166 protein-coding genes, 2 pseudogenes and 2 riboswitches (1 of these 170 only partly in view) are annotated in these 196,253 nt (G+C 49.7%); of the genes and pseudogenes, 122 read left to right on the forward strand and 46 right to left on the reverse strand.

Features of this window, described 5'->3' with window-relative positions; translation table 11 throughout:
* From ABEQ74_RS09755 to ABEQ74_RS09775, 5 genes are all read left to right on the forward strand, one after another.
* A protein-coding gene (locus tag ABEQ74_RS09755; protein WP_430121884.1) for a heavy metal translocating P-type ATPase crosses the window boundary here: on the forward strand, window positions 1-2,174 show its 3' portion. It extends 259 nt beyond the left edge of the window; the window shows 2,174 of its 2,433 coding nt (coding positions 260-2,433); its start codon lies off the left edge, out of view; it ends in the stop codon at window positions 2,172-2,174.
* Window positions 2,175-2,201: 27 nt separating this feature from the next.
* Window positions 2,202-2,843: a nitrite reductase gene (locus ABEQ74_RS09760; protein WP_430121886.1), complete on the forward strand. Its 642-nt coding sequence runs from the start codon at window positions 2,202-2,204 to the stop codon at window positions 2,841-2,843.
* Between the two features lie 445 nt (window positions 2,844-3,288).
* Window positions 3,289-3,705, forward strand: coding sequence for a MarR family winged helix-turn-helix transcriptional regulator (locus tag ABEQ74_RS09765; RefSeq protein ID WP_430121888.1), 417 nt, complete (start codon window positions 3,289-3,291; stop codon window positions 3,703-3,705).
* 29 nt (window positions 3,706-3,734) lie between these two features.
* Complete coding sequence (locus ABEQ74_RS09770; RefSeq protein WP_053490996.1) at window positions 3,735-4,487, forward strand: SDR family NAD(P)-dependent oxidoreductase; 753 nt, start codon at window positions 3,735-3,737, stop codon at window positions 4,485-4,487.
* Between the two features lie 117 nt (window positions 4,488-4,604).
* A complete protein-coding gene (locus ABEQ74_RS09775; protein ID WP_430121891.1) occupies window positions 4,605-5,363 on the forward strand; it encodes an SDR family NAD(P)-dependent oxidoreductase in 759 nt (252 codons plus the stop codon).
* A 150-nt stretch (window positions 5,364-5,513) separates the two neighbouring features.
* On the opposite strand, the gene ABEQ74_RS09780 is transcribed toward ABEQ74_RS09775, so the two are convergent.
* Entirely contained in the window at window positions 5,514-6,551 is a 1,038-nt protein-coding gene (locus tag ABEQ74_RS09780; protein ID WP_430121893.1) for an LLM class flavin-dependent oxidoreductase, read from the reverse strand.
* A 341-nt stretch (window positions 6,552-6,892) separates the two neighbouring features.
* On the opposite strand from ABEQ74_RS09780, the gene ABEQ74_RS09785 reads away from it, so the two are divergent.
* A complete protein-coding gene (locus tag ABEQ74_RS09785; RefSeq protein WP_430121896.1) occupies window positions 6,893-7,642 on the forward strand; it encodes a glycerophosphodiester phosphodiesterase in 750 nt (249 codons plus the stop codon).
* A 54-nt stretch (window positions 7,643-7,696) separates the two neighbouring features.
* Here ABEQ74_RS09785 and ABEQ74_RS09790 read toward each other — a convergent pair whose 3' ends face one another.
* The gene (locus tag ABEQ74_RS09790) at window positions 7,697-8,863 is read right to left on the reverse strand and encodes an ROK family protein (RefSeq protein WP_430121898.1); all 1,167 of its coding nucleotides are present in this window, start codon (window positions 8,861-8,863) and stop codon (window positions 7,697-7,699) included.
* Between the two features lie 278 nt (window positions 8,864-9,141).
* Here ABEQ74_RS09790 and ABEQ74_RS09795 point away from each other — a divergent pair, with 278 nt between their 5' ends.
* Entirely contained in the window at window positions 9,142-9,885 is a 744-nt protein-coding gene (locus tag ABEQ74_RS09795; protein ID WP_430121900.1) for a Cof-type HAD-IIB family hydrolase, read from the forward strand.
* Window positions 9,886-10,113: 228 nt separating this feature from the next.
* Here the strand turns inward: ABEQ74_RS09795 and serS are convergent, their stop codons facing one another.
* The 4 genes from serS to ABEQ74_RS09815 all read right to left on the reverse strand — a co-directional run bounded on the left by serS (window position 10,114) and on the right by ABEQ74_RS09815 (window position 13,903).
* Window positions 10,114-11,421, reverse strand: a complete 1,308-nt coding sequence (serS, locus tag ABEQ74_RS09800) for a serine--tRNA ligase (protein WP_430121902.1) — start codon at window positions 11,419-11,421, stop codon at window positions 10,114-10,116.
* A gap of 333 nt (window positions 11,422-11,754) precedes the next feature.
* Window positions 11,755-12,525, reverse strand: coding sequence for an ABC transporter permease (locus tag ABEQ74_RS09805; RefSeq protein ID WP_430121904.1), 771 nt, complete (start codon window positions 12,523-12,525; stop codon window positions 11,755-11,757).
* Window positions 12,526-12,581: 56 nt separating this feature from the next.
* On the reverse strand, window positions 12,582-13,292 hold the full coding sequence (locus ABEQ74_RS09810) for an ABC transporter ATP-binding protein (protein ID WP_430121906.1): 711 nt from the start codon (window positions 13,290-13,292) through the stop codon (window positions 12,582-12,584).
* Between the two features lie 86 nt (window positions 13,293-13,378).
* Complete coding sequence (locus ABEQ74_RS09815) at window positions 13,379-13,903, reverse strand: PadR family transcriptional regulator (protein WP_430121908.1); 525 nt, start codon at window positions 13,901-13,903, stop codon at window positions 13,379-13,381.
* Between the two features lie 443 nt (window positions 13,904-14,346).
* On the opposite strand from ABEQ74_RS09815, the gene ABEQ74_RS09820 reads away from it, so the two are divergent.
* The 8 genes from ABEQ74_RS09820 to ABEQ74_RS09855 all read left to right on the forward strand — a co-directional run bounded on the left by ABEQ74_RS09820 (window position 14,347) and on the right by ABEQ74_RS09855 (window position 23,518).
* Window positions 14,347-15,102: a threonine/serine exporter family protein gene (locus tag ABEQ74_RS09820; protein ID WP_430121910.1), complete on the forward strand. Its 756-nt coding sequence runs from the start codon at window positions 14,347-14,349 to the stop codon at window positions 15,100-15,102.
* Between the two features lie 24 nt (window positions 15,103-15,126).
* The gene (locus tag ABEQ74_RS09825; RefSeq protein ID WP_430121912.1) at window positions 15,127-15,573 is read left to right on the forward strand and encodes a threonine/serine exporter family protein; all 447 of its coding nucleotides are present in this window, start codon (window positions 15,127-15,129) and stop codon (window positions 15,571-15,573) included.
* 358 nt (window positions 15,574-15,931) lie between these two features.
* A complete protein-coding gene (locus ABEQ74_RS09830; protein ID WP_430121914.1) occupies window positions 15,932-17,698 on the forward strand; it encodes a LytS/YhcK type 5TM receptor domain-containing protein in 1,767 nt (588 codons plus the stop codon).
* Window positions 17,685-18,479, forward strand: coding sequence for a LytR/AlgR family response regulator transcription factor (locus tag ABEQ74_RS09835; RefSeq protein WP_430121916.1), 795 nt, complete (start codon window positions 17,685-17,687; stop codon window positions 18,477-18,479). Before ABEQ74_RS09830 ends, ABEQ74_RS09835 begins: the two co-directional genes overlap by 14 nt.
* Before the next feature lie 187 nt (window positions 18,480-18,666).
* Complete coding sequence (locus tag ABEQ74_RS09840; protein ID WP_430121918.1) at window positions 18,667-18,966, forward strand: DUF485 domain-containing protein; 300 nt, start codon at window positions 18,667-18,669, stop codon at window positions 18,964-18,966.
* A 6-nt stretch (window positions 18,967-18,972) separates the two neighbouring features.
* The gene (locus tag ABEQ74_RS09845) at window positions 18,973-20,484 is read left to right on the forward strand and encodes a solute symporter family protein (protein WP_430121920.1); all 1,512 of its coding nucleotides are present in this window, start codon (window positions 18,973-18,975) and stop codon (window positions 20,482-20,484) included.
* Window positions 20,485-20,631: 147 nt separating this feature from the next.
* Window positions 20,632-22,170 carry a solute symporter family protein gene (locus tag ABEQ74_RS09850; protein WP_430121922.1) on the forward strand — a complete coding sequence of 513 codons (1,539 nt, stop codon included), beginning with the start codon at window positions 20,632-20,634 and terminating at the stop codon, window positions 22,168-22,170.
* A 199-nt stretch (window positions 22,171-22,369) separates the two neighbouring features.
* Window positions 22,370-23,518, forward strand: coding sequence for a glycerate kinase family protein (locus ABEQ74_RS09855; protein ID WP_430121924.1), 1,149 nt, complete (start codon window positions 22,370-22,372; stop codon window positions 23,516-23,518).
* Window positions 23,519-23,665: 147 nt separating this feature from the next.
* Here ABEQ74_RS09855 and ABEQ74_RS09860 read toward each other — a convergent pair whose 3' ends face one another.
* A complete protein-coding gene (locus ABEQ74_RS09860) occupies window positions 23,666-25,687 on the reverse strand; it encodes a hypothetical protein (protein ID WP_430121926.1) in 2,022 nt (673 codons plus the stop codon).
* 221 nt (window positions 25,688-25,908) lie between these two features.
* Window positions 25,909-26,793, reverse strand: coding sequence for a class I SAM-dependent methyltransferase (locus ABEQ74_RS09865; protein ID WP_430121929.1), 885 nt, complete (start codon window positions 26,791-26,793; stop codon window positions 25,909-25,911).
* A gap of 206 nt (window positions 26,794-26,999) precedes the next feature.
* Between ABEQ74_RS09865 and ABEQ74_RS09870 the strand changes: the two genes are divergently transcribed.
* A complete protein-coding gene (locus tag ABEQ74_RS09870; RefSeq protein WP_430121931.1) occupies window positions 27,000-27,740 on the forward strand; it encodes an HAD family hydrolase in 741 nt (246 codons plus the stop codon).
* A 34-nt stretch (window positions 27,741-27,774) separates the two neighbouring features.
* Window positions 27,775-28,176, forward strand: a complete 402-nt coding sequence (locus ABEQ74_RS09875; protein ID WP_430121933.1) for a VOC family protein — start codon at window positions 27,775-27,777, stop codon at window positions 28,174-28,176.
* Window positions 28,177-28,245: 69 nt separating this feature from the next.
* Here the strand turns inward: ABEQ74_RS09875 and ABEQ74_RS09880 are convergent, their stop codons facing one another.
* Window positions 28,246-28,722 (reverse strand): glutathione peroxidase, encoded by a 477-nt coding sequence (locus tag ABEQ74_RS09880; protein ID WP_430121935.1) that lies wholly within the window; start codon window positions 28,720-28,722, stop codon window positions 28,246-28,248.
* Between the two features lie 265 nt (window positions 28,723-28,987).
* On the opposite strand from ABEQ74_RS09880, the gene ABEQ74_RS09885 reads away from it, so the two are divergent.
* Together ABEQ74_RS09885 and ABEQ74_RS09890 are read left to right on the forward strand one after the other, a co-directional pair.
* Window positions 28,988-29,896: an ABC transporter permease subunit gene (locus ABEQ74_RS09885; RefSeq protein ID WP_430121937.1), complete on the forward strand. Its 909-nt coding sequence runs from the start codon at window positions 28,988-28,990 to the stop codon at window positions 29,894-29,896.
* Between the two features lie 18 nt (window positions 29,897-29,914).
* Window positions 29,915-30,814, forward strand: coding sequence for an ABC transporter permease subunit (locus tag ABEQ74_RS09890; protein ID WP_430121939.1), 900 nt, complete (start codon window positions 29,915-29,917; stop codon window positions 30,812-30,814).
* Between the two features lie 125 nt (window positions 30,815-30,939).
* On the opposite strand, the gene ABEQ74_RS09895 is transcribed toward ABEQ74_RS09890, so the two are convergent.
* Both ABEQ74_RS09895 and ABEQ74_RS09900 read right to left on the reverse strand, forming a co-directional pair.
* Window positions 30,940-32,409 (reverse strand): alpha-amylase, encoded by a 1,470-nt coding sequence (locus ABEQ74_RS09895; protein WP_430121941.1) that lies wholly within the window; start codon window positions 32,407-32,409, stop codon window positions 30,940-30,942.
* A 305-nt stretch (window positions 32,410-32,714) separates the two neighbouring features.
* Window positions 32,715-33,758, reverse strand: coding sequence for a YeiH family protein (locus ABEQ74_RS09900; protein WP_430121943.1), 1,044 nt, complete (start codon window positions 33,756-33,758; stop codon window positions 32,715-32,717).
* A 158-nt stretch (window positions 33,759-33,916) separates the two neighbouring features.
* Here ABEQ74_RS09900 and ABEQ74_RS09905 point away from each other — a divergent pair, with 158 nt between their 5' ends.
* Entirely contained in the window at window positions 33,917-34,813 is an 897-nt protein-coding gene (locus tag ABEQ74_RS09905) for a LysR family transcriptional regulator (RefSeq protein WP_430121945.1), read from the forward strand.
* A gap of 169 nt (window positions 34,814-34,982) precedes the next feature.
* On the forward strand, window positions 34,983-35,201 hold the full coding sequence (locus ABEQ74_RS09910) for a DUF378 domain-containing protein (RefSeq protein ID WP_053491019.1): 219 nt from the start codon (window positions 34,983-34,985) through the stop codon (window positions 35,199-35,201).
* 206 nt (window positions 35,202-35,407) lie between these two features.
* Here the strand turns inward: ABEQ74_RS09910 and ABEQ74_RS09915 are convergent, their stop codons facing one another.
* Window positions 35,408-36,442, reverse strand: coding sequence for a glycoside hydrolase family 18 protein (locus tag ABEQ74_RS09915; RefSeq protein ID WP_430121947.1), 1,035 nt, complete (start codon window positions 36,440-36,442; stop codon window positions 35,408-35,410).
* 422 nt (window positions 36,443-36,864) lie between these two features.
* Here ABEQ74_RS09915 and ABEQ74_RS09920 point away from each other — a divergent pair, with 422 nt between their 5' ends.
* The 8 genes from ABEQ74_RS09920 (at window position 36,865) to ABEQ74_RS09955 (ending at window position 48,491) form a co-directional block, all read left to right on the forward strand.
* Entirely contained in the window at window positions 36,865-37,836 is a 972-nt protein-coding gene (locus ABEQ74_RS09920; RefSeq protein ID WP_053491021.1) for an ABC transporter permease, read from the forward strand.
* A 19-nt stretch (window positions 37,837-37,855) separates the two neighbouring features.
* Entirely contained in the window at window positions 37,856-38,764 is a 909-nt protein-coding gene (locus ABEQ74_RS09925) for a carbohydrate ABC transporter permease (RefSeq protein WP_430121949.1), read from the forward strand.
* Window positions 38,765-38,808: 44 nt separating this feature from the next.
* On the forward strand, window positions 38,809-40,416 hold the full coding sequence (locus tag ABEQ74_RS09930; RefSeq protein ID WP_430121951.1) for an extracellular solute-binding protein: 1,608 nt from the start codon (window positions 38,809-38,811) through the stop codon (window positions 40,414-40,416).
* A 146-nt stretch (window positions 40,417-40,562) separates the two neighbouring features.
* A complete protein-coding gene (locus ABEQ74_RS09935; RefSeq protein ID WP_430121953.1) occupies window positions 40,563-41,948 on the forward strand; it encodes an alpha-L-fucosidase in 1,386 nt (461 codons plus the stop codon).
* Between the two features lie 469 nt (window positions 41,949-42,417).
* Window positions 42,418-43,704 (forward strand): alpha-L-fucosidase, encoded by a 1,287-nt coding sequence (locus ABEQ74_RS09940; protein ID WP_430121955.1) that lies wholly within the window; start codon window positions 42,418-42,420, stop codon window positions 43,702-43,704.
* A 72-nt stretch (window positions 43,705-43,776) separates the two neighbouring features.
* The gene (locus ABEQ74_RS09945; RefSeq protein WP_430121957.1) at window positions 43,777-44,799 is read left to right on the forward strand and encodes a sugar-binding protein; all 1,023 of its coding nucleotides are present in this window, start codon (window positions 43,777-43,779) and stop codon (window positions 44,797-44,799) included.
* An 8-nt stretch (window positions 44,800-44,807) separates the two neighbouring features.
* On the forward strand, window positions 44,808-47,423 hold the full coding sequence (locus tag ABEQ74_RS09950) for a transglutaminase domain-containing protein (protein ID WP_430121959.1): 2,616 nt from the start codon (window positions 44,808-44,810) through the stop codon (window positions 47,421-47,423).
* A 21-nt stretch (window positions 47,424-47,444) separates the two neighbouring features.
* Entirely contained in the window at window positions 47,445-48,491 is a 1,047-nt protein-coding gene (locus ABEQ74_RS09955) for a glycoside hydrolase family 18 protein (RefSeq protein ID WP_430121961.1), read from the forward strand.
* A 265-nt stretch (window positions 48,492-48,756) separates the two neighbouring features.
* Here ABEQ74_RS09955 and ABEQ74_RS09960 read toward each other — a convergent pair whose 3' ends face one another.
* From ABEQ74_RS09960 to ABEQ74_RS09985, 6 genes are all read right to left on the reverse strand, one after another.
* Window positions 48,757-51,048 carry a helix-turn-helix domain-containing protein gene (locus ABEQ74_RS09960; protein WP_430121963.1) on the reverse strand — a complete coding sequence of 764 codons (2,292 nt, stop codon included), beginning with the start codon at window positions 51,046-51,048 and terminating at the stop codon, window positions 48,757-48,759.
* Between the two features lie 450 nt (window positions 51,049-51,498).
* The gene (gene tatC, locus ABEQ74_RS09965) at window positions 51,499-52,272 is read right to left on the reverse strand and encodes a twin-arginine translocase subunit TatC (protein ID WP_430122151.1); all 774 of its coding nucleotides are present in this window, start codon (window positions 52,270-52,272) and stop codon (window positions 51,499-51,501) included.
* The gene (locus tag ABEQ74_RS09970; protein WP_430121965.1) at window positions 52,229-52,450 is read right to left on the reverse strand and encodes a twin-arginine translocase TatA/TatE family subunit; all 222 of its coding nucleotides are present in this window, start codon (window positions 52,448-52,450) and stop codon (window positions 52,229-52,231) included. The genes tatC and ABEQ74_RS09970 overlap by 44 nt, the downstream gene beginning before the upstream one ends.
* 24 nt (window positions 52,451-52,474) lie before the next feature.
* The gene (locus ABEQ74_RS09975; RefSeq protein WP_430122152.1) at window positions 52,475-54,100 is read right to left on the reverse strand and encodes a PhoX family protein; all 1,626 of its coding nucleotides are present in this window, start codon (window positions 54,098-54,100) and stop codon (window positions 52,475-52,477) included.
* 124 nt (window positions 54,101-54,224) lie between these two features.
* The gene (locus ABEQ74_RS09980) at window positions 54,225-54,527 is read right to left on the reverse strand and encodes an HNH endonuclease (RefSeq protein WP_430121967.1); all 303 of its coding nucleotides are present in this window, start codon (window positions 54,525-54,527) and stop codon (window positions 54,225-54,227) included.
* A gap of 109 nt (window positions 54,528-54,636) precedes the next feature.
* The gene (locus ABEQ74_RS09985; RefSeq protein WP_430121969.1) at window positions 54,637-55,491 is read right to left on the reverse strand and encodes a lipoate--protein ligase family protein; all 855 of its coding nucleotides are present in this window, start codon (window positions 55,489-55,491) and stop codon (window positions 54,637-54,639) included.
* Window positions 55,492-55,798: 307 nt separating this feature from the next.
* Here ABEQ74_RS09985 and cysK point away from each other — a divergent pair, with 307 nt between their 5' ends.
* Window positions 55,799-56,713, forward strand: a complete 915-nt coding sequence (cysK, locus tag ABEQ74_RS09990) for a cysteine synthase A (RefSeq protein ID WP_430121971.1) — start codon at window positions 55,799-55,801, stop codon at window positions 56,711-56,713.
* Window positions 56,714-56,730: 17 nt separating this feature from the next.
* On the opposite strand, the gene ABEQ74_RS09995 is transcribed toward cysK, so the two are convergent.
* Window positions 56,731-57,285: an AAA family ATPase gene (locus tag ABEQ74_RS09995; RefSeq protein WP_430121973.1), complete on the reverse strand. Its 555-nt coding sequence runs from the start codon at window positions 57,283-57,285 to the stop codon at window positions 56,731-56,733.
* Window positions 57,286-57,562: 277 nt separating this feature from the next.
* Between ABEQ74_RS09995 and ABEQ74_RS10000 the strand changes: the two genes are divergently transcribed.
* The 4 genes from ABEQ74_RS10000 to ABEQ74_RS10015 all read left to right on the forward strand — a co-directional run bounded on the left by ABEQ74_RS10000 (window position 57,563) and on the right by ABEQ74_RS10015 (window position 60,158).
* Window positions 57,563-57,994, forward strand: a complete 432-nt coding sequence (locus tag ABEQ74_RS10000) for a YciI family protein (RefSeq protein WP_054405307.1) — start codon at window positions 57,563-57,565, stop codon at window positions 57,992-57,994.
* A complete protein-coding gene (locus ABEQ74_RS10005; RefSeq protein ID WP_430121975.1) occupies window positions 57,994-59,256 on the forward strand; it encodes an RNA polymerase sigma factor in 1,263 nt (420 codons plus the stop codon). Before ABEQ74_RS10000 ends, ABEQ74_RS10005 begins: the two co-directional genes overlap by 1 nt.
* Window positions 59,257-59,375: 119 nt before the next feature.
* Window positions 59,376-59,774, forward strand: a complete 399-nt coding sequence (locus ABEQ74_RS10010) for a VOC family protein (RefSeq protein ID WP_430121977.1) — start codon at window positions 59,376-59,378, stop codon at window positions 59,772-59,774.
* Window positions 59,775-59,816: 42 nt separating this feature from the next.
* Window positions 59,817-60,158: a DUF1801 domain-containing protein gene (locus ABEQ74_RS10015; RefSeq protein WP_430121979.1), complete on the forward strand. Its 342-nt coding sequence runs from the start codon at window positions 59,817-59,819 to the stop codon at window positions 60,156-60,158.
* Between the two features lie 91 nt (window positions 60,159-60,249).
* On the opposite strand, the gene ABEQ74_RS10020 is transcribed toward ABEQ74_RS10015, so the two are convergent.
* Window positions 60,250-60,378: a DUF4023 family protein gene (locus ABEQ74_RS10020; protein ID WP_007128896.1), complete on the reverse strand. Its 129-nt coding sequence runs from the start codon at window positions 60,376-60,378 to the stop codon at window positions 60,250-60,252.
* Window positions 60,379-60,508: 130 nt separating this feature from the next.
* On the opposite strand from ABEQ74_RS10020, the gene ABEQ74_RS10025 reads away from it, so the two are divergent.
* Window positions 60,509-60,979: a hypothetical protein gene (locus tag ABEQ74_RS10025; protein ID WP_430121981.1), complete on the forward strand. Its 471-nt coding sequence runs from the start codon at window positions 60,509-60,511 to the stop codon at window positions 60,977-60,979.
* A 192-nt stretch (window positions 60,980-61,171) separates the two neighbouring features.
* On the opposite strand, the gene ABEQ74_RS10030 is transcribed toward ABEQ74_RS10025, so the two are convergent.
* On the reverse strand, window positions 61,172-61,477 hold the full coding sequence (locus tag ABEQ74_RS10030) for an antibiotic biosynthesis monooxygenase (protein ID WP_053491040.1): 306 nt from the start codon (window positions 61,475-61,477) through the stop codon (window positions 61,172-61,174).
* 144 nt (window positions 61,478-61,621) lie between these two features.
* On the reverse strand, window positions 61,622-62,851 hold the full coding sequence (locus ABEQ74_RS10035; RefSeq protein ID WP_430121983.1) for a DUF418 domain-containing protein: 1,230 nt from the start codon (window positions 62,849-62,851) through the stop codon (window positions 61,622-61,624).
* A 141-nt stretch (window positions 62,852-62,992) separates the two neighbouring features.
* Between ABEQ74_RS10035 and ABEQ74_RS10040 the strand changes: the two genes are divergently transcribed.
* The 9 genes from ABEQ74_RS10040 (at window position 62,993) to ABEQ74_RS10080 (ending at window position 76,954) form a co-directional block, all read left to right on the forward strand.
* Window positions 62,993-63,712: a response regulator transcription factor gene (locus ABEQ74_RS10040; RefSeq protein WP_430121985.1), complete on the forward strand. Its 720-nt coding sequence runs from the start codon at window positions 62,993-62,995 to the stop codon at window positions 63,710-63,712.
* The gene (locus ABEQ74_RS10045; RefSeq protein ID WP_430121987.1) at window positions 63,709-65,454 is read left to right on the forward strand and encodes a sensor histidine kinase; all 1,746 of its coding nucleotides are present in this window, start codon (window positions 63,709-63,711) and stop codon (window positions 65,452-65,454) included. The genes ABEQ74_RS10040 and ABEQ74_RS10045 overlap by 4 nt, the downstream gene beginning before the upstream one ends.
* Before the next feature lie 99 nt (window positions 65,455-65,553).
* Window positions 65,554-65,655, forward strand: a riboswitch (purine riboswitch).
* Between the two features lie 258 nt (window positions 65,656-65,913).
* Complete coding sequence (gene ade / locus ABEQ74_RS10050; RefSeq protein WP_430121989.1) at window positions 65,914-67,716, forward strand: adenine deaminase; 1,803 nt, start codon at window positions 65,914-65,916, stop codon at window positions 67,714-67,716.
* A 307-nt stretch (window positions 67,717-68,023) separates the two neighbouring features.
* Window positions 68,024-69,427, forward strand: a complete 1,404-nt coding sequence (locus ABEQ74_RS10055; RefSeq protein ID WP_430121990.1) for a cytochrome ubiquinol oxidase subunit I — start codon at window positions 68,024-68,026, stop codon at window positions 69,425-69,427.
* Entirely contained in the window at window positions 69,414-70,430 is a 1,017-nt protein-coding gene (gene cydB / locus ABEQ74_RS10060) for a cytochrome d ubiquinol oxidase subunit II (protein WP_430121992.1), read from the forward strand. Before ABEQ74_RS10055 ends, cydB begins: the two co-directional genes overlap by 14 nt.
* Window positions 70,430-72,193: a thiol reductant ABC exporter subunit CydD gene (gene cydD / locus ABEQ74_RS10065; RefSeq protein ID WP_430121994.1), complete on the forward strand. Its 1,764-nt coding sequence runs from the start codon at window positions 70,430-70,432 to the stop codon at window positions 72,191-72,193. The genes cydB and cydD overlap by 1 nt, the downstream gene beginning before the upstream one ends.
* The gene (gene cydC, locus ABEQ74_RS10070; protein ID WP_430121996.1) at window positions 72,190-73,980 is read left to right on the forward strand and encodes a thiol reductant ABC exporter subunit CydC; all 1,791 of its coding nucleotides are present in this window, start codon (window positions 72,190-72,192) and stop codon (window positions 73,978-73,980) included. The genes cydD and cydC overlap by 4 nt, the downstream gene beginning before the upstream one ends.
* A 427-nt stretch (window positions 73,981-74,407) precedes the next feature.
* Window positions 74,408-75,796, forward strand: coding sequence for a class II fumarate hydratase (fumC, locus tag ABEQ74_RS10075; RefSeq protein WP_430121998.1), 1,389 nt, complete (start codon window positions 74,408-74,410; stop codon window positions 75,794-75,796).
* A gap of 120 nt (window positions 75,797-75,916) precedes the next feature.
* A complete protein-coding gene (locus ABEQ74_RS10080; RefSeq protein ID WP_430122000.1) occupies window positions 75,917-76,954 on the forward strand; it encodes a hypothetical protein in 1,038 nt (345 codons plus the stop codon).
* 108 nt (window positions 76,955-77,062) lie between these two features.
* Here the strand turns inward: ABEQ74_RS10080 and ABEQ74_RS10085 are convergent, their stop codons facing one another.
* The 6 genes from ABEQ74_RS10085 to ABEQ74_RS10110 all read right to left on the reverse strand — a co-directional run bounded on the left by ABEQ74_RS10085 (window position 77,063) and on the right by ABEQ74_RS10110 (window position 83,046).
* Complete coding sequence (locus ABEQ74_RS10085; protein ID WP_430122153.1) at window positions 77,063-77,578, reverse strand: hypothetical protein; 516 nt, start codon at window positions 77,576-77,578, stop codon at window positions 77,063-77,065.
* Window positions 77,579-77,833: 255 nt separating this feature from the next.
* Window positions 77,834-79,186, reverse strand: a complete 1,353-nt coding sequence (locus tag ABEQ74_RS10090) for a hemolysin family protein (RefSeq protein WP_430122002.1) — start codon at window positions 79,184-79,186, stop codon at window positions 77,834-77,836.
* A 57-nt stretch (window positions 79,187-79,243) separates the two neighbouring features.
* Window positions 79,244-79,573, reverse strand: a complete 330-nt coding sequence (locus tag ABEQ74_RS10095; RefSeq protein WP_430122004.1) for a hypothetical protein — start codon at window positions 79,571-79,573, stop codon at window positions 79,244-79,246.
* Window positions 79,574-79,861: 288 nt separating this feature from the next.
* Window positions 79,862-81,721, reverse strand: a complete 1,860-nt coding sequence (locus tag ABEQ74_RS10100; protein WP_430122006.1) for an LTA synthase family protein — start codon at window positions 81,719-81,721, stop codon at window positions 79,862-79,864.
* A 267-nt stretch (window positions 81,722-81,988) separates the two neighbouring features.
* The gene (locus ABEQ74_RS10105; protein ID WP_430122008.1) at window positions 81,989-82,678 is read right to left on the reverse strand and encodes a CidB/LrgB family autolysis modulator; all 690 of its coding nucleotides are present in this window, start codon (window positions 82,676-82,678) and stop codon (window positions 81,989-81,991) included.
* Window positions 82,675-83,046: a CidA/LrgA family protein gene (locus tag ABEQ74_RS10110; protein WP_430122010.1), complete on the reverse strand. Its 372-nt coding sequence runs from the start codon at window positions 83,044-83,046 to the stop codon at window positions 82,675-82,677. Before ABEQ74_RS10110 ends, ABEQ74_RS10105 begins: the two co-directional genes overlap by 4 nt.
* 125 nt (window positions 83,047-83,171) lie before the next feature.
* Between ABEQ74_RS10110 and cidR the strand changes: the two genes are divergently transcribed.
* From cidR to ABEQ74_RS10160, 10 genes are all read left to right on the forward strand, one after another.
* Window positions 83,172-84,062 carry a cidABC operon transcriptional activator CidR gene (cidR, locus tag ABEQ74_RS10115; protein ID WP_430122012.1) on the forward strand — a complete coding sequence of 297 codons (891 nt, stop codon included), beginning with the start codon at window positions 83,172-83,174 and terminating at the stop codon, window positions 84,060-84,062.
* A 105-nt stretch (window positions 84,063-84,167) separates the two neighbouring features.
* Window positions 84,168-85,790 (forward strand): catalase, encoded by a 1,623-nt coding sequence (locus ABEQ74_RS10120; RefSeq protein WP_430122014.1) that lies wholly within the window; start codon window positions 84,168-84,170, stop codon window positions 85,788-85,790.
* A 154-nt stretch (window positions 85,791-85,944) separates the two neighbouring features.
* Window positions 85,945-86,985 (forward strand): oxidoreductase, encoded by a 1,041-nt coding sequence (locus ABEQ74_RS10125; RefSeq protein ID WP_430122017.1) that lies wholly within the window; start codon window positions 85,945-85,947, stop codon window positions 86,983-86,985.
* A 144-nt stretch (window positions 86,986-87,129) separates the two neighbouring features.
* Window positions 87,130-87,924: a delta-lactam-biosynthetic de-N-acetylase gene (gene pdaA, locus ABEQ74_RS10130; RefSeq protein WP_430122019.1), complete on the forward strand. Its 795-nt coding sequence runs from the start codon at window positions 87,130-87,132 to the stop codon at window positions 87,922-87,924.
* Window positions 87,925-88,482: 558 nt separating this feature from the next.
* Window positions 88,483-90,771 carry an ATP-dependent DNA helicase gene (locus tag ABEQ74_RS10135; protein WP_430122021.1) on the forward strand — a complete coding sequence of 763 codons (2,289 nt, stop codon included), beginning with the start codon at window positions 88,483-88,485 and terminating at the stop codon, window positions 90,769-90,771.
* Between the two features lie 414 nt (window positions 90,772-91,185).
* Window positions 91,186-92,295 carry a ribosome small subunit-dependent GTPase A gene (gene rsgA / locus ABEQ74_RS10140; protein ID WP_430122154.1) on the forward strand — a complete coding sequence of 370 codons (1,110 nt, stop codon included), beginning with the start codon at window positions 91,186-91,188 and terminating at the stop codon, window positions 92,293-92,295.
* A 122-nt stretch (window positions 92,296-92,417) separates the two neighbouring features.
* Window positions 92,418-92,978 carry a MarR family winged helix-turn-helix transcriptional regulator gene (locus ABEQ74_RS10145; protein WP_430122023.1) on the forward strand — a complete coding sequence of 187 codons (561 nt, stop codon included), beginning with the start codon at window positions 92,418-92,420 and terminating at the stop codon, window positions 92,976-92,978.
* An 11-nt stretch (window positions 92,979-92,989) separates the two neighbouring features.
* Entirely contained in the window at window positions 92,990-94,717 is a 1,728-nt protein-coding gene (locus ABEQ74_RS10150; protein WP_430122025.1) for an ABC transporter ATP-binding protein, read from the forward strand.
* On the forward strand, window positions 94,714-96,588 hold the full coding sequence (locus ABEQ74_RS10155) for an ABC transporter ATP-binding protein (protein WP_430122027.1): 1,875 nt from the start codon (window positions 94,714-94,716) through the stop codon (window positions 96,586-96,588). The genes ABEQ74_RS10150 and ABEQ74_RS10155 overlap by 4 nt, the downstream gene beginning before the upstream one ends.
* 225 nt (window positions 96,589-96,813) lie before the next feature.
* A complete protein-coding gene (locus tag ABEQ74_RS10160; protein WP_430122029.1) occupies window positions 96,814-97,266 on the forward strand; it encodes a hypothetical protein in 453 nt (150 codons plus the stop codon).
* Between the two features lie 92 nt (window positions 97,267-97,358).
* On the opposite strand, the gene ABEQ74_RS10165 is transcribed toward ABEQ74_RS10160, so the two are convergent.
* Together ABEQ74_RS10165 and ABEQ74_RS10170 are read right to left on the reverse strand one after the other, a co-directional pair.
* Window positions 97,359-97,547, reverse strand: coding sequence for a hypothetical protein (locus tag ABEQ74_RS10165; RefSeq protein WP_430122031.1), 189 nt, complete (start codon window positions 97,545-97,547; stop codon window positions 97,359-97,361).
* Between the two features lie 120 nt (window positions 97,548-97,667).
* Window positions 97,668-99,221 (reverse strand): FAD-dependent oxidoreductase, encoded by a 1,554-nt coding sequence (locus ABEQ74_RS10170; RefSeq protein ID WP_430122033.1) that lies wholly within the window; start codon window positions 99,219-99,221, stop codon window positions 97,668-97,670.
* Window positions 99,222-99,426: 205 nt separating this feature from the next.
* Between ABEQ74_RS10170 and ABEQ74_RS10175 the strand changes: the two genes are divergently transcribed.
* The 4 genes from ABEQ74_RS10175 to ABEQ74_RS10190 all read left to right on the forward strand — a co-directional run bounded on the left by ABEQ74_RS10175 (window position 99,427) and on the right by ABEQ74_RS10190 (window position 104,019).
* Window positions 99,427-100,788, forward strand: a complete 1,362-nt coding sequence (locus ABEQ74_RS10175) for a spore germination protein (protein WP_430122035.1) — start codon at window positions 99,427-99,429, stop codon at window positions 100,786-100,788.
* On the forward strand, window positions 100,781-101,890 hold the full coding sequence (locus ABEQ74_RS10180; protein WP_430122037.1) for a GerAB/ArcD/ProY family transporter: 1,110 nt from the start codon (window positions 100,781-100,783) through the stop codon (window positions 101,888-101,890). The genes ABEQ74_RS10175 and ABEQ74_RS10180 overlap by 8 nt, the downstream gene beginning before the upstream one ends.
* A complete protein-coding gene (locus tag ABEQ74_RS10185; RefSeq protein WP_430122039.1) occupies window positions 101,887-102,996 on the forward strand; it encodes a Ger(x)C family spore germination protein in 1,110 nt (369 codons plus the stop codon). Before ABEQ74_RS10180 ends, ABEQ74_RS10185 begins: the two co-directional genes overlap by 4 nt.
* Window positions 102,997-103,074: 78 nt before the next feature.
* Entirely contained in the window at window positions 103,075-104,019 is a 945-nt protein-coding gene (locus tag ABEQ74_RS10190) for an aldo/keto reductase family protein (protein WP_430122041.1), read from the forward strand.
* 2 nt (window positions 104,020-104,021) lie between these two features.
* Here ABEQ74_RS10190 and ABEQ74_RS10195 read toward each other — a convergent pair whose 3' ends face one another.
* The 4 genes from ABEQ74_RS10195 to ABEQ74_RS10210 form a co-directional block, all read right to left on the reverse strand.
* On the reverse strand, window positions 104,022-105,134 hold the full coding sequence (locus tag ABEQ74_RS10195; protein WP_430122043.1) for a GGDEF domain-containing protein: 1,113 nt from the start codon (window positions 105,132-105,134) through the stop codon (window positions 104,022-104,024).
* Window positions 105,135-105,248: 114 nt separating this feature from the next.
* Window positions 105,249-106,346 carry a sensor histidine kinase gene (locus tag ABEQ74_RS10200; RefSeq protein ID WP_430122045.1) on the reverse strand — a complete coding sequence of 366 codons (1,098 nt, stop codon included), beginning with the start codon at window positions 106,344-106,346 and terminating at the stop codon, window positions 105,249-105,251.
* Window positions 106,339-107,034 (reverse strand): response regulator transcription factor, encoded by a 696-nt coding sequence (locus ABEQ74_RS10205; RefSeq protein ID WP_430122047.1) that lies wholly within the window; start codon window positions 107,032-107,034, stop codon window positions 106,339-106,341. The genes ABEQ74_RS10200 and ABEQ74_RS10205 overlap by 8 nt, the downstream gene beginning before the upstream one ends.
* A 143-nt stretch (window positions 107,035-107,177) precedes the next feature.
* A complete protein-coding gene (locus tag ABEQ74_RS10210) occupies window positions 107,178-108,194 on the reverse strand; it encodes a D-alanyl-D-alanine carboxypeptidase family protein (protein ID WP_430122049.1) in 1,017 nt (338 codons plus the stop codon).
* Window positions 108,195-108,393: 199 nt separating this feature from the next.
* Between ABEQ74_RS10210 and ABEQ74_RS10215 the strand changes: the two genes are divergently transcribed.
* The 9 genes and pseudogenes from ABEQ74_RS10215 (at window position 108,394) to ABEQ74_RS10255 (ending at window position 117,832) form a co-directional block, all read left to right on the forward strand.
* On the forward strand, window positions 108,394-108,789 hold the full coding sequence (locus tag ABEQ74_RS10215; protein ID WP_430122051.1) for a Fur family transcriptional regulator: 396 nt from the start codon (window positions 108,394-108,396) through the stop codon (window positions 108,787-108,789).
* Window positions 108,765-109,583 (forward strand): winged helix-turn-helix domain-containing protein, encoded by an 819-nt coding sequence (locus ABEQ74_RS10220; RefSeq protein ID WP_430122053.1) that lies wholly within the window; start codon window positions 108,765-108,767, stop codon window positions 109,581-109,583. Before ABEQ74_RS10215 ends, ABEQ74_RS10220 begins: the two co-directional genes overlap by 25 nt.
* A gap of 177 nt (window positions 109,584-109,760) precedes the next feature.
* The gene (locus ABEQ74_RS10225; protein WP_430122055.1) at window positions 109,761-111,239 is read left to right on the forward strand and encodes a catalase; all 1,479 of its coding nucleotides are present in this window, start codon (window positions 109,761-109,763) and stop codon (window positions 111,237-111,239) included.
* 344 nt (window positions 111,240-111,583) lie between these two features.
* The gene (locus tag ABEQ74_RS10230) at window positions 111,584-113,566 is read left to right on the forward strand and encodes a methyl-accepting chemotaxis protein (RefSeq protein ID WP_430122057.1); all 1,983 of its coding nucleotides are present in this window, start codon (window positions 111,584-111,586) and stop codon (window positions 113,564-113,566) included.
* A gap of 232 nt (window positions 113,567-113,798) precedes the next feature.
* Window positions 113,799-114,614, forward strand: a complete 816-nt coding sequence (locus ABEQ74_RS10235; protein ID WP_430122059.1) for a uroporphyrinogen-III synthase — start codon at window positions 113,799-113,801, stop codon at window positions 114,612-114,614.
* Between the two features lie 103 nt (window positions 114,615-114,717).
* Window positions 114,718-115,356: a ThuA domain-containing protein gene (locus tag ABEQ74_RS10240; protein WP_430122061.1), complete on the forward strand. Its 639-nt coding sequence runs from the start codon at window positions 114,718-114,720 to the stop codon at window positions 115,354-115,356.
* Between the two features lie 35 nt (window positions 115,357-115,391).
* Window positions 115,392-115,625: pseudogene (locus ABEQ74_RS10245) on the forward strand (response regulator); the annotation flags it as partial.
* 218 nt (window positions 115,626-115,843) lie between these two features.
* Entirely contained in the window at window positions 115,844-116,161 is a 318-nt protein-coding gene (locus ABEQ74_RS10250; RefSeq protein ID WP_430122063.1) for a phasin family protein, read from the forward strand.
* Window positions 116,162-117,832, forward strand: coding sequence for an ABC1 kinase family protein (locus tag ABEQ74_RS10255; protein ID WP_430122065.1), 1,671 nt, complete (start codon window positions 116,162-116,164; stop codon window positions 117,830-117,832).
* Here the strand turns inward: ABEQ74_RS10255 and ABEQ74_RS10260 are convergent.
* Window positions 117,737-118,405: a hypothetical protein gene (locus ABEQ74_RS10260; RefSeq protein ID WP_430122067.1), complete on the reverse strand. Its 669-nt coding sequence runs from the start codon at window positions 118,403-118,405 to the stop codon at window positions 117,737-117,739. The genes ABEQ74_RS10255 and ABEQ74_RS10260 overlap by 96 nt on opposite strands.
* A 172-nt stretch (window positions 118,406-118,577) precedes the next feature.
* On the opposite strand from ABEQ74_RS10260, the gene ABEQ74_RS10265 reads away from it, so the two are divergent.
* From ABEQ74_RS10265 to ABEQ74_RS10275, 3 genes are all read left to right on the forward strand, one after another.
* Window positions 118,578-120,197 carry a DEAD/DEAH box helicase gene (locus ABEQ74_RS10265; RefSeq protein ID WP_430122069.1) on the forward strand — a complete coding sequence of 540 codons (1,620 nt, stop codon included), beginning with the start codon at window positions 118,578-118,580 and terminating at the stop codon, window positions 120,195-120,197.
* 77 nt (window positions 120,198-120,274) lie between these two features.
* Complete coding sequence (locus tag ABEQ74_RS10270) at window positions 120,275-120,625, forward strand: DUF3243 domain-containing protein (RefSeq protein WP_430122071.1); 351 nt, start codon at window positions 120,275-120,277, stop codon at window positions 120,623-120,625.
* Window positions 120,626-120,807: 182 nt separating this feature from the next.
* A complete protein-coding gene (locus ABEQ74_RS10275) occupies window positions 120,808-122,064 on the forward strand; it encodes a hypothetical protein (RefSeq protein ID WP_430122073.1) in 1,257 nt (418 codons plus the stop codon).
* A 27-nt stretch (window positions 122,065-122,091) separates the two neighbouring features.
* Here ABEQ74_RS10275 and ABEQ74_RS10280 read toward each other — a convergent pair whose 3' ends face one another.
* Window positions 122,092-122,628, reverse strand: a complete 537-nt coding sequence (locus ABEQ74_RS10280; RefSeq protein WP_430122074.1) for a hypothetical protein — start codon at window positions 122,626-122,628, stop codon at window positions 122,092-122,094.
* A gap of 294 nt (window positions 122,629-122,922) precedes the next feature.
* Between ABEQ74_RS10280 and ABEQ74_RS10285 the strand changes: the two genes are divergently transcribed.
* The 5 genes from ABEQ74_RS10285 to ABEQ74_RS10305 all read left to right on the forward strand — a co-directional run bounded on the left by ABEQ74_RS10285 (window position 122,923) and on the right by ABEQ74_RS10305 (window position 128,137).
* Window positions 122,923-123,402: a glutathione peroxidase gene (locus ABEQ74_RS10285; RefSeq protein WP_430122076.1), complete on the forward strand. Its 480-nt coding sequence runs from the start codon at window positions 122,923-122,925 to the stop codon at window positions 123,400-123,402.
* A 483-nt stretch (window positions 123,403-123,885) separates the two neighbouring features.
* The gene (locus tag ABEQ74_RS10290; RefSeq protein ID WP_430122078.1) at window positions 123,886-125,247 is read left to right on the forward strand and encodes an FAD-dependent oxidoreductase; all 1,362 of its coding nucleotides are present in this window, start codon (window positions 123,886-123,888) and stop codon (window positions 125,245-125,247) included.
* 124 nt (window positions 125,248-125,371) lie between these two features.
* Window positions 125,372-125,962: a DUF4352 domain-containing protein gene (locus tag ABEQ74_RS10295; RefSeq protein WP_430122080.1), complete on the forward strand. Its 591-nt coding sequence runs from the start codon at window positions 125,372-125,374 to the stop codon at window positions 125,960-125,962.
* 228 nt (window positions 125,963-126,190) lie between these two features.
* Window positions 126,191-126,784: a TetR/AcrR family transcriptional regulator gene (locus ABEQ74_RS10300; RefSeq protein ID WP_430122082.1), complete on the forward strand. Its 594-nt coding sequence runs from the start codon at window positions 126,191-126,193 to the stop codon at window positions 126,782-126,784.
* Between the two features lie 105 nt (window positions 126,785-126,889).
* Complete coding sequence (locus tag ABEQ74_RS10305; RefSeq protein ID WP_430122084.1) at window positions 126,890-128,137, forward strand: MFS transporter; 1,248 nt, start codon at window positions 126,890-126,892, stop codon at window positions 128,135-128,137.
* Between the two features lie 124 nt (window positions 128,138-128,261).
* On the opposite strand, the gene ABEQ74_RS10310 is transcribed toward ABEQ74_RS10305, so the two are convergent.
* Window positions 128,262-129,677 (reverse strand): amino acid permease, encoded by a 1,416-nt coding sequence (locus tag ABEQ74_RS10310; RefSeq protein WP_430122085.1) that lies wholly within the window; start codon window positions 129,675-129,677, stop codon window positions 128,262-128,264.
* A 271-nt stretch (window positions 129,678-129,948) separates the two neighbouring features.
* Here ABEQ74_RS10310 and ABEQ74_RS10315 point away from each other — a divergent pair, with 271 nt between their 5' ends.
* The 16 genes from ABEQ74_RS10315 (at window position 129,949) to ABEQ74_RS10390 (ending at window position 152,638) form a co-directional block, all read left to right on the forward strand.
* Entirely contained in the window at window positions 129,949-130,824 is an 876-nt protein-coding gene (locus tag ABEQ74_RS10315) for a formate/nitrite transporter family protein (protein WP_430122086.1), read from the forward strand.
* 288 nt (window positions 130,825-131,112) lie between these two features.
* Window positions 131,113-133,191, forward strand: coding sequence for a molybdopterin-containing oxidoreductase family protein (locus ABEQ74_RS10320; protein WP_430122087.1), 2,079 nt, complete (start codon window positions 131,113-131,115; stop codon window positions 133,189-133,191).
* Between the two features lie 240 nt (window positions 133,192-133,431).
* Window positions 133,432-134,409 carry an ABC transporter permease gene (locus ABEQ74_RS10325; RefSeq protein ID WP_430122088.1) on the forward strand — a complete coding sequence of 326 codons (978 nt, stop codon included), beginning with the start codon at window positions 133,432-133,434 and terminating at the stop codon, window positions 134,407-134,409.
* Between the two features lie 27 nt (window positions 134,410-134,436).
* Complete coding sequence (locus ABEQ74_RS10330; RefSeq protein ID WP_430122089.1) at window positions 134,437-135,336, forward strand: carbohydrate ABC transporter permease; 900 nt, start codon at window positions 134,437-134,439, stop codon at window positions 135,334-135,336.
* A 67-nt stretch (window positions 135,337-135,403) separates the two neighbouring features.
* Complete coding sequence (locus tag ABEQ74_RS10335) at window positions 135,404-137,086, forward strand: extracellular solute-binding protein (protein ID WP_430122090.1); 1,683 nt, start codon at window positions 135,404-135,406, stop codon at window positions 137,084-137,086.
* Between the two features lie 170 nt (window positions 137,087-137,256).
* Window positions 137,257-138,831, forward strand: coding sequence for a response regulator (locus ABEQ74_RS10340; RefSeq protein WP_430122091.1), 1,575 nt, complete (start codon window positions 137,257-137,259; stop codon window positions 138,829-138,831).
* Window positions 138,828-140,648, forward strand: a complete 1,821-nt coding sequence (locus tag ABEQ74_RS10345; RefSeq protein WP_430122092.1) for a sensor histidine kinase — start codon at window positions 138,828-138,830, stop codon at window positions 140,646-140,648. The genes ABEQ74_RS10340 and ABEQ74_RS10345 overlap by 4 nt, the downstream gene beginning before the upstream one ends.
* 315 nt (window positions 140,649-140,963) lie before the next feature.
* The gene (locus tag ABEQ74_RS10350; RefSeq protein WP_430122093.1) at window positions 140,964-142,199 is read left to right on the forward strand and encodes an MFS transporter; all 1,236 of its coding nucleotides are present in this window, start codon (window positions 140,964-140,966) and stop codon (window positions 142,197-142,199) included.
* 467 nt (window positions 142,200-142,666) lie between these two features.
* The gene (locus tag ABEQ74_RS10355; RefSeq protein ID WP_430122094.1) at window positions 142,667-143,908 is read left to right on the forward strand and encodes a sugar ABC transporter substrate-binding protein; all 1,242 of its coding nucleotides are present in this window, start codon (window positions 142,667-142,669) and stop codon (window positions 143,906-143,908) included.
* Between the two features lie 93 nt (window positions 143,909-144,001).
* Complete coding sequence (locus ABEQ74_RS10360; protein ID WP_430122095.1) at window positions 144,002-144,907, forward strand: carbohydrate ABC transporter permease; 906 nt, start codon at window positions 144,002-144,004, stop codon at window positions 144,905-144,907.
* A gap of 45 nt (window positions 144,908-144,952) precedes the next feature.
* Window positions 144,953-145,771 (forward strand): carbohydrate ABC transporter permease, encoded by an 819-nt coding sequence (locus ABEQ74_RS10365; RefSeq protein WP_430122096.1) that lies wholly within the window; start codon window positions 144,953-144,955, stop codon window positions 145,769-145,771.
* Between the two features lie 41 nt (window positions 145,772-145,812).
* On the forward strand, window positions 145,813-146,814 hold the full coding sequence (locus tag ABEQ74_RS10370) for a LacI family DNA-binding transcriptional regulator (RefSeq protein WP_430122097.1): 1,002 nt from the start codon (window positions 145,813-145,815) through the stop codon (window positions 146,812-146,814).
* A 24-nt stretch (window positions 146,815-146,838) separates the two neighbouring features.
* Window positions 146,839-147,600, forward strand: coding sequence for an alpha/beta hydrolase (locus ABEQ74_RS10375; RefSeq protein ID WP_430122098.1), 762 nt, complete (start codon window positions 146,839-146,841; stop codon window positions 147,598-147,600).
* A 234-nt stretch (window positions 147,601-147,834) separates the two neighbouring features.
* Entirely contained in the window at window positions 147,835-151,209 is a 3,375-nt protein-coding gene (locus ABEQ74_RS10380) for a GH36-type glycosyl hydrolase domain-containing protein (protein WP_430122099.1), read from the forward strand.
* 84 nt (window positions 151,210-151,293) lie between these two features.
* The gene (locus ABEQ74_RS10385) at window positions 151,294-151,791 is read left to right on the forward strand and encodes an N-acetyltransferase family protein (RefSeq protein WP_430122100.1); all 498 of its coding nucleotides are present in this window, start codon (window positions 151,294-151,296) and stop codon (window positions 151,789-151,791) included.
* Between the two features lie 187 nt (window positions 151,792-151,978).
* Window positions 151,979-152,638, forward strand: a complete 660-nt coding sequence (locus ABEQ74_RS10390; RefSeq protein WP_430122101.1) for an MOSC domain-containing protein — start codon at window positions 151,979-151,981, stop codon at window positions 152,636-152,638.
* A gap of 141 nt (window positions 152,639-152,779) precedes the next feature.
* Here ABEQ74_RS10390 and ABEQ74_RS10395 read toward each other — a convergent pair whose 3' ends face one another.
* Window positions 152,780-153,328, reverse strand: coding sequence for a GNAT family N-acetyltransferase (locus tag ABEQ74_RS10395; RefSeq protein ID WP_053491120.1), 549 nt, complete (start codon window positions 153,326-153,328; stop codon window positions 152,780-152,782).
* 42 nt (window positions 153,329-153,370) lie between these two features.
* Complete coding sequence (locus ABEQ74_RS10400) at window positions 153,371-153,625, reverse strand: DUF2164 domain-containing protein (RefSeq protein WP_430122102.1); 255 nt, start codon at window positions 153,623-153,625, stop codon at window positions 153,371-153,373.
* A 278-nt stretch (window positions 153,626-153,903) separates the two neighbouring features.
* On the opposite strand from ABEQ74_RS10400, the gene ABEQ74_RS10405 reads away from it, so the two are divergent.
* Complete coding sequence (locus tag ABEQ74_RS10405; protein ID WP_430122103.1) at window positions 153,904-155,622, forward strand: glutamine--tRNA ligase/YqeY domain fusion protein; 1,719 nt, start codon at window positions 153,904-153,906, stop codon at window positions 155,620-155,622.
* A gap of 177 nt (window positions 155,623-155,799) precedes the next feature.
* On the opposite strand, the gene ABEQ74_RS10410 is transcribed toward ABEQ74_RS10405, so the two are convergent.
* Entirely contained in the window at window positions 155,800-157,035 is a 1,236-nt protein-coding gene (locus tag ABEQ74_RS10410; RefSeq protein ID WP_430122104.1) for an MFS transporter, read from the reverse strand.
* A 649-nt stretch (window positions 157,036-157,684) separates the two neighbouring features.
* On the opposite strand from ABEQ74_RS10410, the gene ABEQ74_RS10415 reads away from it, so the two are divergent.
* On the forward strand, window positions 157,685-158,359 hold the full coding sequence (locus ABEQ74_RS10415; RefSeq protein ID WP_430122105.1) for a TorD/DmsD family molecular chaperone: 675 nt from the start codon (window positions 157,685-157,687) through the stop codon (window positions 158,357-158,359).
* Between the two features lie 87 nt (window positions 158,360-158,446).
* Here the strand turns inward: ABEQ74_RS10415 and ABEQ74_RS10420 are convergent, their stop codons facing one another.
* The 5 genes from ABEQ74_RS10420 to ABEQ74_RS10440 all read right to left on the reverse strand — a co-directional run bounded on the left by ABEQ74_RS10420 (window position 158,447) and on the right by ABEQ74_RS10440 (window position 164,145).
* A complete protein-coding gene (locus ABEQ74_RS10420) occupies window positions 158,447-161,650 on the reverse strand; it encodes an efflux RND transporter permease subunit (protein WP_430122107.1) in 3,204 nt (1,067 codons plus the stop codon).
* A gap of 27 nt (window positions 161,651-161,677) precedes the next feature.
* Entirely contained in the window at window positions 161,678-162,634 is a 957-nt protein-coding gene (locus ABEQ74_RS10425) for a TetR/AcrR family transcriptional regulator (RefSeq protein ID WP_430122108.1), read from the reverse strand.
* Window positions 162,635-162,787: 153 nt separating this feature from the next.
* Window positions 162,788-163,102 carry a DMT family transporter gene (locus ABEQ74_RS10430; RefSeq protein WP_430122109.1) on the reverse strand — a complete coding sequence of 105 codons (315 nt, stop codon included), beginning with the start codon at window positions 163,100-163,102 and terminating at the stop codon, window positions 162,788-162,790.
* On the reverse strand, window positions 163,102-163,443 hold the full coding sequence (locus ABEQ74_RS10435) for a DMT family transporter (protein WP_430122110.1): 342 nt from the start codon (window positions 163,441-163,443) through the stop codon (window positions 163,102-163,104). The genes ABEQ74_RS10430 and ABEQ74_RS10435 overlap by 1 nt, the downstream gene beginning before the upstream one ends.
* A 105-nt stretch (window positions 163,444-163,548) precedes the next feature.
* Complete coding sequence (locus ABEQ74_RS10440; protein ID WP_430122112.1) at window positions 163,549-164,145, reverse strand: TetR/AcrR family transcriptional regulator; 597 nt, start codon at window positions 164,143-164,145, stop codon at window positions 163,549-163,551.
* Window positions 164,146-164,358: 213 nt separating this feature from the next.
* Here ABEQ74_RS10440 and cls point away from each other — a divergent pair, with 213 nt between their 5' ends.
* Window positions 164,359-165,861: a cardiolipin synthase gene (gene cls / locus ABEQ74_RS10445; protein WP_430122113.1), complete on the forward strand. Its 1,503-nt coding sequence runs from the start codon at window positions 164,359-164,361 to the stop codon at window positions 165,859-165,861.
* A 57-nt stretch (window positions 165,862-165,918) separates the two neighbouring features.
* On the opposite strand, the gene ABEQ74_RS10450 is transcribed toward cls, so the two are convergent.
* On the reverse strand, window positions 165,919-167,397 hold the full coding sequence (locus tag ABEQ74_RS10450; protein ID WP_430122155.1) for a phospholipase D family protein: 1,479 nt from the start codon (window positions 167,395-167,397) through the stop codon (window positions 165,919-165,921).
* A gap of 302 nt (window positions 167,398-167,699) precedes the next feature.
* Between ABEQ74_RS10450 and fni the strand changes: the two genes are divergently transcribed.
* The 28 genes and pseudogenes from fni to ABEQ74_RS10590 all read left to right on the forward strand — a co-directional run.
* On the forward strand, window positions 167,700-168,815 hold the full coding sequence (gene fni, locus ABEQ74_RS10455) for a type 2 isopentenyl-diphosphate Delta-isomerase (protein WP_430122115.1): 1,116 nt from the start codon (window positions 167,700-167,702) through the stop codon (window positions 168,813-168,815).
* A gap of 516 nt (window positions 168,816-169,331) precedes the next feature.
* Window positions 169,332-170,432: a redox-regulated ATPase YchF gene (ychF, locus tag ABEQ74_RS10460; protein WP_053491132.1), complete on the forward strand. Its 1,101-nt coding sequence runs from the start codon at window positions 169,332-169,334 to the stop codon at window positions 170,430-170,432.
* Window positions 170,433-170,785: 353 nt separating this feature from the next.
* A complete protein-coding gene (gene prfA, locus ABEQ74_RS10465; protein ID WP_430122116.1) occupies window positions 170,786-171,853 on the forward strand; it encodes a peptide chain release factor 1 in 1,068 nt (355 codons plus the stop codon).
* A 4-nt stretch (window positions 171,854-171,857) separates the two neighbouring features.
* On the forward strand, window positions 171,858-172,748 hold the full coding sequence (prmC, locus tag ABEQ74_RS10470) for a peptide chain release factor N(5)-glutamine methyltransferase (RefSeq protein ID WP_430122117.1): 891 nt from the start codon (window positions 171,858-171,860) through the stop codon (window positions 172,746-172,748).
* Between the two features lie 350 nt (window positions 172,749-173,098).
* Complete coding sequence (locus ABEQ74_RS10475; RefSeq protein WP_430122118.1) at window positions 173,099-174,280, forward strand: FtsW/RodA/SpoVE family cell cycle protein; 1,182 nt, start codon at window positions 173,099-173,101, stop codon at window positions 174,278-174,280.
* 336 nt (window positions 174,281-174,616) lie between these two features.
* Entirely contained in the window at window positions 174,617-175,795 is a 1,179-nt protein-coding gene (locus tag ABEQ74_RS10480) for an FtsW/RodA/SpoVE family cell cycle protein (RefSeq protein ID WP_430122119.1), read from the forward strand.
* Window positions 175,796-176,265: 470 nt separating this feature from the next.
* Window positions 176,266-176,961 (forward strand): stage II sporulation protein R, encoded by a 696-nt coding sequence (spoIIR, locus tag ABEQ74_RS10485; protein ID WP_430122120.1) that lies wholly within the window; start codon window positions 176,266-176,268, stop codon window positions 176,959-176,961.
* A gap of 297 nt (window positions 176,962-177,258) precedes the next feature.
* A complete protein-coding gene (locus ABEQ74_RS10490) occupies window positions 177,259-178,494 on the forward strand; it encodes an L-threonylcarbamoyladenylate synthase (protein WP_430122121.1) in 1,236 nt (411 codons plus the stop codon).
* A 66-nt stretch (window positions 178,495-178,560) separates the two neighbouring features.
* Entirely contained in the window at window positions 178,561-179,124 is a 564-nt protein-coding gene (locus ABEQ74_RS10495; protein ID WP_430122122.1) for a manganese efflux pump MntP family protein, read from the forward strand.
* A gap of 53 nt (window positions 179,125-179,177) precedes the next feature.
* Window positions 179,178-179,765, forward strand: a complete 588-nt coding sequence (locus ABEQ74_RS10500) for a low molecular weight protein arginine phosphatase (RefSeq protein ID WP_430122123.1) — start codon at window positions 179,178-179,180, stop codon at window positions 179,763-179,765.
* A gap of 93 nt (window positions 179,766-179,858) precedes the next feature.
* A riboswitch (ZMP/ZTP riboswitch) is annotated at window positions 179,859-179,940 on the forward strand.
* Window positions 179,941-180,054: 114 nt separating this feature from the next.
* Window positions 180,055-180,510 (forward strand): ribose 5-phosphate isomerase B, encoded by a 456-nt coding sequence (gene rpiB / locus ABEQ74_RS10505; protein WP_430122124.1) that lies wholly within the window; start codon window positions 180,055-180,057, stop codon window positions 180,508-180,510.
* Between the two features lie 98 nt (window positions 180,511-180,608).
* Window positions 180,609-181,199 (forward strand): TIGR01440 family protein, encoded by a 591-nt coding sequence (locus ABEQ74_RS10510; protein WP_430122125.1) that lies wholly within the window; start codon window positions 180,609-180,611, stop codon window positions 181,197-181,199.
* A gap of 89 nt (window positions 181,200-181,288) precedes the next feature.
* Window positions 181,289-182,539 (forward strand): serine hydroxymethyltransferase, encoded by a 1,251-nt coding sequence (glyA, locus tag ABEQ74_RS10515; RefSeq protein WP_430122126.1) that lies wholly within the window; start codon window positions 181,289-181,291, stop codon window positions 182,537-182,539.
* Between the two features lie 336 nt (window positions 182,540-182,875).
* Complete coding sequence (upp, locus tag ABEQ74_RS10520) at window positions 182,876-183,505, forward strand: uracil phosphoribosyltransferase (RefSeq protein WP_430122127.1); 630 nt, start codon at window positions 182,876-182,878, stop codon at window positions 183,503-183,505.
* A 62-nt stretch (window positions 183,506-183,567) separates the two neighbouring features.
* Window positions 183,568-184,725 carry a non-hydrolyzing UDP-N-acetylglucosamine 2-epimerase gene (gene wecB / locus ABEQ74_RS10525; RefSeq protein WP_430122128.1) on the forward strand — a complete coding sequence of 386 codons (1,158 nt, stop codon included), beginning with the start codon at window positions 183,568-183,570 and terminating at the stop codon, window positions 184,723-184,725.
* Window positions 184,726-184,900: 175 nt separating this feature from the next.
* Complete coding sequence (locus ABEQ74_RS10530) at window positions 184,901-185,131, forward strand: AtpZ/AtpI family protein (RefSeq protein ID WP_430122129.1); 231 nt, start codon at window positions 184,901-184,903, stop codon at window positions 185,129-185,131.
* A complete protein-coding gene (locus ABEQ74_RS10535) occupies window positions 185,128-185,505 on the forward strand; it encodes an ATP synthase subunit I (RefSeq protein WP_430122130.1) in 378 nt (125 codons plus the stop codon). Before ABEQ74_RS10530 ends, ABEQ74_RS10535 begins: the two co-directional genes overlap by 4 nt.
* A gap of 35 nt (window positions 185,506-185,540) precedes the next feature.
* A complete protein-coding gene (gene atpB, locus ABEQ74_RS10540; RefSeq protein WP_430122131.1) occupies window positions 185,541-186,302 on the forward strand; it encodes a F0F1 ATP synthase subunit A in 762 nt (253 codons plus the stop codon).
* Between the two features lie 105 nt (window positions 186,303-186,407).
* Window positions 186,408-186,620: a F0F1 ATP synthase subunit C gene (atpE, locus tag ABEQ74_RS10545; protein WP_422658615.1), complete on the forward strand. Its 213-nt coding sequence runs from the start codon at window positions 186,408-186,410 to the stop codon at window positions 186,618-186,620.
* 95 nt (window positions 186,621-186,715) lie between these two features.
* Window positions 186,716-187,204 carry a F0F1 ATP synthase subunit B gene (atpF, locus tag ABEQ74_RS10550; protein ID WP_430122132.1) on the forward strand — a complete coding sequence of 163 codons (489 nt, stop codon included), beginning with the start codon at window positions 186,716-186,718 and terminating at the stop codon, window positions 187,202-187,204.
* Window positions 187,201-187,746: a F0F1 ATP synthase subunit delta gene (locus tag ABEQ74_RS10555; RefSeq protein WP_430122134.1), complete on the forward strand. Its 546-nt coding sequence runs from the start codon at window positions 187,201-187,203 to the stop codon at window positions 187,744-187,746. Before atpF ends, ABEQ74_RS10555 begins: the two co-directional genes overlap by 4 nt.
* Before the next feature lie 18 nt (window positions 187,747-187,764).
* Window positions 187,765-189,279, forward strand: coding sequence for a F0F1 ATP synthase subunit alpha (atpA, locus tag ABEQ74_RS10560; RefSeq protein ID WP_430122135.1), 1,515 nt, complete (start codon window positions 187,765-187,767; stop codon window positions 189,277-189,279).
* A gap of 269 nt (window positions 189,280-189,548) precedes the next feature.
* Window positions 189,549-190,409 carry an ATP synthase F1 subunit gamma gene (gene atpG, locus ABEQ74_RS10565; protein WP_430122136.1) on the forward strand — a complete coding sequence of 287 codons (861 nt, stop codon included), beginning with the start codon at window positions 189,549-189,551 and terminating at the stop codon, window positions 190,407-190,409.
* A 115-nt stretch (window positions 190,410-190,524) separates the two neighbouring features.
* Window positions 190,525-191,925, forward strand: coding sequence for a F0F1 ATP synthase subunit beta (gene atpD / locus ABEQ74_RS10570; protein WP_430122137.1), 1,401 nt, complete (start codon window positions 190,525-190,527; stop codon window positions 191,923-191,925).
* A 99-nt stretch (window positions 191,926-192,024) separates the two neighbouring features.
* Window positions 192,025-192,429 carry a F0F1 ATP synthase subunit epsilon gene (locus ABEQ74_RS10575; protein ID WP_053491152.1) on the forward strand — a complete coding sequence of 135 codons (405 nt, stop codon included), beginning with the start codon at window positions 192,025-192,027 and terminating at the stop codon, window positions 192,427-192,429.
* A 931-nt stretch (window positions 192,430-193,360) separates the two neighbouring features.
* Window positions 193,361-193,615: a DUF1146 family protein gene (locus tag ABEQ74_RS10580; RefSeq protein WP_430122138.1), complete on the forward strand. Its 255-nt coding sequence runs from the start codon at window positions 193,361-193,363 to the stop codon at window positions 193,613-193,615.
* A 504-nt stretch (window positions 193,616-194,119) separates the two neighbouring features.
* Window positions 194,120-195,466, forward strand: a complete 1,347-nt coding sequence (gene murA / locus ABEQ74_RS10585; RefSeq protein ID WP_430122156.1) for a UDP-N-acetylglucosamine 1-carboxyvinyltransferase — start codon at window positions 194,120-194,122, stop codon at window positions 195,464-195,466.
* Window positions 195,467-195,822: 356 nt separating this feature from the next.
* A pseudogene (locus tag ABEQ74_RS10590) lies at window positions 195,823-196,253 on the forward strand (hypothetical protein); the annotation flags it as partial.

Here is a 196,253-nt window from a genome sequence, read left to right on the forward strand (position 1 = left end):
TGTACTGTGCTGCCTGTGCTACGAAGATCGAGAAAGTGGTAAACAAGATGCCGGGAGTAAGCCAGGCCAACGTCAACTTTGCGCTGGAGACGGCTCGGGTAGAGTTCAATCCCGCTGAGGTCAGCCTTGGCGATATTCAGCAGCGTGTTGAGAAGCTCGGGTATCAGGCCGTTCCCAAACAGGAGACGCTCGATCAGGAAGGGCATCGTAAAGAGGCTATCACGAAGCAAAAGCGTAAGCTGATCATATCGGCCATTCTGTCGCTACCGCTGCTCTGGGCTATGGTGAGCCATTTCTCCTTCACTTCTTGGATCTGGATGCCGGATCTGTTCATGAATCCGTGGTTCCAGCTGATCTTGGCAACGCCTGTGCAGTTTTTCATCGGGAAACAGTTCTATGTAGGGGCCTATAAGGCGCTCCGCAACAAAAGTGCCAACATGGACGTTCTCGTCTCGCTCGGCACCTCGGCTGCATACTTCTACAGTCTATATTTAACGATTGATTGGGCTGTGGCTGGAGCCAACCTGCATCATGGACCCGAAATGTATTACGAAACAAGCGCGGTTCTGATCACGCTGGTTATTATGGGTAAACTGTTCGAATCTTTGGCCAAAGGCCGTACCTCGGAAGCGATCAAAACGCTGATGGGTCTCCAAGCCAAGACGGCGCTCGTCATTCGGGACGGTCAGGAGATGACCATTCCGGTTGAGCAGGTCATGGTGGGCGATCACGTATTGGTGAAGCCGGGTGAGAAAATTCCGGTGGACGGTAAAGTGGTGGAGGGCACATCCGCGGTCGATGAGTCGATGCTGACGGGTGAAAGCATTCCGGTAGAGAAAAGAGCAGGCGACGCCGTTATTGGTGCAACGATTAACAAAAACGGGCGTCTGATGCTCGAGGCAACAAAGGTGGGTAAGGAGACAGCCTTGGCTCAAATCATCAAGGTAGTCGAGGAAGCACAGGGCTCCAAGGCTCCCATTCAGCGGGTGGCGGATGTCATCTCGGGTATCTTTGTTCCGATCGTGGTCGGCATTGCCATTGTTGCTTTCCTTGTATGGTTCTTCTGGGTAACGCCGGGCAACTTTGCCCATTCATTAGAGATCGCCATTGCGATATTGGTTATCGCATGTCCATGTGCCCTGGGTCTGGCTACACCAACCTCCATTATGGCTGGTTCAGGCCGCGCTGCAGAGCTGGGCGTCTTGTTCAAGGGCGGAGAGCATTTGGAGTCGACCCACAAAATCGATACCATTATTCTGGATAAAACCGGAACAGTCACGAAGGGTAAACCTGAACTAACTGATGTGGAAGTAAACCAATTTGATGAAGAACTGTTCTTGCAGCTGGTCGGATCGGCTGAGAAGAGCTCTGAGCATCCGCTTGCTGAAGCCATCGTTACCGGAATTGAAGCAAGAGGAATACGGCTTCCGGCTGCAGAGGATTTTGAAGCCATTCCGGGCTATGGCATCCGTGCCCATGTCGAGGGACGTGAAGTGCTGGTTGGTACACGCAAGCTGATGGCACAGCATCATGTGCGGGTAGATTCGGTCCTTGCCAGAATGTCGGAGTTGGAAACCGAAGGCAAGACAGCGATGCTTGTGGCGGTGGGCGGCCAATATGCAGGCCTTGTAGCCGTAGCGGATACAATTAAAGAGACGTCCCGGTCTGCCGTAGCCAGACTGAAGGAAATGGGCATAGATGTCATCATGATTACCGGTGACAATGAACGCACTGCCCAGGCTATTGCGAAGCAGGTCGGTATTGACCATGTCCGTGCAGAGGTGCTGCCGGAAGGCAAAGCGGATGAAGTGAAGAAGCTCCAGCAGCAGGGCAAGAAGGTCGCAATGGTCGGCGACGGCATCAATGATGCACCGGCTCTTGCGATGGCCGATATCGGCATGGCCATTGGCACAGGTACCGATGTTGCGATGGAAGCCGCAGACGTTACCTTGATGAAGGGTGATCTGAACAGCATTCCGGATGCGATCTATATGAGTCGCAAGACGATGAGCAATATTCGCCAGAATCTGTTCTGGGCGCTTGGCTATAACTCGCTCGGCATTCCGATCGCCGCGATCGGGCTTCTGGCACCTTGGGTGGCAGGGGCTGCCATGGCGCTTAGCTCTGTATCGGTCGTGTTGAATGCTCTTCGTCTTCAGCGAATGAAAGTATAATGCGATCGGAAGGGGAGTGTATAGAACATGGCAAGACAGAAATTTGCAGTGACACCTGGTTTTGAGGTGGGCGGGACACTGCTCCGTCCCGAGCAGCTGGCCATGCTGGGTGCGGTCATTGGAGAGGACGCCCGCGTGGAGATGACCACCTTCAAGCAGCTGTATGTGGAGATGGATGAAGACCAGGTGGAGGAAGCCAAGGCCGAGCTGGAAAAAGTAGGGCTTCAAGTTCACCCCGCGGGATTTGTTTCCAAGAGCCTGATCACCTGTAATTTTTGCCGCGGGGCAGAGGATGCGGGCCTGGATGTTGCAGCGATGCTGGATGAGGTCATCGCTGATCATCCTGTACCCAATCCGCTCAAAATCGGGTACGCTGGCTGCGCGCTCGGTACGAGTGAACCGCTGCTTAAAGATATCGCGGTGATTAAGATGAAGGACTTTTATGATATCTATGTGGGCGGAGAGCCAAGAGGATTAAAGGCTGCACTGGCAAGGCCGCTGCACACGGGTTTGTCCCCAGAAATGCTCGCCCCAATCATCCTGAAGCTGATCGTCATATATCAGGAGACGGGTAAGAAAAAGGAAAGGTTCTCGCGGTTCGTAGATCGCATAACACTTGAGCAACTGCGGGAGTTGACGCAATACGAGCAGTCGGCTCATACCGGGTAACCGGGACATAAGGCATCACCTGCGGGTGGTGTCTTTTTTTTGTAGGGACAGACCAGCTGGAACCGCATCAGATAGAACAATGATGAGGAAGGAGACCGCTTGGCAGTTCGCCTGCACGCTATAGATTTGGATCGGGATGTACCGAAACGGAGATAGACTATAGCTCAGGATGCGCCGAAACAGAGATGGATATACTTACAACAGTGCCTAAAGGGTACTCTCCTCCCATTCCGTCGCCGGAACTTCAAGGTAGAAGGCTAATGGAAAAGGAAACCCGATGCGGCATTTTCTTGGAGTTGACGAGTCTATGAGAGAAGGTATACAATCTAATTGTTAAAAGATTTTAACTATTTAATTTCATGATATATTGGGTGATAGACTTCATACATCGAGGTGATGAGCACTGGATAAAAGAGAACAATTATCTCATATGGCGGCACGTCAGATGATGACACTTGTGGTGAACTACGCCAAGATTCTGGACAGCGATCTGTCAGGCCCACAGTACGTTGTGCTTCATACCTTGGCCTATGAGGGACAACAGACCAGTTCGTATTTTTCCAACATCTTGAACGTTACGCTCTCTGCCGTTACTAACCTTAGCAACAAGCTGGTCAAAAAGGGTTATATTGAGCGCATTACGTCAAGCCAGGATCGGCGCCAGGTTTATCTCAGAATTACGGAGCTCGGACGTGACGTTGAAGCTCGAATGATTGCGAAATATCGTGAGTTGAATGAAGGTTTATGGTCGGATTTCTCGGATCAGGAGATCGATGTGTTAATCGCTTCCTACGAGAAGATGATTGAGCATTTGCAGCTTAAGAACAGGCAATCCAAGAATGAGGGCACATCCAACGAATAATAATGAATAACATTTCAGGAGGTATTCCTATGGGGAGATTAGCTAATAAGGTAGCGGTGATTACGGGAGCAGCAGGTGGTATGGGTAAAGCTGACGCTCTTTTGTTTGTGAAAGAAGGGGCTAAGGTTGCGATTACGGACCTCCAGGAAGATAAACTGAAAGACGTCGTAGCGGAGATTGAAGCGCTGGGCGGCGAAGCCATCGGAATCAAGCACAACGTTGCTTCTGAAGAAGACTGGGTGCGTGTCGTAGACGAGACAGTCAAGAAATTCGGTAAGATTGATATTCTGGTGAACAATGCTGGTATCTCCAACGCTACGCCATTCATGGATATGACGGTAGAAGGCTGGGAGAAGACGATGACAATCAACGTCACGAGTATTTTCCTTGGCCAAAAATATGTCATCCCGCATATGATCGAAGCGGGAGGCGGTTCCATCATCAACATCTCGTCCATCGCCGGCTTGACAGGCGGCAGCGGCGCAGGTCCTTACACGGCAAGTAAAGGTGCAGTACGCATGCTCACCAAAGCAACGGCAGTTGACTTTGCGAAGCATAATATTCGCTGTAACTCCGTTCACCCGGGCTTTATTGAAACGCCAATGACTGTCGATATGTTTAAGGATGAAAAAATGGCGCAGTGGTTCCAATCCATGACTCCACTTCCACGCTTGGGTAAAGCCGAAGATATCGCAAACGGCGTCCTCTTCCTGGCTTCCGACGAGTCCTCTTATATTACCGGTGTGGAGCTTCCGATTGATGGCGGCTATTACGCCAAATAAGGATTGATATTGCCTGTAGGCCTATGTTTAATCTATAGTCGACGGGCAGCCTGAACATTATAAAGGTTTCAAGTTTCGTCAGACCTACATTATATTTCATCAAGGGAGTGTAACTTCATGTCTGATAACAAACAGATCGCGGTTATTACCGGTGCAGCCAGCGGGATTGGCAGAGCCAGCAGTTTGAAATTGGCGGAGAACGGTGCAGCAGTGGTGCTCGTCGACTTTAATAAGGAAGCTGGCGAAGAAACGCTGCGTATGATCAAGGAACTGGGCGGAGAGGGAATTTTCGTACAAGCTGATGTGACGAAAACCGAGGATGTTCAGAACTATGTGAACAAGGCGGTTGAAGCCTACGGCAGAATCGATTTCTTCTTCAACAATGCAGGCATCGTGCAGAAGTTCTCCATGCTGGACGATATTGACGAGAACGAGTTCGATCGTCAAATGTCTGTCAACGTCAAGGGTGCTTTTCTCGGTATGAAGTATGTATTGAAAGTCATGAAGAAGCAGGGCAGCGGACATATTGTCAATACCGCTTCCACAGCCGGGATTCGCAGCGAGCACAGCGCCGCTGCTTACTCGGCAAGCAAGCATGCGGTGGTAGGCTTGACGAAGGCGGCTGCACTGGAATACGTGAAGCAGGGCATTCGCGTGAATGCCATTTGCCCGGGCGGTGTTCAGACGCCGCTTACTGCAGCGGTGGCCAAGTCTTTCTCGGAAGGTGCTTATGTGCCTGAGGAAGTGGGCAACATGCGGATGGGTAGACCGGCGCAAGCAGATGAAATCGCGAACGTGGTTGCCTTCCTAGCTTCTTCGGGCTCCAGCTACATGACAGGCTCGCTTGTGACGATTGATGGCGGACTGACGCTCTAATAAAGAAATATATAAGAAAAGACCAGTCCAGCACGGAATTCCGCGTTGGACTGGTCTTTTTTGTTGGGTAAGTATAGCCTCTTCAGAAAAAGACCTATCCGCTCATCACATTGACGGATAGGTCTTAGTTTTACAATTACGGAGCTTCTCTTACTGGATGCCGACGACATCCGCCAGCAGCTCATAAGAGCGCAGGCGCGCCTGATGATCGTAGATCGCCGCGGCGACAATGATCTCGTCCGCGTCCGTCATTTGCTGGAATTGTTCCAGCTGCGCACGGACCGTAGCCGGACTGCCGATCGCGGAGAAGCTGAGCTGGCGCTTCACGATCGCTTGTTCTTGCAGGTTCCATAGCTCATCCATGCTGTCCACCGGCGGGCTGAGCTGGCCGGTGCGTCCCCGGATGATGTTCAGGAATTGCTGATACGCCGAGGTGGCAAGCCGCTGGGCTTCTTCATCCGTATCGGCACAGATCACGTTCACGCCGATCATGGCATAAGGCTTGCTTAGCTCGGCAGAAGGGTGGAAGCTGGTGCGGTACAGATCAAGCGCAGCCATCAGGTAATCCGGAGCAAAGTGGCTTGCAAAAGAGAACGGAAGCCCCAGCTGTCCTGCCAGCTGTGCGCTGAAGCCGCTGGAGCCGAGCAGCCAGATCGGGATATGCAGGCCTTCGCCGGGAATCGCCCGGATGCGCATGGACGAGCCGGAGGTGGGCTGGAAGTAATTCCGCAGCTCACCGAGACGATCGGGGAAATCCTGGCCGTCACTGCCGGGACCCCGGCGAAGCGCCCGGGATGTGAGCTGATCCGATCCTGGCGCACGTCCAAGGCCCAGGTCGATTCGACCCGGATACAATGATTCGAGCGTGCCGAACTGCTCGGCAATGACAAGCGGAGCATGGTTTGGCAGCATAATTCCGCCAGAGCCAACACGGATCCTGCTCGTGCCTCCGGCTACATGGCCAATGACGACCGACGTAGCGGAGCTGGCAATCCCCGGCATATTGTGATGCTCGGCAAGCCAGTAACGGTTATAGCCCCACTTCTCGGCGTGCTGAGCCAGATCGAGCGTATTCTTCAGCGACTGTGCAGCAGTGCTGCCCGCGGTAATCGGCGCTAGATCCAGGATGGAAATCGGAATATCTTGAAGCGTTTTGGACGCTGTATGATGAAGATTGGATTCTGTCATAGAGAATGACCTCCTTATTCTTGTGCAGTACGGCAGCAGGTATTTATATAGGAGAAGTCATCCAGCTAAGTGGATGTCAACAATGAATATCCGTATATTATAGATATCCTATATAACAAATATTATATACCTACTTAATCCATAAGAAAAATGCACTTCATTGATGGAAGTTAAAGTGAAGTCTGGCTGTATATAATATATGCTTTTCCTGCCTTGTCCCAGAAAAAAAGATTGCCATTGCCACAAGGATATTCATATAATAGCAATTAATCAATTCATTTGATTATTATATTAGATACCATTACAAGGTACTCTCAAACCATAAAGGGGCGTAGTGAAGAATGTTGAAACAGCAGCCATTAATTATCGCTCATCGGGGAGCAAAAGGAGAAGCGCCAGAGAACACGCTGGCAGCATTTAGGCTGGGAATGGACCAGGGATGCGATGCCATTGAGCTGGATATCCATCTGACCTTGGACCGCCATATCGTTGTCATCCATGATGCAACCGTAGATCGAACCACGACAGGGAGCGGTGAGGTGGATGCGATGACGCTGGCAGAATTGAAAAAGCTGGATGCAGGCAGCTGGTTTTCGGAAGCGTTTGCAGGAGAGGGAATTCCTACGCTCGCGGAAGTTTTGGAACTTGTGCCACCCGAGATCATGATTAATATTGAGATGAAGGGAACGCCAGGGGAAACCGGATTAGTTAAAGCGTTGGAGGACCTCCTTCGCGAGAAGCAGCGAATAGACAGCGTGGTGGTCTCATCCTTTGATCACGCTGCCCTGTATAAATTGAAGAAACTGGAGCCCAATTTGCGCATTGGACTGCTGTATATGAAGGAACGGTTGTCTCCAGCAATTGTGAAGCGTGAAGCTCTTGCCGAGATCTATTCCCTGCATCCCCATCATGAATGGATAACGCCGGAATATGTGGCCGAAGCACTGGAGCAGGGATGGGTCCTGTACCCTTGGACAGTGAATGAAGAGGACCAGTTCCGTGAGATGCTGTCTGCTGGAGTAGCCGGCATGATCACCGATTATCCTGGACGACTTCGCCGCATGCTGGACCATGCTAAATCTCCTCTGTAACCATAAGGGGGAGCAGCGACCAGCAAGCAGCTATGTACTCAGGATATCAGCGGCTTATAATGAGCCGGTAATGGAAGGGGCAGCAAAAACATGCCTGAGTACAAGCGAAGCGGCAAGCTCGGTTTCCTCCGGCATCTCACGCTGATGGATGATGTTCACTTTACGGCAGGTTTCGGGAATCATGCCGGGTATGCTGGATTGCAGCTCCGGAACAAGGGTATCCGCGAAGGCCGCCATCACTCTGCCAGTCAGCATGACATGGTCGGGATTGAGAAACGTGATGACATTGCCGATGGCCATCTTGAGTGCTCCTGCGATTTTGCCATACAGTTCAAGGCTCGCAGGCTCCTGGTTACGCACTTTGGCTTCGAATAGGTCCAGTCCCATTCCGAAGTTTCGCATGAGTCCACTTTCTGATGCCATGGTGGTTAGACATCCCAAGGAGTCGCAGTGGCAGAGCAGGGCGTCCTCGCCGCTAAAGGACTTGTAGTGCCCGAACTCCCCGGCTACAAAGTTAGCTCCCGTAACAAGCTGCTTGTCCACCACGATGGCACCGCCAATGCCCCAATCGAACATCAGCGTGATGTTATGATCCGAATTGGCTAAACAGCCGTTCATGTTCTCATTAAGAGCAAGCAGATTCACATCATTTTCTACATAGACGGGGATGCCGTATTGGCTCTCAAAGGGTTCACGGATGGCAAGCGGCGTCCAGCCTAGACCGGGTGGGCGCAGGATGACGCCGTGATGGGAATCCACCAGACCGTGTACGCAGATGCCAATCCCTTTCAGCCGGCTAGTGTCAGGGATCTGTCCGATAATTTCGTCAATTATGGAGCAGACGGTTTCTAGCATATGCTCTCCGTGCTCGAATTTATTAACACGACGTTCCATGCGAACAAGACGGTGGTATTGGAAATTGTACAAAGCCCCACGGATGATCTTGCCGCTGATCTCGATGCCGATGGTATACATCTTGGCACTGTTTACCGTTAACGGAACGCGTTTTCGTCCCACCAAGCTTTCAATAGGCTCTCCCTGCTTCACGATGTCCTCCTGAAGGAGCCGGTTTACGATGTTGGTGACGGTCTGCTGGGTTAATCCGGATTTTTGGGCAAGCTCAACACGGGAGATGGGCCCTTCCGTATAAATAAGATGAAGCACTTTTTGTTGGTTTTGTAATTTCATGATTGCATGACTTGCCGTTTTTCCTGGCGACATCGGACCATCAACCTCGTTTTACTATAGACTAGGGCAGGGGGGATTTAAGACAGCCGCTGCTCCACAATACGCATAGTGTATCATTGGCCCTTAAGATTTGAATAGAGGGACATACAATTAATCCAATTATTTGAGAAAATGAACTTTAGATGAATGGCGCTATTGGTCCCTGCTTGTTTGCACTAGGGAGCAATCGTTTCTTGTCACCTTAGCCTTAACGTACGTCTTATTGACATGTCGGAACCTTCATTACACTGTAACCAAAGGAGAACAGACATATGGGAAATTACAAATTGCTTGCGCTGGATCTGGATGGCACTACCCTGAATGAGGAAGGCATCGTTACGGATACGACCCGATATTGGATCCGCAAAGCTGTCGATTCAGGTGTCACAGTCATTTTCTCAACGGGGCGCGGGATGCAGACAGTGTCTGATTTATGGAGCGGTCTTGAGATGACCGGACCGATGGTGCTTCTTAACGGGGCCGAGCTGTGGACGGGAAGGGAGCAGCTGTGTGAGCGGCATTTCCTGAAAGAAGAAGAGATACGAAAGCTGCACAGGCTCGCTCAAGAGGCGGACGCCCATTTTTGGGGATACAGCGTGGAGAGCTTGACTGGCCGCAAAAGCTGGACGGAAGAGATGTTTGCCCGGAAATGGATGAAGTTTGGCATGCGTCATGCGGATCCTTCGGTTATAGCCGAGCTGCGACAGCTGGCTGCACAACTGGACACGATTGAGATTTCCCGCTCGTCGGCCCTTAATATGGAGATTTCACCCCTCGGGATATCCAAGGAATCAGGTGTCCGCAAAATATGCAGCCTGCTTGGATACGACATGAGTGAGGTAATGGCCATCGGGGACAACATGAACGATTATCGTCTCTTACGGGCAGCCGGGCTTGGGATAGCTATGGGGAACGCAGATGAGGAGCTGAAGGCAGTCGCCGATGTGCAGACGGATACAAATACGGAGGATGGCGTAGCCAAGGCGATACAGCGTTATATTTTCGAGGTCGCTTAGGGTAGTGATGCGAATAAGTGGTGCAGCTTCATTTCCGTCGGTTCTATGAACTGACGGAGAATGGTACTGTTATGAGATTGGAGATGTAGCAGGACAACCCTAGGCGGAGCAGTAGAACAGAATATAACAAGCATAAAGGCAGCCGTTATTAGCGGCTGCCTTTATGCTGTGACTATGAATAAACCTGGATCAGAAGACTGATTATGCCCCTGTTCGCTGCTGCTTTCCTTACTTTGTATCTAACTCGGCAGGCAGCTCGATCCGCTCCATACCGTTCATGTACGGTCTGAGCGCCTTCGGAATGAGGATCGAACCGTCGGCTTGCTGGTGGTTTTCCAGCAGCGGGATAAGAATCCGCGGCGAAGCGACAGCCGTATTGTTCAGCGTGTGGCAGTAGCGTAGCTTGCCTTGCTCGTCAAGGTAACGGATGTTCGAGCGGCGCGCCTGAAAGTCGAGCAGATTCGACGACGAATGAGTTTCCCCATAAGCTCCGCGGCTGGGCATCCAAGTCTCGATGTCGTACTGCTTGTACGTCTTCTGCGACATATCCCCTGTGCAGACGGCAACGACCCGGTAAGGCAACTCGAGCTGCTGCAGCAGCTCCTCAGCATTGGTCGTGATCTCTTGCAGAAGCCGTTCCGATACCTCCGGGTCGGCTTCGCAGAGAACGACCTGCTCCACCTTCGCAAACTGGTGCACCCGGTACAGGCCGTGGACGTCCCGGCCGCCCGAGCCGACTTCGCTGCGGAAGCATAGCGACGCAGCAGCCAAGCGAATCGGCTGTGTCACATCGACGGTCTCACCGCTGTAGAACGAGACGAGTGGCACTTCCGACGTGCCAACGAGCCACTTATCCTGCTCCGTAATCTGAAAAGCCTGGTCCTGACCCAGCGGGAAGAAGGCTGTATTCTGCATGGCTTCTGTCCGTACAGTCAGCGGTACATCCATGAGGGTGAAGCCTTTGGCAACCAGCATATCCACCGCAAGCTGCTGAACCGCCCGGTGCAGCATCGCCCCGATGCCGGTCAGGTAATAGCTGCGAGTGCCGGCAGTTTTAACCCCGCGGGGGATGTCTAGCATCCGGTGCAACTCGCCAAGCGTGACATGGTCCCTGAATTCATAATCAAAGACAGGAAGCTCGCCGACTCTTCTGATCTCTACATTATCTTCATCCGAGGCACCGATTGGAGTGTCGGGCGAAACGATATTTGGTACCAGGATGAGGAGCTGACTGCGAGCTTCATCTACTGTACGGTACAGCGCTTCCCGCTCATCCAGTTTCTTGTTGATGATCTTGACCTGCTGTTTATTCAGCTCCGCTTCTGCCTGGTTGCCCTGTCTTATAAGGACGCTGATCTCCTGCGAGAGGGTATTTCGTTGCTGTCGCAAATCCTCCACAGCCAGCAGCAATGTCCGCCGCTGTTCATCCAGCTGGACAAGCTCCGCAACCGATAAGGCGATACCTTTCTGGTCTGCTACCCGCTGCAGCTCCTCTTGATGACTTGTACTTTCTCGAATCCATTTCATGTCTAGCATGATCACCGCGCTCCTTTGTCTGAAAAAAATAAAAAAGCGTCCTAGTCCATATGGGACGAGGGACGCTTATGCGCTCGCGGTGCCACCCAAATTGACTGAATCAGAGCCCCACTAACGAAGCAAGTCGGTCTGCATTCAATCCACTTTGATTCCGCGATAACGGACGGATCCGGTTAACTTAGGGAGATTATAAATCCGATATCGGATCATATCCCCTTGACGAGAACGCCTCGGAGTTGGAAGCTCTTCATCGGCCTGATGTTGATATTGTTGGTTCAGTATACCGCATGGGATGTCTTTTATACAAGGGGGCAATAGTTTTTTTATTTGCCGTTACATCGAAGCGGCTTTCCTTGTGGCTCCCTGTTTCCATCTGACAGGCTGCTCGGCATCCCAGCGGAAGGTCCATGCAGCTGCTCCAAGGATCAGGATCGTAAAGCCCCCAAGGATAAGCAGCGGCATCCAGATACTAGAGACATTACCTTGCGGATATATGGCAATCGCCATGGCATCGACCAGATAATGAAACGGCTGCAGATGTCCCAGGGTGACGATCCAGTTCGGTGCATGTTCCAAGGAATAGAAAGCTTCACTGGTCAGCAGCAAAGGGAAGCTCATCAGGTTTGAAATCATATTGACGTTATTCTCATCCCTTGACAGATTAGCTGCCAGGAAACCGAGTGCGGTAAAACAAACGGTGCCGATCAGCAGCACCAGCAGCATCAGTCCCAGTCCCGGTAGGCTCAGCTTCACTCCAAGCAAAAACAGACTCATCAGAATCACGCAAGCACTAACGAGCAGGGCCAGCACGGTTCGGGCTCCCGTCATCGCGGTAATGAAGGAGACCGTTCGAAAAGGGGTTGCTCTCAGCAGCTTATAGATGCCCCGGTTGCGCTGTGCCATTACGTTGAACGCAGTGACCATGGTGGCTCCGAACAGAATGTTGGTGGTCAGCACACCACTGAGGAGCCGGTAAGAGTAAGCTGCATCCTTGAAGTACAACCCCAAACCGATCAGCATGGCCATAGGAAACAAGATGTTCCAGACGAGCGTATGGGTATCGCGTAACATACTCCGAAGCATCGTGGTCATAACAATCCACATAAAAATTCCTCCCCAGAATCTTTTTGAATAAAATACTTTTTTGCACAAAATACCTGCTATGCAAGCTCATCCGTCAATTGGATATACAACTGCTCGAGACTGGCGGTTCCATATTGGCTGAGCAAATCCTCCGGTGAGCCGGAGGCTATGATTCGTCCATCACGGATGAGAACGAGCCGGGAAGCGAGTTTATGCACTTCCTCCATGTCATGCGAGGTAAATACGATCGAGGTACCCTTGTCTGCCAGAGAGCGGATCAGCTCTCGAATATCCCGGCGAGCTCGCGGGTCCAGCGCGGCGGTGGGTTCATCAAGGAACAGCAGCTTGGGGCTGTGGATTAGCGTCATCGCAATGGCGAGGCGTTTCTGTTGACCTCCCGAGAGGCGGAGTGCATCCGTCTTGGCGACTTCTTCAAGCCCGCAGCTGTGAAGATGTTCAATCAGCTGGGCGTCCTTGAGCCGCTTGCCATAGAAGGCGGCGAACATGCGCAGATTCTCGATAGCGGTGAATCCCGGGAAGAAGGGCGTAGATTGCAGCTGAAGCCCCACATGCGGTGAAGGATCCGGTGTCCAGTAGGTGATCGTACCGGCATCGGCCTGGCGTAAGCCCAGAAGTAGATCCAGCGTCGTTGATTTACCCGCACCATTCGGCCCGATGATCGCAAGCACCTCGCCTTCCCGTATGTCTAGATTCAGCCCATCTACGACGGTCCGCTGACCATAGCTCTTGCGTAATCCTTCTGCTTGAATGAGGGTAGGTAAAGTCATCCCATATACACGCTCCCTATTAGCCAATATTATATATCCAATGTTGGATATGTGATGAAAATGAAAGCCGCAGCGGATACTGTGGCTTATTCTTGTATGAGTGCTATGATTTTGTTGAGAAAGATGATGTCCTGTTCCAGAATCGAAATCGCATTGTCAAAGGTGGCTAGGGCGATTTTCGATAAGCCGTACTCCCCCTTGATTTCCTTGCCAGCATGCCACTGGGCCAAAGACTCCTCCACTTGCTTGAGATTTTGCTGCAGCAATTCTACCGCTTCCTGCTTCGGGATGCTCTCGATCCAGACTAAACCGAGGGAAAAGTCGGACTTGACGGTATGGGGAGGAAGCGTTAGAGTATCGCGGATCATTTTCTGGAAAAATTGCTCGCCTGTGTCGGTAATGCTGTAGATTTTACGAAGCCTCGCACCGGTCCGCTCTTCGCCGGCCGCAGCAATCAGACCATCGCGCTCCATTTTGTTAAGCGCATAATAGATGGAACCGGACAGAACATTCGTCCATAAGTCCATTCGGCTTGCTTGAATGAGCTGTTGAATTTCATACCCATGCATGGGACGTTCACGCAGGAATGAGAGCAGGATGAGATCGGTCATGAGAGTCACTTCCTTAGGCTGGGTGTAGAGAAGAAGATACTTCAGTATGAATATCCAATGTTGGATATGTAGTTTTTTTCATTATATGGGGGATGGAATGAATTGTCAATGATCTGCTGGAAAAATAGGACTGCGATATTTTGGAACGGCTGAAGGCCCTTTCAATCATATGGGAGGGAGTCAGCGCCTGTGCCAATATTGTAAGGAACAGGTTGCTATGCATATTCGCGGTGCCTATTAGGCCAACCTAGTTGTAAATAAATAATAAAGCAGCCCCTCGGTTATCCGAGGGGCTGTCTGTATCGGGTGAATCATGCTGAAACAGACGAGCCAACTGCTACGGCGCTGCTTTAAAGCGCATCCTAGGCATTTTCAACATAATGATACTATAATATAGGCGAAGATTCTGAATCGGAAAGTGTTCCAGCAGGAGGATAGTGGAGTTGAGTGACTTGTTGAAACGGGAACATGATATCATCAAGGTCTGCTTGCTAGCAGGGAAAATCATGCTGCAGAGCGGCGCGGAGACCTATCGGGTCGAGGATACGATGATGAGGATTGCCGCAGCTTTTGGTGTCGAGAATAGTCAGAGCTATATGACGCCGACGGGGATTATCTTCTCGGTGGAGGAGCCTCAGCCCATCACGCGGCTTATTCGTATTTCGGATCGAACAACCAACCTGGGTAAGATCGATCAGGTCAACAGCGTTTCCCGGAGCGTGAGTCTCGGCGAGCTGACGATTGAAGAGGCCCGCCGAGCGCTGGAGAACATCGAACAACAACAGGCGACCTATCCAATATGGTTGTCGATCCTCCTTGCAGCGATCTCCAGCGGGTGCTTTCTTATTATGTTTCGCGGCATCTGGTCCGATTTTGTGCCAGCGGTTATTGCCGGCGGTCTTGGCTTCTCCTGCTCCGTGTTCATGCATCGGGTTATTCCGGTCAAGTTTTTCGCCGAATTCTCGGGCGCGCTGGTGATTGGCATAACCTCTGTGTGGATGGTCAAGTTCGGATGGGGCCAGCAGCTGGATATCATCATCATCAGCTCTGTGATGCCGCTCGTACCGGGTCTATTGATCACAAATGCCATCCGTGACCTGATGGCGGGACATTTGATATCCGGCTTGTCCAAAGGGGCAGAGGCCTTTGTAACGTCCTTCGCCATCGGTGCGGGCATCGCGTTTGTTTTGTCATTCTAGGAAGTGGAGTTGAGGGTGGAGCTCATGGCAACCTTTTATATACAGCAGCTCATGACAAGCTTTATTGCTTCGGTGGCCTTCGGCGTCATATTTAATGCACCCAAAAAAGCATTGCCCCAGTGCGGCTTTGCCGGTATGGTGGGATGGCTCCTCTACATCCTGCTGCAGGATATGAGTGTGCAGCCGGTGACGGCCATTGTGGTGGCAGCGTTTTGCGTGACGATGATCAGCCACTTTTTCGCAAAAAAATACAAGACGCCCATTATCGTGTTCAGCGTATCGGGGATCATTCCACTGGTACCGGGCGGTGTTGCCTATAATGCGCTGCGTCATGTGGTGGAGAATCAATTCGATCAGGCGGTTCAGCTGGGGGCGCGGGCGTTCGTGTTTTCAGGTGCTATCGCGCTGGGCTTGCTGCTGGCCGAGGTGACTAATCAGGTCATTCGGAAATGGTCGATCATTCGTAGATAGGGGAAAGAGGTACACGCTACCTCGGTTAGAACGGCAAACCTTTTGCAGATCGAGGGGCAGTCCCTACAGCAGGGTACAAAAATATAACGATTAAACGGCCGTATCGGACGCGTCATAAGCGAGGATACGGTTTTTTGTGGTGTTCCCGAAGGCACATCTCTTCCTCGGGGTTTTCATTGGGCATTTTACATATGTTTCATTTATTCCTTATTATTGTCTCTGTGCTCATTGTGCTATATAATCTTGTTGCATAAAATGAAACCGCATTCAAAAAAAATCACCCTTACCTTGTCGCAAGGAGATCGTCATGGGTAAAACGATATAAGGTCTCTAATCCATCAAAAGATGAGGGATGTCCATGCAGGAGCTGACGCTGCATTTGTTCGAACGGATGGGCATGCTGCTCATTCTGACTTTTATATTGACGCGAATTCCGCTGTTTCGTCAGTTGCTGGACCGCAAGGAAATGTCCGGCACGCGAATATTCATCTACTCCTGTTTGTTCGGGCTTTTTGGTATTCTCGGGACGTATGCAGGCGTTGTCGTGGAGCAGGGCGAATCCAGCTCCTCCTTTTGGCTGATGCGGCTGACAGCGGAGCAGGCCCTGGCTCATTCCGCCTTGGTCGGCGTTGTCATCGGCGGGCTGATCGGCGGACCCCGCGTAGGTATTGGTGGCGGACTCTTGGCTGGGGCGCATCTTTTCTTCATCGGCGGTTATACGGGACTGGCTGGAGCAATCGCCGTGCCCCTTACAGGGGCTCTGGCCGGGGGAGTGGCTCGTTTTTTCGCTCAGGAACGGGTCATTTCGCCAGCCAAAGCATTATTTGTCGGCATGTTTGCACCGATCCTTCTCATGGGAGTGATTCTCATCTGTGCCGATGAACCGGATCGCGCGGTGGAGCTGGTCAATCTGATCGGTTTGCCGATGGTGCTGACCAACAGCATATCCATTGCAATCTTTACAACGATGCTGCGGGTTGCTATCACGGAGGAGGAACGGGCAGCAGCCTATGAAACAGAGAAGGCATTTCATATTGCAGAAGCGGCCTTGCCTCATCTGAAGCAGGGTCTGACTTATCGGACAGCTCAGGCAGTGGCGGGCTTGCTGCTGCGTGAATTGAAAACGACAGCAGTAGCCATTACAGACACGGAGCGGTTTCTGGCTCATACCGGGGCAGCCAGCCGCACCATCGACCGGGGGGAGGAGATTCAGTCTCCCTTAACCAAGAACGTCATCGCGACTGGCGAACTTCGGATCATTGAGAATGCGGATGATATCCAGCCAAGGCATCCGAGCCTCGGAGCTGCCATTCTTGTCCCGATCATTGAAGGGGGCCAGGTCGTAGGCGTCATCCAGTTCTACTTCAAACGGCCCCAGGATATCCGGCGCGTGGAGCTGGTCATGGCTCAAGGACTTGGTCAGCTCATTTCATACCAGCTTGGGGCTACGGCACACGAGAAAATGAGCCATTTAATGAAAGAGGCGGAGCTCAAACTTCTGCAGGCCCAGATCAACCCGCATTTTTTATTTAATACACTCAATGCCATTCATTCGCTGATTCGCACCGATCCACCGTTAGCACGGCATGCGACGATGCAGCTGGGAGCGTTCATGCGGCTCAACATGAAAGTCATGGCTTCTCGCAAAACGACGATTCGGGAAGAGATGGAGCTGTTAAATGCGTATTTGGATATTATTCAGATTCGGTTCGAGGAGCAGTTTACGGTTGAATGTCAGCTCGATCCTTCGCTGGATGAGTTGATGATTCCTCCTGCAACACTGCAAATGCTGGTGGAGAACAGCATTAAGCATGGTTTGCGAGACAGAGCGAGCGGAGGCCTCATTCAGCTGACCTTGAGACAGGTCGGAAGGATGGCGGTGTTCCAGCTTAGGGACAACGGGTCAGGCATCTCGCCGGAAATCCTGGATACGCTCGGCGAACAGCCGGTCACGGGCAGCGAGGGAACAGGCAACGGGATGTATAACATCAATCAGCGTTTGATCAGTATGTTCGGCAGAGATGCCAGACTCATGGTAGAGAATCTTGCAGAGGGCGGCTGCAGCATAACCTTCAGCATCCCCTGCAGTTTATCGGAAGGGAGCCGGTACGGTGAAGCGAATTAGAATCATAATAGCGGAAGACGAACGGTTGGCAAGGGAAGAGCTGACATATCTGCTTGAGCAGGAACCTGACATCGAGCTTCTTCCGCATGCTGCGAACGGAAAGGAACTGCTCGAGCTTGTTCCCTTGCAGCAGCCTGACGTCATCTTTCTTGATGTCCATATGCCCGAGCTGGAAGGACTGCAGGCTGCAAGAATGCTGAAAGCCTCTCCTCTCTCGCCCATGATTGTGTTTACGACGGCCTACGATGAATATGCCGTTGAAGCATTCGGATTGAATGCAATTGACTACCTGCTGAAGCCTTACAGCCACTTGCGATTGAAGGAGACATTGCAGCGAATTCGCAGCAGGGCTCATGAAGGACAAAATTTCCCTAGAGAAGAAGCCCAGGACGGCGCCAATCTAGCAGCATTATCATCTGCAGAAGCCGGTGTCCGCAGCATGCGTGGCAAGCTGCTGATCGATGATGGGGATAAACATGTGGTAGTCGATCCCGAAGGAATATTGTACGCGGTGCGCGAGGAACGGGTCGTTCGTATCGTAACGGCAGAGGGACAGCGGATTACAAGCAAGAGCACACTGCAGGAGCTGGAGGAGAAGCTTGCGGGGCATTCATTTTTCCGTCCTCATCGCAGCTATTTGGTGAATGTGAACCGGATCGCTGAGCTCTCCCCGTGGCAGAATGGGGCTTATAATATAGTTCTGAAGGATGAGCAGCGGACGATGATTCCCTTATCACGGGAGGCTGCCAGGGATTTGTTCCGACTGCTTAGAGAGGTCTAGGCTTGAGGAAGCTGCCTGCAGTAGCCGTTTTTCGGTTCAGACGCCAAAATCATCCTTTCATACACGCTATCGGACGTTTCGCGCAGGAGCAGTAGTCGGCTGCAGTCCTCCTGTATATAATCATTCTAAAGCGCTTTCAGACATGAAGGCTGCCATAGAATCCTGATCGTTAATGGAGGGAAAAGCAATGGAAGAAAAGAGCTATACCGAAGTATGGCATTCTGAAAAATTCAAAACACTGCTCTCCCGCAAGAAACGGTTCATTATTCCGATGACCGTCTTTTTTCTTCTGTTTTACTTTGCATTGCCCATTCTCACTTCATACACCGACATCCTGAATAACCCTGCGATTGGCCCGATTACATGGGCATGGGTCTTTGCCTTCGCGCAATTCATCATGACCTGGGTTCTGTGCATCCTGTACTCCCGCAAAGCGGCCCAGTTTGACCGTATGGTAGACGATATCAAACAGGATATGGGGGCGTAATCAACTATGGCTATTGCGTTATTTTGCGGGATTGTATTGCTCACGCTGATCATTACGTATTATGCTGCCAAAAAAACAACCAACACGAGTGATTTCTATACGGCAGGCGGAGGCCTCAAGGGCTGGCAGAACGGGACAGCCATTGCCGGCGACTATATGTCCGCCGCCTCCTTTCTGGGCATCGCAGGCTCGATTGCGCTTGTCGGATTTGACGGCTTCTTCTACAGCATCGGTTTCCTTGTCGCTTACCTGGTGGTGTTGTATCTGGTCGCCGAGCCGCTGCGAAACCTCGGTAAGTATACGGTAGCGGATATGATCGCTGCTCGTTTCTCCGACAAGAAGGTGCGGGGCGTTGCTGCGCTGAATACGATTTCCATCTCCATCTTCTACATGATTGCACAGCTGGTTGGGGCCGGTGCGCTAATCAAGCTTCTGTTAGGCCTGGACTATGTGACATCCGTTCTGATTGTCGGTGTGCTGATGACCATCTATGTTGTTTTCGGCGGCATGCATGCAACAAGCTGGGTGCAAATTTCGAAAGCCGTGCTTCTAATGGCTGGCACATTCATCATCTCGCTGATCGTATTTGCTAAATTCGATTTCAGCCTGACCCAGATGTTCAATCACATGCAGACGGCGACACCGCTCAAGGAGGCGTTCCTGAATCCCGGAAATAAATACAAAATCCCGCTCGAAACTCTGTCGCTGAACCTGGCACTTGTCCTTGGAACGGCAGGTCTGCCGCATATTCTGACCCGTTTCTTTACGGTGAAGGACGCCAAAACGGCGCGCAGCTCAGTCGTATATGCCACCTGGATTATCGGTATCTTCTATGTCATGACGATCTTTCTCGGCTTCGGTGCGGCGGCTTTCGTGGGCGCGGCGGATATTACCGCAGCCGATAATGCGGGCAACATGGCAGCGCCGCTCCTGGCCAAAGCGATTGGCGGTGACTTCTTATTCGCGCTCATCTCGGCGGTTGCGTTCGCGACGATTCTCGCGGTAGTGACAGGGCTTGTGCTGTCTGCCGCCTCAGCCTTCGCACATGACTTCTACGGCCAAATCGTGCGCCGTGGCCAATCGACGGAGAAGGAACAGCTGAAGATGGCACGTTACGCCTCGATTGGTGTATCCATCCTCTCGATACTGCTCGCATTGTTCGCCCAAAAGATGAACGTGGCGTTTCTGGTCTCGCTGGCTTTCGCCGTGGCGGCCAGCGCGAATCTGCCCGTTATCCTGTTCACAGTATTTTGGAAAAGATTTAATACGACAGGAGCGGTTACGGGCATGCTGACAGGACTTATCAGCACCGTTGTCCTGGTCGCACTTAGCCCGAATATATGGGATCCGGCCGGCAAAGCGATCTTGATCGGCGAACCCATCTTCCCGATGAGCAATCCCGGCATTATCTCCATTCCGCTCGGCTTCCTCGCTGCCTATGTCGGCACGCTTCTGTCCTCCACCAAGGATGAGGCCAAGTATGCCGAGGTGCTGGTTAAGGCCAATACGGGGGCTTAAACTCGATTATTCTCCTTCAAGTAACATTGTAAAAAAAGGGTATAACCTGCTGCTTTACCGTGCAGAGGGTTGCCCTTTTTTTGCCATTTTATCGTAGAATGGAGACATAACATAACTTTTTGAGTGGGGGCAGGAGGAGGCACGCAGTTGAACATATCGGGCATCGTTTTTTTTGTGGCAATTGTAGTGGGTACCTTAATGATTACATATTATGCTGCCCGGCGAACAACGAGCACGAACGACTTCTATGCGGCGGGCAACCGTCTGAGCGGGCTGCAGAATGGGCTGGCCATCTCCGGAGATTATATGAGCGCAGCATCTTTTCTTGGCATCGCGGGCTCTATTGCAGTTTATGGATTTGACGGTTTTTTTTACTCGATCGGCTTTCTTGCCTCCTACGTGATCGTGCAGTACATCATAGCCGAACCGCTTCATAATCTGGGTAGGTTTACAATGGCGGATGCGGTAGCGGTCCGGTTCGGCGAGAGACGGCTGCGCGGATTCATCGCCGTCAACAATATGATGATCACCGTCTTCTACATGATTGCCCAGCTTGTCGGAGCTGGCTGGCTCATCCACCTGCTGTTCGGACTGGAAACGTCGCTTGCCATCGTGTTAGTCGGAGGGTTAATGACGATCTATGTCACGTTCGGCGGCATGCTTGCAACATCCTGGGTCCAGATCGTCAAATCGATTTTGCTGGTAAGCAGCACCTTTATCGTGAGTCTTATCGTGCTGGCAAGGTTCGATTGGGATCTGCTTGGTCTATTCGCTTCCATGGAGCAGGCGACGCCGCTGCAGGAGCAGTTCCTGAAGGCGGGTAACATGTTCGAGCATCCACTGGACTTGCTGTCATTTAATATGGCGCTGGTGCTGGGGACAGCGGGACTTCCGCATATAATAGCCCGCTTTTACACTGTAAGAGACCCGATTACGGTACGGGCATCAGTGCGGACGGCAACGTTTACGATCGGCATTTTTTATGCCATGACGGTTTTTCTTGGCTTCGGCGCTGCCGCATTTGTAGATTGGTCCGTTTTGTCCGAGCGGGTTGAGTTGGCGGCACCGCTGCTTGCCAGTGAATTGGGGGGCGAATTCCTGATGGCCTTCGTATCGGCCGTTGCTTTTGCCACTATACTGGCCGTCATCTCCGGGCTTGTGCTGACGGCATCCTCTGCGTTTGCCCATGACGTGTACAGCAGCATATTTCGTAGTGGGCGGGCGACCGAGGCGCAGCAGATGAGAGTAGCCAAGCTATCCGCCATCGTAGTAGGCGCAGCTTCGATTGTGCTCGCGCTGGGTGCGCAAAAGCTGAATGTGGCGTTCCTCGTTTCGTTTGCCTTCGCGGTTGCCGCTTCAGCGAACCTGCCTGTGCTGTTGTTTACGCTATTTTGGCGAAGGTTTAATACTTATGGTGCCATGTCGAGCATTGCAGCCGGTTTGTTATCTTCCTTGCTGCTTATGGCTATCGGGCCTAACGTAATGGACCCCGAAGCCGGATGGATTCGTGCTGAAGCCATTTTTCCGCTCAAGCATCCGGGCATCGTTTCCATTCCGATTGGATTTGCCGGTGGCCTTATCGGTACCTTGTTATCGGGCCGGATCGGTTCTCGGGGGCATTTCGAGAAGATGCAGGCGATGGCCCATGTCGCGCCGGATGAAATCGGCACCCGTGAGCTGGGGTGATTGTTGATACATAAGGCTTAAGCCGTGCTGTACTTTCATCCATGTTGGGCAGGATCGATGAAGATTAGTATGGTGGAAGGAATGAAGCTGGCTCGCAAGTAGCCACAGACAATCGCCGCTAGGTAAAACGTGCACGGATTCATTAAGGAGATTGCTGCGCGTAAATAAATAAACTAAGGATGGGCAGGAGATGAAGACCATGAAGCAGGGTTATGTCATTGTGCTCGCGCCCGATTCATTCAAAGAGAGCATGACCGCCAAAGAAGTCTGCGCTGCAATGGAGCGAGGAATTCAGAAGGGAGATCCCAACGTGACCTGTATCCACGTACCCATGGCAGACGGCGGCGAAGGCACGGTGCAGTCCCTTGTTGACGCTACAGGCGGCACAGTGCATACCGTCAATGTGACCGGTCCAATGGGCGATGAGGTGGAGGCATCCTACGGCATTTCGGGTGATGGCTGTACCGGGGTGCTGGAAATGGCCAGCGCCAGCGGAATTCACTTGGTGCCGTCGACACAGCGGAATCCGCTGGCGGCTACCACCTATGGGACAGGTGAGTTGATTAAGGCATGTCTGGACCATGGCGTAAACCGGCTGCTGATTGGTATAGGCGGAAGCGCGACAAATGACGGCGGCGCCGGGGTGGTTCAGGCGCTAGGCGGCAAGCTGCTGGATGCGGAAGGGAAGGAGCTGACTTTTGGCGGCGGGGAGCTGGGTCGCCTTGCTAGCTTCGACTTAAGCGGATTTGACCCGCGACTGCAGCGGGTTAAGGTCGAGGTGGCCTGCGATGTAAATAACCCGCTCTGTGGTGAAATGGGAGCCTCGCAAGTATTTGGGCCGCAGAAGGGTGCTTCGCCGGCAATGATCGAGCAGCTGGACAGCAATCTCCGTCATTATGCCGAGATTATCAAGCAGCAGCTGGGCAAAGATATTGCCCTTTATCCAGGTGCTGGCGCTGCAGGAGGACTAGGTGGAGGACTTCTGGTATTCCTGAACGGTACGCTGAAGAAAGGGATCGAAATGGTCATTGATTATACCGGACTCGAAGAGAAAGTGCGTCAGGCGGATATGGTGTGGACCGGCGAAGGCGGAGTGGATTTCCAGACGCAGTATGGCAAAACCCCGCAGGGGGTCGCGATGGTCGCGAAGAAGCATGGCAAGCCTGTCGTTGCCTTAGCCGGACGGATCGGTGATGGAATCGAGGTGCTGTATGATCAAGGGATAGACGCTGTTTTCGGAATTATGCCGGGGGCTGCCTCCTTAACGGAAGCACTGGCGAATGGGCCGCAGAACGTAGAGAGAACATCGGAGAATATCGTTCGTCTCATGACTTCCTTGAGTAAGTAGTCATACCCCCTCTGTACCAAAAACTTAAGCAACCTTAGTCCGGTTGAGTACCAAACTAAGGTTGCACAAGAGTACTTTTTTGAGGCTGTCTACGGACAAGGTAAGTCCAATAAGGTGGCCTGTTCACAGAAAGTCTAGGACTTCATCTCAAGAATCCTGGAACTTCACCCCTAGAATGGACCAAGCGACGCACCATGGACGCTGATTCTGCTTATCCTTCGGGATCCAGTAGCAGGCTTCGATCTGATCCGGATCCGGCACAAGCATCAACATACGGAGAATCAATTTTCGAATATCCTCGGGGTGGCCTGCACGAGGATAAGGGTAATCCAGCTTCACTCCAATTTTTTCTGCCACTTCAGAGCTATGGGATAATTCGTACTCAAAGCTGGTGTTTCCCCCCATATTGAATATGCCTGAATATCCGGCCGAAATTTCTCCGGACACCGTACTGCTTGTTATGTTTACGGTTGATGTTTTTTTCTCGAAGAATGCAGATGTTTCGCCGGGTACCCAGCTGACATCCAAAACAAGACTCCGCTCATAATCCGCATAATGAGGTATAGCCGGGAAGCGATGCACGAATGTTGTGTAGTCATGCGTATTCGGGTGGTTTGTGTAGGTGTGGAGTATTGGAAGCACATCAAAATCGATATCCGCTTTGGATGTATGAAAAACATAGCTTCGAATGCCGAATGGTTTTTGCATCTTCCAATCAAATAACTCGTAAGTCGTGCACACAACATGCGGCGTTAAGTACACGTAGGTGACTGAATTCTCTCCCGGGATGGGAACGATGGTCTTGTCAATGTGCCGCGTAATTTCAGAAATCTCGGAGCTGTGGTCAGCATGCTGGGCAGAAAACTTCAGGGAGACCTCCGCACCGATGGGGAGACTGGCTCCTGCTTGCATATACGATCCCATTTGAAAGCGGGTAGAAATGGTTATTTGCTGGGTTGATGAACGGCCGTAATAAAAGGTAGAACCGTATTCACTCCTTGTGCTTCCGTTCGTAACGTATGGAGGTGCCCCTTCAATAACTCCGATGAGTGCACGGAACTCATCCTTTACCTTCTCTTCCTCTTTCATCACTAATTTCATGACATCAGACTTATATCGGCACAGAACAAGATTGCTGCCTCCGCGCTTCACAACGTTTTCGTCATTATAGTTCATATAGAGCCATATCTCTTGCCGCATTTCCCCGTTCGTACCGATGGGAACAAAATACTGAAATGCGCCCATATATACCCATGTGGGATATTTTGTGTGTCCATGTGTTCTCGTAAAGGCCCTGCTCCACTCGCCTGTGAGAATATTATACGTTTTCATCTGGTTATTTTTGTATCCGCTCCAGCTGTGCGGACGATGCCAACCATTGATGAATAGCTGCACGGAAGGGTCCTGTAATCCGCCCTCTATCGTTCCCGCCTCTATACCGAGAAAGTCAACGCGTCCGTCATACTCTTCGTGGTGCTTGCTCGCGATTTGCCTTAATCCGCAGCTTGTACCATAATCCACACCGATGTCGGATCGAAAAATGGCTGTCCAGAGATTCGAATGAGTCGTAACCACGCCAACCATGATATCAAAGTAACCGTCGGGATGTGCGTATGCGCATGCACATACCTCTTTCACATTTTTCCAGTTGGTGTTTGCGTCGATCCGCCACACTCCGTTACTGTCCTGATATACGATACCGATTCGGTTCTGCGAGTCGGCTTGGTGGGCGCCGAGTAGAACCAATCGGCCCTGAACGGAAAGAGCTGCGAACTGGGTGCGCCGGATAAAGGAATAAGGAAGCTGGTTCGAACCCGACCAAGTCTTGCCGTCTGTTGTAGTAACGTAATGAATACGTCCATCCTCTGTCCAAAAGACATACAAGATGCCCTGATGCACAACGCTCGCAAGATTCGAAATCTCATGGCGTCCGTTGACGTCATAGCCTATCTTGTTATAGGCAATCCCGTTTGAATTCAGACACTCTAGCACTTCCTTATCGTTTTGCTGCTTCAGCCGAACTCGGGTATAGAGAATTTGATCTTGGTTACTGCTCGTGGAACGATTGTGATAAAAAAAGAATGCACTCTCGTTAAAATAGGTACCGTTAACGCCTGTGAATTGTAACTTTGCCTCAGGGATTCGGTGGTTGGTATACGTATTGGACATCATTTCACCTTTCTTTAACCATTCGTTATACTTCCCCCTCCATTTTAATGAAATCTATTTCCGCGCGAATCTATCTTTAGTTAACATTCGCGCGTTCTTTTCATAATAAAAAAAGCAGGCATTCATGCCATGCCTACTGTTTTGAACAAGTAATCACTCTTGTAATACTTAGCTCCATTTAACCTCGATTACCGGCAGTCTCCTGCCGGTTTCGCTGAGCTTTATTTAATGCCAAGCCGCATGCGATAACTGAGCATCAAGGGGAGTGTTCGCCCCTGGAATTGCTCCTCCACCAGTGCATGGAAATGCGCGATTCTGTCGTCCAATTCGGATGAGCCCAGCTTGAATACAGTTTGGATACCGCCTTGGCTAACGGCAAGTCCGGTATATCGTTCTGCGGTGAACGGCTCTATATGGTGGAATACAATCTCTTTGGAGAAGCGGAACAACCCGCTATCGCGGATATGCTTCAGATGTTCATTCTTATTTCGTTTATAGGCCTGTTCCTGAGCCTCTACACGTTGGCTAATAATGGCTTCGGTCTGTTCAATCAGCTCATGGTAGGCCAGCTCTACCCTCCAGGTCAGGCTCGGGGGCCAATCACAGTCATATACTGCAAATATGCCTTCGTCTCGCAGAACGCGGGCAGCCTCTTTGAGTGTACTGGCCGGGTCCATCCAATGAAAGGATTGGGAACAGGTAATGATGTCTGCTGATTCATCGGGAAGAGCCAACTGGTTGGAATAGCCGGAGACGAACTGGATGTCAGCAGAATGTGCATTGTTACCGTTGCCTGCTGCTGGCTGCAGCGATTCCAATTTGGCGATGGCCTTGCCTCGCATATCATCATTCGGCTCAACGCCGATGACTTGGTCGGCTGCGTCTTTCCATGCAAACGTGGACAATCCCGTACCGCAGCCTAAGTCGACAACGAGAGAGGGTTTGCGCATCAAATATTCTGTCAGCAGGGTGACAACCTCCTGCGGCGCTTCCGGACGATGCTGGTCATAAGTATCCTCAAAGCCGGTGAAACGGTTTACGTTGCTGGCAAGATTCCCTTCGGGAATGAAGTCCTTACTCCATTGTCCGGTCGTATTGTTGGTCATGCATACTCATCTCCTTTTCCGGGCTCTATTAAGCTTGTACTCAGTGATGCAGGCGCTATTTAAGCTGCTAATTGTACGCGTGAAGGCTGCAATTCCGCCGCTATAATGCCATCATATCATAGAAAAGGAAGGAACTTGCTTCATAGACGGGCTTGACCGGAATGGTGCGGATACGCGTAAAATAGAGAGATAGCATGGGGGAGAGGATGAACATGATGAGACCAACGCAACCGAAGGGGATCTTCTTCGATGTGGATGATACATTATATGACCATTTGGCGCCTTTTCGTGATGCCGTACAGGAGACGGCCCGTCCGGGCGAGACTTTTCCTTATGAAGCCGCCTACCATCGAATGCGGTATTACAGTGACAAGCTGTCCGTAGATCTCGGGGGAGCCGGGACGGCTGCTTACGAAGAGGCGGTTGAGGATATGCGAAGGCGCCGTTTCCAGTTGGCGTTAGCCGAATTTGGTATACAGCTGACGCCCAAGGAGGCCGAAGCTGTACAGCAGACTTACCTCGACAAACAATATAACATCACGATGTTTGATGGTGCTCGGGAGCTGCTTAGGAAATTGGCTGCTGCCGGACATGTCGTAGGCCTGATTACCAACGGACCTGCAGAACACCAGATGAACAAAATTGCGGCTATGCAGCTGGGCGGGCTGATTCCGGAGGAGCGTCTGTTCGTTTCCGGCGCCGTGGGCTGGGATAAGCCCGATCCGCAGATATTCCGTCATGTGAATCAGCTGACCGGAACGGTGCCGGAAAGCTCCTATTACATTGGGGATTCCTGGCGTAATGATGTGGTCGGTGCCCTGGGCGCGGGCTGGCAGATGATCTGGTTCAACCACAGGAGCGTCACTCCGGAATCGGAGCATCGACCGCAGTATATCGTCACGAGTTATGACGAGCTGGAGCGTCTGCTTGATAAGATTATCGGATAACAGTTTTGGTGATGAAAGGAGAGGTATTTCGATTATGAAGAAGGTAAGCCCATTTCTTATGTTTCAGGGCAATGCAGAAGAGGCTATGAACTATTACGTTTCGGTCATTGAGGATTCTGAAATTACGAGTATTACTCGTTATGGCTCCAACCAGCCGGGAACTGAGGGGAGCGTCATGCATGCCACTTTCTCTTTAAAGGGACAGACGTTTATGTGCATTGACAGTAATGTGAAGCATGATTTCAACTTTACGCCTTCGTTTTCCATCTATCTGACCTGCGAATCGGAAGCGGAGATCGAGAAGCTATATGCGGCGCTGATTGAGGGAGGGGGCGCTATGATGCCGCTAGGTAACTACGGATTCAGCCGAAAATTCGGATGGATCGCGGATAAATTTGGCGTGTCATGGCAGCTTGATCTGCCAAACGAAGCGTAACGTGCCATAACCAGTAAACATAGAGACAGGCCAACAGGGGCCTGTCTCTTTTTTATCTCATATTGCATGTTATAACAGCTTTTTGATATCCTCTTCGATCTTCTCCGGGGTATCGGTTGGCGCAAAGCGCTTGACCACTTTGCCGCTCCGGTCTACCAAAAACTTGGTGAAGTTCCATTTGACTGCTTTGATGCCAAGAGCACCGGGTGCTTCGCTCGTAAGATATTTGTAGAGCGGATGAGCATGCGTACCGTTCACATCGATTTTGGAGAATAACGGGAAGGTGACGCCGTGATTGAGCTTGCAAGCCTCCTCGATCGCGGAATCTTCCTCCAGCTCCTGATTCATGAATTGGCTGCTGGGGAACCCGAGAACGGCCAAACCTTGATCATGGTAGTTCTTATGCAGCTTCTCCAGACCGTCCAATTGAGGCGCAAAGCCGCATTTGGTCGCTGTATTGACGATAAGCATCACGTCACCCTTATAGGGTTCGAGCGTTTGAGATTCCCCGCGTATCGTTTTCACTTCATATTCATATATGGACATTGCCGTAGAACCTCCTCCCATGGAATGTATATAAAACCAGAGTATATCCTTTCAACAAGGATTGCAATTTTGATGGAGCCACGGAAGAGGTTGTTACCGTCGTGTATATGATACGGGCGTGTGCAAGACTATAGCTTGAGATAAAGCAATAGTAAAATTTTGTATTTCGATCTGGACGGATTTGGATGTATATGTTAGTAGTAGAATAAGCGATTAAGCAGATGGCACCATGGGGTGCTGCTGAAACAATGTGTAGGAGGCCTATATGAGATTACAATCGCAAATGCTCAAAACGACGGTAACCAGCCTGCTCGCCTTTATCTTTATCGTCCTTATTGTCCTGGTTCCAAGGGATTTGGATCTGTCGCTGGACGGCAATTTGTGGGTAACGAATTATTCCTTTGATCTGGGTGAGTATGTTACGCGTATTCGTGATTTTTTTGCCCAAGCCATTCAGAACGGGACGCTCGGAGAATCACGGTATGAAGGCCAGTCTTCGGAAGCAGCGGCTTTCGGGGCTGTAGGCAAAAGCTTGCTCGTAATTGTATCCGCTTTAATGATTGGATTCGTATTCGGCATTCTAAAAGGAATCCTGGATTACAAGTTGTCCAAGACTAAATGGAACGTACTGGGACACTGGACCACATGGCTGTTCCAATCCATCCCCGACTTTTTCCTGATGCTGATTGCCCAGTGGCTGCTCGTTAAGCATGTCCCGGCTATTCGTTATTTTGCGGTTGAAGGCTGGGAGGCCTTTGTGCTGCCTTCGCTGCTGGTATCGATCTACCCGGTATTCTTCATTGCCCGTATCACTTCAGCATCTCTGCTTGCACAAGAAGGAAAATTATACATACTGCTGGCTAAAGCCAAAGGGCTGAGTGATCGAAAGGTTGTTTACAAACATATGCTGCGCAACGGAATTGCCACCATTTTGACCCATCTTCCGGGTCTGTTGGTTTTCATCTTGTCCAACCTGCTTGTCGTCGAATATTACCGTAATTATCCGGGTGCGGCCTGGAGGCTATTTCAGGCACTGGATTTCAATACGTTTAGCGGCACTGGCGGTTATTATGAACCGGGAGTCATTATATACATCGCATTTTCTTTTATGGTGCTGTTTATGATCGTCCAATGGATTAGTCATGCGGCCCGCAAGTATTTTGATCCGCGATAAGGATGGAGGCGAATCAACTTGAAGAATTTTCCCTTATGGATTGGTGGAGCGCTGCTTGCATTCTTTGTGTTTGTTATGCTGGCAGGGCCCTATATGCCCTTTATTGATAAGGATTTGAATAATGAACCCTCAAGGTGGGTGATGAAAGACGGAAAGGAGAAGCTGACCCTGCCGCCTTATAAGCCTTCTGCGCAGAACTGGCTGGGAACCGATAAAAGGGGAGTCGATAACCTGAGTAAGCTGGTCGTAACCGCCAAGGATACGATACTGCTTGTACTGGGAATTACGGCAGTTCGGTATGCGATCGGCATTCCGCTTGGACTGTTGGCCCGCAAGAAAAAAGGGTTTATCCATCAACTCATCACCTTCTGGAACCAGATATGTTCTTACTTGCCGCCAGTCTTCGCATCGGCGCTGCTGCTGGCCCTTCCGTTCTTCTTATTCTCCCAGCAGCGAATGGGCTGGGCGATTCTGATTCTGGCCAGCGTGGAAGCGGGACGGGTGGCCATCACGATTCAGCAGCAGACCCACAAGATGGCGAGTGAGCCTTATATGGAGGCTGGAACTGCATTAGGACTGCGAACCCGAACACTGACGAAAAACTACTATGTCCCGATTTTGTTCCCGGAGGTCATCGTTAACTTCTGTTTGGATATGGGCAAAGTCATGCTCCTGCTCGGCCAGCTTGCGATCGTTAATATCTTTCTCGGGCATGAGTGGAAGGAAGTTAACTACTATGTAATGGAATTCGTAGAAACTGGTTATAATTGGGCGACAATATTATCCAAGCATCGGTCGGACATATGGTTAGGAAAGTTCCAATTTGTAGTCTATCCAGCCTTTGCCATGATGCTGCTGATCGTCACCTTCAATCTGTTGGGTGAAGGCTTGCGCCGCCGTTTCCAGGTCAAAGGCTGATCACTGGACTCCCTAGTAAAACGCGAATAACCGGAAGAATGAGGCTTGACAGTGCTTCCCCTGCCGGAAATGCCTGCACAAACCGATTCTTCCGGTTTTATTATTTCCAGATGTCTGGTTGGCGCTTATGCCTCTGCGGAGATATCAGGGTGAGCCCATACGGATACGCTGCCACCATTTACGGGGAACAGCGCGAAACCGTCTTCGCCGATCGTGATGCGCTCCTCGCGGGTGCCAGTCAGATCCACCCAGACTTCTCCGGCGCGATGCTCGCCGACAAACATCCGCTTATCCCCGGCTTCGCCGTTGGCGATGACGACCGCACATCCCGAAAGCTCAATTTCCGGGATTCCGTGACGGACCCAGCCGATCGTATTCGGATGATCAAAGTAATCATCCTGCTTCCCATACGCCCGATTTACTCTGGCATACAGCAAGGGATCAATCGCTTCTTTTTTGCCGGGGATCGGATTCTCGCCGCCGATTCCGTAATAGTCACCATAGAAGACCGAAGGATAACCATCTTTGCGCAGCAGGATCAAGGCATATGCACTCTGCTTGAACCAATCCTCCACCCACGATTCCAATGATTCCTGCGGCTGCGAATCGTGATTATCAACAAAGGTGACGGCATTCATCGGGTGCGACTGCACGAGCGTGTCGTCAAAAATCGTCCGCAAATCGAAGGAACGGCCAGCTTTTGATGCTGCTTGGAGCTTATAGTGAAGAGAGACGTCAAACAGGTCGATTTTATAATCCACTGTATCGAGGAAATTCCGGCATTCCTGAAGATCGGGATTCCAGAACTCGCCCACAATGTAAAAATCATCGCCGCGTTTTTTCTTCATCGCCGCAGCAAATTCCTTGATGAAGTCATGATTGATATGCTTGATCGCATCAAGTCGGTATCCGCTGCACTGCAATGTATCCACCAGCCATTTACCCCAGTTGGTCATTTCCTTGCGTACATCTGGATGACTGTAATCGATGTTGGCAAACATCAGGTAGTCATAATTTCCGAACTCATTGTCTACCTTATCGCTCCACGATTTGTTCTCTCCAACGATTCGGAATATGCCGGACTGCTTGTTTTTATTATCATAATCAGTTCCGTTGAAATGAGTGAAATTCCATTGGAAAGGGGAGTATTGATCCCCTCTGCCCGGGAAGGTGAACTTAGTCCAGCCTTCAATCTCGAATGGCTTGGATATGTCCTTCGTCCGGTCCATCTCATCGACCTGTACGACTTTGAATCGCTCGGTTTCATCAGCCCCGGCCTTATGGTTCATTACCAGGTCCACATATACGGCAACTCCATGCTTATGGCAGGCTGCAATGGCATCAATCAATTCCTGTTTGGTTCCGTACTTGGTACGCACCGTGCCTTTCTGCTCGAATTCCCCCAAGTCATATAGGTCGTATACGCCATATCCATTATCCTCGGCTGATAAGGCTTTTGTCACCGGAGGAATCCATACCGCATCGATTCCTGCCTGGCTAAGCTCCGGTACTGCATGCTTGAGTCGGTTCCAGTGCGAGCCATCGGCTGCAACATGCCATTCGAAGAATTGCATAATCGTATGATTTCGTTGCATATTTCCATCTCCTCATATAATGATAGCTCTGCATTATGCTGCATACTAAGCTCAAATACCCAAGAATGCAGGGGCGCTAAACTTTCAATATGGAATGCACGGATCTAATACATTAGTTTTACCCTGAATTGGAAGGAAAAAGACAGGGAAGGGGCTGTGTGTTTGTTACCGGTAACTAGTTGAATTATGGCTAGCAAAGCTAATAACCCCAACCGCCTATAAAGAGCGATGGGGGTTATTCATTGTAAAGAAACATCGTTGCTATACAGGGACGGAAGAGCGGTTACCTGTATTTTCCTGTCTGCTTAAGCCATGACATAGGTAAGCAGGATTAACAACACGGTCGTGATGGACATGGCGAGCAGCGGCCGCCAAGCGCGGCGAATATCCTTCAAGTGAACATTCAGGCCGAGTCCCACCATGGCCATGGCAAGAATGAAGGAGGCAGCCTGGGAAATCATATCCTTAATCGGCAGGGGAATGATCGGTTGTCCGGTAAATTCCCAGCTTCCCAGTATGCTGGTCGCAATAAACCCGAGCAGAAACCAGGGAAACTCCATCTTCGCTTGTGCCTGCATGCGTCCTGAACGCTTCATCCAGAACATGAGTATGATGCTGAGCGGTACAAGCAGAAATACACGTCCGAGCTTGGCAAGCAGGCTGATCGCCAGTGCATCCTCTCCTGCTGGAGCGGCTGCGAGCGCTACATGGGCGATTTCATGAAGGCTTACACCCGCCCAAGCGCCGTACTGCGTGTCTGTTAAGGGAAGCAGCGGCTGCACCAGAGTATAGCCGATAGCAACGACCGTACCAAGAAAGGCAATGAGCCCTGCACCAAGTGCTGTGTCCTTCTCCTTCGCCTTAAGTATCGGCGATACAGCGGCAATAGCTGCCGCTCCGCATACACCTGTACCAATACCCAGCAGGAGGGAGAGTGACATGTCGGCTTTCAGCCATTTGGCAATCAGAAGGGTCAGTCCGATGGCAACGACGACGCTGATGACATCCTTCATCATTAAACCCAAGCCTTGCTGGAACACGATACCGATATTCAGCTTCAAGCCATACAGAATGATAGCTAGACGCAGCAGCTTCTTGGCTGTGAATTGGATGCCGACCCGCAGTTTCTCCGGGTAACCGAATAGCTGCCGGAATAATGCGGCGATAAGAATCGCCCAGGCAAGCTGGCCGAGGTAATTCAGTCCTGATACACTAGCTAATCCATAGCCCATAAGGGCAATAATAAAGGTAAAGATGATGCCGCCGGCGGCGCCGGGCAGCGTACGCTGTGTCCATTGAACCAGACGATTGGTGTGTGTATGTGCTTTTGAGTAAGCTGGCTCTGTCATAGTTGTTACCTCCGATTGTTCGGTTGGTGTGAACCTATCGTAGCTCATTCTATGGAATAAGAAAAATAAATCATTATGATTATAATCATAAGTATTTGGTTATGGTACTATTTCATATAAGGATGCTTAGAAGGTTCAGATGAAGTGGAGGGTGAAGAATGGATCAGACCCTGGAGGTTTTTGTAACTGTGGTGGAGAAAGGCAATTTCACCCGTGCGGCCGAGGAGCTGTTAATGACGCAGCCAGCAGTAAGTCAGTATATTCAGGCACTGGAGAGGTCTGTTGGCACCAGGCTGCTGGAGAGAACCAATAAATATGTCCGGCTGAATAAAGCTGGAGAGATCGTATATCATCATGCGAAGGACATTTTGGGACTGTATACGCGCATGAACACGCTGGTGGATGATTTGATGCACCGGGCAGGCGGCCATTTATCGATTGGCTCCAGCTATACGTTTGGCGAGTATATGCTGCCGCATGTGATTTCTTATATGAGGGAACATTATCCGCAGATCCGCCCATCCATCACGATCGGGAATACGACGGAGGTAGGGGAGATGATCCTGCGCCATGAAGCGGATATTGGCATCGTGGAGGGAGTCTATCAACATGAGTTACTGCATATAGAAGCCTTTGCGGAGGATGAAATGGTAGTCATGGTTCCCCGCAACGGGCGGTATGACCATCTGCAGGAGATATCCGTCGAAGAACTTGCGAATGAAACCTGGATTGTCAGGGAAGATGGATCTGGCACTCGCGCCGCGACGGAGCGGTTGTTCTCGCAATATCAGATGCATCCTGCACATCTCGTCGAGTTCGGGAGCACCCAGCTGATCAAGGAATCCGTGGAAGCCGGACTTGGTGTAACGCTGTTGTCGCGTTGGGCAGTGCGAAAGGAGATGCAGCTGGGCACCCTTCACATGCTGATACCGAACGGAAAACCGGTGGCCCGCCAGTTCTCTTGGATAACCCAGAAGACGCCCTACCACACCAAGGTCGTAGAGGTATTCCTGGAGCTTTTGCATCAACAACGCGGATTTCCCACATATGTCTAAGGGAGGAACATGATGAATAAGCATAAGCAAAGAACATCCCCAAGGGATGTTTTTTGTTTGGACATGAATACGAAGGCAAGTAATGGTTAAAATAGATACTAAAATTCCCAAATGAACCTCAAGCGATATAACGAACGCTATGAAAATCGGATGTAAGGAGGGTTAAACGATGAGAACATTTAATACCATTGCATTGCTGTTATTGATTATTGGAGGCATTAACTGGCTGCTTGTAGGCTTGTTTCAATATGATTTGGTGGCTGCACTGTTTGGTGGACAGAGCTCCGCAGGCTCCCGCATTATCTATACAATCGTCGGTCTGTGTGCATTGTACTCGATCCGCTTCTTCGGTGATGTTACGAATGATGACCGGAGTACAGCGAAGTAGGTTGCAAGATACTGCGTAATAGAACATAATTGCCCCGGGATATCCACTTTCAATAATTTAGGCCAAAAAAGCCGCTCCGTGTTAAGGAGGGCTTTTTTCTGTTTACATCCGTAAATGCAGGAAGCTGCCTTCTGCAGTTGATCGCTTGTCAATAGCCAGTGAGCTTAATAAACTCGTTTCGATGGATCGCTGCAGCAGCTTTTCGTTCAAGAGTGAAATGCTTGATGCATGGCATCCAGCAGGCTGTGCGTTGCATCGCAGCTGTATTCCCAGAACATAATTCCGGCCAGCCCCTGCTCCTGTATGTATTTACACTTATGAGTAAGCGATTCGGGATCATCGTATGTGATGAAGCTGCTGCCGTCGAATAAATAAGGCGCTTTGGCTTCATCATCCCAATACCGCTTATATGACGGATTGTTGAAATATTCGGCTGCAAGCTGCGTATAAGTCGGACCATAACCGCCCGAAGAAGGAGCAATCTGGAGATATCCGTTATTGATATCGGGTACGTCTTTCCACCTTCTGGAGTAGAAGGCTGCACCGATTACGATTTTCTCGCGCGGTACACCGGCAAGGGTGAACATGCGGACGGAAGCATCCACACTGATCCGGAACAGATCGCCCGAAGAGGTGTACAGATTGGTGTGATGGCCCGTAAGGGTCTGAAAATTGCCGCGCATGTCGTATGTCATTAGCTGAATGAAGTCGAGATAGGGATGGATTTCTCCAATTTCGGCACCCTCGATATAAAACTGATCGGCACCGGCTGCGATGGTAAGCATGTAGTGTTTCTTACCTTGTCCATATTGATCCAGCGCTCCCCGCATTTCCTTCAATAGCAGTGTGAAATTCGCCTTGTCGCTTGGCGATGCAGCGGTACCAGCAATTGAATAGCAGGGGTACTCCCAATCCAGATCAATCCCGTCGAAAGGGAATTCCTCCAGCAGCCTGGTTGCGGATTCGCACACGCTTAATCTTCCCTCTGGTGTGGCTGCCGCCTTCGAGAACCCGTCTGAACCCCAGCCGCCTACCGACAAAAGCACTAATAAATTGGGATTGATGGATTTCAGGCGTTTTATTTCATGAATGGTATCCCTGTCAGAGTATGTAATCTTGTCTTCTCGGATATGAGCGAAAGCAACATTCAAGTGAGTCAGTCGAACGGCATCCTCGGCTCTGATGTCCGATAGAATTTTACGCCCCGCATAACCGGCTAGAATCCATGATGATGACTGCATAAGTGAATACCTCTTTTCTTTTTAGAATATGTCAGATTTGCTATGACGGTTTATTTTTCCAACTTACGATCATAACTGACATCTGTCAAGGAACTCCCCTGTGGTGGGGGACGATATTCGGTTGGGTAACGGGGGTCAAAATTGACATGTTTCCCTGTTTAAAAAAGACAATGGCAAGCAGGGTGATATCCAAAAAAGCCCGTGATATCAAGGGTTTGCATCTTTGGCATAGTCCATTGAAAATGACATATTTACGAATGCTGCAGCTGTCCATACACTTGGGATGTAAGCGTTAACATTTCTGATGCGGCAATTTAGGCGCTGAAGATATGTGGCCAGGAAGGCTCTTTCTTTTATATAAAGCAGGGGTGCTTAACCTAACAAAATGGCCTGATTTTCATTAGAGAAGGAGGGAGAAAGCGATGCAGCAAAATGCTGAGTCCGCCCTATCGCCAGACGTATCGGCAAACACGATCTCGAAAAGCAGAAAGAATACATTATGGAGGAGGATGGTAAGAAACTGGGAGTTGTATCTGTTTATAGCGCCTGCATTTCTGTATTTTCTCATTTTCCATTATGGGCCGATGTACGGCATACAAATCGCATTTAAGAACTTTATCCCGACGCTCGGGATCACGGGAAGCCCATGGGTCGGATTTGACCATTTCGTTCGCTTCTTCAACTCATATTATTTCTGGGATTTGCTCTGGAACACCCTCAGCATCAGCTTGTATGAACTGGCCATCGGGTTTCCACTCCCAATCATTCTGGCATTAGCCTTCAATGAAGTGAAGGACTCGTTCTTTAAGCGTACCGTGCAAACCGTTACCTATGCGCCGCATTTTATTTCTGTGGTTGTTATGTCCGGTATGATTATTACCTTCTTGTCGCCATCGTCGGGCATGATCGTGAATTTTGTGGAGATGCTCGGGTTCCAAGCACCACAATTTCTGACAGATCCCGCTTGGTTTAAGACCGTGTACGTACTCTCCGGTGTGTGGCAAAGCGCAGGCTGGGGCACTATTATCTACCTGGCGGCCTTGTCGGGCGTTGATCCGCAGCTGCATGAAGCAGCCGTCGTGGACGGTGCGAGCCGCTTCAAGCGCATTCTGCATATCAACATTCCGGCGATCGTTCCTACGATCACGATTCTGTTGATACTCAATATGGGCAGTATTTTGGGAGTTGGATTTGAGAAAATCCTGCTGCTGCAAAACCCGCTGAACATGAGCTCCTCCGATGTTATCTCGACCTTCGTCTACAGATCCGGTCTGGTTGATGCGCAGTACAGCTTCTCCACAGCCGTCGGGTTGTTCAACTCAGTCATTAATGCGATCCTGTTGATCGCCGTCAACCAAATTGCACGCCGCACCAGTGAAAACAGTCTGTGGTAGAAGAAGGAGGGAACAACATATGTCAACCGCAGTGAAGGAAAGCAAAGGAGATAAGTTTTTCTTACTATGCAATTATATCTATTTGACGATTGCGCTGATCATCGTGCTGTACCCGCTGCTGTATATTGTCAGCGCTTCCATCAGTGATCCGAAGTTTGTAAGCTCAGGAGAAATGTGGCTGTTCCCGAAAGGGATCACCTTTGACGGGTATGCCCGGGTGTTTGAGAACGCCAATATTTGGATTGGCTACAGAAACACCATTCTATATACCGTGATCGGTACGATCGTGAACCTGATTGTTACGCTGCCCGCAGCGTACGCGCTCAGTCGCTCAGATTTTGTAGGCCGTGGTTTCTTCATGGCGATGTTCATCGTGACCATGTTCTTTGGCGGCGGACTCGTACCAAGCTACCTGCTGGTGAAGGAACTCGGAATGGTTAACAGCATGTGGGCGTTGATTCTTCCCGGCGCAGCATCCATCTGGAATATCATCGTATCCCGTACGTTCTTTCAATCCACCATGCCGAAGGAGCTGCAGGAAGCGGCTCATATCGACGGCTGTACCAACTTTCGCTTATTCATTAAAATTGTGCTGCCGCTTTCAATGCCGATTATTGCCGTCATGGCGCTCTTCTACGGCGTTGGCCACTGGAACAGCTATTTCGGTGCCATGATTTATTTGAATGATGCCTCGAAATACCCGCTGCAGCTCTTCCTTCGTCAAATCCTGGTTCTTCAGGAGATGGCAGCACAGGGCGGCGGAGCGATTGACGCCTCTTCAGCGGCGGCGATGAATTCCAAAGCGGAGATCGCTGCACTGGTCAAATATGCGGTCATTATCGTTGCTACACTTCCAGTTATTGCTGTATATCCATTTCTTCAGCGTTACTTTGTTCAGGGTGTTATGATTGGTTCTGTTAAGGGCTGATCTTAGACCATAAATTCAAACACCAGAAAAGGGGAGTTGTTATCATGAAAAAGCTTCGCAAGGCTTCATCGATTTTACTCTGCCTCACCTTATCAGCAACCATGCTTGCAGCTTGTGGTTCATCCAAAGAGAATACGGGAGCCTCGGGTACCGGGACGGTCAGCACCGAGGGAGTCAAAAAGGAAGGCTTCCCGATTGTAGACAAACCGCTAACGTTAAAAGTGATGTCGCAGGATGCGGGCGTAGCTGACTGGAGCACGATGCCGGTCCTGCAGGAAATGGAGAAACTGTCGGGCATCAAGCTGGAATACCAGCTGTCCCCGATCGACAGCTTTGAAACGAAGAAGAATCTGGTGTTCGCAAGCGGCGATTTGCCGGATATGTTCTACGCAGCTGATCTGAAGCCTGCTGAGCAGGTGACTTACGGCAGTCAAGGGATCCTCATTCCACTGGAGAAGTACATTGACGAAGGATACGCTCCAAACATTAAGAAGTTATTTGATGCGAATCCGGATATCCGCAAATCCTTTACGACCCCAGACGGACATATCTATGCGCTTCCGTTTGTCGACAAGGCTGCCGTATGGTATAGAGGCCCAATGTGGTATAACGGCAAATTCTTGAAAGCGCTCAACGTAACCGAACCTAAAACGACTGAGGAATTATATACATTCTTGAAACGTGTCAAGGAAGAGGATCCGAACGGAAACGGCAAGCAAGACGAGATTCCGCTGACTTCGGTCAAGCTGGATGACCTGCGTATGTACTTCTTCGGCTTCTGGGGAATGTACAACGAGGGCATTTACTCCGACAAGGAAGGAAAAGTGCATTATCCTTACCAGGAAGAAGGCTATAAGGGATATCTGACATTCATGAATCGTTTGTGGAAGGAAGAATTGCTGGATCATGATACCTTCTCTCAAACACCTGACCAGAAAAAGGCTAAGGGAGAAAACAATCAGCTGGCCTTGTTTAACGACTACCATTCGTACTTTACCCTTGGAGGCGAGCCTAGCAGCGAGAATCCACTTATGACGCCAGTGAAGAGCGAAATTGAAGGCTCACCTGTATACGGCATGCATCCTGGTATTTCTGCAAGAGGTACATTCGCCATTTCCAGCAGCAACCCTTCGCCGGAAGCTTCCATGCGCTGGATTGACTACCTGTACAGCTACGAAGGTGCAACGCTGTTTAACCAAGGACCTGAAGGCACACTGTGGAAATTCAAGGACAAAGAAAACCGTGTGAAAGAGTGGCTGCCTGTTCCAGGTGGTGGAGATCGTGAGGAGTATCGCGGCAAAATCACGCCGAACTACGGTATTTTGACGCCGGGCATCAACGAACCGGATGTTGCGAAAGGTCTTCGTACCGAATTCGATGAGTGGATTGACCAGCAGAATCAAGAGAAGCTGGTACCGATCGGAAAAGCGCCGTTCCCTAACGTCTATTTGACAAATGAAGAGCAGAGCGAGGCAACGGCTTTAGCGTCCGACCTGGATACGTACGTGAAGCAGATGGAAGCGAAATTCGTAACAGGCCAGGAGCCGCTTGAGAATTGGGATAAATACGTCGCTCAAGTGAAAAAAATGGGCAGCGACCGTCTCGTCGAGCTTTATCAAGGCGCATACGATCGCTGGGATACAGGGAAATAATCAGATGCATAGATAACAAACAAAGAGCCAACGTATCCCGGTCAATTCATGACCGGGGGTTGGCTATTGTTTTTAAAGGGCAGGCCAAGATTCTCACACGGTCTTATAGAAACCGTAAATTATAAGCGAATTATGGGAGGCACACGATGTCGGAGAACAAGCAGGTAGAGGAAGAACAAGCGGTTGTGGAGCAGGGCGTACACAATTTCAGCAGTGAGGACAAGTGGGTCAAGCCGGAGGATCCGCTGCTTCTAGAGCGTCTTGAGTGGTTCAAGGATCAGAAGCTGGGCCTGATGATGCACTGGGGGCCGTATTCTCAGCTGGGTCTTGTTGAATCATGGGCGCTGAGTGATAAAGACGCAGACTGGTCACGTGACGGCATTGACTGGGATATCGATGCAGAGGAATTGAAGCGGCAGTATTTTGATCTGAACAAGACCTTCAATCCCCTTCGCTTTCAGCCTGATCTGTGGGCAGACCTGGCAGCCGATAACGGATTCAAGTATTTGAACTTTACGACCAAGCATCATGACGGGTTCTGCATGTGGGATACGCATACGACCGACTATCGTGTCACAGGTCCGGACTGTCCGTTCCATGCGCATAAACACGCCGATATTACGAAAGAGCTGTTCGATGCCTTCCGTGCTAAGGGCCTTGGCATTTCCGCCTATTTCTCCAAGGCCGACTGGCATACGCCGTACTACTGGGCACCGGGAATGGAGGCTGGAAGCTTTACGTCTCGCGGCCCGAGCTACGACCCGAAGAAATATCCATGGCTGTGGGAACAATTTGTCCAGTTTACCCATGAGCAGATCATGGAACTGATGACCCGTTACGGCCGCATTGACGTGTTGTGGCTGGATGCAGGCTGGGTGAACGATTACCGGGACCAGAATATCCGCCTGGGTGAAGTGGTTGAGAAGGCGCGCCAGATCCAGCCTTGGCTCCTTTCTGCCGACCGCACGGTTGGCGGACCATACGAGAATCTGATTACGCCGGAGCAGACCCTGCCTGAGCGTGCCCTTCATGTTCCTTGGGAGAGCTGTATTACGATGGGAACCTCCTTCTCTTTCCGTTATGAGGACCGTTATAAAACGGTGCGTCAGCTCATTCATCTGCTGGTCGAAATCGTGGCCAAAGGCGGTAATCTGGCACTTAATGTTGGCCCGCAGCCGGATGGTAGACTGCCCGAGACGGCGATCTCACGGATGAAGGGCATGGGGGCTTGGCTGAAAGTCTATGGAGAAGCGATCTATGGCACTCGTGTCTGTGAACCATATTCCTCCGGTGCGGTCCAGTTTACTCAGAAAGACGATACGACTTATGCCATCTACCTGTATCGAAATGAGCAAGAAGCTGTTCCTGAGGAGCTGCACATTCCGATTCAGACAGCGTTTGGCCGCATTGATCTGGTCGGGGGACAAGAGGGGCTGGAATATCGCCGTACGGACGAAGGCGTCGCCGTTCGTCTTCCGGATCGGGAACGTCAGGGAGCCGCTCCGATTGCGCATGTACTCCGGTTCCGTTAAGAGGCGGGTTATATAAAGTGCGTGTTCAAAAAGGTCGATTTTCAGGACCGAGGCTTATGCTTCCGAAGTGCGTTTTTTCAAAACGCTTTAGGTTAGATGAAGCTAGGGACTGAGGAGCGAAGCTGCACGATTTCGCAGAAAACGCCTTCGAAAGCATCTGCTGTTTTGGGTACGTGAGCACCTGAAATGTTTCCGCAGGAAACATGCTTCGGAAGCATCTGCTTAGGCCCGGCTGAATTCAAGATTCGATGCCGAGTTGCTTCCTGATTCGCTTCGTGTTAGATATAGAATTTATTCGTTATCAGCAGAGCTGATGGAATTCTATATCGCAAGAAAACCTACCTTTGAATCGCGGTCGCTCATCTTTGATTGGCCTCGATTGGTTTTCTTATCAAAAGCGGACTTTTTGAACAACCTCATAAAACGTATTTACCACTTACAAGGACTTCAAGAAGAGGTGTGGATCGATATGCAAAAATGGTTCGAAGAAGCCAAGCTGGGCATCTTCATTCACTATGGCATTTATGCCGTGGATGGGGTCGCGGAATCCTGGTCCTTCTACAATGGGAGGATCACGTACGATGAGTATATGAAGCAGCTGGATGGCTTCACGGCATCGAAATTCAATGCCGAGAAATGGGCGGATTTGATCGAGAAATCCGGCGCCCGGTATGCCGTACTTACAACAAAGCACCATGATGGCGTTGCGCTGTGGGATACCCAGTACAGTGATCTCAATGTAGTGAAGCGAACCCCAGCCAATCGGGATATCGTGCGGGAGTATGCAGAGGCGATCAGGGAGAAGGGGATTCATCTGGGTATGTACTACTCTCTCATCGACTGGTCGCATCCCGATTATCCGAGCGTATTTGAGGGTGGCCGAGTACCCGAGGATTTAAGCAGCGTTAACCCGCACTCAAGCCCGGTGGACGGTGTTCAGGATGAGGAAAAGTGGAAGAAGTTCCTGGAGTTTAATAACAACCAGCTGCGGGAGATCCTGACGAATTACGGGAAGGTGGATCTGCTGTGGTTCGACGGCGATTGGGAACGCAGTGCCGAGCAGTGGAATCTGCCGGAGTTCAAGCATTACCTGCAATCCATTAATCCGGATATCATCATTAACTCGCGTCTTCAGGGCCACGGCGATTATAAAACGCCCGAGCAAGGCATTCCGATCACAAGACCGGAGGGACCGTGGGAGTTCTGCACCACAATCAACACGTCGTGGGGCTACGTTCCGACAGACCATAAGTACAAATCATTAAACCAGATCATCCGAATGTTCTGCGACTGCATCTCAATGGGCGGCAATATGCTGCTGGATATCGGACCAAAGGAAGACGGCACCATTGATCCAAGACAGGAGGACATTCTGCTTGGTCTGGGAGAATGGATTCGGACTCATGAGGAGGCCGTATTCGGAACGGGCGAAGGGATCATGACCCGTTATTATCTGGGAGGAAGCACGATTTCCAAGGATAGAAAGACGTTGTACCTGTTTGTATACGATGATCCGAAAGAGAACGTGTGCCTCAAGGGGCTGTGCAACCCGATCAAGAAGATTACGGTGCTGCATTCGGGCAAGGAGCTTGATCATGAAATCCATGGAGGCGTGCCTTGGTTCAATATCCCGGGAACAACCTGGATCAAGATGACGCCGGAAGATACGCATGAGCAGGTGACGGTCCTTAAGCTGGAATTTGACGAAGAACTGGAGATGTACGGCGGATCAGGAGCCGTAGTTACGCATAACTAAACATCACGGGGAGGGACGGCGCTTATTATGCTAATAGGTGCCAAGCTTCCCTCATGAAGCGGAGAGAATGACATGTTCAGAAGTGGTGTGCCGGAGCCGAAGATTGAGTATGCTCCCAAGCATTATATATGCAAGCGCGCGGAACAGCCGCTCGTACTAGATGGCCGCGTGGATAAGGCATTCTGGGAGGCTGCGGATTGGACTGACGATTTCGTAGATATTGAAGGGGATCTAAAGCCAAAGCCGGGCAAACAGACCCGGGTTAAAATGCTCTGGGATGACAAGTATTTTTATTTTGCCGCCGAGCTGATTGAGGATCAGATCTGGGCGACGTTGACGGAACGCGATTCGGTTATTTTCTATGATAATGACTTTGAAATATTCATTGATCCGGATGGGGACACGCATCAATACTATGAATTTGAGATTAATGCTTTGAACACGGTGTGGGATCTGCTGCTTGTGAAGCCTTATCGCGATGGCGGGCCGCCAGTCAATGGCTGGGATATCAATGGTCTCAAGACAGCTGTATATATCGACGGAGAATTGAACCGTCCAGACGCTGATAACCGGAAATGGAGCCTGGAGGTGGCGATTCCATGGACCAGTCTCAAGGAATGTGCCGAAGGCGGCCGCCGTCCTGCACCGGGTGAGTTCTGGCGCGTCAACTTCTCGCGCGTGGAATGGCAGACCGAGGTACAAGATGGCGAGTACCGTAAGGTACTGAATCCTGAAACGGGCAAGCCTTATCCGGAGGACAACTGGGTATGGTCGCCCATGGGCATTATCAATATGCATTATCCAGAGCTTTGGGGTTATGTTGTATTCGCTGATGGTGAGGAGCAACAGTCGTTTACGCTACCGGACGATGAAATGATCAAGTGGGAGCTGCGCAGACTCTATTACCGACAGCGTAATTACTATGAAGCCCACGGCAAATTCACGCAGGATACGAACCAGCTCATGGGTGAGGATTCATGGAGCATCCAGCCAGTGATTGAAACGACTCGCAGTATGTTCCAGATTAGTGCCCCTTCATCGGACGGAACGGCTCTAATCTGCATTCGGGAAGACGGAAAGCTATGGAAGGAGTGAACGCTGGGATGAATAGTCAAACGGCAGTGTTCTCGCTTGATTCGCAAGAAAGGGAGCAGATCGAGCGGAAGTTTCAGGAGAAGGTCACTTTTGCAGAAGCCCGTAAAGATGCGCTGTTTCATATATTTGACCAGGAGCTGACGGAAGAAGAGACTTGGGCTCTGAAATATATGTTTGCCTATATGCCGGTGAACGATTTGGCGGATTATGATGGAGAGCTGTTCTTGAACCATGTGCGTCAAGCACTGGACATTCGTAAGCGTGTGCCTTGGGGGGAGCGTGTGCCGGATCACCTGTTTCTGCACTTCGTGCTTCCTTATCGGGTTAATACGGAGAATATCGAGGATTACCTCGGTATCCTGTATAACGAACTGGCTGAACGTACAGCGCAGTTATCGATGGCGGATGCCATTCTTGAGACCAATTATTGGTGTCATGAAAAGGCCACCTACATCGGCAGTGATCTGCGGACCATTTCGCCGCTGACGATGATTCGCAACGCGCGCGGTCGCTGCGGCGAGGAGTCAACGCTGGCGGTTGCTGCTCTTCGAAGCATCGGCATCCCTGCACGTCAAGTCTATACGCCGCGCTGGGCCCACTCAGACAGTAACCATGCCTGGGTGGAAGCATGGGCGGACGGCGAGTGGTATTACATCGGGGCATGCGAACCGGAACCCCGCCTGAATCAAGGCTGGTTCAGTCCGCCTGCACGCAGGGCGATGCTGATTAATACACGTATTTTTGCTGATTACCCCGGCCCGGAGGATATTACGCTTAAAGAGAAGGGCTTTACGGAGATTAATCTGCTGGAGAACTATGCACCGACGCGCACCCTATACTTAAATGTGAAGGATGAGCAGGGAAAGCCCGTTTCCGGCGCAAGTGTTCGATTTGAGCTGTATAATATGGCCGAATTTTATCCAATTGCCGAAATCAAGACGGATGAGCAAGGGCAGGCTTCCTTCAAGACGGGTTATGGAGACCTCTTGATCCGAGTGGTCAAAGGCGGGAAGTGGAGTGAACTTCATTATAAAGCCCAGGATAGCGAGCATATCGAATTTGTGCTTGATTCATCCAAACAGCCGTCAGGGATCGTGGATTTTGATATGGTTCCCCCTCCGGAAGGGGAAGGGGAGACCGTACCGGCTTTATCCGAAGAGAAGATTCAGGCACATAACCGCCGTTTGGAGGAAGGGACGAAGATCCGGACCGATTACGAGGGGACATTTTTAGACCAAGAAGAGGCATTCACACTGGCCAAGAAGTTCGATTTGCCGACTGAGCGGGTATGGGACATCCTGCAAAAGGCCAGAGGCAACAGCCGGGAAATCGCGGCATTTCTGGAGGAGCGTTCCGGAGAGTACGGCGAGTGGCCACTGCGGCTGCTGGAGTCGTTGAACGAGAAGGACTTGATTGATACCTTCCGTTTGGCGCTGGATGATCACCTAGTGGGGGCGCTCTCTAAGCGTGGGGATTGGGATGAAGATACCTTCGTGAAATACATTCTATGTCCGCGGGTTTCCTTTGAAATGCTGGTGCCTTATCGGCGTGTACTTGCCGATGCCTATACAGCTGCTGATGCAGCTGCATTCAGGCAGGATCCTTCTGCGCTGGCCGGGCATTTGGAGAAAGGCTATACCTACGCGGAGGATCTTCCAAACCTGAAGGGGAAAGGAAATCCGGTTGGCACATATAGCCTCATGAAGGGAGATGAGCAGTCGCTGGACATCCTGTTTGTGGCAACTTGCCGAAGTCTCGAAATTCCGGCCCGTCTGCATCCGAGCGAGCAGAAGCCTCAGTTCTTCCGTAATGGAAGCTGGGAATCGGCCTTCCGTTTGGATTCGCAGCCGAATCAGGAGAGCTCAAGCTGGGGGCAGCTGCAGCTTCTCAGGGATTCGAACGCTTCACAGGATACACCGCCTGCATCCTACACCGAGAACTTTAGCTTTGCCCGATTGGAAGACGGTGTGTACAAAACGCTGGTGTATCCATATGGCAGCACCGATGTTTACGATGAGCCGTATGAGGTTGAACCGGGTTCGTACCGCCTTACGTCAGGCATCCGGCTGAAGGATGGAACGGTAAGAGTGCGTTTCACGTACTTTACGGTCCGTGCTGGAGATACCACGCGCATAGCGCTAACCTATCGTGAAACGACGGTCGACATTCCGGTGCTAGGCACACTGTCTCCGGGCAGTAAGCTGACCCTATTAGACGGAAGCGGAGCCGATCTGAAGGCTCTTCTGGGATCCGAGGGCGCTATCGCTGCTTGGATCGAACCGGAGCGGGAGCCGACCAAGCATTTGCTCCGCGAACTGGGAGAGCTAGCTGAGCCGCTGGATAAGCTGGGGCTGCCAATTGTGCTGATAATCGGGGATGCGGAATGGACGGCTTCCTTTGACCCGGCTAGCTATCCGAAGCTGCCAGCCCGCACTGTTTTTGTACGGGATTCCAGTTATGCTTCCTTGTCGGCTATTATCTCGAATCCAGCGGCCCATGAAGCGGGCTATCCTCATCTGTTTGTGGTGGACAGTCAGGATCAAATCCGTTATGCAGCTTCCGGTTACAAGCTCGGCACCGGGAAGGAAGCCCTGCAGATTGCGACCGCGATAATACAACCCTAGAAGGGATCGGAGTGAAGAGCAATGTCCAAATATATTGTGGCGGGTTACGCCGTTGATTCGGTTCTTCCCGACATGACGCAGGAGGATCTGCAAAAGTTAACACATTTGAACGTAGCCTTCGGACATGTCAAGAATGATGAGATTACCACTGAACAGTTAAAGAATGGCGAGGTTGTCCGGGAAATCAAGCGGGATCATCCCCATCTTACGGTGCTGCTGTCTATCGGCGGCTGGAGCGCCGGGGGTTTTTCTGAAGCCGCCGCAACCGAGAGCGGAAGGGCTAGCATGGCTGCATCCGCCGTACGGGTGCTGGAGGAATACCCTTTTGATGGGATTGATCTGGACTGGGAGTATCCATGTTACGGTGAGGCCGGTATTGGATCGAGTCCGGATGACAAACAGAATTTCACCCTGCTTCTCAAGACGATCCGTGAAGCCCTGGATGCAAAGGGCGTCCGGGATGGGCGGCATTATCTGCTCACGATTGCCGCAGGAGCTGACCAGTACTATGTGGATGGTACGGAAATGGCTGAGGTGCAGCAGTATCTGGATTTTGTCCAGTTGATGACCTATGATATGCGCGGCGGGTTTCAGATTCTGACCGGACATCATACGAACTTGTACACGCCGACCGGTGATCTCTTCCGAATCAGTACAGATGCTTCCGTGAACTTGTTCGTTCGCGCTGGCGTTCCCAAGGAGAAGATTGTCATCGGTGCCGCTTTCTACTCGCGGGTATGGAACGAGGTGCCGGACCGCAACCACGGTCTTCATCAAATGGCCGGTACTACGGGTGGCTATGGACCAGCTTTCTCCGAGCTTGCTGCTAATTATATCAACAAGAACGGCTACATTCGTTACTGGGATGAGGAAGCCTGTGCGCCGTATCTGTTTAACGGCTCCAGCCTGATTTCTTATGACGATGAGGAATCGATTCAGTGCAAATGCGATTATGTGAAGGAACAAGGGTTGGCTGGGATCATGTTCTGGGAATACGGATGCGACCCGACCCATCGCCTGCTGGACGCTATGCATCAAGGGTTTCACGGCACCATATCCAAGAAATAGGGAAAGCTGGCGGCAGTGCAATTGACGAAGGACTTATCAGCATTTTATAAGATACAAAAAACCTCACCGGATCCTTAAGGGTCCGGTGAGGTTTTCATTTATTCAGCTTTAAATTGTTCTCGACGCACTTCTTGAGGCATCGTCAAAACCGTAAACCGAAGCAGCTCTTGCGCTATCGTCTGCAACCATTCGGATGCACTGCTTGAAGCTAGCGTCCATTACCGTGACCTGACGTCTTACTTGACGCTATCATTCAACTTCGTTATCACATGCATTCCTCATCATCGTCATCCACGGAATCGCCTGCATTGGGGCTGTTCATTTTGCGGTATTGCCCAGGTGTATACCCCGTCTCTTTTTTGAATTTGCGGATGAAGCTCGGTGTATCCAGGTATCCGACCCGAGTGATAATATCCTTTAACGGGTCTGTAGTGTTCAGCAGCAGCCGGATCACCTCATCCATCCGTTTCTGCCAGATGTATTGGGTAAAGTTCATGCCGACCTTTTCTTTGAAGGAACGGCTGAAATATGCCGATGAGATGGAGAATGTAGACGAAATCGTGCCCAGACTCAGGTCATAATCCGCAAAATTGGCGTCGATATAAGCGACGATTTCATCCATTAGCGAACTTTCTTCCGTCTCGCTCTTCGCCTCGACATGAGCACAGATTTCTGCGGCAAGCCCTGCAAGCTTCTTCTCCAAATCTTCCAGCGAGTCATAGGAAGTGACCCGTGGAAGCTGATTGACGACATGATGGATGCCGAGCTCCGAGGCGGTCTTCAGCATCGTATTCAGAATATCGAAGCAGATGCAGCGCAAAAGCGGTACGGATGGCATTTCCGTCTTCAAGTTATTCAATGCGGTGGATACCATCTGAACCGCCACATCGTAGCTGCCTTGTTTCAAGCTCTGAACCAGTTTCAGCAGCACATCCTTGGGTACCCAGAAGGAAGATCCCTCCTCCCCTGTACCCGAGAGAGTGTGAAAGAAGGTGATGCTGCCTTGACCGTGAAGAATGGATGTTTCTAAAGCGGTCGATGCCTCAATAAAGGATTGATTCAGCTGCTCCGGATAGCTGTAGCGGTTGCCTGCCCCGATCGCCGGAGAGATGCCCGTATGTTCTTCAGCCATCGATTGCAGTGCCTGGGTAATTGGCTCCATACGGGCGTTCAGGCTTGCCTCATGACCGGTTTCGGCATCAAATCCGACAATGAATGCCAGCTGATTGGGCTGCGGCAGCTCTACTCCATAGGCATAGGCGGAGAAAGATGGCAGATCTACTTCGTTCATCAGCTGAATGACAGGCCGCTTCTCCTTGTCGCCGATGGGAAGGGCTTGCGATTCCCAGCCCATCATCACCACAAAATAATGGGAGCGATTGAAACGGATCCCCAGCTTCTCTGTGAACTCCGCAGGGAACTCTCCGGTATGTCCATGCTTTAGCAGCATGAGCAGAATATGATTTCGTGCATAGGGTTCTTGAAGATCGACGCGTTGGCTGTAATCATGCAGCGTCTTTTTGATCCATTCCAGCTCATTGCTGGTTGCAGATGGTACGGGATGGTCCTTCATCCGTATAAACTCCATCAAGTCCGAAATCGGATGATATTGTCTACGGGCCAGCATAATCGCAAGCACGGTGCCCATTACCACTACAAAGGAGAACACCAGAATCACAAAAGTGCGAATATGAACGATTCGGCTGAAAAACTGGTTGCTTGGCATCGCAGTGACATACGTCCAGCCTGAATCGGATTTGACGGAAACAACCGAATGCGGCTCTTGATTCAAGGAAAGATTGTGCGTTCCGGGATCAAGTTTAAACAGAGCATGGACTTCCTGCTCCGTGATCGTTTCGCCTTGATAATTGGCAGCCAGCACTTGCCCGTTATTATCAAAAATATAAGTCATACCATGGTAGTCACTGAGGATGGAGTCAATCAATCCGGTCAGATTGGACTCATGGATCAGATACATGACGGTGCCATGGGCAGGCGTATTGTTAGGCGCGATCGGCACAAGATATGCCAGCATGGAATTTTGGATTTTGGTTCCCTGTACTAATTGCTCCGCCGGGCGCATGGTTGGGATTTTGACGGAGTTCAAATCGTGGACGATCTCGGATTTGTTCCAGCTGTTGAATTTATAGTTTTTGGTGAAGACGTTCAGGTCCTCAAAGCCCTGTGACGAATAAATACTGTCATCTTCACGGAAGAACAGGAACAGCTCATCAATGATGGAACTGGTGGCTTTATATCTGACCAGGGCACTGATGGATTCTCGGCTATAGTAGGGATGATGCGTCCAATAATGCGTCAACTGCTCATCATAGGCGATACGAAACGCAATGTCCTGCAGCTCCTTCATGCGCTCATCGATGACAGTTTTCGCCTGGTTCAATTGATTGACGTTGGTCTGCTCGATCTCGGAACGGAGCGTATCCACGGCATTGTGGTAAATAATGATGGTTAATATAACAAGAGGTATCAGGAAAATGGAAATGTAAGACAGTGTGTATTTAAGCAGAAGCTTGGACTTGAAGTGATTCCATTTCATATGCAACCTCCCGTTTGATGGTGGATTAAACATTAGCTAATATGCGAGCGGACGGCTTGGATTCTTGCAAATAAGGCGTTCTTCTTCAGGACAACCGACCCTGCAAAATCACCTTGACCAATTTTATTATTGATAGCGCTATCATAAGCGTCGGCATAACAATGCCTTCATGATATAAGCAATAACTATCCTATTGAAAATAGTAGGAGAAATTGACTGATAAATCAATGGATCATTTCTAATAAACCGCAGAACCATGCCGAAAGTCTCAGATGAGGGAGGGGGTAACGAGGACCTGGGTGCATATAACAAAGAGGATAAGTTGTGAAGTCCGAGCAGTATAAGTGAGATAACAAAAGAAAACCCGTGGGTCAGGTAACCTGCTTGATTAGGCTGCCTAGCTCACGGGTTCTATATGGTTCCGTCCTAATTGGGGGAAACGGACGTAGGTCAGGCCGCGCTGCTCTCTGCTTGAGAGGGCTGCAGCTGTTTGCGATAGATGAATCTGGAGATCGAAACACTGATTTCGTACAACAGGAACAGCGGGACGATCACGATCAGATCAGACATGATATCCGGCGGCGTAATGGTAACGGCTACTATGCAGAGCAGGAAGTAGGCTGACTTGCGCATCTTGGCCAGCCGGTGCGGATTGACGATGCCGAGCTTCGTCAGAAAAACGACGATGGCCGGCATTTCGAACAGGAATCCGAACGGTACGGTCATATGAATCATGAACGTGAAATATTTTTGCGCGGTATACATCGTTTGGAAAGCTCCTTCAGCCATACGCTGCATGAATTGCAGCACCATCGGAAATAGCACGAAGTATCCGAAGCAGATGCCAGCGATGAATAACATGCTAATCACGGGAATGAGCAGCATGGCGGAGCGGTGGTTCCCGTCCGGCAGCGCCGGCTGTACGAACCGCCATAGTTGGTAAGCGGCAATGGGAAGCGTGGCAGTGACGGCCACCACGCCCGCGATGATCATATACACCCACATCACTTCGGAGGGACCGAGCAGAACGAGCTGCTTATCCATCCCGCGTACCAGCCAGTGATAAATCTTCTCGACGTAGATAAAAGCCGCAACCATCACGACCAGAAACGCAATCAGCGTACGGATCAGGCGCTTCCGCATTTCTTCCAGATGCTCGATCGCGCTTTGGTCGTTCGGATTAGCCTTGCTGCTTAGTGGTCGCTGCTGCAGTCTGCGGAGCATCTTCTTTTTTTTCATTCTCGTCGTCTCCGTTCATCAAGCCTCGGGTTGCGCCCTTAAATTCACTTAAGGTCCGCCCGAAAGCGCGACCGAGCTCGGGAAGCTTGGAAGGACCGAATATGATGAGTGCGATAATCAAAATTAGAATTAAACCACCGATTCCGATGTTACCAAACGGCATGATCCTCGCTCCTTTCGATTGTTGTTACTCCAGCTTGAAACCGCTGATTGCTACGACAGCGCAGCGAGCCATATTCTCGCCGGGACGATGAGGCCATGTGCTGGTTGGTTTGCTGAGGTCCTCTGTATTCTCGCCCGGATGTTGAACGGACAGGAATAGCGTCTGTTCGTCGGGGGTGAAGAAGGGACCTGTAAGCTCGGATTCAACTGGTCCAGAAGCAAATTGGAGTGCGACTCCTTGTTCTGGCCCGCTTGTTGGAATCACGAACAATCCGTTGTTCATAAAGGATTTATGAACGCCTTTGTTCTGGCTGCTGCTGGAGATGTCCGTCACGACCCACAGGTCGCCGTTTGAGTCGAAAGCCAGATTATCCGGCGAGCTGAATCCGGATTGGCGTCCACCAGCCGCAAAGATCTCAAAGTCGAACTCCATCGCGGCCAGATCGCTGCCTGCTTCAAAGATACGAGTAATATGACCGTGAATGTTGCCGTGATTGTCATTGTTCGTATGGCAGATAAACACGGTATTATCAAACGGCGAGATTTCGATGTCTTCCGGACGGTCGGTCGGTGTTCCGCCGACAAGACGGGCAGCTTCCTGACAGTATGTGACCACATCGCCTTGGGACTTGAATTTGGCTTCTGCTTCTTGGTTCTCTGCGGTAGCCTTGATTACCGCTTCCAGGGTAACCGGCTGCCATTTGCCGGACTTCAGGTTGGCGACATACAAGGTGCCCTCTTCCAGAAGCGCGGAGTTGGCGCGGCCTTTGCTCTTGTCATATTTGTTCTTGCTGATGAATTTATAGACGCAGGCATCCTTCTTGTCATCGCCCATATAGACAACGATCCGGCCGTCAGCCGCAAGACCCATCGCAGTATTCTCGTGATTGAATCGTCCGAGCGCAGTGTGCTTTTTCAGGAAAGATTTATCGAATGGATCGACCTCAACGACCCAGCCGTAATGCGTATCTGGCAGGTTCGAGACTGCGGCGGTGTCCTCAAAGTTTTCTTCGCAGGATAAGACCGTATTCCACAGGGTTACTCCGCCCGAGCAGTTGGCAAACGTGCCGGTAGCCGTTGTTGCGCCTTTTAGAGCTGGGATGCCTTTAGCGGGACCAGTGATATCGAATTTGCTGAAGCCGTTGATACGGCGGGCATGGGTGGAGGTGGTGTCCATTTTCCAGACGCCGTTCTCGTCACGGTAGACCTCGATGACCGACATGCCTTGGTAATACAGGTTTTTATGAATTTGATCTGCTGTCATCTTCCCATCCTTTACAGGCCCGATGGAGAAGATGGTGGAGTACTCATGATTGTTGACCAGGAGGCCGCGGACATTGGAGCCCTTAAGCGGGAAAAATGCGTTGTAATCGCAGCCGGAGCCGAATTTCTCGCCAGCCGGATTGATTACATCGTCGAAAGCGGCAATGACATCATATTTGAAATTGCGAGGCAGCACGAGCTGGTCTGCTTTGGTTGGTTCGATCGGTTCAAAATAGCCGCTGACGCGATTTGTTTTGAATCCGAACAGGTGATCAGCGGTTCCGGACATGGCCGAAGCTTTGCCTTCCAATACACCAAAGCCTGCAGATGCGGCAGCAAGCGCGGTTGCCCCCGTACCCAGGTAAGACAGAAACGTTTTGCGATCCATCGTTTTACTCAAGCTTATTCACCCCTAATGAATTATTGCCATCAGGACAAGTTTATAGGGGAAGTGTTAAGGTAATATCAGAGGAGAATGGCAGAATTGTAAAAATAAACTAATCACAAAGAGGTTATCGGCGTCCCCGAACATTTCTGGATTTGCGGGATCTGGGTATGGTACCGGGGGGAGTTTTGCGGATCCAGCGGATGAAGGACTGCATGGCCGGATCCTGCTGCAGCGCGGAGAGGGTCGTTATACCTTGATCGACGAGCTGTTTATTGGTATAGAGGTGATGGATTTGCTTGTGGCACGGAATGCATAACAGAGCTGTGGGAAGGTGAGAACCGCCATACTCCCGCGGGGTCAGATGATGAACGGTGGTTTCCACCCCAGTTCTGCCGCAGCATTCGCACCGATTCTCTGTATCGTCCATACATAGCACCTCCTTCATAGAATTGGGGAATGAAGCCCGTTCTAGTATTTGGGTTGCCCAAGATGGGGGTGTGATTATACCTTTCGTCGTATCTGACTCTGAAAAAGATTTATTCCTCGATTTTATACCGCTGACGCATCTGTTCAGCCATGGCATGGATTTCTTCCGTGCCCGGCATAACCAATCTGGAGGCGGCCTCGGTTAGCTCCCGACCTGCTTGACATGCGCGAATGACCTCTTTAACGGCTGCCGTGAAATGATGAGCGGCTTCGGCGCCGCTGCCGAGATTCGTCAGCTCCTCGAGGCTCGCCGTGCTGCCAGCCTCAACAAGAGGATACTGCTTGGGATCGGCGCCAGCGGCGGCAATATCATAGAAGGAACGAACCAGCCTTGCACGCTCGCTGCCCGAACCTTCGGCAATGATAAAAGCCTGAATAATGAAGGCCTTCCGCTGTCGCCGCTGGGCAATGCCGCAAAATTTGAGGCCGCCTATGCTTAGATCAAACGTCCCGGGACAGAAGGCACCGGCAATCTCGCCGGTATCTATGGTTTGGCCCGTGCTGTGAAGGGCTTCCCGGATTAGCTCTACCATAATTTCAAAGTCCAGATGGAAGTCAGGCGCTGGTCGGTCAGAGGTGAACGGGAGGATGAGGGACAGGTTGACTACACCGGCGTCCAAGGGCACCGCGGCACCGCCCGAATGGCGAACGGCCGTGTCATAGCCCAGAGAGCGAAGTTTAGCTTCCCCTCGGGATGCCTGAGGTAGGCGGCTGTCGCGCACGCCCATAACAAAAGCATGCGGATGCCGCCACAGATGGCAGATGGCCGGTCCGCCTTCTCCAGTCTGCCTGCACAGCAGCTCGTCCAGTGCAAAATGGTAGAGCACGTCCTGGTGCGATAAATCATGAGTCCGGTCGAGCAGTAGAATGGGTTGATCTTCAGGTAGTGACAGCGGAATATTCACGCTTGTTTTGCCTCCTCTAACATGTGAATCGTGTAAAAAACTATGGGAAAATCATACCTTCCGAGGGAAGTGTGATCGTTATTTACTGTGAACAGCATACCATATATCCATGCGAAAAGCGGCGAGCCTTGCCTTGTTCATGCCGTGGGCCAGCGTGAAAAAAAGTATCAGCTTCATGCGTCTGTTTTCCGGGAATGTACGTCAATCGTTGATTTTGTTATAATCCGAGTAAGCTTATTGTCTTTATAAGTAATATAGTTAGCGGAAAGCGACTTCACTTCATATATAAAAGGAGAACATCCACACCATGGAGATTTATAACAGTGTAGTTGATATGATCGGTCAAACGCCAATGGTAAAACTTCAGCGGTTAGTTCAGGAAGGGTCAGCTGATGTCTACGTCAAGCTTGAGAGGTTCAATCCTTCCGGCAGTGTGAAGGACCGCGCGGCTTACAATCTGATTCATACAGCAGAGGAGCAGGGTCTGCTCCAGCCAGGGGGCACCATAATCGAGCCGACGAGCGGGAACACGGGTATTGGCCTGGCGATGATCGCAGCCGCCAAGGGTTATCGGGCCATCCTGATTATGCCGGATAACATGTCCAAGGAACGGATAAATATATTGAAGGCGTATGGAGCGGAGGTCGTGCTCACACCAAGCAGTAAACGTATGCCAGGCTCGATTGCCAAGGCACTTGAGCTTAAGGAACAGATTCCAGGCAGCTTCATTCCGCAGCAGTTCGAGAATGCCGCTAACCCGGACATTCACCGAATGACTACAGCACCGGAAATATTGGAGCAGATGGAAGGGCGGCTGGATGCCTTTGTGGCAACGGCAGGAACGGGCGGTACCGTAACCGGAACCGGAGAAGAGCTGAGGAAGTCTTTTCCGAACCTGCATATTGCAGTAGTCGAGCCAAAGGGCTCCCCTGTGCTCTCCGGCGGACAGCCGGGACCGCATAAACTGGTGGGCACAAGCCCGGGATTTGTACCGAAGATTCTGAATACGGGTATCTATGATGAGATCATCCAGATCGCTGACGAGGATGCGCTGCAAACCACCCGGAATTTGGCCCGTATGGAAGGGATACTGGTAGGCCCGTCCTCCGGCGCATCAGTATTCGCGGCTCTTCGCGTAGCGGAGTGGCTGGGGGAAGGCAAGCGGGTTGTCTGCATTGCCCCGGATACAGGAGAACGATATTTAAGCATGAATATTTTCTAAATGAGAAGGACCTCCGGTTAACCGGGGGTCCTTTCTTGCTGTTCTATGGAGGGCTTCCACTGTTTAAGCTGCTGCATGAGTTGTCCATGATTCTTCACGACAACCACCTTTCCTGGATAACCCGCGAGCGCGTCCTGAATCTGATATTTGCCTTTCCGCTGATAGGCGGCGCTCCACTGGAACATTTTAATGAACATGTTCCAGGTAGGGGTGTAGTGTGCCAGTTCAAGTCGCAGTCGCTGCTTGATAAACCTTGTGATGATCCGGCAGATTATCGTGGAATAGGACGGGTTCAGAAATACGATAAGGTCTGCACGGCGGAAGCTGGGGCTGACCCAATTCAGATGAGCGCCTTCGATAATCCAGCAATTGTTGTTGACGATGCTTAGCAATAACGCATCCCGGTCCGCTTCACTTCTGCGAATATCGTCCGGTTCGGCTCTTTCCCATACGACATTGTCGAGCTCATAATAAGGAAGGTTTAACTGAGCAGCCAGTGCTCTGGCCAGTGTCGTTTTACCGCTGCCGACGGAGCCGATAATATGGATCCGGTTTGGGATCATAACGTCCATAAGAGATCACCGCATTCATGAGAAATGATAGCTAATCACTTCGGTACAGGGGCGGTGATACCCTTTGACCACTCAGGCGTTCATGTTAATCCTCGTAGATTTTTTAAGGGGAGTGGATTCTTCTTACAGGAAAATAGGGTCTGATCACGAAATAATGGTAAATTATTTTTTTATAAAAATTTGATGGGTTTGTCGATTAGGAGAAGCTCTGTTCGTTAATGAAGCATAACACGGAAATTTTGAGTATAAGCAGGGATAACCAGGGAGGTATAAAGTGATGAGATTTATGATGATTGTTAAAGCAACCGAGGATTCCGAGGCGGGCGTGCTGCCAAGCGCAGAGCAATTGGATGCCATGATGAGGTACAACATGGAACTGGCCAGGGCGGGTGTGCTGCTTGCAGCAGATGGGCTGCATCCTAGCGCAGGCGCCATCCGGATTTCTTATCCGGAGCCCGGGGGCAAGCCGAAAATCACGGACGGTCCCTTTACGGAAGCGAAGGAGCTGATCGCGGGGTATACCTTGATTGAGGTGAAGTCGAGGGAAGAGGCGATCGAATGGGCCAAGCGGATGCCCGATCCGCATGGTTTCGGTGCTGGGCAGATTGAGCTCCGTCAGGTGTTTGAACCGACCGAGCTGACGCAGGACCCGGATGCACAGGCGAAGCAATATGAAATGCGTGAGCACATCCAGAGGCAGAATTCCTAATGTCGGCGGCCGATACCCATGCTGCGATTGACGCCATCTGGAGAATCGAATCTTCCAAAATCATAGCCTACCTGACCCGGATGGTGCGTGATATCGGCCTTGCCGAGGATTTGGCTCAGGACGCACTGATCGCTGCGCTAGAGCGCTGGCCGCAAGACGGTATACCGGACAATCCCGGCGGATGGCTTATGACTGCTGCGAAGCGCAAAGCGCTGGACCTGCTGCGCCGAAATAAAGTACGCGATCAGAAATATGAGCAGTTGGGACGCGACATGGATTCCCAGATCGATTCGGAATTTGAAGTGCCGGAGGAGGGTGAAGTAAGCGACGACATTCTGCGGCTGATCTTCATGACCTGCCATCCGGTTCTCTCCCCTGAAGCGCGTGTAGCCCTGACGTTGCGTTTGCTCGGCGGATTAACGACAGCGGAGATTGCCCACGCCTATCTTGTGCCTGAACCGACAATTGCACAGCGAATCGTCCGTGCCAAACGCACGCTGTCGGCAACCCGGGTGGCATTCGAGATTCCGCAGGGAGCCGAGCTTAAACCTAGGTTATCATCCGTCCTTGAAGTCATCTATCTGATGTTTAATGAGGGATATGCCGCATCATCTGGCAGCCAGTGGATTCGTCCGCTGCTCTGTCAGGAAGCGCTTCGGATCGGGAGAGTGCTGGCGGAGATCGTGCCAACAGAGGCCGAGGTGCACGGATTAGTTGCGTTAATGGAATTCCAATCCTCTAGGTTCAAATCTCGGGTCAATGCGCAGGGAGATCCTGTCCTGCTAATGGATCAGAACCGGGCCTTGTGGGATTATATATTGATTCGCCGAGGCTTTGCCGCCCTGGATCGGATCGAGCGGTTGGGCGGAATGACGGGACCTTACGCCATCCAGGCTGCCATTTCCGCGTGTCATGCCGGAGCGCCGAGTGCAGCAGAGACCGACTGGATTCGAATCTCCGCGCTATATGAGGCGTTAGCTCAGGTTTCTCCTTCCCCGATCGTGGAATTGAACCGGGCGGTTGCTCTTTCCATGGCTTTCGGGCCGGAAATCGGACTTGAAATCGTAGATGTTCTGCAAAGCGAGCCTGCCCTAAAGGGGTATCATCTTCTCCCAAGTGTAAGGGGTGACATGCTCTTTAAGCTGGGACGTATGGATGAAGCTTGCGCGGAATTCAAGCTGGCGGCATCGCTGACGGATAACTCGAAGGAACGTGCTCTGCTGCTAAACCGTGCGGCAGAATGCCTGTCAACGGAGCCTTAAGACATGCGGAAGAAAAAATCTAAAAATTTTTAAAAAAAATATGAAATAGTGTCGATTAGGCCAAACCTCATTCGTCATTTAGGTATAAAACAAAAAAACGAATTGAGAGGAAGATGAACATGCAAGCACAAATGGTACCTTTTATTATTTCGGAGGATGCAAGAGGACAGGCGGATTTTTACATTCAGGCGCTGGGTGGAGAGATCGATGTATTGACCACATTCAAAGACATGCCAGGGATACCCGAAGCCCATCAAGATAAGATTATGCACATGTCGTTAACGCTGGCTGGCGGTAATAAGCTTATCCTCACTGATGCTTTTCAGGATACCGCCAAGAGCTCAAGCATGGGTCTGGCCATCACGTTCGCTCACGAAGAAGACGCCCGCGCTGCTTATCGCCATCTCAGTGATGGGGGTACCGAGAAATATCCGTTTGCCCTGCAGCCTTGGGGAGCCTATTACGGAGAAGTGATAGACCGATACGGAATGACCTGGCAGATGGTTCATCGGGGCTGAGCTGAAAAAATACTATATTATGATATAGAGGGAGCAGATAAAATGAATCAAGAAGTAACAGATTACATTGCAGCCATTAGTGATGCCTGGAAGGTGGAAGTCAGCGAGCAGCTGCGCAAACTGGTACACGAGACGATTCCTGACGTGACAGAAAGGATTCAATATAAAAAGCCCCATTTTTTGAAAAACGGAAAATATGCAGCCGTGATCAGTGTCGCCAAGAGCGCCGTCAGCTTTACGATATTTCATGCGGATGGCCTGGACTTTCCTGAAGAGTTGTTCGAAGGGCCGCCTGAACGAAAAACCATCAAAATCTCATCAGGGCAGCAGGTTGATTATAATATGCTCGGCTCCCTGCTGAAGCAGGCATCCGAGGGGCTGTAAGTCATATGTAGAGGGAGCGCTCATAACTGGTGTTTCGGGCGTCCCTGATATCATAGCCGCGATCCTGCCAGGATCGCGGTGTTCTTGTATGTTATTTCTTGGTGCCGTGCTGTTTGGTCGGCAGTTTGTCGCTGGGTGTGCCTTTGCCGTTATTTTTGTTGCGGCGGGCTTTCTCCGCATTCTCATTCATTTTTTCCACAAAATCATGTGTACTTTCCATAGAACATAAGCTCCTTTCGCTTAAGGGGATGGGTTTGCTTGATCGTGCTTAATATAACCATTTCGTCTGTATAGTATTTGGATCACTTCAGGACAGAAGGGAATGGCGGAACTTACTTGGGGGTGATCGAATGTCAAAAAGGTTCCTGTATATCATGTTGGTGGGCATGATTGCGGTGCTTGGAATGGGTGGATGCAGCAAATCGAACGAAGATGCCGAGTCTTTGGATCAAAGTCTGTATTCCGTTAAGGAACTGCTAAAGCTGGACCCACCGGAGGTGAAGTCCATTCAGGTGATTTATGGGGACGGCACGCGAATCATATTGGACCATAAGAATGATATTGAACCCGTTATAGAGAGGTTGGAGCCCATCCAAGCTAAACGGATTACAGGTAAAGAAGAATCGAGTCCGCCGGGTTTTCTGTTCTTTATGAATGTTGTGCAAGGAGAGCAGGTGGTTCGTGTAGCGAGTGAGTTTAAGGTGAATAGGCAATTATATGTAATGGAGGGTCCTGAGCTGAATGAACTGAACGATTACATGATCAAGATAGGGCGCGCCCACAACCCTGAATTGCTGCCGGGATATACGGTAAGTGAATAGCAGCAGCCTTGCAATATGCTATGTACATCCATGACGATTCGTGGAAATGAGAACGTAGCAGGAGCGACCTACCCCACAGAAAAAATACCCAGCCAGCAGGCAGATGCCCGGGCGGGGTATTTGTATTGGCAGCGTCCTGCACGCACTGCCAACAGTTCGATATGAACGGTGCAGGATCAAGCTTATGCCAGTTTACTTTGTATGACTGACCAAGAGCTCATATTTGTTCAGGGAAGCACCCAATATATTCTCATTTCGCCCCTGACCATGGGATTGGCGGAATGAATCGCTGGAAGTCCAGCGTTTGAAGCCTTCTTCATTTTCCCATACCGTGGAAATCTTCAGCTCCTCTGCCTCGGCGCCTTCTTTGGCTTCATGCCATACTTCCATTCGCACGAATCCTTCAATCTCCTGTACGCCTTTTGCTTCAGCGAATCGTTGGGCAATTTCTTTTCCAAAGCCCGGTTTAACCTTAATTGAGTTCGTAACCACTAGCATGCTTGATTCCTCCTTCGGTATTGACCGGAAAAGTCCGAGAAACATCCAGCCTATTGTCGTACGTCCATTATACATGAACGGCAGACCTGATTTCATCTTGGTAGCCTGGAGGAAGCAAGCCTCGTGCCGAAGCTGCTTATACGCTTAGGACGCAGGAGGACCTTCGGTCCGAAGTTCTGCGACAGGATCTGCAGCCACCGGAGCCAGTGGTTTAGGTTTGGCTCTTCCACTCCAGGACCAGTAGGTGCCTATACGCAGCAGCCGTTCGATGGGGCCGCTGCGGAACCTTTTCAGCCAGAGCAGGCTGATGGCTGCCAGTATGGCATAGATAAGGATCGCCAGCAGCGCTCCTTGCAGTACGCCGAGCTTACCGAAGAGACCCAGCCCAAATCCATAGAATATCAGTACGCATATAACGCTTTGTGACAGATAGTTGGTTAGTGACATCCGTCCAACAGCTTCAAAAGCCCGGATCAAAAGCGACTGTCTGGACGAGAAGGCGTATATGGAAGCGAACAAATGGAGATAGCCTAGCGCTAACAGCGGACCGCCAAGCATCATCAGGATACCACTCCAGCTATTGGAGTTACCCAACATGACGCCTGCCGTTTTCAAACCCAGTCCGACCGGAATAAGGAGCGACCATCTCAAGTACAACTTGATTTCCATGGAAGGATGGAGGAAGCGTCCGCGTTTTGCCGCCGCCATGCCAAACAGGAACATCGGTGCGTTCATCAACGGAATAATGATGACAACCAGCAATAACAGCCAATCTGGTAGATCGTAAGGTATGTCCCCGTTTAAACGGAACTGAAAGATCTCACTATAAGAGCCGCTGCTGTATACCTCGATGGATTGCTTTACTAATTTCTCCATTTTCTCTCCTTCTGCAGCCGAAGGCTCCAGCATACCGTATCCGAAAGCTGACACCAGCGCGAGCAGAAGGGTCCCCCATATGATGAGTGTTTTGGGCTTCCGCTTTACAAATAGCAGCAGGAAGAATCCTACGATTCCGTAGAACAGCAGAATATCGCCTTCCCATATGAAGGTCGAGTGCAGAAAACCAAGAAGGATCAGCAGAATGGACCTGCGGGTAAAGCTGCGTCCATACTTGAGTCCTTTGGCGGTCAAGCTTTCCCTCATTTTGACCATACTGTAGCCGAACAGGAATGTAAAAATCGGCATAAAGCTGGCCTCTACGAAAACTCTCAGCATATCATGGCTAACCCGGTCCAGGATGGATGGCTGGAAGTAGTGCAGTTCATCCTTACCAAACATGCCATATTGAAAAATCAGCATGTTGGCCATCAAGATGCCAAGCAAGCTCAAGCCGCGAATGGCATCAACCGTCGTCGAACGTTTATATGAATTCATATCGATCACCTCTGAAACCAAGTATAAAGTTCGAAATGAAATTACTCGGAAACGGCAACCTAACTTTTTCTTAACAGTTTTCTCATTTGTTTAACTCCTGTTAAGGTTGCTATGCTAGCATAAATATGGGTGAGGATAAATATGGAGCATACACGAATTTTAATTGTAGATGATGAACCTTCCATTGTGAAAATGCTGCAGATGGTGCTGCGCAAGGAAGGCTTTAACCGCATATACACAGCATCCAGTTGTCAGGAGGCGCTTAGCGAAATCGCTGCCCACGGAGCAGATTTTGTGCTGCTTGATGTCATGCTTCCGGATGGCACCGGATTTGATCTTTGTCCGCAAATCCGTTCCTATGGCAGTCCGCACATTCTGTTTTTGACGGCGAAGGCATCGGACCTGGATGTGCTGACCGGATTTGCAATGGGCGGGGACGATTATGTGACCAAGCCGTTTAACCCGCTGGAGATTGCCGCAAGAATCAAAGCGCGTCTGCGCCGAGGCGGCTTGGGCAGGACCATGGCGGCTGAGCATCGGCCAATCCAGCGTGCATGGGATTTCGGCCGGTTCAAGGTGGATGAAACTGCCGGTGAGCTTACCGTGCTGGGCGAGCCTGTGCCTTGCCCGGCCCAGGTGTTTCAGCTTTTGTTGTATTTTTGCAAGCATCCCGGGGTAGTATTCTCCAAATCACAGCTGTACGAGGCCGTGTGGGGCATCGATGGCATGGGCGAGGATAATACCGTGATGGTGCATATCCGCCGCATCCGCGAGCGTATTGAGGAAGACCCGAGTAACCCGCAGTATTTGCTGACGGTCCGGGGGCTTGGTTACAAGCTGATGAAGGAGAAAGGGCGATGAGGCTGCGCAGAAGATTGGCCTTTCATTTTACATATCAACTGATTGCATTCTCGGCGTTTATGTTTTGCTTTCTCATTGTGCTCTTATTCTTCTTGATCAGGCATATAAACAATGATGAGCTTGAGCGCAATTTTCCGACAGGTGTTCTGGACGGGATCGTAATGGAGACCGTGACGGAGGATGGCAAGGTGCTGCTGGGGGAGCATTGGAAGTTTCTGCTGCGGGAGAAGAATATGTGGCTCCAGGTGGTGAATATGGAGGGAAAAGTTATTCACGCCACCAACACATCTGCAAATATTCCTTCCGAGTATTCGGTGAACATTTTACTTGAAATAAAGGAGAATCGACGTCTCGGCAAGTATACGGTGGATTGGCAAATGGAACTGTTTTACGAAGAGCCGTTGCTGTACCTGATGGGTCGCATTGATGAAAGCTCGGATCATCTTCGGGAGTGGTATGCTGAATTCCAACAAAACGGCAGAGTAAGGCAGGGGTCTGAAGAGGAACTTCATAATGAGTTAGCAAAGCTTGGCGGCTATTTGCATGTCATTGACCGGGAGGGGCGTGTTGTCCAAACGGTGGGATCAGGTGCAGAGACGAAAGCAAGCTATCACCCGCTGGAGATTATGGCTATGCAGGAGCAGCCCGGCACATATGCAACACATATCGCGGTTTACCGGGATGCGGACAGCGGCAACACATGGATCTACCATACGCCGCAAGACGGTGCTCTGGGGAAGAGACCGATGATGAATGATCTGATCCGCGTGGCGCTATGGACAATGATCTGTGTACTGCTGCTGTCGCTCGGAGTCGCCATCTGGCATGGATACAGGTACAGCCGTCCCTTGTTGCTGTTTACCGGATGGTTTGAGCGAATGGGGAGAGGAGCTTATGAGGAAGTCCTTACCCCCAAAGACCGGAAGCGGGTGTTCCGCAGGAACGGGAAGCTGCGCACGCGCTTCAAGCTGTACAAGGAAGTCATCCATTCATTTTACAAAATGGCCGAGCAGCTTGCCGAAACCGAACGGGAGCGGGAGCGGCTCGACCGTAATCGGGAGGAATGGATGTCCGGGATTTCGCATGATTTGCGTACACCATTATCCTCCATCCAGGGTTATGGGTATATGCTCGAGAGCGCACCTCAGGATTGGAGTCAGGAAGAGCTGCGGGAGATGGGCACCGTGATCCGGGAAAAAGGTGATTACATGCTGGAGCTGATCAACGACTTCTCCCTTGTGTTTCAACTCAAGAATGAAATTCGGCCGCAGGAGCTGGCCCGGCTGGATTTGAATGAGCTCGTTCGTCGCTGTGTATTGAAATATGTTAACGATGCCACGGTAGATGCATATTTCGTTTATGTTGGCAGTGAGGCAGCAATGATGGTAGACGGCAACGCCAAATGGCTTCAGCGGCTGATGGATAACCTGCTTACGAATGCCGTGAAGCATAATCCGCAAGGCGTTCACATTGAAGTACGGGTAGAGAGACATTCCGTAGGGGCAGCGATTTTGGTCACCGATCAGGGCGTGGGAATGGACGAGGAGACACGCGGTAATCTGTTTGAACGTTATTACCGGGGGACGAATACCGAAGAGAGCATGGATGGCTCAGGGCTTGGGATGAGCATTGCCAAGGCGATTGTTGAAGCGCATGGGGGCCGGGTAAGCGTGTGGTCTGAAGTGGGCAGGGGAACCACCATCACCATTTTGCTTCCTGAGGCAATAAGAGACGTAAATTAATAAGTTAGCTGAAAGATTCCTCCCGGTCACTTGACTTCTAAGTCAGGAGGATTATAATTCATACAACAAATGAAACGAAATGAATGAAAAGGTTAATATATTCACATAATCAAATCTTGATGTATATGCCGGGGGATAAGGCCCGGGCGTTTCTACCAGGTTACCGTAAATGACTTGACTACATGAAGGTTGAGATTCCCCCCTACCCAGCCCAGCTTCGTACCTATGAAGCCGGGCCTTCAGGATCATCTTGATTGGAAATTTCGCAGGTTTTAACGATTGAGGTGATGTGCAGACTAGGTAGCATAGATTGCTGCTGCATGGGACATCTCTTTCCTTTATGGATATAAGTACTGGTAACCCGGGCAGATTCGCTGTCCGGGTTGTTTGGCGTGTTATCAAGCGATCGATTATGTATTTACCGTTCATTACACAAAACTAGGGGAGCGTGCAATCATCATGAGTTCAATCCAAAGACAGAAACGATACGAGGTCAGCCGTCAGCTGGGGAAGGTTGCGCTGGGAGAAGAGTCTGCCGATCTGGTCATTAAGAATGGCACGCTGGTGAACGTATTTACAGGCGAGCTTCAAGAGCATATAGACGTGGCGATGGCGTACGGGCGCATCGCTTATATCGGCAATGCGGATCATACGATCGGGGAGGCGACACGGGTCATTGAAGCGAATGGCCGTTATATTACGCCGGGTCTGCTGGATGGTCATATGCATGTGGAGAGCACGATGCTGACGGTGACCGAGTTTGCCAAAGCGGCCATTGTTAGCGGGACGACCGGGGTCTACATGGATCCCCATGAAATAGCTAACGTATTTGGCATGGAGGGTGTGCGCTGGATGCACGAAGAAGGGCAGCAGCTGCCAATGAAGGTGTTCACCACGATTCCTTCGTGTGTGCCGGCAACGTTTGATTTGGAGGATGCGGGAGCACAGCTGGGTGTAGCAGACATAGAGGAAGGGCTGACATGGGAAGGTGTTGCCGGTCTTGGCGAAGTGATGAACTTCCCGGGCGTTGTATACGGTGACCCGACCATGAGCGGAGAGATCGAAGCCACGCTGCGCTCAGGCAAGGCGGTGACAGGACATTTTCCGGCAGAGGATGATCGGATGCTTCAGGCCTATATGGCAACGGGCGTAAACTCCGACCATGAGACGGTAACCAGAGAGCAGGCATTGGAGAAAGTTCGCCTTGGCATGCACCTGATGATCCGCGAGGGCTCGGCTTGGCAGGATGTGAAGGAAGTTGTTAAGGTCATTACGGAAGATAAGGTGCGGACAGACAATATGTCTCTGGTTACAGATGATGTGTACCCGCAGACGCTATTGAGACTTGGGCATATGAACCATGTGGTTCGCCGTGCAATGGAGGAAGGCGTAGACCCGGTTACGGCCATTCAGCTGGGAACGATCAATGTTGCTCGCTATTTCGGGATGGACATGGAGGTTGGCAGCATTTCACCAGGCAAGACAGCTGATATACTGCTGATTGATGAGTTGAAGAGCATGGTACCTTCCGTTGTGATCACGGATGGCGAAGTGGTAGCAGAGAACGGCAAACTTGTGAAGGAATTCCCGGTCTATCAGTACCCGGAGCAAGCTTTTAACTCGGTCCGGCTACAGCGCCCACTTACTGCGGATGATTTCCTGCTGCGCAGCAAATTCGATGCAGCACGCACGGAAGTGAATGTGGTGCGTGTCATCGAGAACAGCGCCCGTACTGCCAAAATGACGGCGGTGCTCTCCGTGCAGCAAGGAGTGATCCAGCCAGACCTGGATCAGGACGTGGTTCAACTGGCATGCATTGAGCGTCACGGCATCTCAGGACAAATCTCGCTTGGTTTTGCGAGCGGCTTCGGGCTGAAGTCCGGCGCGGTGGCGTCCACTGTAGCACATGACAGCCACAATCTGCTTGTGATGGGTACGAATGCCGAGGATATGGCCCTGGCAGCGAATGAGCTGGCAGCATGCGGAGGCGGCATGATCGTGGTTCGTGACGGCAAGGTGCTGGCGAAGGTGGCAATGCCGATTGCTGGTTTGCTGGCAGACCGTCCGGTGGAGACCGTAGCGGAGGAAGTCGCTGCCCTGGAGGAAGCATGGAAGGAGCTTGGATGCTACATCCATGCGCCGTTTATGACCTTCTCCCTCATCGCGCTGCCGGTGATCCCGGAAATCCGCATTACCAATCGCGGCATCGCAGATGTGACAGAATTCAAGCTCATCGAGACAGAGATTGGTGCAGTTCAGTAAGTTACGGATAAAATGACGAGATATAACGAAGCAGGTTGCCTTCATGGCAGCCTGCTTTTTTTGCGTTAGACAGACCCTGCTGCAACCTATAACAAGGGACTGGTAAACGCCTGTTTTTTCGTTAAAATGCCCCTTAACATAGCTTCAAATTTAACTTAGTGATTTTCGTCACAAATTTATAACTTTTAAACCGATTTCATTCATTATAATGTGATCTTTATCACAATGCTTTGCACCGCGGTTTGCGACAATACAAAAAGAATAAAATTTGAAGTGATTATGTGAGCTAAGGGAAGGGGTATCTGTTATGGATCCGGTTATGCTGGCGCGAATTCAATTCGCATCGACAACCATTTTTCACTTTATTTTCGTACCTTTGTCCATCGGGTTGGCGTTTCTGATTGCCATCATGGAGACAATGTATGTTGTCAAAGGCCAGGAAGTCTATAAGAAAATGGCCAAGTTCTGGGGTAAGCTGTTCCTGATTAACTTTGCAGTTGGGGTTGTGACAGGCATTCTGCAGGAATTCCAGTTCGGCATGAACTGGTCGGACTACTCACGCTTTGTCGGGGACGTGTTTGGTGCACCGCTTGCCATCGAAGCCTTGCTGGCGTTTTTCCTCGAGTCGACGTTTATCGGGCTGTGGATATTCGGTTGGGACCGTTTATCGAAGAAGGTCCATCTGCTCAGCATTTGGCTGGTATCCTTCGGTACCCTGATGTCCGCCTTCTGGATTTTGGCAGCGAACTCGTTCATGCAGCGTCCCGTCGGATTTGAAATGAACAATGGGCGCGCCGAGATGAATGATTTCTTCGCATTGATCACGAACGGTCAGCTGCTGGTAGAGTTCCCGCATACCATCTTCGGTGCATTGGCTACGGGTGCCTTCGTGGTTGCCGGGATTAGTGCTTACAAGCTAATGAAGAAGCAAGACCTTGATTTCTTTAAAAAATCATTCCATATCGCCATCGTAATTGGCCTTATTACCTCCATTCTGGTTGCTGTATTTGGTCACCAACAGGCACAGTATCTGGTGGATACACAGCCGATGAAGATGGCCGCTGCAGAAAGCTTATGGGAAACAAGTGACGATCCTGCGCCTTGGACGGTCTTTGCATCCATCGATCCGGATAAGCAGGAGAATAAGATGGAGTTAAAAATTCCGTATTTGCTCAGCTTCTTGTCTTACAGTAAATTCTCCGGCGAAGTCATCGGGATGAAAGAGCTGCAAGCGCAGTACGAACAGCAATATGGACCTGGGGATTATATCCCTCCTGTGCGCACTACATTCTGGAGCTTCCGGATCATGGTTGCCGCTGGCAGCATGATGATTCTGCTCGGGTTGTACGGAGCGTGGCTGATGCTGCGCAAGAAGGTCGAACAGGCTGGAAAGTGGTTCTTTAAACTGCTGCTCTTTGGTATTTCGCTTCCATTCATTGCAAACACATCGGGATGGATCATGACAGAGATTGGGCGGCAGCCGTGGACGGTCTTCGGGCTGATCACCACGGAGAACAGTATTTCACCAAACGTAAGTGCAGGCTCGATCTTGTTCTCGCTTATTATGTTCACCGCCATTTATGCGGCGCTGGCTGCTGTCATGGCATATCTGTTCATCAAGGTTATTAAGAAAGGACCGTATGCGGCGGAGGAAGAGGATCACCACGCAAACGATCCGTTTAACAAGGAGGGCTACAATGCTGTCTCTTAACGAACTGTGGTTTGTGCTCGTTGCCGTATTGTTTATCGGATTCTTTTTCCTGGAGGGCTTCGATTTTGGAGTCGGTATGTCCACGCAGCTGTTGGCCAAAAGTGATACCCAGCGCCGGGTGATGATCAATTCGATCGGTCCGTTCTGGGATGCGAACGAGGTCTGGCTGTTGACGGCGGGCGGCGCAATGTTCGCAGCCTTCCCGAACTGGTATGCTACGCTGTTCAGCGGATTCTACATCCCGCTCGTCTTCCTGCTGCTGGCCTTGATCGGTCGTGGAGTGGCCTTTGAATTCCGCGGCAAGGTGAACGATGTCCGCTGGAGACGGGTGTGGGATGGTGCGATCTTCTTCGGCAGCGTGCTTCCGCCATTTCTGCTCGGCGTTGTATTCGCCTGCTTGATTCAGGGACTTCCGATTAACGAAGAGATGCAGATGCAAGCTGGTTTCTTTGATGTCGTGAATGTCTATACTGTGGTTGGCGGGCTCACAATGGTTATGCTCTGTCTGCTGCATGGTTTAATGTTCACAACACTGCGCACGGTAGGTGATCTTCAAGAGCGGGCTCGTCATATGGCCCGTAAGCTATTGCTTCCTGTTGCGGCTCTGTTCGTAGTATTCGGGGCTATGACGTATTTCATGACCGATATCTTTGAGAAGCGGGGCGTGGTGTTAACCGTACTGCTGGTGCTGGCTCTGCTCGCATTCCTGCTGGGCGGATACTTCATGAACATCAAGCGGGACGGCTGGGCTTTTGGAATGACTGGTTCAGTCATCGCCCTTTTGGTAACATCGGTATTTGTAGGGTTGTTCCCGCGCGTAATGGTCAGCTCGATCAGTTCGGCATTTGACCTGACGATTTATAATGCGGCTTCTGGACCGTATTCGCTCAAAATTATGACGATTGTGGCGGTAAGCTTGCTGCCATTCGTACTGGGTTATCAAATTTGGAGCTACTTCGTTTTCCATAAACGGGTACATGAGAAGGAGCATCTGGAATACTAATGGGAAAAGATCTGCTGGGATACAAAGGCGCCAAGACGGTATTTCTCCTTGTCGCCGTATGTACCCTGGCACAGAGCATGGCCATCCTCCTGCAAGCCAAATGGCTGGCGGAAGCCATATCGGCCCTGTTTGCGGGATCAACGCTGCAGGAGCAGGGGGACACCATTGCCTTGTTCCTGCTTGCGTTTCTGGCACGTCACGGCATCTCCGCCTGTCAGCAAGGAATCGCGCAGCGCTTTGCCGAGGAGACGGGCACGAGCCTGAGAAAGCAGCTGCTGGATGAGCTGTTTCAAAACGGGCCTGCCTTCGTTCGGACAGAAGGAACAGGTAATGTGGTTACGCTTGTGCTGGAGGGCATCGGCAAATTTCGCAAATATGTGGAGCTTACGATACCGCGCATGATGGGAGCAGGCATTACTCCTGCGCTGGTATGGCTGTATGTGTTCATGACAGACCGGATTTCGGGTATCATCCTGCTGGTGACCATGCCGATCTTGATCGTATTTCTTATTCTGGTTGGGCTTGCTGCTAGAAAGCAAACCGAACGGCAGCTGGATTCCTACAAGATGCTGTCCAATCATTTTGTGGATTCGCTGAGAGGCCTGACTACGCTAAAGTTTCTTGGGCAGAGCCGCCAGCACAGCAGAAGTATACAGCAAGTCAGTGAGGGGTACCGCGCAGCCACCATGCGAACACTGCGCGTAGCCTTTCTGTCATCCTTCGCGCTGGATTTCTTCACGATGCTGTCCGTGGCATCCGTTGCTGTAAATTTGGGTTTACGCCTCATTAACGGCAGCCTGGAGCTGCTGCCTGCACTGCTTATACTGATTCTGGCCCCGGAGTATTTTCTGCCGGTACGGATGGTCGGAGCGGACTTTCATGCTACGCTGGACGGCAAACAGGCAGGGGAAGCGATGCAATCCATGATTCGGGAAGCCTCGAAGTCACAAACAGACCTAACATTTAAAATTGAAGATAATTTGCCCGCTTCCTCCCAAACGAAGCCGCATTTCCAATGGGATAACGACAGCGTACTGAAGCTGTCCGGGATTGGTCTCAGGCACGAAGAGCAGGGACCTGCCTCTTTGGAAGATGTCAGCTTCCGGATACAGGGCCGGGGCAAGATTGGCATCGTTGGGGAGAGTGGAGCCGGCAAAACAACGCTGATCGAGCTGTTAGGCGGATTTATGGCGCCAACATCCGGTGTGATGGAGCTAGGCGGCGTGAAGCTTGATGAATCGAACCGACAGGAGTGGCGGACGCAGGTGACTTATATGCCGCAGCAGCCATATCTGTTCGGGGCCTCATTGGAGGACAATGTGCGCTTCTATGCACCTGAGGCATCGAGGACGCAAGTAGAGGCAGCGGTAAAGGCGGCGGGTCTGTCGGAACTGGTAGAGCATTTGCCGGGCGGACTTGCGGAGATGATCGGCGGCGGTGGCCGCGCATTAAGCGGCGGTCAGGCGCAGCGTGTAGCCTTGGCGAGAGCGCTGCTCGGTGGCCGCAAGGTACTGCTGCTAGATGAGCCGACGGCGCATCTGGATATTGAGACAGAGTATGAGCTGAAAGAGACGATGCTTTCCCTTTTTCAGGACAAATGGGTGTTCCTGGCGACACACAGACTTCACTGGATGCAGGATATGGATTATATCCTTGTTCTGCATCAGGGGCGGATCGCGGAAACGGGAACTCATGAGGAGCTTATGGCTCGACAGGGTGTTTATTACGGATTGATCACATCGCAAATGGAGGGAGTACAATGAAGCAGGAATCGTGGTTTCGGCCTTACGTAACGGCAAACTTCTGGCGTTTTCTGCTCATTGTCATCCTGGGCGTGCTCACCATCCTGTTTGCCGGGATGCTGATGTTCACTTCCGGGTATTTGATCTCCAAATCTGCCCTGCGTCCAGAGAATATTCTGATGGTGTACGTGCCGACCGTTGGGGTCCGCACCTTTGGGATTGGACGTGCGGTAATCCATTACGTCGAGCGTTTGGTGGGTCATGATACGATTCTGCGCATCTTGTCCCATATGCGTCTGCGGCTGTACCGTATCCTAGAACCGCAGGCTCTCCGTCTATCCTCCCGCTATCGCACCGGGGACCTGCTGGGTGTGCTCTCCGATGATATCGAGTATTTGCAGGATGTTTATATTCGGACGGTCTTTCCATCCATCGTGGCGCTTGTGTTATACGCTGGTGTTATTCTGGCTGTCGGCCTCTTTGATCCAGCATTTGCCCTTCTGCTCGCGTTGTATATAGCGGTGCTCATTCTGGTCCTGCCGCTGATTTCCTTACTGCTCACCAAACGGAAGAATCGGGAGATGAAGCAGGCCCGCAGCAATCTGTATCAAAAGCTGACCGATGCGGTGCTGGGCATTCATGAATGGTATGTCAGCGGACGGCAGACGGAATTTCTGACCGGTTATGAGGGGGATGAAGCCGAAGTGGATCGGACGGACCGCTCACTCAAACGTTGGTCGCGTCTTCGCTTCTTTATCGCTCAGTGCGTAGTTGCCGTGACGGTGGTATCGATGGTGTATTGGTCGGGAAGGCAGTATGCGGATGGCTCAATCGATGTTACGCTAATCGCAGCCTTTGTACTGGTGGTCTTTCCGTTAATGGATGCATTCCTGCCTGTATCCGAAGCGGTAGAGCGGATTCCGCAGTACGGTCAATCGGTCGCAAGGCTTCAGGCGATAGAAAGCGCCGATGCTTCTGACAGGAAGACGAATCAAGGACAACTGTTGAGCAAGGATGAGATCGAATCGGTAAAGAGCAGTGGTATTCATGTGAAGGCGGACAGCGTCAGCTTCCGATATGACCAGGAAGCAGGCGGCGCACTTGTATCATCCGATCACAGTAGGGAAGGGTCCGTATTAACTGATATTTCGCTCAATATTCCGGCTGGAGCCAAGGTAGCCATCATAGGGCGCTCTGGTGCCGGCAAGTCTACGCTGCTGCAGCTTGTTCAAGGCGTGCTGACACCTTCAGAGGGAAGTCTCACCCTGGGCGGTGTGGAGTCTACAAGGTTTGGCGACGGAATTTCCTCTATAATTTCAGTATTGAATCAGAGCCCGCATATGTTCGATACAACGCTTGAGAACAATATCCGGCTCGGATCTCCGAATGCCACAGACGCAGAGATACGGGATGCCGTTGCCATGGCGCGTCTTGAACCATTGGTGGCTTCCCTTCCCGAAGGGCTCCGCACCCGCATGCAGGAAGCCGGACATCGTTTCTCCGGTGGAGAGCGTCAGCGTGTAGCCCTGGCCCGAATCCTGCTGCAGAAGACGCCTGTCGTCATTCTGGATGAGCCTACAGTCGGACTGGATCCCAAAACCGAACGGGAGCTGCTCTCCACCATGTTCGCCAGTCTGCAGGACCGGACTCTGATCTGGGTTACGCATCACCTGGTCGGTGTAGAGAATATGGATGAGATCATTTTTATGGAACACGGTCAAATCGTTATGCGCGGAACGCATGCTGAGCTGATGGAACGCTATCCGCGGTATCGTAACTTATACCGATTAGATCGCCCCGCCATATAGACTGCTATTAGCAATGGATGCCAAGAGAACTGCCCCTTTGGGCGGTTCTTTTTTTGTTTTTCCTAAACCTTTCTGAGCTTCCAATACGAAATAGAAGTCCTCCCGACATCCCCACTGAGATTTTTTTAGTCTTGGGCTGGGTAAAGGGTTAATACAACCTAAGGGCGGAGGATAAGCCGTGCGTATGATTTGACACCTATGCGAGTGCGTTATAAAAATGCGGGAGTACGGGATATCCAAAAAGGAGCGGCTCCTGCTCTTCGCCCTTATGGTTTTTTTCTTGGGCAGGTATGTGTCATAATAGGGGAGATGAATATTAAAGCGTTTTAGCTATGCACATTGAACGAATGATCGAGTGGCTTCGCTGACAGAATAACTCTCGTTTAATGTATAGCCACATTCAAGGAAGTCAAAGGAGGAAGTTGGGATGGATTATCGTATTGAGAAGGATACCCTTGGTGAAATCAAAGTGCCTGCAGATAAGCTTTGGGCAGCGCAAACACAGCGCAGCTCCGAGAATTTCCGGATTGGTACCGAGACAATGCCGAAGGAAATCATCCGGGCATTTGCGATTTTGAAGAAGAGTGCGGCTATTGTTAATAACAAGCTCGGTAAACTGGATGCAGATAAAGCAGATGCGATTACGACCGCTGCCGACGAGATTGTGGACGGCAAATGGGATGATCATTTTCCACTCGTGGTTTGGCAGACCGGCAGCGGTACGCAGTCCAATATGAACGTCAATGAAGTCATTGCAAACCGGGCGAACCAGCTGCTCGAGCAGAAGGACATCGCTCTGCGCGTTCATCCCAACGATGACGTCAATAAATCCCAAAGCTCTAATGATACATTTCCGACAGCAATGCATATGGCTGCGGTCGTGGCCATGGAAGATCATGTGCTGCCTGCTCTGCGCCGCTTGAAGAAAACACTAGAGAAGAAAAGCGATGAATACAAAGACCTGATCAAAATCGGTCGTACGCATCTTCAGGATGCTACACCCCTGACGCTGGGACAGGAAATTAGCGGCTGGCACCGGATGCTCGAGAAGTGCGAACTCATGCTGGCATCTGCCGTAGAACCGCTGCGCGAGCTGGCGATCGGCGGTACTGCTGTCGGTACGGGCATAAACGCACATCCGAAATTCGGAGAGATGGCCGCGGCGGAAATCAGCATGCAGATGGGAAAAAGCTATACATCGGCCAGTAACAAGTTCCATTCGCTGACCAGCCATGATGAGATCGTATTTGCGCATGGCGCGCTGAAGGCACTGGCTGCCGACCTGATGAAGATTGCCAATGACGTTCGCTGGCTCGCTAGCGGCCCGCGTTCAGGCATAGGCGAGCTTACGATCCCTGCCAATGAACCGGGAAGCTCCATTATGCCGGGAAAAGTAAATCCAACCCAGAGCGAGGCGCTCACGATGGTGGTCTGCCAAGTGATGGGCAACGATGCTACGATCGGTTTTGCGGCAAGTCAGGGCAATTTTGAACTGAATGTCTTCAAGCCGGTCATCATCTATAACTTCTTGCAGTCGGTACGCCTGTTGTCGGACGCTATGGATTCCTTTGATCAGCATTGTGCTGTCGGCATTGAGGCCAATCTGGAGGTCATCCGGGCCAATATGGAGCGTTCGCTGATGCTGGTGACTGCCTTGAATCCGCATATCGGTTATGAGAATGCCGCGGCGATCGCGAAAAAGGCGCATCAGGAAGGGACAACACTTCGGGAAGCAGCTCTGGCAAGCGGTCTGCTAAGCGGAGAGGATTTTGACCGGATTGTTCGTCCGGAAGATATGATCCATCCGAAGGAGTAGCATAGATATTTGGAGCTTGGATAACGCAACAGGTCTTTTTGTTAAACCCAAGGAGCCCATTTCACTATGGTGAAGTGGACTTTGGTTTGAGACTATCGAATAGCGAGGAAGGATGATAACTTGAGAAAGCATCAATGGTTGGCCACGCTGCTCTCATTGATCTGCACCGGGCTGGGGATGTTTTATATCGGAACACCAGGCATGCTGATAGGCGGCACGCTGCTTATGGCGCTCCAGGGAGCGGCATTGTTTATCTTTTTCATGACATTGGGATATTTGGGCTTGATTATTGGGCCACTTGCAATTGGACTTCATCTGATCGGGCTAATTATACCGGTTATTTACCTCAGTTACAGATCACCCAGAAAACCGAGGTTTGACGAGAAACGGCGGCAGAAGCTTTCCTCCCCCTGGAAGATTGCCCTGCGGACCATTATCGGACTTGCTCTGTTCGCTGGCTCCATTTACGCGGGGTATACCTATGGCACGGCACCGTTCGTGAAAACGGCCGCCGAGAAGCAGGTGGTGCAGACAGCAGCCGAGTCCTATCTGGAGCAGAAGTACAATGAATCCTTTAAGGTGACGGATGTAGACTATACATGGGCTATCGGTTCATACCAACTTAAAGCCCATCCCGAACAGGCGCCTGAGCTGAAGTTTACGCTTAAGAGTAATGATGCCAGTCCTCCTGTCATGTCGAATGATACGTATCTGAATCTGCTCTGGGGACAGCAGCTGAAGGAGCGATTGAAGCCCCTGCTGGATGAGATTTACCCGAACCAGGCGTTTGGACGCGCTTATGTTTATACCAACAGCAACACGGTTGTGCGTGATTATAGCCAGCTTGCCAGCGACAGCGGAGATGTCAGCCAAAATATAAGTTTAATCGTATTCGCCGATCTGACGGCCGATAATATGAACCAGGAGAAGGAACGCGTACTGGAGCTAATCCAGCGCTTGCCTTCCGTCACGGTACCGGGGGAGACGGATCTTACGATTGATTATTATGCTGCAGACCTGAAGACGCCGGGTAACGTAAAGAAGGCCGAGCAGGATATTGATGTCATGAAGGAGAAGAGCAGCATCGCTACCTTCAGAGCATTTGATATATCGAAAATTACGTCCGTAGCTGATATCGAGATGAGAGGGCTGGAATGAACAGGCTGGTGGATACACTTGATTAAAATGGAAGCCAGGCTGAGTCTATGACTCGGCCTGGCTTGGTTTGATTATTGTTAGGAACTTAACTATAGGTGAGAAGCTTTGTCAGCGCGGAGACAGCTGAAGGAGGCGTCCATCCTGTGTCAATGTGATGGTCAGCTTCAGATTAAAAGCTTTGGCTATATCCCGCACAGGCACGTAGAGGGTGTTATTGAAGAGGAAGGGCCCTTCATATTTGCTCTTATCGAGGCTGCAATTGTCCGATTCAGGCGGACACAGCCTGGACGGTGTGTAAATATTAACGTCATTCACGCTCATCTCCTGCGTTGCCCGTCGAACAATTGTGTATCCCCAAGTGGCATTGCCCCATATCGATACCAGGGGACTGCTTGCGGAATTCAGGTCATAGTGATGAAAGTTGTCGAACTCCTCCTGCAGGGAATAGGAGACCTCATATCCCAACGCCAAGGCTAAAGACTTAAGTGGAACGTAAGTCTTACCTTCGAGAATATAAACGTCCGTTAGGTGAAAGCCGTTTGCTTCCACGGTATATCCCCCGGCAGTTTTGGCAGCAGCTTGTTCGCCATTCCACATGAACGATGCGGCTACCAGGACACTCATGAGCACAAATAGCGAAATCCTTCTTATTCTGATGATTATGATAACCTCCTTGTCTACCGATACTTTGGCAGATATATCCAGTTTATAGGAGACTGCCTACTATTATATAGACTCATAATGAGGTCCATTGGTTTGCCATTGAAAACAGAATTTAGATTATATACTTTTATCTTTGTTCATCATAACCGGATAACGCTTGTAACGAAAATAAACCGCCCTGCATTCAATAAGGAATGCAGGGCGGTTTTATTGTAACTACTCGTTATTCTCGGCAACAGCTGTCAGGACAGCGGCCTCTTCAGCTGCGCTTTCCTTCGTTTCTTTAACGATTTGCAGCTTTGTATAACGGTGAGTCTTCTTCTCAATAACGGTAAACGTCAGGTCCTGATAGGTATACGTGTCGCCTTTGGAAAGCTCCGAGTTGTTTCCGTACAGCCAGCCTCCAATTGTATCCAGATCATCTGTACTGAGATCGGTATGAAGGAGATCATTGATTCGATTAATCGGAACCTTACCGTCAGCAATGATGCGGTTTGGCTCAGGCTGGGTCAGCTCGCGCTCTTCATCCTCATCGAATTCGTCGCGAATTTCGCCGACAATCTCCTCCAGAATATCCTCGATCGTAATCATGCCGGAGGTACCGCCATACTCGTCGATAAGGATTGCCATATGCGTTCCTTCCTGCTGCATCTTGCGCAGCAGTTTCTTAATCGGAATCGCTTCGGATACCGTCATGGCCGGATGGATCAGCTTGGACAAGTCGATATTGGAATTGTCATCAAACTCCAAGAAGAACTGTTTGGTATTCACCATGCCAACGATCTGGTCCTTGTCTCCACGTACAACCGGGAAACGGGTATACTGCTCACGCTTGATAATCTGCAGGTTCGCTGCCAGCGGCTTATCAACATACAGACAGATCATATCGGTACGCGGCACCATAATTTCTTTGGCAAGCATATCATCAAAAGCAAAAATTCGGCTTACATAACCGTATTCAGCCTGATTAATTTTTCCGCTCTCATAACTGTCACTCAGAATCATGCGAAGTTCTTCCTCCGAGTGAGCTTCATCATGTTCGCTGGCAGGGTGCATGCCGAACAGACGAACGATTTTGTTGGCCGAGCCGTTCAACAGCCAAATGAACGGGTACATGATCCGGTTGAACCAGATAATAGGCGTCGCGCAGAAGAACGAGACGGCTTCGGCTTTATTAATAGCAATCGTTTTCGGAGCAAGTTCACCGATAACGACATGGATATAAGTCATGATAATAAAAGCAAGCAAGAAAGAGACTAGCGAAGCTATCGCTGCAGGGATGGACAAGCTATCAAACACCGGGTGAAGAATTTTCTCAATGGTTGGCTCTCCGAGCCATCCAAGCCCTAGCGCTGTTATGGTGATACCCAGCTGACACGCCGACAAGTAGCCGTCGAGATTGGTAGTTACCTTTTTTACGGCAAGGGCGCCTTTGCGTCCTTCCATTACTAATTGGTCTACTCGGCTGGGACGAAGTCTTATGATAGCAAATTCGGTCATAACGAAAAAAGCGGTTGCTGCGATAAGTACTGCGACTAAGAACAAATTCAAGCCTATACTGTCGTCCAAACAAAACACATCCTTTTTTTATCTGATCTGAATTAGTTTTTTAATAACCATTGCTTACTATGCATGGTGATCAACATAATTCGACCGGAACTTCAAAGGTTCTAACTTCATGTGCTTGAGGAGAAGAAACATATCGGTATCCGTGCAGCTGGTAACGTTTTGCAAGGACAGCAGAGACACATCGTGCTTCGCTTCCAGCATTAACCGTACGGGTTCCGGGCTTTTGGGAACCGGCGATGATGCAGGAAGAATGCCTTCAGATGCTTCCAATCCCGAGGCCGCAGCGGAATCGCCGAGGTCAGTCATGGGAATTTGCGAAATGGAAGCAATAAGCAAAAAGCCTAGTGCCGAACATATAATTCTGTTTATCCTTCGTGTGGGGTCCAAGGTTGGATCGTCACTCCTACATTCGTAATCGATTTGCTCTAGAATATATATGGCTTAATGTTCAGTGTATGAATATGAGAGTAGTTGTACGTAATTTCACCACGAACGCGGTGTTCAAAACAAGGTATATTGTACTTAATCATAAGAAAAAGTAAGCCACTATGTCAAATGGCGGTCGGTCTTCCCTACAGGAACCCTTGTATATCAAGGGTTGTTGGCGGTTTATAAAAATAAAGAAACAAGGCAGTTCCCCTCAAATCAAGGGAAGCTGCCTTGTTAACAAGCAGATTATTTATGGAAAGGCAGCTGCCGAATATAACTGTCGGATAGATGGAGCAGCTGCAGTGCGCGTTCGAATTCATCCTTGGAAGCTTGAGTCTTCTTCCCGTCTGAGTTCGGAAGCGGATGCTTGGTTCCATCCTCATAGCCAATCCCCGGAATATACAGGGTCGTATCGTTAATGAATGTGCCTGAAGGAAGATAGTATCGTTCCGGCAGCAAACTACTATTGTTATGATTCAACAGATCCTGCCCGAAATGGAGCTGATTGTCCATCGACACACCAAGCAGATTGGCTACGGTTGGCAAGAGGTCGACCTGCCCGCCAACTTGCTCATTCACTTCCGGTTGAACGCCTGCACCGTGAATCAACAGCGGGATATTGATCATATCTGAGGAAGTATAATCACGTCCATAGATTTCGTGCATCAGTTCTTTATCCTTGCTGTCTAGGGAATAAATTGGAAGCCCAAGGTGATCACCGTAGAGAACCACCAGGCTGTTATCCCATACGCCGTCTTTCTTCAGCTGCTCGATGAATTTACCGAGTGCATCATCGGCATAATTTTGCGAGCGGATGTAGTCCCCGACGAAGGTTCCCTCATATCGGTCAGGCAGCGTCATCCGATATTTTTCCTGAGGAATCGTAAACGGATGGTGAGCCGACATCGAAATGATCTGCGTATAGAATGGTTTGCCGGCATCATTCATTTTCTTCAGCTCAGCAGCTGTTTTGGAATAGAGCGTATCATCGGAAGCACCGAAGAAGAGCTTGTCATCTTCACCAAAGAATGCTTTGTCATAATACCGGTTGAAACCGAGCGCTTTGTATAGCTCCCCGCGATTCCAAAACTCTACGACATTGGTATGGAAGGTGGCCGTATCATAGCCTGCTCCCTGCAACAACCTAGGAAGGCTTGGCAGAACCCGATCCACATAATGCTGGGTTGCCGCCCCGCGTGGTGGAATGTAGAAGGACGTATTCACAACAAACTCCGCATCCGAAGTATTGCCCTGGCCCACATTCTGGTAGAAGTTCGGGAAATACATGCTCTCCTTGGCAAGCTTATTCAGATTCGGTGTGATTTCTGTACCGTCAATGTTCAGACCGAGTAAGAAATTCTGGAACGATTCCATCTGAATAATGATAAGGTTCTTCCCTTTCGCTACACCCGACAGGAGAGGTTCCGTATCTGACGCCTTCAAGCCTTTTAACTCGTTTACTTTATCCTGGGTGATGGTTTTGGCATCCACCAGCTGTGTATTTTCCTGCTGGAAAATCGTATAAGCCTCGTAGTTAAGTATCCCCATTTCCTGCGCCTTCACAATCTCGTTCATGCTGGCGCGGTTTGGCATGATCTGAAACAGACACAGCATTAATGAAACGGCAAACACGATAGGAATGATTTTGCGTTTTTCCTTCTTGGCGTGGTGAATCTTCCATTTTTTTACGCGATCACTGCGCCACAGCAAGACAAACAACACGATGATATCCGTGAAGATCAGCAGATAGTACGGATCCATCAAGGAGAAGACACTGTTGCTTACCGCGGTTACCTGGTTGACCTGCTCTAACGCATGATACGTAACAATGACGCCGTAATACTTATAATACATAATGGCTGCAAAGAATATGGCGGTCAGCAATAAATTAACAATCATATAGACCGTGAGCTTTCGCTTGGAAGCGAACCACTCAATTAAGCTGAACACAAGCCAAATGAAAGGGATTTCTGTGATAAGCGGTTTCCATGGTATAACATCATCAAAGATGACACTCCAGGCCAAGTAACTTTTAAGCAGCATAATGACAGAGAAAAATATGAATGGCTTCGTGATCGTTAACCGAAACCGAGAGGTGGAGAACACCGGTATCGCCTTCCTTTCCATGCCGCATATTACTGGCTTCAGAGCTTTAGCGGCTATTCTGTTTTTTGAGAATCGCTAGCGTAATACGCTGCTGCTAATTTACTTTCTCTATACCCTGTATTTACACAACTAATGAACAGAATTTATTATGACCTCTTCGGTGAAGGTTGTCAAAGAGTTAAAGTAAGTCGGAGATATTCATCTAACAACGGGGATTGGATAGCGAAAAAACCGGCTGCAGCCGGTTTTGACAACATTGGAAAAATATTAGTGAAAAAAAGCCATAATCAGCGGTGCGGTTCCGAGGGTGAATAGAGCCGCCACAATCATCGAAATGCTGGAGATGGTACCGGATAGAGAGCTGAATTCGAATGCCTTCGAAGTGCCCGTTCCGTGGGCGCTTGTCCCAAACAGAACACCTCTTGCAATATCGCCTCGTATCCGGAAAATACGCATGACAGCAGGTCCAATCATGGAGCCCAGAATCCCGGTCATAATGACAAAGACGGCCGTCATATTCGGCACGCCTCCGATCACTTCGGAGACATTCATGGCAATGGGGGTTGTAATGGAGCGCGGTACAAGACTGGTAGCCAGGGAGCTGTTCAGATGCATCCATTTTGCGAGATACGCAGAGGATACCATCGCCAGTACCGACCCGGTCAGCACGCTGAGCATAATCTCGGCCGCATGCTTCTTAAGGGTCTGGAAGTTCTTGTACAACGGCACGGCAAAAGCAACCGTAGCAGGACCAAGCAGCTTACTGATCCACTGTGCACCTTCATTGTATGTTTCATAAGATACCCCCGTTTGTGTCAGTATAATCACAATGAGGACCGGGGTGATGAGAAGCGGCGATAAATATACCTTCGGGAGACGGCGGTACAGTCGTTTGGCTCCCGCGTATATTCCGATGGTCAGCATCAGGCCGAGGATCATATTCAGCAGGATGTTCATGGTGTTTTACGCTCCCTTCTAGATGAGATGAAGCCTGCAGTCAGCCCAGAACTTACCATCACAATAATCGTACTAAAGACAACGACGATGAGAATCTGGAGTCCGTCCGCTTCTAGCATCGGAAAATATTTCATGATTCCTACCGCAGCAGGTATGAAGAATAATAGCAATTCGGCGAGCAGCCAATTGGCGCCCAGCTCGATCCATTCCAGTCGAAGGATTTTCGTTTCGAGAAGTATAAATACAACGACAATGCCAAGTATGCTGCCGGGAATCCCCCAATCCAGCCATTTTGCCAGTTGATCCATTCCTAGGGATAGCAGCATGAAACCGGCCACTTGAAGCGTTCCTTTTATCATGTTAATCATGACCGGCCTCCTTCGTTTTTTCATTCTTATGAAATTTTACAACGATTATTTTCATAGGTAAAATGCATATATCGAATAACATGCATTCCATTTGTCTATGGATAGCTAAGAACGGAGGATATGGGATGGATATACGGCATCTGGAGTATTTTCTGGAGGTGGCGAGGAACCAGAGTTTTACCAAAGCAGCCGAGAGATTGTATATTACACAGCCAACGATTAGCAAAACGATCCGCAATATGGAAGAGGAGTGGGGCGTAACCTTGTTCCACAGGCAGGGCAAGCGGATTGAGCTGACCGATGCAGGCCAGATTATGTATCAACAGGCCCAGCAGATGGTCGATTCCTTTCAGCGGGTATCCGCAGAACTGGAAGACCTGATGAATCTGAAGCGGGGTCATCTTCGCATCGGACTTCCCCCGATGGTAGGCTCCAGCTTTTTCCCGGAAGTGATCGGGCAGTTTCACCGGGATTATCCGAAGATCACGATTCAACTGTTTGAGGATGGCGCCAAGAAAGTGGAGGCAGATGTGGAGAGCGGGAAGACGGATATCGGGGTGGCTGTGCTGCCGGTCAACGAAGACGTATTCCACTATTACTCCTTCTTGAAAGAGAAGCTGAACCTGCTGGTGCATCCGTCCCACCGATTGGCAGATCGAGAGCATGTTCACCTGAATGAGCTTGCCGATGAATCGTTTGTGCTGTTTCGGGAGGATTTTACGCTGCATGACCGAATCATCCGCGAGTGCATCAGTGCAGGCTTCGAACCGAGGGTGGTCTATGAAAGCTCACAGTGGGATCTCATCAGCGGCATGGTGGCTGCCAATCTGGGTATTGCGTTGCTCCCGGAGACGATTTGCAAGGAAATCGATTCTTCACGTGTGACGATACTGCCGCTGGATAACCCCGCGATTCCCTGGCAGCTCGGGATGATCTGGAGGAAGGACCGATATTTGTCCTTTGCCGTCAGGGAATGGATCAGCTTTACGCGTTCGCTGCTGGGCGAAGAGGAATAGGTTTGTTTCAAAATAAAGGGCATTTCATACATTTTCACTCCTTGGACATAATATCCATAGTAAGAGGATCGTGATAAGCCATATATCCAAGGAGGAATGACACACGTGAGTGGTCAAGAACATGAGGGGAATAACGGTTTGAACCAAGAGCGGAAAGGCTATTCTCAGAACCGGGGCGAGAGTGAACGGGAGGATACGCTGACCAACCGTCAAGGGCATCCTATATCGGATAATCAGAATGTAAGGACGGTAGGCAGCCGGGGACCGATGACCCTGGAGAACTATCATTATCTTGAGAAGATTACGCATTTTGACCGGGAACGCATCCCGGAGCGCGTGGTGCATGCACGAGGAGCAGGAGCGCACGGTTATTTTGAGACATACGGAAAAGTGGGCGATGAGCCTGTATCGAAGTATACCCGGGCGAAGTTGTTTCAGGAAGAAGGGAAGCGGACTCCCGTGTTTGTCAGGTTCTCCACCGTTATCCATGGTTCCGGCTCGCCTGAAACGCTGCGGGACCCGCGTGGATTTGCCGTTAAGTTCTACACGGAGGAAGGGAACTGGGATCTGGTTGGAAATAATCTAAAAATATTTTTTATCCGTGATCCGCTTAAATTCCCGGATATGGTCCATGCGTTCAAGCCCGATCCGGTATCGAACGTTCCGGGTCCTGTCGGCATGTTCGACTTCGTCTCCCGTTCTCCGGAAGCGACGCATATGATTACGTTTGTTTTCTCCCCTTGGGGAATTCCGGCTAACTACCGCCAAATGCAGGGCTCCGGTGTCAATACATACAAATGGGTCAATGCAGAAGGCAACAGCGTGCTCATCAAATATCATTGGGAGCCGATTAAGCAAGGCATCAAGAATCTCACGCAGGAAGAGGCGAACAAGATCCAGGCCACAAACGACAGCCATGCAACACAGGATTTATATGAGGCCATCGAGCGCGGCGATTATCCGGAATGGGAGCTATGCGTTCAAATTATGAGCGATGAGGAGCATCCAGAGCTGGAATTCGATCCGCTAGATGCAACCAAGCTGTGGCCGGCAGATCAATTCCCGTTCCTGAAGGTGGGCAAAATGGTGCTGAACCGCAACCCGGAGAACTACTATAACGAAGTGGAGCAAGCGGCTTTCGGCACGGGGGTGCTGGTGGATGGACTTGATTTCTCGGACGACAAAATGCTCCAGGGCCGTACGTTCTCTTACTCGGATACCCAGCGGCATCGGGTGGGCACCAACTATCTGCAGCTGCCGATCAATGCACCGAAGAAGCGCGTTGCTACAAACCAGCGCGGCGGCCAAATGTCTTACTACGTAGATAAGGCGCCAGGGCAAAGCCCGCATGTGGATTACGAGCCTTCCATGACTGACGGTCTAGTGGAAGCCTCGCAGACTGCGAAGCCGCATCAGCCCCATTATGATGCCAATCTCGTCCGGCAGAAGCTGGAGCGTACGCTGGATTTCAAGCAAGCGGGAGATACGTACCGGGCTTTTGAAGATTGGGAGCGAAATGACTTGATTAACAATCTGGTGGGTGCGCTGATTCAATGCGACATTCGCATTCAGGACAAAATGGTAGAGTACTTTACCAATGCGGACGAAGATTATGGACGCCGGGTAAGGGAAGGATTGGAGCAAGCTAAGAGGGATTCGGATGCGACCGCCCGTGAACGAGCGGTCGAGGGCGCCGAGCAGATGGGGCATGAGGCAGATCCATACTAAATCAAGAATGATACGAAGCCGCCTGCACATTGGTATGTGCAGGCGGCTTTACCTGTTTCTATTGTAAAATACTTGCGGAATGTTAAGATGTTGCAAGGAATCCAAGCTATGCGTATAGAATCAAGCAGAAGAATGATGGGAGGAGGCTTAGGTTATGACAATACAAGCGGGGATTATCGGCTACGGGCTGTCCGGGTCCGTATTCCATGCGCCGATCCTGAGAAGCGTGCCGGATTACAATGTGCACACGGTTGTTTCATCAGATCCGGATAAAGTTCGCAAGGATTTGCCAGATGTGGCGGTTGCAGGAAGCGTGGAAGAACTCCTGTCAGCGGAGATTGATGTAGTCATCATCACGAGCCCGAACGAAACGCATTATGATTATACCCGGTTGGCGATCGAAGCAGGGAAGCATGTGGTTGTCGAGAAGCCGTTTGCGGTGACGTCAGCTGAAGCAGACCAGCTGATTGATCTGGCCAGGCAGAAGGGAGTCTTGCTCACGGTGTACCATAACCGCCGCTGGGACAATGACTTTCTAACCGTCCGCAATTTGCTGGAGACGGGCGCTCTTGGCAAGCTTTCTATTTATCAGTCGCAGCTAAGCCGTTATTGTCCCGAGGTGAAATCTGAAGGTTGGAGGGAGCAGGAGGTCCCAGGCTCCGGAATTCTATATGATCTGGGTTCTCATTTAATTGATCAGGCCTTGTTCCTGTTCGGTATGCCGAAGACGCTATGGGCGGATTTGAACATAGAACGCCAAGGGGCCAAGACTTATGATTATTTTCACCTGGTGCTCGGATACGCAACGTTCCGCGTTATTCTGCATTCCGGATCGCTGGTAAGACAAGCCGGACCAAGATTCGAGCTTCACGGCGATAAGGGAAGCTTCCTGAAATACGGAACGGATCCCCAGGAAGGCCAGCTCAAGCAGGGTATGTATCCAGGAGATGCGGGCTGGGGCGAAGATCAGCCGGATCAATACGGGGAGCTTGCTACCGAGCTGAGCGGACTGGCGGTCCAAGGCGAGATTGAGACACTCCCGGGACGTTATCAGGCTTTTTATCAAAGACTGGCCGAATCGATACTTGAAGGCGGAGCTTTGCCTGTCCAGCCGGAAGAAGCCCGCGACGTTATCCGCATGATTGAATACGCAGTGCAAAGTCATGAGGAAGGCCGTACTATCAAAATCACCTGATGAGGGAAGGCTTAAAACTCTTTTTGCGAATGGACAAGCACATAGTTTGATCCGATTGGTGGGATATTAGATGAATGCAACCCTTGGTGGAATTTTCATAAGGGGTGTTCAATTGATATTACATCTAAGAAGGAGAGAACGGCTATGAAGAAACGCCATATCTTTCGGCCGGCCGCTGCACTTCTGGTGAGTCTGTCGGTGATGCTGGCCTTCTCCGGAGCAGTATTGGCTGCTGGAAGCGGTCCGTTTCACTTTGGGTTTAAGAAAAGTGTCAATGGCCAGCTGCCCTCGATCAATGAAGAAGGCTTCAAGGAGCTTCTGCAAAAATACGGCGCCATCTTTATGGGCGATCCCGAACAGAAGGAACTGTATCTGACGTTTGATAATGGATATGAAAACGGGTATACCGCCAATATCCTGGATACGCTCAAGGAGAAGAAGGTGCCAGCCACCTTTTTCGTGACAGGACATTACGTGAAGACACAGGAAGAACTGCTGAAGCGGATGACGGCCGAAGGCCATATAATCGGCAACCATTCCTGGAATCATCCGGATGTGACCACCATCTCGTCAGAGAAGCTGACCGAGGAGCTGGAACGGGTGAAGAAGGAGGTTATGCAGATAACTGGCCAGCCGGATATGAAATATTTGCGTACTCCGCGCGGCATATTCGATGAGCGGTCCTTAGCGACCAGCAAGCAGCTGGGTTATACCAATGTCTTCTGGTCGCTCGCGTATATGGATTGGGACGTGAAGTCCCAGCGCGGTGCGCAGTATGCTTATGATAAGGTAACCGCGCAGCTCCACCCGGGCGCTGTCATCCTGCTGCATTCGATCTCCAAGGATAACACGGAGGCCTTGGGCCGGATTATTGACGAAGCCAGGAACCGGGGATATGAATTCAAAAGTCTAGATCAAATGCAGAAAAGAGTACCATAAGTCGTTGTCGTTAACCAGCGTGCAGACATCCATCCTGATCAGGAGGAGACTGCACGTTTTTTTTGTGATGAAATCATCATATACGCTTCACATTCAGGAACGAATGTTTGCTATAATACCCTTCATAGTACATGTTCAAAAAGGTTGATTTTCAGCACCGAGGCTTATGCTTCCGAAATGCGTTTTTTCAAAACGCTCTAGGTTAGATGAAGCTAGGGACGTCAGGAGCGGAGCTACACGTTTTCGCAGAAAACGCCTTCGAAAGCATCTGCTGTTTTGGGTACGTGAGCACCTGAAATGTTTCCGTAGGAAACATGCTTCGGAAGCAACTGCTTATGCCCGGCTGAATTCAAGATTCGATGCCGAGTTGCTTCCTGATACGCTTCGTGTTAGATAGAGAATTTATTCGTTATCAGCAGAGCTGATGGAATTCTATATCGCAAGAAAACCTACCTTTGAATCGTGGTCGCTCATCTTTGATTAGCCTCGATTGGTTTTCTTATCAAAAGCGGACTTTTTGAACAACCTCTTCATAGTACATGAATGGAGGAGACCATCATGCCTCATACCATACAAATATCCGTCAGGCCGCTGGTGGAATATGTCTTTCGCAGCGGCAGCATTACCTCGGGTTTCCGTACAGCGACCTCCCTCACCGAGGGGACCCGGGCGCATCAACAGGTACAACGCGACTACGGTGAGAACGATCAGAAGGAAGTTCAGCTTGAAGCAGAAATTCCTTACGAAGATCTTCTGTTTGTGGTGGAAGGACGCTGTGACGGCCTGATTCAAGAGGAAGGGCGGATGCTCATAGACGAGATCAAGTCGACCTCTGGCGATTTGGGTGAAATTACGGAGCATACCTACCCGGTTCATTGGGCACAGGCCAAAATGTATGCTTATATGTACGCGAAGCAGCACGAGATTCCGAAGATGGCCGTACGATTAACCTACTTCCAGGTTCCGAGCGGAGAGCGGAAGCAGTTCGTTGAGGAATGGAGCTTGGCTCAGCTGGAAGCCTTTGTGTTTGAGGTTGTGGCGGCTTACGCTCCTTACGCCAACCTGCTGCGGGAGCATGGGGAGCGGAGAGATCAGAGCATCCGCGATCTGAAGTTTCCGTTTCCTGCCTACCGTGAGGGCCAGCGAAAGCTGGCCGGAGCTGTATATAAAAGCATCGGGGAAGGACGAAGATTGTTTGCTAAAGCGCCGACAGGCATAGGCAAAACCATATCCACGATGTTTCCTTCCGTCAAAGCGATCGGAGAAGGTTTGCTGTCGCGGATTTTCTATCTGACAGCCAAAACCATCACGCGAACCACAGCAGAGGAAGCACTGGCTCTCATGGAGTCTCAAGGGCTTTGCATGCATGCGGTCACACTGACGGCAAAGGACAAGATTTGTTTTAGTGAAGCCGAAGGCTGCAGCCAGATGGGCTGTGTGTTCTCGGAGGGTTACTACGACCGGATTAATGGCGCGATACTGGATCTGCTCTCGAACGAAACGCTGATTACGAGACCCGTTATTGAAGAGTACGCCCGGAAACATACCGTATGTCCGTTTGAGTTCTCGCTGGATGCTGCGTATGCCGCCGATGCCGTCATCTGCGATTACAACTATGTGTTTGATCCGCGCGTATCATTTAAGCGGATGCCGGAGGATGTGAAGAAACGCAGCGTGCTGCTTGTTGACGAAGCGCATAATCTGGTAGACCGGGCGCGGGGAATGTTCTCGGCCGAGTTGAATAAATCGGCATTCTTGGATTTGCAAAGAGCATACAAAGAGAGTAATCCGGGGTTATACAATACGGCGAAGCGGGTAAACAACCGGTTTAAGATCCTGCGCAAGGCCAGTGAGGGAGAAGAACGAATTGTCGGCTCTCAGCAGCCAGAGATGATGGTGGAGCTGCTGGAGGACTTTTCGCTCCAGGCGGAGGCCGAACTGATGACAGGGAAAACCGGAGAAGAGGCTGATGCGCTCCTCGAGTGTTATTTTGCCGTTCAGGGTTATTTGCGCATTTCCAAGCTGTATGACGACCGCTTTGTTACTTATGCGGAGATGAGCGGGAGCGAGGTGTTTCTCAAGCTGTTTTGTCTTGATCCCTCATACTTGCTCCAGCAAGCGGGGAAAAACTATCGTTCCAGCGTATTATTCTCAGCTACGCTCATGCCGCTCGGATATTATCGCGACATGCTGGGAGCGGAGGAAGAGGACTACAGCCTCTCGATCCCTTCTCCCTTCTCTTCCGAGCAATTGGATGTCCGGATTTTGCCGTTATCGACCAGATTCAAGGACCGGGAGCGCAATAGCGAAGCCATCGTTCGGATGCTGAGTGAATTGATTCAGGAAAAGCCGGTGAATACTTTGATCTTTCTGCCGTCCTACCCTTACATGCAGGACATACATGAGGCTTTCACAAGAATGAACCCGGGAGCGAGTACCCTGCTCCAGGGGCATGGAATGAGCGAAGAGGAGCGGGAAGCGTTCCTGAATGCGTTCCAGGCGGATGCGGCCGAACCGCTGATCGGCTTTGCCGTCATGGGCGGGATTTTCTCCGAAGGCATCGATTTGAAGGGAGAACGGCTTTCCAGCGTCGTCGTCATCGGCGTAGGGCTGCCGCAGCTGTCCTTCGAGAATGATATCATCAAGGATTATTTTGATCGTACTGGCAAGAGGGGATACGATTACGCCTATGTCTATCCGGGCATGAACAAAGTGCTGCAGGCCGGAGGGCGCCTGATCCGATCAGAGCAGGACAGCGGGACGCTGACGCTCGTGGATGACCGCTTTTTGAATCGTCAGTACGGGATGCTGCTGCCGGAGGAATGGAGGCATTACAGGCGCATCTAATTTTTGTATATAGTGTTGACGTCTGGAAATGATAACTCTATAATATGGATATATTTAATAGCTGAAGGAGGCTGATGTCAAATGGTTATGATGCATAGTGGATGGGGCGCATTGACGTTGGTCTCTTTGGACGGGAAATTCTAATGGTAACAGAGGTGTAAGGCACTTGGTTTAACATGTCTTCATCTGCATACCTAAAGAACCCGCAGGAGACCGTGTACGGTATCCTGCGGGTTTTTTGTGTCTGTGTAAGGGTATGGGTGATCTTTAATGCGGCTCGGTTCGCACTGGGATCGAAACCCTGATTTCTTGCATATACGCAGATCAGCCGCGGATACCAATCTGCGGTTTTTTTGTGTTTGAACAAATTGCTAACAACCAATTCAATAACGATAAGGGGATATAACGAATTTGATGAAACAAAATAGGACAACATTACACACCTATGGATGGAATGAACATTGGAGCTTGATAGCCTCGCGGACTCCCCAGCAGGGCAAAGCGCTCGTGCCTGCCCGCATCACGGCTCAATTCTCGAAGCAGTACCGCATTATAACGGAAGCGGGAGAACAATCCGCCATCGTCACAGGAAAGTATGAATACGAAGCAGGCAGCAAAAGCGACTTTCCCGCTGTTGGCGATTGGGTCATGGTGGAGCCGCTGCCGGGGGAATCCCGTGCTGTCATTCATCAGCTGCTTCCCCGAAAGTCCGCGATGACGCGCAGGGAAGCGGGGAGCGTGCCGGATGAGCAGATCATTGCCGCGAACATGGATACCGTATTTATCATTAACGCACTCAACAAGGATTTTAATGTTCGCCGGATTGAACGATACCTGATTGCGGTCTGGGAGAGCGGAGCCTTCCCGGTCGTACTGCTGACCAAGGCGGATTTATGCGATTCGCCGGAAGCGTACGTCGCTGAGGTTGAGGTTATTGCACCGGGTGTGCCAGTTCATGCGGTGAGCTCCTTGACGAATCAGGGGAAGGAACAGCTGCAGGCTTATCTGGTGCAGGGGAACACAGTCGCTATTACAGGTACTTCGGGCGCTGGTAAATCCACCTTGCTGAACTGGCTGTCGGGTAAGGAGCTGCAGCGGGTTCAGGGAGTACGGGAAGAGGACGCAAGAGGACGGCATACCACCACTCACCGGGAGCTCTTCGTGCTGCCGGAAGGCGCTATTATGGTGGATACGCCGGGCATGCGCGAGCTGCAGCTGTGGGATTCGGAGGAAGGATTCGAGACAGCCTTTGCGGATATTTCTGCACTGGTGCAGCAGTGCCGGTTCCATGATTGCCGACATGAAACGGAGGCTGGCTGTGCGATTCAGGAAGCACTGCAAGAAGGGACACTGGATGCGAATCGGTATGCGAATTACAAGAAGACGGAGCGGGAGCTGGCCTATATCGCTCGTAAAGAGAATGCAGTTACCCGCCGTCAGAATAAGAACTCGGGTAAGCCGTCTCGCAAGAGTGACCGAGGCCAGAAAGGGGCATATCGGCAGCTGATGTATGATGATGAATAATGGGTATGATGGGATGGCCGGAGTCGATTTGACTTCGGTCATCTTCCGGGTATATAGTTAGGGAACCGAATAAATAGGCAGACTATCTATCCATTCGAGCTGCTGCCGAAAAGAGGTGGACCATGGGAGAGGAACAGCATCCAGATTCACATAAAGAAATGAACGGGACCAGGGACAGTCATTCGCGGGAAGGACCATGCATGAAGAGTGACAGGCGGGAAGATAGCGTTGCCGGGAGGCTCCTGTACAGCATCCGCATGTTCCACAAGCAGGAGTGGGACCAGCATATGATTTCCGGTCATACACCCGGTGAGATTCGTGTGCTGATTGGTCTTAAACATCATATCGAGCCTGACGGTCCCGGCATGAAGGTATCCGAAATTAGCAGCATGATGAATGTTACCTCGCCGACGATCACTCAATTCATCAATGCCCTGGAGAGTAAGGGACTGGTGGAGCGGGTAATGGATACGCAGGACCGACGAGCTGTTCGGGTGCGGCTGACAGAAGAAGGAAACCACGTTGTCCAGCAAACCTATTTAAACGTCAAGAACCGCTTTAACGAGCTGGTGGATTTCCTTGGGGAAGAGGACAGCGTGAAACTGACAGAGCTGCTGACGAAGGTGTATCATTTTCACGAGCAAAAACGCAATTCAAATAAAACAATTTCAGACAACGAGTAGGGGTGGAGGCTTTGCTAAAACTGTTTCACTATATGAAACCGTACCGGACAGCAGTCATATTTGTCCTGTTGTTTACATTTTTCCAGTGTCTGTCTGATCTTTACTTGCCAACCTTGATGGCGGACATCGTCGATTTAGGTATCGTTAAAGGAGATGTGCCTTACATATGGAAAATCGGGGGTTTTATGCTCCTCGTTGCCATTGGAGGTATGGTCTGTTCCATTGCCGCGAGTTATCTGGCTTCCAAATCGGCTACCGGATTCGGAAGGATTCTCCGTGGACGCGTGTTTTCTCATGTCGAGAATTTCACGCTGCAAGAATTTGACAAGATCGGGACAGCATCGCTGATTACCCGCACAACAAACGATATCACGCAGGTGCAGCAGGTTACGATAATGATTCTTCGCATGATGGCGATTGCACCGATGATGTGTATCGGGGGCATTGTGATGGCTATATCCCGAGATCCGGGACTGACGACGGTACTGCTGGTCGTCCTGCCGGTGCTGGCGCTAGCGATTTTCCTCATCGCCAAACAAGGGATACCCCTCTTTAAGGCCATTCAGGTCAAAATCGATACGCTCAGCCGTGTGCTGCGGGAGAATTTGACGGGAATCCGGGTGATTCGCTCATTTAACCGGATGGATCATGAAACGGTTCGCTTTAATGATGCGAACGAGGATTTGACGGCTACCGCGATCAAAGTAAACAAGATCATGGGTGCGATGATGCCTGTCATGATGCTTGTTATGAACTTTGCCACGCTGGCGATCGTATGGTTTGGAGCTCATCGCATTAACTCCGAGCATATGAAGGTCGGTGACCTCATGGCATTTCTCCAATACGCCATGATGATCATGTTCTCGTTAATCATGCTATCAGTTATGTTTGTTATGATTCCGCGTGCGCAGGCCTCAGCGGTCCGGATCAATGAGGTATTGAACATGATGCCTGAGATCCACGATCCCAAACAACCGCACGAGACCGGCCTCCAAAAGGGCTCAATCGAATTTCAGGACGTCTCCTTCTATTATCCAGGTGCGGAAGAACCGGCGATATCCAATATTTCCTTCCAGGCTGGACCCGGTGAGACTACTGCGATTATCGGTGGAACGGGATCAGGCAAATCAACGCTGATCAGCTTGATTCCTCGTTTCTATGACGTGACTTCGGGACAGATTCTTGTCAATGGGACCGACATCCGGAACATGACGCAGGAGCAGCTGCGGAGCTGTATCGGATTTGTACCGCAGAAGGCACTGCTCTTTACTGGAACGATCGCGGAGAATATCCGCTATGGTAAAGAGGATGCGACCGACGAGGAGATCGAGCATGCAGCGCAGGTCGCGCAGGCTGCCGATTTCATCTCCTCTATGGAAGGCGGGTACGACGCTGAGATTTCGCAAGGCGGCAGTAATGTATCCGGAGGACAGAAGCAGCGGCTTTCGATCGCAAGGGCGCTTGTGCGGAGACCTGAGATTTATGTGTTTGACGACAGCTTCTCGGCACTGGACTTCAAGACGGATGCCAAGCTGCGTGAAGCCCTCCGGGAAGAAACCACCGAAGCTACGGTCCTGATCGTAGCGCAGCGCGTCAGCACCGTTATGGATGCTGACCGGATTATCGTGCTGGACGAGGGGCGTATTGCCGGAATTGGTACACATGAGGAACTGATGGCTTCCAGTGATGTGTACCGCGAAATCGTTACCTCGCAGCTGTCAGAGGAGGAGATCGCATGAGTGAGAAGAAACGGGGAGGACACCCCGGTGGGAAGGGCGGTCCCTTTGGCGGCGGTCCGCATGGACCGGGGATGGCAGGGGAGAAGGCAAAAGATTTTAAAGGAACCTTCCGCCGATTAACACGCTATCTTAAGCCGCACACTGGCAAGTTGCTAATCGTTCTGGCTGCAGCGATACTCAGTACGATCTTCAGTATTGTAAGTCCGAAGATATTGGGCGAGGCAACGACGATTCTGTTCAAAGGCTTTATAGCCAAGATGCAGGGCGTTCCGGGTGCCGGGATCGATTTTCAGGCTATACAGACCATCATGCTGTGGCTTGCAGGCTTATATTTACTCAGCTCGCTGTTTGCCTACATCCAGCAGTATGTCATGGCTGGAGTGGCCCAACGCACCGTGTATGATCTTCGCAAAGAGGTGTATAACAAGCTTGGCCGCCTGCCGCTTAAATACTTTGATGCCCGTACACATGGGGAAACCTTGAGCCGGGTAACCAATGATATGGACAATATAAGCAGCACGCTTCAACAAAGCTTAGCGCAGATGATCACTTCCTTGGTCACGCTGGTTGGCGTCATCATTATGATGCTCACGATCAGCCCGCTGCTGACACTGGTGGTTATTCTGACTCTGCCGCTCAGTGTGGTGGTTACTGTTATGGTCGCCAAGCGATCGCAGAAGCATTTTGTGGCTCAGCAGAAGCATTTGGGCGAGCTGAACGGTCATGTTGAAGAAATGTATACAGGACATAAAGTGGTGAAGGCTTTTGGCCGGGAACGCCAGTCCATGGAGCAATTCGATGAGGTTAATGACAAGCTCTACGATGCTGGATGGAGAGCTCAGTTTATATCGGGTACGATTATGCCGCTTATGAGCTTCGTGGGGAATATCGGGTATGTAATCGTCAGTGTTGTCGGAGGTGTATTGGTTACCCGTAGAGCGATTGAGATCGGGGATATTCAGGCATTCATCCAATATTCACGCCAATTTACACAGCCGATTACCCAGCTGGCGAATATCGCCAATGTCATTCAATCTACAGTTGCATCGGCCGAACGCGTATTTGAAGTGCTGGACGAGGAAGAAGAAGTACCAGAACCTCAAGCGCCTGTTGCACTTAAAAAGCCGCGTGGCGATGTGTCCTTCGAGCATGTGAGTTTTGGCTACAAGGCGGATCAGCTTCTCATTGAGGACATGAACGTCGACGTGAAACAAGGGCAGACGGTGGCAATCGTTGGTCCGACCGGTGCAGGGAAGACCACGCTTATTAATCTGCTGATGCGGTTCTATGAGCTGAATGATGGCAAGATTACGATAGACGGTACGGATATTACGGCTCTTCGGCGCGGTGATCTTCGCAGCCTGTTCGGGATGGTGCTGCAGGATACATGGCTCTTTAACGGGACGATCCGCGACAATATAGGTTACGGACGCGAAGGTGCCACTGAGGAAGAGATCATCCAAGCGGCAGAAGCGGCTCATGCGGATCACTTCATTCGAACGCTGCCGGACGGCTATGATACCGTGTTGAATGAGGAAGCCTCCAATATATCGCAAGGGCAGAAGCAGCTTCTTACGATAGCGCGCGCCATTCTGGCCGACCCGTCGATTCTGATTCTCGATGAAGCTACGAGCAGCGTGGATACACGGACGGAGCTTTACATCCAGAAGGCGATGAATGAGCTGATGAAGGACCGGACCAGCTTTGTCATTGCGCATCGGCTGTCGACGATTCGGGATGCGGACCTTATCCTGGTCATGAACAAGGGTCGCATTATTGAGCAGGGCACACACCAAGAGCTGCTGTCCGAAGGCGGCTTCTATGCAGACTTGTACAACAGTCAATTTAGCGACCAGCATGAAGCTGGATAACGAGGAAGCTTTCGCTTGTGAACAAGACCTATTCGATTGCAGAATAGGTCTTCTTTTTATGGACATAATCGATATGAAGCAGGGCAATTTAAGTCCGTGAGACCTTATGGCGTATAGGTTTATGTAGAAACGAAGTAAGCGGACAAGCATATTTTTTGTTGCTTTTTCATATGGTTCTTTTATAATAATAATGTTTATTTCTTTCAAAGGGAGCCATGATCATTATTGAATAAGTCCGAACTGAACCGAATTATGCAAGAGCTTCTACGTCGGTCGGGCAGCAGTGTCACCGTGGAGACGGAGGCATATTTTCCAGGGGGCCGGTTAATCGGCGGGAAATATGTGATGGATTCGCATAGTGTGACGATGTATACCGAAGTCATACGCCAGCAGTGTATGCAGCTGTTTGGTACACTTGAGCCGTTTCATGCTTATTTTGCGGTGGTATTTGCACATGAGCTGGGCCATTCGATGGATCTGATGCTCTCATCATTGTGTGATCGGATGAATAATACGCTAGATGAATGGGAGCAGAATCGAATTGCGCTCCAAATTGAAGAGAATGCTTGGAATAACGCTCTGCCATGGCTCCAGGATATCGATCCGGAGTTCGTACGGACCATCATGGATTGTTCGCTGGAAGCGTACCACGAAGTGCTTACGCCAGAAATTGCATAAGAAGCATGATTCCAGGGCCGGAATGGCCATAACATGACAAAGGCACCCCTCGGGGTGCCTTTTTTTGAATGGTTTAAGCATATAATGTTTCCTTAATAACGGATGTTATATAGAATCAAACCAAAGATAGCAGCCACCACAATAAACACGCCTGCAGCGGCCAAAGTCATTAACCACTCACTAAGCAAGCTTTGCTGCTGGATGCCTTGCAGCTTCTCCTTTGCTTTTTTCTCCGAGACGTCTTCTTTAATTCGATCCAAATACTCAGGGCCTAGTACCATGGTTGTCCCTCCTGCAAACGTGATAAGTTCATTATACTGGAGAATAAATATAAAGAAGTGAAGCTCGCCTGAGCTTCACTTCTTCTGGTTTAGGCGTCCGTGAACAAACGCAGCGTCTGATCAGCTCTCCGGATCCAGCTGCTTCAATGGCTCAATGGCAGGCCCTTCTATCACCTCACCAGTGTAACGAAAGCGTGATCCGTGACATGGGCAATCCCATGAGCGTTCGCCCTCATTCCACTCAACCTCACAGCCGAGATGGGTACAGGTCGTATCCACGAGATGGAGATTTCCCTTATCATCCTTGTAAGCTCCGGCACGCTGGCCGTTATGGCGCACGACGGCGCCCTCGCCCGCCTTCAGTTCCGATATATCAGCGTGGGACATTTCCATCTTACCGGCAACGAAATCCTTGGCAACCATAGCGTTCTGCACGATAAATGTTTTGACGCTTGGGTCCGCCTGGAAGCGGGAAGGACTAAAGACGTCAGCATACCGATTATCCTTCTCCAAGATTTGATCACAGATAAGGTTCGCCGCCAAGGTTCCTGTCGTCATGCCCCATTTCCGAAAACCTGTCGCCACGAAGATTCGATCTTGATGCGATGTGAGAGGGCCGATGTATGGCACTTTATCCAGTGTGATCAGGTCTTGCGTGGACCAGCGAAATGGGATCGCGGAGGCGCCCAGCAGATTTCCTGCGAATTCCTCCAGATTCTCGTAATGCTGATGGGTACAGATGCTGCGACCCGTCGGATGATTCTCTCCGCCGACGATAACCAGCTCCTCTCCGTTATACGAGGCGGAGCGCAGGGAGCGGGACGGTTCATCCACGCTTAAGAACATTCCGCCAGGATACGCGGTCTCGGGTTTGATAGCTATGGCATAGGAGCGTTCCACATGCAAACGCGTAAAGAATAGTCCCTTCCCATCAACGAACGGGAAATGGGATGCGGAAACCGCATGATTACAAGTAACCCGGTGTCCGCCGCGTTTTGTCAGCAGCGTGATCGGTCCCTCGGTTTCGGCTTTTTCATCCATGGTCGTGCTCTCATAAATCCTGCCTCCGAGCTTTAGGAATTGTTCAAGCAAATGCTTAAGATACTGTGTCGGATGGAACTGATATTGCCCCGGCATCTTAATAGCTCCCAGGGTCGGTATCGGCAGTGGAAGGCTATCCAGCCATTCTCCGGGAATGCCCAGCTTCTCATAAGCTTTGATCTCATCTTGCAGCTTGGAGAGATACTTATCGTCCTGTTGGGCGTAAATATGGGCATCCTCCAGCTTCAGCCCGAACTTGTCCTCTTCTCCGCCGATGATATTGCGGATGAATTCAATGGCTTCCCGATTTGCTTCGTAATAAAGCCTTGCTTTCTCCTCTCCAAAATGACTCATCAGTTCATGGTAGATCAGCCCGTGTTGTGCTGTTACCTTAGCTGTCGTATGACCTGTGGTTCCATTCAGGATTTGTCCGGCCTCAATCAGCACGACGTCCTTGCCTGCCTCGGCTAGCAGATAAGCAGTCGTTATTCCGGTTATGCCAGCTCCGACTACGGCCACATCCGTCTCGATATCCTCAGTCAGACGAGGAAAAGAGGGAAGGTCGGTAGTCGCCAGCCACAGAGATTCCGGATATTGCGGCAGCTCTTGATGCGATGAATTGGATGGGTTCATTCACAATTCCTCCTCAAATTCGATGGATATTGCCATTAAATTCAGACTCTGTTCTCCATTATTACCACATGGTAATGATTAGAAACGAGGTTGTCCTTGTTTCCTTCAGCTTCTATAGGTTCTGGATGATTGTAAATAATTTGGGACATTTATGAAGAAGCTAGAGGAATAGTTATTCGGAATGAAAGAAGGCGAGGGAACAATCATGACTAAGAGCCAGCATTTGGATGCGGACCGGGCCAAGAAGTATCTGCAGGAGCATTTCAAGAATGCCGGAGACATCGAGCAGCGCGAGATGAGGAATGAGAATGAATATGTATTACTGATCTATTTAAAAAGTATCTGCGATCCTGTCGTGGTGAATGAAAACCTGGTGGATCGCTTTTACGAACTCAAGTCTTTGGATTTATACGAACAATTCATTCGCTCCTTTCCTTCGAGCCTAGTGCCTCAAGATGAAGAGGAGCTGCTCCGTAATATGCTCAAGGGCTGTGTAGCCATATTCATCAGGAATCATGTGTTGTTATTTGACGCCTTGTTGGTCAATGCAGGTGGCATACAGCCTCCCAGTACAGAGAATGTCATACAAGGTCCTGACGACTCTTTCACGGAAAATATCGAAGTGAACCTGAACCTGATTCGCCACCGGTACCAAACGGCCAACTTGAAGACGGAATTCATGACCGTTGGCAGTCTGTCACAGACCCGAGTCATCATTATGTATGATGCCAGCAAGGTGGAGGATGCGGTATTAAAGGAGCTCCGAAAGCGATTGTCAGAGATTAAACAGGAGATCGTGCAGTCGGCGTCTGAAATCGAGAAGCACACGATGCATCCCCGATTGCGTCTGTACCCTACCTTGATGCTGACCGAGCGCCCCGACCGGACCGTCTTGAATATATCTCAAGGCAAGATTGCAGTGTTGGTGGATTCTACAGGGTATGCCATTGTATTACCGGCCATATTCAATGATTTCTTCACATCGATGGATGACAAAATACAGCTTCCCCCGGTCGGCTGGTTTATGAAGACCATTCGGTATATCGCATTGTTTATAACCGTGCTAATGCCAAGTCTTTATGTGGCCTTTACGTCCTATAATCCGGAAATATTGAAGATGCAGGTAACGCTGCTTATTGCGGGAAGTCGGGCAACGGTTCCGTACCCGTCCTTCTTCGAGGTGCTCTTCATGCTGCTTGCAATGGAATTTCTGACGGAAGCGAGTGTCCGGCTGCCCAAAGCGATTGGTCAGACGGCCACCACTGTAGGGGGGCTTATTCTAGGAACGGCTGCTACGGAAGCGGGACTTGTAAGTAACATCATGATCATACTGGTCTCCGCCGTGGCTATTACGAATTTTGTAATCCCGTTCAATATGATGAGCTCCGGCATTAGGGTCTCGAAATATGTCTTCATTGGACTGGCAACCTTCTTCGGTTTGGTCGGCATCGTTCTGGGAATGGTGGCGATGATTATGTACCTGACGAGCCTCCGTTCGTTCGGCAAACCTTATTTGAAAATGTTTGCTGTGGAATGGAGAAAGAAAGGAGATCAACGAAGTGGTTAGAAACAAATACTTTTACTATCTCTTTCTGCTCAATGCAACCATCAACCTGATCAATTATGTCCCCCGCATCTTAATTACGGATCGTTTCGACGGTGCGCTTATGTCGATTGCCGTTTCCATTCCGATTGGCGTGCTGCTTATGTTTACCTTCGTGAAACTTATTCAGAAGTTCCCCGGGCAAGGACTGCCGGAGATTTTTCGTTCAGTCATGCCTAAGTGGATATCTGGCATCCTCCTGATGTTATTTGGATTTGCATGGTATTTCTCCAGCGTTATTACTTTGCTCAGTTTCGTCGATATTACGTCCCGTTATATCAGTCCGGATGTATCTCCAATTATTGTCCTGTCCGGATTTCTGATTGTTGTGGCACTCAGCGCTAGGCTGGATTCCGAGTCGATTCTCTATGCACTGGAAATGATCCTCTATATCACGGTGCCAATTATCGCCTATATGTCTTGGCGTGTCTTCAGCAGCCCTTATTTCAGCTGGGATGCGGTGAGGCAAGTCATTACCCATGCCTGGAATATGCCCAACTATAAGACGATGGCCGCGGCAACCTATATCTATACGGGATATATCAACATGGTGGTATTCAACCGGATCTTTCACAAATTTAGAGCCCGGTATATTTGGGCGATAGGTGTGGCCAGCTTGCTTACTCTTCTGATTTCGATTTTCGCCCCGATTGGCATATTGGGAGCTGCAGGCGCAGGAGCACATGTGTACCCTGCTTTCTCAACGATAGATTCCCTTCGGATTCGCTATTTCATCATTGAACGGATGATTTATATCTTTTTTGTGGTATATATGTGCCTCTCCCTTGTAAATTCCATCATTCATTGGCATGTGGGCAAGGAATTGATGCTGGGAGGACTCGGGTTCAATTCAGAACAAACCGAATCATTAGACAAAAAACGAAAAATAGAGTGGTGGGTGCTTATCCTATTTTCTCTGGTTATCTTTGTATTGTCATTTTATATTAACCAGTACATATTGAACGATATGGCAATCGTATTTCTGGATGTCCGGTTTATGGGTGAACTCCTGCTCATTGCCCTGTTGTTCTATGCAGCATGGAAGAAAAGGAGGAAGAAGGCATGAAAGTCCTGAAGCGGGGGCTGATTTATGTCATTTGCTGCTCTCTTTTGTTTCTGCCAGGATGCGATTTTCGGGATATCGATCTGAGGCTGTTTGTGCTGGTCATAGGGGTGGATAAATCTAAGGACAATCCGAGTATGCATCGATTCAGCTTCAAAATTGCGATTCCCTCGGGCGACCCGAAGTCCGGTGAAGAAAAATCGATACTGATAACACAGGAATCGACAAGCATCGCGGAAGCCATCCGGGAGGTTAAATCAAAAGTGGATAAGGAGCTTGAATTCGGGCATTGCAAGGGGATCTTATATGGCGAGGCCTTCGCTCGGGAGAACATCAGCATAATTCAAGACTGGACCGTTCGCAGGCGGGATATGCAGCTTCTGATGTATCCGGCGGTTGCCGTTCCGACGGCAGAAGCCGTGTTGAAAGTTCAGCCTTCCACGGAGCGGATTGCCGGAAATTCGATTTTTCTGGCCCTGAGTGAAGATGGGACGGAGTCTCCCTTTATTATCCGGACGTATTCTTTTGATTTGGCCCGCCGTATGACAGAGGTGGGGGAGGATCCGATCATGCCTGTTGTGGAGGCGAGCGCCGAGCAGATCTTAACGATCAACAAGGTCGCTTTGTTGGATAAAAAAAGAGTGAAGGTCATTTTGTCACCCGATGAAACCAGGCTGTTTAAGCTCCTGCATTCGCGGAATTTAAGAACGAATATCGGAACGAAGATAGAGGGTGAATTATTTGAATTGAACACAGACAGAACCGGGTCAAGATACGACATCGTGACAGATAAGCCTGGGGAGGAAGCGATTGATTACAAGATTCGAATTACGGCGACATTGGAAGAGAAGGAAGATCCCAAGCAGCTGGACCCGAAGGATCTCGACGTGATCGAAGCCCAGCTCAGCAAGGAAATAGGTCAAGCAGTGAAAAAAATGCTGGAGAAAATTCAGAAAACAGGGCTCGATCCCCTGGGGTTCGGCTTGCGGTACGGAGGAACGCACTGGAATAATCAGACAGAAATGCAGGATTGGCAAGCTATCTATGCCCGGGCAAAGATCAACGTATCCGTCAAGGTAAAAATAAAGTCAACCGGCTTTAAACGTTAGTTAGAGTAAATCTGTCTATTGAACAGGAAGATGTTACAATAAAGGTAAGCATTTACTTGTATAAAGGAGGTTTCACATATGGATTTTAGGAGATTGGGCGGAAGCGGACTGAAGGTTAGCGATATCAGTCTGGGGAGCTGGCTGACGTACGGGGGATATGTGGAACGGGAAAATGCGGTCAAGTCGATTCAGACTGCATATGGACTCGGTGTTAATTTTTTTGATACGGCGAATGTCTACGCTCAGGGAGCAGCCGAAGTGGTTGTGGGGGAAACGCTACGGGCATTTCCGAGGGAATCCTATGTGCTGGCCACGAAGGTATTCGGTAAGATGGGAGATGGGCCCAATGACCAAGGGCTGTCCCGCAAACATATTAAAGAGCAGTGCGAAGCGAGTTTGAAGCGGCTGGGTACCGATTACGTCGACATTTATTATTGTCACCGCTACCATGAAGAAACACCGCTTGAGGAAACGCTGCGCGCGCTGGATGATCTTGTCCGCCAAGGAAAGGTACTTTATGTAGGGGTTAGTATGTGGACCGCGGCCCAGATGGAAGCGGCATTGGCTGTGGCAGACCGGTATTTGCTGGATCGCATCGTGGTGAATCAGCCGCTGTACAACATGTTCGAGCGCGACATCGAGAAGGAAATCATTCCACTAGGCGAAAAGAAGGGAATTGGACAGGTGGTGTATTCCCCTCTAGCCCAGGGACTTCTAACGGGTAAATATGCCTCCAAGCAATCGGTTCCCGAGAACAGCCGTGCTTCGAAGCTTGGCCTTGATCGGCTCAAAATCAGCGAAGACCGCATCCGGAAGGTCCAAGAGCTGGAACGCATAGCGAGTGAGCTTAATCTTACCATCGGACAATTGGCCTTGGCCTGGATTTTGCGGCAGGATAACGTAGCCAGTGCGCTCGTAGGCGCCAGCCGTCCGGAGCAGGTAGAAGAAAACGTGCAAGCTTCCGGCGTTAAGCTGTCAGGTGACACACTGGCGGCCATTGAAGATATTTTGCAAGCTGAATAAAACTACGACAGCATCAAGTCATTGATTTCGCTGGCGTAGCAAACGCGATTACGACCGCTGCTTTTTGCCCGGTACAGCTCCCGGTCTGCCTGCTCAAGTAGCTCCTTGGCATTTTTCGAGCGGATCGTATCAGGATGGACGGCGGCACCGATCGAAATGGTAATCCGTAGCGAGGTTCCATCATCCAGGTTGAAGACATGGTTCTCTACGGCAGCGCGAATGCGTTCCGCAATGGTGGCCGTCTCATGGATCGTCGCTTCGGGGACCAGCACGGAGAACTCTTCCCCGCCGTTGCGGGATACTTCATCGAAAGAACGCGAATGATCCTTCAGCACTTTGCTGAGCTGTTGCAAAACGACATCTCCGGCCGCATGGCCGTAGGTGTCGTTTATTCGTTTGAAATGATCAATGTCGACGACGAGGACACCCAGCCGTTCGCTGAAATGCTGGGCTTCAAGAAAGCGCTCAGATAACAGCTGTTCGAACTGGCGCAGATTGTGCAAACTGGTCAGGTAATCTGTTTCCGCATTCTTTTTCATTTGCAGAAAAAGTTTATTGGAAGTGTTGATATATTCGGTAAGCATGTAGATGACCACTGTAGCGAGCACCGAGATGATAACGTGCTGTGTGAATACGGTGAATACCTTCTGGTGGTCGGAAATATTCATCAACATGATACATAAAAGCACCAGCATGCTGGATACATTCATAAGCATCATGATGCTCAAACGGTCCCAATGGATACGGGAGAGTAGCCCGCAGACGATGCCGGTCAGCAGCATACCGGCCGCCGCAATGGCAGCGGAGCTGGACACACCGAAGAGGATCAGCCTTCCAAGTGCAATCAGAATCCCTGCAATCAGGGACGGAAGCCAGCCCAGGTAGCTGGCGATGACCACGATGGCCAGATGCCGCAAGTCGGCAAAGAACCGGGGATCAATTGGGAAGGAATAGTACATTAAGATGATCCCGTATAGGCCAAACAGCAGTCCGGCATTCATCTTGATGGTGATCGATGGGGTGACAACGCCTGCGACATATTTTTTGGACAGTAGTCCGGATAGATACAAGAAAGTCACAAATATACAGAAGTTGGTGAATAGTATATTAATCATGGGGATCCTTCCTTTCTCACGTAACCTGCCACAAGGACGGCAGGACGATGAGGACATTCACCCCTATATTATCGGAAAATGGAATTGTATGTCGAATAATAAACGTTTTTTTTGTTAATTTTCGGGTGGTTGTAATGGCAGACAAACTTCGAACATCGTTCGCTCCGTTGTACTGAATACCTGAATCGTGCCATGGTGGGCATCCACGATGGCTTTGACAATCGCCAGGCCAAGTCCCGAGCCGCCGGTCTGATCCGTACGCGATTCATCCGCCCGGTAGAACCGCTCAAACAGATGAGGGATTGCCTGCTGAGGTATGGGGGGACCGTAATTGATCACTTGTACTCGGGCTTGTTTCGCATCCCGGGATACATTAAGATCCACCCGCCCGGCTTCCCGTCCGTGACGCAGCGCATTGGACAGTAGATTCTCGAAGGTACGCATCAGCTTATCTCCGTCTGAGGAGATTATGATCTTCTCGGTGGAAGGTGTGAAGACGACCTCAATCCCTTCATGCTGACCGGTTAAGGAAAAGTCGACGGCCAATTGTGCGAGCAGCTCTATCAGATTAATTTCAACACGGCTAATCGGAGAGTAACCCAGCCGAGTGAATTCGAACAAATCATTAACGAGGCCTCCAAGGCGCAGCGACTTATCATACGCAATGTCAGTATAATAACGGAGCTCAACTTCATCCTTGTACCGGTCTTCATGGACAAGCCGCAAATAACCGATGATGGACGTGAGCGGGGTGCGCAGATCATGTGAAACATTGCTGATGAGTTCGTTCTTGGATTGGACAGCCATGCGCTCCTCCACAAGCGAGAGCTTAAGCTGCTTGGCCATTTGGTTAATTTGCACAGCCATCTGGCCAAGTTCATCATTGGACCTTACCAGGATTTCCTGATCCAGCTCACCTTTGGCGAGCCGTCTCGTTCCCTCCATTAACAGATTGATTTGGCGAATGGAACCTTGACTTAGAAGCAGCACGATGCAGATAAATAGTACAATTCCGACGATGGTCGGGATAATGGGAAAACCGAAGAAGCTGACAAGGAGTCGTTCCGCCCGGAAGAGGGAATCTACCCAAGGCTCCTTCCAGTATTCCCTTCCGATCAATCGCATGATCTGCTGTGCAATAAACAGGATGAATAAGGTCAAGGCACCGCTGACAAAGAACAGCATGATGATCTTCCACTGCAATTTACGCATGGATTTTGTACCCGACGCCCCACACGGTTTGGATCAGCTTATACCCAAGCTCTTTCTCGAGCTTGTCCCGCAGATTGCTGATATGTACCATAACCGTATTGTTGGACACATAATATTTTTCCTTCCATACTTGTTGGAATATATCCTCGGCGCTGAAGATTCTGCCTGGCTGACGGGCAAGCAAATACAGAATTTCAAATTCTCGGGCCGTCAGGGAAATCGCTTTGCCGTTCGCCGTCACTTCATGGGTTGTCCGGTTAATATCGAGTCCATCAATCTGGATCCGTTCACTCTCTCCTTGATGCAGATCGGCATTGTATTGGGTGGAGCGCCGCAGCAGCGTTTTGACGCGTGTGGTCAGTTCCAGCGGGTTGAAGGGTTTGATCATATAATCATCCGCGCCGGTCATCAGTCCTAGGATCTTGTCCATATCCTCACTTTTAGCGCTCAGCATCAGGATGGGAATCGAAGAGGTTTCCCGAATTTTGCGGCAGGTTTCAATCCCGTTCAGCTTGGGCATCATGACATCCAGAATGACCAGATCGATTGTTCCGGAATTTCTGGACATGGCTTGCAGTGCTTCCTCCCCGTTATGGGCTTGAAGAACACGGTATCCCTCATTCTCCAGATAGATGGAGATCAGCCCGGATATTTCTTTATCGTCATCAACAATCAATACACTTCTCATTAAAACATCCTCCAGTACATGACCCATTGAAATCAAAGTTTTCTTACGAACAGTGTAACCCAAATTAATCGTATAAGTGATGCTTTACCGCAGAAACTGCAATTTCCAGGGCGAAGGATTAAGAATGGATCTTGAAACACGACCTAAAAAAGATGGGATAGGAAATATGGCAGGATGTTTTGCCGTTCGAAACCGTAATCCATCAACTTCCGCGTTTCGGTAAATCGTTGATCGGCATTCCCTGTTCCCATGACAACGGTGATCAGGCGGTTTCCACTGCGCGACGCTGTTCCGGTGAAACAATACCCTGCTGAGCTTGTATATCCCGTCTTGAAGCCATCGTTCCCTTCATAAGCATAGGGTTCGCCGGGGAGCATGAGGTTGGTGGTATGCAGGGAGAGCTTCTTCTGTGGAACCACCACATCACGCTGGCTGGTGATTTCAAGCAGATCCGGGTGTTGATTCAGCAGCCATCTGGCTAGCATGGCCGCATCCCTGGCCGTCATCATGGTTTCCCCGTCAGAAGCTGCTTCTGCATAAGGAAGCAGATCGGCGGCAGGCAAGCCCGATGCATTGGCGAAAACGGTGCGCTCCGATAAACCGATTTCCTTGGCGCGGTCGTTCATGGCATCCACAAAAGCCGACTCCGAGCCGCCGAGATGCTCAGCAATAGCCACAGCGGCATCATTGGCGGAATGAATGATGAGCGCCTCGAACAATTGTTTCAGCGTGTACACCTCACCTTCATGCATGCCGATGCTTGAGCCAGGAACCTCTGCAGCGTAGCGGCTAATCGATATGTTCTCGTCCCAGGTATGCTGCCCGGAGCGGACAGCGTCCAGAGCTAACAGCTCTGTCATCATCTTGGACATGCTTGCGGGAGGAAGGGCAAGGTCGGCATGCATCGCGTACAGGACCCTTCCCGTATCCGCATGAATCAGGATGGCGGAGCTGGCTTTAATGGGAGGGGGAATAAACACCTTTATAATGAATACGGCTACTAAAATGACGCTAAGCAGGAGGCACAGCAGATGTAAGCTTGCACGCCCTTTTTTATGCCGTTTTGGCCGTGCATCCCGCGTGCTCATCGTTTTCATAGCGGTGTGGGAGCTGTCAGTCGTTGAGAGAGGTTTTCGGGGATGTTTCGCTAATGATTCCATGACGCTTAATCAACTCCTATGACTCTATATTGCTTTTTTATAGTTGGTTCTCTAAGTCTAGCTTGGCAAGCTAAAGGAATTTTTAACGGAACCTAAAGAAATCTTAAAGATTTCCAGGGTCTGGAATGCTGGTGATAGTTGACCTCTTGATGAATAGGATTTATACTTGATCTAAAAATAAATTAAAAGGGTGAATACCTTGAAATCCTTAAATTTAACGACACAGCGCCAAGCGGTATATGATGTCCTGCGGGAATCGCATGATCACCCAACGGCTGCGGACATTATGAACCGGTTAGTGGAGAAAGGATATAATCTTGCGTACGGGACGGTCTATAACTCTCTACGTTATTTGGCCGATAAGCAGCTGATCCGGGAGCTGAAGTTGGGTGAAAGTGCAAGTCGATACGATGCCCGCACAGACGAGCACCAACATATTATTTGTGAAGTATGCGGTAAAGTGGACGAGGTCATGACGGAAGTGCCAGAAGAATGGGCAGCAACGGTAGCCGAGGAAACCAGCTATGTTATCCATCATGCACATGTCGTATTCGGAGGAGTGTGTCCTGAATGTCAAATCAAACGGAAGAAATGACGGAATTAGGAATGGTTTATTCGTTCCCGGAATGGAATTCCGGCAATTCGTATATGCGTCCGACATATCCGATGGCGATTGGTGATGCTTGTCCCACCACCTTGCGGGCTGCCTTATTGAGTCGTTCCCCGGGTCGAGTGAACGAAATGTTCATCACCCTGACCGAGAATTGCTTCGAGGTCATGATGTTTCGCAAATGGGATCCCCGCCTTCAGTCGGCCCTGAATACAGGTCTGCTCATTGCGGATATGACTGGCTGTCGGAATATGGCCGCGTTCAGCAAGGAGAAGGAGCTATTGCTTCCGGAACATACAACGATTCCGATCCTGTATCTTGTACGTGAAGAGCTTATGAGCAGTGCGAGCTCAAGCTTGCTGGATGAAGAACTCATGGTATGGCCTGCCCGCTCCAAGAATACGGTAATGTATCAGGTACAGCGAACGATTCGCTTGTTCTCCCCGGCTGCGGCTTTGTCCGGTGAAGGCGAGGTTGTCCGAGGCTTGATGTATAAAGACTTGTCGATTGACCGGGACAAAATGACGGTTCATCGAGGCAGTACCCCCATTCATCTAACCAAGACAGAGTATCATCTGCTCATGCTGCTGCTGGACAGCGAAGGGGCTGTATGCACGCGAGAGGATCTGATGTGCAAAATATGGGATACGGACTTCATGGGAGGCAGCAACGTCGTTGATGTCCATGTCAAAAGCTTACGTAAAAAGCTGGGCGATAAAGCAGGAGCACCTCGCTATATTGCAACAGTCAGAGGAGTGGGATACCGCCTGGCGGATTAATCCCCTCCCTTTTTTTTATTTGTTTTCATATTCACCGTGGATTCATCTGACCTTCATACAAGGATCACGGAACACTCACGGGACACTCATGATCCGCCGGATACTCCAATGCTACAATCATTTCATAAAATTAGATTCAGTCTAAATCCAATTATAGAAATGATGGAGGGTTCATATATGGATAGATTAACAACCAATCAGGGAGCTCCGGTAGGAAGCAACCAACATTCTAAAACGGCTGGCCGTCGCGGTCCGACTTTGCTTGAGGATTATCATCTGATCGAGAAAATCGCCCACTTCGACCGCGAACGGATTCCTGAGCGAGTCGTTCATGCCCGTGGTGCAGGCGCACATGGTGTCTTTGTTGTCGAGAATGACATGAAGCCTTATACCAAAGCCGCTTTCTTGCAGGAGATTGGTCAAGAGACACCGGTCCTCGTCCGCTTCTCCACGGTTATTCATGGAACAGGTTCGCCGGAAACAGCGCGCGATCCACGCGGGTTTGCCGTGAAGTTCTACACGGAGGAAGGCAACTATGATATCGTGGGCAATCATCTTCCGGTCTTCTTCATTCGGGACGCGATTAAATTTCCGGATATGGTCCACTCTCTGAAACCTTCACCAGACAGTAATATTCAGGAACCCGGCCGGTATTGGGATTTCATGACCCTGTCACCGGAATCCACCCATATGATGACTTGGTTGTTCTCGGATCTTGGAACACCGGCAAACTATCGCGAATTGGATGGATTCAGCGTTCACGCTTTTAAATGGGTGAACAGCGAAGGAAAAATGACCTACATTAAATACAAATGGGAGTCCGTTCAAGGCGTGAACACGTTGACGGCCGACGAAGTGAGAGCAGTGCAGGGCAAGGATTTCAATCATGCCACCCGTGATCTTCGCGAACACATCGAGAATGGGAATTTTCCAAAATGGCGTCTGCAGGTACAACTGATGTCTCCGGAGGAGATGGACGAACTGCCATTTGATCCATTGGATCCAACCAAGACTTGGCCGGAAGATCTTTTTCCGCTTCTAACAGTTGGTACCATGACCTTGAATCGCAACCCGCAAAACTATTTTGCCGAGGTGGAGCAGGCGGCTTTCTCTCCAAGTGCTTTGGTGCCTGGCATTGAACCTTCTGAAGATAAATTGCTGCAGGGCCGGTTATTCTCTTATCCGGATACACAGCGTCACCGTCTTGGCCCGAACTACTTACAGATTCCGGTTAACTGCCCGTATGCGCCTGTCCGTAATCATCAGCGCGACGGCTTGATGAACGTGAATCAGGATCCGTCCCCGGTAAACTATGAGCCGAACAGCTATACAACTGGGCCTGTTGAAGATCCGTCTGTCCATGAGAGTGAAACTCCGCTAGTAGGGCATGTCGTACGCCAGCGCATTGAGAAAACCGATGATTTCAATCAGGCTGGTGAACTGTATCGTTCATTTACACAAGTGCAGAAGGATCATTTGCTTCGTAATTTGATTGACGATTTAAGTCAGGTCAAGTCCGATATCCAGCTGCGGGCCGTATGTAATTTTTATCGTGCCGATGTGGAATTTGGCACAAGACTCGCTGCTGGTCTTGGCGTAGACCTGAGCGGATTCATCCCGGCCAGTCAGCCTAATCCAAGCCACGTTAACCTGTAAGAGCTATTTCATCCGGTTTCTGGCTGTGCCGGGTGCGAAACGAAGGCTCTGGTATCGATAATTCAGGAATTGACGCCTAAGAGGGGGACCCTATATGTGGGGGCTCCCTCTTTTTTGGTTGAAAAGTATAACCTTCAAAGGTGCATTATCTTGCTCTCGAACAGGGAGGTTTCTTTTGAACACGGTATATCTTCTGTGAAATAGTGTATATCAACATTTTTCCCGTTTGGATATAATTACCTAACCCTACCGCATAATGTATGGCCCAAGGATTGCCGATAAGTTGAAGGGAGTATTTTTATGAGACGGGGGTACTCACTGCGGGTGGAAAGGAACGAAAACGAATGAAGAAAAAGAGAGCAAATCGTATTAGAAGGAATTTGATCCTTACATTTCTCCTCGTGCTTCTTGTGCCAAGCTTCACAATCGGGATTGTGACTTACCGGGATGCCAAGGGAAAAATTGAGGAAGAAATCCTGCGCAGTGCATCGTTAAGCGTCGATACGGCGAATGAGTTCATTAATGACACGCTTCAATCCAAGCTTTATGATTTGGACTATTTCAGCGGGAAACTGAAGTCTGTGGAGATCGATACCGAGCTTGCCGACCAGGGTACAGCGACGATTCAATCACTGAAGGAATACTTGCAGCTTCATCCTGAAACGGTGGAGGTATTCGTCGGCACGGAAGCAGGCGGATTCATCAAAGCGTCTGAGGAGAAACTGGCTCCGGGTTATGATCATAAACGAAGCGGATGGTATCAGCAGGCCATGAATGCAGCAGGCAAACCAATTATTACGGCACCCTATACTTCGAAAGCGGGTTCGCTGATTGTGGTAACGATGGCCAAAATGCTGCCGGACGGCAGAGGCGTTGTAGGCGTTGACCTTAACCTTCACAGTATCCGGGATTTGGTTCAAGTAAAGGTTGGTAAGGCAGGCTATACGTTTGTACTCGATCAGGATGGTAAGTATCTGTTTCATCCCGATTACGAGGCAGGAGCCGATGCGTTGGCTGAGGGCGATTGGGTATCCAAGCTGTATGAGCATCCATCGGGAGAGATTTCCTACCAGCATGATGGTTTGGATAAACGGTTGAGCTATATTACGAATGAGCAAACCGGCTGGGTCATCGCAGGAACCATGCTTGTAAAGGAGGTCGACGACTCTGTTCACGGCATCCGTAATACCATGATACTGGTCTTGCTCGCTTCCCTCTTGGCCGCCTCGGTGCTGATAGCTTGGAATGTGCGGTCGGTCATCAAACCTATCCGCCAATTGCGTGAAGCAACTGAAGTTATTAGCGAGGGAGACTTGACGTATCACTTAAAGGATTTCAAACGTGATGAGGTAGGAGAATTGGCCAGTCACTTTCAGCAGATGGTGTACAGCCTGCGAGAGATGGTGCATGGAGTTAAGTCGATGACGGAGAACGTTTCCGCATCTTCCGAGCAATTGTCTGCAAGCGCCCTGCAGAATACGAGCGCAGTAGAGCACGTCACGTCTTCCATCCAGGAAGTTGCAGCCGGCAGTGAACGACAGCTGTTTGCCGCAGAGGAGATTCTGGGGCGTATCCACCAGGTATCCCGGCATGCGGATGAGATTGCGGATGTTCTGGGGAAGGTTGCAGGCGCTATGGATCAGACGGAGGAACTGGCACGTAACGGAAACAAGACCGTCATTACAGCAGCAGCGACCATGCAGGATATGGATCAAGCAATGAATGATTTGAACGGGGTTATCCAGCAGCTGTCTGAGCGTACGGAGGAAATCGGCGGTATTGCTGCAGCCATCACCGACATTGCCAAGCAGACAAGTCTGTTGTCGCTGAATGCCTCCATCGAGGCTGCGAGGGCTGGAGAACAAGGCAAAGGATTTGCAGTGGTAGCTGCTGAAATCCGCAAGCTTGCCCAAAGGTCGGAGACTTCAGCAGAGTATATAACAGGGCTGATTACGAATGTCCTGGCTAACGTCGGACAGACCATTGAAGTAATGGAATCGGCTAAAGAAAAGGTATCGGATGGCGTAGACGCTGCAGATGGTACAGGACGCTCCTTCTCTAGAATCATGAAGGCCATCCATTCGGTGTCCGGGCAGGTAAAAACGACGTCTGAGGCTGCCAAGGAATTGGCTGAAGGGACAACCGCTGCGAGGATCGCCATTGAAGAGATCCGTGAGGTTTCAGAAGAGACCTCGAGTCAGACACAGACGATCTCGGCGGCTTCGGAAGAACAGCTTGCTTCCATGGAAGAGGTCACGGCCTCTGCTGCGGATCTTAGTCAGCTTGCCGAGGAACTGCAGGAGATGGTGAAGCGTTTTAAGATTTAAGATTTAAGGCTAGATAAGGTTTGCTGTGATTCTTCTATATTGAATATTCATGTTAAGCAGTGAAAGGAATGCCTAATTCCTTTCGCTGCTTTTTAATGAGGAGTTTTGTAAGAATAAGACCTAAGTGGCTTTATCTATAGTGACAGGCCCTTTATACTTGAATCATCTCCTAGAAGCTGTTCATACTTGGATACATAGTTATAGAAATGAAGAGAGTGAGGCGGCATCTAACATGGCACAGCATATGAAAGATCGGATTATAGCTTTGGCCGGACCGCGCAAGGCGGCAGACATGGCCAAGCTGGTGGAGAAGATGGGCGGCACCGCCGTGCTGCGGCCTGCGCAGGGAACCGTATTTTTGGATGATGAAGTACTGCGCAGATCGATCGAGGCGTGGCTTGAGGCTCCTGCTCCATGGGCCATATTTACGACGGGAATCGGGCTTGAGGCTATCTATGAGAAGGCTGAACAGATGGGTCTATTGAATACATTAAATGAAACACTAATGAACACCTCGATTGCAGCAAGAGGGTACAAGACAGCGAATGCGCTGAAAAAGCGCGGGCTTGCGCCCGTGGCAAGAGATGATGACGGCAGTACGTCCGGACTTTTGCGGTCACTTGCGGCGCATGACATATCGGGAAAACGTATCCTATTGCAGCTGCATGGCGAATCTGCACCGAAACTGGTAGAGGAGCTGAAGAATCGCGGGGGAACGGTGCAGCCAATTCTGCCATATAAACATATTCCGCCGCTGGAGGAGGATGTCTCGCTGCTCGTTGACGAGATCATTGGTGGCAAGGTGCATGCCGTTGCTTTTACAAGCGCGCCACAGTTTCGCTTCCTGGCCGATTACGCCCGTGCACACGGCAAGCTGGAAGATGTGCTGAAGGCATTTCGAGGGCCTGTGATAGCAGCAGCTGTCGGCAAGGTTACAGCTCAGGGACTCCGGGAGGAAGGCATTGAACGCATCGTGGTTCCAGAAGAGGAGCGAATGGGCAGCATGATGGTAACGCTTGGCCGCTACTTTGCTCAAAACCAAGAATAATGTCATGATATAACATAATGAAGCTGAATCGATTCCCTTTCGGCTTTGAATGCATGTTCCTAGAGAACATGTGAAATATTGATTAGTAATAGGAGGATGAATGATGGATAAGAGAAAAGCTTTGCTGCTTGGCAGCTACACCCACCCGAAGTTTCATCCGCTGCAAGGAATTGACAAACAGATAACGCATTTGCTGAATGATATGTTTACTGTGCAGTGCACGGAGAATCACAAAATGCTTCATGAAAGTAATCTATATCCTTACGAGCTGTGCATCGCATACAGCGATTTGTGGGATGAGCGCGTCTCGCCCCGCCAAACCGCAGGTCTGCTGTCTTACGTAAGCGGCGGAGGCGGCTTGCTTGTCATCCATAACGGCGTAACGCTGGCCAACCGCTATGAGCTGGCCCAATTGATCGGTGCCCGTTTTGACGGACACCCGCCGATGGAGAAGCTGTATTTTGTACCGGGAGAGACCGACCATGATATAACGGAAGGCGTGGAGCCATTTGTGCTGGATGAGGAGCCTTACCGGTTCGTATTTAGTCCATTCACCGAAAAAACGGTACTCTTGCATTACGAATACGAGGGACAGCAGTGGCCTGCAGCCTGGTGCCATACATATGGCATCGGACGCGTCGTCTTCTTGATGCCGGGCCACCATGAGCCGTCCTTTCTCCAGCCTCAGCTGCGTCTCATGATTACGCAAGCGGCCAAATGGGCTGCACGCGTTCCGGGTTAAGAAGCTATTTTGATGGATTGGTAGGAGGGACATGCTTGAGCCGGAAAATACTAATAGTTGAAGACGAAGCGAAAATATCCCGTCTGCTGGAAATTGAGCTTGAAAGCGAGGGCTACGAGGTTGCCAAAGCGGATAACGGACTGGATGGACTGAGCGCATATCGAAGCGGTTCCTTCGATTTGGTTCTGCTCGACGTTATGCTGCCGGGTATGAGCGGCATTGAGCTGCTGCGGCGCATCCGAAGCCAGGATACGGATCGGGTTATATTGAGAGGGAGAAAGCAGACGACGGGTATACCTTGTCGGTCTGCTTTCTTTTTTTGTAGGAATTCTGCCCAAGTGCCCTCATATTTACGACCGAATCCGGGTAATTCTATGTACATAGCCGGGACTTCTATCCGAAACATGAAAGCAAGCCCAGGGATAGATGTTTTTTACCAGCGTTAAAGGTTATAATGGAAACAGACAACGACCGGGAGGGATATACTGTGAGTGATCTTTTTAAGAAAGCAATCTCGCTAGGCGTGGGCCTTACCGTGGTCAGCAAGGAAAAAGTAGAAAAAATCGTGGATGATCTGGTCAAACGAGGGGAACTTGCCCCCACGGAGTCCAAAGCACTAGTGGATCGTCTCGTTGAACGAGGCGAAGAGGAGCAGTCGCAGATCAAGAAATATATTTATGAACAGGTACAGCGTGTATTGTCTGATCTGGACGTTTCCAAAGAGAGCGATGTCGTCAGCCTGGAACAGCGCATTGCCGTTTTGGAGAAAAAGGTACTAGAACTGGAAGGATCGAAGCAGGAATAGATGGCGCTTCGAATCCGACATGCCGGCCGTTACCGGGAAATCGCCATGGCGCTCATGCGTCATGGCTTTGGCTATATGGTGGAGGAGATGGGACTGTTCCATGTGCTGTCGCTGCCAGCCCGCTGGAGTTCGCGGGAACAGCCGGAGACGATGACGCTTGGAGAACGTATTCGGCGAGTGCTCGAGGATCTGGGCCCTGCCTTCGTAAAGCTTGGGCAGCTGGCGAGTACAAGATCAGACCTGCTGCCGGACCCAATTATCCAGGAATTGGTGAAGCTGCAGGAGCGGGTACCTCCGTTTTCTTCCGCCAGTGCGCGGGAGCTGATAGAGCAAGAGTGGGGTATGCGAATCGATGAAGTGTTGAGTGAGTTTCAAGATAAGCCGCTGGCTGCTGCCTCGATTGGGCAAGTCCACGCCGGCAGGCTGAAAACCGGAGAACATGTTGCAATCAAAGTACAGCGGCCCGGCGTAGCCCGGATGATCGGTCGCGACTTGGAGATACTGCGGGATTTGGTTTCGATTGCCGAGCGCCATTGGGAATGGGTGAAGCAGTACCGAGTCGATCGGATCGTTGACGAATTCGCCAGAGCCATGATGGCTGAGCTGGATTACAGCCATGAAGCTCGAAATGCAGAGAAGATTGCATCCCGTATGACCGAGCAGGAAAGCATTCATATTCCGCAGGTTTATTGGGAGTATACGACTTCAATGGTGCTGATGATGGAGTATGCCGATGGACTCACGTTAAGCCGGCGGCAGGAGATAGTGGATAAGGGACATGATCTGAAAGCGATCGCTGAACATTTGATCGATGGCATGCTGCATCAAATTTTTATAGATGGTTTCTTTCACGCTGATCCTCATCCAGGCAATCTGCTGGTTCGTGAGGATGGAACGCTGGTCTTTCTGGATTTTGGACTGGTAGGTCAACTCAGCGAGGATATGAGGGACCATCTATCCGGGCTTATCATTGCTCTGATGCGGAGAAATTCGGAAGGGATGATTCGGGCCATATCCCGCATGGGAGTCATTCCGGATGATTGCGATATGGACTTGCTACGGACCGATATGGATCGGCTCCGGGAAGAATATTATGATGTGCCTTTCGCGCAAGTACGGATTGGCAAGGCGCTGACGGATTTGTTTGCCGTTGCCCAGCGACACAGCATTATGCTGCCGCCTGATCTGACGCTGCTTGGCAAGTCCTTGTTGACACTGGAAGGGGTTATCGAGATGCTGGATCCGAATTTAAGCATTATCGATATGGCGGAGCCTTTTGGCCGGAAGCTGCTGAAGAAACGCTATAATACCCGCCGGATCAGCAGGAAGGTGCTCGATGGAGTAGCGGGGATTGCTGAGAGTCTGCTTGATCTGCCGGGACAGGCCAGGCAGCTGTCGGCACTGATCAGTAAAGGCAAATTGCGGGTGGAAATCAGCGTGCCCGAGCTGAAAGCGTTGATGCGCAAAATGGACCAGATTAGCAACCGCCTGTCCTTCAGTATCGTTCTTCTTGCCTTCAGCATTATTATGGTTGGACTGATTATTGGCTCTTCGCTCAGTAGGGAACCGATGATGTTATGGAGATTTCCGGTGATTGAAGTAGGCTTCATCGTTGCTCTGCTTATGGTTGCATGGCTGCTGTACGCGATTTTTAAGTCCGGCAGGTTCTAGCTGATGGATTCCCGCATTGGCCTGCTTGCGCCAGTGGATCCAGGCTTGGACGCCAATCAAGATCCACTCTGTAAGATGGAAGAAGACGACGATGAGCAGGGATTGCAGCCAGCCACTGATGGGAATACGAGTCAGGAACAGCGACATTGCGTATACCAGGACTGTGTCGGTCAGGACCGTAACCGTCTGTTTAATATACAGGGAGGCATCCTTGCGAAGCAGCAGCCGCAGCAGCCCAATGATCAATGGATGAATGAAGCTCTCAAAGATCAGGAATCCGATCAGCAGCAGAAGCGATAAGCTGACGACAGCGCTTTGACCTTCATTAACAGTGGTTCTGCTGGATCCTGAAACAGGATGTGCGGGAAACCAATGGGTATACAGCATAGCAAATAATACGAGAGGTATCATAATAAAGGCCGACAACAGCGGGATAAGCCATAGCTTCTTACGGAAAGCCACGCTCGGCTCACCGTCGCGTCTTGAGATATAATTCATCATCAGATTGATGAGGACGAACAGAATCATCAGAATAAATACGAATACAACGCTCTGAATGAGCTGCATATCCATAAACACCTCCTTGAGGATGTAAGATTATACATGATATTATTCAAAGTTTAGGGTCATTTGTCAGTCGCAAGAGATGCCATGGAAGCCCCCGGTTCTTCTTGAAACGATTTCGATCGGCATTTTGTCGGGATTTATCTATGTTTTATGTTATTCCAGCCGATGGACGAAACCTATGCTAAATAAATTAAATGAGGTGGAACGTTTGCCGAACTTTCAACAACTGGGCATTGACGATCAAAGAGTACGGAAACTGAAGGAACAGGGGATTACCGAGCCGACTCCGGTTCAGCAAGAGAGCATCCCGCTGCTGCTGCAAGGAAAGGACGTCATCGCCCGCGCTAAAACCGGTACAGGCAAAACACTGGCTTTCATGCTGCCGATTCTGCAGGCTATCGATCCCAAGCGTGCGTATCCGCAGGCACTTATCGTAGCACCGACGCGTGAACTTGCACTGCAAATTACGGAAGAAGCCAAAAAGCTGACGGCCGGTGAGCCGGATGGCATTAAAATCTTGGCGGTCTATGGCGGTCAAGATGTGGAGAAGCAGCTGCGCAAGCTCGAAGGTGGACGCCATTTGATCATCGGTACGCCAGGGCGGCTTCTGGATCACTTACGCCGCGGTACGCTGGAACTGGGCGGTGTGAAGCAGCTGGTACTGGATGAAGCCGACCAGATGCTGCACATGGGCTTCCTTGATGAAGTAGAGGCGTTGATTCATGCACTGCCGTACAGACGGCAGACGATGCTCTTCTCGGCTACGATGCCTGCCGGCGTCAAACAGCTTGCCGGCAATTATATGAATCAACCGGTGGATATCGTCATTAAGGGAGCCTCCCCGATTCCGCTGGAGCAAATCCAGCAGATTGTGGTAGAATGCACGGATCGTTCCAAGCAGGATGCCTTGCGTGCGATGATTGAACAGTACAATCCTTTTCTCGCCATCATTTTCTGCCGGACCAAGCGCCGGGCTACGACACTGAACGAGGCATTGCTGGCCCATGGCTATCAATCGGACGAGCTGCATGGGGATCTGTCCCAGGCGAAGCGGGAAGCGGTGATGAAGAGGTTCCGGGAAGCCAAGCTGCAGCTGCTGGTGGCCACGGATGTAGCAGCCAGAGGGCTTGACGTTGAGGGTGTCACTCATGTCTTCAACTACGATATGCCTCATGATGTCGAAAGTTATATTCACCGTATTGGACGAACAGGACGTGCCGGAGGCAACGGAATGGCTGTTACTTTCGCAGCAGGTAAGGATCTTAACGATTTGCAGCGTATTGAGGAAGGGATTTCTCAGCGCTTGAAGCGTGTACGCTATGATTCAGGTGCCGGAAGCCTTCGTGAAGGCTCGAGCGATTCGGGCAGGGAGACAGGAAGATCTGGAAGAATAAGAAGTGCTTCCTCGTTTGCATCACATGATGAGCGTGGACAAGGCAGAGGCCGCTCCAATCGCCATGCGGGTTCTGGACAGAGCCGCAGCAACAAGGCAGGCAGTACACGTGGTGAGCAAAGCAGGGGACGGGCTGAATCATCACGTGGGGAAGAACGGGGATTCGGACGTGCAGGCAGTCGTGATGGCCGGAATGCCGAAGGACGTGGATCGGCGGCCGGAAGTCGTGGCGGCAACAATAGCCGGACCGGTGGACGCGGCGGCGAAGGCCGGGGACATTCACAGGCCGGGACCCGCGGCAACAACAGCAGCCGTGGATCTTCTCGAACTGACAGCCGGGGAAATCACGGAGCCCGCGGTGCGAAAGGCCAGAGCGGCGGACGGCGTGGCGGCCGCAGCCGGTAAAGAGATGAGCTGTTTCAATCCGCACGATCATGTTTATATAGAAAGCGTTACCTAGTCAACGACGAGGAGGCGTTACCATGTCTGAACATAATCATGTTGTAAATAAGAATGGTGAGCTTAATGTGGGCAAGGTCGATGATGCGATGGAGCGGATTGACGATAAGGAGAAGGAGCGGATTCTGGCTGATTTTGATTCTTTCCAGGGTTATCTGCACAAACGAATTCAGCTTGCTGAGAGCATCGGTTTGAATGAGGAGCAGTTGGCACAGACAGCGGAGAAGGTTGCCGGTTATCTGGCTGCAAACGAGGAGCCCCGTAATTCAGAAGAGAAACTTCTTCAGGAACTATGGAAAGTGGGAACCCAAGAGGAGCAGCATAAGCTGGCCCATATGCTTGTGAAGCTGGCTCAGAACCGTAGGGCTCAATAAGATATTTCGATGGGATTCCTCCCCGGCCCGTGCCGGGGGAGGAATTTTTGGTTCCTGCCTATTTTGTTGATACGCATAAAGCAGGATTTGTATAAAAACAACATACATATTAGTACCGCAAATGTCTCTTCTAAATATACGTACTGGGTAACAACATAAGTAGATGGGAGGGAGTTGTCTGAATGTCTCTGGTGCTTCATGAGCAGAGAAAGCCCAAAATGCAGCCTTTTTATTGGGTGCTGTCTTTTGAGATGCATGCACTGGGAATGCTCTTGGGTTTGGCCATGACGGTTGGACCCTTGATTTTGCTGTATTATTGGACCAATGTCTGGACCTGGATTAGCCTGATTGCTATACCCGTAGGCATTTACATGGGGATAAGAATATGGAATAGCCTCAAAAGGAATATTTGGTTTAACACGCATCTGGATGAATATTTGTTATACGATGATCATGTGGAGTATACGCGGTGGGACCCGGAAACGAGAGAAGCCTCCAAGGGGAGCTTCTGGATTAGTGACGTGAAGGAACTATACTACGGCCGTTATGTTATGCAATACAGCTATGCTTATCGAGAAAGCAAAATGACTGAGGCCTTGCCCGTGGTTGAACTCATGCCGATGCTGTACCTCATTGCAGCAGAAGGAATGAAAGACCGGGTTGTTGCCATTCCTTTTATCGATGCAATGGAGGCAAACCGCTGGCTTGAGGTCATTGGAAGAAAAGATATCCCCTTGTACCTGACATCGATCCTGATTCCGGATATAGAAGATGAATCGGCCCTGGATTTACTGCGCGAAGATGAGGATCTGGAGCGTACCGAATTCGACGGCAATATAGAGCGTCAATTCCGTCCTTATCTAGAGCGTCTGATTCAGCGAAGCGAGGAAGCTGAAGACCGGGAGTTGACGGAGGAAGAGCTGAATCAGGTCGAGTACGATATGCAGATGCTTGAATATGAAGAGGCATTGCAGAAGCAAAGATCAGCCTTTCGTGGTATCGGTTGGCTTGCTTGGCTGGTATTTCCCGTCCAGTATGCAATCGGCTATTGGTTAACTCGTCAGGCAGAGCAGGGCCACCTTGACCCGGATCAAGTCTTGTACCCGATTCTTCTTGTCGGGCTCTCTGCTATTCTGTTCCTATTCCTGGTGAAATGGATGCGCTGGCCACAGATCATCATATTTTCGGTGATCACCTTTGTATCGCTTGTTTTTGTGGATTTCTCCGAAATTGAAACCGATCCTTCCTATCGAATGTCAAGCATGCTGCTTGGTGTATCGATGGTATCACTTCCTGTGGTGGGATTGTTGTACTTGGGGGTTCGGTATATGCGTAGGCGCAGGGATGCCAGCAAACTTCCGCCTAAGCCAAAGCCGTATCAGGTTCAGCATGAAACTGATCTACCCGCCCAACCTCCGGGCGATCAATACTGGACGTGAATTTAAAGCGAAATACAAAACGCACCCTTATATCTGAGGGTGCGTTTTATATCGGTATCTGTAGGTTTCCATCGGCTGGCTGGTAAAGGTGCTGTCCAGCTTTTTCTTCTCTCCGGGAGCGAGCGTGATGTTCTCGTACGTTTCTGTGAACACCTCGTCATCGTTCTTATCATAGAGGAAGAGAGTAATGTTGCCATGGAATGTTTGACTTTCATGATAGTTGCCAGCATAAACTTCAATGTCGGCTTTTTCTTCCCTGCGATACGCTCCGGCATGAACAATAATGTAGTCGTCCACACTCCGAAGCTCGCCGTCAGCTTTCTTATCCTCATAATTTTGGTCCAACTCAGTGAGCATAGTCTCTTCTTTATAGAGCGAGTCCTGAGTAATGAGCCCGATGGGAATGGTCAGAATAAAATAAAAGGCCAGGGTGGACAGTCCCGTGCTTCGAAGGACGGTCTTGCGGTCATAACCGCCGACGCGCAAGCCGATGAAGGCGATCAGCGCTAAGACGATGACGATCAGATGCCATGGGGAAATAAACATTTGGGGATATAATTTCATTTCATTTCCTCGCTAGGTTAATAATTATGTACAATCGTTAGTTTTGCCAAACTCCAAACTATACATCATTTACCCCGCTGGATAGCTGCTTAAACACTTCCCAGGCAGATTTTTAACTTAGAGCAGGGTAGATGTTTATATCATAGGGTATTTTTACAGATGAGGGTAGTGCCTGTGAAGCGGAAATATTGGTTTTGAGGGTCAGAATTCGGTATGATGTAGAAATAGGTACCTAACGTGGCGGAGGCTTGCAAAGCCTGCTGTCCAATAAATGAAGCCAGGAGGAGAATCAAAATGTCCGTTTACGAATATAAAGCTGTGAACCCAAGAGGGCAGGAAGTTTCGTTAAACCAGTATGCAGGCAAAGTTCTGATTATTGCCAATACCGCAAGCCAATGTGGTCTTACGCCGCAATATGGTGAGCTTCAGCAGCTACATGACCAGTATAGTCAGCAGGGACTGGAAATTCTGGGCTTCCCCTGCAATCAGTTTGGCGGGCAAGAGCCGGGCACAAGCGAAGAGGCCGAATCCTTCTGTCAATTGAATTATGGCGTGAGCTTTCCGATTTTTGGGAAAGTGGATGTGAATGGAGAGGGAACGCATCCGTTATTTCAATATTTAAAGGCGGAGCAGCCGGGTCCGAATGAAGACGGTGATATCGCTTGGAATTTCACGAAATTCCTGGTGGACCGCGAGGGTAAGGTCATTCGCCGATTCGAGCCGCGCGAGACGCCGGAATCGATGAAGGAGGCCATTGAATCCTTGCTGGATTAAGGCTTAATGTGATGTACGAACAGGGATGTTATCTTCAGGATTGTTGACTGAAGGAGCAGCCCTGTTTTTTATTATATCTGTTGTAAGGTCGGGAAAATCATAAGGGGATGCCTGTCCTGCCGTTGGATTGTTATAGCTTACCCAAGTCCAGGATGCTGTATCCTTGATGGTGAGTCTAATCGAAAATATTGCTTTCATTCTCCTCATCATAAAGTCATTAAGGCTTGTTGTGATGAACTATTTTGGAGTCAATAGCATGGATCATTCATATTATGTGAAATTATGAACAATGTGTGAATAAACCTTTTTCCTATTGAACTGTGAAATAAATCACATTATAATAAGCTTATGAAGTGAAATAATTCACATTACAATATTCCCATTCATCACCTTCATTCGGCACATGTGCTGCCAAGCATGAATCCAGGGGAAAGTGTTCATCTTAAATAAATATGAAGCTTCACATTTGGAGGAGGAAAAACCATGAAAGTTGCAGTTATCGGTTGTACCCATGCAGGAACGTCCGCCATCGTAAATACCGCCAAGCTATACCCGGATGCACAGATTACCGTTTATGAACGCAATGATAACATCTCTTTTCTGTCCTGTGGTATTGCGCTTTATGTTGGAGGGGTTGTGAAGGACCCTGACGGATTGTTTTATTCTTCGCCTCAGAAACTCGATGAGCTGGGTGTTGATACCAGAATGAAGCATGAGATCATCTCCGTGGATACAGACCGGAAAACGTTGAAAGTGCGGAACCTGGTCACTTCGGAGACCTTTGATGATACCTATGACAAATTGATTGTCACTACTGGTTCGTGGCCGATCGTGCCGAAGCTTGAGGGAATCGACCTGGGCAATATTCAGCTCTGCAAAAACTACAGTCATTCCAACACGATCATTGAAAAAGCAAAAGAAGCCAAACACATTACGGTTGTGGGTGCCGGTTATATCGGAGTTGAACTCGTAGAGGCATTCCAGCAAAACGGCAAGCAGGTTACCCTGATCGACAGTGCTGATCGTATTCTGAACAAATATCTGGATCCGGAATTCAGCGGCAAGATCGAGCAATCCTTCCGTGAAAGAGGGATTGAGATGGCTCTGGGACAGACCGTTACTTCTTTCCGGGGAGAGGATGGCAAAGTCAATAAAGTTATTACGGACAAAAGCGAGATCGATACCGATATGGTCATACTCTGCATCGGCTTCCGTCCAAACACGGAGCTGCTGAAAGGGCAAGTGGACATGTTACAAAATGGCGCCATTGTCGTGGATACCTATATGCAAACCAGCAAACAGGATGTGTATGCTGCAGGCGATTGCTGCTCCGTGCATTATAATCCGACGGGTAAAATGATGTATATTCCGCTCGCTACCAATGCTGTCCGCATGGGCACACTCGTCGCACGCAATCTGGTACAGCCGACCACCCCTTATATGGGAACACAAGGCACGTCCGGTTTGAAAATATATGAACACAACATCGCTTCCACAGGATTAACCGAAGGATCTGCCAAGGATGAAGAGCTGGATGTTGAGACCGTAAGCATCACGGATCATTACCGCCCGGAATTCATGCCTACCTTTGAAGAGGTAACCCTGAAGGTGGTATATGAACGCGACAGCCGCCGTATGCTTGGTGCACAAGTCATATCGCGAGTGGACGTAACCCAATCCATTAACACGCTGTCGGTATGCATACAGAATCGCATGACGATCGACCAGCTGGCGTTCATCGACTTCTTCTTCCAACCACATTACAATAAACCTTGGAATTTCCTGAACACCGCCGGACTGCAGGCATTGCCTGAGATCGAAACGAAGACACTCGTGCATGCCTAATATATGTCACTTGAAGACCCCTGAAATCAGGGGTCTTTTTCTTGTTTTTGAAGGAATATGGATTTTGACAGCGAATTGGAAAATATCCGGACATTTCGATATCGACTTTCAGGAGGTAGGATGAATGATGAATAAAAAAGTAATGATGGCCTCGGCCGTATTGTTTACGATGCTGCTGACGGCTGCTTGTTCTAATGATCAGGCGGATAACCCGCCTGCACAGACACCACCGGCTGCGGTGGATAGCGAAGGAACAGATCAGAAAGGTGCGCCTGAAGAGGAATCACCTCAAGAAGAGGAACAACCGGCAAAAGATACGGATGTGAAGCCGATCGGCGAGCCCGCGGCCGTAGGCGATACGGTGGATTATCACGGCACGGTCATTACGCTGAATAGTGTGCGTGAATCCGAAGGGGATGAATATTTAAAGCCCCAGCAGGATCATATATTTAAAGTAGTAGAGGTTACCGTGAAGAACAATGGGCAGGAGCCAGTGGTCATATCGTCTGCATTGTCTTTTTCCATGACGGATTCGAGCAATCTGAATTATACGGTTCCCATTACCGATGATGTGAACATGCTGGATGGCACGATTGATCCTGGCGGAGAGCTGACGGGTGAAATCCCGTACGAAGTGAAGCAGGATGTCCAGGGTCTGCAGCTTAGTTATGGAGATCCGATGAAAGAAGGAAGGGCCATTTGGGCTGTGGAATGATGCAAGGATATGTTACCGATATTGGCTATAGCGTGCGATTAGGGGAAGGGTTTTGCTTAGGCAAAGCCCTTTTTGCATGCAAGGATTATGGAAGAACCTTTACATGAGGTAATGTTTACCATATAATTAAACCGTACAGTCGGTTTTTTGTTACGCTATGACAGAAACGACTAGAACATAAACGGAAATTGGTCACAACGGTTTCCCTGGTAAGGAGTGCTAACAAGGATGTCGACAGAAAAAGCCCAGCGCAAGCGGGACTTGATTCTAGATAAAGCGAAGGAGCTGTTTATTCAGCGGGGATATGCTGCAACATCGATGGATGAACTGGTTAAGTATACAGGTGCCAGTAAGGGCAGCATCTATTATCATTTTAAGAGCAAAGAAGATTTGTTCATCAAGCTGCTGGCGAAGCAGAATCAGGATTGGATGAAGTCCTGGGATGAGAAGAAAGTCCGCTTCGTAAGCTTCGAGGAGAAGCTGTACGGGATTGCTGAGCATATGGTTGATGATTTCCAGAATCCGCTCACCAAGATTGCGGAAGAGTTCTACATTAATCAGCCTGAGCATAAGTCGCTTTTGAGTGAAATGCTGGCGATTATCCAAGGCCCCCGCAGGCTTTACCGCGAAATTTTAACCGAGGGCGCGCAAGAAGGGCGGATACCCGCAGAAGATGTGGACGAAATATCCGTCGTTTTTGCATCGCTTCTCGATGGGATGACGGTTTCGTACTTTGAACGTTCCCAGGAGGAATTGAGGGAGTTATACCGTAGAGGTGTGACTTATTTTTTACACGGGGTATTAACTCGCACAAACAAGTAGCAGCAGAAAACCATGGATCCACCAGAGCGTTCCTAGTTTCAGGCAACGGGGAGCGTCTCTGTGCATATAATTAAACCGAACAGTCGGTATATTGGAGGACGGAGAATGAAACATTTGTTTAGGAATCGTGCGTTTGTCCTGCTTATGGTTTCGGATTTCATGCAAAATATCGGAATCTGGATCCGCAACATGGCGCTGTTGTTCTTCATTATGGAGAAGAGCAATCATGATCCGGTAGCCGTATCGCTGCTGACCGTGATTGAATACGCGCCGATTTTTGTAATTTCCATGATTGGCGGTGTGCTGGCTGACCGCTGGCGTCCCAAACGAACGATGATTTGGGGAGATATCTTAAGCTTTCTATCGATACTGCTTATTTTGTTTGTGGTGTATGCGGGTTATTGGCAGGCTGTGTTTGCCGTGACACTGGTATCGGCCGTTGTATCCCAATTCTCACAGCCTTCATCCATGAAAATCATCAAGCGCTGCTTGCCGGATGAGCATGTGCCTGCGGCGACAGCCTTATCCCAGACTTCAATGTCGCTGTTCATCATATTGGGACCTATGATTGGTACGGCGATCTATCAAGCTTTTGGACTTCAAGCCTCGTTAATCAGCTTGTTGGTTATATTCGCTGCATCAGTGATCGTGCTTTCCTTTCTTCCTTCTAGCCTGGATGAATCGCCTAAGGGATCGGAATCCACGGGTTCCTTTGTACAGGACATGAAGGCAGGCTTCACTTACATCGGTTCAAGTCGACTGCTGAAGGTGCTGCTGGTGATCTACGTATTGCTGGCACTGGGCAGCGGATTCGTTCAGCCGCTCGATATTTTTGTCATCACGGAGCGGCTTGGGCTCGAGATGTCCAGCGTGCAGTGGTTCACTGCGCTTGAGGGTCTGGGCATGTTAATCGGCGGTGTCATTGCTGCCGTGATTGCCGGAAAAATAAAAGGCTCCTACCTGCTGTTCGCCGGGCTTGCCTTCCTTGGAATCTCGACCTTTGTGGAAGTGCTGTCCGAGTGGCCAATCCTGACTGGCACGATGCGTTTCATTACCGGCGTGCTCCTGGCGATGGCGCAAACGGTTTTGATGGCAGTCATGATGCAGCAGGTGGATGAGAAATTTATCGGTCGGCTGAATGGCGTGATGATGCCGATATTCACGGGTATGCTGCTCATCGGCTCGGGAGTCACGGGATGGTATATGTCGGTAACCTCCATCGTTGTCGTGTACTTCACCGCGGGAGCACTCTTCCTGGTGTCGTCCTTTATCAGCATGAGGCTGCCCATTTCGCATGTTTCGATTCAGGCAGCGGAAGTGACGGCTGGCGCAGAAGCCCCGGCAAAGGCATAATTCTCCGAAAACAACTCTGATACCGGACAGTAAAAAAAGCAGTACAGGATAATCCCTGTACTGCTTTTTCGTGTTTGTTACCCCAGCTCATTTGATCGATGGTATGGGGTGCCATGTCAAGGCGTTAGGGGCGATCCGAAGACTCACCCTTCGCCAAGGCGCTGTGCCTGTATCCGTAGATAGCGTAAATAATGATGCCGATTCCGATCCATATGATGAACCCGATCCAGGTAATCCGCTGCAGCGTGGTTAACAAATATACGCAGCTGAGCACGGCAATCAAGGGTAGCCAAGGCACAAACGGTACTCGGAAGCTGCGCTTCAAATCTGGATGTGTTTTGCGCAGCACGATGATGCCAAGCGAGACGGTAATGAAGGCAAACAGCGTACCGATGCTGGCCAAATCCGCCAAATTGCCAAGCGGTACAAAACCGGACAGCACAGCGATACAGATACCGGATACCCAGGTGCTGAATTCCGGAGACTTCGTTTTCGGATTCACTGAGCTCATTTTTTTAGGGAGCAGCCCGTCCCGGCCAAGCGCATACAGCAATCGGGATTGTCCGAACATGACGCCCATCAGGACGGTAGTCAGGCCGGCGATGGCGCCCAGCGAAATGAAGTAGGACATCCAGTCCTGCTGGATATAGAACAGGGCGAAAGCTACAGGGTCCTTCACATTAAGCAGGTTGTATGGCACAAGGCCTGTCAGCACGGCAGTAACCGCAATGTATAATACCGAGACAATCAAGAGTGAGCCCAGAATACCGATGGGGAGGCTCTTCTGCGGCTGTTTGACCTCCTCGGCTGCCGTCGCGATGACATCAAATCCGATATATGCGAGAAAGGCAATGGCGGCTCCTGTCATCACTCCTTCCATGCCGAATGGGAGAAATGGTGTCCAGTTCTCAGGTTTTACATAGAAAATTCCTACGCCGATGAACAGCAGGATGACCGCGACTTTCAAATAAACCATAAAGGTATTAAGTCTTGTCGATTCCTTTGCCCCTCGAGATACGATCCACGTAATCAGCAGGGCGATGAATATGGCAGGTATATCCACATAGGTGCCTTTGGCTGGATTGAAGGCGCTGGTAATCGCGGTAGGAAGATGAATTCTGAAACCTCCCAGAATGCTCTGAACATAGCCTGACCAGCTGCTGGATACAAGTGCGCTGGCGAAGCCGTACTCAAGGAGAAGGTCCCAGCCCATCAGCCAGGCAAACCCTTCGCCAAAGGTCGAATAGCTGTACGTATAGGCACTGCCGGTCACCGGCACGGAGGACGCAAATTCAGCATAGCAGAGTGCACAGAAGGCGCACACCAGACCCGCCAGCAAAAATGAAACGATCAGTCCAGGACCGGCATGGGTTGCGGCTGTGACGCCGGTTAATACAAAAATCCCTGTGCCCACGATCGATCCAACGCCAAGAACGATGAGATCCATGACGCCAAGCTGTTTTTTTAAAGCGGTACGTACTTCCCCGTCTTGTATAATCGGGATCGGCTTCTTGCGAAGCAGATTGTGTTTCAAGCTCATAAAATGGAGTCTCCTAGATGTTTATTTAGATAGATTTCCCCGATGTGACCCATCCATTCCGACATTATAAAGAAAAAAGAATTTGTTTGGAAGCCCAAATGCCTCATCTGCCAGATGTCCGCCCTCAATGGACAGTGAACGTGACAAATTTCACGTAATAGATTGTGAATATGCGGTAAAATACAGGTAACTTCAACACAGGTAACGATCATAATCTGCGTAGATGCCACAGATTTGAAGGGCAGGTAGCAGTAGAAATGAGGGAGTGGCTATGGCCTTCTACAAACCTGAGCGAATTGCCGAAATAACGATGGAGACCGGAGTCAAAAAAGCACATAATTCCACGATGAATGTCATCATATTAGGATTCCTGGCGGGAGCTTTTATTGCGCTGGGCTTTTTGCTGGATATTCGCGTAATTGCAGGAGTCTCGGCAGATTGGGGAGGTATTGCCGGTTTGATAGGCGCAGCCGTATTCCCGATCGGACTGATTCTTGTGCTGCTGGCAGGGGGAGAACTGCTGACAGGCAACATGATGGCCGTATCATTGGCTAGATTCAAACAGCGGATATCCACGATAGAGATGATTCGAAATCTGGCGCTCGTTACGATAAGCAACCTGGCGGGTGCGTTGTTCGTGGCTTACTTTTTTGGGCATGTAACCGGACTGACAGCCAGCGGTATTTATCTGGAGAAGCTTGTGGCCATGGCGGGACATAAGCTGGACGACAGCTTCCTGCAGGCGTTCTTGTCGGGCATCGGCTGCAACTGGCTTGTTGCTCTCGCCGTATGGCTGTCCTATGGATCAGATCAGATGAGCGGTAAGATTATGGGCATCTGGTTTCCGACGATGGCTTTTGTCGCGATTGGTTTTCAGCACGTGGTAGCGAATATGTTCCTCATTCCGGCGGCTATTTTTGAGGGATATTACAGCTGGGGTGATTATCTGATGAATTTCATCCCGGTATGGCTTGGTAATTTCGTCGGAGGCGCCTTGTTTGTGGGAATGGCCTATGGATCCGTATATTTAAAAAATAGCAGCAGTGATCAGGCCGTTCTCCGTGGCGAACGTGACGCAGCTTTGCCGCCATCTGCACCCGGCACAGATAATGCGCAGCAGGTACATTCCACACCGAAGGTGTCTTAGGATTCTGGGCTTCTTATTTATCATTTAACTCGCGGTATACAAAAACAAATTCGCCATGTCGGTCTCGGGGGAGGAGACACTGACATGGCGAATTTTTTTGGGAGTGGTCCATGATTTGGCAAGGAAGAGAAAGGGTCTGGGTTCCTCTTCTATGCTCTTGATAGGAATATACCCGGCTGGAAGAATAGTGAATCACCTTCATATAAAAAATGTTCGGCTTTACTGGAACCCTGATATTCTTTTAAGATAAGGAGATATGGTGCAGCCGTGCAGAAGGGGGAATGGGAAATGACACAAGATATGATTCATCAGGAAAACGGCGTGTTTCCGGCGGTATGTCCACTGGATTGTCCGGATACTTGCGGCCTGCTGCTGCATAAGGAAAACGGAAAAATCGTTAAGGTTACCGGTAATCCGGACCATCCTGTTACACAGGGCGCGATATGTAACAAGGTACGAAATATGGCAGAGAGGGTCTATCATCCGGAACGCTTAATGTATCCGCTGCGCCGGGTCGGAGCCAAGGGAGAAGGCGTTTTTGAGCAGATTAGCTGGGATGAAGCCATATTCGAAATTACGGAACGGTTCAAGGCGCTTACGGAGGAGTATGGATCGGAGAGCATACTGCCGTATAGCTTTTATGGTAATATGGGCATCATTGGCGTCGACGGGATGGATCGCCGTTTCTTCAACGCACTCGGATCGAGTAAATTGAAACAGAGCATTTGTAATTCTGCTGGTAATGAAGGCTGGAAATCAGTCATGGGTATTAATGCTGGAACCCTGCCCGAGGAGACGATTCAATCTGATTTGATTATCGTTTGGGGCGGCAACATCGTCAGTACGAATATGCACCAGGTCGTATTGGCAGAGAAGGCCCGGAAGAACAACGGGGCCAAGGTGATTGTCATTGATGTACACAAGAACCAGACAGGCCAGTGGGCGGATTGGTTCATTCCGCTTCACCCAGGTACAGACACGGCTCTCGCCATTGGCATAATGCATATTTTATTCCGTGATGGATTAGTGAATGAAGCGTTTATGGAGCAGTATACGCTTGGCCATGCGGAACTAAGGGAGCATGTAAAAGAATACACGCCTGAGTATGTATCCTCTATTACCGGGATACCGGCTGAACATATAGAGGAATTGGCTGTGATGTACGGCCGTGCGGAAGCCGCATATATACATATCGGCAATGGGCTTCAGCATCATGACAACGGCGGAATGGCGATTCGCAGCATTGCTTGTCTCCCTGGACTAACCGGCCATTGGTTAAAGCCAGGCGGAGGCGCGGCTAAGTCAAATGGCGGGTACAGCTCAATGAACGGCGATGCGCTAGAACGGCCCGATCTGAGGCCGAATCCTGAGGCGCGTACGATTAATATGAACCGGATCGGTGAGGCGCTGGCGATGACAGACAAGCCGATTAAGGGAATGTTTGTTTATTGTAGCAATCCGCTGGTCGTGGCACCGGATACCGAGCGGGTTCGCACCGGATTTGCGCGTGAGGATCTGTTTACTGTGGTTCATGATTTGTTTATGACTGATACAGCCAAATACGCAGATATTGTGCTCCCGGCGACCTCTTCGTTTGAGAATACCGATGTGTTCGCTTCCTATTGGCATCCGTATATTCAATTGCAAGAACCGGTCATTCCTGCACAGGGTGAGAGCAAGGGGAATGTGGAGTTATTCTCTCTATTAGGAAGGGCGATGGGATTCCCTGAGGCTGCCTTCTCCGAAACGGAGGAAGAGATGATTGCAAGGGCGCTTGATTACCCTGATAATCCGTATCTGGACGGGGTTACATTAAGCGCCTTGAAGGAGCACCGCCATGTGAAGCTGAATCTCACTCCATATGCTTCGTACTTGGATCATTTGCCAACGCCATCGGGGCGCATCGAACTGTATTCCGAGGCACTTGCGGCAGCAGGACTGCCGCCGCTGCCGACCTATGTGCCGCTGAAAGAAGGATATGACGGCATCCGGCGGGGACGGGGCCATCAATATCCACTCATGTTTATCTCGCCACCGACGCATAACTTTTTGAATTCTACCTTCGCCAACGTTCCCAAGCATCAGAAGCTGGAGAAGGAGCCTTTTCTGCAAATTCACCCGGAGGATGCGGCCGAGCGAAGCATCGAAGATGGGATGTGGGTAAGCGTTTATAATGATCGGGGAACATTCGAAGCGCGGGCCAAGATTGTGGAAAAAATGCTGCCCGGTACTGTGGTGAGTCAAGGTTTGTGGTGGGATGCAGATGGACGAAAGCAGCGGGCCAATGCCTTAACGTCCGATCGGTTGGCCGATCTCGGTGAGGGGGCAACCTTCTTCTCAACGGTAGTAGAGGTCAGACCTAACTGAGCGCTTCCTAAAAATGCATAGAAAGACTGTCTTATAGGTCTATTTGACCTGAAGGCAGTCTTTTTTTTGATAGAAATTATCGAACTTTCCGGTAGAAGTATAAAAAATCGGGCTTTTATTATATAGCTTCAATATATTTCCATGGGTAGAATGGTACTAGGTCAATTGCAAGCGGTTTCGAAGTCTAAGATTTCAGAGAACCGGCATGTATTTACATCAATTTGTAACAGGAGGATAAATATGCCGCAAGCTACTACAGAACAGCAACCATCACCCATGTCCCGGCAGCCGAAGGTACATAATAAAAGTTTATTTAGGCGCTTATTGAAGCAATGGGATGTTCAGTTGATGGTATTACCAGGAGTTATTCTGGTTTTGATTTTTGCCTATCTGCCGATGTACGGTGTGATTACCGGATTTATGGATTACAGCATTTTTACAGGCTCAAATATCTTTGACAATCCTTGGGTTGGTTTCAAGCACTTTGAAGCTTTTTTAAATGCCCCAGAGTTTGAGAGGATTATTCGGAATACGATTGTAATCAGTTTACTTAAATTCTTTATTGGTTTTCCGGCACCGATTATTCTCGCACTGATGTTGAATGAAGTTCGACATATGTTCTTCAAGAGAATTATCCAGACGATTACCTACATGCCTCACTTCTTGTCTTGGGTTATTGTCGCGGGATTTGTAATTGCAATGCTCTCCACAGAGAACGGTAGTGTTAATATGCTGCTGCAGAGTGTGGGGGCCATTGATGAACCGATCAACTTCCTTTCTCTAAAACAATACTTCTGGACAATTCTGATTTCGGCTAACGTATGGAAAGAGATTGGGTTTAACTCGATTGTATATCTCGCCGCCATAGCCAGTATTGATCCGGCTCTGTATGAAGCGGCAGACATCGACGGGGCTAGCAAGACAAAGCAGATCTATCTCATTACGGTTCCTTCGATTATGCCAGTCGTTATCATCTTTATGATTCTTGCAATCGGCAGACTGCTCGATGCAGGATTCGAGGATATCTTGCTGTTGGCCTCTAACCCTGTATTAAGGCCAGTAGCCGACGTTGTAGATACCTATGTTTATCGCGTCGGCCTAGGAGCAAATCGCTATTCTTACGGGGTTGCCATCGGACTTTTCAAATCGGTGATCGCTGTCTTCCTGCTTACGATCGCTAACTATGCAGCCCGAAGATCCGGTAACAGTCTATGGTAATAATCAGTAGCAATCAGGAGGTACAGCATGCTTAAAAGAATTAGCACTGGTGACAAGGTCGTGCTTGTCTTGATCTATACATTTCTTACTTTATTGGCCTTCTCAGCACTTTATCCATTCTGGAATGCTGTGGCCGTATCCTTTAACCAAGGGGTAGACACCGCTAAAGGCGGGATTACCTTCTGGCCTCGAGAATTCACACTGGAGAATTACAAAATTATATTGGATGATGACCGATTGGCTAATGGATTCTTTATATCCATTAGCCGGACCATAGTCGGAACCATAACGTCAATATTTATGACCGCCCTTTTGGCATTCGGAATGACTCGTAACTATTTGATTGGTCGGAACTTTTATATGGTGTTCTTTGTATTCACCATGTACTTTGCTGGGGGATTGATTCCGTCTTATCTCCTGATCCGTTCGCTTGGTATGATGAACTCTTTCTGGGTGTTTATTATTCCATCCCTGATTAGCGTGTGGAACATGATTATATTCCGAACCTTCTTTAAAGGTCTCCCTGTTGGATTGGAAGAGTCCGCTAGTATTGATGGCTGCAGCAACTGGGGAATGTTCTTCCGGATTATACTTCCGCTGTCCGGTCCGGTAATTGCAACCTTGGCATTGTTCACAGCCGTAGGTCACTGGAATGACTGGTTCTTGCCTAGTATTTACATTACTAGTGATAACCTGCTGCCAATACAGACGATATTGCGGCAGACGCTAAATGCCAATATTGTAACGAATTCAAACTCAGTACTTGATAGCGCTTCTGCTATGTTAATGGAACGATCCAAACAGATCACCTCCAAATCACTCACAATGGCGATGATGATTGTAGTGACACTGCCAATTGTTCTTGTATATCCTTTTGTGCAAAAGTACTTTGTTAAAGGTGTGCTTGTAGGCTCACTGAAAGAGTAGTTTTGGGAACGGTTTAAGGCGAACAGCTTTGAACATATATATTTTTAGAATGAGAGGGGTTAAGTAAATGAGAAAGACAAGAAAGTCTTTGCTGTTGATGGTATCTTTGATTTTCGTACTGGCCACAGCTCTGGCAGGATGCGGCGGCGGCAAAACAGCTGATCCGGCTCCGGCACCAGCACCAGTAGAAAACAACGGTGGCGATAAGACAGAGCCGCCAGCAGAAAACGCTGCTGAAGACAAGTGGGTACTTGGTGAGAAGCCGCTTCAGTTTTCAGCTTATGCTCACTATGAAGGCATTGACTTCCCTAAGTGGGAAAGCGTTCCACTTGGTAAGTATTTAAGTGATGAGAAGCAAGTGAAAATTGATGTAATCGCAGCTAATGGAGCACATAAGCAAAAGCTGAGTGCAATGATTGCATCTGATGATCTGCCTGATATGATCTGGACAGACCGTGACGATCCAATGATTCTAAGCCTTCAAAAAGAAGGTAAGCTGGTTGCATTCGATCCTTGGTTAGATAAATATCCTAACCTGAAAACATGGATGGGCGATCTGGATCTGCTCCGTGCTGACGACGGAAAGATTTACAGATTCCCTAACTGGTACTCATCCAATCCTTATGGTACTGCAGGTTATGTTGTTAACAAGAAAATTTACGATGAGTTAGGTCAGCCACCACTTGAAACAACTGACGATTTGTATAACTACTTGAAGATGGTTAAAGACAAATACGGTGATTCCATTGTTCCATTCGAACCTCACCGTGCGCAGGATAGACAAGGACTTGGGTTGTTGTATACGGCATTTGGAGAGCAAGTAAGCTATTCGAACTTGAAAGCAAATATGCTTGCTGTTCCAAAGGATGGCAAACTGACTCCGTTGCTTACAGATCCAACATTCCGTGAAGCTCAGAAATATATCGCTAAGCTCTACAGAGAGAAACTTATCTCTCAAGATGCATTTAGCCAAACTGAAGATATGGTTAAAGAAAAAGTTATGACAGGTCGAGTGGCTGTATTTGCAGGATCAAGCCCGACTGATATCGCATCAAAAGCACAGATCGAATTAACGAAAGAAGATCCAAATGGCGGTTATTTCATGATCTGGCCTATCCATAAACCAGGACTGGATAAGAACAAGATTACTGCCGGTACTTATACAAGCTTTGGATGGAACGCTGCCCATATTACTACAGCAGCCGAAGATCCAGAGGCAATCTTCGCATTCCTTGACTGGATGACAAGTCCAGAAGGTATGAACGTTCAATTCTTCGGTCCAGAAGGTAAGAACTGGAAGGGATTCGATGAGAATGGCCAACCAAACTTTACGGATACTTATGATAGAGAAGAAGTAACAAAAATCTCATCCGAGAATAGCCCATGGCAGCTCGTAGGTAATACGAGTTACATTGACCCTGCTAAGTGGAAGTATATGTCTACCCTTCCTCCTGAAGAGCAGCAGTGGGAAGTGCGTTACCAGCAAACGATTACTTGGCCGACACAATTAAACATCACTGAATTTGTTGGTCTTGATGCTCCTCCAAACTCAGATGAAGATATTATCGGTAAATCCGTGGATGAATTGTTCCTCGAAATTTATGCTAACTCCGTTATGGCGAAGAGTGATGAAGAAGTAGATCAAATTCTTGATCAAGGAAACCAAAGTTTGATGGATCTGGGTTACCAGCAGCTTCTTGATTACCGTACAGCTAAATGGCAGGCAAATCTCGAGAAACAGAAAAAATAATCTTTAATCAACAATTGTAATGAATCATCCCAATGAGTCCCTCGGGCTCTTTGGGATGATTCTGTTTTAGTATCTATTACCCTTATTTATGTATCCATTAGATCATTATGTATAGTATGATATGAGTATGAAAATAAGGGCAATTTTTACAACTGGCTAGGGGGATTACCATGTACAAGGTGCTGCTCGTAGATGATGAGGAACTAGATTTGGAAGGTATGAAGAGGTTCATTCCTTGGGTTGATCTGGGCATGGAAGTAGTAGATGGTATGAATAATGCATTATCGGCTTGTGAGATCATTAAGAATAAGGACATTGATATTCTAGTCAGCGACGTTAACATGCCCTATATGTCCGGTCTTGAGCTTGCACGTATTGCATTAGAACATAAACCGAATATACGTATTATATTTGTCAGTGGATATCAGGAATTTAGTTATGTACAGGAAGCGTTGTCTCTCAAGGCTTATAGTTATGTGCTGAAGCCAATGAACGATAAAGAACTGATCTCGTCATTACTTAAGGTGAAACGGGATCTTGATGATGAGTTGAAGCATCGCGAAGTGGAGATGGCATACCAAGAGATGATTCCAATCGTCAAAAGTGATTTTCTCATACGACTGCTTGAACGTGAGGAGTCCGAAGAATCGTTGGCAAAGATGAGTATTTCATATGAATTTGATCAATTGAATTGGCCGATTCGCGTGGCTGTTATGGAGCTAGATAATCTATCATGGCGTCAAGCAGGGAGTCTAACTACTCAGAAGGAATTGGCGAGAAACTTCATGCAGCATATTCAACAGGCGATCGCGGATATGGGCATGATCCCTTATTGCAAGCTATCTTCACAGCGAGTGGCGATTCTGCTGGAAGACAGTAATTTCAATGAAGTGATAGATTCGCTAATGGATAGCGTTCAACAGCAGTTAACAACGTCTATGACAACAGGTATTGGTGAGCCCGTATACACGCTGGATCAGCTGCAATTGTCTTATAGACAAGCAGTGGAGGCTGTTGAAGGCAAGATGTTTTTGGGCAAGGGAAATGTGATCAAGTACGAAGACGTTAGTACGGAGCCTGGCATGCTTGATGCCAAGATGCTGGATGAACGCATGAACACATTATTAAAGGCTATGGAGGAATATGAACTAGTCCAAATCTGTGATGAGCTGGAGAAATTATTCGGTTCCATACGGAATTTGCGCTCCCGATTTACTGTGCATAATATGTCGAATTATATTATATGGAAGCTCGAACAATATTTAAGCAGCCGTAATGAAGACTTGTTTGAACTGTTAGGCATGGAAATCCATCATTTAGATATATTGATGCAATTCGAAACCGTTAGTGATATTCGTTCTTGGTTCATTCAGCGCATATTCGAAATTTCCGAAAGATTATACGAGAAATCCAATTCTCGGGACGGTAAATTTATTCGTAGTGTGATTGAAACGATGAAGGAACGTATGAGTGAGAATATAACGATAAAGGATATTGCGCAGCATTTTTCTTTTTCGCCGAGTCATATAGGGTTTTTAATCAAAGAGAGGTCCGGAAGCACCTTTAATGAACTGCTTGTCCAGCTGCGTATGGAAAAAGCATGTGAATTATTGAAACAGCCTGGTCTCAAAATCTATGAAGTCGCTGACCAGGTTGGCTATCGCTACCTCCCATATTTCAGTAGGCAGTTCAAAGAGAAGTTTTCCATGACACCTATGGAATACCGAAAGCGAGAATTAGGATGAATAATAGCTGGATCCCATCATCCAGAGGCACTCGGAAGAAGCTGGGGTATATACCTATTGGCTACAAGCTGATGCTAACGTTTACGATATTTATACTAATATTGGTATTCGTAAACTTCTATATTTCTCAGTCTATTTACGATGAAATGATGCGCAAACAGACACGGGTCAACATCCAGGGAACACTTAAGCAGATCCGAGATAACGTAGCTTACAAAGTAGATGATATCGTTCAGACTTCAGCAACACTGTATGACGATACTACATTTATACAAAGCTTGCGCCGGGAATTAACGGGGACGGATAATTATAACCGTATGAAAAAAGTAATCCTCCCGAAGCTGGAGAGTGCTTCGAAGGCAGTTGGCCTTAATTTGCGGTTATCTGTTTATTTTCACAATCCGACAATATATCCGAAGTATAATGATTGGGATAGCGAAAAAAAAGAGGATTTCAACTTGCAAACCTATGATATATACCATATGTCTCGGATATCAGGAAAGTTCTGGTATTTCACCATGCCGGAAGAACGATATAATACTACGATGCTGTGGAGACAGGTAGAAGAGGATGAGCGGGATGGGCGGATTTCCATGATACGACGTATCGTGGATATGCAGAATCCACTCGAAATCAAAGAAGTAGGAATCATGCGCTTCAGTGTCCGCTTGTCTCAGCTGTTCGATAGCGTGGATTACACAAGGCTTGGAGATGGCAGCCGGTTATCCGTGCTGGACCCTTATGGAAATGTAGTGTTTACGTCAAGCGATTCTTTTGTTGAAGACAATATGGGAACTGGCGACCAGAAGAGCAAGAATACTGCCGTGGCTACATATGATAAGCGGAATTACTTGACCATCGAGGAAGATTTGCCGCAGAAGAACTGGAAGATCGTTGCGGAAGTACCGCTTACCATTATTGAACAGGAAGCGAAGAGGGTACAAACCTTATTTATTATTATCTGTTTTATCTGTGTGGTCATTTTTACGTATGCGGGATATAAGATTTCTCAATCCTTCTCCAAGCGGATTATGAAGATCGTAGGCGTACTCAATGCCTTCCGGGAGGGAGATTTGCATAAACGGATCACCTATCGGGGAAAAGGTGAATTCCCTCAAATTGCGGATGCTTTGAATGCGATGGGAGAGGATATCGAAGCATTAATCAAAAAGGTATATTTGACTCAGCTCGAAAAGAAGGAAGCAGAGCTGGAGATGCTGCAAACGCAGATTAATCCTCATTTTTTATACAATACATTATCCTCCATTAACCAGCTTGCTAAGTTTGGAGAGACGGAGAAACTGCAGGATATGGTTGTTCAATTGGCGCAATTTTATCGGCTCACCTTAAATTCAGGAAAGATTTTGATTCCGATCGCGTCAGAGATTGAGCAGGCCAGCGCCTATCTGGATATCCAGAAGGTGAAGTACGGTCAGCGTATGGAAGTCACGTTTGATATCGATCCGGATATATGGCCTTATGAAACCCTTAAGCTGATTTTGCAGCCATTTATTGAGAATGTGCTGAAGCATGCTTGGAGCGGAGATCGCATTCATATCAGGGTTTCGGTGAATAAAGAAGGCGATGATATTCTGTATCGCATCATTGATGATGGCCTGGGGATGAAGCAGGAGCGAATTGATGAGATATTTGATCCTAAAGATCGTAGCCATATGGGCTGTGGCATTCGTAATATTGACCAGCGGGTAAAGCTCCATTATGGAGATATCTACGGAGTCTCCATCTACAGCCGAATAGGGATCGGTACCACCGTGCAAATTCGTATTCCAGCAAGAAGAAGAAAGATATCCGGGTGATATGGGGCTGCAGGGAAAGATATGGAATGGCCTGGAACTTCCCATAGCTCGGTAAGGTGAAGCGTCACTGAAAGTGCTTGCTTCGAGAAGGCCAATTGAGCGATACTATTAGGAGAGATCCTGACTGTATTTTTCAAGTGCGAACAAGTAGAAACGCTTTTTCGTCAAGTCACAGTGACGAGAAAGTCGTTTCTATTTTCTTTGTCATGCCTATTGATTGATGCCGGGTATAAGGTTCTTTCGTAGAAACGGGTGCCGTTCCAGTCGGTACGAGTCACCGTTTCTTCTTCATTCTGCGAGATACGGGAGAGACAGATGAAATTTTTACAACAGTATCCTAAGGAAGTAAGGGCTTTTCTCATCGCGAGTCTTGTAAACTCTGCCGGCGGTTCCCTGATGTGGCCGCTGACAACGATGTATGTATTTGATGAACTCGGTCGAAGTATGCAGGATGCAGGGCTCGTGATTCTACTCCAATCCATGGGAGGCATAGCAGGTCAGCTGCTTGGCGGTGCCATGTATCACCGTATTGGTGTCAAAAGATTAATTGTAGGCTCGCTAGTGCTGAATGCACTCGGGCTGTTTTCGCTGCCGTTTATCCATGGCTTCTGGCCGCTTCTCCTCCCGATGATGCTATTTATCGGGTTCTGTAATGCGATATCATTGCCGGCAATCCAGGCATTTATCGGCTTTCGCTTTGCTGACCGTCGCGGAGAACTCTTCAATGTCATATATGTGGCCAACAACATCGGAATTGCACTCGGAACCGCAATGAGTGGATTTCTGGCCGAAATCTCCTATCATTTAAGCTTCGTGGCTAACGGAATGACATCGCTTGGGTTTGCCGTATTCTTCTGGATTTACTTAATGCGCCTCGAAGGAGGAGAGGGAGAGCTGACAGGTCAACATCCAAAGGTAAAGAATCCCTTGCCAGCCGGTCCAGGTGCATGGGCTCTCTTGGCTAATATTCGGATCTATCTATTCATGGGTCTGGGATCTCTGTTTATGTGGTTCGGTGTTTCGGTATGGAATACTGGAGTATCACCGCATATCATTTCCGAAGGCATGTCCAAGGCCGCCTTTAGCTATTTATGGACGCTGAATGGAATCTTGATCTTTGTTGCTCAGCCTCTGACGACACTAATCAAACGATGGTTCGCTCGTACGGAGACAGCTCAGATGACGATCAGTGCGCTATTTTATACAGGTGCTTACATGATCATTGTGTTGATGAATAATTACCCTGGCTTTATGCTCGGCATGGTGCTGGCGACGCTTGGAGAAATGCTGGTCTCACCGGCCATTCCGGCGTTTATCGCAGACCGTACAGGCAATAATGCGCCGTTCTATATTGGCGTAGCAGGAGGAATGGGTGCCGCCGGGAGGGTAATCGGGCCTTATGCTATGGGAACGCTATACGATGGCGGGGGATTGACGCCTGTCGCTTGGCTCGCTGTAGGTATAGCGGTCATGTCATTCTTCTCATTTATGGTACATGCCAGACTGAACAAGAATTTCCCTGGTGTATTACAGCAATCCCAGCAGGAATAAAACATCACGTTTAACAGATAGATTGTGTTATGAGTAAGGGAATATATCGAGAGAACTAAGCAGCAGGCATGTTTCATGCCTGCTGCTTTTTTGTTATATGCCCATACAAAAATACAATATACCCCAATTTTATACCGAATAAAAAAATTAAAAAAGAATATTGAAATCGCTCTCAGAGGAAGCTATAATAAACGTGTCGAAACGTTTCAAATTAGAGTGAGATTTTCTAAGATACCAAGCAAGCAATCCTCTTCATAACAGTTCGCATTAAAAAATTTACACGTAGAGATAACATGTGAATTGGCGATATAGGGGGAATACTGAAGTAAAAGGATGTTAGAGGTAGTAATTATCAGACGTCTTTATTTTTTCGATTAAATTCGAAACGTTTCGAAGTAAGTGCTTTCAATTTGGATGTTGCATTACGTTTTACATGAGGTAAATATTGAGAACGGGGTGATTGTAGGATGAGAAGAAAAACATGGTTATGGATGTTGGCAACATTAATGGTGTTCTCGGCCGTATTAGCTGGCTGCTCGGGCGGTTCTGAGAAAGCAGATGAAGGCAGCAAGGGCAAGCAGGAATTGAAAGTATGGTTGATGGGTGACGAGACGGACGAAACGCTAATCAAACAATATGAAGAGAAGAATCCTGGTGTGAAGGTAAGCGTTCAATCGATTCCTTGGGGAAGCGCTCATGACAAGCTGTTGACAGCGGTTGCTTCAAAGAGTGGTCCGGATGTCGTACAGATGGGCACCACCTGGATTCCTGAATTCGCGCAAGCCGGCGCTTTGCTTGACCTGACGCCGTATCTTGACCAGTATCCGAATTTGAAGCCGGAGAATTACTTTGACGGTGCTGTTCAAACGATGAGCTATGACGACAAGATTGTCGGCATTCCATGGTACGTGGAAACACGCGTCTTGTTCTATCGTACCGATATTCTAGCTGATGTAGGCTATCCTGAAGGCCCTAAGACTTGGGATGATATGAAGGATGCTGGCCAGAAGTTGGCTGCGAGAGGAAACGGTAATTATGCGATTACCATCGATGCTAAGGATATGAACTACTTGTCCATGTTTGCTTGGCAAAATGGAAGCGCTATGATCGACGAGAACCGGGAGCCTCATTTTAACGAGCCGGAATTTATGGGAGCCATGGAGTATCTGAAGAGCTTCTACGATACAGGCATGACGCCGCTCGCAAGTGATCTGGACCTGTTTGCCGCATTTAAGGACGGACAATTCCCGATGTTTATCAGCGGTCCTTGGATGATCCAAGGTGTGAAAGATAAAGCGCCTGAAATTGAGGGTAAATGGGCAACCACAACCCTTCCTGCAAAAGAAACGAATACTTCTTTCCTTGGCGGTGCCAACATGTCCGTATTTAGCAGCACCAAGAATGCCGATGAAGCGGTTAAATTCATTTCCTTTATGAGCGAACAAGACTCACAGTTGACGAACTACGATGTGTCCAAGAACCTGCCTGCCATTAAGAGTGCATGGGAAGACAAACGATTTGAAGATCCAATCTTCGCTACGTTTGGAAAACAACTGGAGCATGCTCAGCCTGTTCCATTCATCAAAGAGTGGGATGCTATCTCGCAAGAGGCGATTGGTGCATTTGAAAGAATTACGGTCGGCGGTGCTGACATCAAGACCGAGATGGACCAATTGAATGCGAAAGCGACAGAGATACTATCCAAATAATATAAGTTTGTAATTCAGCCCGGCTTGTTTCTTCAGATGATGATGAAACAAGCCTGACTGCTTCCAATGCCAACCCATTTTTGCAGGAGGTGAATGACTTTGCAGAACTTTATCAAGCGTTTTAACCGCTATAAGTATCCTTATATGTTTATTGCGCCTGCGCTGCTATTGCTTCTGACGTTCTCGATCATTCCGATCATCATTGCGCTTGTTATCAGTTTCACGAATATCGACCTGGCGGGTCTCGCCAATTATTCCAATATTGAAGCCGTTGGCTTTGATAACTTCATGAATGTATTTAAGGATCCAGTTTTCCTGAAATCTCTGTATAATACAATGTTCTATGTTATTATCGGAGTTCCGCTAGTTGTGATGCTTGCCATGGGCGCTGCATTGCTGCTTAACTATGGCACGGGATGGCTGTTTAAGACCTTCCGCGTTGTTTATTATATGCCTTCCATTACGAATATTGTGGCGGTCGCAGTTGTATGGGGTTACCTGTATAACAGCCATTACGGCCTCTTTAACCATATGCTATCCTGGTTTGGCATTCCTGCACAGCAGTGGTTGAATGACCCTACCTTAGCCAAGTTATCTCTGATCCTTCTGGCTGTATGGAAATCAATTGGTCTGAACATGATTATTTTTCTTGCGGCGCTGCAGGGTATTCCGCGTTCTTATTATGAGGCGGCTGAAATCGATGGTGCGAGCAAGTGGAAAAAGCTTATCTACATCACCGTTCCGCTGCTTAGCTTTGCGACCTTCTTTGTCACCATCACGACGCTGATCGGTTGGATTCAATTCTTCGAAGAGCCGCTGGTTATGACAAAGGGCGGACCGCTGAATTCCACCATGTCGATGGCCCTCTTTATTTATAACAATGGCTTCCAGCTCAGTAATTTCGGTTATGCCGCTGCAGGATCGTTTGTACTCTTCTTCATTATTATTGTGGTAACGATCGTACAATTCGCAGTCAAGAGAAAAGATGTCGAGTATTAAGACTCAGGCGATATTCCGTATCATAGCTGAAGGAGGCTTTAGAGTATGGCAGCTAAAAGAATCGAGAAAACACTTATGACGGTGCTGCTCATTGCAGGAGGACTGCTGATGATGATTCCGTTTATATGGATGATCACGTCCTCATTCAAGCCGGAAAATGAATTTACGGCGGTTCCGCCGACGTTATTACCGAAAGAATTTACCCTCAAAAACTATGTAGATCTATTTACGAAGCTGGACTTTATCGTATATCTCAAGAATACGCTCATTATTGTGTTCTGGTCATTTATTGGTCTGTTCCTTAATGCCCTTGCAGGGTATGCATTCGCCAAGTTCGAGTTTCCGGGCAGCAAAAAACTGTTCTATCTCGTGCTGGCGACCATGATGATCCCGGGCCAGGTGACGATGATTCCGGTTTATCTGCTGATTAATGCCATGGGTTTAACCAATACGATGGCAGGGATCGTACTGCCGGGGTTGGTCGGTGCATTTGGTATTTTTCTGTTCCGTCAGTTCATGTCCACGATTCCAACAGATTTAATGGAGGCATCAAGGCTGGATGGAGCGGGGGAACTCAGAATTTTCTTCCGTTTGATCGTTCCGATCACAAAACCGGTATTTGCGGTTCAAGGGATTTTAGCTTTCATCGGCGCCTGGAACAGCTTCCTGTGGCCGCTTATTATGGCGAATGACCAAAAGCTGTATACACTCTCGGTGGGTCTGCAGCTATTGAAGGGACAGCATGGATCCGATTTTGGCTTGCAGATGGCAGGTGCGGCATTTATGGTAGTTCCGATTATTATCGTATTTTCTTTCTTCCAAAAACATATTATTGAAGGATATACGATCTCTGGCATGAAATAAGATAGATAGAGTTTTATAGTAGTAGAAGGAGCGAAAGGGAAATGGCAACGATAAAAGATGTGGCAAAGCTCGCTGGTGTCGCCTTATCAACGGCTTCATATGCGTTAAGTGGCGACAGCAGAGTGAGTTCCAAGACAAGATCAAAGGTGCTCGAGGCAGCAAGGCAGTTGAATTATCGGAAGAACGGATTTGCCATGGATTTGAAGCGGAGCCGCACCAACACAATCGCTCTTATTCTGACGGATCTATCCGGTCCTTATTATTCCGAGCTGATTCGAAGTGTACAGGAAGTGGCTTTAACAAATGGGTATGATCTGATCGCCTGCAGCTCAATGGGCGGCAGGGATTCAACTGCGGTCAAATTTCTGCGGGAAAAAAGAGCCGACGGTGCGATCATCCTCGCACCTAATATCCGCGATGAAGTTCTGATCGAGACTTCCGGTCCTCAGTTTCCGATTGTGATCATGGATCGGCCGTTGTGCAGTGAATATTTGGTCAATGTACTGGTCGATGGGGAACAAGGAGGGTACACGGCGACCCGATATCTGATTGAGAATGGTCACCGGCAAGTGGCTTATATTAGCGGTTCCGCGGATTCTTACGATAACCATTTGCGTTATCAGGGGTATCTACGGGCGCTCGCGGAGGCTGGGCTGGAAGAACAGTCGAAATGGCGTCTAAGGGGCAACTTTGTTCGCGAGGGCGGCTACAATGCCACCAAGATGATGATTATGCAGGGGGCGCTCCCATCGGCGGTGTTTTACGGCAACGATGAGATGGCTATCGGTGGATTGAAGGCGTTCGAGGAAAGCGGGATATCGGTGCCGGGTGATGTATCGGTTATCGGGTATGATGATATACAATTAGCCGAATACGTGAATCCGCCGCTGACGACCATCAGGCAGCCTAAGAGCGAAGCGGGATCACTTGCAGCGCATTTGCTGTTTCAGATCTTGAGTGGCGAGTCTGTAAAGCAGTCTTACATGCTGACGACGGAAATGATGGAACGTGCTTCCGCGGGAAAGAGCAAAGTAGAGAATTAAAGAACCGGATCGGAGATGAGGGGCTTGGCATGGATCACATGTGATTTTTATTCCGAAACGCTGGAACTGTCTACCGGCATTGAGGTTTTTTTACCACAAGCTACGCTGATGACATCAGGCTCTTCTTCGAGGCTGCCGGTGCTTTATTTACTTCATGGCAGAGGTGCGGATCAGACGGAATGGATGCGCAGGTCATCCATAGAACGGTACGCCGAGAATAAAGGCATCGCCCTGGTGATGCCGGGAGTGGGACGAAGCTATTATATGGACATGGCTAACGGCCCGTCTTACTTTACCTTCCTCAGTGAAGAGCTTCCGCAGCTGGTTCAATCGTTCTTCCCGGTATCCAGGCGCAGGGAAGATACCTTTGTCGCCGGAATTTCGATGGGCGGGTATGGTGCGTTTAAGCTGGTCCTGACTTATCCGGAGCGTTATGCGGCGGGCGCAAGCCTGTCGGGAGGGCTGGATCTTGCCAGCCGTGCTGCAGGCCGGGGATTTCAGGAGGCCGAAATCCGCACTCTATTCGGAAGCGTCGACCGCTTGCAGGGAAGCCGGGACGATTTGCTGTACTTAGCTTCGGAATTTGCGGCATATCAGGGTGAGAAACCAGTGCTGTATCAGTGCTGCGGGACAGAAGATTTTCTGTATAAAGATAATCAGACCTTTAGACAATGTGCGGACAGCTTGGGGATTCATATTACCTATGAGGAAGAACCAGGTGGTCATGAATGGGGATATTGGGACCGTAAAATTCAGCGTGTGCTGGATTGGCTGCCCTTGCCCTAATTTGCTGTCCCATTATATTGAAACGTTTCGAATTATAGCTGCCAGAAAGCGCTGATTTCTCTGTCATGAATCACTGGAATTTTTGTGAAAATACTTATAAGTCATATGATTAACAAGAGAGAATTAATCTTTTCAGAAATATAAAAACGTTTCGAATTAAAAATAAGAAGTGGCCAGTTTTAGCTTCAGACATAACACGACTCACATCATTATACAGAACAGGAAGTGAAACTTGTGACAGCCAATCATGTAACGAACGATGGAAAAGTTGTACTTCAGACGGGAGAATTGACGTTTTCCTTTTTGCCTAGCGGGGATCTTTATCAAGCTACTTATAGCACAACGATGATCAATCAGCTCCTCTCCAATCCGATTGACGGGGCGCTGAGTAACTTATTTCTGAGAATCCATACGGGTAGCGGCATCGAGGCCGTTCCTATGCTCGGAGTACATTCGGGCAGTGTGGTTACTTATGCGGATAACCGAATGCTGTGGGAAGGCCGGTTCAAAGGAGTGGATTATAAAGTACGGTTTACCCCGACGGATGTGGGGGCGTGGTTCTGGGACGTGGAGCTCCAGGGAAAGGGAATTGAAGCTGACGTTGTGTACGGTCAGGATATCGGAATTGCTCATCCCGGCGCCGTTCGAAGCAATGAAGCATATCTGTCCCAATATATCGACCATGCCGTGTTCCAGCAGGAGGATCGGGGTTATGTCGTGTGCTCCCGCCAAAATCAGCCGCAGGGAGGCGCATTCCCCTATCTTCAGCAAGGAGCGCTGACTTCTGCGGTCGGGTATGCAACAGATGGATTTCAGTTCTTTGGCCTTTCCTATAAGGAGACGAACCAGGCGGAAGGTTTGTTCAAGGAGAGCCTGCCGAATGAGGTATATCAATACGAGTTTGCCTATACGGCTCTGCAGTCCCCTCGCGTAATGCTAAACGGCTCGGCCCGGTTCGTATTTTACGGCCTATTTAAGGAGGATCATCCGGAAGCGGTCACGTCGCTGGAATTCCAGGATGAACTTCAGGCTGCGTGGCAGCAGGCCCAGGCTCGTCGCTTGATGGACTCAGGCCATTCGCTGCCCCGGATCGAGCGATCCGAGCATTTCGGGGAGCCTCTGCAGACATTGCCGCTGACGGAAGACGAGCTGAATGCTTTGTTCCCTGTACGCCGCCAAGAGGAGTGTGACGGAGAAGAGCTGCTTTCGTTCTTCACGGATACTTATGAGCATATCGTCATGAAGGAGAAGGAGCTTCGCGTCGAGCGTCCGCACGGCCATATCTTGATGAGCGGCAACAATGTGAAGTTGGGGAGTCCAGTCATCACGACAACCTCTTACATGTATGGCGTGTTTAATTCCCAGCTGGTAACAGGGAACACGAACTTCAACAAAATGATGAGTCATGCACGGAATGCATTAAATGTGCCGAAGACATCCGGACAGCGCATTTATGTGGAGATGGACGGAGCGTATCGTCTATTGACGATGCCATCTGTGTTTGAGATTGGCTTTAACTATGTGCGGTGGTACTACAAAACCGAAAGCGATATGCTGATCATCACCAACTTTACGTCAGCAACAGCGCAGGAGGTTACACTTCAAGTCCGTTCCGAGAGCGGAAGGTCTTATCGTTATCTGACCACCATGCAGATCACGATGGATGTCAACGAATATGAAGTGCCTTATCATATGGTTCAGGAAGACGATATCCTTACATTCCGTGCCGATTCGGCATCGCTCAGCGCTTCGGTGTACAAGGAACTGCATTACCGCCTTGGCGTAAAGGGAGCCGATATGCAGGTTATGGGCGAAACTTGCCTGGCAAGTAACACCGTACCTGGCAGTGCCTCCTTAACCGTACTTGAGCTTGGCGAGAGTGCGGAATGGACGATGACGGTACAAGGCTGTCTTGATGCAGTGGACGCCCCGCTTGCGTCGCGAGTAGCAGATGAGGAGATTGCAAGCTATCGCTCGTTCTACACATCCGTTATGAACGGCTTCCATTTGAGCCTGAAGAACGGACAGGACGACGACTTGTTCAAGGTGAATGCGCTGGCCTGGTGGTATACGCACAATATGCTCGTACATTATTCAGTACCGCATGGTCTGGAACAGTACGGCGGTGCCGCTTGGGGAACGCGTGATGTATGCCAGGGGCCCGCTGAATATTTCATGGCAACGCATAAATACGAGCAGGTTCGCGATATCCTGCTTGAGGTATATTCACATCAATATGCGGATGACGGAAACTGGCCGCAGTGGTTCATGTTTGATAAGTACGCCCACATCCAGCAGGAAGAGAGTCACGGCGACATTATCGTATGGCCGCTTAAAGTGCTGGGCGATTATCTGGCCGTTACACAGGACTACAGCATTCTCGAGTCGGCTGTACCTTACACGAGAAAGCACAGCTTCGATTTTACCGAGCAGACGTACACGTTGCTTGAGCATGTGAAGAAGCAAATCGCCTATATTCAGGATCATTTCCTCCACGGGACTCATTTATCTTCTTATGGAGACGGGGATTGGGATGATACGCTGCAACCGGCGAACGCACAGCTCAAGCAGTTCATGGTCAGCAGCTGGACGGTAGCTTTGACCTATCAGACCTTGAATCAATTCGCTCGTGTCATGGAGCGTGTCGATGCATCGATGTCCCAAACGATGGGAGATCTCGCATCAGGAATCCAGCAGGATTTCAATACGTATATTCTGAACTCCGAAGTCATACCTGGATTTGTCTATATGGAGAGCAAAGAGCAAAGTAAATTCCTGCTTCATCCGTCCGATCAGGAAACGGGAATTCAATACCGGCTGCTCCCGATGACGCGCAGCATGATCAGCGAGCTGCTGACCCCGGAGCAGGCGGCAAGCCATTATGAGATTATCCGCAAGCAGCTGTTCTGTCCGGACGGCGTGAGATTGATGAACCGTCCAGCTGTATATGCCGGCGGGGTGAGCACGCACTTTAAGCGGGCCGAGCAGGCGGCGAATTTTGGCCGGGAGATTGGCCTTCAGTACGTGCACGCACATATCCGCTATGTAGAGGCGATGGCCAAGCTTGGCAAGAGCAGCGAGGTTTGGAGTGGGCTTGAGCGTATCAACCCGATTGGCATCACTGAGGTCGTGCCGAATGCGGAGCTGCGCCAGAGCAATGCCTATTTCAGCAGCTCGGACGGGAAGTTTAATACCCGCTACGAAGCACAGGAGTCTTTTGATGCGCTGCGGGATGGTCGAGTGCCTGTCAAAGGGGGATGGCGGATATACTCCAGCGGGCCGGGGATCTACATGAATCAGTTGATTTCTAATGCCCTTGGTATACGCGAAGCGGAAGGAGACCTGGTTATTGACCCGGTTCTGCCGAAGACATTGGATGGCCTGGAGTTTAAATTCAACTATGCCGGAGTGCCAGTGACATTCATATATCATATCGATCACGCCGAGGGGACTCGTATCACAATTAACGGACAGGATGTGGCAGGGGATACCTTCGGGAACCGATACCGCACAGGTGGCGTTCGTATTGCCAAGGCAGATTTTCAGCGATTAGCTGCAGAAGGCGGAACTGATTGTGTAGTGGATATTTACTCCTTCATTCATGAATAATAAATCTTGACCCTTGGGCTTGTCTGCAAGAAGCAAACCTCTCTGATATAATAGAGGGAACGCTGATCAAAGCGAGGGATGGCGATGAAGACACGACAAGAGACATTGACCATTCGGTTCTCCGAGATGAAGGATGCTGCAGCACTCATGGCACTTGATGAACTGGTCTGGGATCGTAATACGGCCCCGGCCCCACTGGAGTGGACTTCAAGAGATCATTATCTTCTGCAATGTCCGCCGGGCACACAGCTCGTGGCGCTGCATGAAGGAGAGTTGTGCGGTTATGTTGGATTCCGGCTCCCTACAAGACTTCACAGTAATCGTCATGTGCTGGAGCTGAATATCGCGGTTCACCCTGACTATCAACGGCAGGGCATCGGACTGCGGCTGATGGCAGCCGCTAAGGATACCGCGCGCAGCAAAGGCATTTTGAAACTGAGGCTGCGGGTGCTGTCAAGCAATCCGGGTGCACTATCTTTTTACAGGTACTGCGGGTTTACGGAAGAGGGCAGACTGATTCAGGAGTTTTACGTGGATGGACGTTATGTTGATGATATCTTAATGTGCTGCTTTTTATCATAATCATGGTTGTGATACTGTGATTGGCCGGCTCGTTATTTTGCAAAAGAGCTCGAGTTATAGGGTCGAACAGTCCGGCAGCTTGCCGGGCTGTTTTTGTTGAAGAAAAACCTGTTCACTTGGCTTCTGGACAAGGGTATACCCGATTGCATATAGTAAGTGAAGTGAATATAGGGCGGAGGTTATGTTCATGACGATGAGGATTGTATCGCTGAATGTAGGAAAGCCGATAACGGTAGATTACCAGGGAAAGGACCTGTCTACGGGAATTTATAAGCAGCCTGTAAAGGGCTCCCTGTTTCTGGGCTCATTAAATTTTGAAGGGGATGGACAGGCCGATCTCGTTCATCACGGTGGTGTGGACAAGGCAGTGTGCGCCTATCCCGCCGAGCATTACCCCTACTGGGAAAGATCCCTGGACAAGCAGATGGAATATGCCGCATTTGGCGAAAATCTGACATTGCAAGGACTGCTGGAGGATCAGGTTTGCATCGGCGATGTATACCGGATAGGGGATGCGGTGGTACAGATCAGCCAGCCCCGGTATCCATGCTTTAAGCTGTCGCAAAAGCACGGGGTTAAGGATATGCCGGCAAGGGTGCTGAACACGGGCTACAGCGGTTTTTATTTCCGTGTGCTTGAAGAAGGGGAGGTTAGTGCGGATTCTCCAGTCACTCAGCTTGAATCCCATGCTTCCGGCATTACGGTTCTGGAAGTGCTTCGCATGATGAAGGACGGGCGGAAGGATGAACAGGGGCTGGTTCGCATGCTGGAAATCGACGTGCTGGCCTCAAGCGTAAAGTCGCAATTCAGTAAATGGCTGGAAGCTCTCCAAAGGAAACAGGAGTAAAAATGGCGGCTTTTAACATGCTCTAAGCCAAGATTAGATCATGCTCTAAGAATACATACAGACCATAAAAACCGGCTTGCGTCCTATTAATTGCAGGATACAAGCCGGTTTCTGTTGAGATTATAGGAATAATGCCATGTATTACCTCATCCGCTTCCATTCGCTTTGAATCATGCCGTAGACTGCATGGTTGACATAGCCCTGGGGCAGCTTCTCGGCTTCCCTTATGACGCCCTCAAGGACAAAGCCCAGACGTTCGGGAATCGCCCGGCTGCGATGGTTGGCCGTGGCGCAGCGAATCTCGACCCGGTTCAGGCCCATGCGCATCAGTGCATGATCCGTAAACGCGCGGCACGCGCTTGTCATCAGCCCTTGCCCGGTGAAATTCTGATCGAGCCAGTATCCGATGCTAACCGAGCGGTTGTTCCAATCGATCTCATGAAACGAGATTGTGCCTGCCAGCTCCTCGCGCACCCAGATGCCTGCCGAGAAGCCGCCATTGTCGGCTGCTTGCTTCATGGCTCCTTTGATATAATTCATCGTATCGTTAACCTCGGTGACGCCGTCCACCCACGGAAGCCATTTGCGGAGACGGTCACGCGACCGGTCGGTAATCTCGAACATCGCCCGTGCATGTTCGATTGCAAGCGGGCGCAGTTCCACATGGTCGTCTAATGTGTATCCAAACATAACGGTTTCTCCTTTATTCTCTATCGCGAAGTATATGTACTTTTATCGGGTTCGCTTCACCTTTTGCTCCAATGCGTAGATGTCTTCTTCCAGGGAAATCATTCGCTGATTGACAACGGTTCTACAGTCGGCAAGCGCCTGATTGTATAGATGAGGCCCCAGGGTCTCCACGAAAAAATCAAGAACGCCCTCTGCAGCCAGATGTCCAAGGGTTTCGCCACGCTCGGTTTCAAAGTAATCCTGAATCAATTCAATTAGCTGATCACGCTGTTCCTTGGGGAATTTACTAGGTTTCATAAGATGCTTGCAGGCCTCCTTCCATCACTGTTTTTCTTTTCATGCTACCCTATTAAAAAGCCCCCGTCAAAATGATTTTAATCCGCATATCGAGCCTCCCGGGACGTACCTCTGCAAGTAGCTTGGAAGACCGAGAGCTGATTGCCGGCGGCATCCTCTTTAAAAGCCGGCAGCTTGCCTACGGCAGTACCGAATTCCTTGAACAATCGCGGCATTACAGGTATATTTAAGGGAAACACGTTTATACAGGAGATAGACAGAAATTACAGGACGAAAGGTTGATCAACGTGGAGAACCATCGGGGCACCCCCTCCAATTTTATAAAAAATGTTATTACCGAAGACCTGAAGTCCGGTAAAGTGAAGGAAATCGTTACCCGCTTTCCGCCGGAACCGAACGGTTACTTGCATATCGGACACGCTAAGGCCATATGGATCAATTTCACGCTGGCCGATGAATTCGGCGGACGGACACACTTGCGGTTCGATGATACGAATCCGGTGAAGGAAGACCTGGAGTATGTTAACTCGATCAAGGAGGACGTGCAGTGGCTCGGATTCGATTGGGAAGAGCTGCGGTATGCGTCCGATTATTTTGAAGAAATGTACAACCGCGCGGTGCTGCTGATTAAGAAAGGGAAGGCTTACGTGGATGACCAATCCGCTGACCAAATCCGCGAAACTCGCGGAACCTTGACCGAGCCTGGGCAGAACAGTCCATATCGGGATCGCAGTGTGGAAGAGAATCTGGACCTGTTCGAGCGGATGCGCAAGGGAGAATTCGCCAACGGTGAACGCGTGCTGCGCGCCAAGATCGATATGAGCTCGCCGAATATCAATCTGCGGGACCCGGTGATCTACCGAATCTCTCACACGCATCATCATAATACAGGCGACAAGTGGTGCATTTATCCGATGTACGCTTTTGCCCATCCGCTGGAGGACGCCATTGAAGGCATTACGCATTCTCTGTGCTCCCTGGAGTTCGAAGACCAGCGCCCATTCTATGATTGGGTCGTGGCGGAATGCGAGATGGACAGCACTCCGCATCAGTACGAATTCGGTCGTCTGAACGTAGCGCAGACAGTAACCAGCAAACGCAAATTGAAACAGCTCGTGGACGAGAATGTGGTGGACGGCTGGGACGATCCACGCATGCCGACAATCTCCGGACTTCGCCGTTTGGGATATACGCCTGAAGCTATTCGCAACTTCGTGTTTGAGACGGGGATTTCAAAAGCGTACGGCACGGTAGACCGGCAGGTGATGGAGCACTTTATCCGCGAGGATCTGAAGTTAAAGGCACCGCGCACGATGGCTGTGTTGGACCCGCTGAAGGTGGTCATTACGAACTACCCTGAAGGACAGATCGAATGGCTGGATGCCGAGAATAATACCGAGAATCCGGAGATGGGGATCCGCCAGATTCCGTTCTCGCGCGAAATTTACATTGAGCAAGAGGATTTCATGGAAGATCCTCCGAGCAAATACTTCCGTTTGTTCCCTGGTAATGAGGTGCGTTTGAAGCATGCGTATTTCATCAAATGCAACGAAGTGATCAAAGACGAGAACGGCAAGGTCATCGAAATCCACTGTACTTATGATCCGGAGACAAAGAGCGGCAGCGGCTTTACCGGACGTAAGGTGAAAGGTACGATCCACTGGGTGGAAGCCACACAGGCCGTACCTGCTGAATTCCGCCTCTTCGAACCGTTGTTTAAGGACGAAGAGGAAGAAGCTGAACTGGTGCCGGAGGTTGCTGGGGAAACGGAAGAAGCGGCGGCCGAGAAGTCCTTCCTGGACGACATTAATCCTAACTCACTGCAAATTGTGCAAGGATTTGTGGAGCCTAATATGAAGGATGCTGCACCGCAGGACAAGTTCCAGTTCTTCCGTCACGGATATTTCAACGTGGACTCGAAGTATTCGCAGCCGGGACGTCCGGTATTTAACCGTGTAGTCTCCCTGAAGAGCTCGTTCCAGCTTCCGAAGAACTAATAGAGTATTGTGAATTGGCGCTATGAATAAAAGAGGGCGTGGATCGACGTCATAGATGAAGTCTTCCATCCCCAAATAAACAAGACTCGAAGATTCCGTGTGTTCGGTATCGTTCGAGTCTTGTTTGATTTTCGGTGCTATCAGTGGGCAAGGTGAAGCACTTGCCAGACAAATATTCTAACCTGCAGCGTATTCCTCTTCCTCATCTTCAGCCGGGTCGTCCGGTTGCAGCGGTTGGTATCCATGCTTGCGGAGATTGTACCACATCCAGCCAAAGCCGATGGCACCGACCATTGCAAGCATGGTACCAGTTTGATACATGCTTTGCGCTCCGAAGGTTTGGAACATCCAGCCGCCGGCGAGTCCGCCGATAACGCCCGAAATGCCGCTCCAACTCAAGGTATAGATCGCTTGTCCGGAAGCGCGGTACGGGGTCGGCACAAACAGCATCGTCAGTTGAACGCCGACATAGAAGTAACCACCGAAGGTTACACAGTGCAGCAGCTGGATGAGAGCGACCTCCAGCGGGGTGTTGGCTTCAGCCATGAGCAGCCAGCGGAGAGCAAAAAGTAGGCTGACAATCGTAAGGCAGCCGACAAGCACATTGATTTTCCGCTTAAGAAAGCGGTCAAACAGAATAAAGATCACCACTTCAAATATAGATGAGAAGAAGATCGCGAGCCCGACCATCTGTTTGGAACCGCCAAGCTCCAGAATGTATAGGGACATAAAGGTGTTATTGGCAGTGTTCGGAATGGATACCATGATGCCGAGTAGTATGAACCAGACAAAATAGGTGTTCAGGAACAGTCTGCTGAGCCCTTTAAGGTTGACTGATGCCGATGCCGTCGTTTTCTGAATGGAAGGCAGTGTAAACATGAACAGAGCGGCTACCAGAAGCATGACCGAGAATACGATGGAGATGCGTCCGGATCCCAGCCGGTCGATGACAGGCCCTGCAGCAATAGCGGTCAGCGCCCATCCGAGCGAGCCCCACAGCCGGAACGAACCGAATTTATGCTGTGTTCCATCAATGTAAGTCAGAATCAGCGAATTCGTCTGAGAGAACATGGGAGTCTGGAAAAAATAAAATAAGATCATGGTCATGTATATCACCGCATAGGTATTTGCCTGAAATACGACCTGAACAAACAGCAGTGTACCGATCATCATGATCAGCAGCACGCGCTTGATGTTGGCCGTCCGGTCACCCCAGAATCCCCAGAACGGATTGGCAAAAATGGACACGAACGGCGCGATCGCCATCAGACTGCCGATTTCGATTTTGCTCATGCCGATGTCCTGCAAATACAACTGGAAGAAACCGGTGAAGATGACCATGGTTCCATATATGAAGAAGTTGAACAGCTTGAGCGATGTCAGCGAAGATTGGGCATTGTCCATATTTCGCAATTAGGTCATTCCTTTCAAACCGAATACAATCCAAAACCACGGCACATATAAAGCCGCTTTCTTATCAATGTATCACGCATTGAAAAGGGATACAAACCATCTTTTTAATCATTTTCCATTATCCTGTTCAATAACCCAGAAAACTGGAGGGGGTTCTAGTGTGACTCTTCCTAACTCATCATCTGATTGCGGGATTGGAATTCCATCTCTTTTCCCGGCATACAATAAAGCATCGATCGTTTACCGAGATACGAAATCAATGATAGATTCCGCCGAAAGAGTCTTGGAACGGTTCGATCATGGAAAGTGAGGAAATTTCCTTGTTTTGCAGCATGGTCGCATTGCAGCCATTGCCCACAGGAGATTCCTAATATTGTAAAGGGATGTATGTTCGGACAAGCGTTGTTAGCAGTCCTTCTATTTGTGAGAAGAGTCACAGTAACCGTTTTCGAAAACAGGTATATTGAAGCTGTAAACAAAAACTTTCTCCCCTTGAAAGTGAGTAGTGACATTCTGGGTTTCCGAAAGTTTCCTTTATTTTTCGAAATTTTCGGAAATCATTTCAAACTGCTTTCATTAGGCGATCAACTAGGATATACTGACAAGGATATTGCATCCAACAAGAAGGTTACCAAGTAGGAGGTTCGATATGACGATATCAACTGTTCAAACTTTGGAGGTGCCTGACGGCTGTCACAGGTGGCTTGAAAACCGGGGGACGGTTTACGAGCTGCTAATTGATTTTTTGGGTAATTGGCCCAGTTTGTCTATGATTGCGGAATGGAGCCGTGGAAGTGGAATAAGCAAAACGGCGGAATGTTCGAAGGCAGGGAAAGACCTGATGACATATTTATGCGGGCGCTCCCCTGGGGAATTGGTTCGAATCTGTGAATATGAAGGGCCAGAATACCACCGGCTGCTGCAGCAGTCCAGAGAGCGTCAGGCGGTTCAGTCTCATTACAAGAAGGATAGATGCGCACAAGATGTGACGGATTGTTATGCATCTGCGGGTGTGGCTTTTAATAAATTGTATGGCGAAGCGGACGATCATATCGCAATTCAATTGGAGTTTATGACGCTGCTTCATGATCGAATGTTGAACAATATGTATGATGAATATAGCATGCTGCAATTAATAGAGACGCAAGCGGATTTTCTGGAGCAGCATCTGTTGCCTTGGGTGCCGTCCCTCTGCAAGGATATGAAAAGCTCCACGGAAAGCCCGCTCTATCAGGCGTTATTCAGCCTGTTGGAGGAGTTCCTGGCTCAGGATCTGCGGATGCTGAAGACATGGCAGCATTCCAGGGAAGCGGTGCTGGTATAGGTATACCGATACAAGATCAGAAACACGATAACAAACAAGAAGCCCCGGTCCTCCTGTTAAAGGAGGCCGGGGCTTTTCATGTTCGAATTAATCTTCGATTTTTTTCTTGCTGAACTTCATCAGGAATTCATACACGATAGGTACAACCACAAGTGTGAGCAGCGTCGAACTGATCAGACCGCCCATGACTGTGATACCAAGGCCGCGTGAGATAATACCAGCGCTGTTCTCCCAGCCAAATACGAGAGGCAGGAGGGCGCCAATGGTTGCCAGGGCCGTCATCAGAATAGGACGCAAGCGGGTTGCTCCGGCTTCAAGCAACGCTTCGCGAGTACTCATTCCAGCACGCTCCATGTGGATTACGCGATCGATCAACACAATCGCATTGGTTACGACGATACCAATGAGCATGAGAACGCCCATCAGTGCGGACACGTTCAGTGTCTCGCCAGTCACAAGCAAGCCGATAATGGCGCCAATGACGATGAATGGGAGTGAGAACAAGATAGCGAATGGCGCGAGACCGCCGCCAAACGTAACCACGAGAACGAAGTAGACGATCGCAATGGCTGCAAGCATGGCCAATCCAAGCTGTCCGAAAGTTTCATTGATCTGTTCGGTGACGCCGCCGAATTTGACAGAGATGCCCTCCGGCAGGTCAAGCTTATTCACTTCAGACTCGAGGCTTGTGGAGGCAGAGCCTACATCGCTCGACAGGATGTCTGCTGTAACACTCACTACCATTTTACCGTCAATGCGTGTAATGGAATCAGGCGTCGTTCCTTTTTCCACTTTGGCTACATCCTTGATCGGTACTTCGATGCCGAGTGGAGAAGTTACAGTTTCATTCTCAATTTCCTTGATGCTCTTATAAGTTTTGCTGTCGGCTTCAATGTAAACATTGTAGGTTTTGTTTTCAATTTCGACTTCGGTCAATACCGGACGTTCCCTTACAGGGCTCAGCTTCATCGCCAATTGTCCGGCTGTCAGACCCAGCGAGCTCAGCTTCTCTTGATCGGCTACGAGTGTATACTGCTCAAACGCTTCGGACAAGCTGGTTTCCGCATTGGCGAAGGTAGCCTCATCTTTGTTTGCGAGCTCTGCAATTTGATCAGCGACCGGCTTGATCTGCTCGAGAGAATCACCAAATACGTTGACCGTCAGCTTGCTGCCCCCGAAGCCGCCGGCCGCCATGTCCATATTGGACCATGTGCCATCTGGTACTTCCTTGGCAAGAGCTTCGACAAGTGCTGTCTTGACATCCTCGAAATTTTTCGTGTCCGGATCATACATGATATAGAACAATCCTGAATTAGCTGATCCCATACCAAGCGGATTGCTTCCGCCGATGGAATATTGCATCGATGTTACGCCTGGTTGATCCAGGATCAATTTCTCAGCTTTGAGTGCGCGTTCCTCTACGTCCTCGAGGATGACGCCAGGTTCAGGAGAATAGGTGACCATGGCGTACTTGTCTTCTTGTTCAGGAATGAAGCTGACTCCAAGGTATTTCGTCAGGAACAAGCTTCCAGCCAATAGTAAGATGGCTGCCAGGAAAGTAATGGCTTTGTGGTTCAGCGTCCATCTCAGAATGGAACGATATCCGCGGGCCATTGCACCAGGTTTCTCGTGATGATCTTGCTTGTTCTTCAAGCCCTTGCGGAACAGGCTGTGCGCCATAGCAGGTACAATCGTGATCGCTACGACCAGGGACGCAAGCAGCGCGAAGACCATGGTCAAAGCAAATGGCATGAATAGTTCTCCAACCATACCGCTGACCAGGGTAAGCGGCAGGAATACCGCGATGGTTACGATGGTGGAAGATGCAATCGGTACAAACATCTCACGTGTAGCTGCACTAATGAGCTCTCTGCCGGTTAATTTCTCAGTCGAGAGCGATAAGCGCCGGTAAATATTCTCGATAACAACGATCGAGTCATCGACTACCCGGCCGATGGCCACCGTCATGGCACCGAGCGACATCATATTAAGGGTGATGTCCATTTGTCTCAGACATAGAACCGCAATCAACAAGGACAATGGAATTGATATGATCGATATAATCGTCGAACGGATGTTGCGCAGGAAGATCATAATGATAAGAACGGCGAACAATGCGCCGAATAATGCCTTGGAGAGCATCGTATGAACCGAATCCTCAATCGGCTTGCCTTGGTCGAGCATGATTGTCAGATCCATGCCAGGATACAGGCCTCTCAATTCCTCAGCCTTGTCTTTTACCTGATTAACAACATCAACCGTATTAGCATCATTTGCCTTTACGATTTGGATACCGATGGATTCCTTCCCGTTGGTCCGGGAAATGGACTCGGAGGTTCCAATGACTTCGATCTTGGCAATCTCACTGAGTTTGATGGTTGGAATGCCTGTTGGAACGGCAGGATTGCTACCTGCACCGCCTGCACCAGTTTCGGTTCCCGCAGCGCCTTGTTGACCTGCTCCGGCTGCGTCACCTGGAGGCAGCTGTTGCTGTTGACCTGCTCCGGCATTTGGAGCGCCCGCTCCGGCAGAAGCTCCGCCGCCCGGTATAACCGGAATCGCGATGTTCTTCAAATCATCGATGCCGATGATGCCGCCATCAATGGCAACGGCTTTTTGGGATTTCTCCATTTCAAACATGCCGAGTGGAACATACAGTGAGGAGCCTTGCACGATTCCCTTGACGGTATCCTCCGTCAAGCCCAGCTCGTTCATTTTGTCATGATTGAACTTCAACTGCACTTCGTTTACGAATTGCCCTGCTACCTGGACGGAAGCAACCCCATCCAGATCTTCCAGTTCAGGGACAATGTCATTCTCGGTAATGCGCGTCAATTCATCCAATGCCATCTTGTCTTTATTTGCAATACTTAAGGAGACAACGGGCATGGAGCTCAAGCTGAATTTGGATATGGTAGGCTTCTGCGCGTCATCAGGCAGCTTGACCTCGTTAAGCGCTTCACGAACAGCAGCCGTAGCATTGTCCAGATTACTACCATAATCAAATTCAACCATCACATTGGCTGCATTCTCCATGGAAGTAGAGGTTATGGTTTTGATACCGTCAATATTGCGCAATCTCGTTTCCAGCGGTTTCGTAATATCCTCCACTACACCTTCAGGAGCTGCACCCGGATAGATGGCGGTAATACTTAAGAATGGAACGTTAATATCCGGCATGGTTTCTTGCTTCATCGTCAATCCGCTGTACAATCCGCCAAAGCTGACGATGATCGTCAACAGCCAGATGGCGAACTTGTTACGCAGCGAAAAATTGATAATTCCTTTCATTAGACGATTCTCTCTCCTCTCCAAACTCTATGTCTCTGACTTGGATACACTTCCTTGCTTCATGCTGCCGGGAGTAAGATAGCTTTCAAGCATCGTATGTATCATGCCTTGGAGCTCCGTATACAATGACTCAAGGTTTTCGATTCCCTCCAGGTTAGCAAGCATTCCCTTTAGAACGGCCCGGCTGGGTTGGAGGGCAAGCAGCTCTTTCTCCATCAGGCTGAGCGATTCCAGAGCATCTTCCATAACATCGGGCTCCAGCTGAATATGCTTCAGTTCATTTTTCATGGCCGTAATGACGATGAGCGGATGACGCTGTTTGCGAATTTCGGTCTGGAATAATTGGCCTAAATGCCCTACCGCCTCCATCGGAATCAGCGGCTCGGGCCGTCTGTTCAGAATGCTGGCTACGACGTCGTCAAGCAGCTGGATCTGGTGGTCCGCGATGATGCCTACATTCAGATGGAATCCCGGCATGAACAGGAAACGGATATACGAGCCCAGCATACTGGCCATAAACATGCCGATCTCCATCGTATAGGGCTCCACGTCCGGTCCATAAATGGTTTTGAGCTTATGGTTAAACCACTGCAGTGCAGCAAGCCTTTCCTGCTGCATGTTTTCTTTGTCAAAAGGCGGTTTGCCTGGAGGCATCCGATCGTGGAACTGCTTCAAGAGAAACTCCCGAATCTCCAGAAAGTGGACTAGGAATACTTCCACCTGCTTGCGAAGCTGCTCCCTAGGTACGAGTAGCGGGTCATGATCGACACGAAGGATTTCATCCTTGATGCGGTTTGCAATATGTTCGTAGATGCTCTTTTCCAGTTCCTCTTTCGACTTGAAATAAAGATAGAGGCTGCCTTTCGACATCCCGCATACTTCGGCAATTTCCTGCATGGAGGTAGCCGACGAGCCTTTCGCGGAAAACAGCTGCATCGCAGTGATGAGAATTTGCTGTCTTTTTTCTGCCGTTTTATCAGCCAATCAAAGTTCACCTCGCTTGAGAACTTCCCAGTTCTGAGATTGACCCACTGGTCGAGAATTATTATATATGAAAAAGAACGACCGTTTCAACTTTACTACGGTCGTCCCTTAACATAGGTTCTGAAAACTTGTGAAAACCTCACAAATTCATTTTTAACTGATTAACTTCAGGCCGACGGCCGAACACAGAATCATCGCGATAAACAGCACCCTGCGCCATTCCTTCGGCTCTCCGAAGAGGAACATCCCGGTGAGTGCACCGCCTGTCGTCCCGATTCCCGTCCAGATGGCGTAAGCAGTCCCCATAGGCAGTTCGGTCATGGCGTAGGATAGAAGGGAGAAGCTGGCGCCAAAAGATAAGGCCAAAATCAGTACATACCGCCATCCCTTGCGCTCCGACACACCTTTAATGCCGATGACGCCGCCAATTTCGAATAATCCGGCTAGTACAAGAGCAACCCATGCCATTACTTGCTCACCTCCGTTTTCACCTGATCGCCGGTAACCAGCTTCAAACCGATCACGCCGGCGAGCAGCACGCAGATCAGAAGCACCTTGACCAGTTTGAACGGTTCTCCGAAGAACAACATTTCGGATGCCACTGTTCCGGCGGTGCCGATTCCCGTAAAGACGGCATATACCGTTCCGACCGGCAGCCGCTTGGCTGCTTCGATAATAAGATAGAAGCTGGCCGCGATGGCGGCCACGGTTCCTATCCATTCCCACACATTAGAGGAATGCTTCAAACCCATCACCCATATGATCTCGACTAATCCGGCAAGCAGTACAAAAATCCAGTTGCGATTCATTATGTTATGTCACTCCCTTTGTATGAGAAGAACATCCATCCCATGCGGTTTAGTAGTCCCCGGCTTCCTGAACTCGCGTGGCAATCATGTTCCATTCACAGATGATTAACTTCTGCTGTTATATTTTTGCTTTGTCACCCCTAACCAATACACAGGCCAAGAAGCCACGAGTCGTCTTGAGGCTCGCTCTTCTCCGCCGTACACAGCCTCCAGATGAATTCCATCCAGCAAGGTCATATAGGCAATTGCAGCATTGCGCGGAGAGCGGATGATGCGTCCATGCACTGGGCATCCAGCAGCCAGCAGCTTAGACAAGTTCTGTTCCTGATTATCGAGCAGTGGGTATACCATCCCCATCACTTCCTCATACAGCGTGCTTGGAGGAAAAAAAGCCATCCGCAAGAAAAACTGCACTTCATCATCCACTCGATAGGCTTGAAGCCGGCTTTCCAGAAAGCCGTGCAGCTGCTGCTCCAGCGGCCAATCCGCATGGTCCAGAAAATACGCCACCATCGCTTCTTCTTGGCGCTCGAAGACATCTTGAAGTACTTGCAGAAATAAATCCTGCTTGCTTGTGAAATGGGCATAAATCGAAGGCTTCTTAATCCCACAATCATCAGCAATATGTTTCAGCGAGGCCCCTTCGTAACCGTTCTTAGCGAAGTGGGCAAGGGCCGATTGTTTAATCTTGGCTGCAGTCATAATCACACTCCTAACTAACGGTCGTTAGTTAAATTTTTAACAAATTACATTCACGTTGTCAATATTTTTTTCTGGGGAAAGCGACTTGTTTGACCGGGAAGTCTGGCTAGGGAGAACAGTCTTTAGTTCCCGAAGGAGATCATGTAGAATATGGAGTGACCGACATCGTACATACATAGAGACAGAAACGATGAAGAACAAGGGGTAATTGAGATGAGGAAAGGAATACAGGCTGTACTGATCACCGCGCTGTTATTCGCGTTTTATTATTTTGGCATGGATTATTTCGGAAAGACGACCGGGACGATCATCGGGATCTTCTCCACGCTTACTGTGGTATCCATCGGATTCATGATATTTATGGAGAACCGCCATCCCACAAGCACGATGGCCTGGATTCTCCTCTTGGCGCTGGTCCCGATTGTGGGGCTTGTATTCTATTTTTTATTCGGGCAGAACTATTTCAAACGGCGGAAATATGACAAAAAGGCACGAAAAGACGTCCTGGTCTATACTAGCGAGGTGCTTCGGAAGAGCAGGCCGGACGTATCCTGCTTCAAACCGGCCGTACAGCAGCTCCTTCAACTGTCGACCCGTCTGGCACGCACACCGATCTCATTTTCGAGCGATACCAGGGTGCTAACAAATGGGGAGGATACGTTTACGGCCTTGATTGCAGAGCTGGAGCAGGCAGAGCATCATATTCATATGGAATATTACATATACCGACCGGATGCAATCGGAACGCAGATCCAAGACATTTTGATAAGAAAAGCAAGAGAAGGAGTGGCTGTGCGGTTTATGGTTGACGCTGTCGGCAGCCTGCAGCTGCCGCCTTCTTTCCTGCAGGAGATGCGGGAGGCGGGCGTACAGGTCGCCGTATTCGGCAGTCCCAAGACCATTTTCTTCACGAGCCGTGTGAACTACCGCAATCATCGCAAAATCGTCGTTATTGACGGCAGTGTTGGATTTGTAGGCGGATTGAATGTAGGAGATGAATATTTAAGCCGCAGCAAGGCATTCGGTTTCTGGCGCGACACCCATTTGCTCGTCCGCGGAGAGGCGGTACGAACGCTCCAGGTGGTGTTTTTGCAGGATTGGCAGTACATGACGGGAGAGCAGCCAAGTGAGCCGATTTATTATTCACCCGATTTGCTGGAGAATCGTTCGGGAGCCGTGCAGATTATTGCAAGCGGACCGGACAATGAGCGAAGAGCCCTCAAAAATATTTTCTTCTCCATGATCGTGTCAGCGCGCAAGTCCGTATGGCTGGCAACACCATACTTTATACCGGATGAGGATATCCTCACTGCGCTTCGGGTTGCGGCCCTCTCAGGGCTTGATGTGCGAATTCTGTTTCCTTCTAAACCGGACAAGTGGCTTCCATTCCTAGCGTCTCATTCCTATTTTCCGGCTCTGCTGGATGTAGGAGTGCGGGTTTATGAATATGAAAAAGGGTTCATGCATTCCAAGCTGCTGATCATCGACGGTGAGGTTGCAACGATCGGCACGGCCAATATGGACATGCGCAGTTTTCACCTGAATTTTGAAGTTAACGCACTGCTTGTGCAAACCGAAAGCGTAAGCAAGCTGGTAGCCGATTTTGAGCATGACATCGAATCCGCCCTGCTGTATGATCGCAATCACACCCGCAAAAAAAGAATCATGACCCGGCTGCTGGAATCCGCAGCCCGCTTGATGTCGCCGCTGCTGTAAATGCAGGGGCGGCAATTCGGGAATCATTCTATTCCCTGCCGCCCTTTTCACAAGATTTTAGAAAGTAGTGAACCCGAGCCATTTTTGCAGCTTAAACACGATATCCTTGATCCATGTGGTTTCTTCCTGGTAAGCATCGGTGTCTAGGCTGTAGACGGCTCCTTCGTTATACCATATCCGATTGAAATATCGGTTCATATCCTGGATCAGCGGGTGATCCTTCGGAGCGGCTGCCCATATATTATTCTCCAGATTTAGATCATCTAAATTACGCTGGGTGAAATTGGTAGAACCGCCGGTGATTATGGACTTGCCTGTAGGCTTGGCAATATACATAAGCTTGGTATGATACTGCTCTTTACCGGTGTTGTACCAGCGAATGGAGATTTTGCCTTTGGATTTCTTGATGAGCTCGGCAGCGGCTGGGCGATTGGGGATGCCGATCTTGTCCCGGCCAAAAGCGTTCTGGTTCGGGTCCAGGATGAGGCGTACCTCGACTCCCCGCTCTGAGGCTTTCAGAAGCTGGTCCATGACTTTGCTATCTGCTAAATAGAACATTCCCATCCAGAGTGTGTCCCCGGATTGTGCCTGTTCTATAGCCTCCAGAACATATTTATAGACTTTCCCTTCGGTCAAATAACGAACATCGACATCGTTAGCTTTGCCAGAAGGTTGAACGGACGGCATGGACTCGGGATCGTATTCCGGCAGTTTGATTGAACTTGTGAGATGAACGGCGGCTTGTTCGGCGGCAAGCATATCCTTGATAATCTCTCCGCTTGTTTCGAACGCAATGTTCGAATGATATGCGCTGGCGTCATGGACGTTGGCTGAGGCAACAAGCGCAGTCTTTTCGCTGATGACAACCTTACGGTGGTTGGCCTTTACATTGAGCAGCTTCAAATAAGAGCGGACGGTAATATCGGGTGCTTCGTTTGCCATCAAATTCGGAAGTGTTCCGGTGCCCGACTGGCCGAACCATTGAAAGAAAGTACGCCATACCGCGGAATAAGCAGGCGTAGAGTCGCGCAGACGGTTGACATCAGTGATGATCACCTGAATGCCGGCAGCTTTCATGGCCTCGAACTCCGGAACCGAATAGGACCAATACCCGGTATTGACCTCATCCGAAATGAAGAAGATGTCCATGTCGGGGTATTTTTTCTTATGGGCCACAAGACGCTGAGTTAGCTCCTCGCTGATTTTAGGGAAGCTTTGGCCTTTATGGGTGAAGCTATTGAACAGAAACATATCAATCACCAGGAATTTCCGTGACTCATCGACAATCTGGCCAATACGCTGACCAATTTCTTGATCATGTACCGGCTGGCCATCCGGTCCTGGGTAGGTCAAGTCGACCCACATCTTAACATCGCTTTGGTACAAGGGGCTTTCATAGGAAATGCCCTTAGGAAGTGGCTTATGGGTATGATAGATCATCACGCCAATCAGCCATAATATAAGAAGAATCAGGCAGATGAACACTATTTTTCTTATGCGAGAACTTTTGGAATGCGTTTTTAATTTCCCTGGCAGGAGTGATGTGTCTCCCTCTTGCGTATATAGATTCTCTGTATGGCGCTTATGAAATAAAGGGGGGAAACCCACGATCGTCCATCCTCCTGTCGCTTCAGTCATATAACGTTAATTAACATGATTGGCTTGTCCTGACGCACACCAGTTTCTGTTATTTAGCAAGCATAGGAGACCGGGTGGATCGTAAGCTCCCGGGGTAGAATGAGAAACAAGCGGTATGTTTCCTATCAGATCACATGGTCAGACTCAGGGTCATGAGTTGTTTATAGAGGATGTTGAAATAGAGAAGGAGGAATTGCGAAATGAATTCGGAGCCTAGAGAGAACACAGGTAATTCTGTGGAAGACGTATCAACCAGCGGGCCGGACAAGCACGGGGACAGATTGCTGCCGGAGGTGCCTACAGGCGAGCGAAAAATAGAGCATGTGCGTTTATGTCTGAACGAGGAAGTAGGCTCGGTAGGGGTAACCGCTGGCTTTGAGCATTATCGCTTTCGCCACGCTGCTCTGCCTGAGATTGATTTTGATGATATTGCACTGGACACCACTTTTCTTGGTATCAACGTGCGAACGCCATTGTTGATCAGTTCCATGACAGGCGGCAGCAAGACAACCGGGGAGATCAATATGCGTCTGGCTGAAGCAGCGGAACGTCGCGGCTGGGCGTTTGGAGTTGGCTCGGTCCGGGCTGCGGTCGAGAAGGAAGAGCTTGCCTCCACGTTCCGTGTTCGTGAGCGTGCACCCAGCATTCCGGTTATTGCTAATCTGGGAGCCGTGCAGTTGAATTATGGCTTTGGCCTTGAGGATTGCCTACGTGCTGTCGATATTGCCGGGGCGGACATGCTGGTGCTTCATCTGAACGGACTGCAAGAGGTGTTTCAGCCGGAAGGGAATACCCGGTTTGGTCATTTGCTAGGAAGAATTGAGGATTTGTGCCGAACGCTGGATATACCGGTTGGCATTAAAGAGGTTGGCTGGGGAATCGATGGCGAGACAGCGCAGACTCTCTTAGGAGTTGGTGTGGCGTTCATCGATGTAGCAGGTGCGGGTGGTACCTCGTGGAGCCAGGTTGAGAAATTCCGCAATCCTGATCCGGTTCGCCGTGCTGCGGCCGAAGCCTTCGCCGATTGGGGCAACTCGACTGCGCAATGTATCGTGGAAGTACGGGAAGCAGCGCCGACTTGCGCACTTATTGGCAGCGGGGGACTGCAGAGTGGGGTTGATGCGGCGAAGGCGATTGCACTAGGAGCTGACTTGACCGGTTTCGGCCGTGGGCTTCTGGGATCAGCCGTCGATTCTGTCGAAGCGCTTGACCGGCGTCTGGCCCAGGTAGAGCTGGAACTGCGGACAGCGATGTTCGGAATCGGAGCACGGGACATCAGTGCGCTGAAATCAACTAGACGCTTAATCCGGGTATAAATAGCCGCTGTGGCACCCAGGATCAGGATGGTGCGTTGACCGTATATTCGTATTGAAGTCTATGAGGTATCTGCTATAATTAATAAGATTGTTTAGCTGAAGATGGATGGCTTGGGTGATAGGCTCCAAGCTTTGTATACTTACAGAGGTAGTTCAAAAAGCCCGCTTTTGATAAGAAAACCAATCGAGGCCAATCAAAGATGAGCGACCGCGATTCAAAGGTAGGTTTTCTTGCGATATAGAATTCCATCAGCTCTGCTGATAACGAATAAATTCTATATCTAACACGAAGCGAATCAGGAAGCAACTCGGCATCGAATCTTGAATTCAGCCGGGCCTAAGCAGTTGCTTCCGAAGCATGTTTCCTACGGAAACATTTCAGGTGCTCACGTACCCAAAACGTACGCTCTGCTCCTCAGTCCCTAGCTTCATCCAACCTTCTCGGTGCTGAAAATCGCTCTTTTTGAACACGCACTTAAAGATAAAGAGTAACCTAAATAAGGAGTTGTCACATAAATGGCTTTAAAAGCAGGAATCGTCGGTTTGCCTAACGTCGGCAAATCTACATTATTTAATGCGATCACACAAGCGGGCGCAGAATCGGCGAACTACCCGTTCTGTACGATCGATCCTAACGTTGGTGTCGTGGAAGTGCCGGATGAGCGCCTCGATAAGCTGACCGAACTGGTTCAGCCGAACAAGACAGTACCGACCGCTTTTGAATTTGTTGACATTGCGGGGTTGGTTCGCGGTGCCAGTAAAGGTGAGGGACTTGGCAACAAATTCCTTGCCCATATCCGTGAAGTGGACGCTATCGTTCACGTTGTTCGTTGTTTTGAAGATGAGAATATTACGCATGTTGATGGTAAAGTAAATCCCGTTAGCGATATTCAGACGATTAATCTTGAGCTGATCCTGGCGGATCTTGACAGCGTGGAGAAGCGGATTGATCGCGCGAAGAAGAATATGAAGGGCGGCAACAAGCAGTATGCGCAGGAAGTTGAACTGCTGGAGCGGCTGAAGGAAGCCTTATATAACGATCAGCCTGCACGCAGCGTGGAACTGAGCGACGATGAGAAGCTGATTGTCCGTGATCTGCATCTGCTCACATTAAAGCCAGTCCTTTACGCCGCTAACCTGAGCGAGGACGGCGTTTCGGAAGCGGACAGCAATCCTTATGTACAGCAGGTTCGTGATTTCGCGGCAGCGGAGAATGCACTTGTGGTTCCGATCAGCGCTAAGGTGGAGGCTGAGATCGCCGAGCTGGAGGGCGAAGATAAAGCGATGTTCCTCGAGGAGCTGGGACTGGAAGAGTCCGGGCTGAACCGACTGATTAAAGCAGCTTACAGCTTGCTGGGATTGTATACGTACTTTACAGCTGGCGTACAGGAAGTGCGTGCTTGGACGATCCGCAAAGGAACGAAAGCACCGCAAGCAGCAGGCGTCATCCATACCGACTTTGAACGCGGCTTTATCCGTGCGGAAGTTGTGGCATACGATGATCTGGTTGCGGCCGGATCAATGAACGGTGCGAAGGAACGCGGACAGCTGCGTTTGGAAGGTAAAGAGTACGTTGTCAAAGACGGCGATGTCATGCATTTCCGTTTCAACGTATAAGAACAGACGGATCAAAAAACCATGGCCTCATGTCACTTTGTGCGTGGGACCGTGGTTTTTTTGAAGAGAGGATTCACCCGAAAGGATGCTGTACCGCACCATCCGCCCGGGACCGACAGTATTCTTGCATTCCTTTGAACCACATATTGGGCGCACGATGTACAGGATGGATGTAGGCAGATAAAAGAAATTGGCAGGGAGGAAGAAATTCCTCAGCCCTATCAACTGCCTGCTAGTCAAATTTATTGATTCATGGTAAAATAAAATGTCGTTTGCATGCGGTTATTGGAATAGTCCAATCACATGCAATGAAGACATATTCTCAGGAATATATCTTAGAGAGGTGAATTCCTATGTTGGACCGATTACAATCCCTAGCAGACCGTTATGAGAAGTTAAGTGAGTTGTTGTGTGATCCTGATGTTGCTAATGACTCCAAGAAGCTGAGGGATTATTCCAAAGAACAATCCGATTTGCAGCCTGCTTATGAGGCTTATGTTGAATATAAAAATGTACTGGAAGAGCTCGAAGCTGCCAAAACCATGCAGGGCGAGAAGATGGATGACGAAATGCGCGAAATGGTGAAAATGGAGATCGAGGAGCTCACCCAACGTGAGCAAGAGCTTGCAGAGAAGATCCGCATTTTACTGCTGCCGAAGGATCCGAACGATGACAAGAACGTGATCATCGAAATTCGTGGTGCAGCAGGTGGCGACGAAGCCGCTCTGTTCGCTTCCGATCTGTACCGGATGTACACTCGTTATGCGGATACTCAAGGCTGGAAGGTTGAGCTGATGGATGCCAACACCAACGATCTAGGCGGCTTCAAGGAAGTCATCTTCATGATTAATGGCCGCGGGGCTTACAGCAAAATGAAGTTCGAGAGCGGCGCACACCGTGTGCAGCGGATTCCTACAACGGAATCCGGGGGCCGTATCCATACATCAACCTCGACTGTGGCGGTTATGCCAGAGGCAGAAGAAGTGGATATCGAGATTCATGACAAGGACATCCGTGTCGATACCTTCTGTTCCAGCGGTGCAGGGGGCCAGTCCGTTAACACCACCAAATCGGCGGTACGCGTAACGCATATCCCGACAGGAATCGTGGCAACTTGCCAGGACGGCAAATCGCAGAACTCCAACAAGGAGAAGGCACTACAAGTGTTGCGTGCCCGCATCTATGATATGATGCGCCAAGAGGAAGAAGCGAAATATGCCGGAGAGCGGAAGAGCAAAGTGGGTACCGGAGACCGCAGTGAGCGGATTCGGACGTACAACTTCCCGCAAAGCCGTGTAACCGATCACCGGATCGGACTGACTGTTCACAAGCTTGATCAGGTGATGAACGGAGAGATTGAAGAGATCGTTTCGGCGCTGACCCTTGCGGAGCAGGCTGAAATGATGGAAAAAGGAGTATAACGCTTTGAAGCGGACGACATTTGAATTGACGCCGCAGCGCAGCATAAGGGAAGCCTTCGTAGAGGCTTCTTCTTTTTTAGACGGCATGCGGGTGATGGAGCCGCAGCGCAATGCCCAGCTGCTGCTGGAGCATGTGCTGGGGCTGTCGGGAACCTCCTATTATATGGCACTGGCGGAGCCGTTTCCAGCGGACCGCCGTCACGCTCTGGAAGATGCGATTAATCGAAAAGCGCAAGGTGTTCCTGCGCAGTATATTATCGGTGAGCAGGAATTTTACGGCCGGCCATTTGAAGTTACGTCAGCGGTTCTCATTCCGCGTCCGGAAACGGAGCTGCTCGTGGAAGCGGTGCTGAAGTATGGGCAGGAGCTCACCCTGCAACCGGATGTAAGGCTGAAGGCCATCGACATTGGAACGGGGAGCGGAGCGATTGCCATCACGTTGGCACTGCAGGCAGCGGCGTGGGACATGTATGCAAGTGATATCTCGCCGGCGGCACTTGAGGTTGCTGCGCGTAATGCGAAGCAGCTGCAGGCCGCTGTTGAGTTCCGGCAGGGGAATCTGCTGGAGCCGTTTGCCGGTATGGCGCCGGACATCCTGGTATCCAATCCGCCGTACATCCCGGCCCAGGATATCGAGGAACTGCAGCCGGAAGTCCGTGACTATGAGCCGCGGACAGCGCTCGATGGCGGATCAGACGGTTTAGATCCATACCGGATTATGATGGAGCAGCTGCCCTTGCTCTCCGCACCTCCACGTCTGATCGCATTCGAGCTGGGCATGGGCCAGGCCGGAAATGTGGCACAATTGCTACGCCAGGCAGGGCACTGGAATGACATCATTATCGTGCCGGATTTGGTCGGAATTGACCGGCATGTGCTGGGAATAGCACGGTGATTTTTATTTTTGTAATCGATGTACTCTCTGATGCTGGTAAAATAGCCAAGCGTTCATGCTTTTCGCTTTGCGCGCAGCTCCCACATGGTGCCTCACTCCATGTCAACGGGAGTTAGCCACATCATTGTGCTGGCGTTGGATTTCTTTTAGAATAGAAGTTGGCTGCCAAGTGTGTTTGTTTAGGAACGCACCATGGGTGCTGGTAGTCGTGTTATTTCACTCTGGATCTGTTCGTCTTATACTTCTGAGTTAGGCAGAAGCGAGAAGCCAGTCGTTTGCTTCAAGCGTGTGTATTTGCAGCTTGTGATGCAAACGGGGTTAATCACTCCGGCGCAGGGGGACTTAAAGACATGCTTCAGAAACTGAAGAAAATGGACATGGTTATCGTTGTGGTTCTATTGCTGCTGATGATCATTAGCATCGTTTCGATCTACAGCTCAACAGTGAATACGGAACTGGAAGGTTACCATCGGAAGATGCTTCTCTTTTATATCGTGGGTTTCATAGCCTTTTTCGGCATCTCGCTGCTGGATTACAGGCTGTTCATTAAATATGCTTGGTATATCTATGGGGGCGGGATCGCTCTCCTGGTGCTTGTCATATTTATCGGTGCAGATCTTAACGGAGCGCAAGGATGGATTATGATAGGGAGCCTGAGTATACAGCCGGCGGAATTGTTCAAGCTCGTTCTGGTCATTATTCTATCCTTTGTACTGTTCCGTAAACATAAGCCGGTGCTTTCTTTCTGGCGTGATGTCATCCCTATCGGGCTGTTGACACTGGTTCCGTTCGCATTGGTGATGGTCCAGAATGACCTCGGTAATGCACTTAGCTATATTGTCATTCTGGTCGGTTTACTCTGGATAGGGAATGTGAAGCTTCTGCATGCACTAATCGGACTGGTTCTTGCAGCGGGCGCTGCATTTGGCGGAATTCAGGCCTATGTCCACTATCATGACGAGTTGCTGGAAGCCAAAATATTAAAGCCGCACTGGGTTGGGCGGATTGATCCATGGCTGTTTCCCGAGAAGGCGACCACGGATGCCAGCTGGCATACGAAGAATGCCAAACTGGCTATCGCCTCCGGCGGAATGAGCGGCGAGGGCTTTATGCAGGGATCAACGGTCCAATCGGGAAGAGTGCCGTATACGTATTCCGATTCCATCTTCGCCTTGATCGCTGAGGAATTTGGATTTATCGGCTCATCGGTTCTGCTGCTTGCTTATTTTATTTTGATCCACCGCATGATTCTCATCGCGCTGGAGTGCCGGGACCGTGCCGGGCCTTTTCTAATTGTTGGCATTGTGGCTATGTTCATGTACCAAATCTTCGAGAATATCGGCATGTTTATCGGCTTGATGCCGCTGACAGGTATTACGCTTCCCTTCATCAGTTATGGGGGTACTTCGCTTGTGATCAGCATGGCAAGTCTGGGCGTTGCAATGAGCGTGAAGTTGCATGGACAGGAGATCGAAGAAGATATGCCTCGTCCATCCATGTACCGTCCTGCTTCCTTACAACAGCTGAATTAACATGGGTTTAACAACTCTGCGCATACTTCTGAGTGATGATAGATGGGAAATCAGAGAGATGCTATCTCAATACAGCATCTCTTTTATTATGGGTTAAATATCCATGTGATGCTAAATTGTATTAAAGGACAAAATCTTTTAAAATACAACATTAGAGACTTACGCGGCATGAATGTACAGCAGCTGCAATGATCTGCTGCTTTCAAAGATAATGGTGCGGATGCAATCGGTGTCTAACCATGACCATCAGGTAAACTTTCTATTTGCACAATTCGTTATATGCCTGTATCAGGCAAACCGGGAGTTAACTGCTCCTGGCACAGGGGGATCATAAGCATGCTTCAGAAATTCAAGAAGATGGATTACGTTATCGTTTTCGTATTGGTTTTGATGATGGGTATCAGCATTACGTCGATATACAGCACGACCGTCGATACCAAATTTGAAGGCTCTCACACCCGTATGATTGCTTTTTATCTGGTTGGCTTTATTGCTTTTTTCGGAATAAGTCTGCTGGATTACCGACTGTTAATTAAGTACGCCAAATATATTTACTTGGGTGGATTAGCCGTCTTGGTCCTTGTCATATTTATCGGTGAGGATATTAACGGAGCTCAAGGCTGGATATATATTGGAAGTCTAAGTATTCAGCCGGCAGAATTGTTTAAGCTGATTCTGATTATTTTCTTGTCTTATGTATTGGTACGCAAGAATAAACCGCTCCTCTCCTTCTGGAGGGATGTGGTTCCAATCGGACTCCTGGCGTTTGTTCCTTTCGCGCTTGTCATGATCCAGAACGACTTGGGGAATGCCTTGAGTTATGTGGTTATTTTGCTTGGACTGCTCTGGATTGGAAATGTGAAGTTCTCCCATGCCTTGATTGGGCTTGCGCTCGTGGCAGGGCTGGCTTTTGGAGGCGCACAGGCCTATATCCATTATCATGATGAACTGCTCGAATCCAAAATCCTAAAGCCACACTGGGTGGAACGGCTTGATCCATGGCTGTATCCGGAAAAGGCAACAGCTAAAGCAAGCTATCATACCACGAATGCAAAGCTTGCCATCGCCTCTGGCGGCATGAGCGGCGAGGGATATATGAAGGGATCATCGATCCAATCAGGCAGAGTGCCGTATGCATATTCCGATTCCATCTTCGTGCAGATCGCTGAGGAGTTTGGTTTTATCGGTTCTTCAATCCTGCTTCTGCTGTATTTCATTCTAATCCACCGGCTGATTCTGATTTCTCTTGAATCCCGGGAACGCGCGGGTCCTTTTCTCATCGTAGGAGTCGTGGCTATGTTCTTGTATCAGATATTCGAGAACATCGGCATGTTTATCGGCTTGATGCCGCTGACCGGGATCACGCTCCCCTTCATCAGTTATGGGGGGACTTCCCTTGTGATCAGTATGGCGAGTCTCGGAGTTGCCATGAGTGTGAAATTGCATGGACAGGAAGTGGAGGAAGATATGCCGGACCCTCATGCCTACCGTCCGGCAGCGACCAAAGAGGCGTAAATTATTTTTTTGTGCATCTGGTTTTAGTTTTTTATATATGAAAGTAAATATGAATTGAACAGAATAATGGTCTTTCCCGTAAAGATGCTGTCTTATGAGACAGCATCTTTTTTATAGAATGATTATGGTCGACAGCCATCCAAGCATGCCCCGAGCCATGTATCGTGCGCACAAGAAAGTGCGCACGATACTCTTCGTACTGAGCAAGTTCGTGCTATTTTGGTTTTCGATGGACGATGGGGGATTGTGCTGTACAAAAATATTTTAAGAGGAAAATAACGATGTACCTCAATAGTCAGTCCTCTATCACGCTATGAAACGTCCGCTGTCTGCTTGACTGTCTTTCCGAGAATATAAATTGATAGAATTGTTTTTCTGATCCAATTGCTAGATTCCACGTTTATATCTTTTTCGAAGGGACATACTGATAGCATCATAGAGTTTCTTTCATAGAGAGGCGGTTGTCCGAGATGGCTAATTATAGTGAAACCCTCCGTATTATTGTGAAAAAAATGGTGTTGCTCTTATCCTGTATGTTTATGGTGATTATGGCTTGGGAAGGGCAGCAGATCGACGCATCTGTTGTAGGTGGCCCAATCCCTCAAGAGTCTATACGTCTGCGAATTCTGGCAAATTCCGATAGTCCGTCCGATCAGCTCGTCAAACGTGAGATTCGCGATGCGGTGGTTGAACAAATGGAGCTCTGGGTCCTGCAGCTGGACAATCCGCAAAGCTTGGAAGAGGCCAAGGCGTTAACCAGGCAGCATCTGCCGGAAATTCGCCAATTGGTAGGTGAAGAGTTGAGTAGAAGAGGGATCACATACTCTTATCATGTAGAGCTTGATGTTGTGCCTTTTCCGACCAAACTGTATGGAGGCACGGTATATCCTGCCGGTGATTATGATGCGCTGCGAATTACGTTAGGGGAAGGCCAAGGCCAAAACTGGTGGTGCGTGCTGTTCCCGCCGCTTTGCTTCATCGATGGGGGCAGTGGAGACGCCGCGGCTCAGCCTGCTGACGCCGGAGTCCAAACCGTTTCTGCTCAGGGTAGCGACACTGCAGAGAATGAGATGCCGCAGAATGCAGGAGATGGTGAACCCCAGGTTCGATTCTTCTTGTGGGATATGCTTCTAAAAATCTGGGATTGGGTTATGAGCTTGTTCTAAATCGGTTGTGTACGGATGTTGGATCATATTAGTGGAAAGAGCTTGACCAAGCCCGCTTGCGAAGTGTGGCGGAGCTCGGCTGCTTCCTTGCAGGTTAAGAGGAGCCGCATTTTCAATCGTGGAACAGTGTGATACACTTTCATATAGAAGAGTGCTTTCTCTTTGGCGCGACCGGTCCTCCTAAAGGGACTGGCACGGGACTGAAGAATCAAAGCGCTTTTTATTTTGGAGCAAGAACAGCGTAGAATGGATGGAGCTGCGTTTATATACTTATATACAGAAAGCTTGGGATAGATTATGAAACAGAATGGCAATGGCATCGAGGGTAACAATAAGGAGCAACGTTGTGACAGCGGCCATCATCGGACAGAGTCTTTATCGACCCGGGTATGGCCTATACCGACCTCGTTTTCTCGGAAGGACTTGACGATTGGGGAGGAAGCCGCTGTGGACCCGAAGGCGGCCGGACAAGAGCTGCGGGAGGCAGGGCAGGTGCTAGCACAGGGCGGAACGGTAGCCTTTCCGACAGAAACGGTATATGGGCTCGGTGCAGATGCTGGCAACACCGAGGCGGTGGAGCGGATCTTTGCCGCTAAGGGTCGGCCGTCGGATAATCCGTTGATCGTGCATATATCGGAGTTCTCGCAGCTGGAGGGTCTGGTGGAACATGTGAATGAAACGGAACGGGCGCTAATGGCATCATTTTGGCCAGGGCCATTGTCGCTGGTTCTGCCGGTTAAACCAGGAGCTGTGTCAACGCGTGTGACGGCGGGACTGGATACCGTTGCTGTACGGATGCCGGATCACGAAGTGGCATTGGCTCTGATTAGCGCTGCGGGCTGTCCGCTGGCTGCACCAAGCGCGAACCGCTCTGGTCGGCCAAGCCCGACGCTGGCCAGCCATGTCCTGGAGGATCTGGCCGGGGCGATCGACGGCGTGCTCGACGGCGGCCCTGCCGGGGTGGGCGTCGAGTCGACGGTGGTGCAAGTCGGCGAAGACGGCGCCGTCACGGTGCTCCGCCCGGGCGGCGTCACGGCCGAGCAGCTTGCCGCCGTTGCGGCAAGCGTGCGCCTGGACCCGGCGCTGCTTCGCGCCGCCGGGGAGGCGGAGAGCCCGGCGCCGCGCTCGCCGGGCATGAAGTACACGCACTACGCACCGAAGGGTGCGATGTGCGTGGTGCAGGGCCCGCGTGCCGACGCCGTGTCGGCACGCATTGCGGCCGAGCTTGAAGCGGCCGCCCGGCGCGGGGAGGTGACTGGCGTGCTGTCGTTCGACGAGCACATCGGTCACTACCGCGCGGACGTTGCCGTTTCGCTTGGCAGTCTGGCCGCGCCGGAGGAAGCGGCCCGCCGGCTGTACGCCGGCCTGCGCCGATTTGATGAGGAGGGCGCGACCTTCATCTTGGCTGAGGCCTGCCCCGAGCAAGGGCTTGGCGCAGCCGTGATGAACCGGCTGCTGAAAGCGGCAGGGCATCATCAGATTTATGTAAGTGGAAGTGAAAATGATGAACCCGACTATCCGGGAATAAAGTAAAGTTTTGCATCATTTATCCCTTGTCCGCATATGGTGTACAAGACCATGGGACTTGGGGGAATGGGCATGTTAGAGGCGTCTTTCCAATCCGGACAGCTTGCGGCGATTCTGCTGATGGCAGTTGCTCTCGGGCTAGACGCATTTTCGCTGGGTATTGGAGTCGGCATGAGAAGCGGCATGCGCTTGGCTCATATGGCGAGCATCAGCTTCATGATCGCGTTGTTTCATATGTTGATGCCGCTGCTCGGCTTATTCGCCGGGCGCTATGTAGGCATGCTGCTCGGTCATGTTACGGGATTTGCAGCAGGTGGACTGCTGCTTCTTCTCGGCGGTCATATGATGTATAACGCCTGGAAAGGCGGAGAAGGGCTGCTGATTCATCCTACCGCCTTCTGGGGTATGCTGTTGTTCTCACTCAGTGTCAGCATAGACTCTTTCTCGGTAGGCCTGTCGCTCGGGATGTTTGTGAATGATGTGCTGCTCATCGTGGTTTCCTTCGGTGTGGTGGGCGGTTTGCTGGCCATACTTGGTTTGCTGCTTGGCAGGCAAGTAAGCAATCGGCTGGGGGAATATGGTGAAATGCTGGGCGGACTAATTTTGGTTGTATTTGGGATCATGTTTATCTTTTAATGCCATATTTGTTACAATGACTCCAAGAATCTACTAACGGGAGGTACGGGACTGTGAAAAAAATACTGTTCGTCTGCACGGGAAATACCTGTCGCAGTCCAATGGCTGAAGGCATGCTGCGGAAGCTGGCCAAACAACGGGGTATCCCGCTGGAGGCTCAATCTGCCGGGGTTTCAGCCGTGGACGGAATGCCGGTCTCTCACCATGCGCAGGGAATCCTCCAGGATCAAGATATTCAAGAGCGCCTGGTGTCCAAGGCTTTAACAGCGAGTCTGGTAGAATGGGCAGATTTGATTCTGACATTAACCCAGTCGCATAAGCACTACGCCATCCGGCAGTTTCCGCACGCTGCAGACAAGATGCATACACTAAAAGAGTTTGTTGAGGATGATCGCAGGGTGCTGGAGGATTTACGTGAACTGGATAGCTTATACGCTTCACTGGAGCTGGCCAGATCGCTCGGACAGAATGTCAGTAACAGCGAGCGCGAGCGTCTGATCGAGCTGAGCCAGCGTATGCCAAGTTTTGATATCTCCGACCCTTTCGGGGGTTCGCGGGAGGATTATGAAGCGACGGCAGCAGAGATTCGGACGGCGCTGTTCCGTCTGCTGGACAAGCTGGAAGGTGACCGGCCTGAGTAGGATCAGGCACTATGCGAAATAGAACCAATTATGGAGATAAAAAGCCACTTGCCTTTCACTCCATATTGATTTAAGATGAAGTTGAAAAACTATGGAATCCGATGTAACTGGCGACGAAGTGGATGAAACCACGGTGGAGCATCGGACGATACGGCCGGTCGCCTGGGCAAAGAGCAATTGGAGCACAACACGTGCGCCGACTGCTCTTTTTTCGTCTTTTGCGTCCGATTTGGGTTATAATGAAACAAGCTAAAACGCAAAAGCGAACATACAAGGGGGTTTTTCATAGATGAAGATTGCATTGGGTACGGATCATGCTGGTATTCGTCTGAAAGAGGAAATTGTAGAAGTCATTCAGGGTCTTGGACACGAAGTGGAGGATCTTGGCTGCGGCTGTTCCGATTCCGTGGATTATCCCGATTATGCACTGCCGGTATGCGAGAAAGTAGTCTCCGGTGAAGCTGATCGCGGGATTCTGATCTGCGGCACGGGAATCGGCATGAGCATTGCTGCCAACAAGGTGCCGGGGATCCGGTGCGCACTGACGCATGATGTGTTCTCGGCCAAAGCGACACGCGAGCATAATGATAGCAACGTGATTGCACTGGGCGAACGTGTTGTTGGTCCCGGACTGGCTGCGGAAATCGTCAGCGCATGGCTGACAACCGATTTCAGTCATGGCGAGCGTCATGTCGGCCGTGTGAACAAGATCAAGGCCATCGAGGAACGATATCTGAAGAATTAGTCTCAGCCATAACCGCTGGGTCGCTATGGGATCGGCAGGGTCTGTGGTGCCGAAGGAAAGAAGCTTCTTCAGTGATAAAACATCGGGAGGACTGTGACATGACCGATATCTCCAAGATCTCCTTGTCTGAACAGACAGCAAGCATTGTCCGTGAACTGGTCGAAGCGGCCGTCTTGGGGCCCGGCAAAGTGCTGGTCATCGGAGCCAGTACCAGCGAAGTGGCCGGACGCCGGATCGGAACGGGAGGCGCGCTTGAAACAGCGCAGCAGCTTCTTCAGGGTATTGCCGAGGTTCAAGCGGAATATGGATTCGCTGTCGTTTATCAATGCTGCGAGCATTTGAACCGTGCGCTTGTTATGGAACGAGAACTGCTCGAGCGGCTTCGCCTGACGGAGGTGGCAGCTGTACCTATTCCGGGAGCTGGCGGCTCTATGGCCTCGGCAGCTTACCGCAGCATGACGGATCCTTGCCTTGCCGAATCCATCGAGGCCCATGCGGGAGTTGACATCGGTGAGACGCTGATCGGTATGCATCTGCGGAGAGTGGCGGTTCCGTTCAGGCCAAGCGGGCGTTACATCGGTGAGGCCCGCGTGACTGCCGCCTATACCCGGCCGAAGCTGATTGGTGGAGAGCGAGCGGTATACCGGCTGGAGCAGAAGGATGATCATGATTCCACGCTCTGCGATTGAGTCGTATGAAAGCTCATTTTTTGCAAGTCGTAAACTTGAAGTCTTGACTGTGAAACAATAATAATGATGGATTATGGGAGGATAAAAACATGATGGAACATTTGCGGAAGAATGACCCGGCTGTACTGGAAGCTATGGATTTGGAATTGAAGCGTCAGCGCAGCAATATCGAGCTGATTGCATCCGAGAACATTGTCAGCGAAGCGGTTATAGAAGCCATGGGGAGCGTACTGACAAATAAATATGCGGAAGGCTATCCTGGCAAACGCTACTACGGTGGCTGTGAGCGCGTGGACATCGTGGAAGATATCGCCCGTGACCGTGCAAAAGAATTGTTCGGAGCCGAGCATGTCAACGTTCAGCCGCACTCCGGTGCCCAAGCGAACATGGCTGTCTATTTGGCAGCACTCAAGCCTGGCGATACCGTACTCGGTATGAACCTGGCTCACGGTGGCCACTTGACGCACGGAAGTCCGGTTAATGCTTCTGGCCTGCTGTACAACTTCGTTGCCTACGGCGTGCAGGAAGATACATTCCTAATCGATTATGATGAAGTTCGCAAAGCGGCATTCAAGCATCGCCCTCGCATGATCGTAGCGGGCGCAAGCGCATATCCTCGCGTCATCGATTTTGAGAAGCTGGCTGCCATTGCAAACGACGTTGGCGCTTTGTTCATGGTCGATATGGCTCATATTGCGGGTCTCGTAGCAGCTGGTGTTCATCCAAGCCCGGTTCCGCATGCCCACTTTGTAACCACTACAACGCACAAGACCCTTCGCGGACCGCGCGGCGGCATGATTCTGTGCAAACAAGCTTGGGCACAAGCGATCGACAAAGCCGTATTCCCGGGCTCCCAGGGCGGACCGCTTATGCATGTCATTGCTTCCAAAGCTGTAGCGCTTGGCGAAGCATTGGATCCGTCTTTCAAGACTTATGCAGAGAACGTGGTGAAGAATGCAAAAGTGCTGGCTGATACGCTGATCGAGGAAGGGTTGAACATCGTTTCCGGCGGAACGGATAACCATTTGATGCTGGTTGATACGCGCAATCTGGACATCACTGGTAAAGATGCGGAGAAAGTTCTGGATTCTATCGGAATTACCGTGAATAAGAACGCCATCCCGTTTGATCCGACCAGTCCGTTCGTGACAAGTGGTATCCGTATCGGTACGCCTGCTATTACTTCCCGCGGTATGGATGAGCAAGCAATGGTAAGAATCGCGAAGATCATTGCGATGACCTTGAAGCAGCCTAAAGACGAGGCGACGCTTGCAGAAGCAAGCCGCTTGGTGGCTGAGCTCACAGATCAATACCCTCTTTATAGTGAAATGAAATATTAATCACAGCTTCGCCTGCGATTAAAGGTTATGATGAAGGGACCCCCTGGAGCAGGCGGGTTCCTTTTTTTATTGGACCCATCATTTTTTTGCTGGATGCGGCTTCTCATCTCCCGGTCAGGTTGGTTATTAGGAAGCATCAATATAGGCAGAAATGGAAAACCTAGGTTGAAGGAGATGGTGATCCGGTTGCAGGGTCAAAACTCCGGGAAATAAACATGACTACGACAGGTGTCAATTGACGAAAGGGAATGATATAATAGACAAGATTTATGGAGCTCACACATATAAACGCCCATATTGAAATCACATTTGTACTCAAAACCGGAGGGACCTGACATGGGAAAATTGGTGATTTGTGATCACCCGTTGATTCAACACAAACTTACATTTATTCGCGATATGCGTACTAACACAAAGGATTTTCGCGAATTGGTTGATGAAGTTGCGACTTTGATGGCTTATGAAATTACGCGGGAGGTTCCTCTCGAATCGATATCCGTGCAGACGCCTGTAGCGGAAACGCAGGGAAAGGTCATATCCGGCCGGATGCTGGGACTTATTCCGATCCTGCGTGCTGGTCTTGGTATGTTGGATGGAGTTGTTAAACTGCTTCCTGCAGCTAAAGTAGGACATGTTGGATTGTTTCGTGATCCTACTACGCTTCAGCCTGTCGAGTATTATACGAAGCTTCCAACAGACGTTACGGAGCGCGAATTGATCGTGATCGATCCGATGCTGGCGACGGGCGGATCCGCCATCGCTGCTATTGACGTGCTAAAAAAACGCGGCTGCACGCAGATTAAGATGATGAATCTGGTGGCTGCACCCGAAGGTGTAAAAGCTGTACATGATGCTCATCCAGATGTAGACATCTATGTCGCAGCGCTTGACGAGGGTCTGGATGACCACGGTTATATCGTACCGGGTCTTGGTGATGCAGGAGATCGGCTGTACGGAACGAAATAATTACAAGTCGATCCCTTCATTGGGATTCGAATATTACGCATGCAAAGAGGGGTATTTCAAACATGTCAAAAGTGAAAGTGATGACCATATTTGGGGTGCGCCCCGAAGCGATCAAGATGGCGCCGCTTATACTGGAACTTCAGCGTCATCCCGAGCATATTGAATCGGTCGTTTGCGTAACTGCGCAGCATCGCCAAATGCTGGATCAGGTGCTAGATGTGTTCAAGATTGTCCCGGATTACGATCTGGACGTAATGAAGGATCGCCAAACACTGAACGAAATCACCGTACGCGTCCTGGAAGGTTTGGAGCCTGTTTTGCGTGAGGTCAAGCCGGATATCGTACTGGTGCATGGAGACACGCTGACTACCTTCTTGGCCAGTTATGCAGCTTTCCTTCAGCAGATTCAAGTCGGTCATGTCGAAGCGGGCCTTCGCACCTGGAACAAGCTGAATCCTTATCCTGAAGAAATGAACCGTCAGCTAACGGGTGTGCTTGCTGATCTTCATTTTGCTCCGACGGAATGGTCTGCGAACAATTTGCGTAAGGAGAATAAGTCGGAATCTCATATCTACGTCACAGGAAATACGGCTACGGATGTGTTCCAGTATACGCTGCGTGAAGGTTATACCCATCCAGTCCTGGATTGGGCTGAAGGTAAGCGTTTGATTCTAATGACGGCTCACCGCCGGGAATCTCAAGGGGAGCCGCATCGACAAATCTTTGAAGCGGTGAAACGCATTGCAGATGAATTTGAAGACATTGCCATCGTATATCCTGTTCATCCGAGCCCTGCTGTCAAAGAGCCGGCTCATCGCATCCTGGGAAATCATCCGCGCATTAAGCTGATCGATCCCCTGGATATCGTGGATATGAACAATATCTATACTCGTACGCACTTTATCATTACCGATTCCGGCGGCATGCAGGAGGAAGCTCCTTCATTCGGCGTGCCGACATTGGTGCTCCGGGAAACGACGGAGCGTCCGGAGGGCATCGAAGCGGGTACTCTGGAGCTTGTCGGTACCCAGGAAGAGAATGTGTATGAGCGAATTAAGGCTCTATTAACCGATCAAGTGCTCTATGAAAAGATGAGCAAGGCAGCAAATCCGTATGGAGATGGACATGCTTCTGAACGAATTGTCCATGCGATTTTGCACCATTTTGGCATCCAAAAAGAGCGTCCGGAAGAATTTCACAGAATGTTCACAAACGCATAGTTTTCTTCATTCTGATTGACAAGGGCACAGCATACAGTTGAACTGTACGGTTGCCGCGGTGTTTTGTGCAATTTAAATTGCTCAAAACACCGATTCTACACGGTAAATCGATAAAATCGATTCATTGACAAACTCTTGTAATATTAAGTAAAATGAGTTGGGATTAGAGGTTCATATGAAAAATCCGAAAAGTCAAGATAACCCTTGGATGATAGCGCTGTATATTAGCGGGGCAGGCGGTTTGCTTGCCGCTTACATTCTCATCGGTTTTTTTACCGGGCGATGGCTCATGAATGTTTTGGACGGGCCCAGAGTGTGGATTGCCATCGGTACGCTTTCGGGGCTCTTTGTAGGGATTTTGAATATCGCTCTTCTCATTAAAAAGTTTTTGGGGGCGCAGGCGTGAATGATTTGACATCCATTGTGAACGCTGTATTTAGAGTATCGCTACTCTTATTGTCTGCCTTGTTTCTCGGATGGGCTCTCTATCCGGAATATCGCCCGATTTTTATGGGGATGATCATGGGCATGGCGGCGGGATTGTTTAATGTACGCTTCCTCTCCATGAAAGTGCAGCAGCTGGCGCATTTGGCTGTCAATCCAGAAGTGAAAAAGTTCAACTTCGGCTTCATTACGAGATTGTGCATCGGACTTCTGATTGTTATCTTCGCCGTAAGACTCGAGCAGGTATCACTCGGCGGTGCAATCGCCGGTCTGTTCATACCCCAATTGTTGACGATTCCTGTCAGTATTGTGTTCAGTTTGAGAAACAATCATTGATCAGCGCTAACTTGGAAAGGGGTGAAAACAATTCTATGCATGATTCACCGATTATCAAACTTGGCGGATTGAATATTGATCTTTCAGCGGTAATGATGCTCCTTGTCACCTGTGTGGTGGTATTCGTATTATGCCGGCTGGCAGTACGTAATCTTTCTGTCGAAAACCCTTCCAAACTGCAAAACTTCATGGAATGGGTAGTGGAATTTGTGCAAGGCGTCGTAGCAAGTGCGATGGATCTGAAGAAGGGGAAAGCTTACATATCATTGGGGCTTACTCTTATCTTGTTCATCTTTGTAGCCAACTTGCTGGGCTTGCCGTTCTCAGTTATCACTGACTTGCCGGAAGACTTCAAGGTCTTTGGTCAGCCAATTCAGGCTACACTCGGACTTGAACCTGGCCACTATGCTCACGTATTGTGGTGGAAGTCGCCAACAGCCGACATTTCCGTTACGGCTGGTCTTGCGATCGTTGTATTTATACTGATGAACTACCTGGGTTTGAAGCTGAATCGCAAGCATTACCTGAAGCATTACATCGAACCGTTCCCGATCTTCCTGCCGCTCAATATCATTGAGAACCTGGCAAAACCGATTGCTCTGGCAATCCGGCTTTATGCCAACATTTTTGCCGGCGAGGTTCTGATCACGGTCATTCTGAAAACCGGATTCTGGGGTATTCCATTTATGGCCGCATGGCAAGGTTTCAGTATCTTCATTGGTGCACTGCAAGCGTTTATCTTTACAATCTTGACTATGGTATACATCTCGCAAACCACGATTCATGAAGAGCATTGATCAACTCGGACGAATCCCCCGTAACACGGTGTTTTCGAAAGAGATATTATCTATATGTTTTACCAAATTTCAATTTTGAAACAATTTTAAGGAGGATATTTAACAATGGAATTTTTGGCAGCAGCTATTGCAGTAGGTCTGGGCGCCCTCGGCGCAGGTTTGGGTAACGGTATGATCGTAAGTAGAACAGTTGAGTCTATCGCTCGTCAACCAGAAGCACGTGGTCAATTGCAAACAACGATGTTTATCGGTGTTGGTATCGTAGAGGTTATTCCTTTGGCGGCTACTGTTATCGCGTTCTTGATCATGTTCACTTAATAACAATACAACGGTTTGGCGGGGAGGGCCGATGCCATCCGCGCCTTCGTTTTGTTAGGCACCGCACTTCGTGTTGATGGAAAGGAGTGACCTCAATGGCAATTTTATGGGAAAATATGGTAATCACTATTATCGCGTTTATTATTCTTTACCTTTTGCTTCAAAAGTTCGCATTCAGTAAGTTGTTCGGCATTATGGAGCAGCGTCGTGAGCTGGTAATGAGCCAGATGAACGAAGCAGCACAGACTCGTCAGCAGGCAACTGCTTATGTGGAAGAGCAGAAGAAGGCACTGGAGCAAGCACGTCAAGATGCTCACGAAATCATCGAGCGTTCCAGACAAACTAGCAACAAACAAGCAGAGCAAATTATGGAACAAGCTAAGGAAGAGGCAGTTCGCCTGAAATCCGAGGCAGTTCGTGATATCGAGAACGAGAAGAAGAAAGCTGTCGATGAGCTTCGCAACGAAATCGGCAGCGTTTCCGTGAAAATCGCTAGCAAGCTGATTGAACGGGAAGTGAAGAATGACCAAGCTCAAGAAGAACTGGTGGATCAATACCTTAAAGAGGTAGGAGGCAGACCATGAGCCAAAATACAGTAGCAGCCAAGCGGTATGCGCGGGCGCTGTTCGATGTAGCGGCTCAGCAGCAGAAGGGTCTGGAAGTGGAAGAGGAGCTGCGTGCAGTCGTGCAAGCTATTGAAGGCGATGCCGACATTCAGAAGTTCATCACCACGCCGAATATTCCCCAGTCCGTGAAGATGAACGCAATCAGCCAGGCGTTAGCAGGAAAAGTATCGCAACCGGTCTTGAACACAATTGAATTGCTTCTAGACAGAGGGCGTACAGATATGTTCGCTGAACTGCTGAACAGTTATGTGAAGATACAAGGTGCAAGCCTGGGATTGGCGGATGCCACAGTATACTCCACTTACCCGCTTAGCGATCAGGAAAAAGAACAGGTAGCTTCGGAATTTGGACAGTTGGCGCATCAGAAGATCCGTGTGTCCAATATTGTAGACGAGAGCTTGCTCGGAGGCCTGAAAGTTGTCATTGGCGACAAGCTGTATGACGGAAGTCTTTCCGGGAAGCTGGAACGTCTTGAAAAGTCTTTTAATAGACGAGCATAGTAGATAGGGGTGAAAACGTTGAGTATCAGACCTGAAGAAATCAGTACTTTAATCAAAAGTCAAATTGAAGAATATAAATCCGATATCACGGTCTCTGAAGTAGGTACGGTCATTCAAGTAAGTGACGGTATTGCTCGCGTGTACGGCCTGGAGAATGCAATGTCCGGGGAACTCCTGGAGTTCCAGAACGGTGTGTTCGGTCTGGCGCTGAACCTTGAAGAGAGCAATGTGGGTGTCGTTATCCTTGGACCTTACTCCGATATCAAGGAAGGCGATCAGGTAAAGCGTACAGGACGTATCATGGAGGTTCCTGTAGGTGAAGCTCTGCTTGGACGCGTTGTCAATCCACTGGGTCAACCACTTGACGGTAAAGGCCCGATTGAAGCGGCAGCCTACCGTCCGGTTGAGAGTAATGCACCAGGTGTTATCGACCGTAAATCGGTTCATGAGCCTATGCAAACCGGTATTAAAGCAATTGACGCGATGGTACCGATCGGCCGTGGACAGCGCGAGCTCATTATCGGTGACCGCCAAACGGGTAAAACCACGGTTGCAATCGATACCATCCTGAACCAAAAAGGCAGCGGCGTTAAATGTATCTACGTTGCTATTGGGCAAAAGCAATCGACTGTAGCACAAGTTGTTGAAACTCTTCGCCGTCACGGTGCACTGGAGTACACGATTATTGTTACGGCTTCGGCTTCTGAGCCGGCTCCATTGCAATACATCGCTCCATACGCAGGCTGCGCAATGGGCGAATACTTTATGTACAAAGGCGAGCATGCACTCATCATCTATGATGACTTGTCCAAACAAGCGGCAGCATACCGTGAGTTGTCCTTGCTCCTCCGTCGTCCTCCGGGTCGGGAAGCTTATCCGGGTGACGTGTTCTATCTGCACTCCCGCTTGCTGGAACGTGCAGCGAAGCTCAATGATGAGCTTGGTGGTGGTTCATTAACCGCACTGCCATTTATTGAAACACAGGCTTCTGACGTATCTGCTTACATTCCAACCAACGTAATTTCGATTACGGATGGACAGATCTTCCTGGAGTCCGAGCTGTTCTACTCTGGTCAACGCCCAGCGATTAACGTCGGTATTTCGGTATCCCGTGTCGGTGGTTCCGCGCAGATCAAAGCGATGAAAAAGGTTGCAGGGGGCATGAAGCTGGATCTTGCGCAATACCGTGAGCTCCAGGCGTTCTCCCAGTTCGGATCCGATCTGGACAAATCAACCTTGGCTCGCTTGAACCGTGGTGCAAGATTGATGGAAATCCTGAAACAGGGTGTAAACCAGCCGTTGTCCGTTGAACAGCAGGTGGTTAGCTTGTACGCAGCGGTTAAAGGTTATATCGATGATATCGAAGTTGCCGACGTGCGTCGTTTCGAGAGCGAATTCCTCGTGTTTATTGAGAGCAATAAACCGGAAATTCTCCAATCCATCACGGATACGAAGGATCTGACGTCCGATAACGAGAACGCTTTGAAAGCGGCAATCGATCAATTTAAGAAGGGCTTTGCCGCGTCGGTCTAAGCTCCTCAGGCAAGTAATAGGAGGGGAGCCGGGTTACGCCCGGCATCCTCTTTCATCATATGGAATGTAGCTTTGGCTGTGACCAAAGTGATGTTAACTAACAGGTTTGGCTTTGGTCCTAGCCAAAGCTTGGTCTACGTGTATGAAGTTAGCTTTGGCTCGGCCAAGGCTAGGTGTTTGCTTACGAAGTTAGCTTTGGCTTCGCCAAAAGCTAGGTTTATGCTTACGAAGTAACTTTGGCTCCGCCAAAGTTTTAAGGTGGTGAAAACATGGCAAGAGGATTACGTGATATTAAGCGGCAGATCAAGAGTGTTCAGAACACAAGGCAGATCACCAAGGCGATGGAAATGGTTGCGGCTGCTAAGCTGAGAAGAGCTCAAGAGAAGGCTACCTCTGCACTTCCCTATTCCGAGAAGTTGAAAGAGGTCGTCGGCAGTATCGCTGCTGGAACCAAGGGGATCAGCCATCCAATGCTGGAAAAACGTGAAGTGAAGAAAACCGGTTATCTGGTAATCACTTCAGACCGCGGTCTTGCTGGTGCATCGAACTCCAATATTTTGCGTAAAGTTTCGAATTTTATCGCAGAACGCCATCAATCCAAGGACGAGTATTGCCTGTTTGTGATCGGACGTAAAGGAAGGGATTACTTCCGTCGACGTGGACTTCCAGTTGTTGAGGAGCTCACGGATCTATCCGATAGCCCGACTTATGCGGATATTAAGACCATCGCTAACGCGGCGGTTCATCAATATGAGCTGGGTCAGATTGATGAGTTATACGTGTGCTATAACCAATTCGTTAACGCCTTGACTCAGCAGCAGGAGATCTCCAAGCTTCTCCCAATGGAGAACATTGGGAGCGGCGGGAACTTGACGGGTTATGAATATGAACCGTCTCCTGAAGGCGTACTTGAGGTACTGCTTCCAAAATATGCGGAAACATTGATTTTCAGTGCGATGCTGAATGCGAAAGCAAGTGAGCTCGGTGCGAAGATGACCGCTATGGGAGCAGCAACGAAGAATGCGAGCAAGATGATCAACGAGTTGAACCTCACCTATAACCGTGCTCGTCAGGCTGCTATTACGCAGGAAATTTCCGAGATTGTGGGCGGAGCGAACGCTCAGCAATAATGCACGTTGAAATTTTAAATTTAGTATTTAACGGATATGCGGCCATCATATGGACAGCCGCTTTACGATCATCGTTCATCCTTAGAGATGAGCGGGTAGGAGGGAAAACGAATCAATGAATAAAGGACGCGTTGTCAGCATTACAGGTGCTGTAGTTGACATTGAATTTGAGCGCGGTCATCTTCCTGAGATTTTTAATGCTGTCAAGATTGAAGCAACGTTGGAAGGCGGCCGCTCGGTTGATTTGACTTTGGAAGTATCCAATCATTTGGGAGATAATTTGGTTCGTTGTATCGCGATGTCATCCACGGATGGCCTTGTTCGCGGTATCGAAGCCGTGGATTTGGGCAGACCGATCACGGTACCTGTAGGTAACGCTACACTCGGTCGCGTATTTAACGTGTTGGGTGAGCCGATCGATAATGCGGGTGCTGTAGTATCCGAGGTAAATAACCCAATTCACCGTGAAGCTCCTGCTTATGACGAGCTTTCTACCCAAGCAGAAATGCTGGAAACGGGTATTAAAGTTATCGACTTGCTGGCGCCTTACCAAAAAGGTGGTAAAATCGGACTATTTGGTGGTGCCGGTGTAGGTAAAACCGTTGCAATCCAGGAATTGATCAACAATATCGCTCAAGAGCACGGCGGTATTTCCGTATTCGCCGGCGTTGGCGAGCGTACTCGTGAAGGTAATGACCTGTACCACGAGATGAGTGACTCTGGCGTTATCAGCAAAACGGCGATGGTGTTCGGTCAGATGAACGAACCTCCAGGTGCCCGTCTTCGCGTAGCGTTGACCGGTTTGACGATGGCGGAATATTTCCGTGATCAAGAAGGTAAAGACGTATTGCTCTTTATCGATAACATTTTCCGCTTTACCCAAGCGGGTTCCGAAGTATCCGCCCTCCTGGGCCGTATGCCTTCCGCGGTAGGTTATCAGCCAACGCTGGCAACTGAAATGGGACGTTTGCAGGAACGGATCACTTCTACCAAAAAAGGTTCTGTAACTTCCATTCAGGCTATCTATGTACCTGCGGATGACTATACAGACCCGGCTCCGGCAACGACGTTTGCTCACTTGGATGCAACGACGAACCTGGAACGTAAAATTTCCGAGATGGGTATCTACCCAGCGGTAGATCCGCTTGCATCCAGTTCCCGTATTTTGGCTCCGGAAATTGTGGGTGAAGAGCACTATAATGTAGCTCAGGGCGTGAAGCAAATTCTTGCACGCTACAACGAGCTTCAAGATATCATTGCCATCCTCGGTATGGATGAGCTGAGTGAGGAAGATAAAGCGATCGTTGGACGTGCTCGTCGTATTCAGCGTTTCCTTTCCCAAGCTTTCCACGTTGCCGAGCAGTTCAACGGCATTCCGGGTAAGTATGTACCGGTTAAAGAAACCGTGCGCAGCTTCAAAGAAATCTTGGAAGGCAAGTACGATCACCTTCCAGAAGCGGCTTTCTTGTTCGTAGGTACAATTGAAGAGGCAGTTGAAAAAGCAAAAACATTGTAAGCTGACGCTCCGTGATCAGCAGACCGAATCCGAGCCCGTACCGGGACGGTAAGGTCTGCTGCGCGAGTTTTCTGCGGAAAACGGTGAGGAGGGATGGAAGTGAGCACCATTTTGTTGGAAATCGTAACCCCGGACCGCCTGGTCTATTCCGAACAGGTGAACAGTGTTACGGTGCGTGGAGTTGAGGGAGAGCTGGGTATTTTGCCTGGTCATATTTCCTTCGTTACGCCGCTTCAGATAGCGCCAGTTTATGTGAAAGTCGGCAACGAGAAAACTCCGTTCGCGGTACAAGGCGGTTTTGTCGAAGTACGTAAAGATAAGATTGTCATCCTGGCGGAAAGTGCAGAGAGAGCGACTGAGATCGATTTGGAGCGTGCGGAAGCCGCGAAGGAAAGAGCTGAAACTCGCCTGCATGCAAAGGGAAGACAGGACGAAGTTGACCATCGTCGCGCGGAGTTGGCTCTGCAAAGAGCGATGAACCGGATCAAAGTGAGACATAATTAATGAATGGACATAGACAGTTTGCTGTATTCATGCAGCAAATTGTCTTTTTTCATTTACTGGTATACATAGGGTTTCAGTGATGCTGTTTCAACAACAAAGAACAAGAAGCGTCTCCAATTTAATACATAAATGGTTCGAAAATTTGAGAGAGGACCTTGTATTATGACTGCGATATCTCAGAGAAATATAATGCTTATAAGCCGATTGCGATTCTCTTAAATGTGCGAACTTCCCATTACATCTATTGGTTATTATAATAAAGTTGATGTTTAACATATAGCATCTAAGAGAGTAGGGATGTCATCCTTATGGCTATTCTACTACCGGAATAAATCTTTTCACTGGCACCAAATGTCGGTAATCGTATTATGAGGATCTGGCTGGCGGCGTGAATGCATCCGTAACCATCAATAACTTCTCAGGTGCGCTGGTATCGCTTGTCATTACGCGCATGAATGCTCCTGTCGTAATCTTATATCATTCCAGCGGAAAACAGTCCTTAACTGTCTGTAGAGCGCTTGTTGGTTGCTGCTCTCCTATCAGGCGCACTGCCTGTTTTTGTGGAATAATTCATATAGACGACCTCGGATTTCTAAAAAGTGGGGTTTAAATGTGACCTTAATATGCTAAAAGCTTTACCAGACCCTAGCTTCCGGTCCGGTATTTTTTGCAATATAATAAGTATAATTCAGAGCTTTGGGAATGAAACTATTACCAGTCTTGTGTTTCATTGGATTATGGATGTGCTAAAAACCGTATTTTTAGCTTCTGCTAATGGCGTGTTCCTGATCGTTTTTGGGCAATGTCGATAAATTTTATTATTTCCGAGGAAATGTCGGATAGAAAGTGCTGGATTCTTAGCGTCCAGCCAAGTATTATAGAAGAGTCGGTCCTAAAGTAGGACGGGCGAATTCACGAAGGAGGAGGGAGCATGAATCAGGATCTATCTAATTCATTCGGTGCGGTCGGTGTGAATGGATTGTTATCGATTGTCGTTTCGTTGTTTTGTATTGCACTGGCTTGGTGGGCATTACAACAAGTGAAGCTGGATTTGATTGTCCGTCACCCGAAGGGGCCGCAGGGAAAGTTGTTACACCTGCTGCTAGCTGTAGTGCTCGGGCGATTCGTGGCTGAATTCCTAATTGACTATATTACATGGAGTCAAATGATCCGATATATGTTTTAGGGCGGGAAGAGCGTCATACATAACATTAGAATGTTTTCAAAGGTTCTTTTCGAATTTGATTGTATGATGATGTTGCGTTTACTGATTTTAAACTCGTCTGTTTTAAGTGCGTTTTGAATGGTTATATCTCTGTTAGATTGCTTGAAGAGAACATGTCGAATAAACACATTTTATTATGTTAACACTTAACTTAATAAGAATTTGATCGGTCGGACCGTATGACTTCCGGACTATAAAGTTCACCCGGTAATTGTTATGCATTGACAAGTGTTGATCGGTCATGGTAACTTTCGTAGGTCCATACTGCGGATAACAGATGCTTCGTAAAGCAGTATGATGAGTATCTGATTACAGATGCTGTTTCATCGAATCAGGTGTCATAAATAGTTCGAAAATCGCTTGTTTAGCTGAAAACCCTAATGGTAAGATGAAAGTTAGGGAATTAGCAACAATCTATTACTAAACATGAAATTAGGAAAATTATGGACGCGGAGGGAAACCATGATGAGCAAATTTATCGTCCGCGGTGGCAAAAGACTGACCGGAAGCGTCAAAGTCAGCGGAGCAAAAAATTCAGTTCTTCCGATCATCGCTGCCTCTCTCTTAGGGGAAGTTGGGGAAAGTGTTATTATTGACGCGCCTCCTCTTGACGATGTAATTACAATTAGTAAAGTATTGGAATCGCTTGGTGCAGGCATTACATATCAAGATGAAGTGATACGTGTAAATGCAGAGCACATAACGACATGTGAAGCGCCTTATGAATGGGTGCGGAAGATGCGAGCGTCTTTTTTGGTCATGGGCCCTTTATTGGCACGCTGTGGACGTACCCGGATATCGCTGCCCGGGGGATGCGCGATCGGCACAAGACCGATTGATCAACACCTTAAAGGATTTGAAGCGCTCGGGGCTGAGATTAGTCTCGGACAAGGATATATTGAAGCAAAGAGTAATGGCAGATTACGCGGAGCGAAGGTCTACTTGGACGTAGCCAGCGTAGGTGCTACTGAAAATATTATGATGGCTGCTACATTGGCAGAGGGAGTTACCGTTATCGAAAATGCGGCGAAGGAGCCGGAAATTGTCGATTTAGCGAATTACCTGAATGCGATGGGCGCCAAAGTTCGCGGTGCGGGTACGGGTGTTATTCGTATTGAAGGCGTTGAGAAAATGCATGGTGTCCAGCATAATGTCATTCCAGACCGGATCGAAGCAGGTACCTTCATGGCAGCTGCTGCTATCACTGGCGGGGATGTTTATGTGGAAGGAGCCATTGCCGATCATCTTGGACCTGTCATTTCCAAAATGGAGGAGATGGGGATCACGATTGAACCGGACGAGAATGGAATCCGCGTCATCGCTGATAGACCATTAAAGTCGGTTGATGTGAAAACCCTGCCTTACCCTGGCTTCCCGACTGACATGCAGTCCCAGATGATGGCGCTGCTGCTGGTCTCCGAAGGTACAAGTGTAGTTACGGAAACCGTATTCGAGAACCGCTTCATGCATGTGGATGAGTTCCAGTTGATGAATGCCGAAATTAAGGTTGAAGGGCGCTCAGCCATCGTTACAGGTGGTGCTAAGCTTAAGGGCGCCAAAGTTACGGCAACCGATCTTCGAGCCGGAGCTGCTTTGATACTGGCTGGACTCGTATCAGAGGGGACAACGGAAGTGGGAGGCGTTCAGCATATCGATCGCGGATATGTTCATTTGGCTGAGAAGCTGTCTGGACTTGGCGCGGACATCTGGCGCATCTCGACGGAGGAACCAAGCACGGAGAAGGCTCCGAAGAAAGTGGCAAACGAATTGGAAGAGACCAAACTTTTCAAAGTCCAACCAACTTGGGCGTAATAACCATCTTGGATGATGAGCTCATCCGAGTGTAATAGAGTGAAGAAGAAGAGGCTTGGCCCGTGAGGGCGAGCCTCTTCTTCTTTTTTCTGATTCTTCTTAAGTGCTGGGTTTCTTATTATTTCTCATCCTAACCTTTTATCTAAGACCGATGGTAAGTCAGGACAGTACCCGATGGATTATCTCTTAGGTTGTACAAGTTTTGCTTGGATTCCATTTCCAATCTTTCTCTTAGAACAGTTCTATCAATTGTTCGTATCTCATAAGTATCAGTAGAGGCTTAAGAAAGATGCGAGGAGAAGGAGAGAAACAGAAGAGGCATATACCAGGGGAACAGGCACAGGAGGGAAATGTAAATGAAAGATTCGAAGGTTCGGGTGAATATGGGCAGCGTAGGCAATACGCGAACGAGAAATCCAGACCAAACGCCAAAAACAGAAAAGGTAGAGCCGTATCAGAAGCCATCCAAAGACGATGCTGCTCCCATACTAAAGTGGGAATTTCCTGGAGCGCCCCAGCAGAAAGCTGAATCGGCGGAAAAACATAGACAGCTATCGATGTCGGATAGAAATCGATACAGCATGGAGGACGGGCCGCGTGGGCACCGCGGCGCGGGGGAAGGGCCGGACGCCTATGGCGAGTCCGGCCACGGCACGCGGGCGGCATCTGCGCCGCCGCCCGAACGACCGGCTGGCGCGCGTGCGCACAGCGCCGCGCCAGGCCCCAGCGGGCCAGCGGCTATGCCGCAGGGCCCGCAGCCCGCGCCCGAGCCGCAGCGCTACACGCC

The organism is Paenibacillus solani (assembly GCF_050475945.1).
GTDB lineage: Bacteria > Bacillota > Bacilli > Paenibacillales > Paenibacillaceae > Paenibacillus_AQ > Paenibacillus_AQ solani_A.

What these genes read in the sequence shown, in the direction of transcription:
- ABEQ74_RS09760 (WP_430121886.1), top strand. Translation starts at nt 2,202, where the DNA reads ATGGCAAGACAGAAATTTGCAGTGACACCTGGTTTTGAGGTGGGCGGG.
- ABEQ74_RS09765 (WP_430121888.1), top strand. Translation starts at nt 3,289, where the DNA reads ATGATGACACTTGTGGTGAACTACGCCAAGATTCTGGACAGCGATCTG.
- ABEQ74_RS09770 (WP_053490996.1), top strand. Translation starts at nt 3,735, where the DNA reads ATGGGGAGATTAGCTAATAAGGTAGCGGTGATTACGGGAGCAGCAGGT.
- ABEQ74_RS09775 (WP_430121891.1), top strand. Translation starts at nt 4,605, where the DNA reads ATGTCTGATAACAAACAGATCGCGGTTATTACCGGTGCAGCCAGCGGG.
- ABEQ74_RS09780 (WP_430121893.1), bottom strand. Translation starts at nt 6,551, where the DNA reads ATGACAGAATCCAATCTTCATCATACAGCGTCCAAAACGCTTCAAGAT.
- ABEQ74_RS09785 (WP_430121896.1), top strand. Translation starts at nt 6,893, where the DNA reads ATGTTGAAACAGCAGCCATTAATTATCGCTCATCGGGGAGCAAAAGGA.
- ABEQ74_RS09790 (WP_430121898.1), bottom strand. Translation starts at nt 8,863, where the DNA reads ATGTCGCCAGGAAAAACGGCAAGTCATGCAATCATGAAATTACAAAAC.
- ABEQ74_RS09795 (WP_430121900.1), top strand. Translation starts at nt 9,142, where the DNA reads ATGGGAAATTACAAATTGCTTGCGCTGGATCTGGATGGCACTACCCTG.
- serS (WP_430121902.1), bottom strand. Translation starts at nt 11,421, where the DNA reads ATGCTAGACATGAAATGGATTCGAGAAAGTACAAGTCATCAAGAGGAG.
- ABEQ74_RS09805 (WP_430121904.1), bottom strand. Translation starts at nt 12,525, where the DNA reads ATGTGGATTGTTATGACCACGATGCTTCGGAGTATGTTACGCGATACC.
- ABEQ74_RS09810 (WP_430121906.1), bottom strand. Translation starts at nt 13,292, where the DNA reads ATGACTTTACCTACCCTCATTCAAGCAGAAGGATTACGCAAGAGCTAT.
- ABEQ74_RS09815 (WP_430121908.1), bottom strand. Translation starts at nt 13,903, where the DNA reads ATGACCGATCTCATCCTGCTCTCATTCCTGCGTGAACGTCCCATGCAT.
- ABEQ74_RS09825 (WP_430121912.1), top strand. Translation starts at nt 15,127, where the DNA reads ATGGCAACCTTTTATATACAGCAGCTCATGACAAGCTTTATTGCTTCG.
- ABEQ74_RS09830 (WP_430121914.1), top strand. Translation starts at nt 15,932, where the DNA reads ATGCAGGAGCTGACGCTGCATTTGTTCGAACGGATGGGCATGCTGCTC.
- ABEQ74_RS09840 (WP_430121918.1), top strand. Translation starts at nt 18,667, where the DNA reads ATGGAAGAAAAGAGCTATACCGAAGTATGGCATTCTGAAAAATTCAAA.
- ABEQ74_RS09845 (WP_430121920.1), top strand. Translation starts at nt 18,973, where the DNA reads ATGGCTATTGCGTTATTTTGCGGGATTGTATTGCTCACGCTGATCATT.
- ABEQ74_RS09855 (WP_430121924.1), top strand. Translation starts at nt 22,370, where the DNA reads ATGAAGCAGGGTTATGTCATTGTGCTCGCGCCCGATTCATTCAAAGAG.
- ABEQ74_RS09860 (WP_430121926.1), bottom strand. Translation starts at nt 25,687, where the DNA reads ATGTCCAATACGTATACCAACCACCGAATCCCTGAGGCAAAGTTACAA.
- ABEQ74_RS09865 (WP_430121929.1), bottom strand. Translation starts at nt 26,793, where the DNA reads ATGACCAACAATACGACCGGACAATGGAGTAAGGACTTCATTCCCGAA.
- ABEQ74_RS09870 (WP_430121931.1), top strand. Translation starts at nt 27,000, where the DNA reads ATGAACATGATGAGACCAACGCAACCGAAGGGGATCTTCTTCGATGTG.
- ABEQ74_RS09875 (WP_430121933.1), top strand. Translation starts at nt 27,775, where the DNA reads ATGAAGAAGGTAAGCCCATTTCTTATGTTTCAGGGCAATGCAGAAGAG.
- ABEQ74_RS09880 (WP_430121935.1), bottom strand. Translation starts at nt 28,722, where the DNA reads ATGTCCATATATGAATATGAAGTGAAAACGATACGCGGGGAATCTCAA.
- ABEQ74_RS09885 (WP_430121937.1), top strand. Translation starts at nt 28,988, where the DNA reads ATGAGATTACAATCGCAAATGCTCAAAACGACGGTAACCAGCCTGCTC.
- ABEQ74_RS09895 (WP_430121941.1), bottom strand. Translation starts at nt 32,409, where the DNA reads ATGCAACGAAATCATACGATTATGCAATTCTTCGAATGGCATGTTGCA.
- ABEQ74_RS09900 (WP_430121943.1), bottom strand. Translation starts at nt 33,758, where the DNA reads ATGACAGAGCCAGCTTACTCAAAAGCACATACACACACCAATCGTCTG.
- ABEQ74_RS09905 (WP_430121945.1), top strand. Translation starts at nt 33,917, where the DNA reads ATGGATCAGACCCTGGAGGTTTTTGTAACTGTGGTGGAGAAAGGCAAT.
- ABEQ74_RS09910 (WP_053491019.1), top strand. Translation starts at nt 34,983, where the DNA reads ATGAGAACATTTAATACCATTGCATTGCTGTTATTGATTATTGGAGGC.
- ABEQ74_RS09915 (WP_430121947.1), bottom strand. Translation starts at nt 36,442, where the DNA reads ATGCAGTCATCATCATGGATTCTAGCCGGTTATGCGGGGCGTAAAATT.
- ABEQ74_RS09920 (WP_053491021.1), top strand. Translation starts at nt 36,865, where the DNA reads ATGCAGCAAAATGCTGAGTCCGCCCTATCGCCAGACGTATCGGCAAAC.
- ABEQ74_RS09925 (WP_430121949.1), top strand. Translation starts at nt 37,856, where the DNA reads ATGTCAACCGCAGTGAAGGAAAGCAAAGGAGATAAGTTTTTCTTACTA.
- ABEQ74_RS09930 (WP_430121951.1), top strand. Translation starts at nt 38,809, where the DNA reads ATGAAAAAGCTTCGCAAGGCTTCATCGATTTTACTCTGCCTCACCTTA.
- ABEQ74_RS09935 (WP_430121953.1), top strand. Translation starts at nt 40,563, where the DNA reads ATGTCGGAGAACAAGCAGGTAGAGGAAGAACAAGCGGTTGTGGAGCAG.
- ABEQ74_RS09940 (WP_430121955.1), top strand. Translation starts at nt 42,418, where the DNA reads ATGCAAAAATGGTTCGAAGAAGCCAAGCTGGGCATCTTCATTCACTAT.
- ABEQ74_RS09945 (WP_430121957.1), top strand. Translation starts at nt 43,777, where the DNA reads ATGTTCAGAAGTGGTGTGCCGGAGCCGAAGATTGAGTATGCTCCCAAG.
- ABEQ74_RS09950 (WP_430121959.1), top strand. Translation starts at nt 44,808, where the DNA reads ATGAATAGTCAAACGGCAGTGTTCTCGCTTGATTCGCAAGAAAGGGAG.
- ABEQ74_RS09955 (WP_430121961.1), top strand. Translation starts at nt 47,445, where the DNA reads ATGTCCAAATATATTGTGGCGGGTTACGCCGTTGATTCGGTTCTTCCC.
- ABEQ74_RS09960 (WP_430121963.1), bottom strand. Translation starts at nt 51,048, where the DNA reads ATGAAATGGAATCACTTCAAGTCCAAGCTTCTGCTTAAATACACACTG.
- tatC (WP_430122151.1), bottom strand. Translation starts at nt 52,272, where the DNA reads ATGCTCCGCAGACTGCAGCAGCGACCACTAAGCAGCAAGGCTAATCCG.
- ABEQ74_RS09970 (WP_430121965.1), bottom strand. Translation starts at nt 52,450, where the DNA reads ATGCCGTTTGGTAACATCGGAATCGGTGGTTTAATTCTAATTTTGATT.
- ABEQ74_RS09975 (WP_430122152.1), bottom strand. Translation starts at nt 54,100, where the DNA reads ATGGATCGCAAAACGTTTCTGTCTTACCTGGGTACGGGGGCAACCGCG.
- ABEQ74_RS09980 (WP_430121967.1), bottom strand. Translation starts at nt 54,527, where the DNA reads ATGGACGATACAGAGAATCGGTGCGAATGCTGCGGCAGAACTGGGGTG.
- cysK (WP_430121971.1), top strand. Translation starts at nt 55,799, where the DNA reads ATGGAGATTTATAACAGTGTAGTTGATATGATCGGTCAAACGCCAATG.
- ABEQ74_RS09995 (WP_430121973.1), bottom strand. Translation starts at nt 57,285, where the DNA reads ATGGACGTTATGATCCCAAACCGGATCCATATTATCGGCTCCGTCGGC.
- ABEQ74_RS10000 (WP_054405307.1), top strand. Translation starts at nt 57,563, where the DNA reads ATGAGATTTATGATGATTGTTAAAGCAACCGAGGATTCCGAGGCGGGC.
- ABEQ74_RS10005 (WP_430121975.1), top strand. Translation starts at nt 57,994, where the DNA reads ATGTCGGCGGCCGATACCCATGCTGCGATTGACGCCATCTGGAGAATC.
- ABEQ74_RS10010 (WP_430121977.1), top strand. Translation starts at nt 59,376, where the DNA reads ATGCAAGCACAAATGGTACCTTTTATTATTTCGGAGGATGCAAGAGGA.
- ABEQ74_RS10015 (WP_430121979.1), top strand. Translation starts at nt 59,817, where the DNA reads ATGAATCAAGAAGTAACAGATTACATTGCAGCCATTAGTGATGCCTGG.
- ABEQ74_RS10020 (WP_007128896.1), bottom strand. Translation starts at nt 60,378, where the DNA reads ATGGAAAGTACACATGATTTTGTGGAAAAAATGAATGAGAATGCGGAG.
- ABEQ74_RS10025 (WP_430121981.1), top strand. Translation starts at nt 60,509, where the DNA reads ATGTCAAAAAGGTTCCTGTATATCATGTTGGTGGGCATGATTGCGGTG.
- ABEQ74_RS10030 (WP_053491040.1), bottom strand. Translation starts at nt 61,477, where the DNA reads ATGCTAGTGGTTACGAACTCAATTAAGGTTAAACCGGGCTTTGGAAAA.
- ABEQ74_RS10035 (WP_430121983.1), bottom strand. Translation starts at nt 62,851, where the DNA reads ATGAATTCATATAAACGTTCGACGACGGTTGATGCCATTCGCGGCTTG.
- ABEQ74_RS10040 (WP_430121985.1), top strand. Translation starts at nt 62,993, where the DNA reads ATGGAGCATACACGAATTTTAATTGTAGATGATGAACCTTCCATTGTG.
- ABEQ74_RS10045 (WP_430121987.1), top strand. Translation starts at nt 63,709, where the DNA reads ATGAGGCTGCGCAGAAGATTGGCCTTTCATTTTACATATCAACTGATT.
- ade (WP_430121989.1), top strand. Translation starts at nt 65,914, where the DNA reads ATGAGTTCAATCCAAAGACAGAAACGATACGAGGTCAGCCGTCAGCTG.
- ABEQ74_RS10055 (WP_430121990.1), top strand. Translation starts at nt 68,024, where the DNA reads ATGGATCCGGTTATGCTGGCGCGAATTCAATTCGCATCGACAACCATT.
- cydB (WP_430121992.1), top strand. Translation starts at nt 69,414, where the DNA reads ATGCTGTCTCTTAACGAACTGTGGTTTGTGCTCGTTGCCGTATTGTTT.
- cydD (WP_430121994.1), top strand. Translation starts at nt 70,430, where the DNA reads ATGGGAAAAGATCTGCTGGGATACAAAGGCGCCAAGACGGTATTTCTC.
- cydC (WP_430121996.1), top strand. Translation starts at nt 72,190, where the DNA reads ATGAAGCAGGAATCGTGGTTTCGGCCTTACGTAACGGCAAACTTCTGG.
- fumC (WP_430121998.1), top strand. Translation starts at nt 74,408, where the DNA reads ATGGATTATCGTATTGAGAAGGATACCCTTGGTGAAATCAAAGTGCCT.
- ABEQ74_RS10085 (WP_430122153.1), bottom strand. Translation starts at nt 77,578, where the DNA reads ATGAGTGTCCTGGTAGCCGCATCGTTCATGTGGAATGGCGAACAAGCT.
- ABEQ74_RS10105 (WP_430122008.1), bottom strand. Translation starts at nt 82,678, where the DNA reads ATGAACATCCTGCTGAATATGATCCTCGGCCTGATGCTGACCATCGGA.
- ABEQ74_RS10110 (WP_430122010.1), bottom strand. Translation starts at nt 83,046, where the DNA reads ATGATTAACATGATAAAAGGAACGCTTCAAGTGGCCGGTTTCATGCTG.
- cidR (WP_430122012.1), top strand. Translation starts at nt 83,172, where the DNA reads ATGGATATACGGCATCTGGAGTATTTTCTGGAGGTGGCGAGGAACCAG.
- ABEQ74_RS10125 (WP_430122017.1), top strand. Translation starts at nt 85,945, where the DNA reads ATGACAATACAAGCGGGGATTATCGGCTACGGGCTGTCCGGGTCCGTA.
- pdaA (WP_430122019.1), top strand. Translation starts at nt 87,130, where the DNA reads ATGAAGAAACGCCATATCTTTCGGCCGGCCGCTGCACTTCTGGTGAGT.
- ABEQ74_RS10135 (WP_430122021.1), top strand. Translation starts at nt 88,483, where the DNA reads ATGCCTCATACCATACAAATATCCGTCAGGCCGCTGGTGGAATATGTC.
- rsgA (WP_430122154.1), top strand. Translation starts at nt 91,186, where the DNA reads ATGAAACAAAATAGGACAACATTACACACCTATGGATGGAATGAACAT.
- ABEQ74_RS10145 (WP_430122023.1), top strand. Translation starts at nt 92,418, where the DNA reads ATGGGAGAGGAACAGCATCCAGATTCACATAAAGAAATGAACGGGACC.
- ABEQ74_RS10155 (WP_430122027.1), top strand. Translation starts at nt 94,714, where the DNA reads ATGAGTGAGAAGAAACGGGGAGGACACCCCGGTGGGAAGGGCGGTCCC.
- ABEQ74_RS10165 (WP_430122031.1), bottom strand. Translation starts at nt 97,547, where the DNA reads ATGGTACTAGGCCCTGAGTATTTGGATCGAATTAAAGAAGACGTCTCG.
- ABEQ74_RS10170 (WP_430122033.1), bottom strand. Translation starts at nt 99,221, where the DNA reads ATGAACCCATCCAATTCATCGCATCAAGAGCTGCCGCAATATCCGGAA.
- ABEQ74_RS10175 (WP_430122035.1), top strand. Translation starts at nt 99,427, where the DNA reads ATGACTAAGAGCCAGCATTTGGATGCGGACCGGGCCAAGAAGTATCTG.
- ABEQ74_RS10185 (WP_430122039.1), top strand. Translation starts at nt 101,887, where the DNA reads ATGAAAGTCCTGAAGCGGGGGCTGATTTATGTCATTTGCTGCTCTCTT.
- ABEQ74_RS10190 (WP_430122041.1), top strand. Translation starts at nt 103,075, where the DNA reads ATGGATTTTAGGAGATTGGGCGGAAGCGGACTGAAGGTTAGCGATATC.
- ABEQ74_RS10195 (WP_430122043.1), bottom strand. Translation starts at nt 105,134, where the DNA reads ATGATTAATATACTATTCACCAACTTCTGTATATTTGTGACTTTCTTG.
- ABEQ74_RS10200 (WP_430122045.1), bottom strand. Translation starts at nt 106,346, where the DNA reads ATGCGTAAATTGCAGTGGAAGATCATCATGCTGTTCTTTGTCAGCGGT.
- ABEQ74_RS10205 (WP_430122047.1), bottom strand. Translation starts at nt 107,034, where the DNA reads ATGAGAAGTGTATTGATTGTTGATGACGATAAAGAAATATCCGGGCTG.
- ABEQ74_RS10210 (WP_430122049.1), bottom strand. Translation starts at nt 108,194, where the DNA reads ATGGAATCATTAGCGAAACATCCCCGAAAACCTCTCTCAACGACTGAC.
- ABEQ74_RS10220 (WP_430122053.1), top strand. Translation starts at nt 108,765, where the DNA reads ATGTCAAATCAAACGGAAGAAATGACGGAATTAGGAATGGTTTATTCG.
- ABEQ74_RS10225 (WP_430122055.1), top strand. Translation starts at nt 109,761, where the DNA reads ATGGATAGATTAACAACCAATCAGGGAGCTCCGGTAGGAAGCAACCAA.
- ABEQ74_RS10230 (WP_430122057.1), top strand. Translation starts at nt 111,584, where the DNA reads ATGAAGAAAAAGAGAGCAAATCGTATTAGAAGGAATTTGATCCTTACA.
- ABEQ74_RS10235 (WP_430122059.1), top strand. Translation starts at nt 113,799, where the DNA reads ATGGCACAGCATATGAAAGATCGGATTATAGCTTTGGCCGGACCGCGC.
- ABEQ74_RS10240 (WP_430122061.1), top strand. Translation starts at nt 114,718, where the DNA reads ATGGATAAGAGAAAAGCTTTGCTGCTTGGCAGCTACACCCACCCGAAG.
- ABEQ74_RS10255 (WP_430122065.1), top strand. Translation starts at nt 116,162, where the DNA reads ATGGCGCTTCGAATCCGACATGCCGGCCGTTACCGGGAAATCGCCATG.
- ABEQ74_RS10260 (WP_430122067.1), bottom strand. Translation starts at nt 118,405, where the DNA reads ATGGATATGCAGCTCATTCAGAGCGTTGTATTCGTATTTATTCTGATG.
- ABEQ74_RS10265 (WP_430122069.1), top strand. Translation starts at nt 118,578, where the DNA reads ATGCTAAATAAATTAAATGAGGTGGAACGTTTGCCGAACTTTCAACAA.
- ABEQ74_RS10270 (WP_430122071.1), top strand. Translation starts at nt 120,275, where the DNA reads ATGTCTGAACATAATCATGTTGTAAATAAGAATGGTGAGCTTAATGTG.
- ABEQ74_RS10275 (WP_430122073.1), top strand. Translation starts at nt 120,808, where the DNA reads ATGTCTCTGGTGCTTCATGAGCAGAGAAAGCCCAAAATGCAGCCTTTT.
- ABEQ74_RS10280 (WP_430122074.1), bottom strand. Translation starts at nt 122,628, where the DNA reads ATGAAATTATATCCCCAAATGTTTATTTCCCCATGGCATCTGATCGTC.
- ABEQ74_RS10285 (WP_430122076.1), top strand. Translation starts at nt 122,923, where the DNA reads ATGTCCGTTTACGAATATAAAGCTGTGAACCCAAGAGGGCAGGAAGTT.
- ABEQ74_RS10290 (WP_430122078.1), top strand. Translation starts at nt 123,886, where the DNA reads ATGAAAGTTGCAGTTATCGGTTGTACCCATGCAGGAACGTCCGCCATC.
- ABEQ74_RS10295 (WP_430122080.1), top strand. Translation starts at nt 125,372, where the DNA reads ATGATGAATAAAAAAGTAATGATGGCCTCGGCCGTATTGTTTACGATG.
- ABEQ74_RS10300 (WP_430122082.1), top strand. Translation starts at nt 126,191, where the DNA reads ATGTCGACAGAAAAAGCCCAGCGCAAGCGGGACTTGATTCTAGATAAA.
- ABEQ74_RS10305 (WP_430122084.1), top strand. Translation starts at nt 126,890, where the DNA reads ATGAAACATTTGTTTAGGAATCGTGCGTTTGTCCTGCTTATGGTTTCG.
- ABEQ74_RS10310 (WP_430122085.1), bottom strand. Translation starts at nt 129,677, where the DNA reads ATGAGCTTGAAACACAATCTGCTTCGCAAGAAGCCGATCCCGATTATA.
- ABEQ74_RS10315 (WP_430122086.1), top strand. Translation starts at nt 129,949, where the DNA reads ATGGCCTTCTACAAACCTGAGCGAATTGCCGAAATAACGATGGAGACC.
- ABEQ74_RS10320 (WP_430122087.1), top strand. Translation starts at nt 131,113, where the DNA reads ATGACACAAGATATGATTCATCAGGAAAACGGCGTGTTTCCGGCGGTA.
- ABEQ74_RS10325 (WP_430122088.1), top strand. Translation starts at nt 133,432, where the DNA reads ATGCCGCAAGCTACTACAGAACAGCAACCATCACCCATGTCCCGGCAG.
- ABEQ74_RS10330 (WP_430122089.1), top strand. Translation starts at nt 134,437, where the DNA reads ATGCTTAAAAGAATTAGCACTGGTGACAAGGTCGTGCTTGTCTTGATC.
- ABEQ74_RS10335 (WP_430122090.1), top strand. Translation starts at nt 135,404, where the DNA reads ATGAGAAAGACAAGAAAGTCTTTGCTGTTGATGGTATCTTTGATTTTC.
- ABEQ74_RS10340 (WP_430122091.1), top strand. Translation starts at nt 137,257, where the DNA reads ATGTACAAGGTGCTGCTCGTAGATGATGAGGAACTAGATTTGGAAGGT.
- ABEQ74_RS10345 (WP_430122092.1), top strand. Translation starts at nt 138,828, where the DNA reads ATGAATAATAGCTGGATCCCATCATCCAGAGGCACTCGGAAGAAGCTG.
- ABEQ74_RS10350 (WP_430122093.1), top strand. Translation starts at nt 140,964, where the DNA reads ATGAAATTTTTACAACAGTATCCTAAGGAAGTAAGGGCTTTTCTCATC.
- ABEQ74_RS10355 (WP_430122094.1), top strand. Translation starts at nt 142,667, where the DNA reads ATGAGAAGAAAAACATGGTTATGGATGTTGGCAACATTAATGGTGTTC.
- ABEQ74_RS10360 (WP_430122095.1), top strand. Translation starts at nt 144,002, where the DNA reads ATGACTTTGCAGAACTTTATCAAGCGTTTTAACCGCTATAAGTATCCT.
- ABEQ74_RS10365 (WP_430122096.1), top strand. Translation starts at nt 144,953, where the DNA reads ATGGCAGCTAAAAGAATCGAGAAAACACTTATGACGGTGCTGCTCATT.
- ABEQ74_RS10370 (WP_430122097.1), top strand. Translation starts at nt 145,813, where the DNA reads ATGGCAACGATAAAAGATGTGGCAAAGCTCGCTGGTGTCGCCTTATCA.
- ABEQ74_RS10385 (WP_430122100.1), top strand. Translation starts at nt 151,294, where the DNA reads ATGAAGACACGACAAGAGACATTGACCATTCGGTTCTCCGAGATGAAG.
- ABEQ74_RS10390 (WP_430122101.1), top strand. Translation starts at nt 151,979, where the DNA reads ATGACGATGAGGATTGTATCGCTGAATGTAGGAAAGCCGATAACGGTA.
- ABEQ74_RS10395 (WP_053491120.1), bottom strand. Translation starts at nt 153,328, where the DNA reads ATGTTTGGATACACATTAGACGACCATGTGGAACTGCGCCCGCTTGCA.
- ABEQ74_RS10400 (WP_430122102.1), bottom strand. Translation starts at nt 153,625, where the DNA reads ATGAAACCTAGTAAATTCCCCAAGGAACAGCGTGATCAGCTAATTGAA.
- ABEQ74_RS10415 (WP_430122105.1), top strand. Translation starts at nt 157,685, where the DNA reads ATGACGATATCAACTGTTCAAACTTTGGAGGTGCCTGACGGCTGTCAC.
- ABEQ74_RS10420 (WP_430122107.1), bottom strand. Translation starts at nt 161,650, where the DNA reads ATGAAAGGAATTATCAATTTTTCGCTGCGTAACAAGTTCGCCATCTGG.
- ABEQ74_RS10430 (WP_430122109.1), bottom strand. Translation starts at nt 163,102, where the DNA reads ATGGCATGGGTTGCTCTTGTACTAGCCGGATTATTCGAAATTGGCGGC.
- ABEQ74_RS10435 (WP_430122110.1), bottom strand. Translation starts at nt 163,443, where the DNA reads ATGAATCGCAACTGGATTTTTGTACTGCTTGCCGGATTAGTCGAGATC.
- ABEQ74_RS10440 (WP_430122112.1), bottom strand. Translation starts at nt 164,145, where the DNA reads ATGACTGCAGCCAAGATTAAACAATCGGCCCTTGCCCACTTCGCTAAG.
- cls (WP_430122113.1), top strand. Translation starts at nt 164,359, where the DNA reads ATGAGGAAAGGAATACAGGCTGTACTGATCACCGCGCTGTTATTCGCG.
- fni (WP_430122115.1), top strand. Translation starts at nt 167,700, where the DNA reads ATGAATTCGGAGCCTAGAGAGAACACAGGTAATTCTGTGGAAGACGTA.
- ychF (WP_053491132.1), top strand. Translation starts at nt 169,332, where the DNA reads ATGGCTTTAAAAGCAGGAATCGTCGGTTTGCCTAACGTCGGCAAATCT.
- prfA (WP_430122116.1), top strand. Translation starts at nt 170,786, where the DNA reads ATGTTGGACCGATTACAATCCCTAGCAGACCGTTATGAGAAGTTAAGT.
- ABEQ74_RS10475 (WP_430122118.1), top strand. Translation starts at nt 173,099, where the DNA reads ATGCTTCAGAAACTGAAGAAAATGGACATGGTTATCGTTGTGGTTCTA.
- ABEQ74_RS10480 (WP_430122119.1), top strand. Translation starts at nt 174,617, where the DNA reads ATGCTTCAGAAATTCAAGAAGATGGATTACGTTATCGTTTTCGTATTG.
- spoIIR (WP_430122120.1), top strand. Translation starts at nt 176,266, where the DNA reads ATGGCTAATTATAGTGAAACCCTCCGTATTATTGTGAAAAAAATGGTG.
- ABEQ74_RS10490 (WP_430122121.1), top strand. Translation starts at nt 177,259, where the DNA reads ATGAAACAGAATGGCAATGGCATCGAGGGTAACAATAAGGAGCAACGT.
- ABEQ74_RS10495 (WP_430122122.1), top strand. Translation starts at nt 178,561, where the DNA reads ATGTTAGAGGCGTCTTTCCAATCCGGACAGCTTGCGGCGATTCTGCTG.
- rpiB (WP_430122124.1), top strand. Translation starts at nt 180,055, where the DNA reads ATGAAGATTGCATTGGGTACGGATCATGCTGGTATTCGTCTGAAAGAG.
- ABEQ74_RS10510 (WP_430122125.1), top strand. Translation starts at nt 180,609, where the DNA reads ATGACCGATATCTCCAAGATCTCCTTGTCTGAACAGACAGCAAGCATT.
- glyA (WP_430122126.1), top strand. Translation starts at nt 181,289, where the DNA reads ATGATGGAACATTTGCGGAAGAATGACCCGGCTGTACTGGAAGCTATG.
- upp (WP_430122127.1), top strand. Translation starts at nt 182,876, where the DNA reads ATGGGAAAATTGGTGATTTGTGATCACCCGTTGATTCAACACAAACTT.
- wecB (WP_430122128.1), top strand. Translation starts at nt 183,568, where the DNA reads ATGTCAAAAGTGAAAGTGATGACCATATTTGGGGTGCGCCCCGAAGCG.
- ABEQ74_RS10530 (WP_430122129.1), top strand. Translation starts at nt 184,901, where the DNA reads ATGAAAAATCCGAAAAGTCAAGATAACCCTTGGATGATAGCGCTGTAT.
- atpB (WP_430122131.1), top strand. Translation starts at nt 185,541, where the DNA reads ATGCATGATTCACCGATTATCAAACTTGGCGGATTGAATATTGATCTT.
- atpE (WP_422658615.1), top strand. Translation starts at nt 186,408, where the DNA reads ATGGAATTTTTGGCAGCAGCTATTGCAGTAGGTCTGGGCGCCCTCGGC.
- atpF (WP_430122132.1), top strand. Translation starts at nt 186,716, where the DNA reads ATGGCAATTTTATGGGAAAATATGGTAATCACTATTATCGCGTTTATT.
- ABEQ74_RS10555 (WP_430122134.1), top strand. Translation starts at nt 187,201, where the DNA reads ATGAGCCAAAATACAGTAGCAGCCAAGCGGTATGCGCGGGCGCTGTTC.
- atpG (WP_430122136.1), top strand. Translation starts at nt 189,549, where the DNA reads ATGGCAAGAGGATTACGTGATATTAAGCGGCAGATCAAGAGTGTTCAG.
- atpD (WP_430122137.1), top strand. Translation starts at nt 190,525, where the DNA reads ATGAATAAAGGACGCGTTGTCAGCATTACAGGTGCTGTAGTTGACATT.
- ABEQ74_RS10580 (WP_430122138.1), top strand. Translation starts at nt 193,361, where the DNA reads ATGAATCAGGATCTATCTAATTCATTCGGTGCGGTCGGTGTGAATGGA.
- murA (WP_430122156.1), top strand. Translation starts at nt 194,120, where the DNA reads ATGAGCAAATTTATCGTCCGCGGTGGCAAAAGACTGACCGGAAGCGTC.